The 191797-nt window shown below is 51.2% G+C and carries 169 protein-coding genes, 3 tRNA genes, 1 other RNA gene and 4 pseudogenes (1 of these 177 only partly in view); 85 read left to right on the top strand and 92 right to left on the bottom strand.

Annotation, left to right across the window (positions count from 1 at the left end; translation table 11 throughout):
• Positions 1–117: 117 nt before the first annotated feature.
• A complete protein-coding gene (csgA, locus tag ACLJZ5_RS12545) occupies positions 118–573 on the bottom strand; it encodes a curli major subunit CsgA (protein WP_000771416.1) in 456 nt (151 codons plus the stop codon).
• Positions 574–614: 41 nt separating this feature from the next.
• Positions 615–1070 carry a curli minor subunit CsgB gene (gene csgB, locus ACLJZ5_RS12540; RefSeq protein ID WP_000791655.1) on the bottom strand — a complete coding sequence of 152 codons (456 nt, stop codon included), beginning with the start codon at positions 1068–1070 and terminating at the stop codon, positions 615–617.
• A gap of 754 nt (positions 1071–1824) precedes the next feature.
• On the opposite strand from csgB, the gene csgD reads away from it, so the two are divergent.
• From csgD to csgG, 4 genes are read left to right on the top strand one after another with little or no spacing between them, the layout of a single operon-like run.
• Positions 1825–2475, top strand: a complete 651-nt coding sequence (gene csgD, locus ACLJZ5_RS12535) for a biofilm master transcriptional regulator CsgD (protein WP_024798406.1) — start codon at positions 1825–1827, stop codon at positions 2473–2475.
• 4 nt (positions 2476–2479) lie between these two features.
• A complete protein-coding gene (gene csgE, locus ACLJZ5_RS12530; protein WP_000833307.1) occupies positions 2480–2875 on the top strand; it encodes a curli production assembly/transport protein CsgE in 396 nt (131 codons plus the stop codon).
• Positions 2876–2901: 26 nt separating this feature from the next.
• Entirely contained in the window at positions 2902–3318 is a 417-nt protein-coding gene (csgF, locus tag ACLJZ5_RS12525; RefSeq protein WP_001264073.1) for a curli production assembly/transport protein CsgF, read from the top strand.
• 26 nt (positions 3319–3344) lie between these two features.
• Positions 3345–4178: a curli production assembly/transport protein CsgG gene (csgG, locus tag ACLJZ5_RS12520; RefSeq protein WP_001137620.1), complete on the top strand. Its 834-nt coding sequence runs from the start codon at positions 3345–3347 to the stop codon at positions 4176–4178.
• Between the two features lie 38 nt (positions 4179–4216).
• On the opposite strand, the gene ACLJZ5_RS12515 is transcribed toward csgG, so the two are convergent.
• The 4 genes from ACLJZ5_RS12515 to ghrA all read right to left on the bottom strand — a co-directional run bounded on the left by ACLJZ5_RS12515 (position 4217) and on the right by ghrA (position 7138).
• Positions 4217–4699 (bottom strand): DUF1097 domain-containing protein, encoded by a 483-nt coding sequence (locus ACLJZ5_RS12515; RefSeq protein WP_024798407.1) that lies wholly within the window; start codon positions 4697–4699, stop codon positions 4217–4219.
• A 100-nt stretch (positions 4700–4799) separates the two neighbouring features.
• Positions 4800–5354: a molecular chaperone gene (locus tag ACLJZ5_RS12510; RefSeq protein WP_001001883.1), complete on the bottom strand. Its 555-nt coding sequence runs from the start codon at positions 5352–5354 to the stop codon at positions 4800–4802.
• Between the two features lie 23 nt (positions 5355–5377).
• Positions 5378–6115, bottom strand: a complete 738-nt coding sequence (locus tag ACLJZ5_RS12505) for a phosphatase (protein ID WP_000283646.1) — start codon at positions 6113–6115, stop codon at positions 5378–5380.
• Positions 6116–6199: 84 nt separating this feature from the next.
• Positions 6200–7138 carry a glyoxylate/hydroxypyruvate reductase GhrA gene (ghrA, locus tag ACLJZ5_RS12500; RefSeq protein WP_000402552.1) on the bottom strand — a complete coding sequence of 313 codons (939 nt, stop codon included), beginning with the start codon at positions 7136–7138 and terminating at the stop codon, positions 6200–6202.
• 235 nt (positions 7139–7373) lie between these two features.
• Here ghrA and ACLJZ5_RS12495 point away from each other — a divergent pair.
• The 9 genes from ACLJZ5_RS12495 to ACLJZ5_RS12455 all read left to right on the top strand — a co-directional run bounded on the left by ACLJZ5_RS12495 (position 7374) and on the right by ACLJZ5_RS12455 (position 14326).
• Positions 7374–7461: transfer RNA gene (locus tag ACLJZ5_RS12495), tRNA-Ser, on the top strand.
• A 1220-nt stretch (positions 7462–8681) separates the two neighbouring features.
• A complete protein-coding gene (locus ACLJZ5_RS12490; protein WP_001805617.1) occupies positions 8682–8864 on the top strand; it encodes a hypothetical protein in 183 nt (60 codons plus the stop codon).
• Positions 8865–8929: 65 nt separating this feature from the next.
• Complete coding sequence (locus ACLJZ5_RS12485) at positions 8930–9565, top strand: GAD-like domain-containing protein (protein ID WP_024798124.1); 636 nt, start codon at positions 8930–8932, stop codon at positions 9563–9565.
• A gap of 142 nt (positions 9566–9707) precedes the next feature.
• A complete protein-coding gene (locus ACLJZ5_RS12480; protein WP_125011029.1) occupies positions 9708–9986 on the top strand; it encodes a hypothetical protein in 279 nt (92 codons plus the stop codon).
• Between the two features lie 117 nt (positions 9987–10103).
• Entirely contained in the window at positions 10104–10586 is a 483-nt protein-coding gene (locus tag ACLJZ5_RS12475; protein ID WP_001027752.1) for a hypothetical protein, read from the top strand.
• A 289-nt stretch (positions 10587–10875) separates the two neighbouring features.
• Complete coding sequence (locus tag ACLJZ5_RS12470) at positions 10876–11232, top strand: hypothetical protein (RefSeq protein WP_001805614.1); 357 nt, start codon at positions 10876–10878, stop codon at positions 11230–11232.
• Positions 11233–12749: 1517 nt separating this feature from the next.
• A complete protein-coding gene (locus ACLJZ5_RS12465) occupies positions 12750–13211 on the top strand; it encodes a hypothetical protein (protein WP_024798647.1) in 462 nt (153 codons plus the stop codon).
• Positions 13212–13601, top strand: a complete 390-nt coding sequence (locus tag ACLJZ5_RS12460; protein WP_024798121.1) for a lysozyme inhibitor LprI family protein — start codon at positions 13212–13214, stop codon at positions 13599–13601.
• A 443-nt stretch (positions 13602–14044) separates the two neighbouring features.
• On the top strand, positions 14045–14326 hold the full coding sequence (locus ACLJZ5_RS12455) for a hypothetical protein (protein WP_024798120.1): 282 nt from the start codon (positions 14045–14047) through the stop codon (positions 14324–14326).
• 803 nt (positions 14327–15129) lie between these two features.
• Here the strand turns inward: ACLJZ5_RS12455 and ACLJZ5_RS12450 are convergent.
• Positions 15130–15300 carry a hypothetical protein gene (locus ACLJZ5_RS12450; RefSeq protein ID WP_023234516.1) on the bottom strand — a complete coding sequence of 57 codons (171 nt, stop codon included), beginning with the start codon at positions 15298–15300 and terminating at the stop codon, positions 15130–15132.
• A gap of 78 nt (positions 15301–15378) precedes the next feature.
• Here ACLJZ5_RS12450 and ACLJZ5_RS12445 point away from each other — a divergent pair.
• Positions 15379–15671, top strand: a pseudogene (locus ACLJZ5_RS12445) (YciI family protein).
• Positions 15672–15837: 166 nt separating this feature from the next.
• Here the strand turns inward: ACLJZ5_RS12445 and ACLJZ5_RS12440 are convergent.
• The 4 genes from ACLJZ5_RS12440 to ACLJZ5_RS12425 all read right to left on the bottom strand — a co-directional run bounded on the left by ACLJZ5_RS12440 (position 15838) and on the right by ACLJZ5_RS12425 (position 20410).
• Positions 15838–16944: a Gfo/Idh/MocA family protein gene (locus ACLJZ5_RS12440; protein ID WP_000988584.1), complete on the bottom strand. Its 1107-nt coding sequence runs from the start codon at positions 16942–16944 to the stop codon at positions 15838–15840.
• Positions 16945–16954: 10 nt separating this feature from the next.
• Complete coding sequence (locus tag ACLJZ5_RS12435) at positions 16955–18235, bottom strand: MFS transporter (RefSeq protein WP_000560758.1); 1281 nt, start codon at positions 18233–18235, stop codon at positions 16955–16957.
• A gap of 282 nt (positions 18236–18517) precedes the next feature.
• Positions 18518–19210, bottom strand: coding sequence for an oligogalacturonate-specific porin KdgM family protein (locus ACLJZ5_RS12430; RefSeq protein ID WP_000700610.1), 693 nt, complete (start codon positions 19208–19210; stop codon positions 18518–18520).
• A 45-nt stretch (positions 19211–19255) separates the two neighbouring features.
• Complete coding sequence (locus ACLJZ5_RS12425; protein ID WP_024798119.1) at positions 19256–20410, bottom strand: N-acetylneuraminate epimerase; 1155 nt, start codon at positions 20408–20410, stop codon at positions 19256–19258.
• 505 nt (positions 20411–20915) lie between these two features.
• Here ACLJZ5_RS12425 and ACLJZ5_RS12420 point away from each other — a divergent pair.
• The 3 genes from ACLJZ5_RS12420 (at position 20916) to ACLJZ5_RS12410 (ending at position 24588) form a co-directional block, all read left to right on the top strand.
• Positions 20916–21596, top strand: a complete 681-nt coding sequence (locus ACLJZ5_RS12420; RefSeq protein WP_024798118.1) for an N-acetylmannosamine-6-phosphate 2-epimerase — start codon at positions 20916–20918, stop codon at positions 21594–21596.
• A gap of 328 nt (positions 21597–21924) precedes the next feature.
• Positions 21925–23421: a sodium:solute symporter gene (locus ACLJZ5_RS12415; RefSeq protein ID WP_000628085.1), complete on the top strand. Its 1497-nt coding sequence runs from the start codon at positions 21925–21927 to the stop codon at positions 23419–23421.
• Positions 23422–23706: 285 nt separating this feature from the next.
• Positions 23707–24588 (top strand): MurR/RpiR family transcriptional regulator, encoded by an 882-nt coding sequence (locus tag ACLJZ5_RS12410; protein ID WP_000433673.1) that lies wholly within the window; start codon positions 23707–23709, stop codon positions 24586–24588.
• A 105-nt stretch (positions 24589–24693) separates the two neighbouring features.
• Here ACLJZ5_RS12410 and phoH read toward each other — a convergent pair whose 3' ends face one another.
• Both phoH and putP read right to left on the bottom strand, forming a co-directional pair.
• Positions 24694–25482 carry a phosphate starvation-inducible protein PhoH gene (gene phoH, locus ACLJZ5_RS12405; RefSeq protein ID WP_000533527.1) on the bottom strand — a complete coding sequence of 263 codons (789 nt, stop codon included), beginning with the start codon at positions 25480–25482 and terminating at the stop codon, positions 24694–24696.
• Between the two features lie 892 nt (positions 25483–26374).
• A complete protein-coding gene (gene putP / locus ACLJZ5_RS12400) occupies positions 26375–27883 on the bottom strand; it encodes a sodium/proline symporter PutP (RefSeq protein ID WP_001018467.1) in 1509 nt (502 codons plus the stop codon).
• Positions 27884–28304: 421 nt separating this feature from the next.
• Here putP and putA point away from each other — a divergent pair, with 421 nt between their 5' ends.
• On the top strand, positions 28305–32267 hold the full coding sequence (putA, locus tag ACLJZ5_RS12395) for a trifunctional transcriptional regulator/proline dehydrogenase/L-glutamate gamma-semialdehyde dehydrogenase (RefSeq protein WP_024797599.1): 3963 nt from the start codon (positions 28305–28307) through the stop codon (positions 32265–32267).
• 58 nt (positions 32268–32325) lie between these two features.
• Positions 32326–32721 (top strand): lysozyme inhibitor LprI family protein, encoded by a 396-nt coding sequence (locus tag ACLJZ5_RS12390; RefSeq protein ID WP_000821064.1) that lies wholly within the window; start codon positions 32326–32328, stop codon positions 32719–32721.
• Here the strand turns inward: ACLJZ5_RS12390 and rutR are convergent.
• The gene (gene rutR / locus ACLJZ5_RS12385; RefSeq protein ID WP_000083128.1) at positions 32718–33356 is read right to left on the bottom strand and encodes an HTH-type transcriptional regulator RutR; all 639 of its coding nucleotides are present in this window, start codon (positions 33354–33356) and stop codon (positions 32718–32720) included. The genes ACLJZ5_RS12390 and rutR overlap by 4 nt on opposite strands.
• A gap of 136 nt (positions 33357–33492) precedes the next feature.
• Entirely contained in the window at positions 33493–33660 is a 168-nt protein-coding gene (locus tag ACLJZ5_RS12380; protein WP_001273663.1) for a general stress protein, read from the bottom strand.
• A gap of 384 nt (positions 33661–34044) precedes the next feature.
• On the opposite strand from ACLJZ5_RS12380, the gene wrbA reads away from it, so the two are divergent.
• Both wrbA and ACLJZ5_RS12370 read left to right on the top strand, forming a co-directional pair.
• On the top strand, positions 34045–34641 hold the full coding sequence (gene wrbA / locus ACLJZ5_RS12375) for an NAD(P)H:quinone oxidoreductase (RefSeq protein ID WP_001062898.1): 597 nt from the start codon (positions 34045–34047) through the stop codon (positions 34639–34641).
• Between the two features lie 20 nt (positions 34642–34661).
• Entirely contained in the window at positions 34662–34889 is a 228-nt protein-coding gene (locus ACLJZ5_RS12370) for a YccJ family protein (protein ID WP_001143125.1), read from the top strand.
• Positions 34890–34922: 33 nt separating this feature from the next.
• Here ACLJZ5_RS12370 and agp read toward each other — a convergent pair whose 3' ends face one another.
• From agp to ACLJZ5_RS12345, 5 genes are all read right to left on the bottom strand, one after another.
• Positions 34923–36164: a bifunctional glucose-1-phosphatase/inositol phosphatase gene (gene agp / locus ACLJZ5_RS12365; protein ID WP_001529160.1), complete on the bottom strand. Its 1242-nt coding sequence runs from the start codon at positions 36162–36164 to the stop codon at positions 34923–34925.
• Between the two features lie 132 nt (positions 36165–36296).
• Positions 36297–36803, bottom strand: a complete 507-nt coding sequence (locus ACLJZ5_RS12360; protein WP_024797598.1) for a protein disulfide oxidoreductase — start codon at positions 36801–36803, stop codon at positions 36297–36299.
• The gene (locus ACLJZ5_RS12355) at positions 36793–37416 is read right to left on the bottom strand and encodes a DsbA family protein (protein WP_000876687.1); all 624 of its coding nucleotides are present in this window, start codon (positions 37414–37416) and stop codon (positions 36793–36795) included. The genes ACLJZ5_RS12360 and ACLJZ5_RS12355 overlap by 11 nt, the downstream gene beginning before the upstream one ends.
• Positions 37413–39299, bottom strand: a complete 1887-nt coding sequence (locus ACLJZ5_RS12350; protein WP_024798522.1) for a protein-disulfide reductase DsbD family protein — start codon at positions 39297–39299, stop codon at positions 37413–37415. The genes ACLJZ5_RS12355 and ACLJZ5_RS12350 overlap by 4 nt, the downstream gene beginning before the upstream one ends.
• 48 nt (positions 39300–39347) lie before the next feature.
• Complete coding sequence (locus tag ACLJZ5_RS12345) at positions 39348–39710, bottom strand: copper resistance protein (RefSeq protein WP_001118902.1); 363 nt, start codon at positions 39708–39710, stop codon at positions 39348–39350.
• 235 nt (positions 39711–39945) lie between these two features.
• On the opposite strand from ACLJZ5_RS12345, the gene cbpA reads away from it, so the two are divergent.
• The 3 genes from cbpA (at position 39946) to ACLJZ5_RS12330 (ending at position 42187) form a co-directional block, all read left to right on the top strand.
• The gene (cbpA, locus tag ACLJZ5_RS12340) at positions 39946–40866 is read left to right on the top strand and encodes a curved DNA-binding protein (protein WP_000420603.1); all 921 of its coding nucleotides are present in this window, start codon (positions 39946–39948) and stop codon (positions 40864–40866) included.
• Entirely contained in the window at positions 40866–41171 is a 306-nt protein-coding gene (cbpM, locus tag ACLJZ5_RS12335) for a chaperone modulator CbpM (RefSeq protein ID WP_001284251.1), read from the top strand. The genes cbpA and cbpM overlap by 1 nt, the downstream gene beginning before the upstream one ends.
• Before the next feature lie 653 nt (positions 41172–41824).
• Complete coding sequence (locus tag ACLJZ5_RS12330) at positions 41825–42187, top strand: anti-adapter protein IraM (protein WP_001537781.1); 363 nt, start codon at positions 41825–41827, stop codon at positions 42185–42187.
• A gap of 407 nt (positions 42188–42594) precedes the next feature.
• On the opposite strand, the gene ACLJZ5_RS12325 is transcribed toward ACLJZ5_RS12330, so the two are convergent.
• From ACLJZ5_RS12325 to hpaG, 9 genes are all read right to left on the bottom strand, one after another.
• Entirely contained in the window at positions 42595–43533 is a 939-nt protein-coding gene (locus tag ACLJZ5_RS12325; RefSeq protein ID WP_000976561.1) for an MBL fold metallo-hydrolase, read from the bottom strand.
• A gap of 13 nt (positions 43534–43546) precedes the next feature.
• On the bottom strand, positions 43547–44443 hold the full coding sequence (gene hpaA, locus ACLJZ5_RS12320) for a 4-hydroxyphenylacetate catabolism regulatory protein HpaA (RefSeq protein WP_000336602.1): 897 nt from the start codon (positions 44441–44443) through the stop codon (positions 43547–43549).
• 9 nt (positions 44444–44452) lie between these two features.
• The gene (gene hpaX, locus ACLJZ5_RS12315; RefSeq protein ID WP_001285795.1) at positions 44453–45829 is read right to left on the bottom strand and encodes a 4-hydroxyphenylacetate permease; all 1377 of its coding nucleotides are present in this window, start codon (positions 45827–45829) and stop codon (positions 44453–44455) included.
• A 70-nt stretch (positions 45830–45899) separates the two neighbouring features.
• The gene (gene hpaI, locus ACLJZ5_RS12310; protein WP_000785062.1) at positions 45900–46691 is read right to left on the bottom strand and encodes a 4-hydroxy-2-oxoheptanedioate aldolase; all 792 of its coding nucleotides are present in this window, start codon (positions 46689–46691) and stop codon (positions 45900–45902) included.
• Between the two features lie 10 nt (positions 46692–46701).
• Positions 46702–47505 carry a 2-oxo-hept-4-ene-1,7-dioate hydratase gene (gene hpaH / locus ACLJZ5_RS12305; protein WP_000884795.1) on the bottom strand — a complete coding sequence of 268 codons (804 nt, stop codon included), beginning with the start codon at positions 47503–47505 and terminating at the stop codon, positions 46702–46704.
• A 142-nt stretch (positions 47506–47647) separates the two neighbouring features.
• On the bottom strand, positions 47648–48028 hold the full coding sequence (locus ACLJZ5_RS12300) for a 5-carboxymethyl-2-hydroxymuconate Delta-isomerase (RefSeq protein ID WP_001119849.1): 381 nt from the start codon (positions 48026–48028) through the stop codon (positions 47648–47650).
• 9 nt (positions 48029–48037) lie between these two features.
• Positions 48038–48889 (bottom strand): 3,4-dihydroxyphenylacetate 2,3-dioxygenase, encoded by an 852-nt coding sequence (hpaD, locus tag ACLJZ5_RS12295; RefSeq protein ID WP_000516978.1) that lies wholly within the window; start codon positions 48887–48889, stop codon positions 48038–48040.
• A 1-nt stretch (position 48890) separates the two neighbouring features.
• Positions 48891–50357, bottom strand: a complete 1467-nt coding sequence (hpaE, locus tag ACLJZ5_RS12290; RefSeq protein ID WP_000723524.1) for a 5-carboxymethyl-2-hydroxymuconate semialdehyde dehydrogenase — start codon at positions 50355–50357, stop codon at positions 48891–48893.
• Complete coding sequence (gene hpaG / locus ACLJZ5_RS12285) at positions 50354–51643, bottom strand: 4-hydroxyphenylacetate degradation bifunctional isomerase/decarboxylase (protein WP_000679216.1); 1290 nt, start codon at positions 51641–51643, stop codon at positions 50354–50356. Before hpaG ends, hpaE begins: the two co-directional genes overlap by 4 nt.
• 274 nt (positions 51644–51917) lie before the next feature.
• On the opposite strand from hpaG, the gene hpaR reads away from it, so the two are divergent.
• From hpaR to ACLJZ5_RS12270, 3 genes are all read left to right on the top strand, one after another.
• Positions 51918–52358 (top strand): homoprotocatechuate degradation operon regulator HpaR, encoded by a 441-nt coding sequence (gene hpaR / locus ACLJZ5_RS12280; RefSeq protein WP_000543920.1) that lies wholly within the window; start codon positions 51918–51920, stop codon positions 52356–52358.
• A gap of 217 nt (positions 52359–52575) precedes the next feature.
• Positions 52576–54138 carry a 4-hydroxyphenylacetate 3-monooxygenase, oxygenase component gene (gene hpaB / locus ACLJZ5_RS12275; protein WP_000801496.1) on the top strand — a complete coding sequence of 521 codons (1563 nt, stop codon included), beginning with the start codon at positions 52576–52578 and terminating at the stop codon, positions 54136–54138.
• 17 nt (positions 54139–54155) lie between these two features.
• The gene (locus ACLJZ5_RS12270) at positions 54156–54668 is read left to right on the top strand and encodes a 4-hydroxyphenylacetate 3-monooxygenase reductase subunit (RefSeq protein WP_001195556.1); all 513 of its coding nucleotides are present in this window, start codon (positions 54156–54158) and stop codon (positions 54666–54668) included.
• A 332-nt stretch (positions 54669–55000) separates the two neighbouring features.
• On the opposite strand, the gene hiuH is transcribed toward ACLJZ5_RS12270, so the two are convergent.
• Positions 55001–55411: a hydroxyisourate hydrolase gene (gene hiuH / locus ACLJZ5_RS12265; protein ID WP_000833182.1), complete on the bottom strand. Its 411-nt coding sequence runs from the start codon at positions 55409–55411 to the stop codon at positions 55001–55003.
• Between the two features lie 135 nt (positions 55412–55546).
• Here hiuH and hprR point away from each other — a divergent pair, with 135 nt between their 5' ends.
• From hprR to ACLJZ5_RS12245, 4 genes are all read left to right on the top strand, one after another.
• The gene (hprR, locus tag ACLJZ5_RS12260) at positions 55547–56227 is read left to right on the top strand and encodes a response regulator transcription factor HprR (RefSeq protein WP_000698207.1); all 681 of its coding nucleotides are present in this window, start codon (positions 55547–55549) and stop codon (positions 56225–56227) included.
• Positions 56220–57584, top strand: coding sequence for a heavy metal sensor histidine kinase (locus ACLJZ5_RS12255; protein WP_024797275.1), 1365 nt, complete (start codon positions 56220–56222; stop codon positions 57582–57584). Before hprR ends, ACLJZ5_RS12255 begins: the two co-directional genes overlap by 8 nt.
• Positions 57585–57756: 172 nt before the next feature.
• Positions 57757–59226, top strand: a complete 1470-nt coding sequence (locus ACLJZ5_RS12250) for a C69 family dipeptidase (protein ID WP_020898652.1) — start codon at positions 57757–57759, stop codon at positions 59224–59226.
• Between the two features lie 108 nt (positions 59227–59334).
• The gene (locus tag ACLJZ5_RS12245) at positions 59335–59445 is read left to right on the top strand and encodes a hypothetical protein (protein WP_000174815.1); all 111 of its coding nucleotides are present in this window, start codon (positions 59335–59337) and stop codon (positions 59443–59445) included.
• Here the strand turns inward: ACLJZ5_RS12245 and ACLJZ5_RS12240 are convergent, their stop codons facing one another.
• The gene (locus tag ACLJZ5_RS12240) at positions 59446–59616 is read right to left on the bottom strand and encodes a YlcI/YnfO family protein (protein WP_001111006.1); all 171 of its coding nucleotides are present in this window, start codon (positions 59614–59616) and stop codon (positions 59446–59448) included.
• Positions 59617–59948: 332 nt separating this feature from the next.
• Between ACLJZ5_RS12240 and sopB the strand changes: the two genes are divergently transcribed.
• Together sopB and sigE are read left to right on the top strand one after the other, a co-directional pair.
• Complete coding sequence (sopB, locus tag ACLJZ5_RS12235) at positions 59949–61634, top strand: SPI-1 type III secretion system effector inositol phosphate phosphatase SopB (RefSeq protein ID WP_023261099.1); 1686 nt, start codon at positions 59949–59951, stop codon at positions 61632–61634.
• Between the two features lie 16 nt (positions 61635–61650).
• Complete coding sequence (sigE, locus tag ACLJZ5_RS12230) at positions 61651–61992, top strand: type III secretion system chaperone SigE (RefSeq protein WP_000444724.1); 342 nt, start codon at positions 61651–61653, stop codon at positions 61990–61992.
• A gap of 9 nt (positions 61993–62001) precedes the next feature.
• On the opposite strand, the gene ACLJZ5_RS12225 is transcribed toward sigE, so the two are convergent.
• Positions 62002–62322 carry a hypothetical protein gene (locus ACLJZ5_RS12225; protein WP_077913993.1) on the bottom strand — a complete coding sequence of 107 codons (321 nt, stop codon included), beginning with the start codon at positions 62320–62322 and terminating at the stop codon, positions 62002–62004.
• Positions 62323–62539: 217 nt separating this feature from the next.
• On the opposite strand from ACLJZ5_RS12225, the gene pipB reads away from it, so the two are divergent.
• Positions 62540–63415, top strand: coding sequence for an SPI-2 type III secretion system effector PipB (gene pipB / locus ACLJZ5_RS12220; protein ID WP_024797276.1), 876 nt, complete (start codon positions 62540–62542; stop codon positions 63413–63415).
• A 222-nt stretch (positions 63416–63637) separates the two neighbouring features.
• Positions 63638–64318: a type III secretion system effector protease PipA gene (gene pipA, locus ACLJZ5_RS12215; RefSeq protein WP_000938182.1), complete on the top strand. Its 681-nt coding sequence runs from the start codon at positions 63638–63640 to the stop codon at positions 64316–64318.
• 135 nt (positions 64319–64453) lie between these two features.
• On the opposite strand, the gene ACLJZ5_RS12210 is transcribed toward pipA, so the two are convergent.
• A tRNA-Ser gene (locus tag ACLJZ5_RS12210) sits at positions 64454–64541 on the bottom strand.
• A 394-nt stretch (positions 64542–64935) separates the two neighbouring features.
• Here ACLJZ5_RS12210 and yccA point away from each other — a divergent pair.
• Both yccA and tusE read left to right on the top strand, forming a co-directional pair.
• Positions 64936–65595 (top strand): FtsH protease modulator YccA, encoded by a 660-nt coding sequence (gene yccA, locus ACLJZ5_RS12205; protein WP_000374046.1) that lies wholly within the window; start codon positions 64936–64938, stop codon positions 65593–65595.
• 86 nt (positions 65596–65681) lie between these two features.
• A complete protein-coding gene (gene tusE, locus ACLJZ5_RS12200; RefSeq protein WP_000904446.1) occupies positions 65682–66011 on the top strand; it encodes a sulfurtransferase TusE in 330 nt (109 codons plus the stop codon).
• On the opposite strand, the gene yccX is transcribed toward tusE, so the two are convergent.
• From yccX to ACLJZ5_RS12185, 3 genes are read right to left on the bottom strand one after another with little or no spacing between them, the layout of a single operon-like run.
• On the bottom strand, positions 66008–66289 hold the full coding sequence (gene yccX, locus ACLJZ5_RS12195; protein ID WP_000072884.1) for an acylphosphatase: 282 nt from the start codon (positions 66287–66289) through the stop codon (positions 66008–66010). The two genes, tusE and yccX, sit on opposite strands and share 4 nt — an antisense overlap.
• 48 nt (positions 66290–66337) lie before the next feature.
• Entirely contained in the window at positions 66338–67117 is a 780-nt protein-coding gene (locus ACLJZ5_RS12190) for a helix-turn-helix transcriptional regulator (RefSeq protein WP_000548082.1), read from the bottom strand.
• Positions 67118–67142: 25 nt separating this feature from the next.
• Positions 67143–67691, bottom strand: coding sequence for a YbhB/YbcL family Raf kinase inhibitor-like protein (locus tag ACLJZ5_RS12185; protein WP_024797277.1), 549 nt, complete (start codon positions 67689–67691; stop codon positions 67143–67145).
• 214 nt (positions 67692–67905) lie between these two features.
• Between ACLJZ5_RS12185 and rlmI the strand changes: the two genes are divergently transcribed.
• Together rlmI and hspQ are read left to right on the top strand one after the other, a co-directional pair.
• Positions 67906–69117, top strand: coding sequence for a 23S rRNA (cytosine(1962)-C(5))-methyltransferase RlmI (gene rlmI / locus ACLJZ5_RS12180; protein ID WP_000140480.1), 1212 nt, complete (start codon positions 67906–67908; stop codon positions 69115–69117).
• 57 nt (positions 69118–69174) lie between these two features.
• Positions 69175–69492, top strand: coding sequence for a heat shock protein HspQ (gene hspQ, locus ACLJZ5_RS12175; protein ID WP_024797278.1), 318 nt, complete (start codon positions 69175–69177; stop codon positions 69490–69492).
• A 44-nt stretch (positions 69493–69536) separates the two neighbouring features.
• Here hspQ and ACLJZ5_RS12170 read toward each other — a convergent pair whose 3' ends face one another.
• Positions 69537–69950 (bottom strand): CoA-binding protein, encoded by a 414-nt coding sequence (locus ACLJZ5_RS12170; RefSeq protein ID WP_001537782.1) that lies wholly within the window; start codon positions 69948–69950, stop codon positions 69537–69539.
• A 173-nt stretch (positions 69951–70123) separates the two neighbouring features.
• On the opposite strand from ACLJZ5_RS12170, the gene ACLJZ5_RS12165 reads away from it, so the two are divergent.
• Positions 70124–70786, top strand: coding sequence for a DUF2057 family protein (locus ACLJZ5_RS12165; protein ID WP_000847732.1), 663 nt, complete (start codon positions 70124–70126; stop codon positions 70784–70786).
• A gap of 94 nt (positions 70787–70880) precedes the next feature.
• Positions 70881–71339 (top strand): methylglyoxal synthase, encoded by a 459-nt coding sequence (mgsA, locus tag ACLJZ5_RS12160; protein ID WP_000424187.1) that lies wholly within the window; start codon positions 70881–70883, stop codon positions 71337–71339.
• Between the two features lie 35 nt (positions 71340–71374).
• Here the strand turns inward: mgsA and helD are convergent, their stop codons facing one another.
• The gene (gene helD, locus ACLJZ5_RS12155; protein WP_024797279.1) at positions 71375–73429 is read right to left on the bottom strand and encodes a DNA helicase IV; all 2055 of its coding nucleotides are present in this window, start codon (positions 73427–73429) and stop codon (positions 71375–71377) included.
• 123 nt (positions 73430–73552) lie between these two features.
• On the opposite strand from helD, the gene ACLJZ5_RS12150 reads away from it, so the two are divergent.
• Together ACLJZ5_RS12150 and yccS are read left to right on the top strand one after the other, a co-directional pair.
• Positions 73553–73999 carry a YccF domain-containing protein gene (locus ACLJZ5_RS12150; protein WP_001261222.1) on the top strand — a complete coding sequence of 149 codons (447 nt, stop codon included), beginning with the start codon at positions 73553–73555 and terminating at the stop codon, positions 73997–73999.
• Positions 74000–74017: 18 nt separating this feature from the next.
• Positions 74018–76171, top strand: coding sequence for a YccS family putative transporter (yccS, locus tag ACLJZ5_RS12145; RefSeq protein WP_000950876.1), 2154 nt, complete (start codon positions 74018–74020; stop codon positions 76169–76171).
• Here yccS and ACLJZ5_RS12140 read toward each other — a convergent pair.
• Positions 76158–76763: a TfoX/Sxy family DNA transformation protein gene (locus ACLJZ5_RS12140; protein WP_001202375.1), complete on the bottom strand. Its 606-nt coding sequence runs from the start codon at positions 76761–76763 to the stop codon at positions 76158–76160. The two genes, yccS and ACLJZ5_RS12140, sit on opposite strands and share 14 nt — an antisense overlap.
• A 216-nt stretch (positions 76764–76979) precedes the next feature.
• Between ACLJZ5_RS12140 and sulA the strand changes: the two genes are divergently transcribed.
• Entirely contained in the window at positions 76980–77489 is a 510-nt protein-coding gene (gene sulA, locus ACLJZ5_RS12135; protein WP_000288730.1) for an SOS-induced cell division inhibitor SulA, read from the top strand.
• A gap of 356 nt (positions 77490–77845) precedes the next feature.
• Complete coding sequence (gene ompA, locus ACLJZ5_RS12130) at positions 77846–78898, top strand: porin OmpA (protein ID WP_001562588.1); 1053 nt, start codon at positions 77846–77848, stop codon at positions 78896–78898.
• A 71-nt stretch (positions 78899–78969) separates the two neighbouring features.
• Here ompA and matP read toward each other — a convergent pair whose 3' ends face one another.
• Positions 78970–79422: a macrodomain Ter protein MatP gene (gene matP / locus ACLJZ5_RS12125; protein ID WP_000877172.1), complete on the bottom strand. Its 453-nt coding sequence runs from the start codon at positions 79420–79422 to the stop codon at positions 78970–78972.
• A 185-nt stretch (positions 79423–79607) separates the two neighbouring features.
• Between matP and ACLJZ5_RS12120 the strand changes: the two genes are divergently transcribed.
• A complete protein-coding gene (locus ACLJZ5_RS12120) occupies positions 79608–81368 on the top strand; it encodes a Lon protease family protein (protein WP_000156458.1) in 1761 nt (586 codons plus the stop codon).
• A 68-nt stretch (positions 81369–81436) separates the two neighbouring features.
• Positions 81437–81955: a bifunctional 3-hydroxydecanoyl-ACP dehydratase/trans-2-decenoyl-ACP isomerase gene (gene fabA, locus ACLJZ5_RS12115; protein WP_000227928.1), complete on the top strand. Its 519-nt coding sequence runs from the start codon at positions 81437–81439 to the stop codon at positions 81953–81955.
• Between the two features lie 99 nt (positions 81956–82054).
• On the opposite strand, the gene rmf is transcribed toward fabA, so the two are convergent.
• The 6 genes from rmf to rlmKL form a co-directional block, all read right to left on the bottom strand.
• The gene (gene rmf / locus ACLJZ5_RS12110; RefSeq protein WP_001537784.1) at positions 82055–82222 is read right to left on the bottom strand and encodes a ribosome modulation factor; all 168 of its coding nucleotides are present in this window, start codon (positions 82220–82222) and stop codon (positions 82055–82057) included.
• A gap of 255 nt (positions 82223–82477) precedes the next feature.
• Entirely contained in the window at positions 82478–83041 is a 564-nt protein-coding gene (gene pqiC, locus ACLJZ5_RS12105) for a membrane integrity-associated transporter subunit PqiC (protein ID WP_000759136.1), read from the bottom strand.
• Positions 83038–84678: an intermembrane transport protein PqiB gene (gene pqiB, locus ACLJZ5_RS12100; protein ID WP_000433414.1), complete on the bottom strand. Its 1641-nt coding sequence runs from the start codon at positions 84676–84678 to the stop codon at positions 83038–83040. The genes pqiC and pqiB overlap by 4 nt, the downstream gene beginning before the upstream one ends.
• 4 nt (positions 84679–84682) lie before the next feature.
• Positions 84683–85936 carry a membrane integrity-associated transporter subunit PqiA gene (pqiA, locus tag ACLJZ5_RS12095; RefSeq protein WP_000333153.1) on the bottom strand — a complete coding sequence of 418 codons (1254 nt, stop codon included), beginning with the start codon at positions 85934–85936 and terminating at the stop codon, positions 84683–84685.
• A 14-nt stretch (positions 85937–85950) separates the two neighbouring features.
• On the bottom strand, positions 85951–87858 hold the full coding sequence (locus ACLJZ5_RS12090; protein ID WP_000053051.1) for an ABC transporter ATP-binding protein: 1908 nt from the start codon (positions 87856–87858) through the stop codon (positions 85951–85953).
• A 12-nt stretch (positions 87859–87870) separates the two neighbouring features.
• Positions 87871–89979, bottom strand: coding sequence for a bifunctional 23S rRNA (guanine(2069)-N(7))-methyltransferase RlmK/23S rRNA (guanine(2445)-N(2))-methyltransferase RlmL (rlmKL, locus tag ACLJZ5_RS12085; RefSeq protein ID WP_024797280.1), 2109 nt, complete (start codon positions 89977–89979; stop codon positions 87871–87873).
• A gap of 98 nt (positions 89980–90077) precedes the next feature.
• Between rlmKL and ACLJZ5_RS12080 the strand changes: the two genes are divergently transcribed.
• Positions 90078–91187: a YcbX family protein gene (locus ACLJZ5_RS12080; RefSeq protein WP_000224073.1), complete on the top strand. Its 1110-nt coding sequence runs from the start codon at positions 90078–90080 to the stop codon at positions 91185–91187.
• On the opposite strand, the gene zapC is transcribed toward ACLJZ5_RS12080, so the two are convergent.
• The 3 genes from zapC to pepN all read right to left on the bottom strand — a co-directional run bounded on the left by zapC (position 91184) and on the right by pepN (position 95722).
• Positions 91184–91726, bottom strand: coding sequence for a cell division protein ZapC (gene zapC / locus ACLJZ5_RS12075; RefSeq protein ID WP_001220671.1), 543 nt, complete (start codon positions 91724–91726; stop codon positions 91184–91186). The two genes, ACLJZ5_RS12080 and zapC, sit on opposite strands and share 4 nt — an antisense overlap.
• A gap of 165 nt (positions 91727–91891) precedes the next feature.
• Complete coding sequence (gene pyrD / locus ACLJZ5_RS12070) at positions 91892–92902, bottom strand: quinone-dependent dihydroorotate dehydrogenase (RefSeq protein ID WP_000291723.1); 1011 nt, start codon at positions 92900–92902, stop codon at positions 91892–91894.
• A 207-nt stretch (positions 92903–93109) separates the two neighbouring features.
• Entirely contained in the window at positions 93110–95722 is a 2613-nt protein-coding gene (pepN, locus tag ACLJZ5_RS12065; RefSeq protein ID WP_024797282.1) for an aminopeptidase N, read from the bottom strand.
• Positions 95723–95988: 266 nt separating this feature from the next.
• On the opposite strand from pepN, the gene pncB reads away from it, so the two are divergent.
• Positions 95989–97191 carry a nicotinate phosphoribosyltransferase gene (pncB, locus tag ACLJZ5_RS12060; protein WP_024797283.1) on the top strand — a complete coding sequence of 401 codons (1203 nt, stop codon included), beginning with the start codon at positions 95989–95991 and terminating at the stop codon, positions 97189–97191.
• Positions 97192–97268: 77 nt separating this feature from the next.
• Here pncB and ACLJZ5_RS12055 read toward each other — a convergent pair.
• Positions 97269–98694 (bottom strand): annotated as a pseudogene (locus ACLJZ5_RS12055) (alanine/glycine:cation symporter family protein).
• A gap of 245 nt (positions 98695–98939) precedes the next feature.
• On the bottom strand, positions 98940–100154 hold the full coding sequence (gene dpaL / locus ACLJZ5_RS12050) for a diaminopropionate ammonia-lyase (RefSeq protein ID WP_024797284.1): 1215 nt from the start codon (positions 100152–100154) through the stop codon (positions 98940–98942).
• A gap of 316 nt (positions 100155–100470) precedes the next feature.
• Between dpaL and ACLJZ5_RS12045 the strand changes: the two genes are divergently transcribed.
• The 4 genes from ACLJZ5_RS12045 to aspC all read left to right on the top strand — a co-directional run bounded on the left by ACLJZ5_RS12045 (position 100471) and on the right by aspC (position 105605).
• On the top strand, positions 100471–100932 hold the full coding sequence (locus ACLJZ5_RS12045; RefSeq protein WP_000762342.1) for an Lrp/AsnC family transcriptional regulator: 462 nt from the start codon (positions 100471–100473) through the stop codon (positions 100930–100932).
• Between the two features lie 200 nt (positions 100933–101132).
• Positions 101133–102533, top strand: coding sequence for an asparagine--tRNA ligase (asnS, locus tag ACLJZ5_RS12040; protein WP_023201779.1), 1401 nt, complete (start codon positions 101133–101135; stop codon positions 102531–102533).
• Between the two features lie 605 nt (positions 102534–103138).
• The gene (ompF, locus tag ACLJZ5_RS12035; protein WP_000977709.1) at positions 103139–104230 is read left to right on the top strand and encodes a porin OmpF; all 1092 of its coding nucleotides are present in this window, start codon (positions 103139–103141) and stop codon (positions 104228–104230) included.
• A gap of 184 nt (positions 104231–104414) precedes the next feature.
• Positions 104415–105605, top strand: coding sequence for an aspartate transaminase (aspC, locus tag ACLJZ5_RS12030; protein WP_000462653.1), 1191 nt, complete (start codon positions 104415–104417; stop codon positions 105603–105605).
• A gap of 61 nt (positions 105606–105666) precedes the next feature.
• Here the strand turns inward: aspC and ACLJZ5_RS12025 are convergent, their stop codons facing one another.
• The 7 genes from ACLJZ5_RS12025 to cmoM all read right to left on the bottom strand — a co-directional run bounded on the left by ACLJZ5_RS12025 (position 105667) and on the right by cmoM (position 116611).
• Positions 105667–106314, bottom strand: a complete 648-nt coding sequence (locus tag ACLJZ5_RS12025; protein WP_001109471.1) for an MBL fold metallo-hydrolase — start codon at positions 106312–106314, stop codon at positions 105667–105669.
• Positions 106315–106341: 27 nt separating this feature from the next.
• Positions 106342–106890: a YcbK family protein gene (locus ACLJZ5_RS12020; protein ID WP_000357052.1), complete on the bottom strand. Its 549-nt coding sequence runs from the start codon at positions 106888–106890 to the stop codon at positions 106342–106344.
• 259 nt (positions 106891–107149) lie between these two features.
• Positions 107150–108997 (bottom strand): L,D-transpeptidase, encoded by a 1848-nt coding sequence (gene ldtD, locus ACLJZ5_RS12015; RefSeq protein ID WP_024797286.1) that lies wholly within the window; start codon positions 108995–108997, stop codon positions 107150–107152.
• Between the two features lie 344 nt (positions 108998–109341).
• Positions 109342–113808 (bottom strand): chromosome partition protein MukB, encoded by a 4467-nt coding sequence (mukB, locus tag ACLJZ5_RS12010; RefSeq protein ID WP_024797287.1) that lies wholly within the window; start codon positions 113806–113808, stop codon positions 109342–109344.
• Positions 113808–114512: a chromosome partition protein MukE gene (gene mukE, locus ACLJZ5_RS12005; protein ID WP_000060026.1), complete on the bottom strand. Its 705-nt coding sequence runs from the start codon at positions 114510–114512 to the stop codon at positions 113808–113810. The genes mukB and mukE overlap by 1 nt, the downstream gene beginning before the upstream one ends.
• Positions 114493–115815, bottom strand: a complete 1323-nt coding sequence (gene mukF / locus ACLJZ5_RS12000; RefSeq protein ID WP_001288828.1) for a chromosome partition protein MukF — start codon at positions 115813–115815, stop codon at positions 114493–114495. Before mukF ends, mukE begins: the two co-directional genes overlap by 20 nt.
• Positions 115808–116611 carry a tRNA uridine 5-oxyacetic acid(34) methyltransferase CmoM gene (gene cmoM, locus ACLJZ5_RS11995; protein WP_001154025.1) on the bottom strand — a complete coding sequence of 268 codons (804 nt, stop codon included), beginning with the start codon at positions 116609–116611 and terminating at the stop codon, positions 115808–115810. The genes mukF and cmoM overlap by 8 nt, the downstream gene beginning before the upstream one ends.
• A 135-nt stretch (positions 116612–116746) precedes the next feature.
• Between cmoM and elyC the strand changes: the two genes are divergently transcribed.
• On the top strand, positions 116747–117523 hold the full coding sequence (gene elyC / locus ACLJZ5_RS11990; RefSeq protein WP_024797288.1) for an envelope biogenesis factor ElyC: 777 nt from the start codon (positions 116747–116749) through the stop codon (positions 117521–117523).
• Here the strand turns inward: elyC and ACLJZ5_RS11985 are convergent.
• From ACLJZ5_RS11985 to ACLJZ5_RS11920, 14 genes are all read right to left on the bottom strand, one after another.
• Positions 117503–118396, bottom strand: coding sequence for a YcbJ family phosphotransferase (locus tag ACLJZ5_RS11985; protein WP_000436888.1), 894 nt, complete (start codon positions 118394–118396; stop codon positions 117503–117505). The two genes, elyC and ACLJZ5_RS11985, sit on opposite strands and share 21 nt — an antisense overlap.
• A gap of 210 nt (positions 118397–118606) precedes the next feature.
• The gene (kdsB, locus tag ACLJZ5_RS11980; RefSeq protein WP_000011576.1) at positions 118607–119353 is read right to left on the bottom strand and encodes a 3-deoxy-manno-octulosonate cytidylyltransferase; all 747 of its coding nucleotides are present in this window, start codon (positions 119351–119353) and stop codon (positions 118607–118609) included.
• A complete protein-coding gene (gene ycaR / locus ACLJZ5_RS11975) occupies positions 119350–119532 on the bottom strand; it encodes a protein YcaR (RefSeq protein ID WP_000350056.1) in 183 nt (60 codons plus the stop codon). The genes kdsB and ycaR overlap by 4 nt, the downstream gene beginning before the upstream one ends.
• A gap of 51 nt (positions 119533–119583) precedes the next feature.
• Positions 119584–120816, bottom strand: a complete 1233-nt coding sequence (locus tag ACLJZ5_RS11970) for a winged helix-turn-helix domain-containing protein (RefSeq protein WP_024797289.1) — start codon at positions 120814–120816, stop codon at positions 119584–119586.
• A 43-nt stretch (positions 120817–120859) separates the two neighbouring features.
• On the bottom strand, positions 120860–121837 hold the full coding sequence (gene lpxK, locus ACLJZ5_RS11965; RefSeq protein WP_024797290.1) for a tetraacyldisaccharide 4'-kinase: 978 nt from the start codon (positions 121835–121837) through the stop codon (positions 120860–120862).
• Positions 121834–123582, bottom strand: coding sequence for a lipid A ABC transporter ATP-binding protein/permease MsbA (gene msbA / locus ACLJZ5_RS11960; protein ID WP_000551246.1), 1749 nt, complete (start codon positions 123580–123582; stop codon positions 121834–121836). The genes lpxK and msbA overlap by 4 nt, the downstream gene beginning before the upstream one ends.
• Positions 123583–123618: 36 nt before the next feature.
• On the bottom strand, positions 123619–125883 hold the full coding sequence (locus ACLJZ5_RS11955) for a ComEC family protein (protein ID WP_024797291.1): 2265 nt from the start codon (positions 125881–125883) through the stop codon (positions 123619–123621).
• Between the two features lie 229 nt (positions 125884–126112).
• Complete coding sequence (ihfB, locus tag ACLJZ5_RS11950; RefSeq protein ID WP_000167332.1) at positions 126113–126397, bottom strand: integration host factor subunit beta; 285 nt, start codon at positions 126395–126397, stop codon at positions 126113–126115.
• 155 nt (positions 126398–126552) lie between these two features.
• Positions 126553–128226 carry a 30S ribosomal protein S1 gene (rpsA, locus tag ACLJZ5_RS11945; protein WP_000140324.1) on the bottom strand — a complete coding sequence of 558 codons (1674 nt, stop codon included), beginning with the start codon at positions 128224–128226 and terminating at the stop codon, positions 126553–126555.
• A 113-nt stretch (positions 128227–128339) separates the two neighbouring features.
• A complete protein-coding gene (gene cmk / locus ACLJZ5_RS11940; RefSeq protein ID WP_000125007.1) occupies positions 128340–129023 on the bottom strand; it encodes a (d)CMP kinase in 684 nt (227 codons plus the stop codon).
• Between the two features lie 172 nt (positions 129024–129195).
• Positions 129196–129957, bottom strand: coding sequence for a M48 family metallopeptidase (locus ACLJZ5_RS11935; RefSeq protein ID WP_000792301.1), 762 nt, complete (start codon positions 129955–129957; stop codon positions 129196–129198).
• Between the two features lie 143 nt (positions 129958–130100).
• A complete protein-coding gene (aroA, locus tag ACLJZ5_RS11930; RefSeq protein ID WP_024797292.1) occupies positions 130101–131384 on the bottom strand; it encodes a 3-phosphoshikimate 1-carboxyvinyltransferase in 1284 nt (427 codons plus the stop codon).
• A gap of 70 nt (positions 131385–131454) precedes the next feature.
• The gene (gene serC, locus ACLJZ5_RS11925) at positions 131455–132543 is read right to left on the bottom strand and encodes a 3-phosphoserine/phosphohydroxythreonine transaminase (protein ID WP_024797293.1); all 1089 of its coding nucleotides are present in this window, start codon (positions 132541–132543) and stop codon (positions 131455–131457) included.
• A 185-nt stretch (positions 132544–132728) separates the two neighbouring features.
• Positions 132729–133421, bottom strand: a complete 693-nt coding sequence (locus ACLJZ5_RS11920) for a DUF421 domain-containing protein (protein ID WP_000642868.1) — start codon at positions 133419–133421, stop codon at positions 132729–132731.
• Positions 133422–133557: 136 nt separating this feature from the next.
• Between ACLJZ5_RS11920 and ycaO the strand changes: the two genes are divergently transcribed.
• From ycaO to pflB, 3 genes are all read left to right on the top strand, one after another.
• Positions 133558–135318, top strand: coding sequence for a 30S ribosomal protein S12 methylthiotransferase accessory factor YcaO (gene ycaO / locus ACLJZ5_RS11915; RefSeq protein WP_024797294.1), 1761 nt, complete (start codon positions 133558–133560; stop codon positions 135316–135318).
• Positions 135319–135722: 404 nt separating this feature from the next.
• Positions 135723–136580 carry a formate transporter FocA gene (gene focA, locus ACLJZ5_RS11910; protein WP_000642539.1) on the top strand — a complete coding sequence of 286 codons (858 nt, stop codon included), beginning with the start codon at positions 135723–135725 and terminating at the stop codon, positions 136578–136580.
• A gap of 59 nt (positions 136581–136639) precedes the next feature.
• Positions 136640–138922: a formate C-acetyltransferase gene (pflB, locus tag ACLJZ5_RS11905; RefSeq protein WP_001292803.1), complete on the top strand. Its 2283-nt coding sequence runs from the start codon at positions 136640–136642 to the stop codon at positions 138920–138922.
• A 71-nt stretch (positions 138923–138993) separates the two neighbouring features.
• Here pflB and sopD2 read toward each other — a convergent pair whose 3' ends face one another.
• Entirely contained in the window at positions 138994–139953 is a 960-nt protein-coding gene (gene sopD2, locus ACLJZ5_RS11900) for a type III secretion system effector SopD2 (protein ID WP_024797295.1), read from the bottom strand.
• A gap of 130 nt (positions 139954–140083) precedes the next feature.
• Between sopD2 and ACLJZ5_RS11895 the strand changes: the two are divergent.
• Both ACLJZ5_RS11895 and pflA read left to right on the top strand, forming a co-directional pair.
• Positions 140084–140420 (top strand): annotated as a pseudogene (locus ACLJZ5_RS11895) (cytoplasmic protein).
• A 118-nt stretch (positions 140421–140538) separates the two neighbouring features.
• The gene (gene pflA / locus ACLJZ5_RS11890) at positions 140539–141336 is read left to right on the top strand and encodes a pyruvate formate lyase 1-activating protein (protein ID WP_024797297.1); all 798 of its coding nucleotides are present in this window, start codon (positions 140539–140541) and stop codon (positions 141334–141336) included.
• Between the two features lie 291 nt (positions 141337–141627).
• Here pflA and ACLJZ5_RS11885 read toward each other — a convergent pair whose 3' ends face one another.
• The 10 genes from ACLJZ5_RS11885 to lrp all read right to left on the bottom strand — a co-directional run bounded on the left by ACLJZ5_RS11885 (position 141628) and on the right by lrp (position 157258).
• Complete coding sequence (locus tag ACLJZ5_RS11885) at positions 141628–143049, bottom strand: APC family permease (protein ID WP_410958934.1); 1422 nt, start codon at positions 143047–143049, stop codon at positions 141628–141630.
• A gap of 217 nt (positions 143050–143266) precedes the next feature.
• On the bottom strand, positions 143267–144415 hold the full coding sequence (locus ACLJZ5_RS11880) for an MFS transporter (RefSeq protein ID WP_000109271.1): 1149 nt from the start codon (positions 144413–144415) through the stop codon (positions 143267–143269).
• Between the two features lie 349 nt (positions 144416–144764).
• Entirely contained in the window at positions 144765–145628 is an 864-nt protein-coding gene (locus ACLJZ5_RS11875; protein WP_024797298.1) for a dimethyl sulfoxide reductase anchor subunit family protein, read from the bottom strand.
• 1 nt (position 145629) lies between these two features.
• Positions 145630–146247 (bottom strand): dimethylsulfoxide reductase iron-sulfur subunit DmsB, encoded by a 618-nt coding sequence (gene dmsB, locus ACLJZ5_RS11870; RefSeq protein WP_000213069.1) that lies wholly within the window; start codon positions 146245–146247, stop codon positions 145630–145632.
• Between the two features lie 10 nt (positions 146248–146257).
• Positions 146258–148702: a dimethylsulfoxide reductase subunit A gene (dmsA, locus tag ACLJZ5_RS11865; RefSeq protein WP_000850250.1), complete on the bottom strand. Its 2445-nt coding sequence runs from the start codon at positions 148700–148702 to the stop codon at positions 146258–146260.
• 237 nt (positions 148703–148939) lie between these two features.
• A complete protein-coding gene (serS, locus tag ACLJZ5_RS11860) occupies positions 148940–150232 on the bottom strand; it encodes a serine--tRNA ligase (RefSeq protein WP_000886697.1) in 1293 nt (430 codons plus the stop codon).
• Between the two features lie 258 nt (positions 150233–150490).
• Complete coding sequence (rarA, locus tag ACLJZ5_RS11855; protein WP_000067785.1) at positions 150491–151834, bottom strand: replication-associated recombination protein RarA; 1344 nt, start codon at positions 151832–151834, stop codon at positions 150491–150493.
• 9 nt (positions 151835–151843) lie between these two features.
• Positions 151844–152455, bottom strand: a complete 612-nt coding sequence (gene lolA, locus ACLJZ5_RS11850) for an outer membrane lipoprotein chaperone LolA (RefSeq protein WP_024797299.1) — start codon at positions 152453–152455, stop codon at positions 151844–151846.
• A gap of 142 nt (positions 152456–152597) precedes the next feature.
• A complete protein-coding gene (ftsK, locus tag ACLJZ5_RS11845) occupies positions 152598–156629 on the bottom strand; it encodes a DNA translocase FtsK (protein WP_025714701.1) in 4032 nt (1343 codons plus the stop codon).
• A gap of 134 nt (positions 156630–156763) precedes the next feature.
• Positions 156764–157258, bottom strand: a complete 495-nt coding sequence (gene lrp / locus ACLJZ5_RS11840; RefSeq protein ID WP_000228469.1) for a leucine-responsive transcriptional regulator Lrp — start codon at positions 157256–157258, stop codon at positions 156764–156766.
• Between the two features lie 546 nt (positions 157259–157804).
• On the opposite strand from lrp, the gene trxB reads away from it, so the two are divergent.
• From trxB to infA, 5 genes are all read left to right on the top strand, one after another.
• Positions 157805–158773 (top strand): thioredoxin-disulfide reductase, encoded by a 969-nt coding sequence (trxB, locus tag ACLJZ5_RS11835; RefSeq protein ID WP_000537406.1) that lies wholly within the window; start codon positions 157805–157807, stop codon positions 158771–158773.
• 113 nt (positions 158774–158886) lie between these two features.
• The gene (cydD, locus tag ACLJZ5_RS11830; protein WP_024797683.1) at positions 158887–160653 is read left to right on the top strand and encodes a heme ABC transporter permease/ATP-binding protein CydD; all 1767 of its coding nucleotides are present in this window, start codon (positions 158887–158889) and stop codon (positions 160651–160653) included.
• On the top strand, positions 160654–162375 hold the full coding sequence (cydC, locus tag ACLJZ5_RS11825) for a heme ABC transporter ATP-binding protein/permease CydC (RefSeq protein ID WP_024797684.1): 1722 nt from the start codon (positions 160654–160656) through the stop codon (positions 162373–162375).
• A gap of 44 nt (positions 162376–162419) precedes the next feature.
• Complete coding sequence (gene aat / locus ACLJZ5_RS11820; RefSeq protein ID WP_001241652.1) at positions 162420–163124, top strand: leucyl/phenylalanyl-tRNA--protein transferase; 705 nt, start codon at positions 162420–162422, stop codon at positions 163122–163124.
• Positions 163125–163435: 311 nt separating this feature from the next.
• Positions 163436–163654 (top strand): translation initiation factor IF-1, encoded by a 219-nt coding sequence (gene infA, locus ACLJZ5_RS11815; RefSeq protein ID WP_001040187.1) that lies wholly within the window; start codon positions 163436–163438, stop codon positions 163652–163654.
• Between the two features lie 90 nt (positions 163655–163744).
• On the opposite strand, the gene ACLJZ5_RS11810 is transcribed toward infA, so the two are convergent.
• Positions 163745–164656 (bottom strand): LysR family transcriptional regulator, encoded by a 912-nt coding sequence (locus ACLJZ5_RS11810; protein ID WP_000597928.1) that lies wholly within the window; start codon positions 164654–164656, stop codon positions 163745–163747.
• Positions 164657–164764: 108 nt separating this feature from the next.
• Between ACLJZ5_RS11810 and ACLJZ5_RS11805 the strand changes: the two genes are divergently transcribed.
• The 6 genes and pseudogenes from ACLJZ5_RS11805 to ACLJZ5_RS11780 all read left to right on the top strand — a co-directional run bounded on the left by ACLJZ5_RS11805 (position 164765) and on the right by ACLJZ5_RS11780 (position 167905).
• Positions 164765–165625, top strand: coding sequence for a pirin family protein (locus tag ACLJZ5_RS11805; RefSeq protein ID WP_000809969.1), 861 nt, complete (start codon positions 164765–164767; stop codon positions 165623–165625).
• 19 nt (positions 165626–165644) lie between these two features.
• Positions 165645–166322, top strand: coding sequence for a hydrolase (locus ACLJZ5_RS11800; RefSeq protein ID WP_000097893.1), 678 nt, complete (start codon positions 165645–165647; stop codon positions 166320–166322).
• A gap of 148 nt (positions 166323–166470) precedes the next feature.
• Positions 166471–166558: transfer RNA gene (locus tag ACLJZ5_RS11795), tRNA-Ser, on the top strand.
• A gap of 48 nt (positions 166559–166606) precedes the next feature.
• Positions 166607–166743, top strand: a non-coding RNA gene (locus ACLJZ5_RS11790) — RtT sRNA.
• 449 nt (positions 166744–167192) lie between these two features.
• A pseudogene (locus ACLJZ5_RS11785) lies at positions 167193–167546 on the top strand (tyrosine-type recombinase/integrase); the annotation flags it as partial.
• A gap of 161 nt (positions 167547–167707) precedes the next feature.
• The gene (locus ACLJZ5_RS11780) at positions 167708–167905 is read left to right on the top strand and encodes a hypothetical protein (RefSeq protein ID WP_001117984.1); all 198 of its coding nucleotides are present in this window, start codon (positions 167708–167710) and stop codon (positions 167903–167905) included.
• A 213-nt stretch (positions 167906–168118) separates the two neighbouring features.
• On the opposite strand, the gene clpA is transcribed toward ACLJZ5_RS11780, so the two are convergent.
• The 3 genes from clpA to ACLJZ5_RS11765 form a co-directional block, all read right to left on the bottom strand.
• Positions 168119–170395 (bottom strand): ATP-dependent Clp protease ATP-binding subunit ClpA, encoded by a 2277-nt coding sequence (clpA, locus tag ACLJZ5_RS11775; protein ID WP_000934064.1) that lies wholly within the window; start codon positions 170393–170395, stop codon positions 168119–168121.
• Between the two features lie 30 nt (positions 170396–170425).
• On the bottom strand, positions 170426–170746 hold the full coding sequence (gene clpS, locus ACLJZ5_RS11770; RefSeq protein WP_000520789.1) for an ATP-dependent Clp protease adapter ClpS: 321 nt from the start codon (positions 170744–170746) through the stop codon (positions 170426–170428).
• A 95-nt stretch (positions 170747–170841) separates the two neighbouring features.
• The gene (locus ACLJZ5_RS11765; RefSeq protein ID WP_212742690.1) at positions 170842–170919 is read right to left on the bottom strand and encodes a hypothetical protein; all 78 of its coding nucleotides are present in this window, start codon (positions 170917–170919) and stop codon (positions 170842–170844) included.
• A 150-nt stretch (positions 170920–171069) separates the two neighbouring features.
• On the opposite strand from ACLJZ5_RS11765, the gene cspD reads away from it, so the two are divergent.
• The gene (cspD, locus tag ACLJZ5_RS11760; protein ID WP_000447499.1) at positions 171070–171291 is read left to right on the top strand and encodes a cold shock-like protein CspD; all 222 of its coding nucleotides are present in this window, start codon (positions 171070–171072) and stop codon (positions 171289–171291) included.
• A 129-nt stretch (positions 171292–171420) separates the two neighbouring features.
• Here cspD and macB read toward each other — a convergent pair whose 3' ends face one another.
• Positions 171421–173367, bottom strand: coding sequence for a macrolide ABC transporter ATP-binding protein/permease MacB (gene macB / locus ACLJZ5_RS11755; RefSeq protein WP_000125893.1), 1947 nt, complete (start codon positions 173365–173367; stop codon positions 171421–171423).
• On the bottom strand, positions 173364–174482 hold the full coding sequence (gene macA, locus ACLJZ5_RS11750) for a macrolide transporter subunit MacA (protein ID WP_001201754.1): 1119 nt from the start codon (positions 174480–174482) through the stop codon (positions 173364–173366). Before macA ends, macB begins: the two co-directional genes overlap by 4 nt.
• 145 nt (positions 174483–174627) lie before the next feature.
• On the opposite strand from macA, the gene ACLJZ5_RS11745 reads away from it, so the two are divergent.
• Positions 174628–175578, top strand: a complete 951-nt coding sequence (locus ACLJZ5_RS11745; protein ID WP_001519667.1) for a VirK/YbjX family protein — start codon at positions 174628–174630, stop codon at positions 175576–175578.
• Here ACLJZ5_RS11745 and ACLJZ5_RS11740 read toward each other — a convergent pair.
• A complete protein-coding gene (locus tag ACLJZ5_RS11740) occupies positions 175575–177233 on the bottom strand; it encodes an ATP-dependent endonuclease (protein ID WP_000599765.1) in 1659 nt (552 codons plus the stop codon). The two genes, ACLJZ5_RS11745 and ACLJZ5_RS11740, sit on opposite strands and share 4 nt — an antisense overlap.
• A 201-nt stretch (positions 177234–177434) precedes the next feature.
• On the opposite strand from ACLJZ5_RS11740, the gene ACLJZ5_RS11735 reads away from it, so the two are divergent.
• From ACLJZ5_RS11735 to ACLJZ5_RS11705, 7 genes are all read left to right on the top strand, one after another.
• Positions 177435–178334 carry a lysine exporter LysO family protein gene (locus ACLJZ5_RS11735; RefSeq protein WP_000491118.1) on the top strand — a complete coding sequence of 300 codons (900 nt, stop codon included), beginning with the start codon at positions 177435–177437 and terminating at the stop codon, positions 178332–178334.
• Between the two features lie 143 nt (positions 178335–178477).
• The gene (gene hcp, locus ACLJZ5_RS11730; RefSeq protein ID WP_000458785.1) at positions 178478–180130 is read left to right on the top strand and encodes a hydroxylamine reductase; all 1653 of its coding nucleotides are present in this window, start codon (positions 178478–178480) and stop codon (positions 180128–180130) included.
• A gap of 11 nt (positions 180131–180141) precedes the next feature.
• Positions 180142–181110, top strand: coding sequence for an NADH oxidoreductase (gene hcr, locus ACLJZ5_RS11725; RefSeq protein ID WP_024798105.1), 969 nt, complete (start codon positions 180142–180144; stop codon positions 181108–181110).
• A 157-nt stretch (positions 181111–181267) separates the two neighbouring features.
• The gene (gene poxB, locus ACLJZ5_RS11720) at positions 181268–182986 is read left to right on the top strand and encodes a ubiquinone-dependent pyruvate dehydrogenase (RefSeq protein WP_000815309.1); all 1719 of its coding nucleotides are present in this window, start codon (positions 181268–181270) and stop codon (positions 182984–182986) included.
• Between the two features lie 38 nt (positions 182987–183024).
• Complete coding sequence (gene ltaE / locus ACLJZ5_RS11715) at positions 183025–184026, top strand: low-specificity L-threonine aldolase (protein WP_024798104.1); 1002 nt, start codon at positions 183025–183027, stop codon at positions 184024–184026.
• A 10-nt stretch (positions 184027–184036) separates the two neighbouring features.
• The gene (locus ACLJZ5_RS11710) at positions 184037–185470 is read left to right on the top strand and encodes an SDR family oxidoreductase (RefSeq protein ID WP_024798103.1); all 1434 of its coding nucleotides are present in this window, start codon (positions 184037–184039) and stop codon (positions 185468–185470) included.
• 95 nt (positions 185471–185565) lie between these two features.
• Complete coding sequence (locus tag ACLJZ5_RS11705; protein WP_000866904.1) at positions 185566–186579, top strand: NAD-dependent epimerase/dehydratase family protein; 1014 nt, start codon at positions 185566–185568, stop codon at positions 186577–186579.
• On the opposite strand, the gene ACLJZ5_RS11700 is transcribed toward ACLJZ5_RS11705, so the two are convergent.
• Together ACLJZ5_RS11700 and ACLJZ5_RS11695 are read right to left on the bottom strand one after the other, a co-directional pair.
• Complete coding sequence (locus ACLJZ5_RS11700) at positions 186576–187406, bottom strand: N-acetylmuramoyl-L-alanine amidase (protein WP_001202293.1); 831 nt, start codon at positions 187404–187406, stop codon at positions 186576–186578. The two genes, ACLJZ5_RS11705 and ACLJZ5_RS11700, sit on opposite strands and share 4 nt — an antisense overlap.
• The gene (locus tag ACLJZ5_RS11695; protein WP_001160725.1) at positions 187403–187726 is read right to left on the bottom strand and encodes a heavy metal-binding domain-containing protein; all 324 of its coding nucleotides are present in this window, start codon (positions 187724–187726) and stop codon (positions 187403–187405) included. The genes ACLJZ5_RS11700 and ACLJZ5_RS11695 overlap by 4 nt, the downstream gene beginning before the upstream one ends.
• Before the next feature lie 127 nt (positions 187727–187853).
• On the opposite strand from ACLJZ5_RS11695, the gene ACLJZ5_RS11690 reads away from it, so the two are divergent.
• From ACLJZ5_RS11690 to artJ, 6 genes are all read left to right on the top strand, one after another.
• Positions 187854–188369 (top strand): lipoprotein, encoded by a 516-nt coding sequence (locus ACLJZ5_RS11690; RefSeq protein ID WP_001270724.1) that lies wholly within the window; start codon positions 187854–187856, stop codon positions 188367–188369.
• A gap of 229 nt (positions 188370–188598) precedes the next feature.
• Positions 188599–189327, top strand: a complete 729-nt coding sequence (gene artP / locus ACLJZ5_RS11685) for an arginine ABC transporter ATP-binding protein ArtP (RefSeq protein ID WP_000027181.1) — start codon at positions 188599–188601, stop codon at positions 189325–189327.
• A 17-nt stretch (positions 189328–189344) separates the two neighbouring features.
• Positions 189345–190076, top strand: coding sequence for an arginine ABC transporter substrate-binding protein ArtI (artI, locus tag ACLJZ5_RS11680; protein ID WP_000756586.1), 732 nt, complete (start codon positions 189345–189347; stop codon positions 190074–190076).
• A 6-nt stretch (positions 190077–190082) separates the two neighbouring features.
• A complete protein-coding gene (gene artQ, locus ACLJZ5_RS11675) occupies positions 190083–190799 on the top strand; it encodes an arginine ABC transporter permease ArtQ (RefSeq protein ID WP_001001677.1) in 717 nt (238 codons plus the stop codon).
• On the top strand, positions 190799–191467 hold the full coding sequence (artM, locus tag ACLJZ5_RS11670) for an arginine ABC transporter permease ArtM (protein WP_000895397.1): 669 nt from the start codon (positions 190799–190801) through the stop codon (positions 191465–191467). Before artQ ends, artM begins: the two co-directional genes overlap by 1 nt.
• A 236-nt stretch (positions 191468–191703) precedes the next feature.
• Positions 191704–191797 carry the start of an arginine ABC transporter substrate-binding protein ArtJ gene (gene artJ, locus ACLJZ5_RS11665; RefSeq protein ID WP_000737538.1) on the top strand. 638 nt of this gene lie beyond the right edge of the window, so 94 of the gene's 732 nt are visible here — the first part of the coding sequence; it begins with the start codon at positions 191704–191706; its stop codon lies off the right edge, out of view.

Genomic DNA, 191797 nt, shown 5'->3' with positions numbered 1-191797 from the left:
TTTTAATAACTGGCTTAAAGCTGAAAGCTTTCCGGAACCCCCAGCCTAGCTGGGGGTTTTCCATAGACAAAAAAAACAGGGCTTATGCCCTGTTTTTTTATTAGCGCAGACGCTAAATTAATACTGGTTAGCCGTGGCGTTGTTGCCAAAACCAACCTGACGCACCATTACGCTGGAATCAGATGCGGTCTGATTAACCAGCGCGGCGTTATTACCGCCGTATTGGCCGACAGTAATATCGGAGTTTTTAGCGTTCCACTGGTCGATGGTGGCATTATTTCTAAAACCATTCTGAGTCAGTTCAATAGTACTGTTATCCGCACCCTGGCCTACATCGGCGCCGTTACCATAACCGCTCTGGGTAATGGTCGTTTCAGATTTACGGGCATCGCTTTGCAGAGCAAGCGCAGCGTTAGCGGAACCGTACTGATAAATGCTCAACGTTGAGTCCGGGCCGGAACTATTGCCGCCGCCGTTATGATTACCGCCGCCGCCCCATTGTGGAACGACGCCAGCCAGAGCACTGCCAGAAACTACGATTGCTGCGAATGCTGCCACTTTTAAAAGTTTCATGGTAAAACCCCCATCGGATTGATTTAAAAGTCGTAACGGTATTAGCGTTGGGTGACGCGAATAGCCATATGCGACTGTTTCTGCACTACAACTGCTGTTTTCTGCGTACCGTACTGGGTAATATTGGCCTTATTTCCAGAACCTTTCTGGATAATAGCCGCACTATTACCGTAAGCGCTTTGCGATATACTGGCATCGTTGGCATTGCCCGTTTGCTCAATATACGCAAAGTTATAATTCCCTGCCTGGTCGACTTTCGCCCGATTATTTCCTCCTTCTTGTGAAATAACGGACAATAGTTTTGATCCTTCCTGGCGTACTCTGGCACTATTATCCGTGCCGACTTGACCAATAATGGCCGCCTGATTAAATGAAGACTTGCTTAATTCATTTACCGCAAAATTATACTCTGAACGAGCCAGATCATAATTTGTCGCGGTTGCAATCCCAGGCGCACCCAGTATTGTCAACATCATAAATAACAATTTGTTTTTCATGCTGTCACCCTGGACCTGGTCGTACATAGCGAAAATTATCTATTACCTTGTTAGCGACATGCGTTTTTTGTTAACGCGTCGTTACGATGAAGAGTATGTCCGTGGAAACATTTTTAATAACTCACCCACGCGTGGTATTTTGTTATTTAAGCTCATACCAAAGTGCTAATAAAACGATAGCCATGTGATTTTTTATAATTGATTTTTGGCCATAGAAGATAGTGTATCGCGAACCCAAAAAATGAAGTGTTGGTGTGTGTTATGCCGCCATGGGGATGTTCTTATGCTTCCTATGGGGGGCAATACGCACAAGACGTGACACACTTCGTTTTTTTTGTCTTTGTGCTGTCCAGGTTAATGCCACGTCTCAAATTTTAAGAAAAAATAAAATCAAAACATAACATATAATAATTAAAATGATTAAAAATCAATGAATTATTATAATTTGTATGATTTTTTAAATCTATGCAATAACAGCGAAATGTACAACTTTACTATCAAATCTAAACTTCAAAAAAACCCAAAAACAACATTTTAATATATATTTTTACATATTGTTACAAGTTTAACACTTGCTTTAAGATTTGTAATGGCTAGATTGAAAACAGTTAAAAGTATTTTCGTAAATATTTTTCTCTTTCTGGATAATGGGCTATTTCAACCCACAGCAGTGCAACATCTGTCAGTACTTCTGGTGCCTTTATTTTATGGGGGCAGCTGTCAGATGTGCGATTAAAAAAAGTGGAGTTTCATCATGTTTAATGAAGTCCATAGTAGTCATAGTCACACACTATTGTTGATCACAAAGCCATCTCTGCAAGCTACGGCATTATTGCAACATTTAAAGCAATCGCTGGCCATAACCGGAAAACTGCATAATATTCAACGTTCTCTGGAAGATATCTCAGCCGGTTGCATTGTTTTAATGGATATGATGGAAGCGGATAAGAAGCTTATCCACTATTGGCAGGATAATTTAAGCCGCAAAAACAATAATATAAAAACATTATTGTTAAATACCCCTGATGATTATCCCTACCGTGAAATTGAAAACTGGCCTCATATTAACGGCGTGTTTTACGCCACTGAAGACCAGGAACACGTGGTCAGCGGATTACAGGGTATTCTGCGGGGCGAATGCTATTTTTCACAAAAATTAGCCAGTTACCTGATTACACACTCAGGAAATTACCGCTACAACAGCACCGAGTCCGCATTACTCACTCATCGCGAAAAAGAGATCCTCAATAAGTTACGTATTGGTGCCTCTAATAATGAAATCGCCAGGTCGCTATTTATCAGCGAGAATACGGTTAAGACACATCTTTATAATCTTTTCAAAAAGATAGCTGTCAAAAATCGCACCCAGGCAGTTTCATGGGCAAACGATAATCTCAGGCGGTAAGGCCATGAAACGCTATCTGACCTGGATTGTAGCAGCAGAGTTACTGTTCGCTACCGGAAACCTGCATGCCAATGAAGTTGAAGTCGAGGTTCCCGGATTGTTAACCGACCATACCGTCTCTTCGATAGGACATGAATTCTATCGTGCATTCAGCGACAAATGGGAAAGCGAATACACCGGCAATCTGACCATTAATGAAAGACCCAGTGCGCGTTGGGGAAGCTGGATCACCATAACGGTAAATCAGGACGTTATTTTCCAGACCTTTTTATTTCCAATGAAAAGAGACTTCGAGAAAACCGTCGTCTTCGCATTAGCGCAAACAGAGGAAGCATTAAATCGCCGACAAATAGATCAAACGCTATTAAGTACGAGTGATTTAGCGCGTGATGAATTCTAAAACATGATTTTTATCCGGAGGCTGTCATGCGTGTTAAACATGCAGTAGTGCTACTCATGCTTTTTTCGCCATTAACCTGGGCTGGAAATATGACGTTCCAGTTCCGTAATCCTAACTTTGGTGGAAACCCCAATAACGGTTCCTTTTTATTGAATAGCGCCCAGGCGCAAAATTCATATAAAGACCCCGCTTATGATAACGATTTTGGTATCGAAACCCCCTCAGCGTTGGATAACTTTACACAGGCTATTCAATCGCAAATTCTGGGCGGCTTGTTGACCAATATTAATACCGGGAAACCAGGACGTATGGTGACCAACGATTTTATTATCGATATCGCTAATCGCGACGGACAGCTCCAGCTCAACGTCACGGACAGAAAAACGGGAAGAACCTCGACCATCGAAGTGTCAGGTTTACAAACTCAGTCAACCGATTTTTAAGCTACAGTCACTAAAGGATATAAATCATGCCGCGCTTACTTATTTTGGTTGCCGTTTTATTGTTGAGCGGATGCTTAACTGCCCCGCCGAAACAAGCTGCGAAACCGACATTAATGCCCCGCGCACAAAGTTACAAAGATTTGACGCACTTACCTGCTCCCACCGGTAAGATCTTTGTTTCGGTATATAACATTCAGGATGAAACGGGCCAATTTAAACCTTACCCGGCAAGTAACTTTTCTACGGCTGTGCCGCAGAGCGCCACCGCTATGTTGGTCACTGCGCTGAAAGATTCGCGCTGGTTTATCCCGCTGGAACGACAAGGCTTACAGAATCTTTTGAATGAACGGAAAATTATTCGCGCAGCCCAGGAAAACGGCACCGTGGCGATGAATAACCGTATCCCGCTTCAGTCGCTGACGGCGGCAAATATTATGGTGGAAGGTTCTATTATTGGTTATGAAAGTAACGTCAAATCCGGCGGGGTCGGCGCAAGATATTTCGGTATTGGCGCCGATACGCAGTATCAGCTGGATCAGATTGCTGTCAACCTGCGCGTGGTTAACGTCAGTACGGGCGAGATCCTTTCTTCGGTGAACACCAGTAAAACGATCCTTTCCTATGAAGTACAGGCAGGCGTGTTCCGTTTTATTGATTACCAGCGCTTACTGGAAGGCGAAATCGGCTATACCTCGAACGAACCGGTGATGCTGTGTCTGATGTCAGCCATTGAAACCGGCGTTATCTTCCTCATTAATGATGGTATCGATCGCGGCCTGTGGGATTTGCAGAATAAAGCGGACAGGCAAAATGATATTCTGGTGAAATACCGTGAGCTGTCAGTACCGCCAGAATCCTGATGAATACGACAAAGCGTGGGGAAGAACCCCACGCTTTTTTATTTTGTGACCGCCGTATTCGCTGAATGTTGCTCGCGGCGTGATGCCAGCCATAGCCCACTATTTTTCATGGCATAGCCAAAGATTAGCCCCAGCGCCAGCGACGGTAATACCAACCGCCAGTCACCCTGCCCTGCAAATGTCGCGCAGGCGCCAATAAATGTTCCCGGAACAAAAGAAAGCAATAGCTGCTTTGCCTGAATACACATCAGGAATGCCACGATCCCCGTCAACACGTAACTGACAATTTCCAGATGCGGCGCCAACGCGCTACCGTGAATAATGACCAGCGCCCATACCATACCGCTTGACAGCGTACAGGCGGAAATCAACAATCCCTTAAAGCCGCCCTGCGGACAGGCGAAATAAGCCGTACAGCCTAAAAAACCGGCCCAGCTTAGTAACCCCAGGGAGACGGCCACCCATCCCCATATTCCAGAAAGGATGCCCGTCGTGATAGCAATAGAAAGAAGTATGTTCATGGCGCGCATCATAACAGAAAAGCGGCACATTAATGAGATCACGCACACATTTTATGCAATGATGTAAAACCAGTTGCAGTTCAGAGTGATTTACATCACATTATTCTTCATCTTCTTCCTGAAGTTCATCCCACATGGCCCCTATCGCATCACGCGTTAGCGGCGCCAGAGTGCGCCAGAATGGCGTAACGGCATGGGCTTCAACTTTACCGAGGAAGGTATTGCACCAGGGAAGCAGATAATCGGCAAATAAGGTTTCCAGCGCTTCACTTTCATCTTCGGCAGACTGATCTTCCAGCCAGGAGGCCGCGAGTAATAAAGTGCCAATGTGATCGGCAGGCGTATCGGCCAGCGGCATCCCTCGCGACGTTAAAAAAGCGCGCACCTCAGACTCTTCCGCGCCTTCGACCCACGCACTGCGGTATGGCGCTACCGCGCACTCTTCCCCAACAAATAACGCATTGTAATCAGTGGAAATCTGCGTGATATCGCAGCTTTTCTGTAAACGCGCCAGCATGTCATCCTGCTCCAGCGGCCAGTTTGCCGCCAGTTTACCTTCACGGATTAACGTAAACAGCGGAACCAGTAAAGGATCTTGCGGTTGGCGGTAAAACAACGATCCCAGCACACGGCACAGGATTGAAAACTCATTCATTGATATCTTCCCGTAAATAACGATTATAGTTCGGCAAATTCCGGTACAGGCGCCATACCGCGTGATTCGAGGAAGGCCAGTAAGCGCTGCGGCGAGACGTTCAGGATTCGATCTTCCGGAAAATTCACCGCATCCAGAATTTTCCGGCATTCGGTGAAATCGCCAAGCGTAAAGGCCGTATGGGAATCAGATCCTAACGCTACCCAGCCTCCCGCATCGCGTACGGCGGCAGCGACCGCGCGGCAATTATCTTCGCTTCCTTTACGCGAATGCAGAAAAGAAGAGTTGTTGATTTCCAGCGCTACATGGTGTTTCGCCGCCGCCTGCGCGATGGCGTTAACCTCCACTGGATACTTTGGATTTCCGGGGTGACTAATTATATGCACCTTGCCGCTGGCGATGGTCGCGATCATCGCCTGGGTATTGGTTTCTTTATCATGCGGCGCAAAAACGGGCTCATGGAAGCCTGCGATAATCAGATCCAGCGAGTCGAACATCTTTCCGGAACAATCAATTTCACCGTTAATGTTCTTGATATTCGCCTCAATGCCACGCAGTATCCCCACGCCGTCAACCAGACGCGGCCAGATGCGCATGTTAATAAAATGCCAGTGATGCGGCGCATCTTCCATGTCCGGACCATGATCGGTAATCGCAAAAAGTTTAATGCCTTTGCGTTTGGCTTCCGCGATATAATCGCTCAGAGTACTGTAGGCATGAGTGCTGGCGACGGTATGCATATGCAGGTCAACGGGATACATTGCTCTCTCCTGTAGTCATTTCCGACAAGGATAGCAGGTATCGCCAGCGTTTTTTAGCGAAACCCGGCCCGCGCCGGGTTGATGTCAATATCCTCTCGCCCGATCCACCTGCCCCGTCACCGGCTCTCCCTTCTCCAGTTGGGTAATGGTGCGGCTAATATAATCGATGGCTTCCGCCGGACGGGTGACTGCCGCAATGTGCGGCGTCATGGCGACTCGCGGATGGCGCCATAATGGGCTTTCCTGCGGTAACGGTTCCTGGCTAAAGACATCCAACATCGCGCCTTTTAGCTTACCGCTATCAAGCGCAGCCAGCAGATCCGCCTCCTGAACATGCACGCCGCGCGCGAGATTCAACACGTAAGCGCCATCCGGCAATTGATCCAACAATTCGCTATTAATAATTCCTACCGTTTGGGCCGTATTCGGCAGCAGATTAATCAGCACCCGCGTCTGGTTCAGGAAAGCGCGCAGCTCTTCACGCCCTACATAACTTTCCACGCCAGGCCAGGATTTGCGGCTACGACTCCAGCAACGTAACGGGAACCCCCACGCCTGTAGACTTTCTGCCACTTTTGCGCCCAGTACCCCTGCGCCCATGATACCGACGCTAAACTCTTCGCGGGTATATTCCGGCAACGGTTTCCATAGCGCCTGATTTTTCAGCGCCTGATAATCATCGAAACGACGGAACCAGTGTAATACCTGGCTGACGGCATACTCCTGCATTTGCAGGCCCATTCCGGTATCTTCCAGACGGAATAGAGGAATGGAGGCGTCCAGCATTTCCGGATGCGCATTTAATTTACTCAGAATTGCATCCACCCCCGCGCCCAGAGCAAAGACGGCTTTTAAGCGTCTTCCGGCCAGCATTTCAACCGGGGGCTGCCATACAAGCGCATAGTCTGCGGGGTTGTTATCACCGACCTTCCATTCACGAACGCGCGCATGTGGGAGAGCCTTCTCCAGCGCATTTACCCACCAGGCGGCGTTAAATGTCGGGTGATAAAAAATTATCTCCATGTTATCTCCTGAGCAGTATGGTGCGGAATGTGATTGCGCCTGTTATCAGCGTTTTCAACGGGATGTGCAGCATAGCAAATTTCCCGGCGCGGGCAAAAAAAGCAGTTTTCGCTTATTAAAGCCACAGATTGGTGGAAGTTTGTATAAACGCGCTTTTTTTTAAAAAAGTTGATTGACGTAGAAAGGATATTTCCCTACATTAGCGCCCGTTCCAGTAATGCTGGAGCGGCAATTTGGTGAGGTGTCCGAGTGGCTGAAGGAGCACGCCTGGAAAGTGTGTATACGGCAACGTATCGGGGGTTCGAATCCCCCCCTCACCGCCATATTTAAGTTGAGAGCCTGTACAGAAGTACGGGCTTTTTGCTTATATGTATCCCCCAAACCAAGGGGGGATGAGAACCACCGACCGGGGTTCGACACAAAAACGCCGGGAGCGTTTTTGAACAGAGCTTGCTCTGGCCCCGAAGGGGCGAGGCCCAGGGATGGGCTGAGTAGCGGCGCAGCCAGTTGAACAGACGACGAGCTTGCGAGGAGACTGCCCGAAGGGCGAGCGCAGCGAGTCAATCCCCCCTCACCGCCATATTCGATACAAAATCAATCACTTACAATGTAATATTAGTTTTGTCCTGCATAAAATGCTGCATAAAGAAGCTCGTATAAACGGACTTTTTTTGCATCTGAATGCCACGCTTTTTCGGTATTTTTCTCGACTTAACTTTTTAAAATCTCCAGCAGGCAATTTCGCCGTTCAGCACAAATAGGTTCTGGCATGGTCTGGATCGGCACCAAAAAAGTGTGCCATCTGAGCCATCGATAACCTGCTTTCACATACCCTACCCTGCCCATGATCACCTCGGAAGCAATGCCCCTTTTTCGCTGGACACGACTGATTTTAGCTCTCCTTCTCACTCATTCCATGTACTCACCGTCTTTTATTACCATCCGCTGATAATGATTTTCCCGTTTCTTCAGGTACTACCATCATTCAACATCTATGGGTATCTATGAGTTACATTTTTTAGCGCCCAACATTCCAGATTGAAGTCAGCAAAATCTGTTTGAGTCGTCGGTTCTCGTCTTCCAGGCCTGTGGTTTTTTAGTATCAGCCGCTTCCATCCCGCGAAATGTAGCGTTCCTGGTCTTCGGAAATATTGTTTTCACCAATAAGACTGAGAATGGCAGTGTCCAGCGTCGACACCAGCCTCCATAGCGTCATAGCGGTATGGCTTTCTACATCCGTCTCAAAGGCTATATCCGGGAAGACCCAAGCTTGAGCGTTATTGACTACGTATTCGGTAAGCGTGTGTAAATCACCTCCAATCCGTTAAATCCACAGCATTCCGCCTTAATGGCAGGATGCTGTTTTTGTCCGGAAACGGAGACAAAAAACCCGTTCCAGCAATGAGTTACGTCTGTTACGTTTCATATATGGGAGATGGCGGATGCCGGAAACTTCGGCGGTAGTGTGTCTGAAACGCCTGCCCTCCCCACTGCCACGAACGGGCCGTGATTCCTTTTTCGCCAATGAATCCAAGATAAGGTTATGTCACAAAATGGCCTGCGTTTTACGCTGGATGTGGACGGATTAACGCCGACGGCAACCGCTGTCGTCGGCTTCCCCTCTAGTGGTATCAACAGTTCAACAGGTGCAAGCTGGAATCAGAATGAAAGACTAAAAACACCAGATGAAGCACCTAATGATAGCATTAAATCAGGCCATGTTTGAGAAAAGATGAATGTTAAACTGGTATTATGCCGGGGCAAAGGGCTTAGAATCCAGGGGGAAATATTATGCGAGATCAAGAGTTTAGTTACTTCATTGAGAAATTTGGAGAAGCTACATCTTATAGCGCTGTTCCAGAGAAAAGTATGACAAAATGGAAAGGAATTCTTCCGGATAAACTTCTTTCTTACTGGAAAACAGAGGGATGGGGAACGTATAAAAATGGATTGTTTAGTCTTGTCAATCCTGATGAGTATGAATATGTACTGGATATATGGCTAGAAGATACTCCATTTAAAGAAATGGACGCATACCATGTCATAGCCAGGAGTGCCTTTGGCGAATTATATGTTTTTGGTGAGTCTACCGGAAGAAATATTACGATTCAGCCTTTATTTAATCAAATAATTTTTTTCGAAAATGGTTTTATGGTAAAAACAACAGATGAATTAAATAGTGAAATTGAATCTTTTCTTGCATTTTCAAGTGTTGAAGAGTTTGATTTATTTGATTGTAATGATAATTACATTTTTGACCGGGCAGTTAAACAACTAGGCGTATTAGCTGATAATGAAATGTTTAGTTTGGAACCTGCATACATTTTTGGCGGAGAAATAAAAATTGAAAATTTGAGTAAAGTGGACTGTCAAATACATTTGATGATTCTGAGAGAGTTATCTTCCCCTAATATTATAGGCTTCTAAAGGAGGGATTTATCAATTCTGGAAATGGCTTGAAATAGATGAATATTGACCTGAGGCTGGCTATGTAAAGATAACAGACTTAGACAGGAATGATATAATACATGATAAATAACCCAACTATTTTCTTGAGAATCTTTTAGATTTGTTGGATATAGTTCCCTGCATCGGAAAAAGCGCAGAAGAAGCAACTCCACCAGTAAAACAGGAAACACCGGCAGAAAAAAATGAAGGTGATGGCTGGTTAGATGGATTACAGACGGAACTTGATGTGGCTGGCCTTGTTCCAGGGCCTGGCATTTTTCCTGACCTGCTGAATGCAGGAATAAGCTTGTGCCGAGGGAGTTATGTTGAGGCTGGTTTTTCTCTTTTTGCTGCAATACCAATAGCTGGAGATGCTGCCGGGGCTGGTAAACTGGCCTAGAATGTAGTGAGACGTATAAAAAATCCGTAGCGTAATTATCTAAGGTTGATTGGTATAAATATATTAATGAGCAACTTAACCAAAATAAGCATATCATAAAATATTTAAGGAAATAATATGAATATTACTGAATGCATTAGCTTTCTAAGGTTTACAACTATTCATCCACAATTTGATTTATATTTGATAACTAATGGAATAAGAAATCGTCCTCAAGATAAAGGTGGAATAGAATATTTTGATATTCCAGATGGTAGTGTTTCTCTTGGTTTTAGAATCAGATCCACTTATGAGTCTGAGAGTTTGCTTCCCATCAAGTCTGATGGGAAGTTTGTTTTTTCTGAACTTGTGGTCTATCAAAAAAACAAGGATGACTTACCATATAAATTAAATTTCAATGACCATCTACAATTCTTAAGAGAAAAGCTGGGAAAAGAGTTAAAAGATAATCAAAACGGGTTGCCAGAAAGAAGAGTTTTAACGTTTTTTCATGATTTTTTAGTTATCGTGATTTTCATGGATTCAAGTGAAAATATCAATCTTATTAAATTTATTTCCCCTGATGTTTTTCATCGAAAAAATTTAGGAATTAACATATAATATTTCTTTAAAACGAATCATTTCTTATAATATTAAATTTATCTAAGTTAAGATAGAGAATTGATATTATAGGGAATACCGGCATATCAGAAAGCATGCGTATAGCCTGACAGCAGCAACCGACTACGAGGATGCTTATCTCAAATCTTATTTATTCAACAAAGCCGTCTGGTTGGTGATTTTGGTTGTTTTGGCGATTGATCAGATCGCACAATCCGGGCTGAATTCCCTCAAAGTGATCTACTATTCTGCGTAGTTATTTAATCAGTGAGGTCGACAAATAATTAGTATGCGGCATAATAAAAAAATAATTTATGGTTTTGCTCTGATGTGTATACTTGTAACCAGCAATGTGCATTCAGAAAAATTATCCCCTGTTGCTCAGCAGGTAAAAAATATAGTTGAGAAACAAAAACTTGTTCGTGAACCACAATGTGTTGATTATGTATACATTCCGGATAGTGAGCCCAGTATAGATGTTGTTGATATTGTGGAGAAACATGGTGGAAGTTGTTCGGGCGATCCTCAAACTGCGCCCAGAATATTTAGCGTATTCGTAAACAAGAAAACGCATAAAATGGAGTCAGATATCGATATGGATGATCAGGTAAATGGTACGCGCTCAGTTTTTCCTGCAGTGAAATAAATCAAATATAGATACTGTGGCGTTTAGGTAATGAGAATGACATTAAACAATGAGTAAAATATCGCGGGTGTGGTGAAATAAAGCACCGGGTATTGGAATTGACCTGGAGGGATATATATAACCAAGCCCCTTTGTTGAAACCCCTTGGCCAGTATTACCAGAGTTGACGGGTTCAACATCGGGGGCTATATTGACCGGGAAAACAAATGTTAACACTGGTGGATAATGGTATCTTATGAAACTGTCAGGCAAGATTATCAAGGTGTATAATAATAATTTATTTAGATTTTTTTGGCATCGTAAAGTCCTCGCTAATTTGTTTTTTATTGATCAGGAATATAAATAATATACATGGCATTATATTTATTAAGTTCCTTGTAGCATTATCAGGATATATATTCTTTTATTATAATGCATTTTCATTAGTAGACATTGGGATTGGGGGGATACACTACTTCCACATTAAATACAATAATAAAAACATTAATAAACAGCCAATACTCTTATTTATGAAACATAAATATACGATAAGTTTCTCTTTAGAGATTCTTATTGCTATATTTTATTCCTACATGGCTATTAAATTTATAATGTTCGAATATTAGAAAAACTTCTAATATAAAATGAATAACGAATGCCTGAGGTTAAAATGAGCCAATATAACAAAACAATCAGGATGTTATTTGGGGTTATAGCTTTTTTACTACTTTCCAGCATCAATACTATGTTAAATGATAATTTACAATACACTCGATTGTCAACTATATGCTTTCTTATCGGCTGTTATCTGTTTTTGTATTTTTTTGTATTCTCTCTTATTGATGCTAGCATCAATAAGAGAGCATCGTTCCATCAGAAACATAACCAAGAAAATATCAAAAACTCATTTCTTAAAAAATTATTGAAGGAGAGAATCTGGTATCTAAAGGATATAAATTGGCTTTTAATTTAGGTTTTCTAGTTGTGATGTATTTTATGTTAAAAAATGAAATGTAGATAATCCAGAGGAATTTATTATAATGAAAGAAAACAATAATGAACCATCCTTCCCAGGGTCAGTGTCATATAGTTTTGAATACCAGAAAGAACATTTTTAGCGATGCCGTTATACATCCTCAGAAGTAACAAAATTATATTGCAAGATAGTACTCCCGCTAGATGTAAAACCGGTCAGTATTAAACCTGAGCTAATCGCAGGAACCAATAAACTCTATGCTACTGGTTGCTATAAGACAATTTCAGAAGCAAAATATCCCTTCACAGAAGTTGATATAGTCTATGAGCATATAAATAATGACATCGATACCAGTGGCTGGGGGAAACACATATTAGGCCTTTTAGGTGAAAAAATTCTTTACTGTAAATATTATTCTACATTTGAGTAAAATACGAAAAGAATAGAATGATTTTTATCGTCCCTCCAATGCAACAAAGCAAAAACTATTAGATAAGGCAGCGAAAATTGATAAAAAATATGGTAGTCAGTTTAACTCGCCGACAGAATAGAGGAGAAAAACATGTTTAAGTATATTGAACCAGAAGTTGCAGGCGGTTTTGGCGAAGCCACTACTCTTGATATCAGTGTGCATCCTCCAATTGTGTTCACCTTAGAACACAGTTTTGACGGTTGGTTGGGTGATTGCATAATGGAAACATTCCCTTGTTTTGTAATTACGGCAAAAGCAAAAGTACTTATTGAAAATTTAAACCTTTCGGGGATATTTTTTGATAGTGTAATAACATCAAAATCAGATATATTTGAAGAACTTTATCCAAATATTAAATTACCAGAGATATATTGGGCAAAAATTACAGGTATAGTTGGGAAAGATGATTTTGGTATAGCTGATGACCTACGGTTGGTCATATCAGATGATGCACTAAAAGTACTGGAAAGTTGTGGTTTAAAACATGCAGGCATCACTGATTACTATCACGATATGAATCTACATCGCACTGATTATCTGGAGAGACATTAAATGAGAGTGTCGTTATTATTGATTTATTTTATTCCATTTGCATTACTGGCGGATGACCCTTGTCTCAGTATTCAATATTCTGAAGCAGTATTTCTTTGCTCAAAAAAGACATTCGAAGATAGCGATGCAAAACTTAATGAAACCTACAGAACACTTTTGTCCACCATTCGCAAGAAATATCATTCCCAGCCAAATTCAGGCGCGGAGTTTGTTGAAAAAATAAAATTATCACAGAGAGCATGGATTAACTTCAGAGATACAAATTGTACCGTTTTTTCATTCATAATCGATGAGGAATCACAAGCATATGATACATCAATGTATTCTTGTAAAAATGATATGACACTAAAAAGAACTATAGAGTTTGAGACCATACTGGCTAATAATTAGGGTGACAGGCAAGTCAATATTGTATGGAGTTAAGGTTACTACCTAAATTGCATCAGCGCAGAATAGTAGTTCGTTTGAAATTTGTTAAACCTGCATTATGCGATCTGCCCAGTCGCCAAAGATGTAGAAACAGGGCATTCTTATACTAATGAATCCATATTTTTGTTAGAAAATAAAACCAGTCCTTATCCAGTGCAACCATCCTTCTGATTTATACCCAATCAAATACCCAAGATTGATTAGGATGAACTAATTAACAAGCATTCAAATAGATAGCTCTTAAGAAAATAAGATGTGTTATTCAATACATTAGATTTCTAAGATTTACGATTATTTATATTTTAAAAATATAATGGGATAAAAAACCGACTACAAGATAAAGTTAGGTCTCATTACAGTTTCTAGTATATTATATTGTGCAATGTGTATTATGGAATCGCTAAATGATTACACCACAAGTTGCTATTGATATCGCAAAAGACTATAGCACTCGGAAAAAACTTGGCTGGGATGAGAGTAGCGTTGTTGTTAAAAAACAAATGATAAAGGGTAATCCTTGCTTTGTTATTTATACAGGTGATATTGATTTAACCAAACTGGACTGGTTAGATACGGTCACTACTACTGCTTTTCATGTATACGTCAGCATGGTTACCGGAGAATGCCTCGGTTATGAAATTTGCAACCGAGGTATATGCTTTGAACGTAAAATTAGTTACAAATAAATAATTCATACTATCCATATATCTCCTTGCTTATAAAATCGTCAAAAGGCATCTAAAACAATTACTTTAAACTCAAATTAAAAAGTAATTCACCTTTACAATAAAGTAAATCTAATAATTACAGGATTGAATAAAAACACTTAGTATGGAAAATAATTTTATTATGCATAAAAACTTGATTATAAATTCCCAATCGGCAGTCCAGAAAAATAGTATAAAAACACACCCGGAGATCTTCTTTACAAATACTTAACCGATATTATTACGCCGTATATGGCCGAATATGAAAAGGTGCAGGGCAAATGCTCATGCTGTGAACGTCCTGCGGAAGAATTTAATTACCTAAATAACTTCGCAAAATGTAGTGGTCAAGTAACACTGGCCACGGTTTTACAGTAAAAATGGCCCCAGAAGGAACTGCTACGACTGGAAGCAAACCAGAACCTGCCTCTGGCTTTCTTTGGCATAATCCCCACTCTTTTGTCATGCATCCTGTACAGCATAAAATGACGATTTTACGAAAAGATAGCAATACACCAGCGAACAAAGAATAATGGCAACATATTGTATATAAAGAAATAATTATGATTAACGCGAATGATAATGAACGTAAATATGGCAGCCCCCTCACCGGCATCTTCAAAAAAGAGCCTGTACGAAGGTATCAGACGACTGACAAACCTTGATGCCGAAATGCGCTTCGCTTTTCCAACTGACAAAACCCTCGCGCCCGGAGGTTGGGTGGAACAGCGCGTAACCCAACATTCATACCCAATACCGCAATGTTGGGTTTCGGTTTCGCCTCACTCAACTTTGCCACGTCGGATAATGTGTAACCGCACAACAGGTTTGTCATCAAGCTCGGCTTTTTTCGCATATTGCAATTCAGCCAACCTCGCATAAAGCTCATCAAGATTACTGGCGGCGTCTCCTGGCGCATAGAAGAACGGCCCACTAATGAAGATCGTTTCCATAATTCCAGACCCTAAAATTTTTCGCGTCTCTGCATAGTGTGCTAGCGTAATATCCCCTTTATATTTATGGACAATAAAATGAGTGTGCTTTGTGTGGTTGTCTTAACCTACGTAAAACCATTGCATGAAATTGATGCGCAACTCCCTGCACATGTGGAATGGCTAAAAAAGGTTATGCCGATGACCTTTTTCTGGCTTCCGGGCGACAAATTCCGCGCACAGGAGGCGTAATACTTGCAAACTATGATGACACGGGTGTACTGCAAAACTGTCTGGCGCAAGATCCTTTTCGCTTGTCTGGCGTAGCTAAAATCGATTTGGTTCCTTTTGAACCCACAATGATGGTCACGGAATTAAAAGCGGTCTTATAACCAAAAACAACAAAGCCCGGCAGTCGGAGTTCACACCAGAACAACGGGCTTTTTTTGTATCTATGACCCGTCCATTGCCGGATGGCGGCACAGTTCACAGGCGCCTTATCCAGTCTACATAAGCGCAGCGCCACCGGGTAATAACACCACCATCCGGCTTTCAATTTTAGCCAAGAATTTCAGTGAGTTTTACTTTGCGCCCCTCGTTTGAGGAAAGCGTCGCAGCATCAGCGGTAGCAATGGCATTTGTCGCCGCTTCTCCCGTTAGCAATTTAGCAAACTCCTCGCCTGGCTCCAGACCGTTTATCACATCATGCAAGTACTGCATCTCCAGTTTCATAATTGATGAGAGCCACATCGGCGTACGTTTACCGGGTTTACCATAAGCGATTGCGCCATCCATCTCGCTGGATATGTTACCGTTGCGACGATCATCATCCTCCGCCTGGCTTTCATGCACAAGAAAGTGTGTTTTTTTGCCCGCTTTTATTAGATAACCCGCCGTGTTTTGCATATCAATGAGAATTGCACCTGTCGTGCCCTCAATTAATACATAGTGCTCAGGGTAGTGGAACGATGATCCCCACTGAAGTGTCGCGAAACGACCGCTTTCAAACTCAAGGGTGATTAGGACAACATCATCTTCATCACCAAATTTTTCACCTTTGTGCGCAACATTCCCCGCCGCCATTGAAACCAGGGATGGGGTTTCATCCATGATGAACAGTGTACAATCTAGCTCGTGAATGTGATGGTACAGATGCCCACCTGACTTTGCGCGAATCTTCTTCCATGAGATCTCATCCTGCACGTCTTCAAAACCATTACGTTTAGTGTGAACTTGTGTAACTTCACCAATTTCACCAGCTTTGATGAGCGCTTTAGCGTGGCGAACCCCGTGAAAAAAGTTCATAACGTGACCCGCCATAAAGGTAACACCAGCTTCTTTGCAGGCATCAACCATATCCTTACAATCCTGGTAATTTAAGGCGATAGGTTTTTCACAAAACACGTGTTTACCCGCTTTAGCCGCCGCAATGACTGGCTCTTTATGTAAATAATTTGGTGAAGCAATAATTACGCAATCCACATCAGGATGGGTACAAAGCGCCTCCATCGTTGCAGTGGCGGCACAGTTCAACTCTTTCGCTATCGGAGCCGCATTTACCGGATCGTAAATCGCAGTGATTTTCGCCCCTTCAACCTTAGACATAAATCGCGCCAGTTCAGCGCCAAAATAACCTGTACCTACAACACCGTATTTCGTCATCATTTATCCTCTATTAAAATTCTTTTGTTGATTGAAAACTTTCACGACGTGCTTTTAGTCTATCCGGAATGGATAGGCCAATAATGAGTAGAATTGTTGCGGTCCAGAAAGCAACAATGAACGTTAGCGCAGCGCCTAGCCCCATTGTTATTCCAAGCCAGGTCGCCGCCATTGAATTGAATGTGCCTGATGTCGCAGCAAGATTATAAATCAGCCCGGTACCCAAACCACGAACCTCAAGAGGAAAGTAGTCGTAGAGAAATTTGGGAACCAACCCGCCAACACCTACGTTAGTCGCCATTAAACCGAATAAACATGCGCCCAGCAGTAAATAATTATCTTGCGGAATTCTGAATAACGGGAAAATGAATAAAAAGGACATGAGAAGACCAATACTGAACGTTTTCTTCAAACCAATTCTATCTGCGCACAGACCCCAAACGATATTTCCCAATACAGTGCCGAATGCCGCCGCCGTCATTAAATTAGAGACCACGCCCGTATCAAAGCCCTCTCCCGCCAAATATGTAGGCAGTAGACCAAAGATCGGCCAGTTTGCGCCGAAAATAGAGAACAGAACAATAAATACACATAATGTCAGTGGAAATTGAGCTCGATTAAATAGCCCTTTCATTGACAAAGAGAAAACTGACCAGGCACTTTGTGAATGCTTTCCGGGACCACTGAGTTTGGCTTCTTCCCACTCTTTAGATTCAGGAGCCCTGGCCCGGATGTAGATTACTAAAAGAACGGGTAGCAAACCGACAAAAAAAGCAGCACGCCAACCATACGCTTCGGCAAATGATGGCATAAAATAGGCTGCTATGATGTTACCAATACCGAAACCTGAAACCAGAAATGCGCTCGCTTTAGATTTTAAATGCTTTGGCCAACTTTCCACGGCATAAGTAGAAGCGCAAGCATACTCCCCCGCCATCCCCATACCGACAATGAAGCGACTAAGCGTCAGCATAATTACACCGGAAGCCAGGCCACTTAACCCTGTACCTACAGAATAGGCAACTATCGACCACATCATCAACGGCTTACGGCCAAATTTGTCTGCCAGCAGACCAAATAGCGCCCCGCCAAATGGTCGCCCAATAAAGGCCGCTGTGGCAAGGAATGCGCCCTCCATATCTGTCAATCCTAAGTCAGCCTTGATCAGATACATAATGTAGAAAATCAGCATAAAGTCGAAGCCGTCAAAAACGTAACCCAGCCATGCTGAAAATAAAGCATTTTTTTGTGGACGAGTTATCTCGCTATACCACGGGAAGAATTTTGCTATCACAATAAAACCCTTATTTGCTGTTACCGTCTGAAATGCTTACGGAATTAATTTTTAAGTCATATCAATTGCCGAATAAGACACAATCAACCGGCACTTTCCGACAACCGCCTGAGATCGTAGCTATGTAAGACGTATATTCATTGTTTATCATCCTTATTCGTAGCTACGTTAAGGACGTGAATACTCAAGACAAAGTCTAACGTTCTGTAACGTAGCCACGGGCTATAAGATTATCGACATGAATACTAAGCAAAGATTAGTACAGTAACTCTTTAACCTTTCTCAAAAGTGGTATTGTAATCCAACGCGATAACGGGTCTGTCTCTCATCGGTATTATTTCTCACCGCTACATTTCCGACCTCAACGTATGGTGTAAATGACTTATTCAGTTTCCAGGCTAAAGCCACATTATGTTCATAGTTTGTTTTTTTGTTATCAAATTTAATTTGATCGCTATCCATCCAGGTAAAGTTATATTCTAATTTCAACTCATCAAAAACATAACCTATATAAGTATCAAATCTATTCGTTTTCTCATCATCACTATAGTTAGCTGTCTTCCTTGCATAGTCATAACGGTAACGACCAGCCATATAAACACCAGAATCAAAATTATATTGCCCCCTTAAATAAGGCTTATAAATTGAAGTGTCTGGACCGCTTTCAAATATAAATCCAGGCTGCAAAACAAAATTGTCCGTAACTTTATAATTATAACTTACGCCCAGTTCTATAGCGTTTGCGACGAGATCGCTTAAATGCTTATCCTGCTCACCATCTACTCCTCCCGATTTAACGCTGGCATCGACATAAAAACCAATGCCGTTAGGAAGCTTTTCAATTATAGCAATACGGTCTTTATTAATTCTGGTTCTATCAGCATATTCATGCCGATAATCAAGGGTTGCCGCTTGTAGATATGATGAAAATGCTATAAACGAAACCATACCCAGAAGATATTTGTTGATTTTCATAAAATACTCCGCTCATCAATTAACTTTATTTTTGTATTTAAAAAATTATTTTATTAATAAATTACCATCACGCATGGTAAAGGAGGTTACAGACGAAACAGGTTTCCCTTTAGCATTTTCACCACCAATAAGGAAAACTTCATCACCATAACTTACTGATACACCATAGCCGAGAGGTTGTTTCATTTTACCCATATATTGCCAATGGCCATTAACCAAACCATAGACTTCATCTCGCCATTTTTTATTTATTCCTTCGTGGGAATAAAACTTTCCATTGGTATAATTTTGTTTTGCTCCCGGAAAATTCGCGCCACCACCGACAAGCAGGACACCGTGACTATAGCCCGAAAATACTCCGGCCAACCCTTCTTGCTGTTGTTCTCCAGGCGATGGCGGTAACTGGCTGTTCTTCAACCATGTTAGCTTATCGTTATCCCACATGGCGCGGTAAATCACATCGGTACGTAAACCCGGTTTGAGCTCACCATTAATCAGCATCAGGAAATTATTTTCCATTACCGATGACGATCCTGCCGTCCCCGCGCCTGGCAGCTCACCGGCATTCTTCCATGTGTTCTCTTTAGCATTGTAGATAAATACGATTTTATTAAAAAAATAATCTTTGGCCGGTTTATTAAAATAATTATAGATGACTTTATTTTTTTCACTTTCATCCGCAGCCGCTATATCAATAAAATACTTATCAAAGATATGCTCATTAACCCCTCCGGTAATAAGTACCATCGTTTCGTTTAATTTTACTCCCGTATGCCCTGTTAATCCAACTGGAGATATAGTGTCAACTTTTTGCCATGTATTTTTCACCGGTGAGTATTTGTACACATCGCTATAAACCTGCAACGGTGATTCACTGTTTTTTTTCCCTACGCCACCAAAAACATAAAGCTCATCATTTAAAAATACCGACACGGATTGCTCACGAGCTCCACCAGGAAACGACTTTATACGCTCCCAGTCTTTATGTTGCTTTTTAAGATCAATTTTATACCAGGATGTCCCTGCGGTACCTAAGCCGACATAAATCACGCCATTATTATCAATAGCGCCAGTACCATTTTTCAGTGGTTCTGGTATATCAGGAAGCGTCGTTGCATATCCTGATGTGGTGATAGCGACGGATAAACATAGCGCCATTAGCGTCATCATTTTCTTAAAATTTTTCATCTGCATCCCCATGCGAAGAAATACAATTGGAGTAAAGCTTCATCATTAGTGATCTTATGGTGCACAATTTCAACAATGATAATGACAAAATGTGACCAAGCGCTAAAAATAATTACATGGGGTTATCATGTGCGAGGTAAAAGCACACCATGGTGATGTTAGAAGTGATTATGGGTGACCTGTTATGGTCAAACTCATTAGTGATAGCATTCGAATAAATACAACAAGAATTATGTGATGCATTTCATACTGGCTATCCCGTGGCGTATAAGCTCCTTCTGAGCATTTTATCTTTATGCCGGAAGCAGTTAATAAAATACAGCATGCTGCCATCAGAGTGAATTGTATTTGTCTTGTAGCTTCAGGTTATAGCCTCAAATCCGCTGGCGCAGTAATTGAATAACAAACATACCTTATGACTGTGTTCACATTTTTCTATCTTTTTGCTTGATGCAGCAACACTCCACAACATAACATAAAACGGAGCAAAACTTCAAAATATATAAGGCGGAACTGGATGTCACTATTAGCCAGGCTGGAACAAAGTGTACACGAAAACGGTGGGCTGATTGTCTCATGCCAACCGGTACCAGGCAGCCCTATGGATAAACCTGAAATTGTGGCTGCAATGGCACAGTCAGCGGCTTCGGCGGGTGCGGTCGCTGTGCGCATTGAAGGCATTGAGAATCTGCGGGCTGTTCGTCCCCATCTTTCTGTTCCTATTATTGGGATAATTAAACGTGACCTTACAGGGTCGCCAGTCCGTATCACTCCCTATTTACAGGATGTTGACGCCCTGGCGCAGGCAGGTGCCGATATTATCGCTTTTGATGCCTCATTCCGCTCTCGCCCGGTTGATATTGATAGTTTACTGACACGTATTCGCCTGCATGGATTACTGGCGATGGCAGACTGTTCAACCGTGAATGAAGGCATAAGTTGCCATCAGAAAGGAATCGAATTCATTGGTACAACACTGTCTGGCTATACCGGCCCCATCACGCCGGTTGAGCCAGATTTGGCAATGGTGACACAACTGAGCCATGCAGGTTGTCGTGTTATTGCCGAGGGGCGCTATAACACGCCTGCACTGGCGGCCAATGCTATTGAGCATGGTGCCTGGGCAGTTACCGTTGGTTCCGCTATCACCCGTATCGAGCATATCTGTCAGTGGTTCAGTCACGCAGTAAAACGCTGAACAGGAAAAGAAAATGAACACGCTTACTATTGATATTTATGTCTCAGAGAATAATCCGACGTTAATAATGCTATCGGCAAATACGATCCCCAGGCCTGAAGCCTGTTTGAACACAATATCGGATAGCTGCTATTTCAGGTATCCGGCAGGACATACGTCTTGGCATCAGGAGCATAAATGCTCTGCCTTTTACATCTCATGATTAGCGTCATTGAGATTAACAAAAACTATTACTTGATCTGAATATCGTATCGTCTGAATGATGGGAAGATAAAAATACACAGACGATGACCGCAACTCTACTCAAAACCATAAGCAGGAAAGAACTATGATTACACATTCTTTCGGCATCGTTAATTATCTTGTATTATTTGGCTACCTCCTGGCCATGATGTTAGTCGGTGTCTATTTTTCCAGACGGCAAAAAACAGCAGACGATTATTTTCGCGGTGGTGGCCGGGTTCCTGGTTGGGCGGCTGGGGTCAGTGTATTTGCTACTACGTTAAGCTCAATTACATTTATGTCAATTCCTGCCAAAGCGTTTACTTCCGACTGGACGTTTATCATTGGTCAGTATCTGGCTATCGCAATTTTACCGCTGGTTTTTTATTTCTATATTCCGTTTTTTCGGAAATTGAAAGTCACATCAGCCTATGAATATCTCGAAGCACGGTTCGATGTGCGCTGCCGTCTATTCGCCAGCATGTCATTTATGTTGTTTCATATCGGACGTATCGCCATTATCACTTTCCTCACCGTGCTGGCCTTGCGCCCCTTCATCGCTATAGACCCGGTGATTTTGGTACTGTTGATTAGCGTGATGTGTATCATTTATACCTGGATGGGTGGAATTGAAGGAGTAATATGGACTGATGTTATTCAAGGCCTCTTACTTTCTGGCAGCGCGATACTGATTTTTATAGTGATATGTCTCAAAGTCCAGGGCGGCATTGGTGAAATTTTTACGGTGACGCAGCAGGCGGATAAATTCTTTCCGGCTACGCAGTTCCACTGGAGCTGGACGGAAAGCACAGTACCTGTATTGATGATTGGTTTTCTGTTTGCCAATATTCAGCAATTTACTGCCAGTCAGGATGTGGTCCAACGCTATATCGTGACTGACTCCATAGAGGAAACGAAGAAAACATTACTTACAAATGCCAAACTGGTTGCTGTGATCCCTGTTTTCTTTTTTGCTATCGGCTCGGCATTGTTTGTCTACTATCAGCAACATCCACAATTATTACCGGCGGGATTCAACACTGGCGGCATTTTACCCTTATTCGTGGTCACCGAAATGCCAGTCGGCATTGCAGGGTTGATAATCGCCGCTATTTTCGCTGCTGCGCAGTCCAGTATCTCCAGCAGCTTAAACAGCATTTCCAGTTGTTTTAATTCCGATATCTATCAGCGTTTGAGTCATAAAAAAAGAACGCCAGAAAACCGTATGAAAATAGCTAAGTTAGTTATTCTGGTCGCGGGCCTGATAAGTAGCGCGGCCTCGGTATGGCTGGTCATGGCCGATGAATCAGAAATCTGGGATGCATTTAATAGTCTGATAGGTCTGATGGGAGGGCCAATGACCGGTCTGTTCATGCTGGGCATTTTCTTTAAACGAGCAAATGCCGGGAGTGCGGTTTTAGGAATTATTATCAGCGTCATTACCGTGCTGGGCGCACGCTATGCCACTGACCTTAACTTCTTCTTTTATGGGGTCATTGGCTCGCTAAGCGTGGTGATCAGCGGCGTTATTTTCGCCCCGTTATTTGCCCCGGCACCGCCATTGACGCTGGATGAAAAACCTGAACCAAAGGTGACATTATGATTTCATGATACCACGCTATACCGACACAGCACACGGTGACGCCAACGCCCGGGGCGACAATACCGGGCCAGATATAAACCATCCGACAGATGGCGCGCTATAAACACCGTAAGAGCAAACAGATTACTCTCCAGTGATGTTCTGTCATAAGTTGGCAACGCGATGTAAATATTCCCCCTCCTTTACTTACATCGCGCTTTTTTTCATGCCGCAGACTTGATAGGCTCTGCTCTGTTCGATATTGCAGGCTTTGTGCCGCAATCAGCCCTCAAGAGCAGGAACTATATGGAGCCTCAACCCCCACGTCTTAAACCCGGAAAAATCCTTGACACTCTGGGTGCTATGCAAAAAAGCCTGACACGTGCCTCCCAGCGTATTGCGCAATATATTTTAGCCTTCCCCAGACAGGTGACACAGTCATCTATTGCCGATTTGTCGCGCGACACACAGGCCGGAGAAGCCACGGTTATTCGCTTTTGTCGCACCCTGGGCTATAAAGGTTTTCAGGATTTTAAAATGGACCTGGCCATTGAACTTGCCACTACCGAGTCTGATGACAGTAGTCCTCTACTGGATGCCGAAGTTAGCGAATCCGACGATGCCCACGCCATTGGTTTAAAATTGCAGAACACCATTAGTAATGTATTATCTGAAACGCTAAATCTGCTTGATATGCAACAAGTTCTCGGTGTCGTGGACGCCCTACGTCACTGTCACTCAGTTTATATCTTTGGTGTGGGCTCATCGGGGATCACGGCGCTGGATATGAAACACAAGCTAATGCGTATTGGTTTACGGGGCGATGCGGTAAGCAATAACCATTTTATGTACATGCAGGCTACGCTATTAAAAGCAGGCGATGTCGCGATGGGTGTCAGTCACTCGGGCACATCGCCAGAAACAGTGCATTCACTCCGATTGGCCCGACAGGCTGGCGCCACCACAGTCGCCATTACCCATAATCTGGGTTCTCCATTATGTGAAGAGGCCGATTTTTGCCTGATCAATGGTAATCGGCAAGGAATGTTGCAGGGTGACTCGATCGGTACGAAAGCCGCGCAGCTTTTCGTCTTTGACCTGCTCTATACCCTTCTTGTACAGTCCTCGCCGGAACAGGCCCGAGAAAGCAAATTACGGACAATGAATGCCCTGGACATGACAAAATAATTCCCTTCACGTACAGGCGTCATTTTCCTTTTTTGTCCATGAGTCTGCTGGACGCTTTATAAATAACAAAGCCCGGTCTCCCGGGCTCTGAAAGTTAATGCTATATTAGCTGTATGCGTGAAGCGTTCGCTGACAAAGCGCCGAGCGCACGCAGTCGTCTTTGTTGAAATGCACAATCCCCACCATTTCATCTTCTTCAAAGCGTTCCAACGCATCGCTCAACCCGGAACGCACGCCGCGCGGCAGGTCGCATTGCGTAATATCGCCATTGACAATGACCGTGACATTTTCGCCTAATCGCGTCAAAAACATTTTCATTTGCGCCGCAGTAACATTTTGCGCCTCATCGAGGATCACGACCGCATTTTCAAAAGTACGCCCACGCATATAGGCGAACGGGGCAATTTCTACCTTACCGATTTCCGGGCGCAAACAATATTGCATAAAGGACGCGCCCAACCGTTTAAGCAGGACATCGTAGACGGGCCGAAAATAAGGCGCGAATTTTTCAGCGATATCACCGGGCAAAAAACCAAGATCTTCATCAGCTTGCAATACCGGACGCGTGACAATGATCCTCTCGACGTCCTTATGAATCAATGCTTCTGCCGCCTTTGCCGCACTGATCCATGTTTTCCCGCAGCCGGCTTCGCCGGTCGCAAAAATAAGCTGTTTACTGTCGATAGCGTTCAGATAATGCGCCTGTGCTTCATTTCGTGCCTTAACAGGAGAGGTATCGCGACTATCGCGCGCCATGCCAATGGCTTCTACTCCGCCCATCTGCACCAGTGACGTGACCGATTCTTCTTCACGTTGCTTATGACTACGCGAATCTCGTCTCAACACACGCTTTGCTTCACGACGAGCTTTGATCACTGCTTTTTGTCTTCCCATGGATAGCACCTTGAGTTGTAGGTATACATCACCCGCGTTCTCTTGAACGCGATTATGCGCACACACATCTGAGGGTTGGCTTCCTTGTAAGCCTTAGCTTGCTTTTTGAAACGACGCCACACACGGCTACGCGCACCACATATGACGTCATGGGTATGGTCAGTAAGGGAAATGATGAGAGCTTTTAAGATGACAAGACCACCACCGGAGAGAGAATGTCCGTACAGGGTGTTGTAACTACTGTAAACAATGTGTCCTGGTGCGGACATTACCATTCGCGATCTCCATAGTGAGTGACCATCACTGCCGGGGAACTACCGCTATTACTACTAAGTACAACACAAAACATCAATAATGCAACAATATATTCACCAAGCATTAACCAAAAATTATTGCGTCATTGTCAGTCTCTTACAGAAAGATTACACGATTATTTCATCGGCAGGAGACTAAAAAAGATAATCATTAGCTACTGCGGGTATTAATGCTGAAAACATCCATAACCCATTGAATATTAAACATATAAAAGGTTAAAATGGAGTAATTAACGTGTCCTCTCTCCCATCGCTAAAACGGCATTATTTATGCAAAATTTTGTGCGGCATACTTACGCCAGTAACGCTGACTCGTTTTAATTTTTGTCATTACTCTATTGCGTCAAGGCTATTGGTACCATTAACAGGCGATTTCATATATGGCTAGTTAGTGATTACTTGAGATGTATTACGCCCGCGTTAACGGCGCTCAAGGGCTAAAAATAGTTTGAGAGAGCGTCCTCATTTACCTGAACATCTTCAGTCAATCGGTCCGGGACTTATCAGAGGACCAGGCAGGCGTATAACGCCGCCTGGTAAAATATGTCCGATGGCAATAATGCTATCGGACATGTCGGTTATTCCGCCTGTAGCTTCGACGGCGGCGCGGAATGATAATGCGCGTCCGCTTTTGCAAAGCGTTCCTGCATCGCTGCTGTCGGCGCTTTGCCAAGCAGGCTAAAGATTACGATCCCCAGGCTGCCGAAAATGAAGCCAGGGATGATCTCATACAGATCCAGCCAGCCATATTGTTTCCAGACGATAACCGTCACCGCGCCAATAATCATTCCCGCCAGCGCGCCGTTACGTGTCATACGCGACCACATCACAGAAAACAGGACAACAGGTCCAAATGCCGCGCCGAATCCAGCCCAGGCGTAGCTCACCAGCCCCAGCACACGGTTATCGGGATTCGCCGCCAGCGCAATGGCGATCAGCGCTACCACCAGCACCATCACTCGCCCTACCCATACCAGCTCTTGCTGGCTGGCGCTTTTACGCAGAAAAGCCTTATATAAATCTTCCGTAATCGCGCTGGAGCATACCAGCAACTGACAGCTCAACGTCGACATCACCGCCGCCAGGATAGCAGACAGCAGAACACCGGCAATCCACGGGTTAAACAGGATCTGCGCCAGTTCAATAAATACGCGCTCTGAGTTTTGGTTCACCGCCCCGGCCAGCGCGGGGTTATTGTTAAAGTACGCAATGCCAAAGAAGCCCACCGCCACCGCGCCCGCCAGACACAGAATCATCCAGGTCATACTGATACGACGCGCATGAACAATGCTGTGATGGGAGTCCGCCGCCATAAAGCGCGCCAGGATATGCGGCTGACCGAAGTAACCCAGTCCCCAGCCCATCAGGGAAATAATGGCGACAAAATTCAGCCCCTTGAGCATGTCGACATTCTCGATGCTCTTTTGCTTGATCACCTCCAGCGACTCGCTAAAACCGCCTACGCCGACAATAACCATCACCGGCGTCAGGATTAACGCAAAAATCATCAGGCTGGCCTGAACGGTATCCGTCCAGCTAACGGCAAGAAACCCGCCGATAAAGGTATAAATAATGGTTGCCGCGGCCCCCGCCCACAGTGCGGTTTCATAGCTCATACCGAAGGTGCTTTCGAACAGTCGTGCTCCAGCGACAATACCTGACGCGCAATAGATAGTGAAAAACAGCAGAATGACCAGCGCGGAAATAATACGCAGGACTCGGCTCTTATCCTCAAACCGACCGGTAAAATAGTCCGGCAACGTGAGCGCGTTATTGTTAAATTCGGTATGCACGCGCAGGCGCCCGGCCACCAGCTTCCAGTTAATCCATGCGCCTAACGTCAGGCCAATGGCGATCCAGCTTTCAGAGATCCCCGACAGAAAGATAGCGCCAGGCAGCCCCATTAACAGCCAGCCGCTCATATCCGACGCGCCGGCTGATAAAGCCGTAACAAACGGCCCCAGGCTGCGACCGCCAAGAATATAGTCATCAAAGTTTTTGGTTGAGCGCCAGGCGATAAACCCAATCAATATCATGCCAAAAATATAGACACAGAATGTCACCAACATCGGTGTGCTAATAGCCATCAAGGTTCTCCAAATTTATTTATTGGCACTACCGTAGCGTGCCGTTTTGTACCCTACCGGAACGTGGCAAGGGTGTTATGTTTACCAGGGCGACCGTATCCTGCCGGAAGCGGTGGTTATTCACAATCGATTTAACACACCATTTACATCAAATTTGATTGCAGAGGGATACTATTTTTCTCCAGGTTGCACTCTCTCACATTTTTTGCGGTTGCACCTTTTAAAAGTGTTAACTACCGCAGAGAAAATAAATCCAGATGGTTTTCCCCGTCAGACTCTCTCTTTCTTTTTTTAACAATTTATTCATTTTTAAGCTTGCAACGCAGGTCACATTTAACGCGGTTGCACAAAGTTGCAACATAGTGGATATTTTCCGCTAACTATTGGTTAGCAGATAGAGCGAATAACAGGAGTAGAGGGTATGGGAACCACCACGATGGGGGTTAAGCTGGACGACGCCACGCGCGAACGGATCAAAATGGCCGCGTCGCGTATCGATCGCACGCCGCACTGGTTAATAAAACAGGCAATCTTTAGCTATCTGGACAAGCTGGAAAATAGCGATACGCTACCGGAGCTACCTGCGCTGTTTGCCGGCGCGGCAAATGAAAGCGAGGAGCCGGTCGCGCCGCAGGATGAGCCGCATCAGCCCTTTCTGGAGTTTGCCGAACAGATTCTTCCCCAATCCGTCTCTCGCGCCGCCATCACCGCCGCCTGGCGCCGCCCGGAAACCGATGCGGTGTCAATGCTAATGGAACAGGCGCGCCTGTCGCCGCCTGTCGCTGAGCAGGCGCATAAACTGGCGTATCAACTGGCGGAGAAATTGCGCAATCAAAAATCCGCCAGCGGTCGCGCGGGTATGGTGCAAGGCCTGTTGCAGGAGTTTTCCCTCTCTTCGCAAGAAGGCGTAGCGCTGATGTGTCTGGCGGAAGCGCTGCTGCGTATTCCCGACAAAGCTACGCGCGATGCGTTAATTCGCGACAAAATCAGTAATGGCAACTGGCAGTCGCATATTGGCCGTAGCCCGTCGCTGTTTGTAAACGCCGCCACCTGGGGGCTGCTCTTTACCGGCCGACTGGTCTCAACGCATAACGAAGCCAATCTTTCACGCTCGCTGAACCGCATTATCGGCAAGAGCGGCGAGCCGTTAATCCGCAAAGGCGTCGACATGGCGATGCGTTTAATGGGCGAGCAGTTCGTGACTGGCGAAACCATTGCTCAGGCGCTGGCGAATGCCCGAAAACTGGAAGAGAAAGGGTTCCGCTATTCTTACGATATGCTGGGCGAAGCCGCGTTAACCGCCGCCGATGCGCAGGCCTATATGGTCTCTTACCAGCAAGCGATTCATGCCATCGGCAAAGCGTCTAACGGTCGCGGTATTTACGAAGGGCCAGGCATCTCGATTAAGCTGTCCGCCCTGCATCCACGCTATAGTCGCGCGCAATACGATCGGGTAATGGAGGAGCTTTATCCGCGCCTGAAATCACTGACGCTGCTGGCGCGCCAGTATGATATCGGTCTCAATATCGACGCCGAAGAGGCGGATCGTCTGGAGATCTCGCTCGATCTGCTGGAAAAACTCTGCTTCGAACCCGAACTGGCGGGCTGGAACGGCATTGGCTTTGTGATCCAGGCTTACCAGAAACGCTGCCCGCTGGTCATTGATTATTTAGTCGATCTGGCCTCCCGTAGCCGCCGTCGGCTGATGATTCGTCTGGTGAAAGGCGCCTACTGGGATAGCGAGATCAAACGCGCGCAAATGGAAGGGCTGGAGGGCTATCCGGTTTATACCCGCAAAGTGTATACCGATGTCTCTTATCTGGCCTGCGCGAAAAAACTGCTCGCCGTCCCTAATCTGATCTACCCGCAGTTCGCGACCCATAACGCACACACACTGGCGGCGATTTATCATCTGGCCGGGCAAAATTACTATCCGGGTCAGTACGAATTCCAGTGCCTACACGGCATGGGCGAACCGCTGTATGAACAGGTCACCGGTAAAGTGGCGGACGGAAAACTTAACCGTCCCTGCCGTATTTACGCGCCGGTGGGAACGCACGAAACCCTGCTGGCCTATCTGGTACGACGCCTGCTGGAAAACGGCGCCAACACCTCTTTTGTCAACCGCATCGCCGATGCCACCCTACCGCTCGATGAACTGGTGGCCGACCCGGTCGAGGCCGTGGAAAAACTGGCGCAGCAGGAAGGTCAGGCTGGCATACCGCATCCGAAAATTCCGCTGCCGCGCGATCTGTACGGCGAAGGTCGGATAAACTCCGCCGGACTTGATTTAGCGAATGAACATCGCCTCGCCTCGCTTTCTTCTGCCCTGTTAAGCAACGCCATGCAGAAATGGCAGGCCAAACCTGTGCTGGAACAACCGGTGGCCGACGGTGAGATGACGCCGGTTATCAACCCGGCGGAACCGAAAGATATTGTCGGCTGGGGACGCGAAGCGACAGAAAGCGAGGTTGAACAGGCATTGCAAAACGCGGTCAATCAGGCGCCGGTTTGGTTTGCGACGCCGCCGCAAGAACGCGCCGCCATTTTGCAGCGGGCGGCGGTATTGATGGAAGACCAAATGCAGCAGTTGATTGGCCTGTTGGTGCGCGAAGCGGGGAAAACGTTCAGCAACGCCATTGCCGAAGTGCGCGAAGCGGTAGACTTCCTCCATTATTATGCCGGTCAAGTGCGTGACGATTTCGATAACGAAACGCATCGCCCGTTAGGGCCGGTGGTCTGTATCAGTCCGTGGAACTTCCCGCTGGCCATTTTCACCGGCCAAATCGCCGCCGCGCTGGCGGCAGGTAACAGCGTTCTGGCGAAACCGGCAGAGCAGACATCGCTGATTGCCGCCCAGGGCATTGCCATTTTGCTGGAAGCGGGCGTACCACCGGGCGTCGTGCAACTGTTGCCGGGACGGGGAGAAACCGTCGGCGCCCAGCTTACCGCCGATGCGCGTGTACGCGGCGTGATGTTTACCGGTTCCACGGAGGTCGCGACGTTGTTGCAGCGCAACATCGCCACGCGTCTTGACGCCCAGGGCCGCCCTATTCCGTTGATTGCGGAAACCGGCGGTATGAACGCTATGATTGTCGACTCTTCCGCGCTCACCGAGCAGGTGGTCGTGGATGTGCTGGCTTCCGCTTTCGACAGCGCCGGACAACGCTGTTCCGCGCTCCGCGTGCTGTGTTTGCAGGACGATATCGCCGAACATACGCTGAAAATGTTACGCGGCGCGATGGCGGAGTGTCGGATGGGGAATCCAGGCCGTCTGACGACCGATATCGGGCCGGTGATTGATAGCGAGGCCAAAGCCAACATCGAGCGTCACATCCAGACGATGCGCGCCAAAGGCCGCCCGGTTTTCCAGGCCGCGCGTGAAAACAGCGATGATGCGCAAGAATGGCAGACCGGTACGTTTGTTATGCCCACGCTTATTGAGCTGGAAAACCTCGCAGAACTGGAAAAAGAGGTCTTCGGGCCCGTGCTGCATGTCGTGCGTTATAACCGTAACCAACTGGCGGAGCTTATCGAACAGATTAACGCTTCCGGCTACGGGCTAACGCTGGGCGTACATACCCGTATTGATGAAACCATTGCGCAAGTCACCGGTTCCGCCCATGTCGGCAACCTGTACGTTAACCGTAATATGGTGGGCGCGGTTGTCGGCGTCCAGCCGTTTGGCGGCGAAGGCCTGTCCGGTACCGGGCCAAAAGCGGGGGGGCCACTCTATCTCTACCGCCTGCTGGCACACCGCCCGCCCAATGCTCTCAATACGACGCTGACTCGTCAGGATGCGCGCTACCCGGTGGATGCGCAGCTTAAAACCACGCTACTCGCGCCGTTGACCGCCCTGACGCAATGGGCGGCGGATCGCCCGGCGCTACAGACGCTCTGCCGACAATTCGCCGATCTGGCGCAGGCCGGCACGCAGCGCCTGCTACCGGGACCGACCGGCGAGCGTAATACCTGGACGCTATTGCCGCGTGAACGGGTGTTATGCCTGGCTGATGATGAACAGGATGCGCTGACACAGCTTGCCGCCGTTCTCGCCGTCGGCAGTCAGGCGCTATGGTCAGACGACGCCTTCCACCGCGATCTGGCGAAACGTCTCCCCGCCGCCGTCGCGGCGCGTGTCCAGTTTGCGAAAGCGGAAACGCTGATGGCGCAGCCGTTTGACGCGGTGATTTTCCACGGCGACTCCGACAAGCTGCGAACCGTGTGCGAAGCCGTCGCCGCCCGCGAAGGCGCGATAGTGTCGGTACAGGGGTTCGCCCGCGGCGAAAGCAATATACTGCTGGAACGGCTCTATATTGAACGTTCGCTGAGCGTAAACACTGCCGCCGCTGGCGGTAATGCCAGCCTGATGACAATTGGCTAATACTGTGGTTAATTAAGGCTCCGTCAATGGAGCCTTTTTACTCGCGTCAGAGGACCGTATGAAACGAATTTTCCTTACCTGCGCGGCGTTGTTGTTCAGCAGTCAGGCGTTGGCTGATGAGTGTGCCAGCGCCAGTACGCAGCTGGAAATGAATCGCTGCGCCGCCGCGCAATACCAGGCGGCAGATAAAAAGCTGAACGAAACCTATCAAAGCGCGCTTAAGCGTGCGCAACCGCCGCAGCGCGAGCTGTTGCAAAAAGCGCAGGTGGCATGGATTGCCCTGCGCGACGCCGATTGCGCTCTGATTCGTTCAGGTACGGAGGGCGGCAGCGTGCAACCCATGATCGCCAGCCAGTGCCTGACCGATAAAACGAACGAACGCGAAGCGTTTTTAGCCTCGCTGCTGCAATGTGAAGAGGGGGATTTGAGCTGCCCACTGCCGCCAGCCGGTTAACGCACGCGAATCCCTTCAATAATAATGCGCTGAACGCTTTCGACCGTTTGGTTGAAAAAGGCTTCATCGCGAAGCGTCGCGCCGGTTACCGCCTCAACCTGAGGGGCAAAATCGGCGTAATGTTGCGTGGCGGCCCAAATCATGAAGATCAAATGGTGCGGGGAGACGGGCGCCAGTTTCCCGCTGTGCACCCATCCGGCAATCAGCGCGGATTTTTCATCTATCAACGCTTTTAGATCGCCGGTCAGTTCCTCCATTAAGAGCGGCGCGCCCGCCAGCATCTCCATGCAGAAGAGCCGCGACGCCTGCGGATAATCACGCGAAACTTCCAGCTTGAGACGGATATACTCTTTGATGGCCTCCAGAGGGGAAAATTCTGCGCGAAACGCCTTGAGCGGCGCCAGCCAGACATCCAGGATCTGTCGCATTACCGCGACATACAGCGCCTCTTTCGAGGGATAATAATAAAGCAGATTGGTTTTGGAGACGCCAGCCCGCTCGGCGACCTGCTCAAGACGCGCGCCATGAATGCCATACTGGGAAAAAACAGCAAGCGCGGCGGTTAAGATAAGCTGCCGTTTTGCACCGGTGGCCTGCGAGCGTTTCCCGATTTTTTTCTCTGTGCGTTGCGACATGCGCCCTCTCCTTTTCGTCAGGACGCAAGCATACCAAATCCGGCTTATAAACAAAAAAACCGCCGGAAATCCGGCGGCGGTGGCGCATGACGCTTTTTAGCGCGAAACGCTCAGCGTCTTGCTGTTGTGACGCAGGCTAGCTATTACGGTTACTGCTTTTGCCCCCTTTTTTGCCTGCTTCGGATGCACGCTGCGGGTCATTCTTAAAATTGCCCCCGCTGTGCTGACCACCTTTACGACCTGCTTCTGATGCTCTTTCGCGGTCTTCCGCAAAATTACCGGAACCGCCACGATGGTTTGCCATTACTGACCTCCGTCATAGATTAGACATCATATTGCATAGGTAATGAGGAGTATCTCCTCGCGCAGCGTATGAACGATATCATCAGTAACGCCGCGTAACATTAAGCATAGTGAAAAACGCCGTGGTAGGCCGCTTACCGAAATATTCTGCAACATCGGAAGCCGAATACGCAGAATAATAACAATAAGAAATAAATAAGTTATTCTTATATTTGGGAAAATCAAAGCGCTTAAAAATGTATCATTTTGCAACAAAGGTCGCCAAATTAATTATTGTTATAAATCAAAGAAATGGCGCTGAAATTTGCACTCTTCACAGGAGGGCATATCTTTAAATAGACGTAGCGAATCGCTACACACCTGATTAATCTGAGGAGTAGTACAAATGGCAAAGATCCTGGTGCTCTATTATTCCATGTACGGACACATTGAAACCATGGCGCACGCGGTGGCGGAAGGGGCAAAGAAAGTCGACGGCGCAGAGGTCATTATAAAGCGTGTGCCAGAAACAATGCCGCCTGAAATCTTCGCAAAAGCTGGCGGTAAAACGCAAAACGCACCGGTTGCCACCCCACAGGAGCTGGCGGATTACGATGCCATTATTTTTGGTACGCCAACCCGGTTTGGCAATATGTCAGGCCAGATGCGTACCTTCCTGGACCAAACCGGCGGACTGTGGGCATCCGGCGCGCTATACGGCAAGCTCGGCAGCGTGTTTAGTTCTACCGGAACGGGCGGCGGCCAGGAGCAGACCATCACCTCGACCTGGACTACGCTTGCCCATCATGGGATGGTGATTGTCCCGATAGGCTATGCCGCACAGGAACTGTTTGACGTCTCCCAGGTTCGCGGCGGCACGCCTTACGGCGCAACGACTATCGCCGGAGGCGACGGTTCACGTCAACCAAGCCAGGAGGAACTCTCTATCGCTCGCTATCAGGGGGAATACGTCGCCGGTCTGGCAGTCAAACTCAACGGCTAATCTTCAACAGGAGGATTCGAATGCCAACTCAAGAAGCAAAAGCGCACCGCGTCGGCGAATGGGCAAGCCTGCGTAATACGTCGCCGGAAATTGCCGAAGCCATTTTTGAAGTCGCTCACTATGACGAGAAACTGGCAGAAAAAATATGGGAAGAAGGTAGCGATGAGGTGCTGATCAAAGCCTTTGAGAAAACGGACAAAGACTCGCTCTTCTGGGGCGAACAAATCATCGAACGTAAGAACGTATAACACAAACGCCCCCGCCTGCGCGGGGGCATACGGCTATTTTGCGGCAGTGTTCATGACGTTATCGAACTTATCCAGCGGACAGAAGCCGTTCGCATCCACCGGACATCCTTTCAGTTCCAGCGTTACCCTTTGCGCGGGCGATTTGAGCGTTAATGCTTCCGCGTTACGTAACTGCCGGGCGCTCTGGTAGACATACTCGATTTTCATCAAATCCCGGTTAGCGTTGCCGTCATGCCAGCGTTGGAAGACAAGCTGGCCGCCAATCGGCGTTCTCTCATACTGGTCATGGAGCTGATAGGGTTTAAAATCCAGCGCCGTCAGCAGCGACGCGATATTGGAATCATGCCCCACCAGCACGGTCACCTTCGGCGCGCTAACGCGATCGGCAACCAGCACCTTATCGATATATTTCACCAGCGGCGCAGCGACATTGCGCGCCACCGTGGGTGAGGTAAACAGGCTGTCCTGATAGCCGTTTTTCAGTTTTGACAGCACCTTCCACTGCCGATCGGTGTGGATCCCGCCCCAGGCGACCTGATCCATCGGAAACCCTTCGTAATATTGCAGGGTAAACGCATCCACCAGCGAGTTCCCTACTTTCAGCGGCCCCTGCACGCCAGGCTCTTGCTGATAGTTCGCGCTGAAGATATCTTTCGCGTCGATTAGCGAACACTGATGCTTCTCTTTGCAGGACGGCGAGTCCTGATAATGCGTTATCTGCTCAAGCAGTTTATAACTCTCATCAAGATGTAGCTGACTACGCGCCTTTTCCATCGCCTGTACGGCCTGTTGCCGGAACGCGGCGGAATCATCGGTAATTACTGGATTGAAGGTAGGGTCCATAGTGCCCATTTTTTCCTGATGATGAACAGGAATATCACAGCCGGGGAAAGCGCCGGTAATGAAAAATTGCGCGGTGGCGACGGTGCGCTGCAAACTATTCGCATAGGCATATACCGTGTCGGGCGCCGGACATTCTCCCGACGGTATCAGCCCCTGCGCGACCAGCCATTCACGTGTGTAGTGTCCCATATAGACTTCCAGCACGCCGCCTTTCGTCGTCAGTTGCCCACCGGGAACGTCCCACGCCGGCCAGGCGTTCGGCGTCGACTGCGCCAGTACGCTGCCATTATTCGCCAGCGGCGCCCGCAGATTATGGCGGCTCATCATCAGCACCTGTTGTAATTGATAACCCTCCGGCGTTGTCTGCGCCTGTACGGCGGATGACAACAAAACAGCCCCTGCCACAGCAACAGCGAGTAATGATTTTTTCATCCCTATGACCTCTTGTTGTTATCAAATCGTTCTGAGTGTGACAGAAATGGATCATTTTTCCGGGAACGATTTCGCAAAACGGGGGTTTTTCTTACAGTAAACGCGTTAGCGCCGGGAAACCCCGGCGCATATTCAGAACGTTTTTGCCCACCACAGCCGAAGCTTCATGCCCCAATAGCTGGTCCAGCCGCTGGTGGTGAACACAACCCGACCTTGTGAAACCACCACCAGCGTTGGCGTCACGCTGATTTCCCATCCAGCGGATAAGGCGCCGTTAGCATCATTGATGACCGGGAAGTCAACGCCCTTGCGCGCCAGCCAGCGGGCAACCTCAGCGTCATCGCCGGAGCGGAGCGCAACGGTCATGACGTTTTCCCCTTCCGCCGCCAGGCGAGCGACCGCAGGCGTAGTAAAGCGGCATACCCCGCACCAGCTGGCCCAAAAATAGAGCAGTACGGGGCGTTCTTCGCTCAATGTCGCCAGAGTTGTCGACTCTCCCGTCAGCGTACGTAACGGTGTCGTGGCAAACGCCGGAGGCGCCTGCGGCGCGCGCCAGACGTCCGTGACCACCATTATCGCGATGAGGAGCGCCAGAAAAACCGCGGCTTCACGCAGCCAACGCCGCAGTTTACCCGCCATTGGCAGCCGCCAGTTTTTCTTTCACCACCGCTTCCAGCGTATCCCAGGGCACTGCGCCCGGAATCAGCTCGTCGCCAATGATCGTCGCTGGCGTTCCTTGCACGCCGACCAGCCTTGCCAACTGCAAATTAGTGCGTATCGTTTCCATGCTTTTTTCATCCAGCGTCACTGGCGTAGCCCCTGCTTTCTGCTGGGCCTGTTTAATACTGTCATCCGTATGGTAACCGCGCTTTTGCATGAGTTTTTCATGTAGCGCGAGGAACTGTTGCGGATGATCGCGCCAGGTGGTCAGCGCAATACGCGCCGCCAGTACGGAGCTCTCTCCTTTGAATGGCAGCGGTTTAATAATGACCGCAACGTCAGGATATTTCTGCACAATCTTTTCCAGCATCGGATCGAGCTGTTTGCAGTACGGGCAGTTGTAATCCGTAAAGTTCACCAGCGTCAGCTTAGGGTGTTTAGCGCCTATCCGCGGGCTGGCAGGATCGTTAAACAACGCCGCATGGATCAGATTTTCAATCTGCTTTTCCTGATCCGGCGTAAAAGGGGCGGTTTCTTGCGCGATGCTCAGCGTTGAAAACAGCGCCAGCAGTAAAACAATCATGTATTTCATTGGGTTATTCCTTTCGCTTTTTTCAACGTTTGTAATACCGCATCGCGGGTCAGCAAAGTGGGCAATGCCTCCCCTTCCGGCAAGCCGGGGCCATATACCTGATTAAACGGCACGGCGACCTGGCCACGCGTTTTCAGAAAATCTGTAATGGCATCGGACGGCAGCGTCCAGTCTCCCCGCAGCGCCACAACATCCGGCTGTTGCAAGGCGGCCTGCACATCCTCTTTTTGCAGGACGTTGTATTTATTCACTTTACAGGTAATACACCAGTCCGCAGTGACATCGACAAATACCCGCTTATGCTGCGCCAGCGCCGACTGGATTGCCTGTTCACTCAACGGTTGCCACTGAACCGTGTCTTGCGCGCTCTTTGACGCAGTGAAGCCGAAATGCGGCAGGAGTAACGTCGCCAGCCAGATAGCCGACCCCAGCATCATCAGACCGAGGATCCTGCGCAGGACATTCATCCAACGCCCGGGGCGCGGTAAACGTAGCGCAAGCCCTGGTCGTATCGCGACCAGTAGCCACGGCGCGCTCATTCCCAGGCCAAGCGCAAGGAACAGCCCCCACAGCGTCGGCAGCGACGCCGTGAGCGCCACGGCGACCGCCGTGCCCAGAAACGGCGCGCTACAAGGCGTCGCCAGCAGCGTGGCGAATGCCCCCTGCCAGAAATGTCCCGACATACCGTTACCGCCGTAAGTGGCCAGTTTCGTGGTCATAGATGAGGGAAGCCTGAACTCAAAAAGCCCGAACAGGCTGGCGCTAAACAACAACATCACCAGCGCCATAAAACCAATAAACCATGCATTCTGGAACTGGACTCCCCAGGCCAGCGCATGGTTTGACAGGCGAAGGAGGGTCATAAACGCCGCCAGCGCCATAAATGACGCAATGATACCGGCGACCGAAGCCAAAAATTGTCGCCTGATGTGAGAGCGGCTTTTTTCCTCTACCAATAAAATAGAGCCAAGTTTCATGCCCAGAACCGGCAGTACGCAAGGCATTAAATTAAGAATCAGCCCGCCGATCAGCGCCATCATTACAACTTGCCAGAAAGGTAGCGCCGCATTGTCCGGCGTTTGCGCTGGCGCAGCGCCAATGGTTTGCGTGCTCTCCTGGGCGATAGCGCCATCGGCTAACACGAGGGTCAGCGATTTGTCGCGCAAATCGGGCGCCTTTTCGCCCCAACTGTCCGTCACCGGCACCGTCGCCTGTAACCTGTCGCCCTCTACGCGCAGGCGAGGCTTCGCAAAATCGACGTCATCTATGGTGTCAAGATAGAGCCCGGGCGATGACCAGCCCGCCGCTCGCGTAGCAGTGACCACCAGTTCTCCCGGGCGATAGCCGACGTCAAGCGAGTCCGTTAGTCCACTGCGGAGCGGAACTTTACCCATCGCCCGCGCATAGTCATGGGCAAAATCGGCATTCTGCACAGTGGGCGTCACGGAAAAGGGGTAATCGGTCAACAGACAAACATTGCTGCAGGTTGATAACGTCAACACACCGCGCAAGGTCGCCGGCGGCGTACCGCGCACGATCATCGGAAAGGTCACCTCGTCGTGATATCCCTGGGTGGTGATATTCGCCACATCAAAGCGCGAGGGGGTTGGCCAGAACCAGCTTACCTCAGGCATGTCGCCTTTCCAGGCGATAGAGGGCGCCACGCCCCCTTCCCCCGGCGCGCGCCAGTAGGTTTTCCAGCCGTTTTCCAGTTTGACATCCAGCAACAGCCGGGTCTCACCGTTAGCGGACGTATCGGCACGTAGCCGTATGCTGGCATGGTCGTTATCGGGCGAACGCAGCCAGCCGCTTTCCGCCGCCCAGGAGACGGGCAGCCAAAGCCATAACAGGCAGAACAGTATCCGCCTGAACAAAATCATCATATTTTTTCTCCGTGAATGAGTAATTAACCGTTAGCAATAACCGGTCTGTCATTCACGGAAGACACAAAATCGTAGATGTACCCGTAATGTGGGCGGCGAAATAGCCCGTGGAGGCGAAAACGGCAGGCGCATGACCCGGACAGGCGCCAGTAAGGAAAGCAGTAGACAAAGCGCAAGGATAGCGCCTTCAAAGAGTACCGGAGGCGCCGCCAGCAGCGACTTGGCGCTTAATTCGCAGGGGGTGACCGGCGAGCCGTCATCTGTCGAGGAGGGAGCGCTGACCACCGCAGCAGAGGCCGTCGCCTGCATCTGCAAGGCGTGCAGACCCGCCATGCGTTGCGCGGTACAAACCATTACCACGACACATGCAAGGCAAAGAAACCACCAGCCCATCCGTTGTTGTTTCGCCATTGCGCCCTCACTGTTTAACGCGAGTTATCTTAGCCACTGGCGCGGTTTTGGCAACCTTTCCCCTGTAAAGTTATGTCGGCGCGCTGCGCAACCTTCTGATAGTCGAACAACGTAATTTATTCTTACTAATGATATAACTGGTGTTTTCATACGCACTTTTCAGGTTTACCCTACACTTAGTGGAGAAACCTTTTTGGGGTCCCTTCTGTATGTATTGATTTAGCGAGATGATGCTATGGAACTTAAGGATTATTACGCCATTATGGGCGTGAAACCGACGGACGATCTCAAGACGATTAAGACCGCCTATCGCCGACTGGCCCGCAAGTACCATCCAGATGTCAGCAAAGAACCCGATGCCGAAGCCCGTTTCAAAGAGGTTGCTGAAGCATGGGAAGTGCTGAGTGATGAGCAACGGCGCGCCGAGTATGACCAGTTATGGCAACACCGTAACGATCCACAATTTAATCGCCAGTTCCAGCAACACGAAGGCCAGCCGTATAACGCCGAAGATTTTGATGATATTTTCTCGTCTATTTTTGGTCAGCACGGTCGCCATTCGCACCACCGCCACGCCGCACGCGGTCATGATATCGAAATTGAAGTGGCGGTATTCCTGGAAGAAACGCTGGAAGAGCACCAGCGTACGATTAGTTATTCCGTCCCCGTTTATAACGCGTTCGGCCTGGTGGAGCGGGAAATTCCCAAAACATTGAATGTGAAAATCCCGGCTGGCGTCAGCAACGGGCAACGAATCAGACTGAAAGGCCAGGGCACGCCGGGGGAAAACGGCGGACCTAATGGCGATTTATGGCTCGTTATCCATATTGCCCCGCATCCGCTCTTTGATATCGTCAATCAGGATCTGGAAGTCGTCCTTCCGCTTGCCCCATGGGAGGCGGCGCTCGGCGCTAAAGTGTCTGTGCCAACGCTTAAAGAGCGTATTTTGCTGACCATTCCCCCCGGCAGCCAGGCTGGTCAGCGGCTGCGTATCAAAGGAAAAGGATTAGCCAGTAAAAAGCACACTGGCGATCTCTATGCCATCATCAAAATCGTTATGCCGCCGAAACCTGACGAGAAAACAGCTGCCCTGTGGCAACAACTGGCGGACGCGCAGTCGTCCTTTGACCCACGCCAGCAATGGGGGAAAGCATAATGGCTAACATCACTGTCACCTTTACCATCACCGAATTTTGTTTGCACACCGGCGTGACGGAAGAGGAGCTAAACGAAATCGTCGGACTTGGCGTAATTGAGCCTTACGAAGACGATAACGCCGACTGGCAATTCGACGATCGCGCAGCGAGCGTGGTACAACGCGCGCTACGCTTACGCGAGGAGCTGGCGCTCGACTGGCCTGGGATCGCGGTCGCGTTAACGCTGCTGGAAGAGAATTCACGGCTGCGCGAAGAAAACCGGTTACTACTGCAACGCCTTTCTCGCTTTATCTCGCATCCCTAATCCACGATAAAGGCAATAAACCGAGGGTGGGCTTTCTGCCCACCCCGGATTTACATGCACCCGGTATAATACCAGAATGCCTCTGACATACTTCCCCCAACGGAAGAAATATAGCCTTTCACCGCGCACAACCCGATCAACGAACCGCCAATGTCAGCCATTAATGCGCCATTGCGAAGATCATCGTTTAAATAAAGACCAGCCACACGTTCACATTTTTTAGATACGTCGGTTATTTTTACACGTTAGCGATCATTTATTGCCTGAAGAATATATTCTTTCACTGTTTTGTACTCTCTGGTTGATACGTACCTTCTCCCTGTCAATGCCGGGTAAAATGTACCGCTGCGCTTACAGGTTGCGGTATTTATAAATAAGAAATACAACAGTCACTTACAGTTTAATAATTAAGCGTTATAACATCCACTACCGCCCAATATTTACACCACGTCTAAAATACAAAAATGTAATAGAATGTAAACAAAATAAGAGCATAAAATAAATAACTTATTAAAAAATCAATATAAATAGAGTGGTCAATAAAAAACGATCGTTTTCAACGAGTTATGTTTCTCAGATTTTCATCTATCCTGAATAGGCTTACGGAAAATGTAATTTACACCATTGACTATTTCACTTAAAAGGTTTCTGTAATGGAATGGAAGGTCGTTGATACAGTTATAAGTCCCTCTACCGGAGTGTCGTTCTCATGCATACATAGCCTAAAAAATCTTAGATTGACCTTATGGTATCAGGCAGATGTTTACATGCCTCCAGGTAGCATTATCATCCCCTTTAATAAGGGGGTCTTAATAAACGATAAACTTTATCCCGTTACTGTTTACAACGTTACCAGGTTTAATCCTGTTCTATGGAAATCGCTTAAAGAAAATAGCCACTGTCCTGGTAACTGCAATCCTAAACCAGAAGCCTGCAGTTATCCTTTCGAGTGTCTGGTATCCGTTTGTCCATTTGGTTTAACCAGAAATATTCAAATAGATAATAAGAAAGTTTAGGAAATAAAGTATGCATTAGCCATACTACTGATTAAGTGTATTCGCGCACGTTTGCAGTATTTTGCAGTTAAATATGTTTGATATAAAAATTGTACAGTTCGGATATTTTTTGATTCGTTTAATCTAACCTTCACTTTGGCAACGAGGAGCCGGTACAGAGGATATTACTGATGGCCGGCAGACAAAGAAACGCATTGCTTTTAACACTGTATAAATTCCATCCGTGACATTCTTATTTAGTGATATTTCACCAGAGCAATCATCTTACCTTTATTGTGCATAAAAATCAGCAAGTAGTGTTTAGAAAAAATAATGTTTTAGACAAAAGCTCTGCGCGTCATGCTGATCGCCAAAAGCATAACGGGCTGACATCATGTCAGCCCGTGGGTTTATCCCTGCTCTGATACTTACGGTACGCTTATCGTCATATTGTCATGACCGACAATGACAGGGCCCGGGTAATTTTTCATGGCTTCCTGTTGCCAGACGTCATCCGCAACCGTCGCAGGCACCAGATGACTTAACACCAGTTTTTTCACGTGGGCCTCGCGAGCAATCTTACCGACATCTTCAATCGTGGTGTGATGCGACGCAATCGCTTCAGCCAGCGTTTTTCCGTTGCCAATACTATTAGCCAGTTTTGCTACCGAGGGGACATGTACCGCCTCATGTACCAGGATATCCGCCCCTTGGGCAAACGTTGCAAGCGGCGGAAACCAGGACGTATCGCCAGAGAAGACGATTCGCTTACCCTGGGTATCAAAACGGTAAGCAAACGCTTCACCGTCCGGGAAAGGGGAATGAGGCACTTTCAGCGCGCTTATTGTAACCAGTTCATCTTTATAGATGACGCCCTGACCAATATCGGTCGCCTTAACCAGGTTGCGCGGATCGGGTTTCCCCTCTTCTTCCATGCGTAGCGTGATATCCCTGTCAAAGACCTTCCAGCTAGCCTTCGTCATCGCCTGGGTTCCCGGCGGGCCATACACCTGTATGGTATGGTCTTTCAGACCACTTGCCCAGGCATTCATCAGCAAGGAAGGATAATCCAGTATGTGGTCGCTGTGCAGATGGGTGAGCAAAATAGTATTGATGTTGCGCAGTGGAATGCCGTTTTTCACCAGTTGCAGACTGGCGCCGTAGCCGGCATCTATCAGCCATATTTTATCGCCGATAGTGAGCGCCGTCGCTTGCGGTAGTCTGGCTGTATTGAGCAAAGAAGGCCCGCCTTTGGTGCCCAGTAAAACAATGTTGATCTCTTGAGGCGCAGGAGTACCGGCAGCAATGGCAAGGTGGCTTTGCGCCAGCATACAAACCGCCAGCATAGCGACGCTTTTTTTCATCATGTTTTTACTCTTCTTAGTTGAGAAAAGAGGGAACTTCACGTTGGCGAAACTGCGAAGGAGAACAGCCAGCAAGGCGATTAAAGAAACGGGCGAAATAAGCCGGATCTTTAAAACCTAATTGCCAGGCGATCTCGTTGACAGCATTGTCGGAAAAAAGCAGCAGTCGTTTCGCCTCGCGTAATTGCCGATCAAAAATCAGGCGTTTAGGCGGGCGATTAGCAAAACGTCGGCAAATATCGGTCAAACGAGATTCGGTAATATGCAGCTCGCAGGCATAATCGGGCACCGTCCAGTGCTGATGGAAGTGGTTGTCAATTAACAGGGTAAAGCGCTGAAAAAGTTTCAGTTCACCGCGCATCCCGGTTGCGGCGTGATCGTCCAGCTTCGCATTACGCAACAGCAAGGTAAATACCGCCTGCGCCAGTAGCACCAGGGTATGTTCGCAGCCAGCCAGTTGTTCCGTGGACTCCCGCTCAATTAGCTGCCAGTAATGTTTGAGCGCCGCCAGCTCGTTGGGTTTATCCGCCAGCGACAGGCAGATTCCCGGCAGGCCAAAGGCCTCTCTGGTGCCGGGATAAAGCACTTCCAGCAGCGGCCAAACCAGCTCTTCGCGTACCGTCAGAACATGGCCATCGCTATCCGATTCGGTAATAAAAGCATGCGGCACCGAGGGCGGCGTAAGCACAAATAGCGGCGCCTGCACCGAATAGCGATGATCGTCGAGCTGTAGCTCAATCTGCCCGGTATCAAGAAAGTGCATTTGAAAAAACTGGTCGTGGCGATGCGCCTGCATATCACGACCAAAGAAATCCGCCATACGAGCAAACGACTGATAATGCACATCGTTACTGCCCATGCTTTCGTCATACTCTTTGCTGATATCAATATTGGCGATCGCACGTTGGCACATAGTTTCTCCTCAAGGGGTGGCGCGCGGACGCGATGCTTTCATGGGAATGAGCCAGATAATGGCGGCGCCGACGACTAACAGAGAAGCGACAAACCAGAGTCCGCTATTGAAGCTACCGGTGATATCTTTTAGCCAGCCAATCATAAACGGGCTAAGTGCGGAGCCAATATTGCCGGTGGCATTGATGACCGCAATGCCTATCGCCCTGGCGCGTAAACTGATCGACTGATCCGGCGTGGTCCAGAAGATCGCCATCGCGCTAAAGGAACCCGTGGATGCCATCACGATCCCCAGGAGCTGGATCAGGTTATGGTCGGTCGCCGACGCCAGCAGCCAGCCCGCGGCGGCAAACAGGAACGGCAACGCCGTGTGATGTTTACGCTCCTGATGCTTGTCCGAATGGCGGCTCCAGTAAATCATGCCCAGAATAGTACAAATCTGCGGGATCGCCGCCAGCAGGCCGATGGTGATATTGCTGCTGCCTTCATTAAAACTTTTCAGGATTTGCGGCGTCCAGATACTAATGGCGCTAAGCGTATTGGTAAGGCAAAAATAGGCCAGCGTATACATCAGTACAATTGGCGTGAATACTTCGCGCCACAGACTACGCTGCTGCATGGCGTTATGGCTGATGGCCCCCTCCGGCTGAACCAGCGTCAGGCGGTCATTATCCATCATCTCCTGCAAACATTTTTTATCCTCTGCCGTCAGCCATTTGGCTTTTGCCGGGGTATCATCCAGGTAAAACCAGACCATAATGCCTAACAAAACTGACGGAAATCCTTCCAACAGGAATAACCACTGCCATCCATGCAGATTAAATATGCCGTCCAGCGATAAAATATAGCCGGAGACAATCGACCCCAATGCGGTAGTGGCCGGCATGGCAATCATAAATAATGCATTGGCGCGGGCGCGGAAAAATGCCGGGAACCAGTAGGTTAAATAGAGCAATATTCCTGGCAAAAAGCCCGCTTCGGTAATGCCCACCAGCATTCGCAGCACATACAGGCTTTTCGGTCCCACCGCGAACATCGTAGCGGTAGATGCAATGCCCCATAGCACCATAATGGTCGCAATCCAGCGGCGGGCGCCGACGATGCTCAACATCACGTTGCTGGGAATGCCGAAAATGACGTAGGTGGCGTAAAACAGCGTCGTGGCAAGACCAAACATGGTGGCGCTTAACCCCAGATCCTGCCCCATCGTCAACCCGGCAAAACCGATGTTGATACGGTCTAAAAACGAGAAGATAAACAACACGAATAAAAATACGATCAGTCGGCGGAACAGTTTATTTATGACGGTTTGTTGACCCGTGCTGAGCGCGTTGTGCGAACGGACAGACTCGGGGCTTTCCGGAAGTGCAGATGATGTGTCGCTCATTTTTTTCCTCTGATGGGAATTTTGTAGGGTACTACGGTTGCCCGGTAGCGCTGCGCTTACCGGGCCAGGCTTAATAGACGCCGGACGCACCGGACAGGTTTTTTTCTGCGCCAAAGCGCGCCGCCAGCGCCTCCGCGCCGCGCGCCAGCAGCGTGGTATCAACGCCGACGGCGACAAATAGCGCCCCCAGTTCCAGATAACGTTTCGCCAGTGCTTCATTGGCCATCAGAATCCCCGGCGCTTTTCCCGCCGCGCGTATCTGCACGATGGCGTTCTCAATCGCCGCCTGCACTTCCGGGTGCTGCGGATTGCCGGCAAAGCCCATATCGGCGCTGAGATCCGCCGGGCCGATAAACACGCCGTCAATGCCATCCACGTCGAGAATTGACGCCAGATTGCTCATCGCCTCACGCGTTTCAATCTGCACCAGTACGCACATGGCGTCGTTGGCCTGGTGGAGATAGTCCGGGATGCGATTCCAGCGCGATGCCCGCGCCAGCGCGCTGCCCACGCCGCGAATACCGGCAGGCGGATAACGCGTAGCCGCCACGGCGTTTCGCGCTTCATCAGCATTCTGCACCATCGGTATCAGCAGCGTTTGCGCGCCGACGTCGAGCAGTTGCTTAATCTGTACCGGATCGTTCCATGACGGACGCACCACCGGCTGGCTGGGATAAGGCGCAATCGCCTGCAACTGGGTCAACACCGTCTGCACGTTGTTTGGCGCGTGTTCACCGTCAATCAGTAGCCAGTCGAAGCCGGCGCCCGCTAACAGTTCAGCGCTGTAACTGTTGGCAAGCCCCAGCCACAAACCGATTTGCGGGCGCCCCGCTTTTAACGCGTCTTTGAAAGCATTTTTCATCGTTTTTTCCTTACACAAACCGGCAACTGATCGCGCCCATGTTGCCGTAATCGACATGGAAGGTGTCGCCCTTGCGCGCCGGCACCGGGCGGGTGAACGAGCCGCCGAGGATGATCTGCCCGGCTTCAAGCTGGACATCGTAGGGGGCAAGCTTGTTCGCCAGCCACGCCACGCCGTTGGCCGGATGATTCAGCACGCCTGCGGCGACGCCGGTTTCTTCGATCACGCCGTTGCGATAGAGCAGCGCGGAGATCCAGCGCAGATCCAGCTCGTCTGGTTTGATGGGACGACCACCGAGGATCACCCCGGCGTTGGCGGCGTTGTCGGAAATGGTGTCGAACACTTTGCGCGGACGCTGGGTTTCCGGGTCGATGTTGTGGCTGCGGGCGTCAATCAGTTCCAGCGCCGGAATCACATAATCCGTGGCGTTGTAGACGTCGAACAGCGTGCAGTGAGGGCCGCGCAGCGGTTTCGCCAGCACGAACGCCAGCTCCACTTCAATACGCGGGACGATAAAACGGTCGGTGGGGATATCGCCGCCGTCATGGAAGAACATATCGTCAAGCAGCGCGCCGTAATCCGGTTCGCTGATTTGCGAGCTGGCCTGCATCGCTTTTGAGGTCAGGCCGATTTTGTGGCCTTTGAGCGTGCGCCCTTCGGCAATCTTGATATTGACCCATTCACGCTGTACGGCATAGGCATCTTCAATAGTGATGTTGGGATAATCCAGCGACACTGCGCGAATCTGTTCGCGCTGTTTTTCAGCCTGATTAAGTCGCTGGGCGATCAGGGTATGGGTCTGTTTATCGAGCATAGTGTTTCCTGTTACGTCATTCGGTGCTGCTGTGCCGGGTGGCGACGCGGGTGCGTCTTACCCGGCCTACGGTTCGGTATTGCTTCGTGCATCGTTTTTTTGTAGGCCCGGTAAGCGCAGCGCCACCGGGCGAAAGAGTGTGCTATTTAAATAACGCGTGTACGTTGTTTTGTTTGTAATTGAGCGTCGGATGTAGCTCGGCAATCTCAAACGACAGCGCCAGATAGCGGTTCTCCATCAGGTCGGCGAAGTGGGCTTTAATCAGCCCAAACAGCATTTCGCCAACTTCCTGACGGCTCTCCAGGCTGCGCCCGGCGCCGATTTTCAGCGTCATATGCACAAACGCGTAATCATGCTTACCGTCAGCCATCTGCCAGGTATCCAGCCAGTGGGCGCGACTGCGGATACCGCCGATGGGGAAAATCCCGCTGGCGGCCAGCGCCTCGTTTACCTTGCTGAACAGGCCGGGTAAATCAGCCTGCTCGCGAATATTTTCAGTACATTCAGCAATAAAGTGCGGCATAAACACCCCTTACGCAGGCAGCGGGAAAACAGCGTTTACCTGGCCGGTACCGGAGCTGGCGAACAGGTCGGTGATGAACTCCACCTTGCCGTCGTATTTGTCCCACCCCAGCATTCCCAGTAGCATGACCGTGTCGTGCATGTTGCCTTCGCCGTAGCAGTAGTCGGCGTACTCCGGCAACATGGTGCAAAACTCCTTGAATTTGCCTTCGCGCCACAGCTTGACCACGCGCTCATCCATTTGATGATCGAACTCGCGGGTGTAGCTGTTCATCCCTTCTTCCGCCCGTTGGTCGTCAATAAAACGGTGCGACAGAGAACCACTGGCGAATACCGCTACGGTACCGTCATATTTCTCAATCGCCTTGAGAATGGCTTCGCCCAGTCTGCGACTGTCGGCAAAGTCATGAACAGTACAGAACGCCGAGATGGAGACCACTTTGAAGTGCTTGTCGCTGTTCATGTAGCGCATCGGCACCAGCGTGCCATACTCCAGCTTCAGGCTCGGGATGTTGTGCGCTTTAGCGCGCACGCCCAGTTTGACCGCCTCGTCGGCGATCAGATGGCCGAGCTCCGGATTACCGTCATAGTCATAGGTCATGTCGCGAATAAAGTGCGGCAATTCGTTGCTGGTATAGACGCCCTGGAAATGGTCGGCACAATTAATGTGGTAAGCGCTATTCACCAGCCAGTGGGTGTCGAATACGATAATGGTGTCAACGCCCATTTCGCGGCAACGCTTGCCAATTTCAATATGCCCATCAATGGCTGCCTGACGACAACCGTGATTTTTTCCTGGCAGTTCAGAAAGATACATCGACGGCACGTGGGTAATTTTTGCTGCTAACGCTAACTTGCCCATATCAAACTCCCCATTTTGGGATAGGATGGTCGCCCATTGAGATGCAGACGTTTTTCATTTCCGCAAACACTTCGAAGCTATATTCGCCGCCTTCGCGCCCGGTACCGGAGGCTTTCACGCCGCCGAACGGCTGGCGCAGGTCGCGGACGTTCTGGGTGTTGACGAAGACCATGCCGGCTTCAATCCCACGCGCCAGGCGCAACACTTTGCTCACGTCCTGGGTCCAGATATAAGAGGCCAGACCGTATTCGACGTCGTTCGCCAAACGTAACCCTTCCGCCTCGTCTTTGAATGGCAGCAGGCAGGCGACCGGCCCAAAGATCTCTTCCTGCGCAACGCGCATACGGTTGTCGACATCGGCCAGCACGGTTGGGCGCAGGAAGTTACCGCCTTTCAGATGCGCAGGCAGGTCAGTGGGTTTTTCCGCACCGCCCGCCAGCAGCGTTGCGCCCTCTTCAATGCCGAGGCGGATATAACCGGAGACTTTTTCCCAGTGCTGTTGGCTAATCAGCGCGCCGACCTGGGTGTTCGGGTCCGTCGGATCGCCGACACGCAGGCGATTCGCGCGTTCGGCAAAGCGCTTCACGAACTCAGGGTAAATGCTCTGCTGGATAAAGATGCGCGACCCGGCGGTGCAGCGTTCGCCGTTGATCGAGAAGATGGTGAACAGCGCGGCGTCCAGCGCGCGCTCAATGTCGGCGTCTTCAAAAATCAGCACCGGCGATTTGCCGCCCAGCTCCATCGAGTATTTTTTCAGCCCGGCATTTTTCATGATATTGCGACCGGTGGCGGTACCGCCGGTAAACGACACCGCACGCACGTCATGGTGGCGTACCAGCGCATCGCCCGCCGTCGCGCCGTAGCCCTGCACCACGTTCAGCACGCCTGCCGGAATTCCTGCCTCCAGCGCCAGCTCGCCCAGCCTGTCGGCAGTCAGCGGCGACAGCTCGGACATTTTGAGCACCGCGGTGTTACCCAGCGCCAGGCACGGCGCAACTTTCCAGGTCGCGGTCATAAACGGCACGTTCCACGGCGACACCAGCGCGCAGACGCCGACGGGCTGCACCAGCGTATAATTGAGCATTTTATCGTCAACCGGGTAGGTCTTGCCGTTCATCTGCTGGCACACTTCGGCGAAGAATTCGAAGTTATGCGAGGCGCGCGGGATCAGCACGTTTTTAGTCTGGTGAATAGGCAGACCGGTGTCGGCGGTTTCCATCGCCGCGATTTCCGGCACATGCTGGTCAATCAGGTCACCCAGACGACGCATCAGGCGCGCGCGCTCTTTCATCGGCAGGTTGGCCCATTTCGGGAACGCCTCTTTTGCCGCCGCGACAGCCTGGTTCACTTCTGCTTCACCGCCGGAGGCTACTTCCGCCAGCACATCACCGGTCGCCGGGTTAGTGGTCTGGAAGTAGTCGTTACCTGCAACGTTTTTGCCGTTAATCCAATGATTTATTTTCTTCATTTTGCGCTCTCCTCACTGACGATTCGGTTAACCAGGCGACCCACGCCTTCTACTTCAACGACAACTTCATCCCCCGGCACCACATCGGACAGCCCTTTCGGCGTACCGGTGGCAATCATGTCGCCCGGTTGCAACGTCATAAATTCGCTCAGATAAGAAATCAGGAACGGGATGCTGAAGATCAGATCGGCGGTCGTCCCTTCCTGGCGCAGCTCACCGTTAACAAAGGTGCGTAACGTCAAGTTGTGCGGATCAGAAACCGCCTCTTTATCCACAATCCACGGGCCTATCGGCGTCAGGCCGTCGCGGCTTTTTACCCGCAGATTCGGACGGTAGTAGTTTTCCAGATAGTCGCGGATCGCGTAGTCGTTACAGACGGTGTAACCGGCCACATACTCCATAGCTTCGGCTTCGCTCACCTTACGCGCCGTTTTGCCAATCACCACGACCAGTTCGGCTTCGTAGTGCATATATTCGACGTTGTTCGGGCGCACCGACGTTTGGTGATGTTCGGTAAAGGTGTTTGGCGCTTTGATAAATACCAGCGGCTCTTTCGGCGGCGTAAATGCCAGCTCGCTGGCGTGATCGGCGTAGTTCAACCCCAGCGCAAATAACGTTCCCGTCGCTGACAGCGGCCACGTAAACGTCTGGTGGCGGGCGAATTCATCTTCTGCGACAACCGGATTTTCCAGAGCGGGTAAACCTTTCGCCAGAATACGCACCCGATCGCCGGGACGCAGCGCAACGCGATTCTGCGGCGTACCGAGTAAGATCGCATCGCCAGGGTTAAGCGTAGCGAACTCACTTAACGCGCTAAGCAGTTGTGCGGCGCTACGCTGTAAATCGGCAGTATTCCAGTGGTCCGCTTCTCGTCCGTTGATTTCAGTGATAATGGTGAGGTTATCCACATCACTCAGCGGCGCCATTTCACCCAACGGGCAAAAGCCATCGCGACATTTCGCTTTAATCGCCGGGCGATAAAAGCTCTCTTCCGGCAGGCTGACCTCGTTAGCAAGCGCATACCCGGCGATATAGTCCGCCGCCGCTTCAGGGCGTATCCGGCTGGCGGTTTTCCCCACAATGAGCGCCACTGTCGCGCCGCTCAGTACCTTTTCTCCCTGCGGATAAGGAATGGGTTCGCCGTGACGAATCACCGTATTACGCGGCTTGATGAACCACACTGCGGTTTTAGGCGGCGCATTATAGGGAGGCTGAGAGAAAGCCTCTCGCCAGGCATCAAGCTGGCTGCGATGGTTTAACGCAACGGCGAAAACAGTACCCTTCATACATAAACTCCTCAGGCCGATTTAACGGGCTGTGATTTCATTAATATATTAATGATTAGATTTATGCTTTCGCTGTACATTTAGCAAGCTGAAGTAAAGCATTTGTGATGTGATTAACAATATTTTCACAAATTTATTATTAAACACATATATATCAAATAGTTAAATAAAACCCCTTGTTTCTGTTAAACTTTGGACATAAAACAGATGTCATAGCTCACATCGGTAAACACGATTATTCAGGTATTAATAATTCTGCAAAAGAGAAACGCTTATGCATGATTCATTAACCATCGCATTGCTTCAGGCGCGCGAAGCGGCAATGACCTATTTCCGCCCCATCGTTAAAAGCCACAATCTGACCGACCAGCAATGGCGCATTGTGCGAATCCTGGCCGATAGCCCCTCTATGGATTTTCACGAGCTGGCCTTTCGTTCCTGCATTTTGCGTCCAAGTCTGACCGGAATATTGACGCGCATGGAGCGAGACGGACTGGTGTTGCGACTCAAGCCGGTTAACGATCAGCGTAAGTTATATGTCATGTTGACGGAGCAGGGACAAACGTTGTACGCCCGTGCCCGAAGCCAGGTAGAAGAGGCTTATCGAAAAATTGAGGCCGATTTCACGCCCGAAAAAACACAGCAATTGATGCTGCTGCTGGACGATCTTATTGCTCTGGGACGCCAGCATCCTGATAGCGAAGCGGAAGCATAGTATTCTTACCTTCCCACGCCGCCGACGCGGGAATCCCCTCCCGCTTACAACGTTGACGGCGATCGCATTTTACTCTTCTTCTTCGACGTTCATCTGAAAAGTACCCGCCGTTGTCCTGAAAGTCTCTTCACAGTTTACGCTTCTGCCTATTCAATTAAACAACAAATAAGAAACATATTATTAACAAAACATTCCGATTAACGAGGAAGAGGCCGCAATGAAACCTGAAGATTTTCGTACTGATAACAAGCGTCCGTTAACGGGCGAAGAGTATTTAAAAAGCCTGCAGGACGGGCGGGAAATTTATATTTACGGCGAACGCGTTAAAGATGTTACGACACATCCGGCATTCCGCAATGCCGCAGCCTCTGTCGCACAACTGTATGACGCATTACATAAACCGTCGATGCAAGATACCCTGTGCTGGAATACCGATACCGGCAGCGGCGGTTATACGCATAAATTTTTCCGCGTGGCGAAAAGCGCAGACGATCTGCGCCAACAGCGTGATGCTATCGCCGAGTGGTCACGCCTGAGTTACGGCTGGATGGGACGCACACCGGATTACAAAGCCGCCTTTGGCTGCGCTCTGGGCGCTAACCCAGCCTTCTACGGCCAGTTTGAGCAGAACGCCCGCAACTGGTACACCCGTATTCAGGAGACCGGCCTGTACTTTAACCATGCTATCGTCAACCCGCCCATTGACCGCCACAAACCTGCCGACGAAGTGAAAGACGTCTATATCAAGCTGGAGAAAGAGACGGACGCCGGGATTATTGTCAGCGGGGCGAAAGTCGTCGCCACTAACTCCGCCCTGACTCACTACAACATGATTGGTTTCGGCTCAGCCCAGGTGATGGGCGAAAACCCAGATTTCGCTCTGATGTTTGTCGCGCCAATGGATGCCGAAGGCGTAAAACTTATTTCGCGCGCCTCGTATGAAATGGTCGCGGGCGCGACGGGCTCGCCGTTTGATTATCCACTCTCCAGCCGCTTTGATGAAAACGATGCCATTCTGGTGATGGACAAGGTGTTGATCCCGTGGGAAAACGTATTAATTTACCGTGATTTCGATCGTTGCCGTCGCTGGACGATGGAAGGCGGCTTTGCCCGTATGTATCCACTGCAAGCCTGTGTTCGTCTGGCGGTTAAACTTGATTTCATTACCGCGCTGCTGAAAAAATCGCTCGAATGTACGGGTACCGTAGAGTTCCGGGGCGTGCAGGCCGATCTCGGCGAAGTCGTGGCGTGGCGCAATATGTTCTGGGCATTGAGCGATTCTATGTGTTCTGAAGCAACCCCGTGGGTAAACGGCGCCTGGCTACCGGACCACGCCGCGCTGCAAACCTATCGTGTGATGGCCCCAATGGCCTACGCGAAAATTAAAAATATTATTGAACGTAACGTTACCAGCGGCCTGATTTACCTGCCTTCCAGCGCCCGCGATCTGAATAATCCGCAAATCGACCAGTACCTGGCGAAATACGTACGCGGCTCTAACGGAATGGACCATGTTGAACGTATCAAAATTCTTAAATTGATGTGGGATGCCATCGGCAGCGAGTTCGGCGGTCGCCATGAGCTGTACGAGATTAACTACTCGGGCAGCCAGGATGAAATTCGTCTGCAGTGCCTGCGTCAGGCCCAGAGCTCCGGCAATATGGATAAGATGATGGCAATGGTCGATCGCTGCCTCTCCGAATACGATCAGAATGGCTGGACGGTTTCGCATTTGCACAATAACGACGACATCAATCAACTGGATAAGCTGCTGAAATAACGCGGCAGGAGGTTCTCATGCAAGTAGATGAACAACGTCTGCGTTTTCGCGATGCGATGGCAAGTCTGGCGGCAGCGGTCAACATCGTAACCACGGCGGGTCACGCCGGACGCTGCGGTATCACCGCAACAGCGGTCTGCTCCGTCACCGATACGCCGCCCTCCGTGATGGTATGTATTAATGCCAATAGCGCCATGAACCCCGTTTTTCAGGGCAACGGCAGGCTGTGCATTAATGTACTTAACCATGAGCAGGAGCTGATGGCGCGCCACTTTGCCGGTATGACGGGGATGGCGATGGAAGAGCGTTTTCACCAGCCATGTTGGCAAAACGGGCCGCTGGGCCAGCCGGTACTTAACGGCGCGCTGGCCGGTCTTGAAGGCGAGATCAGCGAGGTACAAACCATTGGCACGCATCTGGTGTATCTGGTGGCGATCAAAAATATTATTCTTAGCCAGGATGGGCATGGCCTGATTTATTTCAAACGCCGTTTTCATCCGGTCAGACTTGAGATGGAAGCGCCTGTTTAACCGTCACTCATGCCCACAAGCGGGATAACCACCGCTTGTGGGAGAAGAGTCGATACGCTGAAGATTTTTATTCCCGCCGCGATGTTTGCTCGCCATAAATCGCGGCGATTAATACAATCTAAGAGCCTATCCCACCAGGCGTTATTGGCGCAGCCAGTTTGGACACGGACAGCGCGCAAAAACCGGAGCGTACACGTAGTACGTGAGGTTTGACTCGCTACGCTCGCCCTTCGGGCCGCCGCAAGCGGCGTTCAAAACGCTAACGCGTTTTGGCGAGCACTGCCCAGGTCCAAAATGGCAAGTAAAATAGCCCTAATGGGATGGGCTCTAAATTAGCTCCCGCGATAGGTTGAATAACCATACTGACTTAATAACAGCGGCACATGATAGTGCTCATTCGTTTTGCTGATATGAAACTCGACGGGAATCTCCGGGAAAAACGTATCCAGTTTTTTACTTTCAAAATACTGGCCGGTTTTAAAAATAACGCGATAATCCCCCGGCGCGGCAGCTTTTTCGGGCCACAGTGCTTTAATACGTCCATCCTGGTCGGTATGCCCGGTGTTTAATTGCGTCCATCCGTTATCCTTTTTCTGCTCCAGTACCACCTCCACGCCGGGCGCCGGTTTGCCTGTTTGCTGATCGAGAATATGTACGCTGAGAATATTGTTGCCAGCGGCCAGCGCCATTGCCGGGGCTGCAACAAGAGATGCTATCGCGGTAGCCAGTATATATCGTTTCATGCTTCACTCCTTTACGGTATTGATGCAGGAAAATATATCTGGCGCGTCCAGGATTAACCTTACACGGACATGACAATTATGTCATCTTGTTGGAGATTTACGGATTCGCTAACAAGCCTATGGCATACTGCGTCGATGAAGATTTTATTGATTGAAGATAACCAGAAAACCATTGAGTGGGTACGTCAGGGACTCACGGAAGCAGGCTATGTGGTTGATTATGCCTGTGATGGACGAGACGGATTACACCTGGCCCTTCAGGAACATTATTCATTGATTATTCTTGATATTATGCTACCGGGGCTTGATGGATGGCAGGTTTTACGCGCGTTACGCACTGCGCATCAATCCCCTGTTATTTGCCTGACGGCGCGCGACTCGGTTGAGGATCGCGTCAAAGGTCTTGAGGCGGGCGCTAATGATTACCTTGTTAAGCCTTTTTCCTTCGCCGAACTGCTGGCCCGGGTGAGAGCTCAACTCAGACAGCATGTCCCGGTCTTTACTCGACTGACGATCAATGGTCTGGACATGGATGCCACAAAGCAATCGGTGTCACGAAATGGCAAACCGATTTCCCTGACCCGCAAAGAATTCCTGCTCCTCTGGTTACTGGCGTCCCGGGCAGGAGAAATCGTGCCCCGAACCGCGATCGCCAGCGAGGTTTGGGGAATTAACTTTGATAGTGAAACCAACACCGTTGATGTCGCGATTCGTCGGCTGCGCGCCAAAGTAGACGATCCATTTGAAAAGAAGCTCATTATGACCGTCCGGGGGATGGGTTATCGATTACAGGCGGAAACGTCGCAGAATGGTTAAGTTATCAATGACGCTGCGCCTGACAATTTCTTTTATCGCCATCCTTATCCTCGCCTGTACCGGCATTAGCTGGACGCTCTATAACGCGCTGAGCAAAGAATTAACGTATCGGGATGATATGACGCTAATAAATCGGGCGGCGCAAATGCAGCAACTGTTACTGGATGGCGCCAGGCCGGAAAATCTGCCGCTCTATTTCAATAGGATGGTGGATACGAAGCAGGATATCTTATTGATTCATTCAGCAACAGGCCACAATGTTGCGATTAATCATAGTGGTATCCCCGACCAACGCTTTAACGAGATTCCGCTGGCTAAAAACATCACCCGCGAAACCTTATTTCGCCAGGCGGTGCAAGGCACGGAGCTGACCGCGGTACGAGTAAACGCCAGAAGCGGCGATGACCCGCTGACCCTTACTATTGCCAGGCTGGCGACGGAAAGGCGGCAAATGCTGGCGCAATATCGCCGCAACAGTTTGCTGATTAGCCTTATCGCGATCCTCGTCTGTTCGGCGCTCAGTCCATTAGTCATCAGAAACGGGCTGCGGGCCATTACGTCGCTCAGCCGACTCACCGCGGCGACAGATAGCGGCACACTTCGCCAGCCGTTGGCGGAACAGGCGTTACCCGTCGAGCTCAGGCCGCTTGGACAAGCGCTAAATACTATGCGCCAGAAGCTTTCCGACGATTTTGAACGCCTGAACCAATTTGCCGACGATCTGGCGCATGAGCTGCGCACGCCGGTTAATATTTTACTGGGGAAGAATCAGGTGATGCTGAGTCAGGAACGCAGCGCCGAAGAGTATCAACAAGCCCTTGTCGATAATATTGAAGAGCTGGAGGGACTGTCGCGACTGACAGAAAATATTCTCTTTCTGGCACGCGCGGAGCACCAGAATATAGCGGTAAAAAAACAGCCTGTTTCGCTCAATGCGCTGGTCGAAAATATGCTGGATTATCTTAGCCCCCTTGCCGAGGAGAAGCGCATCTGTTTTATAAATCAATGTCAGGGAACGGTATGGGCTGACGAAATATTATTACAAAGAGTACTCTCAAACCTGCTGACGAATGCCATCCGTTATTCTGATGAAAACGCCGTGATACGTATTGAAAGCGCTTATGATGATAACGTTGCAGAAATTCGGATCGCTAATCCGGGCAGCCACCCCGCCGATGCGGGTAAGCTTTTCCGGCGTTTTTGGCGAGGAGATAATGCCCGCCACACTGCCGGTTTCGGCCTGGGGCTATCGTTGGTTAACGCGATTGCTCTATTACACGGTGGTTCGGCATCTTACCGCTATGCCGATGAACATAATATCTTTTCGGTTCGTCTGCCCGATAGCGGTGATAGCTAAGGTCAGTACAGGTTCTGTTTCCCTTCCCTGCCACAGAGCTGTGGTTATCAATACAACCTCAATAAAAATAAAATAAAGGATGCCGGCAAAGAATATTGCTGGCTCGATCACTTTCTCGGTTTCCAATCCAGGGTCAATTCATCCCATAACGCGTTATTCAGTGGGAACCTTTATGAAAAAGTATCTTGCATTCGCCGTTACGCTGCTGGGTATGGGTAAAGTCATCGCCTGTACTACCCTTTTGGTAGGCAATCAGGCTTCGGCTGATGGCTCCTTCATTATCGCGCGCAACGAGGATGGCTCGGCAAATAACGCCAAGCATAAGGTTATTCATCCCGTCGCGTTTCATCAACAAGGCGAGTATAAAGCACATCGGAACAATTTTAGCTGGCCGCTTCCGGAGACAGCGATGCGCTATACGGCGATTCATGACTTTGATACTAACGATAACGCCATGGGTGAAGCCGGTTTCAATTCGGCGGGCGTCGGAATGAGCGCAACGGAAACCATTTATAACGGCAGAGCGGCGCTGGCTGCCGATCCTTACGTGACAAAAACGGGAATCACGGAAGACGCCATTGAGTCCGTGATCCTGCCAGTGGCGCAATCGGCGCGTCAGGGCGCCAAATTACTGGGAGACATTATTGAACAAAAAGGCGCTGGCGAAGGTTTCGGCGTCGCGTTTATTGATAGCAAAGAGATATGGTATCTGGAGACGGGAAGCGGTCATCAATGGCTGGCAGTACGACTTCCGGCAGATAGCTATTTCGTTTCCGCCAATCAGGGACGTTTACGCCATTACGATCCGAATGATAACGCGAATTATATGGCGTCACCAACGTTAGTAAGCTTTGCGAAAAAGCAGGGATTATATGATCCGGCCCGCGGCGAATTCGACTTTCATCAAGCCTATTCGCAGGATAACAAAAACGATACCACCTATAATTATCCGCGCGTCTGGACGCTACAACATCAGTTTAATCCGCATCTGGATACGGTCGTTAGCGAAGGGAAAACATTTCCTGTTTTTTTAACGCCGATAACGAAAATTAGCGTGGCGGCAGTAAAAAATGCGTTACGCAATCACTACCAGGGAACGTCGCACGACCCTTATGCCAGTCATAACCCACAAGAACCATGGCGACCCATATCCGTTTTTCGTACCCAGGAGTCACATATTTTACAGGTCAGACCGAAATTACCGCAGGCTATCGGCAACGTAGAATACATCGCCTATGGAATGCCATCTCTTAGCGTCTATCTCCCCTATTATCAGGGAATGCGTCATTATCAACCCGGAGATGATAAAGGAACCGATCGGGCGAGCAACGACTCTACCTACTGGACATTCCGCACGCTGCAAACGCTGGTTATGCAGGACTACAATGCGTTTGCGCCAGATGTGCAACACGCCTGGAAAACATTTGAACAGCAAACAGCTAAGCAGCAGTATAAGATGGAACAGAGCTATCTGAGATTATATGCGTCGCATCCGAAAGAAGCGCAACGCTTACTGCAAAATTTTGAAGATAAAACGATGCAAAATGCGCAGACGCTCGCCCGTCGCCTGACCAATAATATTATTACGACAATGACTTACCGCACAGATATGAAATATCACTTTTCAAGTACGCAACCATAAATTCAATGACAATCTATTAGCCACTCATACACAATAAGATAAAGCGGCACCAGAATTAGCCAGATATAAAAGACAATAATTATTATGGATTCATAGAGAGGATAGTTTATGACACTCCAGGCAAATATCAGCAGAGAGACAAAAGCGGCAAAAACCCAGGAGGTATATAAGCACGTTGTTCTTTTCAAAATGGCCGCCTCCTCTCGCATAAAACGATAACTACAACTTATGTCCCGTGTTACATAACTTTTCCCGACAGGCCTCTTTTACCCATGCTGAAAAATTCCGCGTCTTTTCAGATTTCAACGCGAATTCTATCTGTTCAAGCATGGAATAGGAAAAACGAATATTCTTCGTCACGGTCTTACTTGTCCGGGGCTTTGCTGGCATACACACACCTGTATAACATTTGATGTAACGCCGTTACTTTACGCAGGAGTAAATCGGTGAATTTGATCTGAGTCAAGAAGGTGGGTTTTCAATAAAAGTTGTGCCATAAATTGTGAAGTTTGTAGATTTTATGAACATTTGATGTACCGATCTCCCCCCATGATCGCCACTACGTATGGACGTCAGGATGCCTCCCCGCCTGATCAGAAGTGTTTCCTCATTAAAAAGGACATTTTTTTAAAGTTCTTGGTGCATAAAAGTCACATCCTTTTAAAGGGTTGTTAACCCTGTTGAATGTTCCCACTCCCCTATTCAGGAATATTAAAAACGCTATGCAAATACAGAGCTTCTATCACTCAGCTTCACTAAAAACCCAAGAGGCTTTTAAAAGCCTACAAAAAACCTTATACAACGGAATGCAGATTCTCTCAGGCCAGGGCAAAGCGCCGGCTAAAGCGCCCGACGTTCGCCCGGAAATTATTGTCCTGCGAGAACCCGGCGCGACATGGGGGAATTATCTACAGCATCAGAAGACGTCTAACCACTCCCTGCATGACATCTATAACTTACAGCGCGATCTTCTTACCGTCGCGGCAACCGTTCTGGGTAAACAAGACCCGGTTCTAACGTCAATGGCAAACCAAATGGAGTTAGCCAAAGTTAAAGCGGACCGGCCAGCAACAAAACAAGAAGAAGCCGCGGCAAAAGCATTGAAGAAAAATCTTATCGAACTTATTGCAGCACGCACTCAGCAGCAGGATGGCTTACCTGCAAAAGAAGCTCATCGCTTTGCGGCAGTAGCGTTTAGAGATGCTCAGGTCAAGCAGCTTAATAACCAGCCCTGGCAAACCATAAAAAATACACTCACACATAACGGGCATCACTATACCAACACGCAGCTCCCTGCCGCAGAGATGAAAATCGGCGCAAAAGATATCTTTCCCAGTGCTTATCAGGGAAAGGGCGTATGCAGTTGGGATACCAGGAATATTCATCACGCCAATAATTTGTGGATGTCCACGGTGAGTGTGCATGAGGACGGTAAAGATAAAACGCTCTTTTGCGGGATACGTCATGGCGTGCTTTCCCCCTATCATGAAAAAGATCCGCTTCTGCGTCAGGTCGGCGCTGAAAACAAAGCCAAAGAAGTATTAACTGCGGCACTTTTTAGTAAACCTGAGTTGCTTAACAGAGCCTTAGCGGGCGAAGCGGTAAGCCTGAAACTGGTATCCGTCGGGTTACTCACCGCGTCGAATATTTTCGGCAAAGAGGGAACGATGGTCGAGGATCAAATGCGCGCATGGCAATCGTTGACCCAGCCGGGAAAAATGATTCATTTAAAAATCCGCAATAAAGATGGCGATCTACAGACGGTAAAAATAAAACCGGACGTCGCCGCATTTAATGTGGGTGTTAATGAGCTGGCGCTCAAGCTCGGCTTTGGCCTTAAAGCATCGGATAGATATAATGCCGAAGCGCTACATCAGTTATTAGGCAATGATTTACGCCCTGAAGCCAGACCAGGTGGCTGGGTTGGCGAATGGCTGGCGCAATACCCGGATAATTATGAGGTCGTCAATACATTAGCGCGCCAGATTAAGGATATCTGGAAAAATAACCAACATCATAAAGATGGCGGCGAACCCTATAAACTCGCACAACGCCTTGCCATGTTAGCCCATGAAATTGACGCGGTGCCCGCCTGGAATTGTAAAAGCGGCAAAGATCGTACAGGAATGATGGATTCAGAAATCAAGCGAGAGCACATTTCTTTACATCAGACCCATATGTTAAGTGCGCCTGGTAGTCTTCCGGATAGCGGTGGACAGAAAATTTTCCAAAAAGTATTACTGAATAGCGGTAACCTGGAGATTCAGAAACAAAATACGGGCGGGGCGGGAAACAAAGTAATGAAAAATTTATCGCCAGAGGTGCTCAATCTTTCCTATCAAAAACGAGTTGGGGATGAAAATATTTGGCAGTCAGTAAAAGGCATTTCTTCATTAATCACATCTTGAGTCTTGAGGTAACTATATGGAAAGTCTATTAAATCGTTTATATGACGCGTTAGGCCTGGATGCGCCAGAAGATGAGCCACTGCTTATCATTGATGATGGGATACAGGTTTATTTTAATGAATCCGATCATACACTGGAAATGTGCTGTCCCTTTATGCCATTGCCTGACGACATCCTGACTTTGCAGCATTTTTTACGTCTTAACTACACCAGCGCCGTCACTATCGGCGCTGACGCAGACAATACTGCTTTAGTGGCGCTTTATCGCTTGCCGCAAACCAGTACCGAAGAAGAGGCGCTCACTGGTTTTGAATTATTCATTTCAAACGTGAAGCAATTGAAAGAGCATTATGCATAATTTAATACGTCAACATACTTTCTTAATGAGATAAAACGCGATACGTATGCCCTTTACAAGAGACAAAACCAGAATCTTTGGTGGAAATGTAAGGGGCAAACGTTCCTCTTTCTCATTTTGCTCTGTTTGCGGGAGCATTTTTAGTGTGTAAGTATTCCTGCTCCTCAGGTTTTTACGCCATCTACGCACATTTATTCTGCTATAAGTTAAAATACTGCAAAAAATATTGGTACTTATTATTTTTTCTTTAAGTAAATTTTCGCTCAACAAACTTAATTGTTTATTCAATGATGATGAAGCGTAAGCTATGCTGGAAATGAAGGAAGTCAATAACAAGGATAATCTTATTATTCACGGGTGATATTACTTCTGCTTCACCGTTATGGCAGATATCATCGCCTCTTGTCAGATGCCAGACACCTACTCATACTCAACCAAAGCTCTAAATACAAAAATCACCTTATATCTTTTTTTATTATTCCTTGTATAAATGTGACTTGACTCACACCTATAAGGAGTCGACTCACTTCCATAAGAAGGAATCAAAATGCCAATAACTAACGCGTCCCCAGAAAATATATTAAGATATTTGCATGCGGCCGGTACCGGTACGAAAGAAGCAATGAAAAGTGCAACTTCACCACGCGGTATACTGGAATGGTTTGTCAATTTTTTTACCTGTGGTGGAGTAAGAAGAAGCAATGAAAGATGCTTTCAGGAGGTAATTGGAAAACTGACCACATCATTATTATATGTAAATAAAGATGCTTTCTTCGATGGTAATAAAATATTTCTTGAGGATGTCAACGGGTGTACTATATGTCTGTCATGTGGAGCAGCATCCGAAAATACGGATCCCATGGTCATTATTGAGGTGAACAAAAATGGAAAAACTGTAACGGATAACGTTGATAGCGAGAAATTTTGGAATGTATGTCGAATGTTAAAGCTGATGAGTAAACATAATATACAACAGCCTGATTCACTTATAACCGAGGATGGTTTTCTGAACCTGCGCGGAGTAAACCTGGCTCATAAAGATTTCCAGGGGGAAGATTTGTCAAAAATAGATGCTTCTAATGCAGATTTCCGTGAAACAACTCTTTCTAATGTAAATTTAGTCGGTGCAAATTTGTGTTGTGCAAATCTACACGCTGTAAATCTAATGGGTTCAAACATGACTAAAGCAAACCTGACTCACGCAGACCTGACTTGCGCTAACATGTCCGGTGTAAACTTAACCGCTGCAATTCTATTCGGCTCAGACTTAACTGACACCAAACTAAATGGTGCAAAATTAGATAAGATAGCTCTAACTTTAGCGAAAGCATTAACAGGAGCCGATCTGACAGGTAGTCAACATACCCCTACTCCACTCCCGGATTACAATGATAAAACGCTTTTCCCCCATCCAATATTTTAGTCGAGATAAAAGGATTTTATAAACAAGAAGTATTCAAACAGAAGCCCCCCTTGTTTTATTAAACAAACCCCGCCCCTAAGCTTCATTATAAATAACATTTTCAGCGTATTACTTGTTGGTTTTGTCTGAATCATAGCGTTATCTGTATGTGGCACATTAACTAAAAACACTATTATTGTTTAATTTAAATAATTCATAATTGTAGTCAGGGAATAAGAAATTATGCTTCCGGTCACCTACAGATTAATACCTCAAAGCGGAGTATCCACATATGGATTAAATACCGCAGATACACCTGTTTTCCCCGATATTCCCGAACATGCACCAAACCCCTCACGGCTACGCCTTGCTCATGACAGCCTTGCCATAAACAGTGAATTCCGTCTGGAGCCAGAGTGTGTGGTGGAGTACCTTATCTCAGGCGCGGGTGGAATAGACCCTGATACAGAGATTGATGACGACACTTATGACGAATGCTACGATGAACTATCCTCCGTACTTCAAAATGCGTACACCCAAAGCGAAACATTCCGCAGACTGATGAATTACGCATATGAAAAAGAACTACATGATGTGGAGCAGCGCTGGCTACTGGGGGCAGGCGAAGCCTTTGAAACTACCGTGGCTCAGGAACACTTCAAACTTTCAGAAGGCAGGAAAGTTATTTGTCTCAATCTGGACGATTCTGATGATTCATATACCGAACATTATGAAAGTAACGAAGGAAGACAACTTTTTGACACAAAACGTTCATTTATTCATGAAGTTGTACATGCACTGACCCATCTTCAGGATAAAGAAGAAAATCATCCAAGAGGCCCTGTTGTCGAATATACCAACATTATTCTGAAAGAGATGGGGCATCCTTCACCTCCCAGAATGGTCTACATCTTCAATAAATAGACACATCAGGAAACGAAAAGAAACTAAAAACCCGCGTAGTCCGTTTTTTCGGGAAATGTTCTGGCAGTATTTTCTAACTATATTCTAAGCGCCAAAAAACAAAGGGGTTACCTTTCGGTAACCCCTTGTTTAATCTGGCGGAAGCGCAGAGATTCGAACTCTGGAACCCTTTCGGGTCGCCGGTTTTCAAGACCGGTGCCTTCAACCGCTCGGCCACACTTCCGGAATGAGGCGCACTATAAACATCCCGGTGCGTCATGTAAAGACCGAATGTGTTCGTTTGCGTGAAAAACAGGCAAAATTTCGTTAATTGCCTGAAATAGCGGCACATTGACCATTTCTTCAACACAAAAACTGGCTTAATACGTGTTGATCGTCCCCACTGTTTTACCTCTGTGATTATCAATTTTTTATCGGTAGCGCGTAGTTGGCGCTGCCGCCTGTTTTATGGCGTAGCGCCAGGCATGAGCAGACCGTTTTAACGACGGTAATCACCTGAAATCTCTTAAGGAAACTAAACGTAAACGAATGCGTAAAGATGGGTAAAACCACTGGGTGACAGTGACTGTTTTTATTATTCTCCTTTATTAATTACATCTGTCATAAGAGAGTGACTAATGGATCGTATCATTACATCATCGCGTGATCGTAGCTCGCTACTGAGTACGCACAAAGTACTGCGCAACACCTATTTTCTGTTGAGCCTCACGCTGGCTTTCTCCGCAATTACCGCGACAGCCAGTACGGTACTGATGCTGCCCTCCCCCGGCCTGATTCTGACGCTGGTCGGTATGTATGGGCTGATGTTCCTGACCTATAAAACCGCCAATAAGCCGGTCGGTATCCTGTCTGCTTTTGCGTTTACCGGCTTCCTCGGCTATATCCTGGGCCCGATTCTTAACGCCTATCTGTCAGCAGGCATGGGCGATGTCATTGGCCTGGCGCTGGGTGGTACCGCGTTAGTATTTTTCTGCTGCTCCGCTTACGTTCTGACCACCCGTAAGGATATGTCTTTCCTGGGCGGTATGTTAATGGCCGGGATCGTCGTCGTGCTGATTGGTATGGTGGCGAATATTTTCCTGCAACTACCTGCATTGCACCTGGCGATTAGCGCGGTGTTTATCCTGATTTCCTCGGGCGCTATCCTGTATGAAACCAGTAACATCATTCACGGCGGTGAAACCAACTATATTCGTGCGACCGTCAGTCTGTACGTTTCGCTGTACAACATCTTTGTCAGCCTGCTCAGCATTCTGGGCTTCGCCAGCCGCGACTAATCGACATTCCCCTCTTCCAGCCCTGCTTATGCAGGGCTTTATTTTTTGCTACACTGCCGTCCGTGTTGATTACGCAGTGAAACGTTATGTTGATCTTTGAAGGTAAAGAAATCAGTACTGATAGCGAAGGCTATCTGAAAGAGACGACGCAGTGGAGTGAAGCGCTGGCAGTCGCTATCGCCGCCAATGAAGGTATTGAGCTCTCTGCGGAACACTGGGAAGTCGTGCGCTTCGTGCGCGAATTTTACCTGGAGTTTAATACCTCTCCCGCCATCCGAATGCTGGTCAAAGCGATGGCGAATAAGTTCGGCGAAGAAAAAGGCAACAGCCGCTATCTGTATCGTCTGTTCCCGAAAGGCCCGGCAAAGCAAGCGACCAAAATCGCCGGTCTGCCCAAACCGGTAAAGTGTATTTAATACCGAATACTAAAGCCTGTTAGCGTCTCGCGAGGGCTGTGCGGTTCAGTGAGGATTTTGTCCACACGAGCAGAGCGCGGCCCGCCCTCTTTCAGCCACTTGATGAGTTTTTCCACCTGCGCCGCGTCGCCACAGGCCACCACTTCTACACTTCCGTCATCCATATTCTTCGCATAGCCGGTTAACCCCAGCCGCTGCGCCTCATGCTGCGTGGTATAGCGAAACCCGACTCCCTGAACGCGACCATAAACCCAGGCGATAATGCAGACGTTCGACATGATGGTTCTCCTTTCATAATCAGTGGTGGAGGCTCATACAGGACATACTTAACGTACCTGACTGGGCAGACACCCATAATGTTGGCGGAATCTGGCCGTAAACCGCGACCCCGACAGGTAACCGCACCGTAGCGCTATTTCGCCGATCGGCAGCGTCGTCGATTGCAGTTGAGAAAGCGCGCAGGACATGCGCACCTCTTCAACAATTTGTCGATAACTCTGCGATTCGCGCTGCAAACGCCGACGCAGCGTCGATGTTCCCATAGCAAGACGGCGGGCTATCTCCTGGGCTGTCCATAGCTTAGCAGGCGAGAGCATAATCAGTTGCCGAACCTGCTCCGTGAGGGTGTAACGCCGTTCAATAAGCAGCGGTCCCGCCGCGCCATCATGTAAAAGCGCTAACAGTAACCCCATCGCCTGATGTTCCTGTAGCCCAACGGGCAACCCCTGGCGCACAGCATCCAACACGTTCTCCCACATAAATGTCAGGCTACGGCTCATCGGGGTACACAGCGATGTCAGGTTTGCCGGTGGATAATCCTGAACGTACATCGTTTTAAAGCGAGCAATAATCTCCGGTGAAAGTAACAACAGGTCGGAGCGAAAACCGTTCTGCGCAGGCTGATTAATAATCTCCAGCGGCGTGTTCGCCGGAATAATAATCAACTCGCCCGGCCCGGCGACAAGGCGGCTATCATCCTGAATGATGACTTTACTGCCCTGCGTAATATGGCAGATAGCGGCGGAAAAAAGCGTAACACGATGCAAACGGTGCAGATGACTGGAACGCACCTCTGCCGTCGTAAGATCCTGATGTCGAATATGCATCTCCTGCACCGTGCCGTCCTCTATTTTATCTTCCGTATGTGGCCGTGAATTGTGCTTTCGCAATCACATGCGCGTTAAGCATAAACCCTACCAACGCGCCACTCGACTCACTGTCGAGCGGCAGTGTTGCCGTATTCAGCGCCCACACAGTAAACTGATAGCGATGAGGCTTATCGCCCGGCGGCGGACAGGCGCCGCCAAAGCCAGCATAACCGAAATCATTCCGTCCCTGCACCACTCCAGCGGGTAACGTTTTTTTATCAGCCCCCGTCGGCAGGTCGTGAATCTGCGCAGGAATATTCACCATCGTCCAGTGCCACCAGCCGCTTCCGGTGGGCGCATCAGGATCGAAGACGGTAATAGCGTAGCTTTTGGTTCCGGCAGGCGAATTACGCCAGCTCAGCTGCGGCGAAATATTTTCTCCGCTACAACCAAATCCTTTAAAGACGTGCTGTTGCGTTAAACGAAAATCCGCCGGAATATCCGCACTACTGAGGCTAAACGCCGACGCGGCAGATACGCCGCTACTCAATGCCATCATTGCGGCTGCGGTCAAAGAGAAGACTGTTTTCATTGTATTTCCTTCTTCATGTAAAGAAATAACACTATAAAAAGCGCCCGCTGAAGAAACTGTGCCTTTACGATTCTATTTTGTGCAGAAACGCTCACCGCCATACGCTGGTGATTGCCTCTCTCATCTGTGCTACCCTACGCGCCATTTCGTTTTCACGGTCCCTGGCTGGAGCTATCATCCGGCTCGCGTCACTGTTTGTGAGAGGTTACTCCGCATGACTGAATCTACATTTCCGCAATATCCCCGTTTAGTCCTCAGCAAAGGGCGAGAAAAATCTTTACTCCGCCGCCACCCATGGGTCTTTTCCGGCGCCGTCTCCCGCCTGGAAGGCAAAGCCAACCTCGGTGAAACTATCGATATCGTCGACCATCAGGGAAAGTGGTTAGCACGCGGCGCCTGGTCGCCAGCATCTCAGATCCGCGCGCGCGTCTGGACATTTGATAAAGCAGAATCCATTGATATTGCGTTTTTCACCCGCCGCCTGCGCCAGGCGCAGCAGTGGCGCGACTGGCTGGCGAAAAAAGACGGCCTGGATAGCTATCGTCTGATCGCCGGTGAGTCCGATGGCCTGCCTGGCGTCACTATCGATCGTTTTGGTCATTTTTTGGTGCTGCAACTGCTCAGCGCCGGGGCCGAATATCAACGCGCCGCATTAATTAGCGCTCTGCAAACATGCTATCCGGATTGCGCTATTTACGATCGCAGCGACGTCGCCGTGCGGAAAAAAGAAGGGATGGCGCTGACGCAAGGCCCGGTCACTGGCGAACTGCCGCCTGCGCTTCTGCCAATTGAAGAACACGGTATGAAATTACTGGTCGATATCCAGGGCGGCCACAAAACCGGTTATTATCTTGATCAGCGCGACAGTCGTCTGGCGACGCGCCGCTACGTGGAAAATCAGCGGGTACTGAACTGCTTCTCTTATACCGGCGGTTTTGCCGTGTCGGCATTAATGGGCGGTTGTCGCCAGGTTGTCAGCGTGGATACCTCACAGGATGCGCTGGATATCGCCAGGCAAAACGTTGAACTGAACCAACTGGACTTGAGCAAAGCCGAATTCGTGCGCGATGACGTGTTTAAGTTGCTGCGCGCTTACCGTGAACACGGCGAAAAATTCGACGTCATCATCATGGACCCGCCCAAATTCGTCGAAAATAAAAGCCAGTTAATGGGTGCCTGCCGGGGCTATAAAGACATTAACATGTTAGCGATTCAACTGCTCAATCCGGGCGGCATACTGCTGACATTCTCTTGCTCCGGACTGATGACCAGCGATTTATTTCAGAAAATCATTGCCGATGCCGCAATAGATGCCGGTCGTGATGTACAATTTATAGAGCAGTTCCGTCAGGCCGCCGATCACCCGGTGATCGCCACCTACCCGGAAGGGCTGTATCTGAAAGGGTTTGCCTGTCGCGTCATGTAACTTGAAAAGTGGAATAGTATCCTCATATAAAGGGTATCTATTTCCCGGGAGGTGACTATGATAGCCAGCAAATTCGGTATCGGCCAACAGGTCCGCCATTCCCTGTTAGGTTACCTCGGAGTGGTCGTCGATATCGACCCGGAATATTCGCTTGATGAACCGGCGCCTGATGAACTGGCGGTTAACGACGAACTTCGCGCCGCTCCGTGGTACCACGTGGTAATGGAAGATGATGATGGTCAGCCAGTGCATACTTATCTGGCCGAGGCCCAGTTGCGAAGCGAAATGCGGGACGAGCATCCAGAACAGCCATCGATGGATGAACTGGCGCGTACCATTCGCAAGCAGCTTCAGGCGCCGCGACTACGTAACTGATTGTATGTAAAAGGCCGGAGAGCGATATCCGGCCATTTAAACTTTTATTTCGCCAGCCCCAGGCGAGGGATCTCAATCGCCGGGCAGCGATCCATCACCACGGTCATGCCTGCATCCCGCGCCAGTACCGCCGCCTGTTCGTTGATCACGCCAAGCTGTAGCCACAGCGTTTTTGCGCCGATGGCGATAGCTTCCTGCGCGACGCCCCATGCAGCTTCAGAGTTGCGAAAAACATCCACCATATCGACTTTTTCGGGAATATCCGCCAGCGTGGCATACCCCTGTTGCCCCAGCAATGTCTTACCCGCGACTTTTGGCGCAACCGGAATCACATGGTAGCCCTGTTCAAGCAGGTATTTCATTACCCGATAACTTGGACGATCGGGTTTATCGCTCGCACCTACCAGCGCGATAGTGCGAGTAGACGTCAAAACATCAGCAATATCGGTCTCTTTCATCATCTTTCTCCTGGCTGTTTTGCAAAGTGTACGACAAACCTGACATAGCAACCATTCATCCCATACCGATGTATGAGAGCAAAACGCCAAAATATGTCTATATGTTAGTAAACATGATCTAAGAAAAATTTCGATACATTATTAGCCAGACGGCCTTTGGACAGGAGAACCTTATGAAAACCGGCGCGCTAACCACCTTCCTTGCTCTCTGTTTGCCGGTGACTGTTTTTGCCACAACGCTCCGTTTGTCTAATGAGGTTGATCTGCTGGTGCTGGACGGCAAAAAGGTGTCCAGCTCTTTATTACGCGGCGCAGAGAGCATCGAACTGGAAAACGGGCCGCATCAGCTTGTTTTCCGGGTGGAAAAAACCATCCGCCTGCCCGGTAATGAAGAGCGGCTTTATATTTCTCCGCCGCTGGTGATAAGTTTCGATACCCAACTGATAAGTCAGGTCAATTTCCAGCTCCCGCGGCTGGAAAACGAGCGCGAAGCCTCGCATTTTAACGCGGCGCCGCGTCTGGCGCTTTTGGACGGCGACGCCATGCCCATTCCGGTAAAACTCGATATTCTGGCCATTACTTCTACGGCTAAAGTGGTCGATTATGAAATAGAGACCGAGCGTTATAATAAATCGGCGAAACGCGCCTCGCTTCCTCAGTTCGCCACGATGATGGCAGACGACAGCACATTACTTTCCGACGTCTCAGAGCTTGATACCGTACCGCCGCAATCACAAACCCTGACAGAACAGCGGCTGAAATATTGGTTCCGACTGGCCGACCCGCAGACACGCCATCATTTTCTGCAATGGGCGGAAAAACAGCCGCCCTCTTGATATGAGTTGTCCCAGCGCGCAATTTTTTTGTCTTTCTCTTGCAGCATCAAGCGCTTCCAGTAATCTGTAGACAGGTTAACTACGGAATCGAATTATGGAACTGACGACTCGCACCTTGCCGACGCGCAAACATATCGCGTTGGTTGCTCACGACCACTGCAAACAGATGTTAATGAACTGGGTGGAACGCCATCAGCCGTTGCTGGAAAAACACGTTCTTTATGCAACCGGCACCACGGGGAATCTGATCCAGCGCGCAACCGGTATGGACGTTAATGCGATGCTGAGCGGCCCGATGGGCGGCGACCAGCAGGTTGGCGCACTCATTTCAGAAGGGAAAATCGACGTGTTGATTTTCTTCTGGGACCCGCTTAACGCGGTACCGCACGACCCCGATGTCAAAGCGCTACTGCGTCTGGCCACCGTATGGAATATCCCTGTCGCCACTAACGTCTCAACGGCGGACTTTATCATCCAGTCCCCGCATTTTAATGACGCTGTAGATATTCTTATTCCGGATTATGCGCGTTATCTGGCCGAGCGCCTGAAATAACCGCTACGCGGGCGGGATGCTGTACCGCCCGCGCTTTAGGGCTTCCTCGCCACTGGCACATCCAGCTGTTTAAGCGCCTCCACAAAGCGCGAGGGATTATCTTTATTGAAAAGCAGCCAGACCCGCGCACGCGCGCGCGTCAACGCCACATATAACAAACGCCGCTCTTCAGCGTCCGGGAAATCCTCAACCTGAGGAAGAAGCGCACTTTCCATAATGGATTCTCGCGCCGGGGCGGGGAAACCGTCGTTACCCTCCTGCAATCCGACAAGAATCACGTAATCGGCCTGTTGGCCTTTGCTGGCATGGATAGTCATGAAGTCTATCTGTAACTTCGGCCAGCGAGTCGCCGCTTTTTGTAGACTCGCGGGTTTCAGATGATGATAGCGCGCCAGCACCAGGATACGTTCATCTTCCTTCGCATAGCCGGATAATTTATCCAGTAACGCGTCCAACTGGCTTTCATCCAATAACGTCACCGCTTTTTTATCGCCTGGGGTCAGACTATTTAACGGTTTTTTAAGCTGGTGCGGATTCTGCTGTACAAAGCGATTGGCAATATCGCCAATCCGACTGTTAAAGCGGTACGTGGTGTCCAGGTGGCAATGCTCGCCCTCGCCGAACGTCTGATGAAACGCCGTCGTTAAGGAGAGCTGCGCCCCGCTAAAACGGTAAATCGCCTGCCAGTCATCGCCAACGGCAAACAGCGTAGTCTGGCTATTCTGCTTGCGCAGCGCCTCTAACAGCGCCGCCCGTTGCGGGGAAATATCCTGAAATTCATCGACCAGAATATGCTTCCACGGGCTGATAAAACGCCCTTTTTCGAGGATCACCATTGCCTGATGGATCAGCCCGGAGAAATCAACGGCATTTTCCGCTTTCAACGCGCTTTTCCAGGCCTTTAGCAGCGGCGCCATCAGCTTAATGCGTTTGCCAAACAGCTCGCGGCACTCCTCTGGCGCGCCAGCGATCATTTCTGCCTGCGCGCCGCCGTGCATACGCATCAAACTGACCCAACGATCCAGGCGAGGGGCCAGACGCCGCTGTAATGTCTCATCGTCCCAGAAATTACCTTCCGGCACTACCCACTGCATCTCCTCTTCCAGCCACTGACGCCAGCCTTTGGCCTGCGCTTTTTTCTCGCTACACTGCTGACGCCAGGTGCGCAGAAATAGCTGATGCCGCGCGGTGGTGTCACTTTCCAGCTTACTGACAACCGGCGCTTTTTTACTGCCTTGCTGAATAATATACAGCGCCAGCGAATGGAACGTACGGGCAGTAATCTCTTCCGTATGTAAGCGCTCGCGGATACGCTCATCCATCTCCTCTGCCGCCTTGCGACCAAACGCCAGTAAAAGAATTTGCCCCGCATCTGCTTGTCCGCGCGCCAACAGCCAACCCGCGCGCGCCACCAGCACCGAGGTCTTACCGCTTCCCGCGCCCGCCAGTACCAGTAACGATGATTCGCCGTTAACCACCGCCCTGGCCTGGGAAGGATTAAGCGGAGAAGATTCTATCTGCGTAAAAAAGTCGGCATGCGCTTCCAGCATGGCATCAGCATACGCCTGATTATGCTGCTGCCGACTTCCCTCGCTATCCTGTAACCATGCCAGACACTTACGCCATATCTCGCGACAGTGAGCAAACTCCTCCAGACGTGAGACCGGCAGCGGCAAAGCGGCAAACGTCTGGCGAATTTCGTGTTCCAGCCCCCGAACGCGTTCACGGGTAAGCCATTGGTTTTCGCCCGTTCGCTCACTAATACGCGCCCATTGCTCTTGTAATGCCTGCGCGGCGACATCACTCATCTCCTGGCTCCAGCGACGCCAGTGCGCGTCCAGATAGCGATGGAATTGCTGGGTTTCCGACCACTCGGTACCGTGCAAACGCACGACTTTATCCTCCGGGAGGACAAACTCCAGCTCGCCCCATACCAGCCCACGCTTACAGTGAATCGCCAATAACTGATTGAATGGAATAAGATATTCATGCCTGTCGCCAGACACTTTCACCCCAGCGTTGAGGATCACGGCACGATCATACGGGTGTTGCGCCAGACGTTTTCCAAGAGAAGTTGCTTTCAGTTCCATGACTCAGCGAATCCAGACGTAAAGATGTGCTTATCAGTGTAACCGCCAGAGAAAACGTGCTCCAGTCTAAAAAAACGTTACAATTGCCCGCAGTGATAGAAAACCGGAATGAACTGAGGGTTTATGCGTACCGTTCTGAATATTTTAAACTTTGTACTGGGCGGCTTTGCCACTACGCTGGCCTGGCTGCTGGCGACGCTGGTCAGTATTGTGCTTATTTTTACCCTGCCGTTGACCCGCTCCTGCTGGGAGATAACCAAACTGTCCCTGTTCCCTTACGGTAATGAAGCCATTCACGTTGACGAACTTAATCCGGCGGCGAAAAGCGTATTAATGAATACTGGCGGTACCTTGCTGAATATTTTCTGGTTACTTTTTTTCGGCTGGTGGCTATGCCTGATGCACATTGCCTCCGGTATCGCGCAGTGTGTCACTATCATCGGGATACCTGTCGGTATTGCGAACTTTAAAATTGCCGCGATTGCGCTTTGGCCTGTCGGTCGCCGCGTCGTCTCTGTAGAAACCGCTCGCGCCGCGCGAGAAGCTAACGCGCGCCGCCGTTTTGAATGATCGGGACAAATAGCCTTTATGTTAAGTCCGTTGATTCGCCGTTATACCTGGAACAGTACCTGGCTGTATTACATCCGCATTTTTATCGCTCTGTGCGGCACCACCGCCCTGCCCTGGTGGCTGGGCGACGTCAAACTGACCATCCCGCTCACGCTCGGTATGGTTGCCGCGGCGCTAACCGATCTCGACGACCGCCTTGCCGGACGCTTGCGTAATTTAATCATTACCTTAATTTGCTTTTTTATCGCGTCGGCTTCTGTGGAGCTGCTCTTTCCCTGGCCGTGGCTATTTGCGTTGGGCTTAACGTTATCCACCAGCGGGTTTATTCTGTTGGGAGGATTAGGGCAACGCTATGCCACCATCGCGTTCGGCGCGTTACTCATTGCCATCTATACGATGCTGGGTACCTCTCTATACGATCACTGGTATCAACAACCACTGCTCCTGCTGGCAGGCGCAGTATGGTATAACCTACTGACGCTAACCGGGCATCTGCTATTTCCGATCCGTCCGTTGCAGGATAATCTGGCACGCAGTTACGAACAGTTAGCGCACTATCTGGAACTGAAATCACGTCTGTTTGATCCTGATATTGAAGATGAAAGCCAGGCGCCGCTCTATGATTTAGCGTTAGCGAACGGGCAGTTAATGGCGACGCTGAACCAAACGAAAGTGTCGTTATTGAGTCGCCTGCGCGGCGATCGCGGTCAACGCGGTACGCGCCGCACTCTCCATTACTATTTTGTGGCGCAGGATATTCATGAACGCGCCAGTTCTTCGCATATTCAATACCAGACGCTGCGCGATTATTTTCGCCATAGCGACGTCATGTTCCGCTTCCAACGTCTGATGTCGATGCAGGCGCAGGCCTGTACGCAGCTGGCGCGCTGTATCTTACTGCGTACGCCGTACCAGCATGATCCGCGTTTTGAACGCGTCTTTACCCACATTGACGCCGCGCTTGAACGTATGCGCGCCAGCGGCGCTTCTTTAGAGCTGTTAAATACGCTTGGGTTCTTATTAACCAACCTACGCGCTATTGATGCGCAACTGGCGACGATCGAGTCGGAGCAGGCCCAGGCAATGCCGCGCAATGAGTCAGAAAACCAGTTGGCTGATGATAGCCTGCACGGGTTTAGCGACATCTGGCTGCGTCTGAGCCGTAATTTTACCCCGGAGTCCGCTCTCTTTCGCCATGCGGTACGCATGTCGCTGGTATTGTGCATCGGTTATGCTCTCATCCAAATTACCGGGATGCGCCACGGATACTGGATATTGCTCACCAGCCTGTTTGTTTGCCAGCCTAACTATAACGCGACCCGCCATCGCCTTGCGCTCCGGATTATCGGTACGTTGGTAGGCGTTGCGATCGGCCTGCCGATTTTATGGTTTGTCCCTTCGCTTGAAGGACAGTTAGTTCTGCTGGTGATTACCGGCGTGCTTTTCTTCGCATTCCGTAATGTGCAGTATGCCCATGCGACGATGTTCATCACCCTGCTGGTATTACTCTGCTTTAACCTCCTGGGCGAAGGCTTTGAGGTAGCGTTACCGCGCGTCGTCGACACGTTAATTGGCTGCGCTATCGCCTGGGCTGCGGTCAGCTTTATTTGGCCGGACTGGCGCTTTCGCAACCTTCCCCGGGTACTCCAGCGCGCCACCGATGCTAATTGCCGCTACCTTGATGCGATCCTTGAGCAATATCACCAGGGACGGGATAACCGCCTGGCCTATCGCATTGCCAGACGCGACGCGCACAACCGCGATGCAGAACTGGCATCCGTGGTTTCTAATATGTCGAGCGAACCCGACGTCACGGCCGAAACCCGGGAGGCGGCGTTCAGGCTGCTTTGCCTCAATCACACTTTTACCAGCTATATCTCCGCCCTCGGCGCGCACCGCGAAAAGCTCAGTAATCCGGACGTGTTGGGGCTTCTGGATGACGCGGTCTGCTACGTTGATGATGCGCTTCATCATCAACCTGAAGACGAACAGCGCGTACACCAGGCGCTGGAGGGTTTAAAGCAGCGAGTTCAGTCGCTGGAAACACGTCCGGACAGCAAAGAACCTCTGGTTGTTCAACAAATTGGTTTGCTCATTGCCTTACTGCCCGAGATTGGACGCTTGCAACGGCAAATTTCACCGCCGACTTCTACATTAATTACCCAGCCGTAAGCGAATGAGCCCAGTCGGCAAGCTCCTGGCGACGACTCGCCGGGAGCGCCGCTTCATGTACGCCGACAATTGCGCCTTCCAGGGCATACAAAACTTTCACCGTCAGCAAGGGATTGCTTTGTCGCAACCTTAGCCAGCACATTTTCGCGCCCAGTATGCGTAACATATTTTCGTCCTTTATCCCTGACTCATTGAGCAATGTTTCCAGATGGAAGGTCATATTGGGGAGATCTTTGAGCCTGTGTTGTAAAATACGGCTGTGTTTTTCCTTCATTGCCGCGTCAAGCGAATACTTCGATAAACGTACCAGCTGCTGCTGATCGCGCCACAGGCTTTCATCCACCCGGTAATAGTTGAGCATAACGGGACGTCCACACTTCATAAACATGAGCCAGGCGGGAGGATGCTTCACACAGTAGGGTACGCTTTCTTCACAGGCGCGGAGATAAAGCTCGCCATTAGCCACCATCGCAAAGACGGTATCCTCCACGGTCAGACTATAGCTACCGAATAAAGATCGATACTGGATCGTCCCCAAAGAGGCCAAATATTCTTGCGATTTATAGATCCTGTCATAAGAGAGTGCTCTCATAAAATTCCTTTTAAATCATAAAGTAAAAGAATGATTTGCAGTAACGGATCCGTTAATGACGAAAATAGGCAACTTATACTCCGCGAGCAAGATGATTTTTATTTTTGACGCCACTAAGAATAAAAATTGCGAGACAGTTTCCGAAAATAGAGTTGATCTTTCATCGCCACAGGGGTACTGTATGAATATACAGTAACTCACAGGGCTGGATTGATTATGTACACTTCAGGTTATGCAAATCGTTCTTCGTCATTTCCTACCACTACCCACAACGCTGCGCGCACCGCTACGGAAAATGCCGCGGCAGGACTGGTCAGTGAAGTTGTCTACCACGAAGACCAGCCCATGATGGCGCAACTCCTGCTTTTGCCTTTACTCCGTCAGTTAGGCCAACAATCACGCTGGCAGCTCTGGCTCACGCCGCAGCAAAAGCTCAGCCGTGAATGGGTACAGTCTTCAGGTTTGCCATTAACGAAAGTGATGCAAATTAGCCAGCTTGCGCCTCGTCATACGCTGGAGTCGATGATCCGCGCTTTGCGTACAGGAAATTACAGCGTGGTAATTGGTTGGTTGACTGAAGAACTGACAGAAGAAGAACATGCCAGCCTGGTTGAAGCAGCGAAGGTAGGTAATGCGGTAGGGTTTATCATGCGCCCTGTACGTGCGCACGCTTTACCCAGGAGACAACATTCCGGGCTAAAAATTCACTCTAATTTGTATCATTAAGTAAAATTAGGATTTATCCTGGACTTTTTTTTACGCGAACGCATCTCCTTTGAGTGGTAACGTTTTTTTTGCGAGAAAGCTTGCCAGAAGCGGTTTCCGCAATTTTTGCTGTACGATTTATCATCTGAAACTGTTAAATGATGTGTATATCCAGCATGTTTTTTTCACATGTCTGACGGAGTTCACACTTGTAAGTTTCCAACTACGTTGTAGACTTTACATCGCCAGGGGTGCTCAGCATAAGCCGTAGATATCGGTAGAGTAACTATTGAGCAGATCCCCCGGTGAAGGATTTAACCGTGTTATCTCGTTGGAGATATTCATGGCGTATTTTGGATGATAACGAGGCGCAAAAAATGAAAAAGACAGCTATCGCGATTGCAGTGGCACTGGCTGGTTTCGCTACCGTAGCGCAGGCCGCTCCGAAAGATAACACCTGGTACGCTGGTGCTAAACTGGGCTGGTCTCAGTACCATGACACCGGCTTCATTAACAATGATGGCCCGACTCATGAAAACCAACTGGGCGCAGGTGCTTTTGGTGGTTACCAGGTTAACCCGTACGTTGGCTTTGAAATGGGCTACGACTGGTTAGGCCGTATGCCGTACAAAGGCGACAACATCAATGGCGCTTATAAAGCTCAGGGCGTTCAGTTGACCGCTAAACTGGGTTATCCAATCACTGACGATCTGGACGTTTATACCCGTCTGGGTGGTATGGTATGGCGTGCAGACACCAAGTCTAACGTCCCTGGCGGCGCGTCTACTAAAGACCACGACACCGGCGTTTCCCCGGTATTCGCGGGCGGTATCGAGTATGCCATCACCCCTGAAATCGCAACCCGTCTGGAATACCAGTGGACTAACAACATCGGTGATGCCAACACCATCGGCACCCGTCCGGACAACGGCCTGCTGAGCGTAGGTGTTTCCTACCGTTTCGGCCAGCAAGAAGCTGCTCCGGTAGTAGCTCCGGCACCGGCACCGGCTCCGGAAGTACAGACCAAGCACTTCACTCTGAAGTCTGACGTACTGTTCAACTTCAACAAAGCAACTCTGAAACCAGAAGGCCAGCAGGCTCTGGATCAGCTGTACAGCCAGCTGAGCAACCTGGATCCGAAAGACGGTTCCGTCGTCGTTCTGGGCTTCACTGACCGTATCGGTTCTGACGCTTACAACCAGGGTCTGTCCGAGAAACGTGCTCAGTCTGTTGTTGATTACCTGATCTCCAAAGGTATTCCGTCTGACAAAATCTCCGCACGTGGTATGGGCGAATCTAACCCGGTTACCGGCAACACCTGTGACAACGTGAAACCTCGCGCTGCCCTGATCGATTGCCTGGCTCCGGATCGTCGCGTAGAGATCGAAGTTAAAGGCGTTAAAGACGTGGTAACTCAGCCGCAGGCTTAAGTTTCCGTCTGATAAAAAACCCCGCGTCGCGGGGTTTTTTGCTCTGGTCTGGGTGACAACGCCTTTCAGCGTTACTTCTTGCCTAATAACGCCTGTAAATCCTGCTTTAACGTGGTCATTTGCGTGGCATATTTCTCTTTATGCTCCGCGTCTTCTATCAGTTGCACAATCGTTTCGGATAATGTTTTACCGCGTCGCTGCGCAAGGCCCGCCAGACGCTGCCAGACCATAAACTCTAAATCGATAGATTTTTTGCGCGTATGCTGATGTTCCGCATTGAAGTGTCGTTTGCGTCTTGCCCGAATGGTTTGTTTCATCCGATTAAGCAAGGCAGGATTCATATGCCTGTCTATCCAGACATTTACCCGCACCGGTTCATTTTCGAGGGCCAACAACAAATTGACGGCTTCCTGGGCAGCACTGGCTTCCACGTAGCGGGTGATCAACTCCCCTTCGCGGTGCTTTTTCACCAGATATTTCCATTTCCAACCGCTTTCAAGATTTTCAAGTTGTTGATATTTCATTGTGATCCCAATGTTACCGTGTAACTGTTATCAGAATATCAGTTTTTTAGCCATCTGAAGAAAAGAATCTCGAACCTGTGAATGGTTACACGTCTTCATATTACTTTGCATTCGCTTTCCGCGTGTGCAGCGTGACGGGTTAGGCTATAATCCCCCCTTTTACAACAGACTAAAAAACCTCAACTTTGACCATTACGAAACTTGCATGGCGTGATCTGGTTCCGGATAGCGAAAGCTATCAGGAGATATTTGCACAGCCACACGCGACTGATGAAAACGACACCTTACTCAGTGATACTCAGCCACGGCTGCAATTTGCGCTTGAGCAACTTATTCAGCCGTGGAGCTCATCCTCTTTTATGCTGACTAAAGCGCCTGAAGAGCAAGAGTATCTCACTTTACTTTCAGATGCCGTCCGCGCTCTGCAAACCGATGCCGGACAATTAACCGGCGGACATTATGACGTTTCCGGGCATACTGTTCATTACCGCGCCGCGCAGAATGCGCAAGACAACTTTGCCACCGTCACACAAGTCGTCAGCGCGGACTGGGTCGAAGCCGAACAGCTCTTTGGTTGCCTGCGGCAGTATAACGGCGACATTACCCTGCAGCCGGGACTGGTTCATCAGGCGAACGGCGGCGTGCTGATTATTTCTTTACGAACCCTTCTGGCGCAGCCGTTGCTATGGATGCGTCTGAAAGCCATCGTTAGCCGCGAGCGTTTTGACTGGGTGGCGTTTGACGAGTCGCGTCCATTACCGGTCTCCGTGCCATCAATGCCGCTCAAACTGAAGGTGATTCTGGTTGGCGAACGTGAATCACTGGCTGATTTTCAGGAAATGGAACCGGAGCTCGCGGAACAGGCTATCTACAGTGAATTTGAAGACAATTTACAGATAGCGGACGCAGAAGCTATGACCCTGTGGTGTCAATGGGTGACGCGTATCGCTTTACGCGATAATTTGCCCCCTCCGGCACCGGACGCCTGGCCCGTCCTGATACGCGAGGCTGTGCGCTATACCGGCGAACAGGATACGCTGCCTCTTTGCCCACTGTGGATAGCCCGCCAGTTTAAGGAGGCGTCGCCTTTATGCGAAGGCGATACCTGCGGCGCAGAAGCGCTCAGCCTGATGCTTGCCCGACGCGAATGGCGAGAAGGCTTTCTGGCGGAGCGGATGCAGGATGAGATTCTGCAAGAGCAGATCCTGATTGAAACCGAAGGCGAACGTGTTGGACAAATCAATGCGCTTTCCGTCATTGAGTTTCCCGGACATCCACGCGCCTTTGGCGAACCGTCGCGAATTAGCTGTGTTGTGCATATCGGCGATGGCGAATTTAACGATATTGAGCGCAAGGCCGAACTTGGCGGAAATATCCACGCTAAGGGAATGATGATTATGCAGGCCTTCCTGATGTCGGAGTTGCAGCTGGAGCAACAAATTCCCTTCTCTGCCTCGTTAACCTTTGAGCAGTCCTACAGCGAAGTGGATGGCGATAGCGCCTCTATGGCGGAATTATGTGCGCTCATCAGCGCGCTGGCCAATGTGCCAGTGAATCAAAACATTGCGATTACCGGCTCGGTCGATCAGTTTGGTCGCGCTCAACCAGTGGGTGGGCTAAACGAAAAAATTGAAGGTTTCTTCGCCATCTGCGAGCAGCGGGAATTAAACGGTAAACAGGGCGTGATTATCCCTGCCGCCAATGTCCGCCATCTCAGTCTTAAATCTGAACTGCTGCAAGCGGTTAAAGAAGAGAAGTTCACTATCTGGGCGGTAGACGACGTGACCGACGCCTTACCGCTACTGTTAAATCTGGTGTGGGATGGCGAAGGTCAAACGACGTTGATGCAGACTATCCAGGAGCGTATCGCGCAGGCGACGCAACAGGAAGGCCGTCATCGTTTCCCGTGGCCATTACGTTGGCTGAACGCTTTTATTCCGAACTGATCGGACTTGTTCAGCGTACACGTGTTAGCTATCCTGCGTGCTTCAATAAAATAAGGTTTACATAAAACATGGTAGATAAACGCGAATCCTATACAAAAGAAGACCTTCTTGCCTCTGGTCGTGGTGAACTGTTTGGCGCTAAAGGGCCGCAACTCCCTGCACCGAACATGCTGATGATGGACCGCGTCGTTAAGATGACCGAAACGGGCGGCAATTTCGACAAAGGCTATGTCGAAGCCGAGCTGGATATCAATCCGGATCTATGGTTCTTCGGATGCCATTTTATCGGCGATCCGGTGATGCCCGGTTGTCTGGGTCTGGATGCTATGTGGCAATTGGTGGGATTCTACCTGGGCTGGTTGGGCGGCGAAGGCAAAGGCCGCGCTCTGGGCGTGGGCGAAGTGAAATTTACCGGCCAGGTTCTGCCGACAGCCAGGAAAGTCACCTATCGCATTCATTTCAAACGTATCGTAAACCGTCGCCTGATCATGGGTCTGGCGGACGGTGAGGTTCTGGTGGATGGTCGTCTGATCTATACCGCACACGATTTGAAAGTCGGTTTGTTCCAGGATACTTCCGCGTTCTAAGTGTTGAATTGATATTCCGCGCTATCGGTATCATGCTTGCAAAGCCAATAAAGGCGAAACCTCCGCACTGCGGAGGTTTCTTTTTCTAAAGAGACAGAATCAGGCCATTACCGCCCTGTCCTCCATGGCTTGTCGCCAACCTCCCAACCAGTATGACCGTTGATTCAGCGTCTGATAGGGACACATTTCTTTTGATCGTCCGGCGATGCCGGCCTGATATCCACGTTGATGTGCCCGTTCCAGGCGATCTCGTTTTTGTCTCTTCATGCCTCGTTTCCCTCATATTTGTATCTGGTGGAAAAGAAAACAGTGATTACAAAATGTGCAATCACACTACACGAATACCTCTAAATGGATCGCCCGTCAATGCGCAAAATTCACACCAATGTCATATTTGTGAGCTATACGGTAAATCATTTGTACAAAAAATGTGAGCCATAACAACTATTTTTCCGGCGTCAAAAATAAAAAAACCGCCTCAGGCGCACGACCTGAAGCGGTTAAATTTACATTACTTTTATCTCAGGGAAGACGCTTTATCTCATCTGCGATAGCGGCTGCTTCCTGACTCCACGCGCTTGCCAGTACTTTGACCATCTCATCATAGCCATCTTTCTGCTGGCTGGCTTCGATATGGAAAGGCCGCTTAATCAGTTGTCCGTTGTGGTTTAATAACCACTCCCCGCTGACGATAACCTTACCATCGTAACGTCCATGGAATCCGGTTACGGTAACGTTTAACGTATCCTGGGTGGTTCCCAACGGCTGGGAAGCGACGACCCAGCCAGGAAGCCGGGCGCTAAGATTCGCCACCAGCGTGTTACGTAATTGCTGATCCAGCGGGCTGGCCCACAGATTGTTATTGGCAATCACATACTGGACATCACTGGTTTGATACACCACACCGTTACCTGCCAGATAGTCAGGTACGGAAACCTGCTCTACCCATAAGAGACGGTTGCCCTGACTTGCGGTGCTTTGCACACCGCTTTGCGCTATCGGGAGCTGATAATAGCTTTTATTCTCTCCGCCGGAGCTACATGACGCCAGCCAGAACGCCATTATCACGACTAGCCATTTTTTCATTGTTTCGCCCTCTTAGGCTCAGGATCTTTTTTATCCTTCGCTTCAAATACCAGCGCGTTGCTCTTCTCGTTCAGAGTTTTCAACACCGGTTGTAACTCACGAAGCACCTGATCGAGACGCTGCATATCCGCCACCATTTTGTTATACGCCGCCGATCCAGGCTGGAAGCCTTGCATACTGCGGTTAAGTTCGCGTAACGTCGTTTGCATATCCGCCGGAAGCTGCTGCATCGACTGACTGGAGGTAATCTTATTCATATTATCCAGCGTGGTTTGCAGCCGACGCATAGTACGCTGGCTTTCAGACAGCGTATTGGTCGCTTGTTCAATCATCGGATTCAACGGCAGGTTGTTGATCTTATCCAACGTTTCCACCAGTCGCTGTTGAATTTGCGCCAGACCGCTGCTGACGGTGGGAATAATTTCATAACCATCAAATTCGCGTAGCCCGGTAATCGGCGGCTCCTTAGGATAAAAGTCCAGATCGACATACAGCGCCCCGGTCACCAGGTTACCGGTTTTAAGCGAAGCGCGTAAACCGCGCTTAAGCAGTTCCGTCAAATGCGCGCCAACATCCGCATTTTCTCCCAATTGCGCTTTCAGACGCTCCGGCTCAATGCGCACCAGCACAGGAATACGGTAATCATCGTTAAATACCTGGCGCATTTTAGACGCAAAGAAAGGCACTTTGCTTACCGTCCCCAGACGAATACCACGGAACTCCAGCGGCGCGCCAGGTTGTAATCCGCGCACCGAATCTTTAAAGAACATCAGGTAATCGATATGATCGGTATACAGCGAATCCTGAATACTTTTTTGATCGTCGTAGAGATTAAAAGCCGTTTTTTCGGCGACGGGTTGCCCCTGCTCAAGTCCTTCCGGCACATCAAAACTCACGCCGCCGCCAAACAACGTCGTCAACGATCCCATTTCCACGCGCATTCCCGCCGATGTTAGATCCACAGCGATACCGCTATCTTTCCAGAATCGGACATTACTGGTGACCAATCGATCGTTTGGCGCCTTAATGAACAACTGATAACTCATTGTCCGTTTTTGCGGATCGAAAGAGCTGGTTTCAACGGACCCTACCCGATAGCCCCGGAACAGAACGGGATCGCCAGGACTGAGCTGACCGGCCTTTTTGCTGTCCAGAATCACACGAATACCTTTGGCATCGGGCGGCGCCAACGGCGGTGAGTCAAGAAGCTGATAGCTTTCCGGCTGACTGCCCTTACTTCCTGGTTGTAGTTCAATATACGCGCCTGATAGCAGCGTCCCAAGCCCACTGATGCCTTCACGCCCCACCTGCGGTTTTACGACCCAAAATACCGAGTCTTTATGCAGCAACTTCTCCATACCGGAATGAAGCCGCGCTTTGATTTGTACATGGGTCAGATCGTCAGTCAGCGTCGCGCTTTCAACCACGCCGACATCCACGCTGCGACTTTTGATCGTCGTTTTTCCGCCTTCAATGCCTTCCGCATTGGTGGTAATTAAGGTCACTTCCGGTCCCTGGTGGCTGTAGTGATAAAACAGAATCCAGGCTCCGATAAGCGCAGTAACAATCGGGAATATCCAGACAGGCGACCAATTTTTCACCTTTTGTACTTTGGCTTCCCCTTTTTTAGGTTCCATGCTATCAGGACTCCTCATGGCCTGGTTCGTATTCACGATCCCACGACAGACGCGGATCAAAGGTCATCGCAGAAAACATTGTCATTATGACGACTAAAGCAAACATCAACGCACCCATCGCAGGATAAATATTCATTAACCCTCCCATACGCACCAGCGCAGAGAGTACGGCAATGACAAAGACATCAATCATTGACCAGCGCCCCACAAACTCCACTACTTCATAAATAAAATGCATCCGTTCACTGTCGCGCTTACCGTGGCCTTTCGCATCCCAACAAAGCCAGGCAATGGCGATCATTTTTAGCGTCGGCACCATAATACTGGCGAGAAAGATAACCGCCGCCACCGGATAAGACCCCTCGCTCCACAGCAAAATCACGCCAGCCAGAATGGTCGACGGCATTTTCGAGCCCAGTAAGTCGGTAATCATAATCGGCAAAATATTGGCGGGCAGATAAAGCATGATCGAGGTAAATAATAACGCCAGCGTCCACTGCAAACTGTTTTTACGCCGGACATAGCCTTTCGTATGGCAACGCGGACAGACGAGACTCTCCGCAGGCAGGATCGCCGTACAGCAGGCGCAAGAACGCAAAGACTGCCGGATACCGGTAATCCCCGGCGTTAACGGCTGCGCCAGTACAGGCTGCGGGGCGATATCATCCCACAACCAGCGGCGATCGACACACTGGAACGCCCGCAGTTGAACGAGACAAAATAAGCACCAGGGAATAAAACTGCTGCCGATGCCGATATCGCCGTAGGCCATCAGCTTAACAAAACTGACCAACACCCCGGCGAGAAATATTTCCGCCATTCCCCACGATTTGAGGAGGAAAAAGATCCTTGCCAGCGTTTTTTTTACCGACAACGGCAGACTGGCGCGGTTGACAAGTAATAGAATGGTCACCAGGCAAAATGCCGGCACCAGTTGGACAAATAACAAAAAGAACGTGCCGAGGCTGGCGTAATCTTCAGAAAACATGACGCCGGGGATTTCCAGAAGCGTGACTTCGCTGGTGACGCCCGCGACATTCATATTCACGAAGGGAAAAAGGTTAGAAAGCAGCAACATAAATAGTGCCGCTAACGCATAGGCGGTAGGACGCTGCCGGGGCGCGTCCCACTCGGTCGTTAACGTTGCGCCGCATCGTGGACATGCTGCTTTTTGCCCATGCGAGAGGCGGGGTAAAGCCACCAACATGTCGCATTGCGGGCACAATATGTGCTTCGCAGCATGGTGATGTTCACACATAGGCGCTCCTTTCGTTATGCCCCGTTTTTCAGGCCTTCAAGATACTCCCAACGTTCGAAGGCTTGCTCAAGTTCTTGCTCCGCCTGACTTAAATCGGCCAGAACTTTCTGCGTTTGCTCATGGGGTTGGCTAAAAAAGGCCGCATCCGCAACCTGCGCCTGTAGCGCTTCCAGCTTCGCTTCCAGGTCTTCAAGCTGACCGGGTAACTGCTCCAGCTCGCGCTGCAGTTTATAGCTTAGTTTGCTACTGCCACGTTTTACAATTTCTGCTTTAGGGGCAATAACTTCCTCATTTTTTTTCGCCATCGGCTGTTTCGTTGCCAGATGCTGCTCTTGCTGCGCACGCGCATCATGGTAGCCGCCGATATAACGTCCGATTTTGCCGCCGCCCTCGAAAATCCAGCATTCCGTCACGGTATTATCGACAAATTGCCGATCGTGGCTGACCAGTAGTACCGTGCCCTGATAGCCATCAATTAATTCTTCTAATAGTTCCAGCGTTTCGACGTCAAGATCGTTCGTTGGTTCATCGAGAATTAAAAGATTGCTCGGCTTGAGGAACAGCCGTGCCAGCAGCAGACGGTTACGTTCGCCGCCGGAAAGCGCGCGGACGGGTGTCATCGCCCGTTTGGGGTGAAACAGGAAGTCCTGCAAATAGCCCAGTACATGGCGCGGCTTACCGTTTACCATCACCTCTTGCTTGCCTTCCGCAAGGTTATCCATCACGGTTTTTTCCGGATCCAGTTCGGCGCGATGCTGATCGAAGTAGGCGACTTCCAGCTTCGTTCCCACGTGAATGCGCCCGCTATCAGCCTGAAGCTGTCCCAGCATCAGTTTCAGTAGCGTGGTTTTACCGCAGCCGTTCGGGCCAATTAACGCAATCTTGTCGCCGCGCTGTACCTGAGCGGAGAAATCTTTTACCAGTTGTTTTCCTTCTACCTGGTAATCGACGTTTTCCATCTCAAAAACGATTTTACCGGAGCGCGTCGCCTCTTCGACCTGCATCTTCGCCGTGCCCATCACTTCCCGGCGCTCGCTGCGTTCACGACGCATCGCTTTTAACGCCCGCACGCGCCCTTCATTACGGGTGCGGCGCGCCTTGATACCCTGGCGAATCCAGACTTCTTCCTGCGCCAGTTTGCGATCAAATTCCGCGTTTTGTAATTCTTCTACGCGCAGCGCTTCTTCTTTCTCCAGCAGGTATTGATCGTAATTTCCCGGATAGGTGACCAGTTTGCCACGATCGAGATCGACAATGCGGGTTGCCATATTGCGAATAAACGAACGATCGTGAGAGATAAAAATAATCGTTCCGTTAAAGGTTTTCAGAAACCCTTCCAGCCAGTCGATGGTTTCGATATCCAGATGGTTAGTCGGTTCATCCAGTAACAATACGCGCGGATTGCTGACCAGCGCCCGACCCAGCGCGGCTTTACGCAGCCAGCCGCCGGAGAGCGATGACAGCGCGGCGTTAGGATCGAGTCCAAGCTGCTCCAGCACTTCATTAATACGGTTTTCCAGCTGCCACAGATTATGATGATCGAGCTGTTCCTGTACGCGCGCCATTTCATTGAGGTTTTTCTCGCTGGGATCGGTCATCACCAGACGGGAAATCTCATGATAGCGCTTGAGGTATTCCGCTTGTTCTTCGATACCTTCGGCGACAAAGTCATAGACGCTGCCCGCAATATTACGGGGCGGATCCTGTTGCAGACGCGCGACGATCAGATCCTGCTCATAAATAATACGCCCATCGTCCAGACCCTGTTCGCGGTTGAGGATCTTCATCAAGGTGGATTTCCCGGCGCCGTTACGCCCCACCAGACAGACGCGTTCGTTATCTTCGATATGCAACTCTGCGTTATCGAGAAGCGGCGCGTCGCTGAACGACAGCCATGCGCCATGCATACTGATTAATGACATTTACTTTTCCTTTCAGGCGGCGCGGATCAGCCAGCAGTTATGAATCTGACGGTTACGGGCAAAATCCGGGGAGAGCGTTTTTTGCGTAATTTCTTGTGCGGTAAGCCCCAGTTCCGCCAGCCCTTCCAGATCCATACGGAATCCGCGCTTATTATTTGAGAACATGATGGTGCCGCCTTTACGCAGCAGGCGTTTTAAATCTTTCATTACCGCGACATGATCGCGCTGAACATCAAACGACTCTTCCATACGTTTTGAGTTAGAGAACGTCGGCGGATCGATAAAGATCAAATCGAACTGTTCATTCGCCTCGCGCAGCCAGCCCAGGCAGTCGGCCTGAATCAGGCGATGCGCGCGGCCGCTCAGTCCGTTCAGACGCAAATTACGTTCGGCCCACTCCAGATAGGTGCGGGACATATCCACCGTTGTGGTGCTGCGCGCGCCGCCCAGACCCGCATGTACGCTGGCGCTGCCGGTATAAGAAAAGAGATTCAGGAAATCTTTGCCTTTGCTCATTTCTCCCAGCATTCTGCGGGCAATACGGTGATCGAGGAACAGACCGGTGTCGAGATAATCCGTCAGATTTACCCATAAGCGCGCATTATATTCGCTGACCTCAAGGAACTCGCCCTTCTCGCTCATTTTCTGATACTGGTTTTTTCCTTTTTGCCGTTCACGGGTTTTTAACACCAGTTTATTCGGCGGAATACCGAGCACTGACAAGGTTGCCGCAATAATATCGAACAGACGCTGCCGCGCTTTTTGCGCATCCACCGTTTTCGGCGGCGCATATTCCTGAATCACTGCCCAGTCGCCGTAACGGTCTACCGCCACGTTATATTCCGGCAGGTCGGCATCATACAAGCGATAGCATTCAATCCCTTCCTGGCGCGCCCATTTCTCCAGCTTTTTAAGATTTTTACGCAGGCGATTAGCGTAATCTTCCGCCACCGTCGCCGGCTTACTGTCCGCCGTGGTTTCCGCAATATGATAGTTTTTCTGCACGCAGTCCAGCGGGCCATTCTTGGCTTTAAACTGTTTGTCGGCACGTAATTGCAGGCTGCCCAGCAAATCGGGCGAAGCGCTGAACAGCGACAGGTTCCAGCCGCCAAACTGATTTTTCATGGTACGGCCCAGCAGGCTGTGCAACGCAATCAGCGCCGGTTCGCTGTCCAGACGTTCGCCGTAAGGCGGGTTGCTGATCACCGTACCATACGGGCCTTTCGGCAATGGATTACTCAGTTGCGCCACATCTTTCACTTCAAAGGTGATAAGCTCCCCGATACCGGCGCGACGGGCGTTGCTGCGCGCCCGCTCAATGACGCGCGCATCGCTGTCGGAACCGTAGAAATGAGAGGAATACTCCGCCAGCCCCTTACGCGCCCGGGTCTGCGCTTCGGCTTTCACTTCCTGCCAGATAGTCTCGTCATGCTGCGCCCAGCCGCTAAATCCCCAGTGACCACGGTGCAGTCCCGGCGCGCGATCGGTCGCCCACATCGCGGCCTCAATCAACAGTGTCCCCGAACCACACATAGGGTCGAGCAGCGGCGTTCCTGGTTGCCAGCCGGAACGCATAACAATCGCTGCCGCCAGCGTCTCTTTAATTGGCGCCAGCCCGGTGCGATCGCGATAACCGCGCAGGTGCAGGCCATCACCACTGAGATCCAGCGCAATGCTGGCAGTTTCTTTATTCAGCCAGACGTTAATACGGAGGTCCGGCGATTCGCGGTCCACATTTGGACGCGGAAGATTTTTCCGCGTAAACGCATCGACAATCGCGTCTTTAACTTTCATCGCGCCATACTGACTATTACGGATGGTGTCGTTCAGGCCGCTGAAATGCACCGCAAACGTCGCGCCAGGATTAAAAATCTCTGTCCAGTTTATCGCCTGAACGCCGAGGTAAAGATCGAGATCGCTGTAGACCTTGCACTCACCCATCGGCAGGATAATACGCGAGGCCAGGCGGCTCCACATCAGGCTCTGGTAAATAAGCCGCGTGTCGCCCTGAAAATGGACCCCACCCTGAACAACCTGACACCCTACGGCGCCCAGTTTTTCCAGTTCAGTTTTTAACAGCTCTTCCAGCCCGCGGGCCGTACTGGCAAACAGAGAATTCATATTGTCACTTTTACGCTAAGAAAATTGTTGCGCATTATAGCTAATCTCACGCCCATGTCATAAAGTTGAAGGCTTATTTTCATTTGAGGGACTGTACGGTGGCGACGTTATCACGGCTCTTTATTCATCCGGTCAAATCCATGCGCGGCATTGGCCTGACTCATGCGCTGGCAGATATCAGCGGCCTGGCTTTTGATCGCATCTTCATGGTGACCGAGCCTGACGGCACATTTATTACCGCCCGCCAGTTTCCACAAATGGTACGTTTTACCCCTTCTCCCTTACACGACGGCCTCCATTTGACCGCGCCAGACGGCAGTAGCGCGCTGGTTCGCTTTACGGATTTCACCCCGCAGGATGCGCCGACCGAGGTCTGGGGAAACCATTTTACCGCTCGCGTCGCCCCGACGGCGATTAATCAATGGTTGAGCGGCTTTTTCTCCCGCGATGTCCAGTTGCGCTGGGTTGGGCCGCAGTTGACACGCCGGGTCAAACGACATAACGCGGTGCCGCTGGGATTTGCCGATGGCTACCCGTATTTATTGACCAACGAAGCCTCGCTGCGCGATCTGCAACAGCGTTGTCCGGCAGGCGTACAAATGGAACAATTTCGCCCAAACTTAGTGGTTTCCGGCGTAGCGGCCTGGGAGGAAGATAGCTGGAAAGTGCTTCGCATTGGCGATGTGATTTTTGACGTCGTGAAGCCCTGTAGCCGCTGTATTTTTACGACCGTCAGCCCTGAAAAGGGGCAAAAACATCCTTCCGGCGAACCGCTGGCGACACTGCAAGCTTTTCGTACCGCCCAGGACAATGGCGATGTGGATTTCGGTCAGAATCTGATTGCCCGCAATAGCGGCGTCATTCGCGTCGGCGATGAAGTGGAGATTCTGGCGACAGCCCCGGCAAAAGCTTATGGCGCCACAACGGTCGACGACAGCGTTACGCCAGATAAACACCCGGACGCGAGTGTAACCATCGACTGGCAGGGGCAAACCTTCTGCGGGAATAATCAACAGGTACTACTGGAACAGTTGGAGAATCAGGGGATTCGTATTCCGTATTCTTGCCGGGCTGGTATCTGTGGTTGCTGCCGGATACGTTTGCTGGAAGGCGAAGTAAGTCCGCTGAAAAAATCGGCTATGGGTGACGATGGTACGATTCTGAGCTGTAGCTGCGTGCCTAAGACCGCGTTACGACTGGAAAATTAAACCGCTTGTTCAAGGCTGAAACTGTGACAGTGAACCTGCGGTTTCAGCCTGTCGTTCATAATTTTAATCGCATCGCCAAGCTGCATGGTTCGGCCTGCTATCACCACGCCCGGCTGTGCCAGCAGACACAACGCGGCATTTTCTCCCGGCTCAACGACCAGCAAATTAACCTGTTCCGCCGTATCGCTTAACCAGACGCTTGCGGCATCGCCCGTTCCCGGGGTCCACATTTCGCCATGCGCTACAAAATGCCAGCTTTTTGGCATCTGCGGTTTGAGATAGCGAATCGCCACCAGCGCATTCAACACCAACTCCGCGCGTTGCTCTTTGGTTAATTCGAAATCCCGGCATTTTTCTTCAAAGGAAAAATAGAGCGCGGCATCATCCACACAAAAACCGGTCGGGCAAAACGCGTCCGGCGTAAGCATTTTACGAGAGAAGCGCGAGCGAAAAAGCATACCATTGGCGAGATCGAGCATCATACGATCGTGCTCTTCATCATAATACCAGCGCCAGTTATCGTCAGGTTTAATTCGCATTACCTCTCTCCCGCTTTTAAGCAACTCGTAACAGCATTGTCCTTTTGCCGCTTCGTTTATTACCCCAATAATAAAAGCCTAAAATGTCTAAATAAGCAACAGTGGAGAAATATAAAACAACCAGCGCCGGAAATAAAGCCCTGGTTGTCTGATAAAGGGTAAAGTTTAGATGTGCGTTACGATTTCTTTAATCAATGGCGGGCCTTTAAAAATAAAGCCGGAATAAATTTGTACCAGCGTAGCTCCTGCCGCTATCTTCTCGCGCGCGGCGATAACTGAGTCAATGCCGCCGACGCCGATAATAGGCAATTGTCCTTTTAACTCCTGGGATAAACGGCGAATAATTTCTGTGCTTTTTAATTGTAATGGCCGGCCACTTAATCCCCCCGTTTGCTGGCAATTTTTCATTCCTTGTACCAGCGAACGATCGAGGGTGGTATTTGTCGCAATCACCCCATCAATATTATGACGAAGCAGGCTATCGGCAACCTGGATCAATTCCTCTTCACAAAGATCCGGCGCGATCTTTACTGCTACCGGCACATATTTATGATGGATCGCCTGAAGATCGTTTTGCTTATTTTTAATGGCAGTTAACAGATCGTCCAGCGCATCGCCATACTGGAGCGTACGTAGCCCTGGCGTATTCGGCGAAGAAATATTAATGGCGATATAACCCGCATAAGCATAGACTTTTTCCATACAAATCAGGTAGTCATCTTTGCCATTTTCGACAGGTGTATCTTTATTTTTACCAATGTTAATTCCCAGAATACCATCAAAATGGGCTTTTTTAACATTCTCGACCAGGTTATCGACGCCCAGATTATTAAAGCCCATCCGATTGATGAGACCTTCAGCATCCACCAGACGAAAAAGACGCGGCTTATCGTTACCCGGCTGTGGGCGCGGCGTCACGGTGCCGATTTCCAGGGAGCCAAACCCCATCGCGCCTAACGCGTCGATGCACTCCCCGTCTTTATCCAGACCGGCAGCCAGCCCCAGTGGATTTTTAAAGGTAAGTCCCATGCAGGTAACCGGCTTTGTCGGTACTTTCTGGCGCACCAGCGCTTCCAGCGGCGTACCTGTAATGCGGCGTAATTGTTGAAATGTAAATTCATGAGCGCGCTCTGGATCGAGCTGGAAAAGGGCTTTACGAACGAAGGGATAGTACATGAACTCTCCTGGATTCCCGGTGTGCAAACCGGGGGCGTATTATGGGCGATAACAAGGCAAAAGGGAATTGACCTACGGCAATAAATAGCAATCGTTTTCCTTCATTCTCACTTCACGTTTCGCCAGCGAGCGTCATCGTCCGGCAAAAAAATACCCGGCAGCGCTAACGCTTACCGGGCATGTCTTACCTCTTTATAACGGATACTGTCAGGCTAACGCTTTAGTTATCTTCTCGTACAGATCGCCGGAAAGATTCTCCAGTCCTTTTAACTGCTCCAGCGCCGCGCGCATTTTCTCCTGACGCTTATCATCATAACGTTTCAGACGAATCAGCGGTTCAATGAGGCGAGATGCTACCTGCGGGTTACGGCTATTCAGATCGGTCAGCATCTCGACCAGGAACTGGTATCCGCTACCGTCTTGCGCATGGAACGCCGCCGGGTTGCTGCCAGCAAACGCGCCAATTAATGAACGGATGCGGTTCGGGTTGCTCATACTGAAAGAACGGTGTTTGAGCAGGCCGCGTACGGTTTCCAGTACATTTTCCGCCGGACTTGTGGATTGCAGGATAAACCATTTATCCATCACCAGGCCGTCCTGATGCCACTTATCGTCATACTCCTGCATCAGCGTATCGCGGCACGGCAACTGCGCCGCCACCGCAGCAGACAGGGCCGCCAGCGCATCGGTCATATTATTGGCGTCGCGATACTGTTTGCTGACCAGCGTATTAGCCAGCTCCGTCTCGCCGAACGCCAGGAAGCGCAGGCAAGCATTGCGCAGCGTGCGCTTACCGATATCGCCGTGATCAACACGATACTCATCCAGATGATTGGCGTTATAGATAGCCAGGAACTCATCCGCCAGTTCTGCCGCCAGCGTACGCGTTAGCGCTTCACGAACTTGCGCAATGGCGATCGGGTCGATAACCTCAAACAGCTCCGCAATTTCATTGGCCGAAGGCAGCGTTAAAATTTCTGCGGCCAACGCCGGATCGATTTTCTCATCCAACAGTACTGCGCGGAACGCATCAGCGACATGCACCGGAAGCGATAGCGGTTGCCCCTGCTGATGACGCGCCACATTCAGTTTAATGTATGTGGCCAGCAGGCTTTGCGCCGCATCCCAACGGGAGAAATCATTGCGCGCATGGCGCATCAGGAACGTCAACTGCTGATCGCTCCATTTATATTCCAGTTTCACCGGCGCTGAAAACTCGCACAGCAAGGCCGGAACAGGCTGGAAGTAGACATTATCGAAGGTAAATGTCTGCTCCGCCTGCGTGACGTTCAGCACGGCATTGACCGGGTGACCGCCTTTTTGCAACGGAATGACGTTGCCTTCGTTATCGTACAGTTCGATGGCGAATGGAATATGCAGCGGCTGCTTCTCCGCCTGATCCGCCGTCGCCGGAGTACGCTGGCTGATGGTCAACGTGTACTGCTCGGTTTCCGGATTATAATCATCTTTTACCGTTACAATCGGCGTGCCGGACTGACTGTACCAGCGGCGGAAATGGGACAAATCGACATTAGAAGCATCTTCCATCGCCTGTACGAAGTCATCACACGTCGCGGCGCTGCCGTCATGGCGCTCAAAATAAAGCTGCATCCCCTTCTGGAAATTTTCCTCACCCAGCAACGTGTGGATCATGCGAATGACTTCCGCGCCCTTTTCATAAACGGTGAGGGTGTAGAAGTTATTCATTTCGATTACTTTATCCGGGCGGATAGGATGCGCCATCGGGCTGGCGTCTTCCGCGAATTGTAAACCGCGCATGGTACGCACGTTACTGATGCGGTTCACCGCGCGTGACCCCAAATCAGAGCTAAACTCCTGATCGCGGAACACGGTTAGCCCCTCTTTCAGGCTCAACTGGAACCAGTCGCGGCAGGTGACGCGGTTGCCGGTCCAGTTGTGGAAATACTCATGGCCTATCACGCGCTCAATATCGAGATAATCTTTATCCGTCGCGGTATCAGTTCGCGCCAGCACGTATTTGGAGTTAAAGATATTGAGACCTTTATTCTCCATCGCGCCCATATTAAAGAAATCCACCGCGACAATCATATAGATGTCGAGGTCATATTCGAGCCCAAAACGCGTTTCATCCCATTTCATGGAATTTTTCAGCGAGGTCATTGCCCACGGCGCGCGATCAAGATTGCCGCGGTCAACGTACAGTTCTAATGCGACTTCACGCCCGGAGCGGGTGGTAAAGGTATCGCGCAGCACGTCAAAATCACCGGCCACCAGCGCAAACAGATAACACGGTTTCGGGAACGGATCTTGCCACTGAACCCAGTGACGGCCATTCTCCAGTTCACCCTGCGCAACACGGTTGCCATTGGAAAGCAGGAACGGATATTTGCTTTTATCGGCAATAATTTTGGTGGTAAATCGCGCCAGTACGTCCGGGCGGTCAAGATACCAGGTAATATGGCGGAAGCCCTCCGCTTCACACTGGGTACAGAGCGCATCGCCGGACTGGTACAATCCTTCCAGCGCCGTATTCGCCGCCGGACTTACCTCGTTGACTATGCGTAACGTAAAACGCTCTGGCAGGTCGCTGATGATAAGCGCGCCCTCTTCTTCTTTATATGCTGTCCACGGCGCATCGTTGACGTGGATAGATACCAGCGTTAAATCTTCCCCATCAAGGCGAAGAGGCGCATCAGGCGCGCCATGACGAACAGCCTGGCTTATTGCGGTGACCACGGTTTTTTCGGCATCGAGGTCAAAGGTCAAGTCAATATCAGTAATCTGGTAATCCGGCGCGCGATAGTCATGGCGGTATTTGGCTTGTGGCTGTTGTGTCATAAAAAACCTTTCGCATCTTTGTGTAGAGTGTCGACTCCAGTCTATTCCTGTTGCGCAAATCGCGCTACGCAGAATGTTCATCTTTTCAGGCACAAACGGCCTCTTTGCTACATTTTTATAACATGGGGCACGAAATGCGCTCGACCCTAAAGACAGCTTATGGTGTGATCGGGGTTCAATAAATCGCTAAACAAGGTATACTCCAGCGGTTTTCTTAGTTGTTTATTGTACTAAACGCTCCCGTGAGAGGACGCAACAGCGCACCTATGACACAATTCGCTTCTCCTGTTCTGCACTCGTTGCTGGATACAGATGCTTATAAGTTGCATATGCAGCAAGCCGTTTTTCACCACTACTATGATGTGCAGGTAGCGGCTGAGTTTCGTTGCCGTGGCGACGACCTGCTGGGTATTTATGCCGATGCTATTCGCGAGCAGGTGGACGCGATGCAGCACCTGCGCCTCGAAGAGGACGAGTTCCACTGGCTCTCCGGCCTGCCCTTTTTTAAACCGGATTATCTGAACTGGTTACGCGAGTTTCGCTATAACCCAGCTCAAGTCTGTGTCACCAACGATAACGGCAAGCTGAATATTCGCTTAACCGGCCCGTGGCGTGAAGTCATTATGTGGGAAGTGCCGCTGCTGGCCGTGATCAGTGAGCTGGTTCATCACTACCGCTCGCCAAACGCGGGCGTTGATCAGGCGCTCGACGCGCTGGAAAGTAAGCTGGTTGATTTCACTGCGTTAACCGCCAATCTCGATATGTCCCGCTTCCACCTGATGGACTTCGGCACCCGCCGTCGTTTCTCTCGTGAAGTGCAGCAGGCGATAGTTAAACGTCTCCAGCAGGAGTCATGGTTCGTCGGCACCAGCAACTATGATCTCGCGCGTCGCCTGGCGCTTACGCCGATGGGTACTCAGGCGCACGAATGGTTCCAGGCGCATCAACAAATTAGTCCGGACCTGGCGACCAGCCAGCGTGCCGCGTTGGCCGCCTGGCTTAACGAATATCCGGACCAGCTTGGTATCGCATTGACAGATTGCATTACAATGGATGCGTTTTTACGCGATTTCGGCATTGAATTCGCCAGCCGTTATCAGGGGTTACGCCACGACTCAGGAGACCCTGTCGCATGGGGCGAAAAGGCAATTGCCCATTATGAAAAGCTGGGGATTGATCCGCTGACAAAAACGCTGGTCTTTTCAGATAACCTTGATCTGCAAAAGGCGGTCGAGCTCTATCGCCATTTCGCCTCTCGCGTGCAGTTAAGCTTCGGCATCGGTACCCGCCTGACCTGCGATATCCCTCAGGTAAAACCGCTCAATATCGTGATCAAGCTTGTGGAGTGTAACGGAAAGCCGGTGGCTAAACTTTCCGACAGCCCCGGTAAAACGATCTGTCATGATAAAGCGTTTGTACGCGCGCTGCGTAAAGCGTTCGATCTCCCGCAGGTGCGTAAAGCAAGTTAACCATGCCTGTGCGAAGCGCCCGGAAAGTGGGCGCTTTGTTACTCTTCTGACCATCTTACCTGTTCTGGCCGCGATGGTTACTCCTCTTTCCCTTCACTCTTCGACATATTTACGTGCGTGATTTGCGTTGTTTTTACAGAATTAGTGTCCCGCTGTGTACGCGTTCTGAATATATTGAATTCGCTAATAAATTCTTTACGCAGCAAGAACAGAGCAATTACGTTGGGGATAACCAGAAAACCGACAGCAATATCAGCCATTAACCAGATTACCGGGATTTCCATATTAACGGCAATCAGTGGCGGCAAAAAATATAGCCATTTAATGATGCGTTCTAGCTTATCGCCAAAGATATAGTTTATTGAAGTGCGAAATTTAATATATGAACCAAGATAAGAAGTAAACAGAATCAACGCCACACCGAGACAGAGAACCTGAACAATAATCGGATGCCATGTTTCTTTTAAGGCGGCAAAGATAATCTGAATACCTTGATAACTGGCGTCTGTCCACATACCAGAAGCAAGTACAGCAAATGCGGTAAAGTTACAGGTAATCATTGAAACAAAAAATACTTCCACTGCCCCCCACATTCCCTGACGGAAAGCATAATCCACGATGTACTGTGGCCGAGGTACCCATGCCGGCTTCGTTAGTGAATATTCCGCGACTGGCTCCTTTACTGATGGCCATCATGATGGTTGACCCGACAAAGCCACCGGCTGCTGGCGCAGGGGCAAAGGCATAATAGAAAATACTTTTTATAACCTGTGGGATAGCCTCGATATTCAATACCACTACACCAGCGGCACCAATGAAATAGGCAATGGTGATCGGTGGAAGTGCAATCGTACAGAATTTACCAAGACTGGCGAGCCCTTTTAAAATAACCAACGCGCCTACGATGACAATAAATCCCCCAATGACGCTTGTTGGGATGTCAAACGTATAGTGAATGACCGCCGCCATCGTATTAGTTTGCACAAAACAGGCATCCGTAATAACCAGAATCATTAATGCAAACGCATATAATCCTGCCAGGGGATGCCATTTTTTATTGAGCCCTTTCTTAATATAATGCATTGGGCCGCCATAATATTCGCCATTCTCACCTTTACTTCGGTATTTCACCGCCAGCGTCACTTCAACCATTTTGGTCATCATACCCACGACCGCAATGATTCACATCCAGAAAATTGCCCCAGGTCCGCCAACCGCAATAGCCGCAGCAACACCTGCGATCGTTCCCGCGCCTAATGAGCCGGATAGCACAGTGGCAGCCACCTCTATTGATTTTAAGGATTTTTTAGACGCTGCCTCGCCAGTAGTGTTTTGTTTATTTTTTCCGGCAAGTGTACCAATTGTATTACGGTAAATTTCTTTTAAATTGATAATCTGGAAAAATTTGAGGCGTACTGTGAAATAAAAGCCAATGCCGATAACACACAAAAATAATGGGCCACCCCATAGAAATTCAAAGAGTTGTGAAAGTTGCTCTAACATAATGACCTCGGATTTAAATTAATTCGTTCAGTCTCAGAAATAATCTTTCCAGTTCAGCGTAATCCTGAATTTTGCCAACAACACTAAACTGGAAAGTCAGCGGGTAGGAGCATCCCTTACTCACTAAATGCCGTTTTAATGGTATATTGTTATGAAGTTTTGCTTCCTGCATTAGGTTTATTATGCGTATAAAAAACGCGTTTTTTACATGCTGCCTTTATTATCTAATTTTTTAGTCGTAATGTTTAAGCACTGCGTCCGTTCCAGACTATATCTTCATAAATATCTGGGGACGTATCGCCTTCGGTGCTAATAAGCAAAACATGAGCATTGGCATCAAGCTGTAAGCGATTAGCAAGATCCTGATAATGCATATTGTTCATCAACTCATAAAGTAACCCTACGCCAATAGCTCCGGACTCGCCGGAAATAAAAGGCATATCAGTGCCTGGACGCGGCGCGGCAGAAATGCGCATACCCTTAGCCGCCAGACAATCATCAGCGGAAATAAAACAACTGGTGTTGTCCCGAATAATAGGCCAACTGATAATATTCGGCTCCCCACACGCAAGCCCGGCCATTATCGTCGCCATATCGCCAGTGACGCAGTGAGGTTGACCATCATTCATAACTGCGGATTGATAAAGACAGTTGGCCTGATGCGGTTCAACCACAATAATATTAGGTATATTTTCCTGCATTTTTTCAACAAAATAACCCATAACACTGCCAGCAAACGATCCCACCCCCGCTTGTAAAATAAGATGGGTTGGCAACGGACTGTTTGTTTCTGCGAGCTGCTCATAAGCTTCAACCGCTAGTGTCATATAGCCTTGCATAATCCACGTTGGGATCTCTTCATACCCTGTCCAGGCTGTATCCTGCAAAAGCACCCAGCCTTTTGTTTGCGCTATTCTATGGGCCAGTCGCACTGCATCATCGTAGTTCAGATCGGTGATGGTGTATTCAGCTCCATGATGGCGAATATTCTCTGCCCGGATTAACGATGATCCCTTAGGCATATAAACGACGGCTTTTAGACCTAATTGCTCCGCTGCCCACGCCACACCACGGCCATGATTGCCATCCGTCGCGGTAACAAAAACACAATCTTTAATTTTTTCTTTAATCTCAGGAGTATTAAGGGCAGCAAAACTTAACGAGTTAATATCACATTGCAATCTATCAGCGAGATATTTTCCTACAGCATAAGAGCCGCCCAGACCTTTAAAAGCATTCAAGCCAAAACGCCAGGATTCATCTTTAATATGGATGGACCCTAGTCCAAGCCGCCGGCTTAGATGCGCCAGATTATGTAACGGCGTAACGGCATAATTGGGTAATTTTTTATGAAATGCTAACACCTCACGCCCAACATTTCCGTTAAGCAAACTTAAGGCCGCTCCTGTACCATATTTTTTCCGACGTGTATTAAACTGGTATTTAATAAGTTCATGCATAATGATACCTTTTGTTAAAGTTTATTTATTGAAATAATATATTTTTGGCAATTATTGAGTAGAAACAAGTAAAGAACTCGCGTTTTGTGGCTGTAGTAGTGGTTATCCTCACTTTAATAAACGTACTGATAAAAGAGTCGCACAATATCTATTACGTCCTTTTCTTTATTCCGCTGATTATGATAGTACTATGCTTATTGCTGTTAAATGGCGCGAAAATGCCCATCGTCGTGCAATTTTCACCTTTTTTTAACGGCCTGGACGCGGCAAAATTGCGCGCAGTGATAGTCATCACATTAAAGAGGTTATTTGCGATATGAAGCTTGACGCCTGGGATAAAAACATTCTGACATTATTGCAGCGCGATAATCGTCTTTCTCAGCGGGAAATCGCCGAACAGGTCAATCTTTCACCTTCGGCAGTGAATCGTCGTATCGCGGCACTGGAGGAGGCGGGCATAATTAAAGGCAATGTCAGCCTTATTGATGCTGGCAAAGTGGGACGCCCGGTCACGATTGTGGTGCAGGTGGTGATCGAAAACGAGCGATTCAATTTACTGGAAGAGGCTCGTCAACGGTTTGTCAGTTGCCCGCAGGTGCAGCAGGTCTACTACGTAACGGGCGATTTCGACTTTTTACTGGTGCTCAATGTTCGTGACATGGCGGAATATGAAGCGCTTACCCGTGAGCTTTTCTTTTCCTCAGGCAATATTAAGTCTTTTAAAACGATTGTCGTGATGCAAAACGCCAAGCAAGAGATGCGCGTCCTGATCGAGTAACGTGCGCAAAGCTTGCAAAACCAGCCTAAATTCTCAATGGTTCGCGAGCAGGTGCGAACTTTTTACAGGTTTCTTTCTGAAAACCTGCTTCCAGATGCGATTTCTGCTTGTCTGATTGCAGATGCCAGGTAACATAGGAATACCCCCATTTCGGGTGGACAAGTGTTTATTTTTTCCGACTATTAACTAGAGAGAATATTATGAGCGTTGTGCCTGTAGCCGACGTACTCCAGGGCCGCGTAGCCGTTGACCAAGAAGTCACCGTGCGCGGATGGGTGCGTACCCGCCGAGATTCAAAAGCTGGCATCTCCTTCCTCGCCGTTTATGACGGCTCCTGCTTTGATCCTGTACAGGCTGTCATTAATAATTCTCTGCCCAATTATAATGAAGAAGTATTACACCTGACGACAGGCTGCTCCGTGGTAGTAACAGGTAAGGTTGTCGCGTCGCCGGGACAGGGGCAAAGTTTCGAAATCCAGGCCACGAGAGTAGAGGTCGCAGGCTGGGTGGAAGATCCGGATACCTACCCGATGGCGGCAAAACGCCATAGCATTGAGTATCTGCGTGAAGTCGCGCATCTGCGCCCGCGCACCAACCTGATTGGCGCGGTAGCGCGCGTCCGCCATACGCTGGCGCAGGCGCTGCATCGCTTCTTCGATGAGCAGGGTTTCTTTTGGGTCTCTACCCCGCTGATTACCGCTTCCGATACCGAAGGTGCTGGCGAAATGTTCCGCGTCTCAACGTTGGATCTGGAAAACCTGCCGCGTAATGACCAGGGCAGAGTAGATTTTGACAAAGACTTTTTTGGCAAAGAATCATTCCTGACCGTCTCCGGCCAGCTCAACGGTGAAACGTATGCCTGTGCGCTGTCCAAAATCTATACTTTTGGGCCGACCTTCCGCGCGGAAAATTCCAACACCAGCCGCCACCTGGCGGAGTTCTGGATGCTGGAGCCGGAAGTGGCGTTCGCCGATCTGGAAGACAACGCCCGTCTGGCGGAAGCCATGCTGAAATATGTCTTCAAGGCGGTTCTGGAAGAGCGTGCGGATGACATGAAGTTCTTTGCCGAACGCGTAGATAAAGACGCTATCGCTCGTCTGGAGCGTTTTGTCTCTACCGACTTCGCTCAGGTGGATTACACCGATGCGGTCGCCATTCTGGAACGCTGTGGTAAGACATTTGAAAACCCGGTGTTCTGGGGCGTCGACCTCTCTTCCGAACACGAACGTTATCTGGCGGAAGAGCATTTCAAAGCGCCGGTAGTGGTGAAAAACTATCCGAAGGAAATTAAAGCATTTTACATGCGCCTTAACGAAGATGGCAAAACCGTGGCGGCCATGGATGTGCTGGCGCCGGGAATCGGCGAAATCATCGGTGGTTCCCAGCGTGAAGAGCGTCTGGATGTGCTGGATGCCCGTATGGCCGAAATGGGGCTGAATAAAGAGGATTACTGGTGGTATCGCGACTTGCGTCGCTACGGTACTGTACCGCATTCCGGCTTTGGCCTGGGCTTTGAACGCCTTATCGCTTACGTCACTGGTGTGCAAAACGTGCGCGATGTTATTCCGTTCCCACGGACCCCACGCAACGCCAGCTTCTGATTTTTACGTCACACTCAAGGCCAGCTATGCTGGCCTTTTTTTTCGCCTGAATGTCAGCTTTATTATCAATAAGTAAATAAATTTAATTACAACCCTCTGAATTACCACATCTTGTTACTGTATATTTCACGAAAATATTTACACATAAAAATTAATCCTTAATTTTATTGCGGATTAGATTTTTCTGTTCTAATAGCACAATTTTTCACCACAATTTCAGACATCAAGACTTCTAAATGGCTATTTTATGAAATAGCTCGTCTGCTGCTTTTTCAGACACAACGGTACCCCAAACCAATAAATGCAATAAAATCATAGTGATAAAATAAAAATGATCAAACCAAAGCGAGAACTCAGGGGAAGTTTGACGTTGTTCACAAAGTTCCGCGAAAATAACATTTGTTTACATATTTTTTCCTTTTGAAACTAAATCTTTATATTTGTAGCACTTTCACGGTAGCGAAACGTTAGTTTGAATGGAAAGATGCCTGTCAGACACATAAAGACACCAAACTCTCATCAATATTTCTGTAAAGTTTTATTGACGGAATTTATTGACGGCAGTGGCAGGTGTCATATAAAAAAACCAATGAGGGTAATAAATAATGATGAAGCGCAAAATCCTGGCAGCGGTGATCCCTGCCCTGCTGGCTGCTGCAACCGCAAACGCAGCAGAAATTTATAATAAAGATGGTAATAAGCTGGATCTGTACGGTAAAGCCGTGGGTCGTCACGTATGGACAACGACCGGCGATAGCAAAAATGCCGACCAGACTTATGCCCAGATTGGTTTTAAAGGGGAAACGCAGATTAACACCGATCTGACCGGTTTCGGTCAGTGGGAATACCGTACTAAAGCAGACCGCGCTGAAGGCGAACAGCAGAACTCGAATCTGGTCCGTCTGGCTTTCGCGGGTTTGAAATACGCGGAAGTGGGTTCAATCGATTATGGTCGTAACTACGGTATCGTTTACGATGTTGAATCCTATACCGATATGGCCCCCTACTTCTCCGGCGAAACCTGGGGCGGCGCCTATACCGATAACTACATGACCAGCCGTGCTGGCGGTTTGTTGACCTACCGTAACTCTGACTTCTTTGGTCTGGTGGACGGTCTCTCTTTCGGTATCCAGTATCAGGGTAAAAATCAGGACAACCACAGCATTAACTCTCAGAATGGCGATGGCGTAGGTTACACCATGGCATATGAGTTCGACGGCTTTGGCGTCACCGCAGCGTACAGCAACAGCAAGCGTACTAACGATCAGCAGGATCGCGATGGTAATGGCGATCGCGCAGAATCGTGGGCCGTTGGCGCGAAATATGATGCAAACAACGTCTACCTGGCTGCCGTATATGCTGAAACCCGCAATATGAGCATTGTTGAAAATACGGTTACCGATACCGTGGAAATGGCAAACAAAACGCAGAACCTGGAAGTGGTCGCTCAGTACCAGTTTGACTTCGGCCTGCGTCCGGCAATCTCGTATGTGCAGAGTAAAGGTAAGCAGTTGAACGGCGCCGACGGCTCGGCCGATCTGGCGAAATATATTCAGGCGGGCGCGACTTACTACTTCAACAAAAACATGAACGTATGGGTTGACTACCGTTTCAACCTGCTGGACGAAAACGACTACAGCTCCAGCTACGTTGGCACCGACGATCAGGCGGCTGTCGGTATTACTTACCAGTTCTGATCAGCAGACCCCTTTGTTTTATGCCTCAAAAACAGGACTTCGGTCCTGTTTTTTTATCTCTCTTAGAGAAAATGTGCGTCTTTCAAAAACAGGCGGGCTTTTTAGCGCTAACGGTTGGCATTTTGTAAATCTGCCGTTAACCTGATAGCGGATTTCCCTTCTGTAACTATAATGGAACCTCGTCATGTTTGAGAACATAACCGCCGCTCCTGCCGACCCGATTTTGGGCCTGGCCGATCTGTTTCGCGCCGATGACCGTCCAGGGAAAATTAACCTTGGCATTGGCGTATATAAAGATGAAACCGGCAAAACACCGGTGCTCACCAGCGTTAAAAAAGCCGAGCAGTATTTACTGGAAAATGAAACGACGAAAAACTATCTCGGCATTGACGGGATTCCGGAATTTGCTCGCTGCACTCAGGAACTGCTGTTCGGCAAAGGCAGCGCGCTGATTAACGATAAGCGCGCACGCACGGCGCAAACGCCGGGCGGTACCGGCGCGTTACGCATTGCCGCCGACTTTTTGGCAAAAAATACTCCGGTAAAACGGGTGTGGGTGAGCAACCCCAGCTGGCCGAACCACAAAAGCGTGTTTAACGCTGCCGGCCTGGAAGTTCGGGAGTACGCTTACTACGATGCGGAAAATCACACGCTGGATTTTGAAGCGCTACAAGCCAGCCTGAGCGAAGCACAGGCCGGCGATGTGGTTCTGTTCCACGGTTGCTGTCATAACCCAACCGGCATTGACCCTACTCTGGAACAGTGGCAGGTTCTGGCTGAGCTTTCCGTTGAAAAAGGGTGGCTGCCGCTATTCGATTTCGCCTACCAGGGCTTTGCCCGCGGCCTGGAAGAAGATGCGGAAGGTCTGCGCGCCTTTGCCGCGCTGCATAAAGAGCTCATTGTCGCCAGCTCCTACTCCAAAAACTTCGGCTTATATAATGAGCGCGTCGGCGCCTGCACCCTCGTTGCCGCCGATGCGGAAACCGTGGATCGCGCTTTTAGCCAGATGAAATCCGCCATTCGCGCTAACTACTCCAACCCACCAGCGCACGGCGCGTCCATCGTCGCGACTATCCTGAGTAATGACGCCCTGCGCGCTATCTGGGAACAGGAACTGACGGATATGCGCCAGCGTATTCAGCGTATGCGTCAACTGTTCGTGAATACCTTGCAGGAAAAAGGCGCGAACCGTGACTTCAGCTTTATTATCAAGCAGAACGGGATGTTCTCATTCAGCGGTCTGACCAAAGATCAGGTGCTGCGTCTGCGTGAAGAGTTCGGCGTTTATGCCGTGGCTTCTGGTCGCGTGAACGTGGCGGGCATGACCCCGGATAATATGGCGCCGCTGTGCGAAGCCATTGTCGCGGTACTGTAAAAAGCTGCCGACTGGCGTGACCGATAAAAAAGCCTGCACATTGCAGGCTTTTTCATTCTGCTTACCAGACCGGCATCTCATCTTGCAGGAAGGGATTATGCAGACGCTCGTACCCGAGCGTAGAGAGCGGGCCGTGGCCAGGAATAAAGGTCACATCATCGCCAAGCGGCAATAATTTACGCTTAATAGCGTCAATCAACTGGGTGTGATCGCCGCGAGGAAAATCGCTGCGCCCGACGCCACCTTTGAAAATCACATCGCCGGAGATCAGCAGTTGCGACTGTTCATCAAAGAAAACCACGTGTCCCGGCGTGTGTCCCGGACAATGTAACACCTGTAACGTCACATTCCCCACGCTGACGCGATCGCCGTCGTTCAACCAGCGATCAGGCGTCAGCGGCTGACACTCATCCAGACCAAACATGCGGCTTTGCGCCGGCAGTCCTTGCAGCCAGAACTCATCTTCTTTTTCCGGACCGATAACAGGAACGCCGTAATGCTGCGCCAGTTCACTCGCCGCGCCGACATGATCGAGATGCCCATGCGTGAGTAAAATTTGCATCAACGTCACGCCGCTGGCGTCCACTTCCTGTTTAATTTTTTCCGCGTCGCCGCCCGGATCGACCAGTGCCGCCAGCCGGGTTTGTTCGCACCAGATTAATGAACAGTTCTGGGAGAACGCGGTGACCGGAATAATACGATAGTTCATACTGCTCCTTTGATTAAGCCTCGCTGATTACCAGTGCCGCGCCGGCCCGGTATCAATATGCACAAAGTTACTACGTGGGTAATATCCTACACCACCTGCGCGCATAGATAACGCCGCTTTGCGAATATTGCTCAGCGCCACGCCCTCAATATGAAAATCCATCGCCTGCCCTTTTGTATGGTAGCTTTTTTTCGCTACGCCGCTGCTACGGGCGCGTAATTCATTATTGGTATCAAGAGAACGGTAGCCCGAGATGAGCTGCACAGGTTTACGCGTCCCTAACAGCCCCTGAAGTCGGTAAAGTTGGTCAAACAGGCGGGGATCGATTGATCGGACTTTATTCGCGCGATAGTCACGGAAAAAATGGTTTAACTTTGCTAATTCATCCTGAATATAGGCTCTTCCATCGAAAAACTCCGCCTTGATTGACTCTCCGGTATGGAGATTGTTTAACGTCAAAATGCGCGGGCGTGGGGTCGAGAGTGTGGCAAACGCTGGCGCGGGCAGGATAGCGGCGCCGAGAGCGACACCACCAAGCGCCAGCAGCTTGCGGCGATTAGCGTCAAATTTGTCCATGATAATCAGGTCTACAGGTCAATGTTATCGTTAATACACTTCTACCTTTAAGCAGACATGATACCGGCTGGCACAGACTTCTGAACGGCCCGGTCGACTTAAAGGTTGTTGTATATGCACTTCTGGCGCACGAAAGGCACCTTAACTGCCGATAAAGCCCGCGTCAAGATGGCCCTCCCCCAGCCACAACGGGGGTCTACAGCGAAACGCCCCGTTGAAGCCAAACATTAGGACAACATATTTACCAGAACTTCTTCATTTACCTGATTAATTGTTCAACCTTTGGCACAATTTGTGCGCTGGATCGCGCTGTGAGATCGTAATTGTAAATATCTGTACGATATTGCATACGTCCATCTGCGCCGACAAACGCGGTCAGATAGTAAAGATTTACTGGAATGTTCTGCCGGATATTGACATACCGCGTGTCGCCTTGCTTCAGGGCGCCTGAGATCCGCGCATCGTTCCAGCCAGCATCCTGCAAGAGCATATTCGCCAGTTCAGAGGCCTTATTGACCCGCACGCAGCCGGAACTTAACGCCCTGGCGTCACGCTGAAAGAGATTATGGTTGGGCGTATCGTGCAGATAGATAGCATCTGAACTCGGCATATTAAATTTATAACGCCCCAGCGAATTGTGCGCGCCTGGCGCCTGCTGGAAACGGAACGGAAGATTCGATGGCGTAATGGTGGCCCAGTCAACCTGCCACGGATCGATCGCTTCTTTGCTGTTCCAGCCGCGCATCACGGTGTAGCCATGGCGCTCCAGATAGCCTGGGTCATTCCACACCTTCGGTAAAATGTCTTTACGCGCAAGCGTGGGCGGAACGTTCCACGGCGGGTTCACCACCACATTATTCAGCGCGCTGCTCATCATCGGCGTTTTACGATCGGGACGCCCGACGATCACCCTCGAAGCCAGCACCTGGTTGCCATTCTGATAGTAGACCAGCGAATAAGCGGGAATGTTTACCATAATACCGGTAGAGAGTTCCGCCGGCAGCAGGCGTAAACGTTGGATATTCAGTGCCAGTACGCCTGCGCGTTGCGCGGGGGTCATATTAAGCCAGTTACGCGTCGCCGGGCCAATAACGCCATCCGCCCCCAGCCCTTGCCATGCCTGAAAACGCTTTACCGCCTCGACCAGTTCACGATCGTAGGCGCGTGCCGCCGGAGCCGACTTACTACGGCGGGCCGTTTGTTCGTCGACCGGCTGCGCCACCGATGTTTCGACTACCGCGGCGGAGGGGCTGACGACGGCGCTATCAGCAGTGTTATCGCCGGGTAAGGCTATCTTTGGACCGCCATCCAGCGTCCCCGTACGCTGTAATATTTCGCGCAGCGCAGGCACATCGTTACTCCATTGCCCCGGGCGCAGCGTCGCGGTATTGGTCAACTGCGGCCACGGGCGAGAGTCCGCCACCAGCTTCAGTAGCGCGTCATGCATGGGCGCATACTGTGGATGCTGCGGCGCCAGGCTGGCGATATACATCGGCAACTGCCCCTCTTCCAGCGCGATTTGCCACTGGTTAATCACCGAGACTGGCGGCGTCGCCAATGCGTAAGGTTTGTTGCTATATAACCAGCGCTGGCCTTTGACGGGGATATTCGCAATGAAATGGAGATAGCCCATCATGGCGTCTGACAACACAACATCGCGCGCCATACCGTTTACGGCGGGATCGGTCAACAATGCCACCCAGGCGGTAAACTGCGGCTGGAATCCGGCAATCGCCACCTCCGCCAACTGTTGCTGGAAGGCTTTCACCGCATCGCGATTATCCCACATGGGCTTCATGTCGCGCGCGGCATACAGCAATGTTAGCTGGCTCATATAGACCGGCGTATAGCCGGAAGGAAGCTGCGACTGTAAATCAGCCCGGACTTTCTCGGCTGAAACGCCCTCCGGCAGCGGCTGAATCCCGGCCATAATCGCCGTCGCGGCGGATTGCTTCTGCGGCCCAGCCTGATCCGTCGCGGCAACGGCGCTATCGCCAGGTATCATTTCAGGCTCATCGGCCTGCGCATTGAACAGTGGAGCGAATGTTACGGCCAGGCATAAACTGATTGCCGACAGACAACGACCACACATCTTATTAAGCAACATCCCTTGCCCCCTGTTTTCGTTATCATACTCCGCATGACTGTGCTGCCCGCAGAGCGGGTCAACCGCAACCAATGCTTTTGTTTAGTATGACGAGTCAGCCTGCTCACTCGTCAGGCTTAACTCCAGTATATAAAGTTCGTTACGTTTTTGCCTAACCTAATGTAAAGAAGTTTAAAGAAAATGCACTACCCGGAGAGATTTTTCAGATAAAGAAAAAGGCGGCTTTTGCCGCCCCAGGCTAATGATAAAACAGAACTTGTTGTGCCGGATGGCGGCGTAACCGACTTATCCGGCCTTGCCTGATAAGCGAGGCGCTATCGGGCACTTCATTATTTCGGCCGTATTTAACTCGCTTCTGAAGGCGTATCTTCCGTCCGCGTACCGGGAAGCGTTTCCGGAAGCTGCGGCGCAAAGCCACGCAGCCCGACAACATGAACATGCTCAGTATTCTGAAACACTTTACGCACCAGTTTATAGGTCGTGCCCTTCTCCGGACTGATGTTTTCCGGCGCGGCGATGATGAGCTGCATCTGCAAACGTTCGCATAGTTCAAACAGCGTGGCGATAGAGCGCGCATCCAGACGCGCCGCCTCATCGAGGAACAGCAGGCGACATGGCGAAATATCTTTCCCGCGCAGCCTGCGCGCTTCGTCTTCCCAGCTTTGCACTACCATCACCAGAATTGACATCCCGGTCCCGATAGCTTCACCCGTTGATAGCGCGCCGGATTCCGCACGCAGCCAGCCGTCGGACCCACGGTTAACTTCAACTTCCATTTCCAGATAGTTACGGTAGTCCAGCAGCTCCTCGCCGATGGTCTGCGGCGTGCGTTGCCCCATATCGATCTGCGGATTCAGGCGCTGGTACAGTTTCGCCAACGCTTCAGAGAAGGTCAGACGATTGCTGTTAAACAGATCCTGGTGCTGCTCCTGCTGTTCTGAAAGCACATCCAGCAAGGTGGCATGCGTTTCACGCACGTTGACGTTTAACCGCACGCTATTCACCTGGCCAAACGAGACGCTTTGCAAACCCTGGTTCAGCATACGGATACGGTTCTGCTCACGCTGGATAGTCTTGCGGATAATGTTTGCCACGCTGCGGGAACTGATCGCCAGCTTTTGCTCACGCGATGTCAGCTCTTCCGTCAGACGGCTCAGTTCAATCTCCATTTGTTCAATGGCTTCAACCGGATCGTCGGTACGAATAATATCCTGACGAATACGTTCGCGCAGATGCTGGTAAACGGCCACAAAGAACTGGATTTTACGTTCCGGGCGTTTCGGATCTTCCGACAGACGCAATACGTCGCGCAGATGTTCGTTATCCGCGACGGCCAGGCGCAGCGCGCCCAACGCCTTATCCGACATGGAGCGCAGTTCATCCGCCGACAGATAAGCCAGCTCACGACGGTGCAGACGGCGTTCCACGCCATTGTCTTTCACCATCCGCATGACTGCGCACCAGCCGGCTTTCGCGGTCACAACCTGCTCGCGCATTTCATGATAATCGCGCTCCAGCTTGCGCAGCTTACGGGTCAGGTTATCCATCTCCGCTTCGCAGAAGGTGAGCGCTTTCTCAAGCTGATTGCGACGCGAACGGTTATTGCTCAACTGGGCGTGCAGTTCATCGCGACGCTGGCGGGCGCGTTCTTCCGCCCCGCTGTCGGCGCGAACGCCAATATCCTGTAATTCGCGCTGCAAATCGTTAAGCAGCTCTTTTTTCGTGTCGTAAGAGCTTTTTAGCGAGGCCAGGACCTGGCTGTACTGACTTAACTGCGCGGCATGGCTGCGCAGCGCTTCGCGGGCGCGGGTACGCTCGGCTTCCGCCTGCTCCAGCCGCTGGCGCAGCTTTTCGTTGAGATCGCTGTTGCCGCTCAGCATTTCCGCCGAGTCGGAATAGCTGAAATGCGCCCGACGTTCGACGACTTCAGCCAGCGCAAAAGCCTGCTGGCGCGCGTCGCGCTGCATTTGCTGCGACCAGGCATAGTCTTCTTTTAACTGCTCAAACTGTTCCGGATCGCTTTGCAGAACGGAAACCACCGGCTCCAGTTTGGCTAACTGGTTGCCATATTGCTGCACAAATCGCGCCGCTTCCTGCGCCTCATCCAACCGTTCCTGAATTTCATCGACCCGATCGGCCAGCGTTTCATCGGCCAATAAATTCAGCCGCGGCAGCAAACGGTTAAGCGCGGAAACGCCCTCTTTCGCCTGCTCAAACTGAAGGCGCTGTTGCTGGTTGTCGCTTTCATGCGTCGCCAGCGCGCGCTCCAGTTCGACGCGACGCCCGTTCAGTCGGCGAATTTCCGCTTCCGGATCGTCCTCAAAAGCGACGGAAAGGTGGCTGCCGATGAAACGGCTGAACGCCTGGTGCAAACGCTGGGTTTTCTGCACGTCAAACGAGAGCGTGGCAAAGCGCTCGGAAAGCACTTCCCGTTCCGCATGGAGACTTTCAATACGGTTCTCGCGCGCCGCACGGCCAAAAATAGGCAGCGACGGGAAACGCGAATAACGCCACTGACGGTCGGCAATTTTCACGACCACCGCCTTTTCCAGCTCGTCAACGCTGAATACGCTGTCATCAAAAGACTGCGGATCGCCTTCGATCAGGTACAGATCTTCCGGGCAGTCGGTCAGACCTTCAAGCTGTTCGGCTATTTGCGATAAATCCGGTACGACGATCGCATGGCGCGACGGGCCATACAGTGCGGAAAAGTACGGCGCATCTTCAAGGCTGACATCATCGTAGATTTCCGACAGCAGTACCCCGCCAAAACGCTCCGCCAGCGCATTCAAACGCTGGTCTTCCGCGCCGCCCGGCTGGCTTAAACGTTCGATCTCTTCATCAACCGCATTTTTACGCGCGCCCACTTCGTCGCGTTCGACAATGGCTTCGCGCTCACGTTCCAGTAGCTGTTGCAGGTATTCGGTCACTTCCTGGCTGGACGTAAACTCCTCGCCGCACTGTTCGCTAAGCTGGTTAAGGCTGTTTTGCGCCGCCAGCCAGACGGGCGCACGCCGCATCAGATGTTGAATACGCGACTGAAGCTGCTCCTGCTCCTGACGCAAGGCCATACGCTGTTCGCTGGCTGACGACACGCTATCAGACAAGGACGCGATGCGGGCTTCCAGCTCCTGATGCAGCGCTTCCAGTTCGTCAATATCAAAATTTTTGCCCTGTCGCTTACAGAACTCCGCCAGCAGACGTTCCGCCTCTTGCTGCTCGCGCAGTCGCTGTTCCAGTTCGCTCAGGCGCATCCGCAGCGGCTGTACCTGTTCCGCCAGATGACGCTGGTTCACGCCGTCCCGTAACAGCTCGCGCGCCACGTCCCAGGCTTCGCTACGCGCCAGCGGGCCGTTGATCGCCGCCACCAGCTGGTAAGCCTGCTCAAACTGACTGTGCGCGGTTTGCGCCACGCTCATTTTTTGTTCCAACGACAGCAGTTTTTCCGTAGCTTCCTGCTCTTTTGCCTGGAAAGTATCCAGCCATTCGGCGGCGCTTTCCGGCGTTAGATCCGGCAGATGGCAAAGTTCTTTAGCGCGGGCAAGCGCTGATATCGCCTGGTTATACTGAATCGCGCGCGTTTGCTGTACATCCAGCGCCTGCTGGTAATCCGCAAGCTGGCTTTTGAGTTCATCGACTTCCAGCTCGGCGGCTTCGGCACGCGCTTCATTTTCGTCCTGCATTTCGGCGGCTTCCGCCACCACTTCATTTTGCTCTTCGAGTCGAATCTGCAGCTCTTCAAGATCCGCTTCGTAGCGTTCAATTTTTTCCTGCTGGCGCAGCGCAGTTTGCACCAGATTCAGGTGATCGCTCGCCGCCTGGTAATCCGCTTCCAGAGAACCTTCGGCGCCGTTATGTTCGCCCAACTCACGGGCCATATCGACGTGCTTATACTGCTCTGCCGCCAGTTGTTTGCGCGATGTGTACAGTTCGCGTCGAAACGCCAACGCCTGATCAAGGTGAACCCGACGCTCATTAGCGTGGCGCATATAATCCGCCGCCACATAATCGGTGGCTTCGCTGATCAAATGCTTAAACAGATCGCGATCGGATTGGGTAACACGAATCGCTTCCAGCGTGAGTCGGTTCTCGCGCAGCGCCGCTTCCATATCCTGGAACGCCTTGCGCACGCCGCTGTTTTCCGGCAATAAATAATCGCGTAGCGATCGGGTAATGGCGCTGGAGATCCCGCCGTACAGCGAGGCCTCTATCAAACGATAGAATTTACTGCGATCGGAAGCGGAGCGCAGACGACGGGCGATAATCCCTAAGTCAAACATCAGCGAATGATAATCGGTGATGGAGTTAAACTGCTTAAACTGCACGCCTTCCATCTCGTCAAGCTTGTCTTTCAGCTCAGCAAGCGACAGTACGCGCGCCTGACGTTCGTTTAATGTCTCCGTCACCAGTTGTGTCGGCTGTACCGACATCGGCAGCCCCTGGATAGCGAACGGTTTGATGTCCACTTTGCGATCGCGCCCAGCGACCTGCTGCAGACGCACGCCGACCACCACCCGCTGATGGCGGGAATTAATGGTGTCGAGCATGGAGTAACAGACGCCCGCCTTCAGCTTACCGTGCAGACCTTTATCGCGCGAACCGCTGGTGGCGCCGGCTTCCGTGGTGTTACGAAAGTGCAGTAATGTAAGATCCGGGATCAGCGCCGTGACGAACGCCGCCATCGTCGTGGATTTCCCGGCGCCGTTGCCCCCGGATAACGTCGTGACCAGTTCATCCAGGTCAAAAGTACGGGCAAAAAAACCGTTCCAGTTAATCAGCGTTAGCGAGCGAAATTTACCGCGTTCAATCATTATTCTTCCTCTCCACTGTCCGGCTGATTCTCTTCGGTCTCATCATTAAGTTGCAGATGGTTTTCAATGGGCATCGCTTCCCCGTCGCGGATGAGACGACGCTGCGCCTCGCGAGGATCGTCGCCGGTGCGGACATCCGCACCAAAGCGGAAGACCGATTCGGTAATGCGGAATTTGCTGCTGTCGTGGCCCATAAACCATACCATGCCCAAACGACGCAGGCGGTTCAAAGAAGAACGCACCTTTTCCTGCAGTTTCTGACGATCAACGTCAGATCCCGTCGAGCGGTTATTCACCAGCTTTAGCAGTTTGGCTTCGTCCGCAAGGGTAAGCAGCTCGTCGTACAACTCCTGCTGAGTAAAGATCCCTTCGTTGGCCAGACGCTCCGGGCTAAGATAGAGGTAGCAGAGAATTTTACCGACCATCATATCCAGTTCGGATAACACCGAGCGCGGAATAAGCGTGGTAGAACGCGGACGCAGGTAGAAGAACCCCTCCGGCGCGCGAATCAGCTCCACATTATAACGCGCGTAAAACTCTTCCAGGTATTCCTGAAAATCCATCAGAAAGGCATGATTATCCAGTTCGTCCAGCCCGATGTGGCGGCCCGAACGTAATGCGCTATCCAGCGCCGGAAATAACGGATTCGCCAGCGCCTGCGCCAGCTTAACCGGCATCACTTGTTCAATATTTGTCAATGACATGCGCCTGTACCTTGGCTCCGTAATCATTAATCGGCTGCCATTTGGCTGGCAGTCCGGTGAAATCTGCTTGCGCTACGCCAAGACGTACCGCTTGATCGATAACAATACGCGCCACGTCGAAATGACGCGCGCGCGGGTATTGCGCCAGATACTCGCGCACCACTAGCCCAAGATCCAGTGGCGTTTGTCTGGTTTTGTAGATAGCCAGCTGTTCTTCAATGATGGCCGCTAACTGCTCACGGATCTCGTTAAACTCTTCATATTCCAGATCCGGCGGCAACTCCCCGGTGACTTCATCGTCACGCAACGCCATCTCTTCATCGCGCATATCCAGCAGACGATCGGCATTCGCGTAGGTTAGCGCCCACGGATCGTCAAAATAAGTCTGCACGGACTGGCGCAACCGCTGGGCGAAGACACGGTTTTTATCCATATCGATCGCGGTACGGATAAATTTATGCACGTGACGATCGTAACCGATCCATAAATCAATAGACTGCTGACCCCAACTGATAATGCGGTCGAGTTTACTTTGTAAGTCAAACACCAGCCTGTCGACAAAATGCAGATCGTCGTGCGTCATCGTGGCATCCTGAATGCGCAGCAGGTTAGCCTGCAGCTTATCGCCCGCCGCCTCCAGCGTATCCTGCAACTCGCGCAGCGTACCGGACGTTTCGGAAAGCAGCAGTTCACAGCTGGAAATCGCCGCCCGCCAGTCTTTATTCAGCAGTTGTGCGATATCGTCTTTCACCTGCTGCTGCTGTTCATCCATGATGCGCTGGGTCAGATCGATACTGTCGAAAATCTCCGCCACCGAATATTTCAATGGCGCGTAAACGTTGCGATGCCAGTGGAACTCATCGCCACCCTCCGCTGCCGCATCCGCCGCGCGCTTCAATTCGCCGGCCACAATCGACAACTGCATAGAAAGACGCAGCGTAGAGAATTCACGTTGACGAATGTAGTAATCGGTGATGCCAATCCCGAGCGGGGTTAATCGGTAAATCGCATTGCCTTCCGCCTGCTCGCTGGTAAAGCGGTTCAGCAGACGTTGACGCACCATATCGTTAATCGCGTTATTAGCGCGCACGCCGATGGTTTCGCTGGTTTGCTCAAACGCATCACTCACATGGCGGAATGCATCCACCAGCTCGCCTTCACTCATCTCGCCGTCAAGGCGTTCGCCGTTCAACGTGGCGACCGCCAGCAGAAAGGAAAGTCTGTCTACCGGCAGCGAGATGGAAAAGTCGTTTTTTCTGGCCCAGGCAACCAGTTCGGGGACTGTCTGGGAAAATTCACTCATAGGTTATCCTTGCATCTGCGGCTAGCGCCGGGCTTTTAATCGCGGTGACATGAATGTAGCGCCCAAGGCTAATATACGGCTCCTGGCGGCAATAACGCGTTTCCAGTTCGACCAGGGTCTCATAACAGTCACGCTGCTGGTGTTTTTCACGCAGATAATCATGAAACACACGCACGCCGGTTTTACCGGTAATCTGCCAGCCAATCGCCTCCAGCCACTGGTACACCTGCGCGGGGTCGCGCGGGTAGTCAGGCGACAGCGTGCGCTTCTTGCGTTTAGGCATCCCCGCCTGCACGTAGTCAAAATTACCCGCCACCATATTGTGCATCAGCAAACCGTTAGCGTTATAGAACATCAACGACAGCGCGCCGCCAGGGCGCAATACTGACCAGAGCGTTTCTAATACGCCGACAGGATCGGCTACCCACTCCAGCACAGCATGAAACAATATCAGATCAACCGGGCTTTCCAAATGCGAAGCGACGTCCTGAGCCGGGCATTGTATAAAATGCATGTCTTTGCTCACACCTTTTGCCTCGGCCGCCTGCCGCGCGCGGGCGATCATTTCGCCAGACAGATCGCATAACGTCACCTGATGGCCGCGTTCCGCCATCTTAATCGCCGTTTGCCCTTCGCCGCCGCCGGCATCCAGTACCCGCAGTTTTCGCCCGCCAATCTCCTCCAGCACGCGATCCAGGTCTTGCCACAGAATGGCTTGCCGCAGTTGTCCTTTGGTCGTGCCGTAAATGTTACGGGAAAACTTTTCAGCAATGTCATCAAAATTGCGATCCTGCATCGGACTCTCCACAGGCTGGCTCAGGCGTTATCTGATAAAACCGCTATTTTGTCACAGCCGCGGCGAGAATGAACCTGTCTGGTGTAATATCACCGTTAATCCTCCGCTATATGGTTAAAAAAGGAACCAAAAAGGATGCTTTTTACGCTAAAGAAAGTGATTGGTGGTATGTTATTGCCGCTTCCGCTGATGTTGCTGATGATTGGCGTCGGCCTGGCGCTGCTCTGGTTTAGCCGCTTTCAGAAGACCGGAAAAGTATTTATCAGCGTAGGTTGGCTGGCGCTATTGCTATTAAGCCTGCAACCCGTTTCTGACCATCTGCTGCGTCCGATAGAAAACCGCTACCCTACCTGGCAGGGTTCGCAAAAGGTGGAATATATTGTGGTTCTCGGCGGCGGTTATACCTGGAACCCGCAGTGGGCGCCGAGCTCTAATTTAATTAACAACAGTTTACCGCGGCTGGCGGAAGGCATCCGGCTGTGGCGCGCGAATCCGGGAGCAAAGCTGATTTTTACCGGCGGCGTAGCAAAAACCAATACGGTAAGCACGGCGGAAGTCGGTGCGCGGGTGGCGCAGTCACTGGGCGTACCGCGTAGCGATATTATTACGCTGGATAAGCCAAAAGATACGGAAGAAGAAGCCGCCGCCGTTAAGCAGGCCATCGGCGACGCCCCTTTCCTGTTGGTAACCTCCGCCTCGCATTTGCCGCGTGCGATGATTTTCTTTCAGCATGCCGGGCTGAATCCGCTTCCCGCGCCGGCGAATCAGTTGGCGATCGATTCGCCGCTCAATCCCTGGGAGCGGGCAATTCCGTCCCCGGTCTGGCTAATGCACAGCGATCGCGCTGGGTATGAAACATTAGGACGACTTTGGCAATGGCTGAAAGGCATATCAGGCAAGCCAGGGGAGTAATGATTTCGCCGCCAGATCAAAGTTGGTACGGTTAAAACGTCCGGTATTGACCAACTGTGCAACCTCGTCCCACAGCACATAGAGCCAACGCCGCCAGATGAAGGACTCCGCCACTGGCGCGCGTTGCAGATAATGCCAAAGCAATCCCTCCGCCAATGGATTATCCATCAGGCGAAACAGTTCGAACTCTCTCGGCGCCCACAGCATCAGCCCGGGGCCGACCATCGCCAGAAGCTGATCGCTACGGGCGTCTTTAAGCATACTGCGCAGGCAGAAGTTGCCATGCACCAGTACGCAGTTGTCGTTAAACCCTTCAAATAACGAAGGAAGACATTCTCTGGTACGAAACAGAATGCGTTTGTCCTGCATCGTCAGGCCGGTATTGCTGAACTGATTTAGCGTCGTCCACAGCACCTCCACCCGCTGACGATACCAGGAAGGCCAGATATTCTCCTGAGTATGGTCTACGGCGCCCACGCAACCGCGGCTATCCTGCCGATGCCAGGCTAACAGCCCTTCGACAATCTGATCTTTTAGCTGTTCCCAGCGTTCCGGAGTGCGCGCCGGCGCCTCGACCGGCACACCGCGCAGTCGTTCCAGCAGCAGCACATCCGGACCAGGATGCTCTTCATGCGTCAATACGCCATAGATTACCGGCATCCTCACCGTACCGCTACGCGCCAGCATTGAGGTTTTCCATGCCAGTTGCTGCGCAACGCCGGGAGTGGTAAAACTTCGCGCCATCAGCGGCATCGGAATTCCCTGGCTGTCATATAATGACCACAATGCGGAATCCGCTTTCTCATTCACGCACTCTATACGGCTAAGTTTTTCACCCAACAAATGACTGAGTTCGGCCCGCAACTGTTCCATTCCAGATTACCCCCATTAGTGCTACTGCTTTAATAATGAGCGTCGTATGGACAGATGTCACCCGTATCAGATCAAGGGAAGAAAAGAAAAATGAGGAAAATCGTAACGGTACGAGAAAGCCGCCACTGATGAGCAGACGTGAGTATTCATCTTTGCGCTATCATACCGCGCTGTTCATGACCGTCTAAGACGATCATGAACAGGATCATGTTAACGCATTTCAGCGCGCACGCGCTCCAGGTCGTCGGCGGTGTCTACGCCCGTGCCGGGCACCGCTTTGGCGACGGCGACATGAATTTTTTCGCCGTACCACAGCACACGGAGTTGCTCCAGCATTTCAATATGTTCCAGCGGGCTGGGTTGCCAGCTCACGTAACGGCGGATAAAACCCGCGCGATAGCCATAAATGCCCAGGTGACGAAGGCAAGTATCCCCTACCGTTTCCAGGCTTTTTGCAAAGCGGTCGCGATCCCAGGGAATCGTCGCCCGAGAAAAGTAAAGCGCATAGCCTTCGGCATCCAGCACAACTTTTACCGCATTCGGGTTAAACGCTTCTTCGGCGCTGTGAATCGGCACCGCCAGCGTCGCCATACCAACCTGGCGCTGCGCCAGATTTTCCGCAACCTGGCGAATAATAACCGCCGGGATCATCGGCTCATCGCCCTGAACGTTCACAATAACGGTATCGTCGCTGAATCCGCACTTCTCTACCACTTCCGCCAACCGTTCGGTGCCGGACTGGTGATCGGCGCGCGTCATGCACACTTCGCCGCCAGCCGCTTCTACCGCACGAGCCACGTCTTCATGATCGGTCGCGACAATAATGCGTTCCGCGCCAGATTCGCGCGCCCGCTCCAGGACATGAACAATCATGGGCTTACCATTAATATCCACTAATGGTTTGCCTGGCAGTCGGGTAGATGAAAAACGGGCCGGAATGATGACGACGAAACTCATGATTTACTCTCATCAGATGTCAGGGAGCGAGCTTCATTTTCCAGCAATACAGGAATGCCGTCGCGTAACGGGAAAGCGAGATTATCCAGTTTGCAAATTAATTCTTGCTTTTCCTGGTTATACCAGAGTTTGCCGTTACATACCGGGCAGGCGATGATTTCAAGCAGACGATGATCCATAGTTCCTCCAGATGGACCGGATTGTGAATCCTTCAATATTAACATAATCGGTTATGATGCAGGGTCTATTTCCCAGCCATGACGCATGGCGCTAAACAGGCCTGGCGGACATTGTCCCAGCGTCACGCGCGACGCCCGTTGCCAGGCAGCAAACGCGCTAATGGCCTGCCAGATTCCTTTTTGCAGACTAACGCCAGGGCGAATATCGTCCTCCAGATACAGCGAGATAACCTCAAGCACCCCCGTTTTACGGTGCATTTTGGCATCCATTCGCCCGACTAAACGGCCCTGGTATAATAGCGGCAGCACAAAATAACCGTACTGGCGCTTCGCCGCAGGCGTATAACATTCCAGCCGATAGTTAAATCCGAAGAGCTGCGCTGCCCGCTTGCGATCCCATACCACAGGATCGAAAGGCGACAGCACTGCGCTATGGGTCGCCTTTAAGGCGTTATTTAGCGCCGGTTCAAGCTGCGAAAGAAGATCGGCATGAAGCCACATCCGCCCCAACGTTTCCACCTCGACCGGAATAATCTGCTGCTGTTCCGCCCGGCTCTCCCGCCATCCCTTCAGGTCAGGACGTTTCAGGCGGTAGTAATCCGCCAGCCACTGTTCACGGAAAATCCCCAGACTGCGCGCGCTATTATCCAGCATCAGGCTTTCCGCCTGCGACTGTGACAGTCCATCGCGTTCATCATCCCAGTGCGGCATCACACGGGGCGTTAAATCATATACACGTTGAAAATTACGCCGCTCAACAACCATGACTTTTCCGGCGGTAAATAAACCCTCAAGGTGGCGTTTATGTGGTTTCCATTCCCACCAGCCGCTGACGCCTTTCCGCGCATGTTCAAAATCGGCAGAACGCACCGGACCGTGCTCCTGAATATGCCGCACTAGCTGTTCTATTTCTTCCGCGTGCTCATGCATCCATGCCGCGCGATATTTCCAGCCCATCTTTTCCGGCGACAGCATACGATGGCGGATAAGTTTAAAGTCGCGGCGTGGTAAGAAACAGGCCTCATGCGCCCAGTATTCGATTAACTCGCCGCGTCGCAGCGCCTCATCCAGCCAGGCCTGCGGGTACGAACCGAGACGGCTAAACAGCACCAGATAGGGGCTACGTGCGACAACATTGATGGTATCAATTTGCAACAACGCCATGCGTGAGATGGCGGCAAGAACATCGCCAGGCATCGCGTTACGGCGCGGCTTTTTCAATAGCCCCTGCGCAGCAAGGTGAAGACACCGGGCCTGGGAAAGAGAAAGGTACGGCAATGACATTCATGGCTCCATAAATTCATCACTGCCGCTGCATTGGGGTACGCTAGCGAACCAGCGAGGTGATATGTTCAAGCAACTTATCAGGCTGCTCACCGGACAAACGCGCATCAACCGGTAAGAACCACCAGTTATCTTCGGCAAAAGCACGGCATTTCACCGCGTCTTTTTCCGTCATTACCAGGGTCTGCCCTTCACCGACCAACGCCTGAACGTCAGCAGGGGCGAGCGTTTGATGATCGGCCAGCGGGACACACTTTTGCGGATGCGCGCCACAGGCTTCCAGCGTCGCGAAAAATCGCGGCGGATGACCGATGCCCGCCATCGCCACAATATTGCTCAGTTGCGCCACATCGCAACGCGCTCCCGTACGTAAGTTCACCGCTAGTCCAGGCGTTAGCTGCATGGGGATTTCGCCCGCCCGGGCGACGCCGCCATTCACGATAGCGGCATCCACGGTTTTCAGGCGACTGGCGCGTTCGCGCATAGGACCGGCAGGAAGCCACCAGCCGTTGCCAAAACGGCGCACGCCGTCAATCACCACAATTTCAATATCTCGCGCTAGTCGGTAATGCTGCAACCCATCGTCGGTGATAATAATCTGCACATTATGCGCCGCCAGAATCGCTTTCACCGCCGCGGCGCGTTCAGGCGCCACCGCGACAGGCGCGCCGGTCCGTTGATAAATCAATACCGGTTCATCTCCCGCTTCTGCGGTTGTCGTCTCCGGCGTCAGGAGCAGCGGATAAGCGGCAGCTTTCCCGCCGTAGCCGCGGGAAACGACCCCCACGCGCACGCCACGCTGTTGCAGCTTTTCCACCAGCCAAATGACTACGGGTGTTTTACCGTTACCGCCAGCCGTAAGATTCCCTACCACAACCACCGGTACCGGCGCTCGCCAGGCGTGTTTAAAACCAAGCTTATAGCTCAGACGAATCGCCCCGCTCACCAGGCCATACAGCCAGGAGAGCGGCAGCAGTAACCGCCATAGCGGGGATTCACCCGACCAGATACGCGCAATCATTGGCCAAATTGCATCTTATGTAGCTGGGCGTAAACGCCGTGTTGCGCCAGCAGCTCGCTATGAGTGCCGCGCTCAACGATAATACCGTCTTCGACTACAACGATCTCATCCGCCTGTTCGATGGTGGAAAGACGGTGCGCAATCACCAGAGAGGTACGGTTTTTCTGCAGCTCATCCAACGCGGCCTGAATCGCACGTTCAGATTCGGTATCCAGCGCGGACGTAGCTTCATCAAGGATCAGAATCGGGCTGTCGCGCAGTAAGGCGCGGGCAATCGCGATACGCTGACGTTGACCACCGGAAAGCAGTACGCCGTTTTCGCCGATGATGGTATCCAGGCCATTATCCATCTTGTTGATAAAGTCCATGGCATAGGCCATGCGCGCCGCCTCTTCAATCTGCTCGCGGCTGTATTCTTCCGTCCGGGCATAAGCAATGTTATTAGCGACCGTGTCGTTAAACAGATGCACGTTTTGCGAAACCAGCGCCACCTGATTACGTAGCGAGGCCAGAGTGTATTCGCGTAGATCGTGACCATCCATCAGGATGTGTCCTTCATCAATATCGTAGAAACGGGTGATCAGGCTGGCGATAGTTGATTTACCCGATCCGGAACGCCCCACCAGCGCCACGGTTTTCCCGGCAGGAATTTTCAAATTGATGTTACGCAATGCCGGCACTTCACGGCCCGGGTAAGTAAACGTCACATTGCGGAATTCGAGATCGCCGGTCGCGCGGTCAATGACACGTTTACCTTCATCTTTCTCCTGTTCGCTGTCCAGAATCGCAAACAACGTCTGACAAGCCGCCATCCCACGCTGGAACTGCGCGTTAACGTTTGTCAGCGATTTTAATGGACGCATCAGCGCGATCATGGAGGAGAACACCACGGTGATGGTCCCTGCCGTCAGGCTATCCATTACGCTTGGGAAGCTCGCAGCATAGAGAACAAACGCCAGCGCCAGCGAGGCAATGAGCTGAATGATAGGATCAGAAATTGACGAGGCAGAGACCATTTTCATGCCTTGCAGTCGCATCTTATTGCTGACTTTATCAAAGCGTTTAGTTTCGACTTCCTGACCGCCAAAAATCAGTACCTCTTTGTGTCCTTTCAGCATTTGTTCAGCGCTGGTAGTCACTTGTCCCATCGTGTTCTGCATATTTTTACTGATGCTGCGGAACCGCTTTGAGACAACGCGAATCGCAATCGACACAATCGGCGCCAGAACAACCAGGATGATCGACAGCTGCCAGCTGTAATAGAACATCATGATAAACAATCCGATGATCGATGCCCCTTCACGCACCACGGTAATCAGCGCGCCAGATGAAGAAGAGGCAACCTGTTCTGAATCGTATGTAATACGCGACAGCAGCGTACCGGTAGACTGTTTATCAAAGAAGGCGACGGGCATTCCCATCATATGGCCAAACAGGCGACGGCGCATGGTCATTACCACCTTGCCTGACACCCATGAAATACAGTAGCTGGAGATATAGCTAGTGATGCCTCGTAATATCATCAGCCCAATAACCACCAGCGGCATCCACAGCAACACTGAGCGATCCGTTTTACCGAAACCATCATCCAGTAATGGCTTGAGGAGCGATAGCATGAAGGTATCGCTGGCTGCGTTGAGAATTAACGCTATGCCCGCCACGATCAGACCTGCTTTAAAAGGCGCTATGGTTGGCCACAGTCGGCGGAAGGTCTGCCACGTAGAGAGATCTTTATCGTTATGCATTCAAAAAACCAGCATTTGTTGAAATAGCCGCATATTCTACCCGTTATCCTCGGACACGCCAAACCACTGATGATACCAGCGAGGTAAAATTTGATCCCGCAAGCCTTGTATGCGCCAGCCCTGCGGAGAAAACCGCAGCGAAATTTGCCCCTGGTGGGGTGTATCAAACCACTGATACGCCTGTTGCCGGTAGCGCTGTTTTACCTTGCGGGACGGCAGCCGCCATGCGTTATAGCGCGATGCGGACGCCAGCGCCGCTTCACCATGTACGCGCTGAATAAATGGTAACGACGACGACGTATTACTACCATGATGCGGCACCTGGATAAACGTCGCCGCAAGATGTTGCCAGTAACGACTTAGCATTTTTTGTTCAGCGCCCGCTTCAATATCGCCCGTGAGCAGGATGCTATGTACGCCGTCATCCACTTTGACCACACAGGAACGGTTATTTCCTCGATCGGCACTTTCGCGTAACGGCCAGTGCGCCTGAAACGTTAACCCCTGCCATTGCCACTGCTCGCCGCGAAAACAGGGCAAATGCCCCTGCCAGCCTAACGGGCTGCGAATCCACATTGACGGCCAGGCCCGCTGTAGCGAACGCAGCCCGCCCCGATGATCCAGATGCTCATGACTCAAAATAACGCCCTCCGGCGTCAGATTATGCCAGCGCAACCAGGGAATAATAACCTGTTGCCCGCTGTCGCCCTCCGGCCATGCCCGACCGGTATCGTAGAGTATTACTTTATCGCCCCTGACGATCGCTATCGCCAGCCCCTGACCGACATCCAGCATATGCACCTGCCATCCGCTGGCGTTTATCGGCCGCCAGAGTGGCCAGCTCATCAACAATAACCCGCATAAACAGACCGCCGGCCAGGTACGCCAGACGTTTAATCGCCACGCGATAAGTGTTAACCAGGGCAAAAACGTCAGCCACTGCCAACGGTTATCAATATTCACCCAGCCCTGCGGTAAAGCATTCAACAGGTAAAATAGCGCGGCTAACGCGCGATCGGTCAGGTACCATACCCACTCTTCAAGAAAAAACGGCCCGGTTAAATGCAGAATCATTCCCGCCAGGATGAGTGGAACCGTCACAAATGTGACCCAGGGTACGGCAAAAAGATTCGCCAGCATTGCGGTAACGCTTATGCCATGAAAAAGCGCCACCTGGAGAGGCAAAAGCAGAAGTGTGATGCCTGCCTGTAGGTGAAGCAGGTTAAGCAACCAGCGTAAGCCTCGTGGAAAATTTCCGTTTGGCGCAGGAAACCACTGATACCAGAATAACAGGCCGGCAACCGCAAATGCTGACAGCCAAAGACTTTGTGATATAACCGCCACAGGATCGGCGAAAATAATCGCGGCCAGACAGCAGCACCAGACTTGCCAGCCGCTCCACTGTCGTCCGCTTAATTTTAATCCTCCCCAGACGCTCAGTGCCGCCACCGTGCGCAGCGCAGGCGGTTGTAAGCCGGTAAGCCAGGCATAACATATCGCGCAAAGAATGCCGCCCAGCAATGGCGTCTGCCAACGAATCCATCTGACCGGCAAAAAGAATTGTCCGCCACGGATTAATCCGCCAGCCAATAACGCGGCAAAAGCAATATGCAGGCCGGAAATCGCCATCAAATGGGCAGTCCCCGTATCGCGCATAACGGCCTTCACCTCCTGCGACACCTCTCCCCGCTCCCCCATTCCCAACGCCAGAATAACCTGTTGCCACGGATAAGGCGCAAGCGTAGCGCGAATCGAAGCAAGATAGCGCCCACGCAAGCTACACTCAGGGTTAATCGCTTTAGCCTGTAGAAAACGCCCGGTCAATGGTTGGTGCTGCGCCAGCGCGTAACGTTGGCTATCAAAACCGCCTTCGTTAAGCTGTCCGTGTACCGCTCTGACCTTCAGCGTCATCGCCCACTGTTGCCCGGCACACACTTCCGTGGGTAAGTACTGGCCATGCAGGACAATCCCTACAGCAGGAAAGAGCGGCTTTCCACGCAAATGGGTGATTCGCCCATAATGAGTGGTCATATGATCGGTGGCAGTAATGACGACTGTCGCCTCCTGCGTCGCGGCGGGCAGGACGTTTCCCGCCCAGATGGCCTGCCTGGCGGCAAATATCCCCCACATGAAAAAGAGCAAGGTTAATGCCGCGTAGCGCGCATAGTGATGGGGTATGAGGCAAAGCAAACATGCCAGACAAAACAGCACCGCGAGAATCCACGTGTCAGGTAATACTGGCAATATCATGAGCGGAAGTATGCCGCATACTACGCATACGCTGACCGTCGTTATCTTCATAGACACCTCCCTGTGCGGGAAAGTGTGCAGGTTCAGGACGCCATTGTCTGGAGGGGATTTTGTACTATACGGCGCGGATTCCAGGTTTTTTACCTGATAAATGTAAGACGCAGCAAAAAATGCGAAACGTTTTCCAGTTTTCGGTCGAATAGCGTTTGCGCCTGACGGCGTATAAATGAAAAAAGCACCCTGACGGTGCTTTTTTCGGGTTCAAGTTTTGCGTTAAAACTTAACCGTAAATATTGGCGCGATCGCGCAGTTCTTTACCCGGTTTAAAGTGAGGAACGTATTTTCCTTCCAGTTCCACTTTATCGCCGGTCTTGGGGTTACGTCCGGTACGAGGCGCGCGGTAATGCAAAGAAAAACTGCCGAAACCGCGGATTTCAATACGCTCGCCCTGCGCAAGAGTCGAGGCCATATGCTCCAGCATCTCTTTTACCGCGTCTTCAACCGCCTTAGCGGGAATGTGAGATTGCTGGGTTGCAAGTCTTTCAATCAATTCTGACTTGGTCATGATTCCTCCGGTTCCTTAAAGGCAAATTGGCTGCAGCCGTGAGATTGATTAAGGGCGGCCGTAGCCGCCCTTAGTGCTTGATTACAGGCCGAAACCTGCAATCTGTCAAGTAATCTCGTTATACTTCGGACTAAAAGGCCCGAAGTTTCAGAGGATTACTCGCCTTTAGCTGCTTTGAATGCTTCAGCCATTGCGTTGTTAGAGAAGTTTGCATCTTCCTGTTTGTTAACAGTTGCGATGGCATCTTTCTCGTCAGCTTCGTCTTTCGCACGAACAGACAGGCTGATTGCGCGGTTTTTACGATCAACGCCGGTGAATTTAGCTTCAACGTCGTCGCCAACGCTCAGAACCAGAGTCGCATCTTCAACGCGGTCACGGGATGCTTCAGAAGCACGCAGGTAACCTTCAACGCCGTCAGCCAGTTCTACGGTTGCGCCTTTAGCGTCAACTGCAGTGACTTTACCGGTTACGATAGCGCCTTTCTTGTTCAGAGCAACCCAGTTGTTGAACGGATCTTCTGCGAGCTGTTTAACGCCCAGGGAGATACGTTCACGTTCTGCGTCAACCTGCAGAACAACTGCAGCGATTTCGTCGCCTTTTTTGTATTCACGAACTGCTTCTTCGCCTGCAACGTTCCAGGAGATGTCAGACAGGTGAACCAGGCCGTCGATGCCGCCGTCCAGGCCGATGAAGATACCGAAGTCAGTGATAGACTTGATTTTACCTTCAACGCGGTCGCCCTTGTTGTGGGTTTCTGCGAACTGCTGCCACGGGTTAGATTTGCACTGCTTCAGACCCAGGGAGATACGACGACGTTCTTCGTCGATATCCAGAACCATCACTTCCACTACGTCGCCAACGTTAACCACTTTGGACGGGTGGATGTTTTTGTTGGTCCAGTCCATTTCGGAAACGTGAACCAGGCCTTCAACGCCTTCTTCGATTTCAACGAAGCAGCCGTAGTCGGTCAGGTTGGTCACGCGACCGGTCAGTTTGGTACCTTCCGGATAACGTTTAGCGATAGCAACCCACGGATCTTCGCCCAGCTGTTTCAGGCCCAGGGATACACGGGTACGCTCGCGGTCGAATTTCAGCACTTTCACGTTGATTTCGTCGCCAACGTTCACGATTTCGCTCGGATGCTTAACGCGTTTCCAGGCCATATCAGTGATGTGCAGCAGGCCGTCAACGCCGCCCAGATCAACGAATGCACCGTAGTCAGTGAGGTTCTTAACGATACCTTTAACTTCCATGCCTTCCTGCAGGTTTTCCAGCAGCTGATCGCGTTCTGCGCTGTTTTCGGATTCGATAACGGCACGACGAGAAACCACAACGTTGTTACGTTTCTGGTCCAGCTTGATTACTTTGAATTCAAGCTCTTTGCCTTCCAGGTGCAGAGTGTCACGCACCGGACGAACGTCTACCAGAGAACCTGGCAGGAACGCGCGAATACCGTTCAGCTCAACAGTGAAGCCACCCTTAACTTTGCCGTTGATAACACCGGTAACAGTTTCAGCATCTTCGTAAGCTTTTTCCAGCGTGATCCATGCTTCGTGACGTTTAGCTTTCTCACGAGAGAGCAGAGTTTCACCGAAGCCGTCTTCTACTGCATCCAGAGCAACGTCAACTTCGTCACCAACCTGGATTTCCAGTTCGCCCTGGGCGTTTTTGAACTGCTCAGCCGGAATGGCAGACTCAGATTTCAGACCGGCGTCAACCAGTACTACGTCTTTGTCGATAGCAACAACAACACCACGAACGATGGAACCCGGGCGGGTTTCGATTTCTTTTAAGGATTCTTCAAAGAGTTGAGCAAAAGATTCAGTCATGTTTAATCTTCAGGTTTCATATTTAACGTCCACCTGGCTCCGTGCCGGATGGGGTTGTTTAACATACCCGCTGTCAATCCTTTGCAACGGGGGTACTACAAATTCGGTCGCATTTAAGCGAGAGCCAATTTTTGGCGCGCATATTGTAACGCTTTTTCAATCACTTGCTCAATGCTTAATCGGGTAGAATCCAAAACTAATGCATCAGCAGCAGGAACTAACGGCGCTACAGCGCGATTACGATCGCGATCGTCGCGTTCCTTGATCTCGGCCAAAAGGCGTTCAAAGTTAACACTAAAGCCATTCTCCTGCAACTGTAGCATACGTCGATGCGCACGTTCCTCCGAGGAGGCGTCAAGGAAAATTTTTACCGGCGCATCCGGGAAGACCACGGTCCCCATATCGCGTCCATCGGCGATTAAACCAGGCGCTTCGCGGAATGCACGTTGGCGGCGAAGAAGCGCTTCGCGCACGCGTGGGAATGCCGCCACCTGGGATGCCGCGTTCGCGACTTCCTGCGTACGAATTTCACCGCTAACGTCCTCGCCTTCCAGGATAACTTCCAGGTTGCCGTCCGTTGAGACGAAACGCACGTCCAGATGGGACGCCAGCGGCACCAGCGCATCTTCAGAGGCGAGATCGACATGGTGGTGCAATGCCGCCAGCGCCAGTACGCGGTATATCGCGCCGGAATCCAGCAGATGCCATTGCAATGCTTCCGCCATTGCTTTGCACAAGGTGCCTTTACCTGCACCGCTTGGGCCATCAATGGTTATTACCGGGGCAATTGCCGTCATCTTTATCTCCTTAAACAGGCGTACCGTTAACGTAAACGCCGCGCATTATACGCGCCAACGCTCGCGACCGTTAACGTTGCGTGCAAAAACCAGTTTTGTCTGTAATCAGATGCGGAATAATTGCGCAATTATAGCGGGCCGGCGAGAAACCAGCCCGAAAGATGACAATGATTTACTTTTTATCTTCGGCAATTCTGTCGCGCATATGCTGCGCGCGATCGGCTGAGGCCGGGTGGGAGTCCATCAATGATTTTGCATGACCTGCGTCCATTGTGGCGAATTTATCGAATGCCGTGACTAAGCCCTGGGTGTTAATCCCGCGTTTTTTCAGCAGATCGTAAGAGAAGTCATCCGCATCCGACTCCTGACTGCGAGAAAACGCCGAATTGATGACGCCTTCCGCCAGATCGCCCAATTGAGACTGGGAAAGCTGCGCTGCGACGCCGCTGGTGGCGGAAATCGCATCGCGAGCCGCCAGCGTGGCATAGGCGGTCTGCATTGCCTTGCGGGAGTGCCCTAAAGAGACATGGCCCAATTCATGGCCCAGTACGCCTTCAATTTCATTATCGGTCATCAGATCCATCAGGCCGGAGTATACGCGAACGCAACCGTTCGCCATCGCCCATGCGTTGATATCGCTGGTCATATAGACTTTATAGCTAACCGGCGTACCGTCAATGTTGTTACCCAGCGCTTTAGCGATTTTGCTCAGACGTTTGGTGTATTTGCTTTTCGAACCTGCCAGTTGATTCTCGCTGTCCATTTGTTTACAGGCATTATTAGATAATGCCTTAACATCCGCATCGGACAGTGTGGCGGCTTTGTAGGCTGACATGCCGGAACTGGCGATTAAATTGCCATTCACGCCATTTTTACATCCTGCCAGTAGCGTAGCGGAAATCGCCACCGCCAGTAATAATGATTTATTTTTCATACTAATCTTCCGTTGATAACTATTATAAAAAACACATAAATCAATGTGTTAAATCATCAACAAATTAGCATTAGTCATAATTGTAAAAATAGTGCGAATGCGGACCTTGATGCGCCAGCCTCTCGACTGGCGCAACAGAAGGATTAGGCAGGCGTACTCATCCGCGCCAGTTGTTCGAAATAATCAGGGAACGTTTTTGCGGTACATTTCGGGTCCAGGATCGTGACTGGCGTATCGGACAGTGCGACCAGTGAGAAGCACATCGCCATACGGTGGTCGTTGTACGTGCCAATATCCGCGTGATGGAGCTTCGCCGGCGGCGTGATACGAATATAGTCGTGCCCTTCTTCGACTTCAGCGCCCACTTTACGTAGCTCGGTCGCCATCGCGAACAGGCGATCGGTTTCTTTCACTCGCCAGTTATAAATATTGCGCAACGTCGTGGTTCCTTTCGCAAACAACGCCGTGGTGGCAATCGTCATCGCCGCATCCGGAATATGGTTCATATCCATATCTATGGCGTGCAATTCGCCGCGCGTGCAGGCAATAAAATCATCGCCCCAGGTAATGGTCGCGCCCATTTTCTCCAGCACATCGGCAAAACGAATATCGCCCTGCATACTTTTGCGGCCAATCCCGGTCACTTTTACCGTGCCGCCTTTTATCGCCCCAGCGGCGAGAAAATAGGACGCTGACGAGGCATCGCCCTCGACCAGATAGCGACCTGGAGAGTGATACTGTTGACCGCCCTTCACGACAAATTGTTGGTAGTGATGGTTCGTTATCTCCACGCCAAAGGTTTTCATTAAATTTAGCGTGATATCGATGTAAGGTTTTGATACCAGTTCGCCTTTAACGCGAATAATTGTGTCTTTAGGGGCCAGCGGCGCCGTCATCAGCAGAGCGGTCAGGAACTGGCTGGAAACGCTACCATCAACCTCAATGTCGCCGCCGATAAAACCGCCGCGCAGACGCAGGGGCGGATAGTTTTCCTGCTCCTGGTAATCAATATTCGCCCCACCCTGACGCAGCGAATCGACCAGATGGCCTATCGGACGCTCTTTCATACGCGGTTCGCCGGTTAACACTATCTCATTTTGCCCCAGACATAGCGCTGCCGCTAACGGACGCATCGCGGTTCCGGCATTACCGAGAAACAGTTCCAGAGCGCCTGACGCGCGTAATGGGCCGCCATTACCCGTGATATCACAGCGGGTGCGATCGGCAGAAAGGGTGTAATTGATCCCCAACGCGCTCAGGGCATTGAGCATATGGCGGACGTCATCGCTATCCAGCAGATTCGTCAGAACGGTTTTACCACAAGCTAAAGCCGCCAGGAGCAAAGCACGGTTTGAAACACTTTTGGAGCCAGGTAAATTAATGGCGCCATCGACCCGCGCGATGGGTTGTAACGTCAGGGATTCCATGAAACTCAACTCTCAAAAAACAGAAATAAAAACCCCACAGACTGGCCGTGGGGATGAAAAAAGAAACGTATTAGCCGTGGCGACGCTCAAAATCGATCATGAAATCGGTCAGCGCTTTCACCCCTTCAATCGGCATGGCGTTATAGATAGAGGCGCGCATACCACCAACAACACGGTGCCCTTTTAAGGCGTGCAGACCGGCGGCGAAAGACTCTTCCAGAAAGACCTTGTCCAGCGCATTGTCCGCTAACTGGAACGGAACGTTCATCCGCGAACGGTTGGCCTGTGCGACATCGTTACGGTAGAAATCGCTGTTATCAATCACACCGTACAGCAACTCCGCTTTTTGCTGATTGATTTTGTGCATCGCCGCCACGCCGCCCTGCGCTTTCAACCATTTGAACACCAGGCCGGAAAGATACCAGGCGAAAGTCGGCGGCGTATTAAACATCGAGTCGTTATCATTCAGGACGGTGTAGTCGAGGATGGACGGGCAGCTCTCATGCGCCTTGCCTAACAGATCCTCCCGGACGATAACCAGCGTCAGTCCTGCCGGACCGATATTCTTCTGCGCGCCAGCATAAATTACGCCATAGCGAGAGACGTCCAGCGGCGCAGACAGGATGGTAGAAGAAAAGTCCGCCGTGACGACCACCTCCGGGCCAAAATCCGGCGTTTCATCGATGGCGATGCCGTCAATGGTCTCATTCGGGCAATAGTGCAAATAAGCGGCATTATCGGAAAGCTGCCACTCGCGCATCGGTTTTACGGCACGTTTGCCGTCCACGGTGATTTTGGCGTCGATAATCTGCGGCGCGCAGTATTTTTTGGCTTCTTTGATGGCGCTCGCCGCCCAGTAACCAGCATCGACATAATCCGCCGTGGTTTTATCGCCCAGCAGATTGAGCGGCACGCCAGCAAACTGCCCGCGACCGCCGCCGTGACAAAATAAGACTTTATAGTTGGAGGGGATATTAAGGAGATCGCGAAAATCCTGCTCCGCCTCTTCAGCGACCTGGATAAACTCTTTGCCTCGATGGCTAATTTCCATTACCGACGTACCAAGACCGTGCCAGTCACACAGTTCCTGTTGCGCCAGTTTAAGTACTTCCGCCGGTAGCATCGCCGGACCTGAACTAAAATTAAAGACCTGAGCCATTTCCCCTCACCACGCTGCATTGTTTCCTGCCTGACAGACATCAGGCAAACGTTATTCATGTGAATATCGGTTTTATCATTCAGTGACACGCGCCGCAATGGGTAAAACAATGCGAGGAGAAAATGCGGCATGCGTCACACAACAGAATCTTCCGGATTAACCGTATAAATCCGATATTTTCGCTGTTAAACAACGCGTTTAGCCCGGCTTGCCTTCGTCCATTCTGGATTTGCGCAGCGCGGACATAATTGCTTTTCCCCGACGTTCATGCGTATCACTTCACTGCAACGTACGCAGGCATAGTCGCCAGCCTCCGGTGCCACGATAAAGCGTGGCGTACAGTGCTCAGGAAGAATGCTTAACCCCGGCTTAACGTCTTTATTTTCAAAGAAATAGACGCTGATTTGTCCGTTTGTCTCCAGGATAGCCAGTCTGACCTGCCCCAGTTGCTCAACGCCATTCAAGCGAAGCTCCATAAAAAACTCAAACTCCGTCATGTTCGAGCGCTGCAGTTTTTCCCACGCCAGTTCGCCGTCTTCAACAATGACTACCGACTTGCCTTCCAGCAGATCTTCCAACTTTTCACTATGCGCCATCAGCCACATGACCAGGCGATAGAGCAGCGCCAGGGTGATGAATACCACCAGAACAGGGAGCATCGGAACGTCATCATAAAACGCGACGTCGCCTGCCGCCGACCCCAATGTCAAAATGATCAGCACTTCAAAAAGCGACATTTGCCGTACGCCGCGTCGTCCTGTCACCTTTAAGAAAAGAAACACCAGAACAAAGGTGTAAAAGCTACGTAGCGCCACTTCCCCCAAAAACGCTACCGGCACGTTATCCAGCGCCATTCGTTGCAAATCAAATGCTTTCATTTTTTATGCTCTTCCTGTGAATTCCAGTGTAAAAGCATAGCCAATACTTTTATTTCCGCCGATGTCCCGGCGAGATAGCGCCCGTCACATAAAACCCGTATCATTGCGCGCTTTCCGTACGACAAAAGTGATTTTCATGACGCAAACATTTATTCCCGGCAAAGACGCCGCGCTGGAAGACTCCATCGCCCGCTTCCAGCAAAAGTTACTCGACCTCGGCTTTCACATCGAAGAGGCCTCCTGGCTGAACCCGGTGCCAAACGTCTGGTCAGTGCATATTCGCGATAAAGAGTGCGCGTTATGCTTTACCAACGGAAAAGGCGCGACCAAAAAAGCGGCGCTGGCCTCGGCGCTGGGCGAATACTTCGAGCGTCTGTCAACCAACTACTTTTTTGCTGATTTCTGGCTTGGCGAAACGGTTGCCAACGGGCCATTCGTGCATTATCCGAATGAAAAGTGGTTCCCGCTGACTGAAAATGACGACGTACCGGAAGGCTTGCTTGATGCCCGTCTGCGCGCGTTTTACGATCCGGAAAATGAACTCACCGGAAGCCAGTTAATTGATCTTCAGTCCGGCAATGAAGAACGCGGCGTCTGCGGCCTGCCATTTACCCGTCAGTCCGATAACCAGACCGTGTATATTCCGATGAATATTATCGGCAACCTGTATGTCTCTAACGGAATGTCCGCCGGCAATACGCGTAATGAAGCCCGCGTTCAGGGACTGTCGGAAGTCTTCGAGCGCTATGTGAAAAATCGCATCATTGCAGAAAGTATCAGTCTGCCGGAGATTCCCGCAGAGGTGATGGCGCGTTATCCGGCGGTAATGGAGTCAATCGCCACGCTGGAAGCCGAGGGTTTCCCGATTTTCGCCTATGACGGCTCGCTGGGCGGTAAGTATCCGGTTATCTGCGTCGTGCTGTTCAACTCGGCTAACGGTACCTGCTTTGCTTCTTTTGGCGCCCATCCTGACTTTGGCGTTGCGCTGGAGCGTACAGTGACCGAGCTACTTCAGGGACGCGGTCTGAAAGATCTTGATGTCTTCACCCCGCCAACGTTCGATGATGAAGAAGTCGCGGAGCACACTAATCTGGAGACCCACTTCATCGACTCCAGCGGCCTGATTTCCTGGGATCTGTTCAAACAGGACGCCGATTACCCGTTCACGGACTGGAGTTTTTCCGGCACTACCGAAGAAGAATTCGCCACGCTGATGGCCATCTTCGCTGCTGAAGATAAAGAAGTTTACATTGCCGATTACGAGCATCTCGGCGTATACGCCTGTCGTATTATCGTACCGGGAATGTCTGATATTTATCCTGCCGAAGATCTGTGGCTGGCCAACAACAATATGGGTAGCCATCTTCGTGAGACTCTGCTTTCGCTGCCCGGTAGCGCCTGGAATAAAGAAGATTATCTCAATCTGATTGAACAATTGGATGAAGAAGGTTTTGACGATTTCACCCGCGTGCGTGAACTGTTGGGTCTGGCGACCGGAGCGGACAATGGTTGGTATACACTGCGCGTCGGCGAATTAAAAGCAATGTTAGCGTTAGCGGGCGGCGATTTGGAGCAGGCGCTAATCTGGACAGAATGGACGATGGAGTTCAATTCGTCGGTCTTTAGTCCGGCACGCGCAAACTATTACCGTTGCCTGCAAACGCTGCTGCTCCTGTCGCAAGAGGATGCGCGTCAGCCGCTGCAATATCTCAATGCTTTTATAAAAATGTATGGCGCGGAGGCTGTAGAAGCCGCCAGCGCTGCGCTTAGCGGTGAAGCGGCTTTTTACGGGCTACCAGCTGTCGACCACGATCTACGAGCGTTCCCGGCGCATCAGTCCTTGTTAAAAGCGTATGATAAATTACAGCGCGCGAAAGCGGCATACTGGTCAAAATAAGGCCATATGAGTGACTTAGGGTAGGTTTACCCTCTCGGCTGCGTTATATTACGGGGCGCCTTTGCGGCCCCGTTTTATTTATTTTCGCTAAACGGCGAAAAATGTAATAACAAGGTTAAATATTGGTTGTTGATATTAAATTAATTGACATAGTGATGTTACTTTATTTGTTGATTACTCCATATTAATTAACCGTGCAGCAGGAGGAGTCAGGAAAAAATTCAACTCTATTTATAATTTTTAAAATTTATTTTTATTAGAATAATCAAAAAGTTACACCGTAATTGCATAAAAGCCATGCGACTTACGGGCCTATAAGCCAGGCGAGATATGATCTATATCAAATTCTCATCTATAATGCTTTGTTAGTATCTCGTCGCCGACTTAATAAAGAGAGAGTTAGTGTGAAAGCTGACAACCCTTTTGACCTTTTACTCCCTGCAGCAATGGCCAAAGTGGCTGAAGAAGCAGGCGTCTATAAAGCAACGAAACATCCGCTTAAGACTTTCTATCTGGCGATTACCGCCGGCGTATTCATTTCAATTGCCTTTGTTTTTTATATTACTGCGACAACCGGTACTGGCGCGATGCCTTATGGCATGGCGAAACTTATCGGGGGTATCTGTTTCTCTTTGGGACTGATTCTCTGTGTTATTTGCGGCGCTGATCTTTTCACCTCTACTGTTCTGATCGTTGTAGCTAAAGCTAGCGGTCGCATCACCTGGGGGCAACTGGCTAAAAACTGGTTAAACGTCTATTTTGGTAACCTGATTGGCGCTCTGCTTTTCGTGTTACTGATGTGGCTTTCCGGCGAGTATATGACTGCCAACGGTCAATGGGGACTTAACGTCCTGCAAACCGCCGACCACAAAATGCACCACACTTTTATTGAAGCTGTCTGCCTCGGTATTCTGGCGAACCTGATGGTTTGTCTGGCCGTGTGGATGAGCTATTCAGGTCGTAGCCTGATGGACAAAGCGTTCATCATGGTACTGCCCGTCGCCATGTTTGTCGCCAGCGGTTTTGAGCACAGTATCGCAAACATGTTTATGATTCCTATGGGTATTGTAATACGCGATTTCGCTACACCGGAGTTTTGGACCGCAGTCGGTTCGTCTCCGGAAAGTTTTTCTCACCTGACCGTGATGAGCTTCATCACTGATAACCTGATTCCGGTCACGATCGGTAATATTATCGGCGGCGGTTTGTTGGTCGGGTTGACATACTGGGTCATTTACCTGCGTGGTAACGAGCATCATTAATCTGTTGATGCCCATTACACGCAGTAAATAAAAAATCCACTTAAGAAGGTAGGTGTTACATGTCCGAGCTTAATGAAAAGTTAGCCACAGCCTGGGAAGGTTTTACCAAAGGTGACTGGCAGAATGAAGTAAACGTCCGTGACTTCATTCAGAAAAACTACACTCCGTATGAGGGTGACGAGTCCTTCCTGGCTGGCGCTACTGACGCGACCACCAAGCTGTGGGACAGCGTAATGGAAGGCGTTAAACAGGAAAACCGCACTCACGCGCCTGTTGACTTTGACACCTCCGTTGCTTCCACCATCACTTCTCACGACGCTGGCTACATCAACAAAGCGCTTGAGAAAATTGTTGGTCTGCAGACTGAAGCTCCGCTGAAGCGTGCGATTATCCCGTTCGGCGGTATCAAAATGGTTGAAGGTTCCTGCAAAGCGTACAATCGCGAGCTGGACCCAATGCTCAAAAAAATCTTCACCGAATACCGTAAGACCCACAACCAGGGCGTATTCGACGTTTATACTCCGGACATCCTGCGTTGCCGTAAATCTGGCGTTCTGACCGGTCTGCCGGATGCGTATGGCCGTGGCCGTATCATCGGTGACTACCGTCGCGTAGCGCTATACGGTATCGACTACCTGATGAAAGACAAATTCGCGCAGTTTACGTCTCTGCAATCCGATCTGGAAAACGGCGTAAATCTGGAAGCGACTATCCGTCTGCGTGAAGAAATCGCTGAACAGCACCGCGCTCTGGGTCAGATCAAAGAAATGGCAGCTAAATACGGCTGCGATATCTCTGGCCCGGCGACTAACGCTCAGGAAGCAATCCAGTGGACTTACTTCGGTTACCTGGCTGCGGTTAAATCTCAGAACGGCGCAGCAATGTCCTTCGGTCGTGTATCCACCTTCCTGGATGCGTACATCGAACGTGACCTGAAAGCAGGCAAAATCACCGAGCAAGACGCACAGGAAATGATTGACCACCTGGTCATGAAACTGCGTATGGTTCGCTTCCTGCGTACTCCGGAATATGATGAACTGTTCTCCGGCGACCCGATTTGGGCAACCGAATCTATCGGTGGTATGGGCGTTGACGGCCGTACTCTGGTCACCAAAAACAGCTTCCGCTTCCTGAACACCCTGTACACCATGGGTCCTTCTCCGGAGCCGAACATCACCGTTCTGTGGTCTGAAAAACTGCCGCTGAACTTCAAGAAATTCGCCGCTAAAGTCTCCATCGACACCTCTTCTCTGCAGTACGAGAACGATGACCTGATGCGTCCGGACTTCAACAACGATGACTACGCTATCGCATGCTGCGTAAGCCCGATGATCGTTGGTAAACAAATGCAGTTCTTCGGCGCGCGTGCAAACCTGGCGAAAACCATGCTGTACGCAATCAACGGCGGCGTTGATGAAAAACTGAAAATGCAGGTTGGTCCGAAATCCGAACCGATCAAAGGCGATGTTCTGAACTTCGACGAAGTGATGGATCGCATGGATCACTTCATGGACTGGCTGGCTAAACAGTATGTCACCGCGCTGAACGTTATCCATTACATGCACGACAAGTACAGCTACGAAGCCTCTCTGATGGCGTTGCACGACCGTGACGTTATCCGCACCATGGCGTGTGGTATCGCAGGTCTGTCCGTTGCGGCTGACTCCCTGTCTGCCATCAAATATGCGAAAGTTAAACCGATTCGTGACGAAGATGGTCTGGCTATCGACTTCGAAATCGAAGGCGAATACCCGCAGTTTGGTAACAACGACGCTCGTGTAGATGACATGGCGGTTGACCTGGTAGAACGTTTCATGAAGAAAATTCAGAAACTGACCACCTACCGTGGCGCTATCCCGACGCAGTCTGTTCTGACCATCACTTCTAACGTTGTGTATGGTAAGAAAACTGGTAACACCCCGGATGGTCGTCGTGCTGGCGCGCCGTTCGGACCAGGTGCTAACCCGATGCACGGTCGTGACCAGAAAGGCGCTGTCGCTTCTCTGACCTCCGTTGCTAAACTGCCGTTTGCTTACGCGAAAGATGGTATTTCTTATACCTTCTCTATCGTTCCGAACGCACTGGGTAAAGACGACGAAGTTCGTAAGACTAACCTGGCAGGTCTGATGGATGGTTACTTCCACCACGAAGCGTCCATCGAAGGCGGCCAGCACCTGAACGTCAACGTCATGAACCGTGAAATGTTGCTGGACGCGATGGAACATCCGGAAAAATATCCGCAGCTGACCATCCGTGTATCTGGTTACGCAGTACGTTTTAACTCCCTGACGAAAGAACAGCAGCAGGACGTTATTACTCGTACCTTCACGCAGACCATGTAATGGGTTTGACTGAAATTACGCCATAAAAAGCGTACAAAAAAGGCTCCATATCAGTGGGGCCTTTTTAATTTTTATAAAAGCATATTTCGACAACCAGAATTTTTACTTATAAATAAAGTGTTATTATGTGATCTATATATTCTTCTCAGAATAGCATCAATTTCTCTTTTATTATTTTGATACTCCTCATAATCCTTATTTAATGCATCAGAAAACAGCATGGTGTTAGCTTCTGTAAAATCACATGACAATGACGGTATATATCCATGTAGCAGATAGATAAGTGTTGGATGAACCATATCAAACAGGACTTCTCCCTCTAATTCCCAGTAACCTATTTTACAAAATTGGGTAGAAATCTCAAAAGACCCCATTTGAAGACAACGTAGTTTATCCATCTCATCCTCAGTAAGCGTACCATTCCATTCAACACATGCCATTTTTCGATTTTCTCCAGATCGCATAAGCTTATAAACTTCATCCCTAATTTCATCATCCTCATTAACTTTCTGCCTAAGGTCAAAAGCAAAGTTTTCTAATAATTCTGGATAGCGAGCAATTTTTTCTCCATACTTAATACATACTTTAAAAAACAACTCTACTTCATCATCTTCCATCACTTTAAAAATACAGTTTTCTGAAACGTTGAGGAGACGATGCAAATTACATTTATCAATAACCTGGCCATCAATCTCAAATAAAACTTGTGTCTGATTCATATCAAAACGCATAACAAAGCGGTCCTGTTGAGATGGATTAGCATATTGTTTTAATTGTGTAAAGGCATGTATCTTCTCCATGCCGGTTATATCAACATTAAGTTCAGCTTGATTTTCACGTTCACATCCATGGATGAGTGTATATAATACCTCCAGCACCTCTCTTTTTTTGTGTGTTCTGAAGTAGTCCTTAAATCTATCCCATAACCCCATGTATAGCGCTTCTTCTTTATCAGGACTCATCAAACGGGCTAGCCGTGAAGCATTAACTTCATAGTTATGACGATTACCAAAACTTAACGTAACTGGCATAATAACTCCATTGATTATTTACCGCGAAAGCAAAATCTAATCCGTTGCTCTCATTTTTTGATTAAAACCACACTCTATTTAAGAGATTGAATCAGTCCGGGTTTAGAAATAACATCAGATTTACACCTGATTGCGCGTTGAATGCAACGCCAGGCACTGGACAGGCGTAACGTTCTTTGGACACATCTGAATTATGTTGAGAATTATTTTCGTTCTGACCACAACAAAACGGTGCCAACCATTCGAAAAAAGAGGCGGATCATAAACAGCAAAACCAGGGCGCTATGGATGATACACTTGCAGTATGTATTGCGGTTCGGGCGTTAAACAGAGGTACCGGGCTGATTAATGAGCCAGAATTTCTGGCGGTGCAAGTTATGCAGCATAGATTTGCCGTATATTTTATACTGAATAGAGGTAAAATAGCTCCATTGCAGCACATTCTGGAACAGCCACACATTCTGTAGTCCAAAATTTACGCTCGCAGTACCGCTTTTTTACAGGATGCAACCCCCTTACCAGGGTGCTCAACATGCCCGGAATGTGTCCATAAACCCCATGTTATTTAGAGCTAGCCGAAGCGATATGAGTAACTTAACCGATTGTATTACAAATGAAAGTGTTGCAGTAACTGCTGATAAAAAGCCGGTTATTGGTCGCATTCACTCCTTTGAGTCCTGTGGCACCGTTGATGGCCCAGGCATCCGCTTTATTACCTTTTTCCAGGGCTGCCTGATGCGCTGCCTGTATTGCCATAACCGCGACACATGGGATACGCATGGCGGTAAAGAAATCACCGTTGAAGACTTAATGAAAGAGGTGGTGACCTATCGGCATTTTATGAATGCTTCTGGCGGCGGCGTGACGGCATCCGGCGGCGAGGCCATTTTGCAGGCAGAATTTGTACGCGACTGGTTTCGCGCCTGTAAAAAAGAAGGTATCCACACCTGTCTCGACACCAACGGCTTTGTGCGCCGTTATGACCCGGTGATTGATGAACTGCTGGACGTTACCGATCTGGTGATGCTCGATCTCAAGCAGATGAATGATGAGATCCACCAGAATCTGGTCGGTGTCTCTAATCACCGGACGCTGGAATTCGCGCAGTATTTATCAAAGAAAAATGTGAAGGTCTGGATCCGTTACGTTGTCGTTCCCGGCTGGTCTGACGACGATGATTCCGCGCATCGCCTGGGCGAGTTTACCCGCGATATGGGTAATGTCGAAAAAATCGAACTGCTGCCCTATCATGAGCTGGGCAAACATAAATGGGTGGCAATGTGCGAAGAATATAAACTGGATGGCGTGAAGCCGCCTAAAAAAGAGACCATGGAGCGTGTAAAGGGTATTCTTGAGCAGTATGGTCATAAAGTGATGTATTAATCACCTGCTATCTTACCCGCTTTTAAACGGCTACCCATGACGGTAGCCGTTTTGCTGTATGGGTAACGCTCTTACCGCTAAAATACCCGCCCCTGCCGTCAGACAGGCCTGGTTAACAATATTGCGCTTACCAGGGATTAAATACAGGAGTCGCTTATCTGCTGCTGGGTTGAAGGTCTGACAACTATTGCTGCCCCGGCGCCTGTTAATACCGTTGTCTCGCCTGGAACCCAGGCACCTGTGACCTTAAAAGGCGCTCGCCTGGCAGGAGCACCGTGGAAAAGAGCGTCGTTATGTGTTTCTACGCGCCAGCAGTGGGAAAATTAATCCCAACCCGACCAGGACAAAAGGCGTCACGATGTTCAACGTCAGCTGGAATGTCCACTCCGGTGTGAACGCCTCCATTTTGGGGAAAATACCGGTAAGGCAGGCAAACGCGGTGAAGGCGAAACACCATATTCCCACAGTTAACGCCAACGCCCGGTTGCGAATAAACACATATTCGGGTTTGTACTTTTGCGCCAGTCGAATGACAGCAATAAAGGCGACAAATACCCACAGATAGCGCAGCGGCATAACAACTGAGTTGAGATTAAGCAGCCATTTGTACAGGTTGTTCATATCGCCGATGCCAAGCGTTGGCAACATAATCAAGATAGCGACCAACACTAATGTCAGCAAATAACCGTTAACTGGCGTACCTGAAGCGTTAGTACGACATAAGCGCTGCGGGATATATTTACTGTCTGCATCACCCAGCAATACTTTTAGTGGCGCATCAATAGAAAACACCAGCGCGGCGATTTGCCCCAGAGTATTGGCAATGGCATAAATCACCATTAATGTATTACCCATATGGTAATACTCACCCAATTTCTGGAATGCATAATATTGCCCATTGGTCATTAAATCGTCAGATATATGCCGGGAATCAAACATCATTCCCATCGCCAACGAACCGAGGATAGCGCAGACCGCAACCATGACGGCTAAAAAGAGCATCCCCTTCGGAAATTCTTTTCCTGGATTCCGCGTCTGGTTGACATAAGGCGAGATCTTCTCTGCCCCACCAACCGCAAAGACCAACATAGAGATGGTGGTGATATAGGTAAAATCGATATGAGGAATAAATGACTGCCAGGTGATGTTTGCGGTCGCAATTTCAACGTTTGTAATTGCTGGCGCGGTCACTGCCATCACAACATATAAAATTGACATGATAAACATGGCAATCCCGGCCACAGACCCAACAACCTTTAGCGATTTCATCCCCCGGGAAGCAACCCACATAAAGAAAACAAACAATGCCAGCGTCAGCCCCTGCAAGGCAACAACGGTATATTCTTTTATCAACGAGCCGTCGCCTTTTAAAGCCCATCCCAATGCAATGAGTATTGCCTGCGGCTTTTGCGCCAGGTAGGGAATATGCACGACCCAATAAGTCCATGCCGCAAGGTAAGCCAACCCCGGCCCCATCGTATGCTTAATCCAGGTACTGACGCCCCCTTTTCCCTCTTTGAAGGTTGAGCCCAGTTGCCCCACGATTAAGGCATAAGGAATAAAATAGAGCGCAAAAATAAACACCCAGGAGAAGACAACCACTAGCCCCTGGTTAGCATAGTTATTGACAACATTGCCGAATCCCCAAACGGTAATAAACGACATCAGGGCGATGTTGTACCATCGCAACTGTTTTTCCTGCACATTCGGCATAACGTGATCCTTCGTGAACACAATGCTATTACTATAAATGAAGCGGGGAATTATGCGCGGTAAAGACGAAGAGAGAAAATAGAGGAGCGCAAAATTATAACCTTCGGCACATTTTATTTTTCAGTAAAGCAAGAAAATTATGCAGGTCAATTATTTTACGTAAAACATAAACAAAGAGTATGCAAGACTCACGTCCTGCATACGATTCAGAGAACAGTTAGATGTGGGCGACAGGATTAGGCGTCTGGCCGGCGTTACGTAACAGCATCAGCAGATAAATAAACGATACGCTGGCGATCATAATAAACAGCAGATTATCTGAATAATTCTGCATTAACATCGCAGCAAAAGACGGCCCCAACAGGCTCCCTACCGTATAACTTAACAACAGCGCCTGGTTCATTGCCACAAGCTGGTGATGTTCGACTTTTTCACAGGCCCAAGCCATTGCGACGGGATAAAGCGTAAAACCCGCCGCCCCCAGAATAAACAGAGCTGGCGCCATCGCCGCCTGGGTTAACATGGCAATACTACCGAGTATGACAACGAATACCTGTACGCGTAATACCAGCAAGCGACCAAATTTGTCCGCCAGACGTCCCATTGGCCATTGCCCCAAAATACCGGCGCTCACCAGCACCGCCATCCAGAAACCGATGCTGGCGTTAGCCATCCCCTGATGCTTCAGATATAACGGCATCAGACCATATAATGAACCAAGAACAATGCCAGAAATAATACAACCATTCACGCCAAGACGCGCCTGGCGTAGCTTCAGCATGGCGCTAATAGAAGAGGAATGACGTGCCTGCGTTTGCTGATTTACAATCCGGGTAAAGAGTAGCGGCAGAATTCCCGCCAGAATCATTCCGGTCACCCAGGGAAGGACGTGCAGCAATTCACCAGACACTTTACTGACCAATAATTGTCCAAGGAAGGTCCCCATGTAATAGACCATCATATAGGCAGCAAGCAGGCGCCCGCGATTATGCGAGGTTCCGCTGCACATCAACGCGCTTTCGACAACAACCCAAATCATGGCGCAGCCGATACCGGCAATAAAACGCCAGCTCATCCAGCTCCAGAACCCCACCATCACGCCCAACCCGACACAACCCGCGGCGAAGATCAGCGAGGCAAGATAATAGCTACGGTTAAACCCAATGCGTTTAATTAAATACCCGGTAAATAACGTCCCGACCAGATTGCCGGTAAAATAAGACGAGCTGACCATCCCCACCTGCCAGGTCGGAAGGTTTGCCTGAGCAAGCCACAGCGGCACAAGCGTATTCAGTACCGCAATGGCCAGAGTCAACAAAAGTAGCCCGCACAGCAAAAGCATGACGGGACGGGTATAGGTGGACATGAATAAAAACCGTGAGGAAGTTCAAATTTCATGCGCATCATGCCATCGCCAAAAACATTGTCAATCGGCTCCGCATGGGCGATCCGCAAGTTTTGAGACTATCGATTTGATTTACTTATTCTGCACGTGAATATATTAAAAGGCTAAAAATTCATCCCCTTGTTTTTATTGATCTAACCCGCAAAATCGGCGTTTTGTTCAGTCGAAAAATTTCATGGTTCCTTTAGCTTCGTTTTCTTCTCTATGGATTTATATGCGCCTTCTCCGCCCCGGTTATATTCCTTAGATTGATGGCGGCTAAAGGCGAATTCGGCCTGCACGTTCTGCAGGCCGAATGCACGTCAACGCGTTAGCTGGCTACCGCCATGCCCACGGTCATATGCAGCCCATAGAATACGCCGCGGCCAATCAATTCCCCCGCCAGCATCAGAATGAAGGCGACAGAGAGCAAAGGTACCGCAGGTTGATACCCTTTTAACTGTGGCACAATCCAGCAGCACAACGCCACCGCAAGCAGCACCATACGCCAGGCCATCAGGGAACCATAATCCGGCACCAGAGCAGACGCCTGCTGAATGGAACTGTGAATCGTCGCCAGTTCCGCGCCCTGCATGGCCACCATAATGGCAATAACCACCAGCGCCAGCACCGAAACCGCAGGTAACAGACGCATCGCCCAACCGTTCACGCCCGCGATGCGCAGCAGCAGATAACCCAGTAGCGGCCCCCCCATAAAGAGCGTCAGGAAGAAGCCCAGCGGCGTCCAGACGCTATACCAGGTCGGTACTGTATCGATACTGTTATAGACGCGTACCATCATCCAGACGAAGACGACGCCCAGTACCATCGTGATAATCAGCCAGAGTGTGCGCAGTGCCGGCGGCAGCTTTTTCAGTACCGCCAGCAGCCAGCCAATCCCGCCGACCGCAAAAAACACCGAGCCGCTGGCAATTTCATTGCTCAGTGCGGAAGCACCCACGCGGTTAAGCGAGTTAAACGCGCGCATCGGCGAACCCAGATGCAGCATCGAGGCGATAAAGCCAATCCCCATCAGCACCCACAGACCAAACATACAGGCGATCACCCGCTGCTGCGTTTCCGCGCGCAGGTCGCCCTTCATCAGCGCCAGAGCCAGAACAATAAAACCACCGGCCACGCACTGACCAAAGACCGTGAAGATCATCAACGGCCATTCATGCCATCCACTTCCCATCTTATACCTCCTTCGGATTGGCCAGATAACCGGTAGTGTCCCCGGTCGGGCGGCTGTTGGCGTTGGGTTTAATCACAATATTCGGCTTCGTGAAATGCGCGCGCGGCAGCGGCGCGACGGCAGCCAGCTCACCGTGTTTTTTGCGCAGTTCGTCGATAGGACCAAAGTCCAGCGCCCGCAGCGGACAGGATTCGACGCAGATCGGTTTCTTGCCTTCCGCCACCCGGTCATAACAGCCGTCGCACTTAGTCATATGACCTTTGGCCGCGTTGTATTGCGGCGCGCCGTACGGGCAGGCCATGTGGCAGTAGCGGCAGCCGATACAGACCTCTTCGTTCACCACCACAAAACCGTCATCGCGCTTGTGCATCGCACCGCTCGGGCAGACTTTGGTACAGGCCGGGTCTTCGCAGTGGTTACACGAAATGGAGAGGTAATAGGCAAAGACGTTCTGGTGCCAGACGCCGTTATCTTCCTGCCAGTCGCCACCCGCATACTCATAAATGCGGCGGAAGCTGACATCCGGGGTCAAATCTTTGTAGTCCTTGCAGGCCAGTTCGCAGGTTTTGCAACCGGTGCAACGGCTGGAATCAATAAAAAATCCATACTGGGTTGTCATCGGTTACTCCTTACGCCTTTTCAACCTGAACGAGGTTCGTATGTGACGGGTTCCCCTTCGCCAGCGGAGAAGGACGTTGGGTCGTCAGTACGTTAATACATCCGCCCTGATCCACGCGTTTTGCATCCGGGTCATACCATGCGCCTTCTCCCAGGGCGACCACACCCGGCATCATGCGCGGCGTCACTTTAGCCTCGATATGTACTTCGCCGCGATCGTTGAAGATGCGGACTTTATCGCCATTGTTGATACCGCGTTTCTGCGCATCCATTGGGTTAATCCACATTTCCTGGCGACAGGCGGCTTTCAGTACGTCTACGTTGCCATAAGTGGAATGCACACGCGCTTTATAGTGGAAACCCGTCAACTGCAGCGGGAATTTATCCGTTAGCGGATCGTTATAGTTTTCAAAACCTGGCGTGTAGATCGGTAATGGATCGATCACGTCGCCTTCCGGCAGCTCCCAGGTGGCGGCGATATCCGCCAACGCCTGTGAATAGATTTCAATCTTGCCCGATGGCGTTGTAAGTGGATTCGCTTGCGGATCTTCGCGGAAGTCTTTATAGGCGACATGGTGGCCTTCGGGGTCACGCTGTTTGAAGATGCCTTGCTTACGGAACTCCTCAAAGGTGGGCAGATTCGGAATGGATTTACGCGACTGTTCGTACAGATGACGCATCCACTCTTCTTGCGTCCGTCCTTCGGTAAACTGTTGTTCCACGCCAAGACGTTTCGCCAGTTCGCTGGTCATCTCATAAATCGTCTTACACTCGAAGCGCGGTTTAATCGCCTGGTCAGTGAAGATAACGTAAGACATGTTCCCGCAGGAGGCATCCAGCGCAAAGTCCATCTGCTCAGAAGCAGTGCAATCAGGCAACAGAATATCGGCGTATTTTGCCGACGAGGTCATATGACAGTCGATAACGACGATCATTTCGCATTTCTTGTCATCCTGCAGGATTTCGTGGGTGCGGTTAATCTCAGAGTGCTGGTTAATCAAACAGTTGCCAGCATAGTTCCAGATCATTTTGATCGGCACGTCCAGCTTATCTTTCCCCCGCACGCCATCACGCAGCGCCGTCATTTCCGGGCCGCGTTCAATGGCATCGGTCCACATAAACATGGAGATGCTGGTTTCAACCGGGTTTTCTAACGTGGGCATACGTTCAAATGGCAGGGCATAAGACCCTTCGCGCGCGCCGCTGTTACCGCCGTTAATCCCAACATTACCCGTCAGGATCGCCAGCATTGAGATGGCGCGCGTGGCGATTTCTCCATTAGCATGACGTTGTGGTCCCCACCCCTGGCAAATATAGGCGGGTTTAGCGCTGCCGATTTCTCGCGCCAGCTTAATAATGCGATCCGCCGGGATACCGGTAATTTGCGCCGCCCACTCCGGCGTCTTCGCGATACCGTCTTTACCCTGGCCCAGAATATAGGCTTTGTAGTGACCGTTTTTCGGCGCGCTGGCAGGCAAGGTTTTTTCGTCATAACCGACGCAATATTTGTCCAGGAATGGCTGATCGACCATGTTCTCGGTGATTAAGACATATGCCAGACCATTGACCAGCGCCGCATCGGTACCTGGACGAATCGGAATCCACTCATCTTCGCGACCGGCGCCGGTGTCGGTGTAACGAGGATCGATAATGATCATCCGCGCGTTTGATTTCTGCCGCGCCTGTTCAAGATAATACGTTACACCGCCCCCGCTCATGCGGGTTTCGCCAGGGTTATTACCAAACAACACCACCAGCTTACTGTTTTCAATGTCGGATGGACTATTGCCATCCGCCCAGCCGCCATAGGTGTAATTCAGACCCGCTGCGATTTGCGCGGAAGAGTAATCACCGTAGTGATTAAGATAACCGCCGCAGCAGTTCATCAGACGGGCGACCAGCGTTTTTCCTGGCGGCCATGAACGTGTCAAAGTGCCGCCCAGCGTACCCGTGCCATAGTTCAGATAAATGGACTCGTTGCCATACTCTTTGATAAGACGCTGCATATTGGTAGCAATGATATCGTAGGCTTCGTCCCAGCTAATACGCTCAAATTTACCTTCGCCGCGCGCGCCGACGCGCTTCATCGGATACTTGAGCCGATCCGGGTTATAGACGCGACGACGCATAGAACGACCGCGCAGGCAGGCGCGAACCTGGTGCAGGCCATCGTAATCATCGTTTCCGGTATTATCCGTTTCTACATATTTGATTTCGCCATCCACAACATGCATACGTAGCGGACAACGGCTGCCACAGTTTACCGTACAGGCGCTCCAGACGACTTTCTCGCCGGTTTTCGCCGGGCTTATCGCCTCTGCGGCGTTAGCGATGCGGGTAAATGGCAGGGTAAATGCGCTACTGGCCATCGCCAGGCCGCCTATCGCGGTGGTTTTGACTAAACCACGACGGCTCACCTCGGCTGCCAGCACGGCATCAGGGATCTTAGTTTTCATAAGGGCTCACTCTGCTGCTCACAATAAAAAAAACAATAAAACGATGTATAGAATTTTATATAGCGATAACGTCGCTATAAAGTCTGATATATATCGAAAAAATAGAAAAATAGCGTTAAAAACTGACCTTCATTCGAAATCAGTATTACCCCTAATAGGGTAGGGATTATTGTCCGGTATCAAACTGGCATAAAAAAAGCGCCCGAAGGCGCTTTTTAGAAGAAGAGAAAGCGAGGATTAGCCGATATATTCCAGTCCGTTCATGTACGGACGTAATACTTCCGGCACTTCAATGCGACCATCAGCCTGCTGATAGTTTTCCATCACGGCCACCAGGGTACGACCTACCGCCAGACCAGAACCATTCAGGGTATGGACCAGACGGGTCTTTTTGTCGGACTTGCTGCGACAGCGTGCCTGCATACGACGCGCCTGGAAGTCCCAGACGTTAGAGCAGGAAGAGATCTCGCGGTAGGTATTCTGCGCCGGAACCCAGACTTCGAGGTCATAGGTTTTGCAGGCGCCGAAGCCCATATCGCCAGTGCACAGAATGATTTTACGGTACGGCAGTCCCAGTAGCTGGAGCACTTTTTCCGCGTGACCGGTCATCTCTTCCAACGCAGCCATAGAATCTTCCGGGCGAACGATCTGCACCATTTCCACTTTGTCAAACTGATGCATACGAATCAGGCCACGGGTATCACGACCATAAGAACCTGCTTCAGAACGGAAACAAGGCGTATGCGCCGTCATTTTAATCGGCAGCTGATCTTCGTCGATGATTTCATCGCGTACCAGATTGGTCAGCGGAACCTCCGCCGTCGGGATCAAAGCATAGTTACTGCTGTCTGCTTCTTCTTCCAGCGGACGGGTATGGAACAAGTCGCCTGCGAATTTCGGCAGTTGACCGGTGCCATACAGCGTGTCGTGGTTAACCAGATACGGCACGTAGTTTTCGCTATAGCCGTGCTGTTCCGTATGCAGATCCAACATAAACTGCGACAATGCGCGATGCATACGCGCAATCTGTCCTTTCATCACCACAAAACGGGAGCCGGTCAGCTTAACCGCAGCGGCAAAGTCGAGGCCGGAGTGCATTTCCCCTAAGGTGACGTGATCGCGGATTTCAAAATCAAACTCACGCGGGGTACCCCAGCGGCTGACTTCAACGTTGTCGTTTTCATCTTTACCTACCGGCACTTCATCCGCAGGCAGGTTTGGGATGGTCAGCGCGATATCGCGGATCTCCGCCAGCAAGGTATCCAGCTCGGCTTTCGCCGCATCCAGCTCTTCGCCCAGTTTATTCACTTCCAGGCGTAAAGGCTCGATATCTTCCCCGCGCGCTTTCGCCTGGCCGATGGATTTCGATCGAGAATTACGCTCCGCCTGCAGGTTTTCCGTGTTGACCTGCAAAACTTTACGACGCTCTTCAAGAGCGCGCAGCTTATCTACATCCAGCTTAAAGCCCCGGCGTGCCAGTTTTTCAGCGACTGCGTCTGGCTCATTACGCAGCAGATTGGGATCGAGCATGCTTATCCTGTGCTTATCGAATAATAAAAGGAAACGCGATCAATTGATGATCGCCTCTGATTGTATTGATGAACGTAAACCGCGTTTACGTAATAGCGACGTTTTCGCCTTACCTGACCGACGACAGCAACAACGCATCCATTGCGCTATACCCGCGGACCTCATAAGCAACGTGCTATCAGGCATAACGAGGTTCATCATCAACACCATGATACCTGGAGCATCATATTTAGAGATAACCTTACCGCAACGTTTACACTAGCGGTAGCGTTTTGTGGGGCTATTTTGATCCTGTTCAGCCAGCCAGGCGAGCTTTTCGCCAATCTTGCCTTCCAGACCACGATTTGTCGGATGATAATAGCGCGTTTGCGCGATTTCCGGCGGGAAGTACACTTCACCCGCAGCATAGGCATTGGGCTCATCGTGGGCATAGCGGTACTCCTGGCCATAGCCCATCTCTTTCATCAGTTTGGTTGGCGCATTACGCAGATGGACAGGAACGTCATAATCAGGACGCTCGCGCGCGTCGGCCAGCGCAGCCTTAAAGGCGGTATAGACGGCGTTGCTCTTCGGCGCGCAGGCGAGATAAACGATAGCCTGCGCGATCGCCCTTTCGCCTTCAGCCGGGCCAACGCGGGTGAAACAATCCCATGCGGCAATGGCGACCTGCATCGCGCGCGGATCGGCATTACCCACATCTTCCGAGGCAATCGCCAGGCAGCGACGCGCCACGTACAGCGGATCGCCTCCCGCGGTAATGATACGGGCATACCAATAGAGGGCGGCATCCGGCGCGCTGCCGCGCACTGATTTATGTAAGGCGGAAATAAGATCGTAGAAGCGATCGCCTTTGTTATCAAAACGCGCGCTGCGCTCGCCGGCGATCTCGGTCAACAAGGCGGGCAATAAAACGCGTTTGCCGCTGTCATCCGCCTCCGCCATATCAGCCATCATTTCCAGCGTATTTAAGGCGCGCCGCGCGTCGCCATTGACCAGCTCAGCAATCGCTCGCCGTGTCTCATCCGGTAACACGATATCCTGATCGCCGTAACCACGCGTTTTGTCCTGCATCGCCTGGTCCAGTACTTGCTCGATATCGTCAGTGGTCAACGATTTCAGCAGATAGACCCGCGCTCGCGACAATAGCGCCGAGTTCAGCTCAAAAGAGGGATTTTCCGTGGTCGCGCCGATAAAGGTGATAGTGCCATCTTCGATATGCGGTAAAAAGGCGTCCTGCTGGCTTTTGTTAAAGCGATGCACTTCATCAACAAACAGGATGGTACGGCGACCGGCATTACGATTCTGGCGGGCGCGCTCAATAGCTTCGCGAATCTCTTTTACCCCAGAAGTGACGGCGGAAATACGCTCGACATCGGCGCTGGCGTAGCGGGCGATCACTTCAGCGAGCGTGGTTTTCCCCGTCCCTGGCGGCCCCCATAAAATCATGGAGTGCAGATGCCCGGCCTCAATAGCGCGAGGCAACGGTTTACCTGCGGCCAGCAAATGCTGCTGGCCGATATACTGCGCTAAATTTTCCGGCCGCATTCGCGCGGCCAGCGGTTGAAACGTATTATCAGAAAAATCGAGCGACAGATTGCTCACTCATCGCCTCTACTTACGTTGGTCGTCTATCGTTACCCCTTGCGGCGGAGTAAACGTAAATTTTGACGGATCAACAACGCCGTTTTGCTGGGATTTTAGCTGATAGGCGCTACGCTGATCGTCTTGTTCTACGGCGCTAAACTGGTGGATAGTCCCGTCGCGTCCCACATTGATGGTGAACTGTTTCAGATTGCCGTTGCTGGCTTTCGGCGTCAGCACAAAATTATCGCCATCCTGCTTAATATTATACTGCTGCCAGTCGCTGGCCTGGTTGCGGGCAATCAGCATAAACGGTGTATTTCCGGTGGCATCTTTCAACCACGTGGCGGTAGCCTGTTCTACAAACGGGTTATAGAACCATAACGTTTTGCCGTCAGAAACCAGAATACTCTCGTCAGGTTGCGTCATATGCCAGTTGAATAGATTTGGCCGCTTAACCCATAAATCACCCTGTCCCTCCTGCACCGCGGCACCGCTGCCATCGGTGACTTTTTGAGTAAAGGTGGCATGAAAGCTGCTCACTTTATCCAGACGGCTTTTCAGAGAGCTGGCGGCGTCAGCCCATACGCTGCTGGCTACAACGCTTGAAAGTAATGCACAGGCGATTGCCATTTTTTTCATCATTATTCCTCAGGTTTCGACACTCCCGACCAGGAGCTCCTTTTGCTTTCTATTCCAGGCCAAAAATCAGCATGAGGAAAGAAGAAAATACTGAATTTTGTTGCCGGATGGCAGCCTGCACAGCGCCATCCGGCTTACAGGTTTACTCAAAAGGCGGCGGAGCCAGCACTTCACGATTACCGTTATGCCCCTGAGCGCTGACAATACCCTGCGCTTCCATCTGTTCGATAATACGCGCCGCACGGTTATAGCCGATGCGGAACTGACGCTGAACGCCGGAAATGGACGCTTTACGCTTCTGGGTGACGAAATTAACGGCCTGATCGAATAGCGCATCTAATTCTTCGCCGCCGTCAAAACCGCCACCACCACCTTCGCTTTCGCTGTCGGAGGTAATGCCATCCACATATTGCGGACGACCGCGCGCTTTCCAGTCCTGAACCACCGCATGGACTTCCTGGTCACGCACAAACGCCCCATGGACACGTACCGGCATGGTGGAGTTTGGTCCGGAATAGAGCATGTCCCCCATTCCCAATAGCGACTCAGCGCCACCCTGATCAAGAATAGTGCGGGAGTCGATCTTGCTGGATACGGTAAAAGCGATACGGGTTGGAATGTTGGCTTTAATTAAACCAGTAATCACATCGACCGACGGACGCTGCGTCGCCAGTACCAGGTGAATCCCCGCGGCGCGCGCTTTCTGCGCCAGACGCGCGATCAGCTCTTCAACTTTTTTACCGACGGTCATCATCAGGTCGGCAAATTCATCAACCAGTACCACGATATACGGCAGTTTTTCCAGAACCGGATGCTGAACATCCATACTGTCGCCCGGCTTCCAGTACGGGTCCGGAATCGGACGTCCCATGCGGGCCGCTTCGGCGATTTTCTCGTTATACCCAGCCAGATTACGCACGCCGAGCGCGGACATCAGCTTATAGCGACGCTCCATCTCATTGACGCTCCAGCGTAACGCGTTAGCCGCGTCTTTCATGTCGGTAACAACTTCCGTCAGCAGATGCGGTATACCTTCATAGACCGAGAGTTCTAACATTTTCGGGTCGATCATGATAAAGCGAACGTCTTCCGGCTGCGCTTTATACAGCATACTGAGGATCATGGCGTTAACCCCGACCGACTTACCGGAACCGGTCGTACCGGCCACCAGCAGGTGAGGCATTTTCGCCAGATCCGCCACTACCGGATCGCCCGCGATATCCTTACCTAACACCACGGTAAGCGGCGACGGATTCTCGCGGAATTTGGCGTTATCCAACACTTCGCGCAGATAAACGGTTTGCCGTTTCTTGTTCGGCAATTCCAACCCTACGTAAGGTTTGCCTGGAATGACTTCCACAACGCGTACGGCTACCGTTGACAATGAGCGCGCCAGATCCCGGGAAAGGTTGGAGATACGCGCCGCTTTAACGCCCGGGGCCAGATTCAGTTCAAAGCGAGTAATGACCGGGCCTGGCGAATAGTTCACCACATCAGCTTTAATGCGGAAATCCGCCAGACGCGCTTCAACCAGACGCGCCATTTGTTCCAGCGCAAAGGTATCTACCGGTTCAACTTCGCTCGGCGGCGGCGTCAGAAGATCTAACGAAGGCAGCGGCGTCGTCGGACGCTGTAATGGACGACTGTCGCCGTTACGCATCAACAGCGGGTGGATCAGGCTGTCTTGCGGCGCTGTCGGCTGTTGCGGCTGCTGATACTGCGGTTGCGGCGCTACCGGCTGTTGCGGCTGCTGATACTGCGGCTGCTGATACTGCGGCTGCGGCGCTACCGGCTGTTGCGGCTGCTGATACTGTGGCTGCGGCGCTACCGGCTGTTGCGGCTGCTGATACTGCGGCTGTGGCGCTGTCGGTTGCTGCGGCTGCTGATACTGCGGCTGCGGCGCTACCGGCTGTTGCGGCTGCTGATACTGTGACTGCGGCGCTACCGGCTGTTGCGACTGCTGGTACTGTGGCTGAGGCTGCGGCGCTACCGGTTGCTGAACAGGCGTTGACTCGGGCATGACACCCGGCGTGAACAGCGGTTCGTGCGGACCTTCATCAACCAATACTTTCATTGGCGAGAAATCCAGATCGTCCAGTGAGAACGGCTGCGCGCCAGCGGGTTGCTCGCCGGAATAGCGCTGCTGTTGCGAAGCGGCAAACTGGCGGGCTAATTCAGCTTCCGCAGCGGTATCGTCATCTTCTGCCTGTTGAGTATCGTGCTGATACGTCTCACCATAACGATGCTGCTGCGACTGCGCGAACTGACGGGCTAACTCGTCCTGATGCATTGCATCTATTTCTTCATCGGTTAGCTGCGCGCCCGTCTCGTACTGATTGCGCTCCGCCTCGCGGGCTTTTTCTTCTGCAATCCTCTGTGACGGCAGCTTAATACCGTACGACGCCAGTTCCCGTCGGGTCGGCACGCGAACGCGGTTCGGACGCGGCAGTTGCGGACCAATCCCCTCTTTCACCTGCGGACGCGGCGCGCCGCCGGTAGCCAGACTAAATGCAGGCGCAGCGGCCGCGGCGCCTGCTGCCAGGGCGCCACTCTTAATACCTACGTCAAGCGACGCGGCGGCGGCTACCGCTTCCACTGGCGGTATGGACGGCGCGACAGATACCGTAGGTTTGACCGGCACGTTCTCTTTTACCGGCTCCGGAATCGGTTGATACCATGCCGCCAGTTGTTCGCGCTCACGGGCGCGTTTCTCTTCCACCTCTTCAAAATAGTAAAGCGGAGGACGGGCAGGTCTGGTCTCTTCTGTGTCAGGTTCAGGCTCGGTGGCAACCGGCTGTTCGATAACCGGCGGCGGCATGTGAGAAGGTTCAGCCGCTATCGGCTCCGGCTGATAAACCGGCGTCGGCTGATGGGTCGGCTCCGGCTGCCATTGCGGCTGTGTTTCCTGCGGCGCAAGAGAGTCATATTCTGCTGCGGTCGCTGGCGTCGCGGCGTATTGCGGCGCGGAAGCGACAGGCACAGGTTGCTGCCACGGCGCACTTTGCGCCTCCTGCGGTTGAGCATATTGCGGATGCGGCTGATACCCCTCCGGCGCAGGCGCGATAACCGGTTCGCCGGTTTGCGGCCCCGGTACGGGCTGCCACTCCACGGTCGGTTGCGCGACAACCGGCTCAGCCCCCGGCATGGGCGGCGTTTGCATTATGGGATCGGCGGACGCTGCCCACGTCTGGGTGACGGCAGTTGCAGCCGCAGCGGCGGCGACCGGTTCAGTGACAGAATGGCCGTTTAACAGCGGATCATATTCATCATATTCCGGCTGCGTCGCACGGTTGCCCGAAAACAGAACGTCGTCGGGATCGGCAGCGACGCCGCGCGCGCTATACTGAATGTCCTCGTCATCATCCATCCGTTTGCCGGAAAAGAGCGCGGCATCGGTCTGACGGCCCCGTGGATTGCTGAATTTTTCAGCCAGTCGCTTACGACGCGCCAACGCGCCGCGCAAAATACGCGCCCGGCGAGATTCACGCTGCACGCCGTCGGTTTCTTCATCGTATTCGTCATCATACTCTTCGTCGTCAACCCACGTATCATCACGCCGGGTACGGTTGCTGGCGAAGGTCAGTATATTAAGCAGCCAGCCGCCTAATTTTTCGGCGATACTGACCCAGGACCAGCCGGTAAAGAGCGTCAGCCCGGCAGCCCAAATACAGAGAAGCATTATCGTTCCGCCGCTACTATGCAACAACGGCTGCAGCGTGGTGCTTAACAGGCTGCCAATTACGCCGCCAGAGGCGAAATACCAGATATCGTCAGCATTAATGGCCGCCAGACCGCAGGAAGTGAGAATCAGCGCCAACACGCCGATAAGGCGTAGCGACACAGCAAAATAGTCGATGTAATCATCCGTAGACTGATGACGCCACGCAAACCAACACCCGCCGACAATAATGACAGGGATGGTGTAGGCCATTACGCCAAAAATAAAGAACAGTGTATCGGCCAGCCACGCGCCCGGCGCGCCGCCTAAATTATGGATAGGTTCATGCCAGGCGGTTTGCGACCAACTGGGGTCCGAAGGGTTAAAGCTCAACAAGGCCGCCATCAACCAGACGGCAAAAAGGGCAATAAGTATCAACAACGCTTCCAGAAGTCGGCGCCCGCTGCTTAACTTCGTCAATGTGACGTCTTTGTCTTCAGTATATTCCTGGCTCAAAAAAGGCTCTCCAGGTTCCAGGCTTTTCCCGCCCGATGCTAAAACGGACAACAGCACCGGGTTGCCCCGGCACTGTTGCTGTATGGATTAACAGGAGTGTAATCAAACTACGGCGATTTTGCACCTGTTCCGTGTTAGCGTGTCTTAATAACCAGACGATTACTCTGTTTTACCTCTTCCATCACTACGTAAGTTCGGGTGTCGTTCACACCTGGCAAGCGCAGCAACGTCTCTCCCAATAGTTTTCGATACGCTGACATATCCGGTACACGGGTTTTCAACAGGTAGTCGAAATCGCCGGAAACCAAATGACACTCCTGAATCTCTTCAAGCTTTTGCACGGCGGCATTAAACTGTTCAAACACATCCGGCGCGCCGCGATTTAAGGTAATCTCAACGAATACCAGAAGTGACGCATCCAGATAATGCGGGTTCAACAGCGCCGTATAGCCCTGGATAAACCCTTGTCGCTCCAGCCGACGCACACGCTCAAGGCAAGGTGTCGGCGAAAGTCCTACTCGTTTAGAAAGCTCGACGTTGGAAATACGCCCATCCTTTTGCAGTTCATTAAGAATGTTACGATCGATACGGTCGAGATCTTTGCCAGGGCGCTTCTTGCTATCTACCATTATTATTGTCTCTCTGTATTCCTTCCCTACTCCTGCCTGACTCTACTCACATCACTGTTCAGAGTCGCTGCCCATCACAATAGACCGAAACCCAGAGGGATTAACGGCGCGCAATGCCTGGTCTATGGTGAGAAGACCGTTGCCTCGCGGCAGCTATCGACATCACGAATGGCGTCTGTCCACGCCATGCGTAGATTTCACTAGCCCGGTAAACATGGTATTTACATGCATGATTATGCAGCACATACATAACACAGTTTTTTTCTTCCTCGAATGTTTTCGCAAAACAGCAGGTGATTGTCAAAGCAAAACATCGATTTTTAGTACAACATGCCAGTTATTCATTAGAGAGGGCGGTAAACTGTCATTTCGTCACCTTATAAGTTACCGATTTTAATTAAAGTTTGTGATGATAACGTCGCTGCCGCGGTCGTTCATCGGTTCATGCTATTACACATATTGTTAACAAAATCGTTATGCTCTTTTTTTACGTCTGTAAATTCCCTACAATTCTGCTCATTGTCTGCCAACAACTATGGGGATCTCATGGGCACGACCAAACACAGTAAGCTGCTTATTCTGGGCTCAGGACCGGCGGGATATACCGCGGCGGTGTATGCCGCGCGCGCAAATTTACAGCCGGTACTTATTACCGGTATGGAAAAAGGCGGTCAACTGACTACCACGACGGAAGTGGAAAACTGGCCCGGCGATCCAAACGATTTGACCGGCCCGCTGCTGATGGAACGCATGCATGAACATGCGGCAAAATTTGAAACCGAGATAATCTTTGATCACATCAACAAAGTGGATCTGCAAAATCGTCCGTTCCGTCTGACAGGTGACAGCGCAGAGTACACTTGTGATGCGTTGATCATTGCGACCGGCGCTTCCGCGCGCTATCTGGGGCTGCCATCGGAAGAAGCCTTTAAAGGGCGCGGCGTTTCCGCCTGCGCAACCTGCGACGGTTTCTTCTACCGCAATCAGAAAGTGGCGGTGATCGGCGGCGGCAACACCGCGGTTGAAGAAGCGCTTTATCTGTCCAACATCGCTTCGGAAGTGCACCTTATCCATCGCCGTGACGGTTTCCGCGCTGAAAAAATCCTCATTAAGCGCCTGATGGATAAAGTCGAAAATGGCAATATCATTCTGCACACCAACCGGACGCTGGAAGAAGTGACCGGCGATCAGATGGGCGTTACTGGTCTGCGTCTTCGCGACACGCAGCAAAGCGATAATATTGAGACGCTGGACATCGCCGGACTTTTCGTAGCCATCGGTCATAGCCCAAACACGGCGCTCTTCGAAGGCCAGCTTGAGCTGGAAAATGGTTATATCAAAGTTCAGTCCGGCACCCATGGCAACGCCACACAAACCAGCATCCCTGGCGTATTCGCGGCGGGTGACGTCATGGATCATATTTACCGTCAGGCGATCACCTCTGCGGGTACGGGCTGTATGGCGGCGCTGGATGCCGAACGCTATCTCGATGGTCTGGCCGACGCGAGCAAATAGTTTTTACAAATCAGTAACAAAAGTAAAAAAGGCGACTATAAGTCGCCTTTATTTTTGCGTCGTTGTAACATTGCCCTGCCTGAAATTCCAATAACTCACCTGCTAAGCGTGCAATGAATAAAACCCGTCAAAAAGAGCTGACCCGCTGGTTAAAACAGCAAAGCGTAATCTCCCAACGGTGGTTGAATATTTCCCGCCTGTTGGGGTTCATGAGTGGCGTATTAATTGTCGCTCAGGCCTGGATCATGGCGCGTATCCTGCAACATATGATCATGGAGAACATTCCACGGGAAGCGCTGTTGCTCCCTTTTATCCTGCTGATACTGGTCTTTGTCCTCCGCGCCTGGGTGGTGTGGTTGCGCGAGCGCGTCGGTTTTCATGCCGGACAACATATTCGCTTTGAGATCCGCCGTCAGGTGTTGGAGCGTCTGCAGCAAGCCGGCCCAGCCTGGATTCAGGGCAAGCCCGCCGGTAGCTGGGCGACGCTGGTGTTGGAACAGATTGACGATATGCATGACTATTATGCGCGCTATCTGCCGCAAATGGCGCTTGCCGTTTGCGTACCGCTCTTAATCGTGGCGGCGATTTTCCCGTCAAATTGGGCGGCGGCGCTGATTCTGCTGGGCACTGCCCCGCTCATTCCCCTATTTATGGCGATGGTGGGGATGGGCGCGGCTGACGCCAACCGCCGCAATTTCCTGGCGCTTGCCCGGCTAAGCGGCCATTTTCTTGACCGTCTGCGCGGGATGGAAACGCTGCGAATTTTCGGTCGTGGAGAAGCGGAAACCGAGAGCATTCGCGCAGCATCGCAGGATTTTCGTCAGCGCACGATGGAAGTACTGCGCCTCGCCTTTTTATCTTCCGGCGTGCTGGAGTTTTTCACCTCGCTTTCTATTGCACTGGTCGCCGTTTATTTTGGCTTCTCTTACCTGGGCGAGCTGAACTTTGGTCATTACGGTACCGGTGTGACGCTCGCCGCCGGGTTCCTCGCCTTGATCCTCGCGCCGGAGTTTTTCCAGCCATTACGCGACCTCGGCACGTTTTATCATGCTAAGGCGCAGGCGGTTGGCGCGGCGGATAGTCTGAAGACGTTTCTGGAAACGCCCCTCGCCCACCCGGCGCGCGGCGAAGTTGAGCTGGCGGAAAACGAACCTGTAACCATTGACGCAGTCAATCTTATTATCACCTCGCCAGAAGGCAAAACGCTTGCCGGGCCGCTGAATTTCTCATTAGCGGCAGGAGAACGCGCCGTCCTGGTAGGGCGCAGCGGTTCCGGTAAAAGCTCTCTGTTGAATGTATTATCCGGTTTTCTCTCCTATCAGGGCTCTTTGCGTATTAACGGTGTCGAGCTTCGCGATCTCTCGCCGGAATCCTGGCGCCAGCATCTCTCCTGGGTCGGACAAAACCCGCAATTACCTGCAGCGACGCTACGCGAAAATGTATTACTGGCGCGCCCGGACGCCAGCGAGCAGGAACTTTATGCCGCGCTTGACGCCGCATGGGTAAGCGAGTTTTTACCGCTGCTGCCGCAGGGAGTAGACACCCCGCTCGGCAATCATGCCAGCAGACTTTCCGTCGGCCAGGCACAGCGTGTAGCGGTCGCCCGCGCGCTACTTAATCCCTGTCAACTGCTACTGCTGGATGAACCGGCGGCAAGCCTGGACGCTCACAGCGAGCAACGCGTCATGCAGGCGTTAAAAGCGGCGTCAAAACGCCAGACCACATTAATGGTGACGCATCAGTTGGAAGATCTCGCCGACTGGGACGCTATCTGGGTTATGCAAGATGGCGCGATTGTCGAACAAGGCAGCTATGCCGAACTCAGCGCCGCCAACGGCGCTTTTGCGACGTTATTGGCTCACCGTCAGGAGGATATTTAAATGCGCGCGCTACTCCCTTATCTGACGCTTTATAAACGCCACAAATGGATGCTAACGCTGGGAATTGCGCTGGCAATCCTGACCCTGCTTGCCAGTATCGGGCTGCTGACGCTTTCCGGCTGGTTCCTGTCCGCGTCCGCTATCGCAGGCTTCGCGGGAATTTACAGTTTTAACTATATGCTCCCGGCGGCCGGCGTGCGCGGCGCGGCCATTACCCGTACCGCCGGTCGTTATTTTGAACGTCTGGTAAGTCATGACGCCACGTTCCGCGTGCTGCAACATCTGCGTATTTATACCTTCAGCAAACTTTTACCGCTCTCCCCCGCGGGTCTGGCGCGTTATCAGCAAGGTGAACTGCTGAACCGCATCGTTGCCGACGTCGACACGCTGGACCATCTCTATTTGCGCGTCATCTCCCCGCTGGTCGGCGCTTTTGTAGTGATTATGATTGTCACCCTGGGGCTTAGCGTTCTCGACGTGACGCTGGCGATCACGCTGGGCGGCATTATGCTGTTGACGCTGTTTATTATGCCGCCGGTGTTTTATCGCGCCGGCAAAAATACCGGCCAAAATCTGACGCATCTACGAGGTCAGTATCGCCAGCAGCTCACGTCATGGTTACAGGGTCAGGCGGAACTCACCATTTTTGGCGCCAGCAAACGCTATCGGGCGCAAATGGAAGCCACCGAATTACAATGGCATGAGGCCCAACGCCGACAGTCTGAACTGACCGCCTTATCGCAGGCGTTAATGCTGCTGATTGGCGCGCTGGCGGTGATGTTAATGTTGTGGATGGCCTCCGGCGGCGTTGGCGGCAATACGCAGCCCGGCGCGCTCATCGCGCTGTTTGTCTTCTGCGCGCTGGCGGCTTTCGAGGCGCTTGCGCCCGTTACCGGCGCATTCCAGCATCTGGGGCAGGTTATCGCCTCTGCGCTTCGTATCACTGAATTAACGGAGCAAAAACCGGAGGTGACCTTTCCGCAGGCAGAATCTCTCGCGCCGGAAAAGGTCACACTCACCCTGCGGGACGTTTCGTTTCGTTATCCCGCCCAGCCGATTAATGCGCTCAATGCCCTCTCATTACAGGCTAATCCTGGCGAGCATGTCGCTATTCTGGGGCGTACCGGCTGCGGAAAATCAACGCTGTTGCAGCTACTCACCCGCGCCTGGGACCCGCAACAAGGCGAAATTCTGCTCAACGATCTTCCGCTATCCTCGCTGAGCGAATCCGCCTTACGCCGGACTATCAGCGTGGTGCCGCAGCGTGTCCACCTGTTCAGCGCCACGCTGCGTGATAATTTATTACTGGCGGCGCCCAATGCCAGCGACGAAGCCCTTTCCGACATGCTGCGTCGCGTCGGCCTCGAAAATCTGCTCGAAGATAGTGGGCTTAATAGCTGGCTCGGCGAAGGCGGTCGCCTGCTATCCGGCGGCGAACTTCGTCGTCTGGCCATCGCCCGCGCGCTGTTGCATGATGCTCCGTTAATGCTGTTGGATGAGCCCACTGAGGGGCTGGATGCGACCACCGAGAGCGAAATGCTGGAATTACTTGCCGATGTGATGCGCGAGAAAACCGTCCTGATGGTGACGCACCGTTTGCGCGGCCTGGCCCGTTTTGATCAAATCATCGTAATGGACGACGGGCGCATCATTGAGCAAGGCACTCATGCAGAATTGTTAGCCGGACAAGGGCGCTATTATCAGTTTAAACAACGTCTGTAAGCTATTATTGAACGATCCGACTTGCGTACTGGAGTTTCGCCGTCATGCGTCTGGTTCAGCTTTCCCGACATTCTATCGCTTTCCCTTCGCCGGAAGGCGCTTTACGCGAGCCTAACGGTTTACTGGCGCTGGGCGGCGATCTCAGCCCTGCCCGGTTGTTAATGGCCTACCAGCACGGGATTTTCCCGTGGTTTTCGCCGGGCGACCCGATCCTGTGGTGGTCGCCCGATCCGCGCGCCGTGCTGTGGCCTGAAAAGTTTCACCTCAGTCGCAGCATGAGGCGCTTTCACAACGCATCCCCTTACCGCGTGACGCTCAATTACGCTTTCGATCGGGTCATTGATGGATGCGCCAATCACCGTGACGAAGGCACCTGGATAACGCGTGGTATTGAGGAAGCCTATCGCCGATTACATGAATTGGGCCACGCGCACTCCATTGAAGTGTGGCGCGATCGGGAACTGGTCGGCGGGATGTATGGCGTCTCGCAGGGGGCGCTGTTTTGCGGCGAATCGATGTTTAGCCGCCAGGAGAATGCCTCTAAAACCGCACTGCTGGTTTTTTGCGCTGAATTTACCCGTCACGGCGGTAAACTTATTGATTGTCAGGTACTTAATAGTCATACCGCCTCGCTCGGCGCCATTGAAATTCCACGTCGTGACTACCTCGATCACCTCGCGGCCTTACGCCAACAGCCGCTGGCCTCCCGTTTTTGGGTGCCGCGGACATTATTTTTGCCCCGGAAGTGAATGTTTTCGGCACATTTTTTATTGGGGTGTTATAATTGCTGCCGCAGAATTGGTTTAGCTCATTATCCCGCAGCCCGTTGTCAGGTAACGCCCATCGTTTATTTCACCGTTCCCTTATATGTTGCGCTTATGTCGATACATCAGGCGGTAGTATCAGGGAAAAGGTGTATAACGCGGCGTTGTCGTGTGTCGCGGAATCATGTGCTAAACCTGGTTTGCTGTGTTTTAAACGCACAAATCTTTACTTATCAAAAGAAGTTCGGCATTATCTTGCCGGTTCAAATTATGGTAGTGATACCCCAGAGGATTAGATGGCCAAAGAAGACAATATTGAAATGCAAGGTACCGTTCTCGAAACGTTACCTAATACCATGTTCCGCGTAGAGTTAGAAAACGGTCACGTGGTTACTGCACACATCTCCGGTAAAATGCGTAAGAACTACATCCGCATCCTGACGGGCGACAAAGTGACCGTTGAGCTGACCCCGTACGACCTGAGCAAAGGCCGCATTGTCTTCCGTAGTCGCTAATTGTCTCCTCACGCCCTGAAGGGCGGCTGGATAAAAGGTCGGTTTAACCGGCCTTTTTTGCGTCCATTAAGTCGATGAATGACGAGCAGGTTACTCTTCCACCATGCGCGCATACTCTTCCGTCAAAAAATCGACCAACGCGCGTACGGAAGGTAATAATCCTCGCCGGGATGGGAACACAGCATGAATAACCTCCCGCCGGGGCTCCCACTCTTCCAGCACCGCGACCAGTTCACCGGCGGCCAGTTGTTCTTTCACCATTAAGACAGGTAGCTGCACAAGCCCCACGCCCGCCATCGCCGCCTCGCGTAGCGCCAACATGTCGGTGGTAATCATACGAGGGGTAAAATGGACTTCCGCACGCGCGCCCTGCGGGCCGTAAAGTTCCCAGCGGTGGATATGCTTGCCGGATGCAAGACTTAGCCCTGGCCAATGACTCAACTCCGCCGGCGCGGAAGGGATTCCCATCCGTGCGATAAGATCCGGGCTGGCAAACAGGCGATGCCCTCTGTCAGCCAGGACGCGCATCACCAGGTCGCTATCTTCAAACGGGCGCGGCCTGACGCGAATCGCCACATCCACCCCCTCCCCTACGACGTCCACCCGACGATTGGTCGCTTCAAGCTGTAGCGAAACATCAGGATAACGCGCCATAAATTTCGCCAGCATTGGGCCGATGTGTACATGCAGCAGCGTCACCGGGCAGGTCAGCTTCACGATACCGCGAGGCTCTACCTGCAATGCGGCAATGGCATCCTGCGCCGCCTGAGCTTCCACCAGCATCGCTTTACAGTGCTCATAGAATGTTTGCCCCACTTCGGTAACGTTAAACTGCCGGGTGGTTCGCTGAATCAATCGCACGCCCAGCCGTTCCTCCAGTTGCGCAATACGCCGGCTCAGTTTTGATTTTGGTTCATCAAGCGCACGCCCCGCCGCGGCAAACCCCCCCTCTTCGACCACATGCACAAACCACGCAAAATCATTGAGATCCGTTTTTATCATTACATTGTCCTATTAATGGAACGGTATGAGCCATTTTAGCCACTACCGAACCTTTTGTCATGAATATAAGCTTATTCACATCAAGACAACGCCACTGAGGAGAACACCATGAAACAGATTACAGGCGTCTATACCGCACCTCGCCCGCACTGGGTTGGCGATGGATTTCCGGTTCGTTCACTCTTTTCTTATCAGTCACATGCGCAGCAGTTGAGTCCCTTCCTGCTGCTGGATTATGCCGGGCCGCACACATTTACGCCGGGTAATGAAAAACGCGGTGTTGGGGAGCATCCACACCGCGGTTTCGAGACCGTGACGATTGTTTATAGTGGCGAAGTCGAGCATCGGGACTCTACCGGTCGCGGCGGCGTTATCGGCCCGGGCGACGTTCAGTGGATGACCGCAGGCGCAGGCATTTTGCATGAAGAGTTCCATTCCGACGCGTTTACCCGTCGGGGCGGCGAACTGGAAATGGTGCAGTTGTGGGTTAACCTTCCCATGAAGGACAAAATGACCACCCCGGGTTATCAAAGCATTACCCACGATGTTATCCCGACCGTTACGTTGCCGGATGACGCCGGAGTCGTGCGGGTCATCGCAGGGCGTTATGAAGAGACAAAAGGCCCGGCGCACACTTTCTCGCCGCTCAATGTCTGGGATATGCGCCTGCAACGCAATCGCCAGCTTACATTGGCACAGCCGGAAGGATGGAGCACCGCGCTGGTGGTACTGAAAGGCAATATCACGGTGAACGGCACGACGCCGGTCAACGAAGCGCAACTGGTGGTGTTGAGCCAGCAAGGGAAAACGCTGCACCTTGAGGCCAGCAGCGACGCCAGCGTATTGCTGTTATCAGGCGAGCCGCTGAATGAACCGATTGTGGGTTACGGCCCATTTGTTATGAACACGAAACAAGAGATCGCAGAAGCAGTCCGCGATTTCAACTCCGGCCGTTTTGGCCAAATCTGAAAACATGAAGGAGAACACGATGTCAAGTCCTGCTAATTTTAATGGTTTGCGCCCGGTAATTGATGTTAACGATTCCGTGATGCTTTTAATCGATCATCAAAGCGGTCTTTTCCAGACCGTAGGCGATATGCCAATGCCGGAATTACGCGCTCGCGCCGCGGCGTTGGCGAAGATGGCGACGTTAGCGAAAATGCCGGTCATTACCACGGCATCCGTACCGCAAGGTCCGAACGGCCCGCTGATCCCGGAGATCCACGCTAATGCGCCACATGCGCAGTACATTGCGCGCAAAGGTGAAATTAACGCCTGGGATAACGAAGATTTCGTTAAGGCGGTAAAAGCGACGGGTCGTAAGACGCTGATCATTGCCGGGACGATTACCAGCGTGTGCATGGCATTCCCGGCCATTAGCGCGGTAGCGGAAGGTTATAAGGTATTTGCCGTGATCGACGCATCCGGCACCTACAGTAAGATGGCGCAGGAGATCACCCTGGCGCGTATCGTACAGGCTGGCGTCGTACCGATGGATACTGCCGCGGTCGCCTCTGAGCTGCAAGGCACCTGGAACCGTGAAGACGCCGCCGCCTGGGCCGACGTTTATACTCAGGTATTCCCGGCCTATCAACTGCTGATCGAAAGCTACAGCAAAGCGCAGGATGTGGTGAAAAACAACGAAATGTTGGATTCACAGCGCTAATTTGCCTCCCCGCGCCAGTTTGGGCGGGGATTATGTCTATTGCATGAGCAAACGACAGTGAATATGTAAATTCTGCTTGACCGTTTTAGCGCAACTCCCTATAGTAACGCCCCGTTGCCCCCCAAGTGGTCAGGCAGCAATACAATATGGTGAGGTGTCCGAGTGGCTGAAGGAGCACGCCTGGAAAGTGTGTATACGGCAACGTATCGGGGGTTCGAATCCCCCCCTCACCGCCATATTTAAGTTGAGAGCCTGTACAGAAGTACGGGCTTTTTGCTTATATATATCCCCCAAACCAAGGGGGGATGAGAACCATCGACCGGGGTTCGACAACTGGCGCAGCCAGTTGGACAGACCGGGCGCGCAGCGAACGGGCTGCCCGAAGGGCGAGCGCAGCGAGTCAATCCCCCCCTCACCGCCATATTCAAGAAAGAGCTCGTACGAAAGTACGGGCTTTTTTTTCACATAAAGCCACCCTACAGGGGGGATGAGAACACCCGACCGGGGTTCGACACAAAAACGCCGGGAGCGTTTTTGAACAGAGCTTGCTCTGGCCCCGAAGGGGCGAGGCCCAGGGATGGGCTGAGTAGCGGCGCAGCCAGTTGGACAGACCGGGCGCGCAGCGAACGGGCTGCCCGAAGGGCGAGCGCAGCGAGTCAATCCCCCCTCACCGCCATATTCAAGAAAGAGCTCGTACGAAAGTACGGGCTTTTGTATCTAAACTTCTTGTTTTTACTGTGATTTTCCTGATGAAGGTTCGTTTTTGACCTTTGGTTGCTACACTAAACTTACTATAGATTGTGTAAAAACAGCCCCACTCCCCTACCTGAAACGCTTTAGAAAAGTTTGCATAAGTATCTCTCGGTAGTAAAAAAGCACCGAGTTCCTCTGTCTGATTCTGCCGTTGCTTTATTAGAAGGCTTACCGCGTTTGAAAAATAACAATCATGTATTCCCTGCCCCTCGCGCTGAAACACTTTCTGATATGTCGTTATTGGCTGTATTGAAACGAATGGAATATACCGACTTAACGCCGCATGGCTTCCGTTCTACTTTCCGTGAGTGGGCTGGTGAAACAACGGGCTATCAACGTGAGGTTATTGAACATGCGTTGGCGCACCAGTTGGCAGATAAGGCTGAAGCAGCGTATCAGCGTGGGACGTTATGGCCTAAACGGGTGGCGTTGATGGATGATTGGACGGGGTATAGCACTGCCAACAGCTAAGCTACCTGTACGAAAGCATTATCGTTGATAACAACGTAGAAAGTGTGATGCTAATAGCATTCGCTTTCGAAAATGTGACAAGAAATAATTTCATGATGAACTATTTCTTATACAATTATTATCATGGTTTGAAAATTACATAAACCACTCAAGGAGAGGTTATGCCCGGACTGATAGGCTACTGGAAGCAACTTCCAACCAAAGATGAATATATTAAAAAACACAATATGAGTAAAATATCCTGCTACAGTTGTGGTCACGAGAAATTCAGCGATGTTGGTTTGATACAGGTATGGGATAATCACAGAAGAATTCTTTGTGCTAAGTGTAAGACTACTCTTTTCAGAGAAGAGGATTAGTTTTTTGGCATTGGTAACAGCGGCTTCAGCATCCCTTTTCACACAGCGGGGCGGGCTTTTTTTCGCATTAACCCCCCCGTCGATTACCGGATGATGACGCAATTTACAAGCGCCTTGTCCGCCTACCGCGAGCACAACGCCATCAGGCTAACTATTAGCCGGCGTAAAAAAACCGGGCGCTAAGGCCCGGTTTGTACGGCAGTGAAACGAAGATTAATGCGCGGCTTCCGGCTTGTGCTTTTGCGCACTCTGGAAGCCATACGTCAACGCATTTTTCTCTTTATCCAGCGCGACGGTGACTTGTCCGCCATCAACCAGCGATCCAAACAGCAACTCATTGGCCAGCGGTTTTTTCAGGTTATCCTGAATCACACGCGCCATCGGTCGTGCGCCCATCGCCCGGTCATAGCCCTTTTCCGCCAGCCAGTCGCGCGCTTCCTGACTGACTTCCAGGGAGACGCCTTTCTGATCCAACTGGGCCTGCAACTCGACGATAAACTTATCGACAACCTGATGAATCACCTCGCCAGACAGATGATCGAACCAAATAATGTTGTCGAGACGGTTACGGAACTCCGGCGTAAACACTTTCTTGATCTCGCCCATCGCATCGGTACTGTTGTCCTGATGAATAAGACCAATAGATTTACGTTCGGTTTCTCGCACGCCGGCGTTGGTGGTCATCACCAGCACCACGTTGCGGAAATCCGCCTTACGGCCGTTGTTATCGGTCAGCGTACCGTTATCCATCACCTGCAGCAGCAGGTTAAAGACATCCGGGTGCGCTTTTTCGATCTCATCCAGCAACAGCACCGCATGAGGATGCTTAATCACCGCATCCGTCAGCAGCCCGCCCTGGTCGAAACCGACGTATCCCGGAGGCGCGCCGATCAAACGGCTCACCGTATGACGCTCCATATATTCGGACATATCGAAGCGCAACAGCTCAATACCCAGCGCTTTTGAAAGCTGTACCGTAACTTCAGTTTTCCCTACGCCAGTTGGCCCGGCGAACAGGAAGGAGCCGACAGGTTTATGCTCATGGCCCAGACCGGCACGACTCATCTTAATAGCTTCGGTCAGCGCCTCAATCGCGTTATCCTGGCCGAAGACCAGCATTTTCAGACGATCGCCCAGGTTCTTCAGCGTATCGCGATCGCTCTGCGAGACGCTCTTTTCAGGAATTCGCGCAATTCGCGCCACTACGGACTCAATATCCGCCACGTTGACCGTTTTCTTACGTTTACTCACCGGCATCAGACGCGCCCGAGCGCCCGCTTCGTCAATCACGTCAATGGCTTTATCCGGCAGATGGCGGTCATTGATATATTTTACCGCCAGCTCGACCGCCGCACGCACCGCTTTCGCGGTATAACGCACGTCGTGGTGCGCTTCGTACTTAGGTTTCAAGCCGTTGATAATTTGCACCGTCTCTTCCACCGAAGGCTCGGTAATATCAATTTTCTGGAAACGGCGTGCTAATGCGCGGTCTTTCTCAAAAATATTGCTGAATTCCTGATAGGTCGTTGAGCCGATCACCCGGATCTTGCCGCTGGAAAGCAGCGGTTTAATCAGATTTGCCGCATCCACCTGTCCGCCCGACGCCGCGCCAGCGCCGATAATGGTATGGATTTCATCGATAAACAGGATGCTGTTGGTATCCTGCTCAAGCTGTTTCAGCAACGCCTTAAACCGTTTTTCAAAATCGCCGCGGTATTTGGTGCCCGCCAGCAGCGAACCGATATCCAGCGAGTAAATGGTGCAATCGGCCATCACTTCCGGCACATCGCCCTGCACGATACGCCAGGCCAGCCCTTCGGCAATCGCCGTTTTGCCAACGCCGGATTCCCCCACCAGCAACGGGTTATTTTTACGGCGACGACACAGAACCTGGATCGCGCGTTCCAGTTCTTTTTCACGACCAATCAGCGGATCGATGCCGCCCACGCGAGCAAGTTGGTTAAGATTCGTCGTGAAGTTTTCCATACGTTCCTCCCCGCCAGCTTGTTCGTCGCCAGTTGGCTGATTGCCGAGATCGGAAGATTGGCTCGGTTCGTCTTTTCGCGTCCCGTGAGAAATAAAGTTCACGATATCCAGACGGCTCACTTCATGCTTGCGCAGCAGATAAGCCGCTTGTGATTCCTGTTCGCTAAAGATAGCCACCAGCACATTCGCGCCAGTCACTTCACTACGCCCGGAAGACTGAACATGGAAGACGGCACGTTGCAGGACACGCTGGAAACTTAACGTCGGCTGCGTATCACGCTCTTCTTCACTGGCAGGCAGTACGGGTGTGGTTTGTTCAATGAAGGCTTCGAGTTCCTGACGGAGCGCCACCAGATCCACGGAGCATGCTTCCAGCGCTTCGCGAGCCGATGGGTTGCTGAGCAGCGCCAGCAACAGATGCTCGACGGTCATAAACTCATGACGGTGCTCGCGCGCTCTGGCGAAAGCCATGTTTAAACTGAGTTCCAGTTCTTGATTGAGCATAGGCACCTCCCCCAATTTTTATACCTGCATTCAGGCTTTTTCCAGCGTACACAGCAACGGATGCTCGTTCTCCCTTGCATACTTGTTCACCATCGCCACTTTGGTTTCCGCCACCTCGGCGGTGAACACGCCGCAGATGGCTTTGCCTTGATAGTGAACTGCAAGCATCAATTGCGTTGCACGTTCTACATCATAAGAAAAGAATTTTTGTAACACGTCAATAACAAACTCCATCGGAGTGTAGTCATCATTGACTAATATCACTTTATACATAGATGGCGGTTTTAGCGCGTCGCGCACGCTATCTTCCACCAGCTGGTCAAAATCCAGCCAATCGTTCGTCTTACCCATCGTCAGTCGTCATTATCGGTTACGGTTGTCGGCAGGAAAATCTGCCGCTGACCAAAGTCTATGCACATAATCAATCTACCTCAATTGATAGATAACTAACATCTATCAGTACCATCCGCGACATCTGTCACATTCCCGGCAATAGCGTTAACTGCTTCAAATTTTTGATTCATTTTTACCCGATCCCCCCTGCCTGATGCTTGACGCCTCGCCTGATTTCTCTAAATTGTAATGTCGAGAGTTGGTGAGGTTTTGAACAGCCCCCACTCCGTCACCGGTTCATTCCATCTTACTTATATAAGATTTACGAAGGATGTCGAAGCATGGAAACGGGTACTGTAAAGTGGTTCAATAATGCCAAAGGGTTTGGTTTCATCTGCCCTGAAGGCGGCGGCGAGGATATTTTCGCCCATTATTCCACCATTCAAATGGATGGTTACAGAACGCTTAAAGCCGGACAGTCTGTCCGGTTTGATGTACACCAGGGGCCAAAAGGCAATCACGCCAGCGTCATCGTGCCCATCGAAGCAGAGGCCGTTGCATAGCTCCTCTGTCTCATTGTGTACATCCAGGAGGCAAAATGCCAGCCCGATCGGCTGGCATTTTTATTTAACGCCAGTTCCTGATAGCGACACTGTTACATCTTATCAGGCCGACAAATGACGTCAGCAAGATTACTCCCTTGCCAGCGCATCCACCGGGTCCAGTCGCGCCGCGTTTCTCGCCGGTAGCCAGCCAAACAGTATCCCAGTAAACGTCGAACATAAAAACGCGCTCGCCAGCGCAGTCAGTGAAAAACCGATCTCCCAGCCGGGCAGGAAAAGCTGTAGCATAAATGCGATGAACATCGACAAGCTAATCCCCAGCGCTCCCCCAACCAGGCAAACCAACACCGCTTCAATAAGAAACTGCTGTAGCACATCGCTGGCGCGCGCGCCTACCGCCATACGGATGCCGATTTCACGCGTTCGCTCGGTGACGGAAACCAGCATAATATTCATAACGCCGATGCCGCCGACAACCAGCGAAATGACGGCCACCAGCGTCAGAAATAACTGAAGAGTATAGGTGGTTTTTTCAGCCGTTTTCAGGACGCTGTCCATATTCCAGGTGAAGAAGTCTTTTTTACCGTGGCGTAAGGTGAGCAGGCGAGTAAGCTGCTGTTCAGCCTGATCGCTATCAACGCCATCTTTCACACGAACGGTGATCGAGTTAAGCCATGACTGACCCATTATGCGATCTGACATCGTGCTATAGGGCAACCAAATTTGCAACAGATTGCTATTGCCGTACATGGACGGTTTCTCTTCCGCCACGCCAATAACAATAACCGGCATATTACCCACCAGCACCACTTCCCCTACGACATTCGCTTTATTTGGAAATAGCTGGCGTCGCGTGTTGGCATCCAGCACCACCACCTGCGCGCGATCCTGTTGCTGTACAGCATTGAAGGTGTTCCCCTCCCTAAAGGACATGCCGTAAACGTTAAAATAATCGCCACTGACGCCATTAGCATTTACGGCAATATCAATATTGCCATAGCGAAGACGTAAGCTCTTTGAAACGCTGGGCGTCGCAGAGTTAACCCACGGCTGTTTCTGAATAGCGACCAGATCGTCATATTTCAGCGCCTGTCGATACTGCGGGTTGTCGTCGCCGAAATCTTTGCCTGGATGAATATCAATCGTATTAGTGCCCATAGCGCGGATATCCGCCAGTACCATCTGTTTTGCGGCGTCGCCGACCACCACAATCGACACCACCGACGCAATACCGATAATAATTCCCAGCATGGTCAGTAAAGTACGCATTTTGTTAGCGGCCATCGCTAACCACGCCATTGACAGCGCTTCGCGAAAGCTGCTGGCAAATTGCCGCCAGCCGGGAGCCGTATTAACTACGGCAGCGTCAACGCCCTGTTCGCGTTTCTTTTCCTGCGCGGGCGGATTATGGACAATCTTGCCATCGTGAATTTCAATAATCCGCTCCGCCTGGGCGGCAATCAGCGGATCGTGCGTCACAATGATCACCGTATGTCCGCGATCGCGCAGTTGGCGCAAAATCGCCATCACCTCTTCGCCGGAATGGCTATCCAGCGCGCCGGTCGGCTCATCCGCCAGAATCACCTGTCCGCCGTTCATCAGCGCGCGGGCAATACTGACACGCTGCTGCTGTCCGCCAGAAAGCTGTGAAGGTGGGTAATCGACGCGATCGCTTAATCCCAGCCGCAAAAGCAACTCTCTGGCGCGCGCCTGGCGTTTTTTGCGTTCAATGCCGGCGTAGACGGCGGGGATTTCAACATTTTGCGCTGCCGTTAAATGCGACAACAGATGGTAGCGCTGAAAGATAAAGCCAAAATGCTCACGCCGCAGCTGCGCCAGCGCGTCCGGGTCCAGCGTCGAGACGTCCCGCCCCGCCACCCGATAAGTGCCGCTGGTCGGTTTATCCAGGCACCCGAGGATATTCATCAGCGTTGATTTTCCAGAACCGGAAACGCCGACGATCGCCACCATCTCCCCGGCGTGGATTTGCAGGGAGATATCTTTCAACACCGCCACCTGCTCTTCTCCGGAGGGGTAGCTGCGACTCACATTGCGCAGTTCAAGCAATGCCGTCATGGCGTCGCTCCTGGCCTGCTCTCACCGATGATCACCTCATCGCCCGCTTCCAGACCTTTAACCACTTCCACGTCTGTATCGTTACGCTCGCCAATGATCACTTCGCGCTCACGTTTTTCGCCGTTACGCAACAGCGCCACTTTATAACGATTGCCGCCCACCGGTTCGCCAAGCGCGGCGAGAGGAATAATCAACACATTTTTGACATCCATGAGTTGAATATAAACCTGTGCGGTCATATCAAGACGCAAGATTCTTTTGGGATTCGGCACTTCAAACCGGGCGTAATAAAAAATAGCATCGTTGATCTTTTCCGGCGTCGGCAGAATATCTTTTAAAACGCCTTCATAGCGCGTTTGCGGATCGCCTGCAATGGTGAACCATGCTTTCTGCCCCGCCCGAAGATGGATCACGTCCGCTTCCGAGACCTGCGCTTTTACCAGCATAGTGCTCATATCCGCCAGCGTCAGAATATTGGGCGCCTGCTGAGCTGCAATCACCGTTTGTCCTTGCAGGGTAGTGATTTGCGTCACTTCCCCCGCCATGGGAGCAACAATACGGGTATATTCCAGGTTGGTTTTCGCGGTGTCCAACGAGGCCCGATTACGTTTGATCTGGGCATCTATGGTGCCAATACGCGCCTGTTTAACCGCCATCTCCGTCGCCGCGGTATCCAGATCCTGTTGCGATACCGCCTGAGTCTTAGCTAACTGCTGCTGGCGCGCCAGCGTAACCCGCGCCAGCTTTAACTCAGCGGCTGCCTGCTGACGCTCTGCGTTCAGCTCCATCAGGGTGGCCTCGACCTCTTTTATCTGGTTCTCCGCCTGATCCGGATCAATCACGCCGAGTAGCTGATCTTTTTTAACGTTATCGCCAATGGAGACCAGCAGCGTTTTCAACTGGCCGCTCACCTGCGCGCCGACATCCACTTTACGCAACGCGTCCAGTTTTCCAGTCGCCAGTACACTCTGTTCAAGATCGCCTGGCCGCACGATTAATGTCTGATAAGTTGGCAGCGGCGCATTTAGCATTCGCCAGCCAGCCATCCCCCCCACTAAAAGAATTAAAATAATGACCAGATAACGCTTTTTAAATTTCTTTCCCTTAGCACGCATAGAAACCCTGACGGCAAAATTTCAACCAGAAAGTAAACCGTATCTAAACAAACCTGACGCAATAAAGATAGCGTCGGCTGTATTGACGATTGGTTAATGTTTCCTGTGGTTCAATCTCGACAATCTTATGTCGCGGATTACGATCATGACACAGCTTACAGATAATACCTGGTACACTTCAGATTACATCTCTCCTTTACAATTATTTATTCGTCTGACGCGCGGGCAATTACAGCCAGGAAAATTCTGGCGTAAAGCCAGCTTTCGTCGCAAGTTTTTAATCCGCTCACTAGTCATGCCGCGTGCGACCAGCCAATTACTGACTAATCTCACCCAATGGCCGGAGTTAAATACGTTACTTGCTCGTCAGCCGCGTTTGCCTATTCGGCTACATCGTCCTTATATGGCTGTAAATATTAAACGCGATTTCGCCTTAGACGCTCTGTGTTTTCATTATCAACAGATGCGCCAACTTTTATCGCGGGAACAACAAGTTAGCTATTTAAGTCAGTATGGCCTGAATCTTGCTAAATTTGAAACTAAAACCGGCGAGTTGTTTCAACTTGATTTAGTCAGTCTGGTCTCACTGGATAAAGAAGGTGAAAGCACTATTGTTGTTCGCGACGCACAGTTACGTATTCTGGCAGAGATCACATTTACTCTGTGTCGCTTTAACCAACAACGCACACTATTTATCGGCGGATTACAGGGCGCGGCAAACGACGTCCCTCACGAAATTATCCAGCAGGCGACCAAAGCCTGCCATGGTCTTTTTCCCAAACGCATCGTGATGGAGGCTCTCTGTCAGTTTGCGCAAGTCTTTCAGGCAGAAAAGATTATAGCTGTGAGTAACGATGCGCACGTTTACCGTAGCTGGCGATACATGGATAAAAAGACGCAAATGCATGCCGACTATGACGCGTTTTGGGAATCGTTAGGCGGTGAAAGAATTAAAGGGAATTACTATACGCTACCGCTGGCGATCGCCCGAAAAAGCGAAGCGGAGATCGCCAGTAAAAAACGGGCCGAGTATCGCCGCCGCTATGCGTTACTCGATAGCGTCGTCGAACAGGTTCCGGCCACATTCAAACGTTAATCCGCCCGGCCCCGCGCCAGCCAAACCACGCGCGAGAACATCTTTCTGAACAGCGGCGGCACGGCGTCAATTCCCCGCCGCCCGGCTTCCATCGCGACTTCAATCGCCAAATCCGGCTTTGACGAGCGGTGGATAGCTTTAGTGATAATTTTCCGGGTATTCATCGGCACATTAGGCGGAAGCTGCGCAACCCGGTGAAAAACATCGGCAAAGCCCTGACGATACATAAAATGTTCCATATCCAGCGCAGGCAGCGCCGTGAGATGTTCGCGTTCTTCTTCCCGATCGTTATTAAGCAGACTGCGGACCGTCGCGGCATATTTTTTCCCCGCTTCGTCGCCATCCACCAGGACATGCCACTCGATTCCCATACGGCGGGCGAACTTCACCAGCGGTTTCAGGCCAGACTGAGCAAACTCAATGACTTTAATGCCCTCCGCATCAAAATGATGACCACACTGACGCGCCAGCTCATTAATAACCCAGGTTTCCGTCTCGCCTTCCACCAGTAGCCAGCAACGCGCAAACAGCGACGATGCGCGATTAAAGCGGATATGAAAGGCGATGCGCCGTCCATCTTCCGCGCTTAACCCGCCCGGGCCCAGACGCCAGGCGGCGACGCGGGAAGATTCACGCACCAACCGTACGACATGCTCCACCGGCGTTAGCGAGAGCAATTCGCCTGAGTTGGTTGTCGCTATCCGCTGTAGCGGTAACAGATTGAGCAATTGCCAGGCGACTGAAAGCATAATGGGATGTAAACGGGTTTCCGGATCTTCCACCAGCAGTAATGGTCGCGCGTCTTTATGTAACCGCAGCGTCCCTTTCGCCTGTAACAGCGTGGAGAAAAGCCCCAGCAGGATCACCCGATGCGACCGGCTGCCCGGTTTGTCGATCATCCGATTAATAATATCCAGATAGCGCCAGCTACGCTGCTCATTTTGCGAACGTCGGCGCATGAGTCGGTGACGCGCCTGTCCTGCGCCCTGCTCTGAGAAATAGTGTTCAAGCAGTTGCACCATCGCGGACAGTCCCTGACGAATCTGCCCGTCGGTTAAATTTTGCGGCCGGGTCGCCAGCTCACGCGCCAGAAAATCCAGCTGTCGGGCCGTGACTTCAACATCCGGCACATTGGGCACCGTACCGTTGCGAATACGTCGCATAAAGCGCGCATCGCGCAAACGTAGCACTGGCATCAAACGAACCAGGTGGCGCACCTGATCGTTAATATTTTCCACCAGTAATGGCTGCCCATCGCTATTGAGAAAACTGCGCAGCGTCATCACGCTGCCATCGGCGCCGCATTCGCCCTCTAGCCGATAAAAAATACGGTGAAAATCATCCTCGCAAGGCGACCAGCATGCTTCCAGCGCTCGATAACGACGTACCCGATGCCGCCCTGGCTGCGTTTCGCGAAAAGTCAGAATAATATGCAGGTGATGCTCGCGTCCTTTTATGTCGCCAGGCGGAAACCAGAAATCCTCACGGACAAAATGGTAGAGATCGAGTTCCGGCGACAATAACAGAGTCAGCGCATCCAGCAGGCTGGATTTTCCCCAGGCGTTTTCCCCAATCAGCACGTTGTTTTGCTCCAGCATCAACGACAGTCGGTTGATACCGCGAAATCCTACTATTTCAACGCGTTCGAGAATCATGCTTCCTCCAGAAAAACGTCATCACTCCATTAAATTCACCGCAGTATAACGGCAAATGCGTCCGCCAGGCGTGATATTCCCCCCCTTTGCCTGGGGCAAATGTCTGATAAATGTACGGCTGACGGTGTCGCTTTACTGATAGTCTGGAATTCGGTAGTGTCATGTACGCTATTCAAACAATAAAAAAGGGCCCGGCTGTTCATGTTTTCAGGACTTTTAATCATTCTGGTTCCACTGATTGTGGGCTATCTCATTCCACTGCGACATAAAGCCGCATTACAACTCATTAACCGGCTACTGAGCTGGATCGTGTATCTTATTCTCTTTTTTATGGGAATAAGCCTGGCGTTTTTGGATAACCTCGCCAGTAATCTGGTGGCGATTTTTCATTATTCCGCCGTCAGTATTACGATTATTTTATTGTGTAATATCGCCGCCTTATTGTGGCTGGAACGTATCCTCCCGTGGCGTCACCATCATCAGCAGGAAAAACTGCCTTCGCGTATTGCCATGGCGCTGGAGTCGCTGCAACTGTGCGGCGTAGTGGTATTGGGGTTTGTCATCGGCCTGAGCGGACTCTCTGTTTTACAGCACGCCACCGAAGCCAGTGAATATACGCTGATCTTTTTATTGTTCCTGGTGGGGATTCAGCTACGAAATAGCGGCATGACCTTAAAGCAAATTGTGCTTAACCGCCGGGGAATGATGGTCGCGGTCGTTGTCGTGGCAAGCTCATTACTGGGCGGCGTGATTAATGCGTTTATCCTGGACTTACCGCTAAAAACCGCCCTGGCGATGGCGTCAGGTTTCGGCTGGTACTCTCTTTCCGGTATTTTGCTGACGGAGTCGTTTGGACCGGTTATCGGCAGCGCGGCATTTTTTAACGATCTGGCCCGCGAGCTCTTAGCCATTATGCTTATTCCCGGTCTGGTTCGCCGCAGCCGTTCAACAGCGTTGGGCCTGTGCGGAGCGACCTCAATGGACTTTACGTTGCCGGTATTACAGCGCTCCGGCGGCGTAGAGATTGTTCCGGCGGCTATCGTACATGGCTTTATCCTCAGCCTGCTGGTCCCCCTCTTAATGGCGTTCTTCTCGGCCTGATACCTCTTTGGCGGTAGGCATCTGCCGCCAAAATTGCGCTAAATCAATCTCCTTGCACATTATGGCAGAAATCCCTTTTATCCCTTTGTTCACAGGCATAACCTTAAACATGTATATTAAATATAACTTTAAAAGGTGTGACCATGTTTTGTGTGCAATGTGAACAAACCATCCGTACACCAGCCGGAAACGGCTGCTCTTACGCGCAGGGAATGTGCGGTAAAACCGCTGAAACGTCCGATCTGCAGGATCTGCTGATTGCGGCTTTGCAAGGTTTGTCTGCCTGGGCGGTGAAGGCCCGTGAATATGGCATCATTAATCACGACGTTGATAACTTTGCGCCGCGCGCGTTTTTCTCCACGCTGACCAACGTTAACTTCGACTCTCCGCGTATCGTCGGCTACGCCCGTGAAGCGATTGCCTTGCGTGAAGCGTTGAAAGCGCAGTGCCTGAGCGTGGATGCTAATGCGCATTGCGACAATCCGATGGCCGATCTGCAACTGGTCAGCGACGATCTGGGCGAACTGCAACGTCAGGCGGCGGAATTTACCCCGAATAAAGACAAAGCCGCCATTGGCGAGAACATCCTCGGCCTGCGTCTGCTGTGCCTGTACGGTCTGAAAGGCGCGGCGGCGTATATGGAGCACGCGCACGTTCTCGGTCAATACGACAACGACATTTACGCGCAGTACCACAAAATCATGGCCTGGCTGGGCACCTGGCCTGCTGACATGAACGCGCTGCTGGAGTGCGCAATGGAAATCGGCCAGATGAACTTCAAAGTGATGAGCATTCTGGATGCCGGTGAAACCACCAAATACGGTCACCCAACGCCGACTCAGGTCAACGTCAAAGCGACTGAAGGCAAGTGCATTCTGATCTCCGGTCACGATCTGAAAGATCTCTACAACCTGCTGGAGCAGACCGAAGGCACCGGCGTTAACGTCTACACTCACGGTGAAATGCTGCCCGCACATGGCTATCCGGAACTGCGTAAATTCAAGCATCTGGTCGGTAACTACGGCAGCGGCTGGCAGAATCAGCAGGTCGAATTCGCCCGCTTCCCTGGCCCAATCGTGATGACCTCTAACTGCATTATCGACCCGACCGTGGGCAGCTATGACGACCGTATCTGGACCCGTAGCATCGTCGGCTGGCCGGGCGTTAGCCATCTTGAAGGCGATGACTTCGGGCCGGTCATTGCCCAGGCGCAGCAAATGGCGGGCTTCCCGTATAGCGAAATTCCGCATCTCATCACCGTCGGTTTTGGCCGTCAGACCCTGCTCGGCGCTGCCGATACGCTCATCGATCTGGTCAGCCGTGAAAAACTGCGCCACATCTTCCTGGTCGGCGGCTGTGACGGCGCGCGCGGCGAGCGTAACTACTTTACCGATTTCGCCACCAGCGTACCGGATGACTGCCTGATCCTGACTCTGGCGTGCGGTAAATACCGTTTCAACAAACTGGAGTTCGGCGACATCGAAGGGCTGCCGCGTCTGGTCGATGCCGGTCAGTGTAACGATGCTTACTCCGCAATTATCCTGGCGGTGACGCTGGCGGAAAAACTGGGCTGCGGCGTCAACGATCTGCCGCTGTCGCTGGTGCTCTCCTGGTTTGAGCAGAAAGCGATCGTGATTCTGCTGACGCTGCTGTCATTAGGCGTGAAAAATATTGTCACCGGGCCGACCGCACCAGGCTTCTTCACGCCGGATTTGCTGGCTATCCTCAACGAGAAGTTCGGTCTGCGCTCCGTGACCACTGTTGAAGAAGACATGAAGCAATTGCTGAGCGCGTAAGGAGGTCAATGATGACGATGCCAACCTCACAGTGTCCCTGGCGAATGCAGGTGCATCACATCCGTCAGGAGACGCCGGATGTATGGACAATTGCGCTATTATGCCATGACTACTACCCTTACCGCGCCGGGCAGTATGCGCTGGTGAGCGTGCGTAATTCAGCGGAAACGCTGCGCGCCTACACCCTTTCGTCTACGCCGGGCGTCAGTGAATATATTACGCTGACCGTTCGTCGGATTGACGATGGCACGGGTTCACAGTGGTTGACCCATGACATCAAGCGCGGCGATTACATCTGGCTGTCTGATGCAATGGGCGATTTTACCTGTGACGATAAAACAGAAGATAAATTTCTGCTGCTCGCCGCCGGTTGTGGCGTAACGCCAATCATGTCGATGCGTCGCTGGCTGGCGAAATACCGCCCGCAGGCCGACGTGCAGGTCATCTTTAACGTCCGTTCGCCGGATGATGTGATTTTTGCCGACGAGTGGCGACAGTATCCGGTCACGCTAGTGGCGGAAAATCATGCCACGGAAGGTTTTGTCGCGGGCCGTCTGACCACGGAATTATTACAGCGCGTACCGGATTTGGCATCGCGCACCATCATGACCTGCGGCCCGGTGCCCTATATGGATTTCGTCGAACAGGGAGTGAAAGCGCTTGGCGTAACGCGCTTCTTTAAAGAGAAGTTCTTCACGCCGGTGGCGGAAACGGCAACCAGCGGCCTGAAATTCACCAAGCTACAGCCAGCGCAGGAATTTTATGCCCCGATCGGTACGACGCTGTTGGAGGCGCTGGAGAGTAATAAAGTACCGGTTGCCGCTGCCTGTCGGGCAGGTGTTTGCGGCTGCTGTAAAACCAAAGTCGTTTCCGGCGACTATACGGTGAGTAGCACCATGACGCTGAGCGAGGCGGAGATTGCCGAAGGTTACGTACTGGCCTGCTCCTGCCATCCGCAGGGCGATCTTGTTCTCGCATAATCGGTAAACGTTCCATCATAGGCCCGGTAAGCGTCAGCGCTACCGGGCGATTTGCCGCTCGCTTCATCCTTTCGCCCCTCTCTTCGCCAAAGAAAAACGTCATCGTCATCTTCAACTAAACTTGTAACCGTTATCACATTTAAGGAGATGGAGAACCATGAAACAAACCGTTGCTGCTTTTATCGCCAAAACGCTGGAACAGGCTGGCGTAAAACAAATCTGGGGCGTCACTGGCGATTCCCTGAACGGCCTGAGCGATAGTCTTAATCGTATGGGAACCATTGAATGGATGCCAACCCGCCACGAAGAGGTCGCCGCTTTCGCCGCCGGCGCACAAGCGCAGCTTACCGGCGAGCTGGCAGTGTGCGCCGGTTCATGTGGACCGGGCAACCTGCACCTGATCAATGGCCTGTTTGATTGCCACCGTAACCACGTCCCTGTTCTGGCGATCGCCGCCCATATTCCGTCCAGTGAAATCGGCAGCGGTTATTTCCAGGAGACCCACCCGCAGGAGTTGTTCCGTGAATGCAGCCACTATTGCGAGTTGGTTTCCAGCCCGGAGCAGATCCCGCAGGTGCTCGCCATCGCCATGCGCAAAGCGGTGCTAAACCGCGGCGTCTCCGTGGTCGTACTGCCGGGTGACGTGGCGCTGAAACCCGCGCCTGAAAACGCCGTCACTCATTGGTACCATGCCCCGCACCCCGTCGTCACGCCGGCGGAGGAAGAGCTGAAAAAACTGGCGCAACTGCTGCGCTACTCCAGCAATATCGCATTGATGTGCGGTAGCGGCTGCGCGGGCGCGCATGAGGAGTTGGTCGCGTTGGCGGCAAAACTAAAAGCGCCAATCGTTCATGCCCTGCGCGGCAAAGAGCACGTTGAGTACGATAACCCTTATGATGTGGGAATGACCGGCCTGATTGGCTTTTCTTCTGGCTTCCACACCATGATGAACGCCGATACGCTGATCCTGCTCGGCACCCAGTTCCCCTATCGCGCCTTTTATCCGAGCGATGCCAAAATCATTCAGATTGACATCAACCCGGGCAGTATTGGCGCGCACAGCAAAGTCGACATGGCGCTGGTGGGCGATATTAAAGCCACGCTTCGCGCCCTGCTGCCGCTGGTGGAAGAAAAAAGCAATCGTAAATTCCTCGATAAAGCTCTGGAGCACTATCGGGACGCCCGTAAGGGACTTGATGACTTAGCCAAACTCAGCGACAAAGCCATCCATCCGCAATATCTGGCGCAACAAATTAGCCATTTCGCCGCTGACGACGCTATTTTTACCTGCGATGTCGGCACGCCGACCGTCTGGGCGGCCCGCTATCTAAAAATGAACGGCAAGCGCCGCCTGCTGGGCTCGTTTAACCACGGGTCAATGGCCAACGCCATGCCGCAGGCGCTCGGCGCTCAGGCCACCGCGCCGGGTCGTCAGGTTATCGCGATGTGCGGTGATGGCGGCTTCAGTATGCTGATGGGCGATTTTCTCTCGGTGGTACAGATGAAGCTGCCGATAAAAATCGTCGTCTTTAATAACAGCGTGCTGGGCTTTGTGGCGATGGAAATGAAAGCCGGCGGCTACCTTACCGACGGTACCGAACTGCACGACACCAATTTCGCGCGTATCGCCGAAGCCTGCGGCATTACCGGTATTCGCGTGGAAAAAGCCGCAGATGTGGACGGAGCGCTACAGCGCGCGTTTTCCATTGACGGCCCGGTACTGGTTGACGTGGTCGTGGCAAAAGAAGAGCTGGCGATCCCGCCGCAGATCAAACTGGAACAAGCGAAAGGCTTTAGCCTGTACATGCTACGCGCCATTATTAGCGGCCGCGGCGATGAAGTGATCGAACTGGCGAAAACGAACTGGCTAAGGTAAAACAGTGCACATAACCTTTTAAAATCCAGGGATGTGCCATGATTGATTTACGCAGTGATACCGTTACCCGACCGGGCCGCGCCATGATCGAGGCGATGATGACCGCCCCGGTCGGGGACGACGTATACGGCGATGACCCTACCGTTAACGCCCTTCAGCGCTACGCCGCCGACCTTTCCGGTAAAGAAGCGGCGCTTTTTTTACCCACCGGCACCCAGGCCAATCTGGTCGCGCTACTTAGCCATTGTGAACGCGGCGAAGAGTATATCGTTGGTCAGGGCGCGCATAATTATCTCTATGAAGCTGGCGGCGCTGCGGTGCTCGGCAGCATTCAGCCGCAGCCCATCGACGCCGCCGCGGACGGTACGCTGCCGCTGGAGAACGTGGCGGCGAAGATTAAAGCGGATGACATCCACTTCGCGCGCACGCGCTTGCTCAGTCTGGAAAATACGCATAACGGGAAAGTGCTGCCGCGCGCGTATCTGAAAGACGCCTGGACATTTACCCGCGAACGTGGACTGGCGCTGCACGTTGACGGCGCCCGAATTTTTAACGCGGTGGTTGCCTACGGCTGTGAGTTAAAAGAGATTACGCAGTATTGCGACTCTTTTACCATCTGCCTGTCAAAAGGTCTCGGGACGCCGGTCGGTTCGCTGCTGGTCGGTAACCGCGACTACATTAAACGCGCGACGCGCTGGCGTAAAATGGTCGGTGGCGGAATGCGTCAGGCCGGGATTCTGGCAGCGGCCGGACTGTATGCGCTGAAGCATAACGTGGCGCGTCTGCAAGAGGACCATGATAACGCCGCCTGGTTGGCGCAGCAGCTTCGCGAAGCGGGCGCGGAGGTCATGCGCCACGAAACGAATATGCTGTTTGTTCGCGTTGGCGAAGCACAGGCCGCCGCGCTTGGCGACTATTTGCGGGAACGGAATATCCTGATTAACGCCGCGCCGATTGTGCGTCTGGTGACGCATCTGGATGTCTCTCGCGAACAGCTTGCCGACGTCGTCGCCCACTGGCGCGCCTTTTTAGCCCGCTAAGGAGAGCAACGTGGCGCAACGCATTCTGGTTCTCGGCGCCAGCGGCTATATCGGCCAGCACCTGGTCTGTGCGCTAAGTCAGCAAGGGCATCAGGTGCGGGCGGCGGCGCGGCGCGTGGAACGTCTGGAAAAACAGCGCCTCGCCAACGTCAGTTGTCATAAGGTCGATCTGCACTGGCCGGAAAATTTACCTGCGCTGCTTCGCGACGTTGATACCGTTTACTATCTGGTACACGGCATGGGCGAAGGCGGCGATTTTATCGCCCATGAACGTCAGGCGGCGCTCAACGTGCGCGACGCGCTGCGCCAGACGCCGGTTAAACAACTTATTTTCCTCAGTTCATTGCAGGCGCCGGCACATGAGCAATCCGATCACCTGCGCGCCCGCCAGCTTACGGCTGACACGCTGCGCGACGCAGGCGTGCCGGTGACGGAATTACGCGCCGGGATCATCGTCGGCGCAGGCTCCGCCGCCTTCGAAGTCATGCGTGACATGGTTTACAACCTGCCAATACTCACGCCGCCGCGCTGGGTGCGTTCGCGCACCACGCCCATCGCTCTGGAAAATTTACTCTACTACCTGGTCGGCTTGCTGGACCACCCTGCACGCGAGCATCGTATTCTGGAAGCCGCCGGGCCGCAGGTATTAAGCTATCAGCAGCAGTTTGAACGTTTTATGGCCGTCAGCGGTAAACGGCGTCCGCTGATCCCGGTGCCTTTTCCGACCCGCTGGATTTCGGTCTGGTTTTTAAACGTTATTACCTCCGTGCCGCCGACTACCGCAAAAGCGTTAATCCAGGGGTTAAGGCACGATTTGCTGGCCGATGACGCCGCGTTAAAAAAGTTGATCCCCCAAACGCTTATCACCTTTGACGACGCCGTTCGCCGCACGCTGAAAGAAGAAGAAAAACTGGTGAACTCCAGCGACTGGGGCTACGACGCGCTGGCCTTCGCCCGCTGGCGTCCCGAATACGGCTATTTTCCAAAGCAGGCGGGCTTTACCGCGCAGACCCCGGCCAGCCTATCGGCGCTCTGGCAGGTCGTAAATCGGCTGGGTGGCAAAGAGGGCTATTTTTTCGGCAATATTTTGTGGCAGACGCGCGCCGCGATGGACCGTCTGGTGGGGCATAAACTGGCGAAAGGCCGCCCGTCGCATACTTTGCTCAAGCCTGGCGATACGGTAGATAGCTGGAAAGTGATCATTGTCGAACCAGAAAAACAGCTCACGCTCTTGTTTGGCATGAAAGCGCCGGGTCTGGGGCGGCTTAGCTTCACGCTGCACGATAAAGGTTGCTACCGCGAAATTGACGTGCGCGCCTGGTGGCATCCACACGGAATGCCGGGCCTGATTTACTGGCTACTGATGATCCCGGCGCACCTGTTTATTTTCCGGGGAATGGCAAGGCGTATTGCCCGACTTGCAGAACAAATCACAGAAAAATGAGAAAAAGTTGCTGTATTCTTTCGTGTTTCCCATTGCATACCGACGTAATTCACGGAAGAATGCGCACGACGGTTTATTAAACACAGTGGATTGATATGAAGGTACTGGTTACCGGCGCCACCAGCGGCTTAGGTCGAAACGCGGTTGAATTTTTGCGCAATAAAGGCATCAGCGTCAGAGCGACGGGTCGCAATGAAGCGATGGGCAAGCTGCTTGAAAAAATGGGCGCGGAATTCGTCCATGCGGATTTAACCGAACTGGTCTCCTCGCAGGCTAAAGTGATGCTCGCCGGGATCGACACGTTGTGGCACTGCTCCAGCTTTACCTCGCCCTGGGGAACCCAACAAGCTTTCGATCTGGCGAATGTTCGCGCCACCCGCCGTCTGGGAGAATGGGCGGTCGCCTGGGGCGTGCGCAATTTTATTCATATCTCCTCTCCCTCGCTCTATTTTGATTACCACCATCACCGTGATATCAAAGAGGATTTCCGTCCGCATCGGTTTGCCAATGAGTTCGCCCGCAGTAAAGCCGCCGGTGAAGAGGTGATTAATCTGCTGGCGCAGGCTAATCCGCAAACACGTTTTACGGTGTTGCGTCCGCAAAGCCTGTTTGGCCCGCACGATAAAGTATTTATCCCACGTCTGGCGCATATGATGCACCATTACGGTAGCGTCTTATTACCGCACGGGGGCAGCGCGCTGGTCGATATGACCTACTATGAAAATGCGATCCACGCCATGTGGCTGGCCAGCCAGCCGGGCTGCGATCATCTGCCTTCTGGCCGCGCTTATAACATCACTAACGGCGAAAACCGCACCTTACGCAGCATCGTACAAAAGTTAATTGATGAACTGACTATCGACTGCCGCATTCGCTCTGTGCCTTACCCGATGCTGGATATGATCGCCCGCAGTATGGAACGCTTCGGCAAAAAATCCGCCAAAGAGCCCCCGCTAACGCATTACGGCGTGTCAAAACTGAATTTTGATTTTACGCTCGATACGACTCGCGCGCAGGACGAGCTGGGTTACCAGCCCATCGTCACGCTGGACGAAGGCATTGAACGCACCGCCGCCTGGCTACGCGATCACGGAAATTTACCGCGTTAATCCTGGCCGTACTTCTCCAGTAATGCTTCGGCAATCGCCTGCGTTTCGGCATCTGCGATACCGTTCCATTGCGCCGGACGGAAGTGCATCTGGAACGCCATAATCACCCGCTGCTGCTCGCGTGCCGTCATATCGGCTTTGACTTCATAGCCATAGCGCGAGAGTAACGCAAGCACCGTTGCGGTATCGACTGGCGTATACGGCGCGCGTCCAGCCAGATAAAACGCCACACGCTGGGCGTCAGGCCAGGCGCCAATCCCCTGCGCCGCCAGCTCGCGCCACGGGAAGCGCGGGCCGGGATCGTCTTTACGCTGCGGCGCGATATCCGCATGGGCCACCACATTCTGCGGTTTGATGTCATAGCGCGCGATAATGTCCTTCGCTAAAGGAATCAATGCCTGAATTTGCGCGGATTCAAACGGCGCGAAAGATTTCACCCCGCCGGACATTCGCCAGCCGCGATTTTCCAGCTCAATGCCAATAGACGTATCATTGAGACGCGTGGCGCCTCGCCAGAAACTGACGCCCGCATGCCAGGCCTGATCCTGTTCCGGCACCAGTTGCCAGATGCGCGGTTTACCGCCATATAATGGCGGGGTTGCGGGAATCAGGTAATGCGAACTGACGTTGCGGCCCGTTAACGTCGCCAGCGAAACGTCAAAGTTTTCCGCCGTATAGTGAATCACCAGGACTTTAATGCGCGGATAGGCCGCCTGCGCCCGATGTCGGGTATCAAGCTGATATCCCTCTTTATCGATAATTCCTTTTTCGCTCGCGCAGCCTGTTAACAGCAACGCGAGACCCACCAGCCACAGTAGCGCTCTCATCGGCGCGTTTTCACCGCCGTTCCGCTGACGCTGACCATCAGCATACTGCCATCCTTGCCGACAGTTTCGTAATCAATATCGATGCCTACCACCGCATCGGCGCCCAACGCTTTAGCCTGCTCGCCAAGTTCCTGGAAAGCGATTTCACGCGCTTTACGCAGCTCTTTCTCATACGCGCCGGAACGTCCGCCGACGATATCCCGAATGCCGGCGAAAAAATCGCGGAAAATATTGGCGCCTAAAATGGCTTCGCCCGTCACCACACCGCAATACTCCACGATGCTTTGTCCTTCCAGCGTTGGGGTTGTTGAAAACTGCATAGTGAATCTCCCGGGTTAGCTAAGCACACGATCTCAAACGCATTATCAAGCTGATACGCTATCATTGAAAGGATATAATTGATTATCGTAGATCGGTTTTTGCTCGATCGCCTATAAGGAAATCATCATGCGCTATTCTAAACTCTCTTTGCTCATCCCGTGCGCGCTTCTGCTTAGCGCCTGTACGACCGTCACTCCCGCCTACAAAGATAATGGCCCGCGTATCGGCGCGTGTGTGGAAGGCGGCCCGGACAGCGTGGCTCAACAATTTTACGACTACCGTATTCAACACCACAGCAATGATATCGCCGCGCTTCGCCCCTACTTGAGTGATAACCTGGCGAAATTGTTGACCGACGCCAGCCGCGATACGGAGCACCGCCAGTTGATGAGCGGCGATCTGTTCTCCAGCCGCGCTACGCTGCCGGATAGCGCCAACGTCGCCAGCGCATCAACCATTCCGAACCGAGATGCGCGCAACATTCCTCTGCGGGTAGCGTTAAAACAGGGCGATCAAAGCTGGCAGGATGAAGTGCTTATGATTCACGAAGGCTCATGCTGGGTGATTGACGACGTTCGCTATCTGGGCGGAGATGTCCATGCCCCTGCCGGTACGCTGCGCCAGTCGATAGAAAACCGTTAACAGACAGTATTCCCTCGCTTTTGCACCCATAACCCCGTAAATTGTCTGGCATTCTGCCCGGGATGCCGACAATTCTTCTTACCTACTATTCCTCCTGCTATTTTGTGCTATGTTTAGGGAAGAATGTGGGATATATTTAACTTTTAACGCATAAATATTGCATAACTATTCTGCGAAAGGTACTATCTGCGGCTTCAATAGCTATCAGACTGCCTGTATACGAGTGTCAATGAGTATTCAATTAAACGGCATTAATTGCTTTTACGGCGCGCATCAGGCGCTGTTCGATATCACGCTGGATTGCCCCGAAGGCGAAACGCTGGTGTTGCTTGGCCCAAGCGGGGCGGGTAAAAGTTCGCTGCTGCGTGTACTCAATCTGCTTGAGATGCCGCGTTCCGGCACTCTGACTATCGCCGGGAACCATTTTGACTTTACGAAAACGCCGTCCGATAAGGCGATTCGTGAGCTACGTCAAAATGTCGGAATGGTCTTTCAGCAATATAATCTTTGGCCGCATCTCACCGTTGCGCAGAATCTGATTGAAGCGCCCTGCCGCGTACTGGGTCTGACAAAAGATCAGGCGCTGGCGCGCGCAGAAAAGCTGCTGGAGCGTCTACGTCTGAAGCCCTATAGCGATCGTTATCCGTTGCACCTTTCCGGCGGTCAGCAGCAGCGCGTCGCGATTGCCCGCGCGCTGATGATGGAGCCGCAGGTGCTGCTGTTTGATGAACCGACCGCCGCGCTGGACCCGGAAATTACCGCTCAAATCGTCAGCATTATTCATGAGCTGGCGGAAACGAACATTACTCAGGTGATCGTTACGCATGAAGTCGAAGTGGCGCGTAAGACCGCCAGTCGTGTGATTTATATGGAAAATGGTCACATCGTCGAGCACGGTGATGCGGGTTGCTTTGCCCACCCTCAGACCGAAGCGTTCAAAAACTATCTCTCTCACTAAGATTCGGGACAATGACAATGAAAAAAGTTCTGATTGCCGCGCTAATTGCAGGCTTTAGCCTTTCCGCTACAGCAGCCCAGACCATTCGTTTTGCGACCGAAGCGTCCTATCCGCCGTTCGAATCGATGGATGCTAATAACAAGATTGTCGGCTTTGACGTCGACCTGGCCAACGCGCTATGTAAAGAGATCGACGCCTCCTGTACCTTTACCAATCAGGCGTTCGACAGCCTGATCCCCAGCCTGAAATTCCGCCGCTTCGACGCTGTAATGGCGGGAATGGATATCACGCCGGAACGTGAAAAGCAGGTGCTGTTTACCACGCCATATTACGACAACTCCGCGCTGTTCGTGGGTCAGCAGGGCAAATACACCAGCGTCGATCAACTGAAAGGTAAGAAAGTCGGCGTACAGAACGGTACGACGCACCAGAAATTCATCATGGATAAGCATCCGGAAATCACCACCGTACCGTATGACAGCTATCAGAACGCGAAGCTGGATCTACAAAATGGCCGTATCGACGCTGTTTTCGGCGACACGGCGGTCGTGACCGAATGGCTGAAAGCCAATCCTAAGCTGGCACCGGTCGGCGATAAAGTCACCGATAAAGATTATTTCGGCACCGGCCTGGGTATCGCGGTACGTCAGGGCAACACCGAGCTGCAGCAGAAATTCAATACTGCGCTGGAAAAAGTGAAGAAAGATGGGACTTACGAGACCATCTATAACAAATGGTTCCAGAAGTAATCTTTGATGAACGAATTTTTTCCTTTAGCAAGCGCCGCCGGGATGACCGTCGGCCTTGCCGTCTGCGCGCTGATCATTGGCCTCGCGTTAGCCATGTTCTTTGCCGTCTGGGAGTCCGTAAAATGGCGCCCGATTGCCTGGATAGGCTCCGCGCTGGTCACTATTTTGCGCGGTCTGCCGGAAATTCTGGTGGTGCTGTTTATCTATTTCGGCTCCTCGCAACTCCTGCTTACGCTATCTGACGGGTTTACCCTCCATCTCGGCTTTACGCAGATCCCGGTGCAAATGGAGATTGAGAACTTTGACGTCAGTCCGTTCCTGTGCGGCGTGATTGCGTTGTCCCTGCTGTATGCGGCCTATGCGTCGCAGACGCTACGCGGCGCGCTGAAAGCCGTTCCGTCTGGTCAGTGGGAGTCGGGTCAGGCACTGGGATTATCAAAGACGGCGATTTTTTTCCGTCTGGTGATGCCGCAGATGTGGCGTCACGCCCTGCCAGGGCTGGGTAATCAGTGGCTGGTGTTGCTAAAAGATACGGCTCTGGTCAGCCTTATCAGCGTTAACGATCTGATGTTGCAGACCAAAAGTATTGCCACACGCACCCAGGAACCGTTTAACTGGTACATTATTGCGGCGGCTATTTACCTGGTCATTACGCTGATCAGTCAGTACATTCTCAAACGCATAGACCTGCGCGCGACACGTTTTGAGCGGAGGCCGGACTAATGCTTGAGTATTTACCTGAACTGCTAAAAGGGCTACACACCAGCCTGACTCTGACCGTGGCTTCTATTGCCGTCGCTTTGGTGCTGGCGTTAGTTTTTACCATCATCCTGACGCTAAAAACGCCGTTCGTGGTGTGGCTGGTGCGCGGCTATATCACGTTGTTTACCGGTACGCCGTTGTTGGTGCAAATTTTCCTGATCTACTACGGACCCGGTCAATTCCCGACACTGCAAGAGTATCCACTACTCTGGCACCTACTGTCTGAACCGTGGCTGTGCGCACTGATCGCGTTGTCGCTAAACAGCGCCGCTTACACGACGCAGCTATTTTATGGTGCGATTCGCGCGATTCCGGAAGGTCAGTGGCAGTCCTGTAGCGCGCTGGGGATGAGTAAGAAAGATACGCTGGCGATTTTGTTGCCCTATGCGTTTAAACGCGCCCTCTCCTCCTATTCTAATGAGGTGGTACTGGTCTTCAAAAGTACCTCGCTGGCCTATACCATCACCTTGATGGAAGTCATGGGGTACAGTCAGTTGCTCTATGGTCGTACCTACGATGTGGTGGTATTTGGCGCGGCAGGTGTAATTTACCTGGTCGTCAACGGTCTATTGACGCTGATGATGCGTTTGATTGAGCGTAAAGCTCTGGCGTTTGAGCGGCGCAATTAATCAGGCAGGATAAGGCATTCTCGCCGCCGTTCGACAATGGTCAGATGGCGCTGCGCTTATCAAGCCTACGATGCATAATTTTGAATAAACCCGACGGACAAGTGGTTAACTTGTCCGTCTTTTTTTATCCATTTAAAAATATTTAATCATTTTTATTGCATACAAATTCAATTGATGGCATTGTAAATCTATGCCGCAGACACGGCGCATAATCATAAGATTACGGGAGTGACATCATGAAAAAGTTAGTTCTGGCTGCATTACTCGCCTCTTTCGCCACTGGCAGCATCGCCGCTGAAAAAATCAATTTCGGGGTTTCCGCCACCTATC

Source organism: Salmonella sp. 5800, assembly GCF_046558195.1.
Taxonomy (GTDB): Bacteria; Pseudomonadota; Gammaproteobacteria; order Enterobacterales; family Enterobacteriaceae; genus Salmonella; species Salmonella enterica.
This window is presented reverse-complemented; position numbering and strand designations above follow the sequence as displayed.

What these genes read in the sequence shown, in the direction of transcription:
- csgA (WP_000771416.1), bottom strand. Translation starts at nt 573, where the DNA reads ATGAAACTTTTAAAAGTGGCAGCATTCGCAGCAATCGTAGTTTCTGGC.
- csgB (WP_000791655.1), bottom strand. Translation starts at nt 1,070, where the DNA reads ATGAAAAACAAATTGTTATTTATGATGTTGACAATACTGGGTGCGCCT.
- csgD (WP_024798406.1), top strand. Translation starts at nt 1,825, where the DNA reads ATGTTTAATGAAGTCCATAGTAGTCATAGTCACACACTATTGTTGATC.
- csgE (WP_000833307.1), top strand. Translation starts at nt 2,480, where the DNA reads ATGAAACGCTATCTGACCTGGATTGTAGCAGCAGAGTTACTGTTCGCT.
- csgF (WP_001264073.1), top strand. Translation starts at nt 2,902, where the DNA reads ATGCGTGTTAAACATGCAGTAGTGCTACTCATGCTTTTTTCGCCATTA.
- csgG (WP_001137620.1), top strand. Translation starts at nt 3,345, where the DNA reads ATGCCGCGCTTACTTATTTTGGTTGCCGTTTTATTGTTGAGCGGATGC.
- ACLJZ5_RS12515 (WP_024798407.1), bottom strand. Translation starts at nt 4,699, where the DNA reads ATGAACATACTTCTTTCTATTGCTATCACGACGGGCATCCTTTCTGGA.
- ACLJZ5_RS12510 (WP_001001883.1), bottom strand. Translation starts at nt 5,354, where the DNA reads ATGAATGAGTTTTCAATCCTGTGCCGTGTGCTGGGATCGTTGTTTTAC.
- ACLJZ5_RS12505 (WP_000283646.1), bottom strand. Translation starts at nt 6,115, where the DNA reads ATGTATCCCGTTGACCTGCATATGCATACCGTCGCCAGCACTCATGCC.
- ghrA (WP_000402552.1), bottom strand. Translation starts at nt 7,138, where the DNA reads ATGGAGATAATTTTTTATCACCCGACATTTAACGCCGCCTGGTGGGTA.
- ACLJZ5_RS12490 (WP_001805617.1), top strand. Translation starts at nt 8,682, where the DNA reads ATGTCACAAAATGGCCTGCGTTTTACGCTGGATGTGGACGGATTAACG.
- ACLJZ5_RS12485 (WP_024798124.1), top strand. Translation starts at nt 8,930, where the DNA reads ATGCGAGATCAAGAGTTTAGTTACTTCATTGAGAAATTTGGAGAAGCT.
- ACLJZ5_RS12475 (WP_001027752.1), top strand. Translation starts at nt 10,104, where the DNA reads ATGAATATTACTGAATGCATTAGCTTTCTAAGGTTTACAACTATTCAT.
- ACLJZ5_RS12470 (WP_001805614.1), top strand. Translation starts at nt 10,876, where the DNA reads ATGCGGCATAATAAAAAAATAATTTATGGTTTTGCTCTGATGTGTATA.
- ACLJZ5_RS12465 (WP_024798647.1), top strand. Translation starts at nt 12,750, where the DNA reads ATGTTTAAGTATATTGAACCAGAAGTTGCAGGCGGTTTTGGCGAAGCC.
- ACLJZ5_RS12460 (WP_024798121.1), top strand. Translation starts at nt 13,212, where the DNA reads ATGAGAGTGTCGTTATTATTGATTTATTTTATTCCATTTGCATTACTG.
- ACLJZ5_RS12455 (WP_024798120.1), top strand. Translation starts at nt 14,045, where the DNA reads ATGATTACACCACAAGTTGCTATTGATATCGCAAAAGACTATAGCACT.
- ACLJZ5_RS12450 (WP_023234516.1), bottom strand. Translation starts at nt 15,300, where the DNA reads ATGGAAACGATCTTCATTAGTGGGCCGTTCTTCTATGCGCCAGGAGAC.
- ACLJZ5_RS12440 (WP_000988584.1), bottom strand. Translation starts at nt 16,944, where the DNA reads ATGATGACGAAATACGGTGTTGTAGGTACAGGTTATTTTGGCGCTGAA.
- ACLJZ5_RS12430 (WP_000700610.1), bottom strand. Translation starts at nt 19,210, where the DNA reads ATGAAAATCAACAAATATCTTCTGGGTATGGTTTCGTTTATAGCATTT.
- ACLJZ5_RS12425 (WP_024798119.1), bottom strand. Translation starts at nt 20,410, where the DNA reads ATGGGGATGCAGATGAAAAATTTTAAGAAAATGATGACGCTAATGGCG.
- ACLJZ5_RS12420 (WP_024798118.1), top strand. Translation starts at nt 20,916, where the DNA reads ATGTCACTATTAGCCAGGCTGGAACAAAGTGTACACGAAAACGGTGGG.
- ACLJZ5_RS12415 (WP_000628085.1), top strand. Translation starts at nt 21,925, where the DNA reads ATGATTACACATTCTTTCGGCATCGTTAATTATCTTGTATTATTTGGC.
- ACLJZ5_RS12410 (WP_000433673.1), top strand. Translation starts at nt 23,707, where the DNA reads ATGGAGCCTCAACCCCCACGTCTTAAACCCGGAAAAATCCTTGACACT.
- phoH (WP_000533527.1), bottom strand. Translation starts at nt 25,482, where the DNA reads ATGGGAAGACAAAAAGCAGTGATCAAAGCTCGTCGTGAAGCAAAGCGT.
- putP (WP_001018467.1), bottom strand. Translation starts at nt 27,883, where the DNA reads ATGGCTATTAGCACACCGATGTTGGTGACATTCTGTGTCTATATTTTT.
- putA (WP_024797599.1), top strand. Translation starts at nt 28,305, where the DNA reads ATGGGAACCACCACGATGGGGGTTAAGCTGGACGACGCCACGCGCGAA.
- ACLJZ5_RS12390 (WP_000821064.1), top strand. Translation starts at nt 32,326, where the DNA reads ATGAAACGAATTTTCCTTACCTGCGCGGCGTTGTTGTTCAGCAGTCAG.
- rutR (WP_000083128.1), bottom strand. Translation starts at nt 33,356, where the DNA reads ATGTCGCAACGCACAGAGAAAAAAATCGGGAAACGCTCGCAGGCCACC.
- ACLJZ5_RS12380 (WP_001273663.1), bottom strand. Translation starts at nt 33,660, where the DNA reads ATGGCAAACCATCGTGGCGGTTCCGGTAATTTTGCGGAAGACCGCGAA.
- wrbA (WP_001062898.1), top strand. Translation starts at nt 34,045, where the DNA reads ATGGCAAAGATCCTGGTGCTCTATTATTCCATGTACGGACACATTGAA.
- ACLJZ5_RS12370 (WP_001143125.1), top strand. Translation starts at nt 34,662, where the DNA reads ATGCCAACTCAAGAAGCAAAAGCGCACCGCGTCGGCGAATGGGCAAGC.
- agp (WP_001529160.1), bottom strand. Translation starts at nt 36,164, where the DNA reads ATGAAAAAATCATTACTCGCTGTTGCTGTGGCAGGGGCTGTTTTGTTG.
- ACLJZ5_RS12360 (WP_024797598.1), bottom strand. Translation starts at nt 36,803, where the DNA reads ATGGCGGGTAAACTGCGGCGTTGGCTGCGTGAAGCCGCGGTTTTTCTG.
- ACLJZ5_RS12355 (WP_000876687.1), bottom strand. Translation starts at nt 37,416, where the DNA reads ATGAAATACATGATTGTTTTACTGCTGGCGCTGTTTTCAACGCTGAGC.
- ACLJZ5_RS12350 (WP_024798522.1), bottom strand. Translation starts at nt 39,299, where the DNA reads ATGATGATTTTGTTCAGGCGGATACTGTTCTGCCTGTTATGGCTTTGG.
- ACLJZ5_RS12345 (WP_001118902.1), bottom strand. Translation starts at nt 39,710, where the DNA reads ATGGCGAAACAACAACGGATGGGCTGGTGGTTTCTTTGCCTTGCATGT.
- cbpA (WP_000420603.1), top strand. Translation starts at nt 39,946, where the DNA reads ATGGAACTTAAGGATTATTACGCCATTATGGGCGTGAAACCGACGGAC.
- cbpM (WP_001284251.1), top strand. Translation starts at nt 40,866, where the DNA reads ATGGCTAACATCACTGTCACCTTTACCATCACCGAATTTTGTTTGCAC.
- ACLJZ5_RS12330 (WP_001537781.1), top strand. Translation starts at nt 41,825, where the DNA reads ATGGAATGGAAGGTCGTTGATACAGTTATAAGTCCCTCTACCGGAGTG.
- ACLJZ5_RS12325 (WP_000976561.1), bottom strand. Translation starts at nt 43,533, where the DNA reads ATGATGAAAAAAAGCGTCGCTATGCTGGCGGTTTGTATGCTGGCGCAA.
- hpaA (WP_000336602.1), bottom strand. Translation starts at nt 44,443, where the DNA reads ATGTGCCAACGTGCGATCGCCAATATTGATATCAGCAAAGAGTATGAC.
- hpaX (WP_001285795.1), bottom strand. Translation starts at nt 45,829, where the DNA reads ATGAGCGACACATCATCTGCACTTCCGGAAAGCCCCGAGTCTGTCCGT.
- hpaI (WP_000785062.1), bottom strand. Translation starts at nt 46,691, where the DNA reads ATGAAAAATGCTTTCAAAGACGCGTTAAAAGCGGGGCGCCCGCAAATC.
- hpaH (WP_000884795.1), bottom strand. Translation starts at nt 47,505, where the DNA reads ATGCTCGATAAACAGACCCATACCCTGATCGCCCAGCGACTTAATCAG.
- ACLJZ5_RS12300 (WP_001119849.1), bottom strand. Translation starts at nt 48,028, where the DNA reads ATGCCGCACTTTATTGCTGAATGTACTGAAAATATTCGCGAGCAGGCT.
- hpaD (WP_000516978.1), bottom strand. Translation starts at nt 48,889, where the DNA reads ATGGGCAAGTTAGCGTTAGCAGCAAAAATTACCCACGTGCCGTCGATG.
- hpaE (WP_000723524.1), bottom strand. Translation starts at nt 50,357, where the DNA reads ATGAAGAAAATAAATCATTGGATTAACGGCAAAAACGTTGCAGGTAAC.
- hpaG (WP_000679216.1), bottom strand. Translation starts at nt 51,643, where the DNA reads ATGAAGGGTACTGTTTTCGCCGTTGCGTTAAACCATCGCAGCCAGCTT.
- hpaR (WP_000543920.1), top strand. Translation starts at nt 51,918, where the DNA reads ATGCATGATTCATTAACCATCGCATTGCTTCAGGCGCGCGAAGCGGCA.
- hpaB (WP_000801496.1), top strand. Translation starts at nt 52,576, where the DNA reads ATGAAACCTGAAGATTTTCGTACTGATAACAAGCGTCCGTTAACGGGC.
- ACLJZ5_RS12270 (WP_001195556.1), top strand. Translation starts at nt 54,156, where the DNA reads ATGCAAGTAGATGAACAACGTCTGCGTTTTCGCGATGCGATGGCAAGT.
- hiuH (WP_000833182.1), bottom strand. Translation starts at nt 55,411, where the DNA reads ATGAAACGATATATACTGGCTACCGCGATAGCATCTCTTGTTGCAGCC.
- hprR (WP_000698207.1), top strand. Translation starts at nt 55,547, where the DNA reads ATGAAGATTTTATTGATTGAAGATAACCAGAAAACCATTGAGTGGGTA.
- ACLJZ5_RS12255 (WP_024797275.1), top strand. Translation starts at nt 56,220, where the DNA reads ATGGTTAAGTTATCAATGACGCTGCGCCTGACAATTTCTTTTATCGCC.
- ACLJZ5_RS12250 (WP_020898652.1), top strand. Translation starts at nt 57,757, where the DNA reads ATGAAAAAGTATCTTGCATTCGCCGTTACGCTGCTGGGTATGGGTAAA.
- ACLJZ5_RS12245 (WP_000174815.1), top strand. Translation starts at nt 59,335, where the DNA reads ATGACACTCCAGGCAAATATCAGCAGAGAGACAAAAGCGGCAAAAACC.
- ACLJZ5_RS12240 (WP_001111006.1), bottom strand. Translation starts at nt 59,616, where the DNA reads ATGCCAGCAAAGCCCCGGACAAGTAAGACCGTGACGAAGAATATTCGT.
- sopB (WP_023261099.1), top strand. Translation starts at nt 59,949, where the DNA reads ATGCAAATACAGAGCTTCTATCACTCAGCTTCACTAAAAACCCAAGAG.
- sigE (WP_000444724.1), top strand. Translation starts at nt 61,651, where the DNA reads ATGGAAAGTCTATTAAATCGTTTATATGACGCGTTAGGCCTGGATGCG.
- pipB (WP_024797276.1), top strand. Translation starts at nt 62,540, where the DNA reads ATGCCAATAACTAACGCGTCCCCAGAAAATATATTAAGATATTTGCAT.
- pipA (WP_000938182.1), top strand. Translation starts at nt 63,638, where the DNA reads ATGCTTCCGGTCACCTACAGATTAATACCTCAAAGCGGAGTATCCACA.
- yccA (WP_000374046.1), top strand. Translation starts at nt 64,936, where the DNA reads ATGGATCGTATCATTACATCATCGCGTGATCGTAGCTCGCTACTGAGT.
- tusE (WP_000904446.1), top strand. Translation starts at nt 65,682, where the DNA reads ATGTTGATCTTTGAAGGTAAAGAAATCAGTACTGATAGCGAAGGCTAT.
- yccX (WP_000072884.1), bottom strand. Translation starts at nt 66,289, where the DNA reads ATGTCGAACGTCTGCATTATCGCCTGGGTTTATGGTCGCGTTCAGGGA.
- ACLJZ5_RS12190 (WP_000548082.1), bottom strand. Translation starts at nt 67,117, where the DNA reads ATGCATATTCGACATCAGGATCTTACGACGGCAGAGGTGCGTTCCAGT.
- ACLJZ5_RS12185 (WP_024797277.1), bottom strand. Translation starts at nt 67,691, where the DNA reads ATGAAAACAGTCTTCTCTTTGACCGCAGCCGCAATGATGGCATTGAGT.
- rlmI (WP_000140480.1), top strand. Translation starts at nt 67,906, where the DNA reads ATGACTGAATCTACATTTCCGCAATATCCCCGTTTAGTCCTCAGCAAA.
- hspQ (WP_024797278.1), top strand. Translation starts at nt 69,175, where the DNA reads ATGATAGCCAGCAAATTCGGTATCGGCCAACAGGTCCGCCATTCCCTG.
- ACLJZ5_RS12170 (WP_001537782.1), bottom strand. Translation starts at nt 69,950, where the DNA reads ATGAAAGAGACCGATATTGCTGATGTTTTGACGTCTACTCGCACTATC.
- ACLJZ5_RS12165 (WP_000847732.1), top strand. Translation starts at nt 70,124, where the DNA reads ATGAAAACCGGCGCGCTAACCACCTTCCTTGCTCTCTGTTTGCCGGTG.
- mgsA (WP_000424187.1), top strand. Translation starts at nt 70,881, where the DNA reads ATGGAACTGACGACTCGCACCTTGCCGACGCGCAAACATATCGCGTTG.
- helD (WP_024797279.1), bottom strand. Translation starts at nt 73,429, where the DNA reads ATGGAACTGAAAGCAACTTCTCTTGGAAAACGTCTGGCGCAACACCCG.
- ACLJZ5_RS12150 (WP_001261222.1), top strand. Translation starts at nt 73,553, where the DNA reads ATGCGTACCGTTCTGAATATTTTAAACTTTGTACTGGGCGGCTTTGCC.
- yccS (WP_000950876.1), top strand. Translation starts at nt 74,018, where the DNA reads ATGTTAAGTCCGTTGATTCGCCGTTATACCTGGAACAGTACCTGGCTG.
- ACLJZ5_RS12140 (WP_001202375.1), bottom strand. Translation starts at nt 76,763, where the DNA reads ATGAGAGCACTCTCTTATGACAGGATCTATAAATCGCAAGAATATTTG.
- sulA (WP_000288730.1), top strand. Translation starts at nt 76,980, where the DNA reads ATGTACACTTCAGGTTATGCAAATCGTTCTTCGTCATTTCCTACCACT.
- ompA (WP_001562588.1), top strand. Translation starts at nt 77,846, where the DNA reads ATGAAAAAGACAGCTATCGCGATTGCAGTGGCACTGGCTGGTTTCGCT.
- matP (WP_000877172.1), bottom strand. Translation starts at nt 79,422, where the DNA reads ATGAAATATCAACAACTTGAAAATCTTGAAAGCGGTTGGAAATGGAAA.
- fabA (WP_000227928.1), top strand. Translation starts at nt 81,437, where the DNA reads ATGGTAGATAAACGCGAATCCTATACAAAAGAAGACCTTCTTGCCTCT.
- rmf (WP_001537784.1), bottom strand. Translation starts at nt 82,222, where the DNA reads ATGAAGAGACAAAAACGAGATCGCCTGGAACGGGCACATCAACGTGGA.
- pqiC (WP_000759136.1), bottom strand. Translation starts at nt 83,041, where the DNA reads ATGAAAAAATGGCTAGTCGTGATAATGGCGTTCTGGCTGGCGTCATGT.
- pqiB (WP_000433414.1), bottom strand. Translation starts at nt 84,678, where the DNA reads ATGGAACCTAAAAAAGGGGAAGCCAAAGTACAAAAGGTGAAAAATTGG.
- pqiA (WP_000333153.1), bottom strand. Translation starts at nt 85,936, where the DNA reads ATGTGTGAACATCACCATGCTGCGAAGCACATATTGTGCCCGCAATGC.
- ACLJZ5_RS12090 (WP_000053051.1), bottom strand. Translation starts at nt 87,858, where the DNA reads ATGTCATTAATCAGTATGCATGGCGCATGGCTGTCGTTCAGCGACGCG.
- rlmKL (WP_024797280.1), bottom strand. Translation starts at nt 89,979, where the DNA reads ATGAATTCTCTGTTTGCCAGTACGGCCCGCGGGCTGGAAGAGCTGTTA.
- zapC (WP_001220671.1), bottom strand. Translation starts at nt 91,726, where the DNA reads ATGCGAATTAAACCTGACGATAACTGGCGCTGGTATTATGATGAAGAG.
- pyrD (WP_000291723.1), bottom strand. Translation starts at nt 92,902, where the DNA reads ATGTACTATCCCTTCGTTCGTAAAGCCCTTTTCCAGCTCGATCCAGAG.
- pepN (WP_024797282.1), bottom strand. Translation starts at nt 95,722, where the DNA reads ATGACACAACAGCCACAAGCCAAATACCGCCATGACTATCGCGCGCCG.
- pncB (WP_024797283.1), top strand. Translation starts at nt 95,989, where the DNA reads ATGACACAATTCGCTTCTCCTGTTCTGCACTCGTTGCTGGATACAGAT.
- dpaL (WP_024797284.1), bottom strand. Translation starts at nt 100,154, where the DNA reads ATGCATGAACTTATTAAATACCAGTTTAATACACGTCGGAAAAAATAT.
- ACLJZ5_RS12045 (WP_000762342.1), top strand. Translation starts at nt 100,471, where the DNA reads ATGAAGCTTGACGCCTGGGATAAAAACATTCTGACATTATTGCAGCGC.
- asnS (WP_023201779.1), top strand. Translation starts at nt 101,133, where the DNA reads ATGAGCGTTGTGCCTGTAGCCGACGTACTCCAGGGCCGCGTAGCCGTT.
- ompF (WP_000977709.1), top strand. Translation starts at nt 103,139, where the DNA reads ATGATGAAGCGCAAAATCCTGGCAGCGGTGATCCCTGCCCTGCTGGCT.
- aspC (WP_000462653.1), top strand. Translation starts at nt 104,415, where the DNA reads ATGTTTGAGAACATAACCGCCGCTCCTGCCGACCCGATTTTGGGCCTG.
- ACLJZ5_RS12025 (WP_001109471.1), bottom strand. Translation starts at nt 106,314, where the DNA reads ATGAACTATCGTATTATTCCGGTCACCGCGTTCTCCCAGAACTGTTCA.
- ACLJZ5_RS12020 (WP_000357052.1), bottom strand. Translation starts at nt 106,890, where the DNA reads ATGGACAAATTTGACGCTAATCGCCGCAAGCTGCTGGCGCTTGGTGGT.
- ldtD (WP_024797286.1), bottom strand. Translation starts at nt 108,997, where the DNA reads ATGTTGCTTAATAAGATGTGTGGTCGTTGTCTGTCGGCAATCAGTTTA.
- mukB (WP_024797287.1), bottom strand. Translation starts at nt 113,808, where the DNA reads ATGATTGAACGCGGTAAATTTCGCTCGCTAACGCTGATTAACTGGAAC.
- mukE (WP_000060026.1), bottom strand. Translation starts at nt 114,512, where the DNA reads ATGTCATTGACAAATATTGAACAAGTGATGCCGGTTAAGCTGGCGCAG.
- mukF (WP_001288828.1), bottom strand. Translation starts at nt 115,815, where the DNA reads ATGAGTGAATTTTCCCAGACAGTCCCCGAACTGGTTGCCTGGGCCAGA.
- cmoM (WP_001154025.1), bottom strand. Translation starts at nt 116,611, where the DNA reads ATGCAGGATCGCAATTTTGATGACATTGCTGAAAAGTTTTCCCGTAAC.
- elyC (WP_024797288.1), top strand. Translation starts at nt 116,747, where the DNA reads ATGCTTTTTACGCTAAAGAAAGTGATTGGTGGTATGTTATTGCCGCTT.
- ACLJZ5_RS11985 (WP_000436888.1), bottom strand. Translation starts at nt 118,396, where the DNA reads ATGGAACAGTTGCGGGCCGAACTCAGTCATTTGTTGGGTGAAAAACTT.
- kdsB (WP_000011576.1), bottom strand. Translation starts at nt 119,353, where the DNA reads ATGAGTTTCGTCGTCATCATTCCGGCCCGTTTTTCATCTACCCGACTG.
- ycaR (WP_000350056.1), bottom strand. Translation starts at nt 119,532, where the DNA reads ATGGATCATCGTCTGCTTGAAATCATCGCCTGCCCGGTATGTAACGGC.
- ACLJZ5_RS11970 (WP_024797289.1), bottom strand. Translation starts at nt 120,816, where the DNA reads ATGTCATTGCCGTACCTTTCTCTTTCCCAGGCCCGGTGTCTTCACCTT.
- lpxK (WP_024797290.1), bottom strand. Translation starts at nt 121,837, where the DNA reads ATGATTGCGCGTATCTGGTCGGGTGAATCCCCGCTATGGCGGTTACTG.
- msbA (WP_000551246.1), bottom strand. Translation starts at nt 123,582, where the DNA reads ATGCATAACGATAAAGATCTCTCTACGTGGCAGACCTTCCGCCGACTG.
- ACLJZ5_RS11955 (WP_024797291.1), bottom strand. Translation starts at nt 125,883, where the DNA reads ATGAAGATAACGACGGTCAGCGTATGCGTAGTATGCGGCATACTTCCG.
- ihfB (WP_000167332.1), bottom strand. Translation starts at nt 126,397, where the DNA reads ATGACCAAGTCAGAATTGATTGAAAGACTTGCAACCCAGCAATCTCAC.
- rpsA (WP_000140324.1), bottom strand. Translation starts at nt 128,226, where the DNA reads ATGACTGAATCTTTTGCTCAACTCTTTGAAGAATCCTTAAAAGAAATC.
- cmk (WP_000125007.1), bottom strand. Translation starts at nt 129,023, where the DNA reads ATGACGGCAATTGCCCCGGTAATAACCATTGATGGCCCAAGCGGTGCA.
- ACLJZ5_RS11935 (WP_000792301.1), bottom strand. Translation starts at nt 129,957, where the DNA reads ATGAAAAATAAATCATTATTACTGGCGGTGGCGATTTCCGCTACGCTA.
- aroA (WP_024797292.1), bottom strand. Translation starts at nt 131,384, where the DNA reads ATGGAATCCCTGACGTTACAACCCATCGCGCGGGTCGATGGCGCCATT.
- serC (WP_024797293.1), bottom strand. Translation starts at nt 132,543, where the DNA reads ATGGCTCAGGTCTTTAATTTTAGTTCAGGTCCGGCGATGCTACCGGCG.
- ACLJZ5_RS11920 (WP_000642868.1), bottom strand. Translation starts at nt 133,421, where the DNA reads ATGAAAGCATTTGATTTGCAACGAATGGCGCTGGATAACGTGCCGGTA.
- ycaO (WP_024797294.1), top strand. Translation starts at nt 133,558, where the DNA reads ATGACGCAAACATTTATTCCCGGCAAAGACGCCGCGCTGGAAGACTCC.
- pflB (WP_001292803.1), top strand. Translation starts at nt 136,640, where the DNA reads ATGTCCGAGCTTAATGAAAAGTTAGCCACAGCCTGGGAAGGTTTTACC.
- sopD2 (WP_024797295.1), bottom strand. Translation starts at nt 139,953, where the DNA reads ATGCCAGTTACGTTAAGTTTTGGTAATCGTCATAACTATGAAGTTAAT.
- pflA (WP_024797297.1), top strand. Translation starts at nt 140,539, where the DNA reads ATGAGTAACTTAACCGATTGTATTACAAATGAAAGTGTTGCAGTAACT.
- ACLJZ5_RS11885 (WP_410958934.1), bottom strand. Translation starts at nt 143,049, where the DNA reads ATGCCGAATGTGCAGGAAAAACAGTTGCGATGGTACAACATCGCCCTG.
- ACLJZ5_RS11880 (WP_000109271.1), bottom strand. Translation starts at nt 144,415, where the DNA reads ATGTCCACCTATACCCGTCCCGTCATGCTTTTGCTGTGCGGGCTACTT.
- ACLJZ5_RS11875 (WP_024797298.1), bottom strand. Translation starts at nt 145,628, where the DNA reads ATGGGAAGTGGATGGCATGAATGGCCGTTGATGATCTTCACGGTCTTT.
- dmsB (WP_000213069.1), bottom strand. Translation starts at nt 146,247, where the DNA reads ATGACAACCCAGTATGGATTTTTTATTGATTCCAGCCGTTGCACCGGT.
- dmsA (WP_000850250.1), bottom strand. Translation starts at nt 148,702, where the DNA reads ATGAAAACTAAGATCCCTGATGCCGTGCTGGCAGCCGAGGTGAGCCGT.
- serS (WP_000886697.1), bottom strand. Translation starts at nt 150,232, where the DNA reads ATGCTCGATCCCAATCTGCTGCGTAATGAGCCAGACGCAGTCGCTGAA.
- lolA (WP_024797299.1), bottom strand. Translation starts at nt 152,455, where the DNA reads ATGAAAAAAATGGCAATCGCCTGTGCATTACTTTCAAGCGTTGTAGCC.
- lrp (WP_000228469.1), bottom strand. Translation starts at nt 157,258, where the DNA reads ATGGTAGATAGCAAGAAGCGCCCTGGCAAAGATCTCGACCGTATCGAT.
- trxB (WP_000537406.1), top strand. Translation starts at nt 157,805, where the DNA reads ATGGGCACGACCAAACACAGTAAGCTGCTTATTCTGGGCTCAGGACCG.
- cydD (WP_024797683.1), top strand. Translation starts at nt 158,887, where the DNA reads ATGAATAAAACCCGTCAAAAAGAGCTGACCCGCTGGTTAAAACAGCAA.
- cydC (WP_024797684.1), top strand. Translation starts at nt 160,654, where the DNA reads ATGCGCGCGCTACTCCCTTATCTGACGCTTTATAAACGCCACAAATGG.
- aat (WP_001241652.1), top strand. Translation starts at nt 162,420, where the DNA reads ATGCGTCTGGTTCAGCTTTCCCGACATTCTATCGCTTTCCCTTCGCCG.
- infA (WP_001040187.1), top strand. Translation starts at nt 163,436, where the DNA reads ATGGCCAAAGAAGACAATATTGAAATGCAAGGTACCGTTCTCGAAACG.
- ACLJZ5_RS11810 (WP_000597928.1), bottom strand. Translation starts at nt 164,656, where the DNA reads ATGATAAAAACGGATCTCAATGATTTTGCGTGGTTTGTGCATGTGGTC.
- ACLJZ5_RS11805 (WP_000809969.1), top strand. Translation starts at nt 164,765, where the DNA reads ATGAAACAGATTACAGGCGTCTATACCGCACCTCGCCCGCACTGGGTT.
- ACLJZ5_RS11800 (WP_000097893.1), top strand. Translation starts at nt 165,645, where the DNA reads ATGTCAAGTCCTGCTAATTTTAATGGTTTGCGCCCGGTAATTGATGTT.
- ACLJZ5_RS11780 (WP_001117984.1), top strand. Translation starts at nt 167,708, where the DNA reads ATGCCCGGACTGATAGGCTACTGGAAGCAACTTCCAACCAAAGATGAA.
- clpA (WP_000934064.1), bottom strand. Translation starts at nt 170,395, where the DNA reads ATGCTCAATCAAGAACTGGAACTCAGTTTAAACATGGCTTTCGCCAGA.
- clpS (WP_000520789.1), bottom strand. Translation starts at nt 170,746, where the DNA reads ATGGGTAAGACGAACGATTGGCTGGATTTTGACCAGCTGGTGGAAGAT.
- ACLJZ5_RS11765 (WP_212742690.1), bottom strand. Translation starts at nt 170,919, where the DNA reads ATGAATCAAAAATTTGAAGCAGTTAACGCTATTGCCGGGAATGTGACA.
- cspD (WP_000447499.1), top strand. Translation starts at nt 171,070, where the DNA reads ATGGAAACGGGTACTGTAAAGTGGTTCAATAATGCCAAAGGGTTTGGT.
- macB (WP_000125893.1), bottom strand. Translation starts at nt 173,367, where the DNA reads ATGACGGCATTGCTTGAACTGCGCAATGTGAGTCGCAGCTACCCCTCC.
- macA (WP_001201754.1), bottom strand. Translation starts at nt 174,482, where the DNA reads ATGCGTGCTAAGGGAAAGAAATTTAAAAAGCGTTATCTGGTCATTATT.
- ACLJZ5_RS11745 (WP_001519667.1), top strand. Translation starts at nt 174,628, where the DNA reads ATGACACAGCTTACAGATAATACCTGGTACACTTCAGATTACATCTCT.
- ACLJZ5_RS11740 (WP_000599765.1), bottom strand. Translation starts at nt 177,233, where the DNA reads ATGATTCTCGAACGCGTTGAAATAGTAGGATTTCGCGGTATCAACCGA.
- ACLJZ5_RS11735 (WP_000491118.1), top strand. Translation starts at nt 177,435, where the DNA reads ATGTTTTCAGGACTTTTAATCATTCTGGTTCCACTGATTGTGGGCTAT.
- hcp (WP_000458785.1), top strand. Translation starts at nt 178,478, where the DNA reads ATGTTTTGTGTGCAATGTGAACAAACCATCCGTACACCAGCCGGAAAC.
- hcr (WP_024798105.1), top strand. Translation starts at nt 180,142, where the DNA reads ATGACGATGCCAACCTCACAGTGTCCCTGGCGAATGCAGGTGCATCAC.
- poxB (WP_000815309.1), top strand. Translation starts at nt 181,268, where the DNA reads ATGAAACAAACCGTTGCTGCTTTTATCGCCAAAACGCTGGAACAGGCT.
- ltaE (WP_024798104.1), top strand. Translation starts at nt 183,025, where the DNA reads ATGATTGATTTACGCAGTGATACCGTTACCCGACCGGGCCGCGCCATG.
- ACLJZ5_RS11705 (WP_000866904.1), top strand. Translation starts at nt 185,566, where the DNA reads ATGAAGGTACTGGTTACCGGCGCCACCAGCGGCTTAGGTCGAAACGCG.
- ACLJZ5_RS11700 (WP_001202293.1), bottom strand. Translation starts at nt 187,406, where the DNA reads ATGAGAGCGCTACTGTGGCTGGTGGGTCTCGCGTTGCTGTTAACAGGC.
- ACLJZ5_RS11695 (WP_001160725.1), bottom strand. Translation starts at nt 187,726, where the DNA reads ATGCAGTTTTCAACAACCCCAACGCTGGAAGGACAAAGCATCGTGGAG.
- ACLJZ5_RS11690 (WP_001270724.1), top strand. Translation starts at nt 187,854, where the DNA reads ATGCGCTATTCTAAACTCTCTTTGCTCATCCCGTGCGCGCTTCTGCTT.
- artP (WP_000027181.1), top strand. Translation starts at nt 188,599, where the DNA reads ATGAGTATTCAATTAAACGGCATTAATTGCTTTTACGGCGCGCATCAG.
- artI (WP_000756586.1), top strand. Translation starts at nt 189,345, where the DNA reads ATGAAAAAAGTTCTGATTGCCGCGCTAATTGCAGGCTTTAGCCTTTCC.
- artQ (WP_001001677.1), top strand. Translation starts at nt 190,083, where the DNA reads ATGAACGAATTTTTTCCTTTAGCAAGCGCCGCCGGGATGACCGTCGGC.
- artM (WP_000895397.1), top strand. Translation starts at nt 190,799, where the DNA reads ATGCTTGAGTATTTACCTGAACTGCTAAAAGGGCTACACACCAGCCTG.